At 43.5% G+C, this 230,686-nt stretch carries 213 protein-coding genes, 4 pseudogenes, 1 CRISPR repeat array and 1 riboswitch (1 of these 219 cut by a window edge); of the genes and pseudogenes, 68 read left to right on the top strand and 149 right to left on the bottom strand.

Annotation, left to right across the window (positions count from 1 at the left end):
* Together OCU30_RS15790 and OCU30_RS15795 are read right to left on the bottom strand one after the other, a co-directional pair.
* Positions 1 to 638, bottom strand: partial view of a family 43 glycosylhydrolase gene (locus OCU30_RS15790; RefSeq protein WP_077315008.1) — the 5' portion only. The gene continues 769 nt to the left of window position 1, outside the view; only the first 638 of its 1,407 coding nucleotides appear in the window; its start codon is at positions 636 to 638; its stop codon lies beyond the left edge, outside the window.
* A gap of 423 nt (positions 639 to 1,061) precedes the next feature.
* A complete protein-coding gene (locus OCU30_RS15795; protein ID WP_077315007.1) occupies positions 1,062 to 1,619 on the bottom strand; it encodes a DJ-1/PfpI family protein in 558 nt (185 codons plus the stop codon).
* A 449-nt stretch (positions 1,620 to 2,068) separates the two neighbouring features.
* Between OCU30_RS15795 and OCU30_RS15800 the strand changes: the two genes are divergently transcribed.
* The 3 genes from OCU30_RS15800 to OCU30_RS15810 all read left to right on the top strand — a co-directional run bounded on the left by OCU30_RS15800 (position 2,069) and on the right by OCU30_RS15810 (position 4,444).
* Complete coding sequence (locus OCU30_RS15800) at positions 2,069 to 2,494, top strand: winged helix-turn-helix transcriptional regulator (protein WP_077315006.1); 426 nt, start codon at positions 2,069 to 2,071, stop codon at positions 2,492 to 2,494.
* Positions 2,495 to 2,648: 154 nt separating this feature from the next.
* A complete protein-coding gene (locus tag OCU30_RS15805; protein ID WP_077315005.1) occupies positions 2,649 to 3,650 on the top strand; it encodes an LLM class flavin-dependent oxidoreductase in 1,002 nt (333 codons plus the stop codon).
* A gap of 77 nt (positions 3,651 to 3,727) precedes the next feature.
* Positions 3,728 to 4,444 (top strand): DUF554 domain-containing protein, encoded by a 717-nt coding sequence (locus OCU30_RS15810; RefSeq protein WP_077315004.1) that lies wholly within the window; start codon positions 3,728 to 3,730, stop codon positions 4,442 to 4,444.
* 104 nt (positions 4,445 to 4,548) lie between these two features.
* Here OCU30_RS15810 and OCU30_RS15815 read toward each other — a convergent pair whose 3' ends face one another.
* The 6 genes from OCU30_RS15815 to OCU30_RS15840 all read right to left on the bottom strand — a co-directional run bounded on the left by OCU30_RS15815 (position 4,549) and on the right by OCU30_RS15840 (position 10,774).
* The gene (locus OCU30_RS15815) at positions 4,549 to 5,400 is read right to left on the bottom strand and encodes a metal ABC transporter permease (RefSeq protein WP_077315003.1); all 852 of its coding nucleotides are present in this window, start codon (positions 5,398 to 5,400) and stop codon (positions 4,549 to 4,551) included.
* Positions 5,401 to 5,426: 26 nt separating this feature from the next.
* Positions 5,427 to 6,158 carry a metal ABC transporter ATP-binding protein gene (locus tag OCU30_RS15820; RefSeq protein WP_077315002.1) on the bottom strand — a complete coding sequence of 244 codons (732 nt, stop codon included), beginning with the start codon at positions 6,156 to 6,158 and terminating at the stop codon, positions 5,427 to 5,429.
* A 13-nt stretch (positions 6,159 to 6,171) separates the two neighbouring features.
* The gene (locus OCU30_RS15825) at positions 6,172 to 7,089 is read right to left on the bottom strand and encodes a metal ABC transporter solute-binding protein, Zn/Mn family (protein WP_077315001.1); all 918 of its coding nucleotides are present in this window, start codon (positions 7,087 to 7,089) and stop codon (positions 6,172 to 6,174) included.
* A gap of 250 nt (positions 7,090 to 7,339) precedes the next feature.
* Entirely contained in the window at positions 7,340 to 7,558 is a 219-nt protein-coding gene (locus OCU30_RS15830; protein WP_077315000.1) for a VF530 family protein, read from the bottom strand.
* 111 nt (positions 7,559 to 7,669) lie between these two features.
* Entirely contained in the window at positions 7,670 to 9,115 is a 1,446-nt protein-coding gene (gene viaA / locus OCU30_RS15835; protein ID WP_077314999.1) for an ATPase RavA stimulator ViaA, read from the bottom strand.
* 15 nt (positions 9,116 to 9,130) lie between these two features.
* Entirely contained in the window at positions 9,131 to 10,774 is a 1,644-nt protein-coding gene (locus OCU30_RS15840; protein ID WP_077314998.1) for an ATPase RavA domain-containing protein, read from the bottom strand.
* Positions 10,775 to 11,006: 232 nt separating this feature from the next.
* On the opposite strand from OCU30_RS15840, the gene OCU30_RS15845 reads away from it, so the two are divergent.
* Complete coding sequence (locus OCU30_RS15845; protein ID WP_077314997.1) at positions 11,007 to 11,546, top strand: NUDIX hydrolase; 540 nt, start codon at positions 11,007 to 11,009, stop codon at positions 11,544 to 11,546.
* Between the two features lie 88 nt (positions 11,547 to 11,634).
* Here OCU30_RS15845 and OCU30_RS15850 read toward each other — a convergent pair whose 3' ends face one another.
* The 3 genes from OCU30_RS15850 to OCU30_RS15860 form a co-directional block, all read right to left on the bottom strand.
* A complete protein-coding gene (locus tag OCU30_RS15850; protein WP_077314996.1) occupies positions 11,635 to 12,915 on the bottom strand; it encodes a DEAD/DEAH box helicase in 1,281 nt (426 codons plus the stop codon).
* Between the two features lie 47 nt (positions 12,916 to 12,962).
* Complete coding sequence (locus OCU30_RS15855) at positions 12,963 to 13,553, bottom strand: acyl carrier protein phosphodiesterase (RefSeq protein WP_077314995.1); 591 nt, start codon at positions 13,551 to 13,553, stop codon at positions 12,963 to 12,965.
* A gap of 114 nt (positions 13,554 to 13,667) precedes the next feature.
* Positions 13,668 to 13,793 (bottom strand): hypothetical protein, encoded by a 126-nt coding sequence (locus OCU30_RS15860; RefSeq protein ID WP_261821312.1) that lies wholly within the window; start codon positions 13,791 to 13,793, stop codon positions 13,668 to 13,670.
* 364 nt (positions 13,794 to 14,157) lie between these two features.
* Here OCU30_RS15860 and OCU30_RS15865 point away from each other — a divergent pair, with 364 nt between their 5' ends.
* The 3 genes from OCU30_RS15865 to OCU30_RS15875 all read left to right on the top strand — a co-directional run bounded on the left by OCU30_RS15865 (position 14,158) and on the right by OCU30_RS15875 (position 17,897).
* Entirely contained in the window at positions 14,158 to 15,366 is a 1,209-nt protein-coding gene (locus OCU30_RS15865) for an aromatic amino acid transport family protein (protein WP_077314994.1), read from the top strand.
* A gap of 502 nt (positions 15,367 to 15,868) precedes the next feature.
* Entirely contained in the window at positions 15,869 to 16,852 is a 984-nt protein-coding gene (locus tag OCU30_RS15870; RefSeq protein ID WP_077314993.1) for a glycosyl transferase family 90, read from the top strand.
* Positions 16,853 to 17,291: 439 nt separating this feature from the next.
* Positions 17,292 to 17,897 carry a hypothetical protein gene (locus tag OCU30_RS15875; protein ID WP_139343490.1) on the top strand — a complete coding sequence of 202 codons (606 nt, stop codon included), beginning with the start codon at positions 17,292 to 17,294 and terminating at the stop codon, positions 17,895 to 17,897.
* Between the two features lie 86 nt (positions 17,898 to 17,983).
* On the opposite strand, the gene galE is transcribed toward OCU30_RS15875, so the two are convergent.
* From galE to OCU30_RS15895, 4 genes are all read right to left on the bottom strand, one after another.
* A complete protein-coding gene (galE, locus tag OCU30_RS15880) occupies positions 17,984 to 19,000 on the bottom strand; it encodes a UDP-glucose 4-epimerase GalE (RefSeq protein ID WP_077314991.1) in 1,017 nt (338 codons plus the stop codon).
* A gap of 244 nt (positions 19,001 to 19,244) precedes the next feature.
* Positions 19,245 to 20,705 (bottom strand): FAD-dependent oxidoreductase, encoded by a 1,461-nt coding sequence (locus OCU30_RS15885; protein ID WP_077314990.1) that lies wholly within the window; start codon positions 20,703 to 20,705, stop codon positions 19,245 to 19,247.
* A gap of 378 nt (positions 20,706 to 21,083) precedes the next feature.
* Positions 21,084 to 23,549, bottom strand: a complete 2,466-nt coding sequence (locus OCU30_RS15890; RefSeq protein WP_077314989.1) for an ABC transporter permease — start codon at positions 23,547 to 23,549, stop codon at positions 21,084 to 21,086.
* On the bottom strand, positions 23,546 to 24,223 hold the full coding sequence (locus OCU30_RS15895) for an ABC transporter ATP-binding protein (RefSeq protein ID WP_077314988.1): 678 nt from the start codon (positions 24,221 to 24,223) through the stop codon (positions 23,546 to 23,548). The genes OCU30_RS15890 and OCU30_RS15895 overlap by 4 nt, the downstream gene beginning before the upstream one ends.
* On the opposite strand from OCU30_RS15895, the gene tesA reads away from it, so the two are divergent.
* The 3 genes from tesA (at position 24,222) to OCU30_RS15910 (ending at position 27,916) form a co-directional block, all read left to right on the top strand.
* The gene (tesA, locus tag OCU30_RS15900; RefSeq protein ID WP_077314987.1) at positions 24,222 to 24,821 is read left to right on the top strand and encodes a multifunctional acyl-CoA thioesterase I/protease I/lysophospholipase L1; all 600 of its coding nucleotides are present in this window, start codon (positions 24,222 to 24,224) and stop codon (positions 24,819 to 24,821) included. The genes OCU30_RS15895 and tesA overlap by 2 nt on opposite strands.
* A gap of 92 nt (positions 24,822 to 24,913) precedes the next feature.
* A complete protein-coding gene (gene fabV, locus OCU30_RS15905; RefSeq protein ID WP_077314986.1) occupies positions 24,914 to 26,122 on the top strand; it encodes an enoyl-ACP reductase FabV in 1,209 nt (402 codons plus the stop codon).
* 138 nt (positions 26,123 to 26,260) lie between these two features.
* A complete protein-coding gene (locus OCU30_RS15910; protein WP_077314985.1) occupies positions 26,261 to 27,916 on the top strand; it encodes an ABC-ATPase domain-containing protein in 1,656 nt (551 codons plus the stop codon).
* Positions 27,917 to 28,058: 142 nt separating this feature from the next.
* Here the strand turns inward: OCU30_RS15910 and OCU30_RS15915 are convergent, their stop codons facing one another.
* The 4 genes from OCU30_RS15915 to OCU30_RS15930 all read right to left on the bottom strand — a co-directional run bounded on the left by OCU30_RS15915 (position 28,059) and on the right by OCU30_RS15930 (position 31,003).
* The gene (locus OCU30_RS15915) at positions 28,059 to 28,685 is read right to left on the bottom strand and encodes a DNA-J related domain-containing protein (protein ID WP_077314984.1); all 627 of its coding nucleotides are present in this window, start codon (positions 28,683 to 28,685) and stop codon (positions 28,059 to 28,061) included.
* A gap of 549 nt (positions 28,686 to 29,234) precedes the next feature.
* Positions 29,235 to 29,564, bottom strand: coding sequence for a divalent-cation tolerance protein CutA (cutA, locus tag OCU30_RS15920; RefSeq protein WP_077314983.1), 330 nt, complete (start codon positions 29,562 to 29,564; stop codon positions 29,235 to 29,237).
* 84 nt (positions 29,565 to 29,648) lie between these two features.
* On the bottom strand, positions 29,649 to 30,320 hold the full coding sequence (locus OCU30_RS15925; protein WP_077314982.1) for an HAD family hydrolase: 672 nt from the start codon (positions 30,318 to 30,320) through the stop codon (positions 29,649 to 29,651).
* A gap of 170 nt (positions 30,321 to 30,490) precedes the next feature.
* Positions 30,491 to 31,003: a hypothetical protein gene (locus tag OCU30_RS15930; RefSeq protein ID WP_077314981.1), complete on the bottom strand. Its 513-nt coding sequence runs from the start codon at positions 31,001 to 31,003 to the stop codon at positions 30,491 to 30,493.
* A 174-nt stretch (positions 31,004 to 31,177) separates the two neighbouring features.
* Here OCU30_RS15930 and OCU30_RS15935 point away from each other — a divergent pair, with 174 nt between their 5' ends.
* Entirely contained in the window at positions 31,178 to 31,651 is a 474-nt protein-coding gene (locus OCU30_RS15935) for a CreA family protein (protein ID WP_077314980.1), read from the top strand.
* A gap of 132 nt (positions 31,652 to 31,783) precedes the next feature.
* A pseudogene (locus OCU30_RS15940) lies at positions 31,784 to 33,491 on the top strand (EAL domain-containing protein).
* A 103-nt stretch (positions 33,492 to 33,594) separates the two neighbouring features.
* On the opposite strand, the gene OCU30_RS15945 reads toward OCU30_RS15940, so the two are convergent.
* The 3 genes from OCU30_RS15945 to OCU30_RS15955 all read right to left on the bottom strand — a co-directional run bounded on the left by OCU30_RS15945 (position 33,595) and on the right by OCU30_RS15955 (position 36,780).
* Positions 33,595 to 34,596 carry a S1 family peptidase gene (locus OCU30_RS15945; RefSeq protein WP_077314978.1) on the bottom strand — a complete coding sequence of 334 codons (1,002 nt, stop codon included), beginning with the start codon at positions 34,594 to 34,596 and terminating at the stop codon, positions 33,595 to 33,597.
* A gap of 188 nt (positions 34,597 to 34,784) precedes the next feature.
* Positions 34,785 to 35,927, bottom strand: a complete 1,143-nt coding sequence (gene gcvT / locus OCU30_RS15950; protein ID WP_077314977.1) for a glycine cleavage system aminomethyltransferase GcvT — start codon at positions 35,925 to 35,927, stop codon at positions 34,785 to 34,787.
* A gap of 223 nt (positions 35,928 to 36,150) precedes the next feature.
* Positions 36,151 to 36,780, bottom strand: a complete 630-nt coding sequence (locus OCU30_RS15955) for a helix-turn-helix domain-containing protein (protein WP_077314976.1) — start codon at positions 36,778 to 36,780, stop codon at positions 36,151 to 36,153.
* A gap of 687 nt (positions 36,781 to 37,467) precedes the next feature.
* On the opposite strand from OCU30_RS15955, the gene gcvH reads away from it, so the two are divergent.
* Both gcvH and gcvP read left to right on the top strand, forming a co-directional pair.
* A complete protein-coding gene (gene gcvH / locus OCU30_RS15960; protein ID WP_077314975.1) occupies positions 37,468 to 37,857 on the top strand; it encodes a glycine cleavage system protein GcvH in 390 nt (129 codons plus the stop codon).
* Positions 37,858 to 37,970: 113 nt separating this feature from the next.
* Complete coding sequence (gcvP, locus tag OCU30_RS15965) at positions 37,971 to 40,832, top strand: aminomethyl-transferring glycine dehydrogenase (protein ID WP_077314974.1); 2,862 nt, start codon at positions 37,971 to 37,973, stop codon at positions 40,830 to 40,832.
* 171 nt (positions 40,833 to 41,003) lie between these two features.
* On the opposite strand, the gene OCU30_RS15970 is transcribed toward gcvP, so the two are convergent.
* From OCU30_RS15970 to ascF, 8 genes and pseudogenes are all read right to left on the bottom strand, one after another.
* Complete coding sequence (locus OCU30_RS15970; RefSeq protein WP_077314973.1) at positions 41,004 to 41,429, bottom strand: GNAT family N-acetyltransferase; 426 nt, start codon at positions 41,427 to 41,429, stop codon at positions 41,004 to 41,006.
* Between the two features lie 68 nt (positions 41,430 to 41,497).
* A complete protein-coding gene (locus OCU30_RS15975) occupies positions 41,498 to 42,715 on the bottom strand; it encodes a sensor domain-containing phosphodiesterase (protein ID WP_077314972.1) in 1,218 nt (405 codons plus the stop codon).
* Between the two features lie 277 nt (positions 42,716 to 42,992).
* On the bottom strand, positions 42,993 to 43,985 hold the full coding sequence (locus OCU30_RS15980; RefSeq protein ID WP_077314971.1) for a cytochrome d ubiquinol oxidase subunit II: 993 nt from the start codon (positions 43,983 to 43,985) through the stop codon (positions 42,993 to 42,995).
* On the bottom strand, positions 43,982 to 45,334 hold the full coding sequence (locus OCU30_RS15985; RefSeq protein ID WP_077314970.1) for a cytochrome ubiquinol oxidase subunit I: 1,353 nt from the start codon (positions 45,332 to 45,334) through the stop codon (positions 43,982 to 43,984). The genes OCU30_RS15980 and OCU30_RS15985 overlap by 4 nt, the downstream gene beginning before the upstream one ends.
* A 521-nt stretch (positions 45,335 to 45,855) precedes the next feature.
* On the bottom strand, positions 45,856 to 46,413 hold the full coding sequence (locus OCU30_RS15990; RefSeq protein ID WP_077314969.1) for a hypothetical protein: 558 nt from the start codon (positions 46,411 to 46,413) through the stop codon (positions 45,856 to 45,858).
* 78 nt (positions 46,414 to 46,491) lie between these two features.
* Positions 46,492 to 46,611: pseudogene (locus OCU30_RS15995) on the bottom strand (LysE family translocator); the annotation flags it as partial.
* Positions 46,612 to 46,820: 209 nt separating this feature from the next.
* Positions 46,821 to 48,251: a 6-phospho-beta-glucosidase gene (ascB, locus tag OCU30_RS16000; protein ID WP_077314968.1), complete on the bottom strand. Its 1,431-nt coding sequence runs from the start codon at positions 48,249 to 48,251 to the stop codon at positions 46,821 to 46,823.
* A gap of 61 nt (positions 48,252 to 48,312) precedes the next feature.
* A complete protein-coding gene (gene ascF / locus OCU30_RS16005) occupies positions 48,313 to 49,788 on the bottom strand; it encodes a PTS cellobiose/arbutin/salicin transporter subunit IIBC (protein ID WP_077314967.1) in 1,476 nt (491 codons plus the stop codon).
* Between the two features lie 520 nt (positions 49,789 to 50,308).
* Between ascF and arfA the strand changes: the two genes are divergently transcribed.
* Entirely contained in the window at positions 50,309 to 51,817 is a 1,509-nt protein-coding gene (gene arfA, locus OCU30_RS16010; protein ID WP_077314966.1) for an arabinosylfuranosidase ArfA, read from the top strand.
* A gap of 350 nt (positions 51,818 to 52,167) precedes the next feature.
* A complete protein-coding gene (locus OCU30_RS16015) occupies positions 52,168 to 53,490 on the top strand; it encodes a right-handed parallel beta-helix repeat-containing protein (RefSeq protein ID WP_077314965.1) in 1,323 nt (440 codons plus the stop codon).
* A 163-nt stretch (positions 53,491 to 53,653) separates the two neighbouring features.
* On the opposite strand, the gene atzF is transcribed toward OCU30_RS16015, so the two are convergent.
* The 9 genes from atzF to OCU30_RS16060 form a co-directional block, all read right to left on the bottom strand.
* Positions 53,654 to 55,420 carry an allophanate hydrolase gene (gene atzF / locus OCU30_RS16020; RefSeq protein WP_077314964.1) on the bottom strand — a complete coding sequence of 589 codons (1,767 nt, stop codon included), beginning with the start codon at positions 55,418 to 55,420 and terminating at the stop codon, positions 53,654 to 53,656.
* A 1-nt stretch (position 55,421) separates the two neighbouring features.
* A complete protein-coding gene (uca, locus tag OCU30_RS16025; protein WP_205408816.1) occupies positions 55,422 to 59,033 on the bottom strand; it encodes an urea carboxylase in 3,612 nt (1,203 codons plus the stop codon).
* Between the two features lie 81 nt (positions 59,034 to 59,114).
* A complete protein-coding gene (locus OCU30_RS16030; protein ID WP_077314962.1) occupies positions 59,115 to 59,762 on the bottom strand; it encodes an urea amidolyase associated protein UAAP2 in 648 nt (215 codons plus the stop codon).
* 10 nt (positions 59,763 to 59,772) lie between these two features.
* Positions 59,773 to 60,507 (bottom strand): urea amidolyase associated protein UAAP1, encoded by a 735-nt coding sequence (locus tag OCU30_RS16035; protein WP_077314961.1) that lies wholly within the window; start codon positions 60,505 to 60,507, stop codon positions 59,773 to 59,775.
* A 20-nt stretch (positions 60,508 to 60,527) separates the two neighbouring features.
* Positions 60,528 to 61,301, bottom strand: coding sequence for an ABC transporter ATP-binding protein (locus OCU30_RS16040; RefSeq protein ID WP_077314960.1), 774 nt, complete (start codon positions 61,299 to 61,301; stop codon positions 60,528 to 60,530).
* Position 61,302: 1 nt separating this feature from the next.
* The gene (locus OCU30_RS16045; protein ID WP_077314959.1) at positions 61,303 to 62,124 is read right to left on the bottom strand and encodes an ABC transporter permease; all 822 of its coding nucleotides are present in this window, start codon (positions 62,122 to 62,124) and stop codon (positions 61,303 to 61,305) included.
* Between the two features lie 41 nt (positions 62,125 to 62,165).
* On the bottom strand, positions 62,166 to 63,242 hold the full coding sequence (locus OCU30_RS16050; RefSeq protein ID WP_077314958.1) for a putative urea ABC transporter substrate-binding protein: 1,077 nt from the start codon (positions 63,240 to 63,242) through the stop codon (positions 62,166 to 62,168).
* 68 nt (positions 63,243 to 63,310) lie between these two features.
* Positions 63,311 to 63,407: riboswitch (guanidine-I (ykkC/yxkD leader) on the bottom strand.
* 338 nt (positions 63,408 to 63,745) lie between these two features.
* Positions 63,746 to 65,887, bottom strand: a complete 2,142-nt coding sequence (locus OCU30_RS16055; protein ID WP_077314957.1) for a TonB-dependent siderophore receptor — start codon at positions 65,885 to 65,887, stop codon at positions 63,746 to 63,748.
* Positions 65,888 to 66,083: 196 nt separating this feature from the next.
* The gene (locus OCU30_RS16060) at positions 66,084 to 67,043 is read right to left on the bottom strand and encodes an AraC family transcriptional regulator (RefSeq protein WP_077314956.1); all 960 of its coding nucleotides are present in this window, start codon (positions 67,041 to 67,043) and stop codon (positions 66,084 to 66,086) included.
* A 178-nt stretch (positions 67,044 to 67,221) separates the two neighbouring features.
* On the opposite strand from OCU30_RS16060, the gene OCU30_RS16065 reads away from it, so the two are divergent.
* Positions 67,222 to 67,965 carry a siderophore ferric iron reductase gene (locus OCU30_RS16065; RefSeq protein ID WP_077315117.1) on the top strand — a complete coding sequence of 248 codons (744 nt, stop codon included), beginning with the start codon at positions 67,222 to 67,224 and terminating at the stop codon, positions 67,963 to 67,965.
* A gap of 52 nt (positions 67,966 to 68,017) precedes the next feature.
* Here OCU30_RS16065 and OCU30_RS16070 read toward each other — a convergent pair whose 3' ends face one another.
* From OCU30_RS16070 to OCU30_RS16150, 17 genes are all read right to left on the bottom strand, one after another.
* Complete coding sequence (locus OCU30_RS16070) at positions 68,018 to 68,509, bottom strand: GNAT family N-acetyltransferase (protein WP_077314955.1); 492 nt, start codon at positions 68,507 to 68,509, stop codon at positions 68,018 to 68,020.
* A 59-nt stretch (positions 68,510 to 68,568) separates the two neighbouring features.
* Positions 68,569 to 68,889 carry an antibiotic biosynthesis monooxygenase family protein gene (locus OCU30_RS16075; protein ID WP_077314954.1) on the bottom strand — a complete coding sequence of 107 codons (321 nt, stop codon included), beginning with the start codon at positions 68,887 to 68,889 and terminating at the stop codon, positions 68,569 to 68,571.
* Between the two features lie 44 nt (positions 68,890 to 68,933).
* Entirely contained in the window at positions 68,934 to 69,563 is a 630-nt protein-coding gene (locus OCU30_RS16080; protein WP_077314953.1) for an FMN-binding negative transcriptional regulator, read from the bottom strand.
* Between the two features lie 26 nt (positions 69,564 to 69,589).
* On the bottom strand, positions 69,590 to 70,081 hold the full coding sequence (locus OCU30_RS16085) for a GrpB family protein (protein WP_077314952.1): 492 nt from the start codon (positions 70,079 to 70,081) through the stop codon (positions 69,590 to 69,592).
* Between the two features lie 151 nt (positions 70,082 to 70,232).
* Positions 70,233 to 70,709: a GNAT family N-acetyltransferase gene (locus tag OCU30_RS16090; RefSeq protein ID WP_077314951.1), complete on the bottom strand. Its 477-nt coding sequence runs from the start codon at positions 70,707 to 70,709 to the stop codon at positions 70,233 to 70,235.
* A gap of 121 nt (positions 70,710 to 70,830) precedes the next feature.
* On the bottom strand, positions 70,831 to 71,295 hold the full coding sequence (locus tag OCU30_RS16095; RefSeq protein WP_077314950.1) for a hypothetical protein: 465 nt from the start codon (positions 71,293 to 71,295) through the stop codon (positions 70,831 to 70,833).
* A 247-nt stretch (positions 71,296 to 71,542) separates the two neighbouring features.
* Positions 71,543 to 72,052, bottom strand: coding sequence for a GNAT family N-acetyltransferase (locus OCU30_RS16100; RefSeq protein ID WP_077314949.1), 510 nt, complete (start codon positions 72,050 to 72,052; stop codon positions 71,543 to 71,545).
* A 168-nt stretch (positions 72,053 to 72,220) separates the two neighbouring features.
* Entirely contained in the window at positions 72,221 to 72,469 is a 249-nt protein-coding gene (locus OCU30_RS16105) for a DUF3297 family protein (protein WP_077314948.1), read from the bottom strand.
* 185 nt (positions 72,470 to 72,654) lie between these two features.
* A complete protein-coding gene (locus OCU30_RS16110) occupies positions 72,655 to 73,098 on the bottom strand; it encodes a F0F1 ATP synthase subunit epsilon (protein WP_077314947.1) in 444 nt (147 codons plus the stop codon).
* Positions 73,099 to 73,113: 15 nt separating this feature from the next.
* Positions 73,114 to 74,499, bottom strand: coding sequence for a F0F1 ATP synthase subunit beta (gene atpD, locus OCU30_RS16115; RefSeq protein ID WP_077314946.1), 1,386 nt, complete (start codon positions 74,497 to 74,499; stop codon positions 73,114 to 73,116).
* 21 nt (positions 74,500 to 74,520) lie between these two features.
* The gene (atpG, locus tag OCU30_RS16120) at positions 74,521 to 75,381 is read right to left on the bottom strand and encodes a F0F1 ATP synthase subunit gamma (RefSeq protein ID WP_077314945.1); all 861 of its coding nucleotides are present in this window, start codon (positions 75,379 to 75,381) and stop codon (positions 74,521 to 74,523) included.
* 29 nt (positions 75,382 to 75,410) lie between these two features.
* Positions 75,411 to 76,946, bottom strand: a complete 1,536-nt coding sequence (gene atpA / locus OCU30_RS16125; protein ID WP_077314944.1) for a F0F1 ATP synthase subunit alpha — start codon at positions 76,944 to 76,946, stop codon at positions 75,411 to 75,413.
* A 12-nt stretch (positions 76,947 to 76,958) separates the two neighbouring features.
* Positions 76,959 to 77,501, bottom strand: coding sequence for a F0F1 ATP synthase subunit delta (locus OCU30_RS16130; RefSeq protein ID WP_077314943.1), 543 nt, complete (start codon positions 77,499 to 77,501; stop codon positions 76,959 to 76,961).
* Between the two features lie 11 nt (positions 77,502 to 77,512).
* Complete coding sequence (locus tag OCU30_RS16135) at positions 77,513 to 77,983, bottom strand: F0F1 ATP synthase subunit B (RefSeq protein ID WP_077314942.1); 471 nt, start codon at positions 77,981 to 77,983, stop codon at positions 77,513 to 77,515.
* Between the two features lie 54 nt (positions 77,984 to 78,037).
* Positions 78,038 to 78,274: a F0F1 ATP synthase subunit C gene (atpE, locus tag OCU30_RS16140; RefSeq protein WP_004730405.1), complete on the bottom strand. Its 237-nt coding sequence runs from the start codon at positions 78,272 to 78,274 to the stop codon at positions 78,038 to 78,040.
* Positions 78,275 to 78,321: 47 nt separating this feature from the next.
* A complete protein-coding gene (gene atpB, locus OCU30_RS16145) occupies positions 78,322 to 79,092 on the bottom strand; it encodes a F0F1 ATP synthase subunit A (RefSeq protein WP_077314941.1) in 771 nt (256 codons plus the stop codon).
* Positions 79,093 to 79,491, bottom strand: coding sequence for a hypothetical protein (locus OCU30_RS16150; RefSeq protein WP_077314940.1), 399 nt, complete (start codon positions 79,489 to 79,491; stop codon positions 79,093 to 79,095). It lies immediately after the preceding gene.
* Between the two features lie 911 nt (positions 79,492 to 80,402).
* Between OCU30_RS16150 and OCU30_RS16155 the strand changes: the two genes are divergently transcribed.
* Entirely contained in the window at positions 80,403 to 80,855 is a 453-nt protein-coding gene (locus OCU30_RS16155) for an exoribonuclease R (protein ID WP_077314939.1), read from the top strand.
* A gap of 79 nt (positions 80,856 to 80,934) precedes the next feature.
* Here OCU30_RS16155 and OCU30_RS16160 read toward each other — a convergent pair whose 3' ends face one another.
* From OCU30_RS16160 to OCU30_RS16185, 6 genes are all read right to left on the bottom strand, one after another.
* On the bottom strand, positions 80,935 to 81,285 hold the full coding sequence (locus OCU30_RS16160) for a helix-turn-helix domain-containing protein (protein ID WP_077314938.1): 351 nt from the start codon (positions 81,283 to 81,285) through the stop codon (positions 80,935 to 80,937).
* Between the two features lie 325 nt (positions 81,286 to 81,610).
* On the bottom strand, positions 81,611 to 82,363 hold the full coding sequence (locus OCU30_RS16165) for an amino acid ABC transporter ATP-binding protein (RefSeq protein ID WP_077314937.1): 753 nt from the start codon (positions 82,361 to 82,363) through the stop codon (positions 81,611 to 81,613).
* A complete protein-coding gene (locus OCU30_RS16170; protein WP_077314936.1) occupies positions 82,356 to 83,300 on the bottom strand; it encodes an amino acid ABC transporter permease in 945 nt (314 codons plus the stop codon). Before OCU30_RS16170 ends, OCU30_RS16165 begins: the two co-directional genes overlap by 8 nt.
* Positions 83,301 to 83,369: 69 nt before the next feature.
* Positions 83,370 to 84,182 carry a transporter substrate-binding domain-containing protein gene (locus tag OCU30_RS16175; protein WP_077314935.1) on the bottom strand — a complete coding sequence of 271 codons (813 nt, stop codon included), beginning with the start codon at positions 84,180 to 84,182 and terminating at the stop codon, positions 83,370 to 83,372.
* A 280-nt stretch (positions 84,183 to 84,462) separates the two neighbouring features.
* Entirely contained in the window at positions 84,463 to 85,401 is a 939-nt protein-coding gene (speB, locus tag OCU30_RS16180; protein ID WP_077314934.1) for an agmatinase, read from the bottom strand.
* A gap of 298 nt (positions 85,402 to 85,699) precedes the next feature.
* On the bottom strand, positions 85,700 to 86,575 hold the full coding sequence (locus OCU30_RS16185) for a tetratricopeptide repeat protein (RefSeq protein ID WP_077315116.1): 876 nt from the start codon (positions 86,573 to 86,575) through the stop codon (positions 85,700 to 85,702).
* 501 nt (positions 86,576 to 87,076) lie between these two features.
* Between OCU30_RS16185 and proX (OCU30_RS16190) the strand changes: the two genes are divergently transcribed.
* The 6 genes from proX (OCU30_RS16190) (at position 87,077) to OCU30_RS16215 (ending at position 93,944) form a co-directional block, all read left to right on the top strand.
* Positions 87,077 to 88,081: a glycine betaine/L-proline ABC transporter substrate-binding protein ProX gene (gene proX, locus OCU30_RS16190; RefSeq protein WP_077314933.1), complete on the top strand. Its 1,005-nt coding sequence runs from the start codon at positions 87,077 to 87,079 to the stop codon at positions 88,079 to 88,081.
* Positions 88,082 to 88,446: 365 nt separating this feature from the next.
* Entirely contained in the window at positions 88,447 to 89,634 is a 1,188-nt protein-coding gene (gene proV / locus OCU30_RS16195; RefSeq protein ID WP_077314932.1) for a glycine betaine/L-proline ABC transporter ATP-binding protein ProV, read from the top strand.
* Positions 89,635 to 89,636: 2 nt separating this feature from the next.
* Positions 89,637 to 90,761: a glycine betaine/L-proline ABC transporter permease ProW gene (gene proW / locus OCU30_RS16200; protein ID WP_077314931.1), complete on the top strand. Its 1,125-nt coding sequence runs from the start codon at positions 89,637 to 89,639 to the stop codon at positions 90,759 to 90,761.
* Positions 90,758 to 91,765 (top strand): glycine betaine/L-proline ABC transporter substrate-binding protein ProX, encoded by a 1,008-nt coding sequence (gene proX, locus OCU30_RS16205; RefSeq protein WP_095532918.1) that lies wholly within the window; start codon positions 90,758 to 90,760, stop codon positions 91,763 to 91,765. The genes proW and proX (OCU30_RS16205) overlap by 4 nt, the downstream gene beginning before the upstream one ends.
* A gap of 48 nt (positions 91,766 to 91,813) precedes the next feature.
* The gene (locus tag OCU30_RS16210; RefSeq protein ID WP_077314930.1) at positions 91,814 to 92,296 is read left to right on the top strand and encodes a MarR family winged helix-turn-helix transcriptional regulator; all 483 of its coding nucleotides are present in this window, start codon (positions 91,814 to 91,816) and stop codon (positions 92,294 to 92,296) included.
* 301 nt (positions 92,297 to 92,597) lie between these two features.
* Complete coding sequence (locus OCU30_RS16215) at positions 92,598 to 93,944, top strand: magnesium transporter (RefSeq protein ID WP_077314929.1); 1,347 nt, start codon at positions 92,598 to 92,600, stop codon at positions 93,942 to 93,944.
* Positions 93,945 to 94,042: 98 nt separating this feature from the next.
* On the opposite strand, the gene OCU30_RS16220 is transcribed toward OCU30_RS16215, so the two are convergent.
* The 12 genes from OCU30_RS16220 to OCU30_RS16275 all read right to left on the bottom strand — a co-directional run bounded on the left by OCU30_RS16220 (position 94,043) and on the right by OCU30_RS16275 (position 105,427).
* Positions 94,043 to 95,482: an aspartate kinase gene (locus OCU30_RS16220; protein WP_077314928.1), complete on the bottom strand. Its 1,440-nt coding sequence runs from the start codon at positions 95,480 to 95,482 to the stop codon at positions 94,043 to 94,045.
* A gap of 53 nt (positions 95,483 to 95,535) precedes the next feature.
* On the bottom strand, positions 95,536 to 95,922 hold the full coding sequence (locus tag OCU30_RS16225; RefSeq protein WP_077314927.1) for an ectoine synthase: 387 nt from the start codon (positions 95,920 to 95,922) through the stop codon (positions 95,536 to 95,538).
* A gap of 13 nt (positions 95,923 to 95,935) precedes the next feature.
* Positions 95,936 to 97,201 (bottom strand): diaminobutyrate--2-oxoglutarate transaminase, encoded by a 1,266-nt coding sequence (ectB, locus tag OCU30_RS16230; RefSeq protein ID WP_077314926.1) that lies wholly within the window; start codon positions 97,199 to 97,201, stop codon positions 95,936 to 95,938.
* A gap of 9 nt (positions 97,202 to 97,210) precedes the next feature.
* On the bottom strand, positions 97,211 to 97,765 hold the full coding sequence (gene ectA / locus OCU30_RS16235) for a diaminobutyrate acetyltransferase (RefSeq protein ID WP_077315114.1): 555 nt from the start codon (positions 97,763 to 97,765) through the stop codon (positions 97,211 to 97,213).
* A 603-nt stretch (positions 97,766 to 98,368) separates the two neighbouring features.
* Positions 98,369 to 99,784, bottom strand: coding sequence for an ATP-binding protein (locus tag OCU30_RS16240; protein ID WP_077314925.1), 1,416 nt, complete (start codon positions 99,782 to 99,784; stop codon positions 98,369 to 98,371).
* Complete coding sequence (locus OCU30_RS16245; RefSeq protein WP_077314924.1) at positions 99,765 to 100,430, bottom strand: response regulator; 666 nt, start codon at positions 100,428 to 100,430, stop codon at positions 99,765 to 99,767. The genes OCU30_RS16240 and OCU30_RS16245 overlap by 20 nt, the downstream gene beginning before the upstream one ends.
* Positions 100,430 to 101,080 (bottom strand): tetratricopeptide repeat protein, encoded by a 651-nt coding sequence (locus tag OCU30_RS16250; protein WP_077314923.1) that lies wholly within the window; start codon positions 101,078 to 101,080, stop codon positions 100,430 to 100,432. The genes OCU30_RS16245 and OCU30_RS16250 overlap by 1 nt, the downstream gene beginning before the upstream one ends.
* 9 nt (positions 101,081 to 101,089) lie before the next feature.
* Positions 101,090 to 101,899 carry an SDR family oxidoreductase gene (locus tag OCU30_RS16255; protein ID WP_077314922.1) on the bottom strand — a complete coding sequence of 270 codons (810 nt, stop codon included), beginning with the start codon at positions 101,897 to 101,899 and terminating at the stop codon, positions 101,090 to 101,092.
* 9 nt (positions 101,900 to 101,908) lie between these two features.
* Complete coding sequence (locus tag OCU30_RS16260; protein WP_077314921.1) at positions 101,909 to 102,586, bottom strand: iron-containing redox enzyme family protein; 678 nt, start codon at positions 102,584 to 102,586, stop codon at positions 101,909 to 101,911.
* Positions 102,586 to 104,067 (bottom strand): AMP-binding protein, encoded by a 1,482-nt coding sequence (locus OCU30_RS16265; protein ID WP_077314920.1) that lies wholly within the window; start codon positions 104,065 to 104,067, stop codon positions 102,586 to 102,588. Before OCU30_RS16265 ends, OCU30_RS16260 begins: the two co-directional genes overlap by 1 nt.
* Entirely contained in the window at positions 104,067 to 104,672 is a 606-nt protein-coding gene (locus OCU30_RS16270) for a thermostable hemolysin (protein ID WP_077314919.1), read from the bottom strand. Before OCU30_RS16270 ends, OCU30_RS16265 begins: the two co-directional genes overlap by 1 nt.
* Positions 104,673 to 104,845: 173 nt before the next feature.
* Positions 104,846 to 105,427, bottom strand: a complete 582-nt coding sequence (locus OCU30_RS16275) for a class I SAM-dependent DNA methyltransferase (RefSeq protein ID WP_077314918.1) — start codon at positions 105,425 to 105,427, stop codon at positions 104,846 to 104,848.
* 190 nt (positions 105,428 to 105,617) lie between these two features.
* On the opposite strand from OCU30_RS16275, the gene OCU30_RS16280 reads away from it, so the two are divergent.
* Together OCU30_RS16280 and OCU30_RS16285 are read left to right on the top strand one after the other, a co-directional pair.
* Positions 105,618 to 106,496, top strand: coding sequence for a LysR family transcriptional regulator (locus OCU30_RS16280; RefSeq protein ID WP_077314917.1), 879 nt, complete (start codon positions 105,618 to 105,620; stop codon positions 106,494 to 106,496).
* Positions 106,497 to 106,669: 173 nt separating this feature from the next.
* Positions 106,670 to 107,566, top strand: coding sequence for a cation diffusion facilitator family transporter (locus tag OCU30_RS16285; protein WP_077314916.1), 897 nt, complete (start codon positions 106,670 to 106,672; stop codon positions 107,564 to 107,566).
* A gap of 25 nt (positions 107,567 to 107,591) precedes the next feature.
* On the opposite strand, the gene OCU30_RS16290 is transcribed toward OCU30_RS16285, so the two are convergent.
* The 3 genes from OCU30_RS16290 to OCU30_RS16300 form a co-directional block, all read right to left on the bottom strand.
* On the bottom strand, positions 107,592 to 108,158 hold the full coding sequence (locus OCU30_RS16290; protein ID WP_077314915.1) for a sugar O-acetyltransferase: 567 nt from the start codon (positions 108,156 to 108,158) through the stop codon (positions 107,592 to 107,594).
* A gap of 149 nt (positions 108,159 to 108,307) precedes the next feature.
* A complete protein-coding gene (locus OCU30_RS16295) occupies positions 108,308 to 108,712 on the bottom strand; it encodes an OsmC family protein (protein ID WP_077314914.1) in 405 nt (134 codons plus the stop codon).
* A 44-nt stretch (positions 108,713 to 108,756) separates the two neighbouring features.
* On the bottom strand, positions 108,757 to 109,335 hold the full coding sequence (locus OCU30_RS16300; RefSeq protein WP_077314913.1) for an exopolysaccharide biosynthesis protein: 579 nt from the start codon (positions 109,333 to 109,335) through the stop codon (positions 108,757 to 108,759).
* Between the two features lie 869 nt (positions 109,336 to 110,204).
* Here OCU30_RS16300 and OCU30_RS16305 point away from each other — a divergent pair.
* A complete protein-coding gene (locus tag OCU30_RS16305) occupies positions 110,205 to 110,672 on the top strand; it encodes a dCMP deaminase family protein (RefSeq protein ID WP_077314912.1) in 468 nt (155 codons plus the stop codon).
* A gap of 113 nt (positions 110,673 to 110,785) precedes the next feature.
* A complete protein-coding gene (locus OCU30_RS16310) occupies positions 110,786 to 112,612 on the top strand; it encodes a putative bifunctional diguanylate cyclase/phosphodiesterase (protein WP_077314911.1) in 1,827 nt (608 codons plus the stop codon).
* A 166-nt stretch (positions 112,613 to 112,778) separates the two neighbouring features.
* Here OCU30_RS16310 and OCU30_RS16315 read toward each other — a convergent pair whose 3' ends face one another.
* The 3 genes from OCU30_RS16315 to OCU30_RS16325 form a co-directional block, all read right to left on the bottom strand.
* A complete protein-coding gene (locus OCU30_RS16315) occupies positions 112,779 to 114,119 on the bottom strand; it encodes an L-lactate MFS transporter (RefSeq protein WP_077314910.1) in 1,341 nt (446 codons plus the stop codon).
* A gap of 151 nt (positions 114,120 to 114,270) precedes the next feature.
* Positions 114,271 to 114,999 carry a LytR/AlgR family response regulator transcription factor gene (locus tag OCU30_RS16320; protein WP_077314909.1) on the bottom strand — a complete coding sequence of 243 codons (729 nt, stop codon included), beginning with the start codon at positions 114,997 to 114,999 and terminating at the stop codon, positions 114,271 to 114,273.
* A gap of 3 nt (positions 115,000 to 115,002) precedes the next feature.
* Positions 115,003 to 116,637: a LytS/YhcK type 5TM receptor domain-containing protein gene (locus tag OCU30_RS16325; RefSeq protein ID WP_077314908.1), complete on the bottom strand. Its 1,635-nt coding sequence runs from the start codon at positions 116,635 to 116,637 to the stop codon at positions 115,003 to 115,005.
* A 262-nt stretch (positions 116,638 to 116,899) separates the two neighbouring features.
* Between OCU30_RS16325 and OCU30_RS16330 the strand changes: the two genes are divergently transcribed.
* Positions 116,900 to 117,115, top strand: a complete 216-nt coding sequence (locus tag OCU30_RS16330; protein ID WP_077314907.1) for a hypothetical protein — start codon at positions 116,900 to 116,902, stop codon at positions 117,113 to 117,115.
* Between the two features lie 24 nt (positions 117,116 to 117,139).
* Here OCU30_RS16330 and OCU30_RS16335 read toward each other — a convergent pair whose 3' ends face one another.
* Together OCU30_RS16335 and OCU30_RS16340 are read right to left on the bottom strand one after the other, a co-directional pair.
* On the bottom strand, positions 117,140 to 117,751 hold the full coding sequence (locus OCU30_RS16335) for a LysE family translocator (protein WP_077314906.1): 612 nt from the start codon (positions 117,749 to 117,751) through the stop codon (positions 117,140 to 117,142).
* Between the two features lie 38 nt (positions 117,752 to 117,789).
* Positions 117,790 to 118,467: an HAD-IA family hydrolase gene (locus tag OCU30_RS16340; RefSeq protein ID WP_077314905.1), complete on the bottom strand. Its 678-nt coding sequence runs from the start codon at positions 118,465 to 118,467 to the stop codon at positions 117,790 to 117,792.
* Positions 118,468 to 118,754: 287 nt separating this feature from the next.
* Here OCU30_RS16340 and yjeH point away from each other — a divergent pair, with 287 nt between their 5' ends.
* Entirely contained in the window at positions 118,755 to 120,011 is a 1,257-nt protein-coding gene (gene yjeH / locus OCU30_RS16345) for an L-methionine/branched-chain amino acid transporter (RefSeq protein ID WP_077314904.1), read from the top strand.
* A gap of 117 nt (positions 120,012 to 120,128) precedes the next feature.
* On the opposite strand, the gene OCU30_RS16350 is transcribed toward yjeH, so the two are convergent.
* Together OCU30_RS16350 and OCU30_RS16355 are read right to left on the bottom strand one after the other, a co-directional pair.
* On the bottom strand, positions 120,129 to 120,917 hold the full coding sequence (locus OCU30_RS16350; RefSeq protein ID WP_077314903.1) for a UDP-2,3-diacylglucosamine diphosphatase: 789 nt from the start codon (positions 120,915 to 120,917) through the stop codon (positions 120,129 to 120,131).
* 87 nt (positions 120,918 to 121,004) lie between these two features.
* Entirely contained in the window at positions 121,005 to 121,406 is a 402-nt protein-coding gene (locus OCU30_RS16355; RefSeq protein ID WP_077314902.1) for a ribosome recycling factor family protein, read from the bottom strand.
* Between the two features lie 159 nt (positions 121,407 to 121,565).
* Between OCU30_RS16355 and OCU30_RS16360 the strand changes: the two genes are divergently transcribed.
* Entirely contained in the window at positions 121,566 to 122,411 is an 846-nt protein-coding gene (locus OCU30_RS16360; RefSeq protein ID WP_077314901.1) for a universal stress protein, read from the top strand.
* Between the two features lie 193 nt (positions 122,412 to 122,604).
* On the top strand, positions 122,605 to 123,693 hold the full coding sequence (locus OCU30_RS16365; protein ID WP_077314900.1) for a hypothetical protein: 1,089 nt from the start codon (positions 122,605 to 122,607) through the stop codon (positions 123,691 to 123,693).
* A gap of 46 nt (positions 123,694 to 123,739) precedes the next feature.
* Here the strand turns inward: OCU30_RS16365 and OCU30_RS16370 are convergent, their stop codons facing one another.
* Complete coding sequence (locus tag OCU30_RS16370) at positions 123,740 to 124,192, bottom strand: DUF2798 domain-containing protein (protein WP_077314899.1); 453 nt, start codon at positions 124,190 to 124,192, stop codon at positions 123,740 to 123,742.
* 123 nt (positions 124,193 to 124,315) lie between these two features.
* Here OCU30_RS16370 and OCU30_RS16375 point away from each other — a divergent pair, with 123 nt between their 5' ends.
* Positions 124,316 to 124,684 carry a MarR family winged helix-turn-helix transcriptional regulator gene (locus OCU30_RS16375; protein ID WP_159439148.1) on the top strand — a complete coding sequence of 123 codons (369 nt, stop codon included), beginning with the start codon at positions 124,316 to 124,318 and terminating at the stop codon, positions 124,682 to 124,684.
* Positions 124,685 to 124,784: 100 nt separating this feature from the next.
* Here the strand turns inward: OCU30_RS16375 and OCU30_RS16380 are convergent, their stop codons facing one another.
* Complete coding sequence (locus OCU30_RS16380; RefSeq protein ID WP_077315113.1) at positions 124,785 to 125,558, bottom strand: ABC transporter substrate-binding protein; 774 nt, start codon at positions 125,556 to 125,558, stop codon at positions 124,785 to 124,787.
* Between the two features lie 572 nt (positions 125,559 to 126,130).
* Between OCU30_RS16380 and OCU30_RS16385 the strand changes: the two genes are divergently transcribed.
* A complete protein-coding gene (locus OCU30_RS16385) occupies positions 126,131 to 127,489 on the top strand; it encodes a GGDEF domain-containing protein (RefSeq protein ID WP_077314897.1) in 1,359 nt (452 codons plus the stop codon).
* Positions 127,490 to 127,562: 73 nt separating this feature from the next.
* Here OCU30_RS16385 and OCU30_RS16390 read toward each other — a convergent pair whose 3' ends face one another.
* The 20 genes and pseudogenes from OCU30_RS16390 to OCU30_RS16485 all read right to left on the bottom strand — a co-directional run bounded on the left by OCU30_RS16390 (position 127,563) and on the right by OCU30_RS16485 (position 142,146).
* Complete coding sequence (locus tag OCU30_RS16390) at positions 127,563 to 128,834, bottom strand: MFS transporter (protein ID WP_159439147.1); 1,272 nt, start codon at positions 128,832 to 128,834, stop codon at positions 127,563 to 127,565.
* Between the two features lie 264 nt (positions 128,835 to 129,098).
* Complete coding sequence (locus OCU30_RS16395; protein ID WP_159439146.1) at positions 129,099 to 129,794, bottom strand: HAD family hydrolase; 696 nt, start codon at positions 129,792 to 129,794, stop codon at positions 129,099 to 129,101.
* Positions 129,795 to 129,944: 150 nt separating this feature from the next.
* Positions 129,945 to 130,229, bottom strand: coding sequence for a YciI family protein (locus OCU30_RS16400; RefSeq protein ID WP_077314894.1), 285 nt, complete (start codon positions 130,227 to 130,229; stop codon positions 129,945 to 129,947).
* Positions 130,230 to 130,342: 113 nt separating this feature from the next.
* Positions 130,343 to 131,140, bottom strand: a complete 798-nt coding sequence (locus tag OCU30_RS16405) for a class I SAM-dependent methyltransferase (protein ID WP_077314893.1) — start codon at positions 131,138 to 131,140, stop codon at positions 130,343 to 130,345.
* Positions 131,141 to 131,282: 142 nt separating this feature from the next.
* The gene (locus OCU30_RS16410; RefSeq protein WP_077314892.1) at positions 131,283 to 131,771 is read right to left on the bottom strand and encodes a 2-thiouracil desulfurase family protein; all 489 of its coding nucleotides are present in this window, start codon (positions 131,769 to 131,771) and stop codon (positions 131,283 to 131,285) included.
* A 158-nt stretch (positions 131,772 to 131,929) separates the two neighbouring features.
* Positions 131,930 to 132,376, bottom strand: a complete 447-nt coding sequence (locus tag OCU30_RS16415; protein ID WP_077314891.1) for a GNAT family N-acetyltransferase — start codon at positions 132,374 to 132,376, stop codon at positions 131,930 to 131,932.
* 126 nt (positions 132,377 to 132,502) lie between these two features.
* Entirely contained in the window at positions 132,503 to 133,087 is a 585-nt protein-coding gene (locus OCU30_RS16420; protein ID WP_205408815.1) for an HD domain-containing protein, read from the bottom strand.
* Between the two features lie 119 nt (positions 133,088 to 133,206).
* The gene (locus tag OCU30_RS16425) at positions 133,207 to 134,262 is read right to left on the bottom strand and encodes a hypothetical protein (RefSeq protein WP_077314890.1); all 1,056 of its coding nucleotides are present in this window, start codon (positions 134,260 to 134,262) and stop codon (positions 133,207 to 133,209) included.
* 775 nt (positions 134,263 to 135,037) lie between these two features.
* Positions 135,038 to 135,688 (bottom strand): LysE family translocator, encoded by a 651-nt coding sequence (locus OCU30_RS16430; RefSeq protein ID WP_077314889.1) that lies wholly within the window; start codon positions 135,686 to 135,688, stop codon positions 135,038 to 135,040.
* A 96-nt stretch (positions 135,689 to 135,784) separates the two neighbouring features.
* Positions 135,785 to 136,345: a hypothetical protein gene (locus OCU30_RS16435; protein WP_077314888.1), complete on the bottom strand. Its 561-nt coding sequence runs from the start codon at positions 136,343 to 136,345 to the stop codon at positions 135,785 to 135,787.
* 91 nt (positions 136,346 to 136,436) lie between these two features.
* Positions 136,437 to 136,580, bottom strand: coding sequence for a hypothetical protein (locus OCU30_RS16440; protein WP_162494406.1), 144 nt, complete (start codon positions 136,578 to 136,580; stop codon positions 136,437 to 136,439).
* Positions 136,546 to 137,382 (bottom strand): annotated as a pseudogene (locus tag OCU30_RS16445) (ISAs1 family transposase). The gene OCU30_RS16440 and the pseudogene OCU30_RS16445 overlap by 35 nt, the downstream one beginning before the upstream one ends.
* Positions 137,383 to 137,601: 219 nt before the next feature.
* Entirely contained in the window at positions 137,602 to 137,949 is a 348-nt protein-coding gene (locus tag OCU30_RS16450; RefSeq protein WP_077314887.1) for a hypothetical protein, read from the bottom strand.
* Positions 137,950 to 138,033: 84 nt separating this feature from the next.
* On the bottom strand, positions 138,034 to 138,399 hold the full coding sequence (locus OCU30_RS16455) for a hypothetical protein (RefSeq protein ID WP_077314886.1): 366 nt from the start codon (positions 138,397 to 138,399) through the stop codon (positions 138,034 to 138,036).
* A 109-nt stretch (positions 138,400 to 138,508) separates the two neighbouring features.
* Positions 138,509 to 138,850: a DUF6508 domain-containing protein gene (locus OCU30_RS16460; protein ID WP_077314885.1), complete on the bottom strand. Its 342-nt coding sequence runs from the start codon at positions 138,848 to 138,850 to the stop codon at positions 138,509 to 138,511.
* A 123-nt stretch (positions 138,851 to 138,973) separates the two neighbouring features.
* Complete coding sequence (locus OCU30_RS16465) at positions 138,974 to 139,375, bottom strand: hypothetical protein (protein WP_077314884.1); 402 nt, start codon at positions 139,373 to 139,375, stop codon at positions 138,974 to 138,976.
* Positions 139,376 to 139,479: 104 nt separating this feature from the next.
* A pseudogene (locus OCU30_RS16470) lies at positions 139,480 to 140,623 on the bottom strand (IS3 family transposase).
* 67 nt (positions 140,624 to 140,690) lie between these two features.
* Positions 140,691 to 141,071 (bottom strand): hypothetical protein, encoded by a 381-nt coding sequence (locus OCU30_RS16475; protein ID WP_077314883.1) that lies wholly within the window; start codon positions 141,069 to 141,071, stop codon positions 140,691 to 140,693.
* A gap of 36 nt (positions 141,072 to 141,107) precedes the next feature.
* A complete protein-coding gene (locus OCU30_RS16480) occupies positions 141,108 to 141,722 on the bottom strand; it encodes a hypothetical protein (RefSeq protein ID WP_077314882.1) in 615 nt (204 codons plus the stop codon).
* Between the two features lie 67 nt (positions 141,723 to 141,789).
* Positions 141,790 to 142,146, bottom strand: coding sequence for a hypothetical protein (locus OCU30_RS16485; protein WP_077314881.1), 357 nt, complete (start codon positions 142,144 to 142,146; stop codon positions 141,790 to 141,792).
* Between the two features lie 319 nt (positions 142,147 to 142,465).
* On the opposite strand from OCU30_RS16485, the gene OCU30_RS16490 reads away from it, so the two are divergent.
* Positions 142,466 to 143,422: an IS110 family RNA-guided transposase gene (locus OCU30_RS16490; RefSeq protein ID WP_077314880.1), complete on the top strand. Its 957-nt coding sequence runs from the start codon at positions 142,466 to 142,468 to the stop codon at positions 143,420 to 143,422.
* A 28-nt stretch (positions 143,423 to 143,450) separates the two neighbouring features.
* Here OCU30_RS16490 and OCU30_RS16495 read toward each other — a convergent pair whose 3' ends face one another.
* From OCU30_RS16495 to OCU30_RS16530, 8 genes are all read right to left on the bottom strand, one after another.
* The gene (locus tag OCU30_RS16495) at positions 143,451 to 144,071 is read right to left on the bottom strand and encodes a LysE family translocator (RefSeq protein WP_077314879.1); all 621 of its coding nucleotides are present in this window, start codon (positions 144,069 to 144,071) and stop codon (positions 143,451 to 143,453) included.
* Between the two features lie 80 nt (positions 144,072 to 144,151).
* Positions 144,152 to 144,718 (bottom strand): chloramphenicol phosphotransferase CPT family protein, encoded by a 567-nt coding sequence (locus OCU30_RS16500; protein WP_077314878.1) that lies wholly within the window; start codon positions 144,716 to 144,718, stop codon positions 144,152 to 144,154.
* A 170-nt stretch (positions 144,719 to 144,888) separates the two neighbouring features.
* The gene (locus tag OCU30_RS16505) at positions 144,889 to 145,230 is read right to left on the bottom strand and encodes a hypothetical protein (RefSeq protein ID WP_077314877.1); all 342 of its coding nucleotides are present in this window, start codon (positions 145,228 to 145,230) and stop codon (positions 144,889 to 144,891) included.
* A complete protein-coding gene (locus tag OCU30_RS16510; protein ID WP_077314876.1) occupies positions 145,227 to 146,354 on the bottom strand; it encodes an ISAs1 family transposase in 1,128 nt (375 codons plus the stop codon). Before OCU30_RS16510 ends, OCU30_RS16505 begins: the two co-directional genes overlap by 4 nt.
* Positions 146,355 to 146,876: 522 nt before the next feature.
* A complete protein-coding gene (locus tag OCU30_RS16515) occupies positions 146,877 to 148,877 on the bottom strand; it encodes a methyl-accepting chemotaxis protein (RefSeq protein ID WP_077314875.1) in 2,001 nt (666 codons plus the stop codon).
* Between the two features lie 210 nt (positions 148,878 to 149,087).
* Positions 149,088 to 149,444: a hypothetical protein gene (locus tag OCU30_RS16520; RefSeq protein ID WP_077314874.1), complete on the bottom strand. Its 357-nt coding sequence runs from the start codon at positions 149,442 to 149,444 to the stop codon at positions 149,088 to 149,090.
* Between the two features lie 128 nt (positions 149,445 to 149,572).
* On the bottom strand, positions 149,573 to 150,412 hold the full coding sequence (gene yghU, locus OCU30_RS16525) for a glutathione-dependent disulfide-bond oxidoreductase (RefSeq protein WP_077314873.1): 840 nt from the start codon (positions 150,410 to 150,412) through the stop codon (positions 149,573 to 149,575).
* A 162-nt stretch (positions 150,413 to 150,574) separates the two neighbouring features.
* Positions 150,575 to 151,303 carry a glutamine amidotransferase gene (locus OCU30_RS16530; RefSeq protein WP_077314872.1) on the bottom strand — a complete coding sequence of 243 codons (729 nt, stop codon included), beginning with the start codon at positions 151,301 to 151,303 and terminating at the stop codon, positions 150,575 to 150,577.
* Between the two features lie 321 nt (positions 151,304 to 151,624).
* On the opposite strand from OCU30_RS16530, the gene OCU30_RS16535 reads away from it, so the two are divergent.
* The 4 genes from OCU30_RS16535 to OCU30_RS16550 all read left to right on the top strand — a co-directional run bounded on the left by OCU30_RS16535 (position 151,625) and on the right by OCU30_RS16550 (position 156,428).
* Positions 151,625 to 152,551, top strand: a complete 927-nt coding sequence (locus tag OCU30_RS16535) for a 2-hydroxyacid dehydrogenase (protein ID WP_077314871.1) — start codon at positions 151,625 to 151,627, stop codon at positions 152,549 to 152,551.
* 115 nt (positions 152,552 to 152,666) lie between these two features.
* A complete protein-coding gene (locus OCU30_RS16540) occupies positions 152,667 to 153,530 on the top strand; it encodes a GNAT family N-acetyltransferase (protein ID WP_077314870.1) in 864 nt (287 codons plus the stop codon).
* A gap of 707 nt (positions 153,531 to 154,237) precedes the next feature.
* A complete protein-coding gene (locus tag OCU30_RS16545) occupies positions 154,238 to 155,242 on the top strand; it encodes an alpha/beta hydrolase (RefSeq protein ID WP_077314868.1) in 1,005 nt (334 codons plus the stop codon).
* Positions 155,243 to 155,354: 112 nt separating this feature from the next.
* Positions 155,355 to 156,428 carry an AbrB family transcriptional regulator gene (locus OCU30_RS16550; RefSeq protein ID WP_077314867.1) on the top strand — a complete coding sequence of 358 codons (1,074 nt, stop codon included), beginning with the start codon at positions 155,355 to 155,357 and terminating at the stop codon, positions 156,426 to 156,428.
* Positions 156,429 to 156,875: 447 nt separating this feature from the next.
* Here the strand turns inward: OCU30_RS16550 and mpaA are convergent, their stop codons facing one another.
* Positions 156,876 to 157,592, bottom strand: coding sequence for a murein tripeptide amidase MpaA (mpaA, locus tag OCU30_RS16555; protein ID WP_077314866.1), 717 nt, complete (start codon positions 157,590 to 157,592; stop codon positions 156,876 to 156,878).
* A gap of 141 nt (positions 157,593 to 157,733) precedes the next feature.
* Between mpaA and OCU30_RS16560 the strand changes: the two genes are divergently transcribed.
* Together OCU30_RS16560 and OCU30_RS16565 are read left to right on the top strand one after the other, a co-directional pair.
* Positions 157,734 to 159,371 (top strand): peptide ABC transporter substrate-binding protein, encoded by a 1,638-nt coding sequence (locus OCU30_RS16560; RefSeq protein ID WP_077314865.1) that lies wholly within the window; start codon positions 157,734 to 157,736, stop codon positions 159,369 to 159,371.
* A 233-nt stretch (positions 159,372 to 159,604) separates the two neighbouring features.
* Positions 159,605 to 159,880, top strand: a complete 276-nt coding sequence (locus OCU30_RS16565) for a hypothetical protein (protein WP_077314864.1) — start codon at positions 159,605 to 159,607, stop codon at positions 159,878 to 159,880.
* Between the two features lie 75 nt (positions 159,881 to 159,955).
* On the opposite strand, the gene OCU30_RS16570 is transcribed toward OCU30_RS16565, so the two are convergent.
* The 4 genes from OCU30_RS16570 to cysP all read right to left on the bottom strand — a co-directional run bounded on the left by OCU30_RS16570 (position 159,956) and on the right by cysP (position 163,904).
* The gene (locus OCU30_RS16570; protein ID WP_077314863.1) at positions 159,956 to 161,086 is read right to left on the bottom strand and encodes a sulfate/molybdate ABC transporter ATP-binding protein; all 1,131 of its coding nucleotides are present in this window, start codon (positions 161,084 to 161,086) and stop codon (positions 159,956 to 159,958) included.
* Positions 161,087 to 161,091: 5 nt separating this feature from the next.
* Complete coding sequence (gene cysW / locus OCU30_RS16575; RefSeq protein WP_077314862.1) at positions 161,092 to 161,952, bottom strand: sulfate ABC transporter permease subunit CysW; 861 nt, start codon at positions 161,950 to 161,952, stop codon at positions 161,092 to 161,094.
* 8 nt (positions 161,953 to 161,960) lie between these two features.
* The gene (gene cysT, locus OCU30_RS16580) at positions 161,961 to 162,818 is read right to left on the bottom strand and encodes a sulfate/thiosulfate ABC transporter permease CysT (RefSeq protein WP_077314861.1); all 858 of its coding nucleotides are present in this window, start codon (positions 162,816 to 162,818) and stop codon (positions 161,961 to 161,963) included.
* A gap of 78 nt (positions 162,819 to 162,896) precedes the next feature.
* Positions 162,897 to 163,904, bottom strand: coding sequence for a thiosulfate ABC transporter substrate-binding protein CysP (gene cysP / locus OCU30_RS16585; protein ID WP_077314860.1), 1,008 nt, complete (start codon positions 163,902 to 163,904; stop codon positions 162,897 to 162,899).
* A gap of 234 nt (positions 163,905 to 164,138) precedes the next feature.
* Between cysP and cysM the strand changes: the two genes are divergently transcribed.
* Positions 164,139 to 165,020, top strand: a complete 882-nt coding sequence (cysM, locus tag OCU30_RS16590; RefSeq protein ID WP_077314859.1) for a cysteine synthase CysM — start codon at positions 164,139 to 164,141, stop codon at positions 165,018 to 165,020.
* Positions 165,021 to 165,143: 123 nt separating this feature from the next.
* Here the strand turns inward: cysM and OCU30_RS16595 are convergent, their stop codons facing one another.
* The 3 genes from OCU30_RS16595 to OCU30_RS16605 form a co-directional block, all read right to left on the bottom strand.
* The gene (locus OCU30_RS16595) at positions 165,144 to 165,968 is read right to left on the bottom strand and encodes an aldo/keto reductase (protein ID WP_077314858.1); all 825 of its coding nucleotides are present in this window, start codon (positions 165,966 to 165,968) and stop codon (positions 165,144 to 165,146) included.
* A 164-nt stretch (positions 165,969 to 166,132) separates the two neighbouring features.
* Positions 166,133 to 167,437: an L-cysteine desulfidase family protein gene (locus OCU30_RS16600; protein WP_077314857.1), complete on the bottom strand. Its 1,305-nt coding sequence runs from the start codon at positions 167,435 to 167,437 to the stop codon at positions 166,133 to 166,135.
* 327 nt (positions 167,438 to 167,764) lie between these two features.
* On the bottom strand, positions 167,765 to 169,360 hold the full coding sequence (locus OCU30_RS16605) for an ABC-F family ATPase (protein WP_077314856.1): 1,596 nt from the start codon (positions 169,358 to 169,360) through the stop codon (positions 167,765 to 167,767).
* Between the two features lie 357 nt (positions 169,361 to 169,717).
* Between OCU30_RS16605 and OCU30_RS16610 the strand changes: the two genes are divergently transcribed.
* Complete coding sequence (locus tag OCU30_RS16610) at positions 169,718 to 170,206, top strand: hypothetical protein (RefSeq protein WP_077314855.1); 489 nt, start codon at positions 169,718 to 169,720, stop codon at positions 170,204 to 170,206.
* A gap of 85 nt (positions 170,207 to 170,291) precedes the next feature.
* Here the strand turns inward: OCU30_RS16610 and OCU30_RS16615 are convergent, their stop codons facing one another.
* Entirely contained in the window at positions 170,292 to 170,642 is a 351-nt protein-coding gene (locus OCU30_RS16615; protein ID WP_077314854.1) for a putative quinol monooxygenase, read from the bottom strand.
* Between the two features lie 121 nt (positions 170,643 to 170,763).
* A complete protein-coding gene (locus OCU30_RS16620) occupies positions 170,764 to 171,057 on the bottom strand; it encodes a YkgJ family cysteine cluster protein (RefSeq protein ID WP_077314853.1) in 294 nt (97 codons plus the stop codon).
* A gap of 214 nt (positions 171,058 to 171,271) precedes the next feature.
* On the opposite strand from OCU30_RS16620, the gene OCU30_RS16625 reads away from it, so the two are divergent.
* From OCU30_RS16625 to OCU30_RS16640, 4 genes are read left to right on the top strand one after another with little or no spacing between them, the layout of a single operon-like run.
* Positions 171,272 to 172,108 carry an ATP-binding cassette domain-containing protein gene (locus OCU30_RS16625; protein ID WP_205408814.1) on the top strand — a complete coding sequence of 279 codons (837 nt, stop codon included), beginning with the start codon at positions 171,272 to 171,274 and terminating at the stop codon, positions 172,106 to 172,108.
* Positions 172,105 to 172,932: an ABC transporter ATP-binding protein gene (locus OCU30_RS16630; RefSeq protein ID WP_077314852.1), complete on the top strand. Its 828-nt coding sequence runs from the start codon at positions 172,105 to 172,107 to the stop codon at positions 172,930 to 172,932. Before OCU30_RS16625 ends, OCU30_RS16630 begins: the two co-directional genes overlap by 4 nt.
* Positions 172,929 to 174,470 (top strand): ABC transporter substrate-binding protein, encoded by a 1,542-nt coding sequence (locus OCU30_RS16635; RefSeq protein ID WP_077314851.1) that lies wholly within the window; start codon positions 172,929 to 172,931, stop codon positions 174,468 to 174,470. Before OCU30_RS16630 ends, OCU30_RS16635 begins: the two co-directional genes overlap by 4 nt.
* Before the next feature lie 23 nt (positions 174,471 to 174,493).
* Positions 174,494 to 176,248 (top strand): ABC transporter permease subunit, encoded by a 1,755-nt coding sequence (locus OCU30_RS16640; protein ID WP_077314850.1) that lies wholly within the window; start codon positions 174,494 to 174,496, stop codon positions 176,246 to 176,248.
* 160 nt (positions 176,249 to 176,408) lie between these two features.
* Here the strand turns inward: OCU30_RS16640 and OCU30_RS16645 are convergent, their stop codons facing one another.
* The 5 genes from OCU30_RS16645 to OCU30_RS16665 form a co-directional block, all read right to left on the bottom strand.
* Positions 176,409 to 177,083 (bottom strand): gamma-glutamyl-gamma-aminobutyrate hydrolase family protein, encoded by a 675-nt coding sequence (locus OCU30_RS16645; RefSeq protein ID WP_077314849.1) that lies wholly within the window; start codon positions 177,081 to 177,083, stop codon positions 176,409 to 176,411.
* Entirely contained in the window at positions 177,062 to 178,030 is a 969-nt protein-coding gene (locus OCU30_RS16650; protein WP_077314848.1) for an amidoligase family protein, read from the bottom strand. Before OCU30_RS16650 ends, OCU30_RS16645 begins: the two co-directional genes overlap by 22 nt.
* A 213-nt stretch (positions 178,031 to 178,243) precedes the next feature.
* Positions 178,244 to 179,014 (bottom strand): ABC transporter ATP-binding protein, encoded by a 771-nt coding sequence (locus OCU30_RS16655; RefSeq protein WP_077314847.1) that lies wholly within the window; start codon positions 179,012 to 179,014, stop codon positions 178,244 to 178,246.
* Complete coding sequence (locus tag OCU30_RS16660; protein WP_077314846.1) at positions 179,014 to 180,084, bottom strand: FecCD family ABC transporter permease; 1,071 nt, start codon at positions 180,082 to 180,084, stop codon at positions 179,014 to 179,016. Before OCU30_RS16660 ends, OCU30_RS16655 begins: the two co-directional genes overlap by 1 nt.
* Before the next feature lie 9 nt (positions 180,085 to 180,093).
* Entirely contained in the window at positions 180,094 to 181,242 is a 1,149-nt protein-coding gene (locus tag OCU30_RS16665; protein ID WP_077314845.1) for an ABC transporter substrate-binding protein, read from the bottom strand.
* A gap of 835 nt (positions 181,243 to 182,077) precedes the next feature.
* Here OCU30_RS16665 and OCU30_RS16670 point away from each other — a divergent pair.
* The 4 genes from OCU30_RS16670 to OCU30_RS16685 all read left to right on the top strand — a co-directional run bounded on the left by OCU30_RS16670 (position 182,078) and on the right by OCU30_RS16685 (position 186,337).
* Positions 182,078 to 183,181 carry an ABC transporter ATP-binding protein gene (locus OCU30_RS16670; protein WP_077314844.1) on the top strand — a complete coding sequence of 368 codons (1,104 nt, stop codon included), beginning with the start codon at positions 182,078 to 182,080 and terminating at the stop codon, positions 183,179 to 183,181.
* Positions 183,174 to 184,046, top strand: coding sequence for a carbohydrate ABC transporter permease (locus tag OCU30_RS16675; RefSeq protein ID WP_077314843.1), 873 nt, complete (start codon positions 183,174 to 183,176; stop codon positions 184,044 to 184,046). The genes OCU30_RS16670 and OCU30_RS16675 overlap by 8 nt, the downstream gene beginning before the upstream one ends.
* 5 nt (positions 184,047 to 184,051) lie before the next feature.
* Entirely contained in the window at positions 184,052 to 184,954 is a 903-nt protein-coding gene (locus OCU30_RS16680; protein WP_077314842.1) for a carbohydrate ABC transporter permease, read from the top strand.
* A 72-nt stretch (positions 184,955 to 185,026) separates the two neighbouring features.
* Positions 185,027 to 186,337: an extracellular solute-binding protein gene (locus OCU30_RS16685; RefSeq protein WP_077314841.1), complete on the top strand. Its 1,311-nt coding sequence runs from the start codon at positions 185,027 to 185,029 to the stop codon at positions 186,335 to 186,337.
* Between the two features lie 449 nt (positions 186,338 to 186,786).
* A CRISPR array of direct repeats spans positions 186,787 to 187,055; the repeat unit is 29 nt; unit sequence TTTTCTAAGCTGCCTGTGCGGCAGTGAAC.
* Between the two features lie 363 nt (positions 187,056 to 187,418).
* Here OCU30_RS16685 and OCU30_RS16690 read toward each other — a convergent pair.
* The gene (locus OCU30_RS16690; RefSeq protein WP_077314840.1) at positions 187,419 to 188,462 is read right to left on the bottom strand and encodes a GMP reductase; all 1,044 of its coding nucleotides are present in this window, start codon (positions 188,460 to 188,462) and stop codon (positions 187,419 to 187,421) included.
* A gap of 570 nt (positions 188,463 to 189,032) precedes the next feature.
* On the opposite strand from OCU30_RS16690, the gene OCU30_RS16695 reads away from it, so the two are divergent.
* Positions 189,033 to 190,028: a 2-hydroxyacid dehydrogenase gene (locus OCU30_RS16695; protein WP_077314839.1), complete on the top strand. Its 996-nt coding sequence runs from the start codon at positions 189,033 to 189,035 to the stop codon at positions 190,026 to 190,028.
* Positions 190,029 to 190,050: 22 nt separating this feature from the next.
* On the opposite strand, the gene OCU30_RS16700 is transcribed toward OCU30_RS16695, so the two are convergent.
* The 3 genes from OCU30_RS16700 to OCU30_RS16710 all read right to left on the bottom strand — a co-directional run bounded on the left by OCU30_RS16700 (position 190,051) and on the right by OCU30_RS16710 (position 193,065).
* Positions 190,051 to 191,520: a bifunctional ADP-dependent NAD(P)H-hydrate dehydratase/NAD(P)H-hydrate epimerase gene (locus OCU30_RS16700; protein ID WP_077314838.1), complete on the bottom strand. Its 1,470-nt coding sequence runs from the start codon at positions 191,518 to 191,520 to the stop codon at positions 190,051 to 190,053.
* An 88-nt stretch (positions 191,521 to 191,608) separates the two neighbouring features.
* Positions 191,609 to 192,061 (bottom strand): PAS domain-containing protein, encoded by a 453-nt coding sequence (locus tag OCU30_RS16705; RefSeq protein WP_077314837.1) that lies wholly within the window; start codon positions 192,059 to 192,061, stop codon positions 191,609 to 191,611.
* Positions 192,061 to 193,065, bottom strand: coding sequence for a response regulator (locus OCU30_RS16710; protein ID WP_077314836.1), 1,005 nt, complete (start codon positions 193,063 to 193,065; stop codon positions 192,061 to 192,063). Before OCU30_RS16710 ends, OCU30_RS16705 begins: the two co-directional genes overlap by 1 nt.
* Positions 193,066 to 193,492: 427 nt before the next feature.
* On the opposite strand from OCU30_RS16710, the gene OCU30_RS16715 reads away from it, so the two are divergent.
* A complete protein-coding gene (locus OCU30_RS16715) occupies positions 193,493 to 194,449 on the top strand; it encodes a hypothetical protein (protein ID WP_077314835.1) in 957 nt (318 codons plus the stop codon).
* 105 nt (positions 194,450 to 194,554) lie between these two features.
* On the opposite strand, the gene OCU30_RS16720 is transcribed toward OCU30_RS16715, so the two are convergent.
* Both OCU30_RS16720 and OCU30_RS16725 read right to left on the bottom strand, forming a co-directional pair.
* Positions 194,555 to 194,950, bottom strand: coding sequence for an NADH:ubiquinone oxidoreductase (locus OCU30_RS16720; RefSeq protein ID WP_077314834.1), 396 nt, complete (start codon positions 194,948 to 194,950; stop codon positions 194,555 to 194,557).
* 234 nt (positions 194,951 to 195,184) lie between these two features.
* Positions 195,185 to 195,382, bottom strand: coding sequence for an alternative ribosome-rescue factor A (locus OCU30_RS16725; protein ID WP_077314833.1), 198 nt, complete (start codon positions 195,380 to 195,382; stop codon positions 195,185 to 195,187).
* 369 nt (positions 195,383 to 195,751) lie between these two features.
* On the opposite strand from OCU30_RS16725, the gene OCU30_RS16730 reads away from it, so the two are divergent.
* Entirely contained in the window at positions 195,752 to 195,961 is a 210-nt protein-coding gene (locus OCU30_RS16730; RefSeq protein WP_077314832.1) for a cold-shock protein, read from the top strand.
* Between the two features lie 178 nt (positions 195,962 to 196,139).
* On the opposite strand, the gene OCU30_RS16735 is transcribed toward OCU30_RS16730, so the two are convergent.
* Positions 196,140 to 197,042: a mechanosensitive ion channel family protein gene (locus tag OCU30_RS16735; RefSeq protein WP_077314831.1), complete on the bottom strand. Its 903-nt coding sequence runs from the start codon at positions 197,040 to 197,042 to the stop codon at positions 196,140 to 196,142.
* Positions 197,043 to 197,554: 512 nt separating this feature from the next.
* On the opposite strand from OCU30_RS16735, the gene OCU30_RS16740 reads away from it, so the two are divergent.
* Together OCU30_RS16740 and OCU30_RS16745 are read left to right on the top strand one after the other, a co-directional pair.
* Positions 197,555 to 198,220 carry a DsbA family oxidoreductase gene (locus OCU30_RS16740; RefSeq protein ID WP_159439145.1) on the top strand — a complete coding sequence of 222 codons (666 nt, stop codon included), beginning with the start codon at positions 197,555 to 197,557 and terminating at the stop codon, positions 198,218 to 198,220.
* Between the two features lie 163 nt (positions 198,221 to 198,383).
* Positions 198,384 to 199,391, top strand: coding sequence for an arabinan endo-1,5-alpha-L-arabinosidase (locus tag OCU30_RS16745; protein WP_077314829.1), 1,008 nt, complete (start codon positions 198,384 to 198,386; stop codon positions 199,389 to 199,391).
* 89 nt (positions 199,392 to 199,480) lie between these two features.
* Here the strand turns inward: OCU30_RS16745 and OCU30_RS16750 are convergent, their stop codons facing one another.
* Together OCU30_RS16750 and OCU30_RS16755 are read right to left on the bottom strand one after the other, a co-directional pair.
* Positions 199,481 to 199,681 carry a restriction endonuclease subunit S domain-containing protein gene (locus OCU30_RS16750; RefSeq protein ID WP_077314828.1) on the bottom strand — a complete coding sequence of 67 codons (201 nt, stop codon included), beginning with the start codon at positions 199,679 to 199,681 and terminating at the stop codon, positions 199,481 to 199,483.
* 57 nt (positions 199,682 to 199,738) lie between these two features.
* Positions 199,739 to 201,655: a methyl-accepting chemotaxis protein gene (locus tag OCU30_RS16755; protein ID WP_077314827.1), complete on the bottom strand. Its 1,917-nt coding sequence runs from the start codon at positions 201,653 to 201,655 to the stop codon at positions 199,739 to 199,741.
* Positions 201,656 to 201,936: 281 nt separating this feature from the next.
* Between OCU30_RS16755 and OCU30_RS16760 the strand changes: the two genes are divergently transcribed.
* The 6 genes from OCU30_RS16760 to OCU30_RS16785 are packed head-to-tail and all read left to right on the top strand — an operon-like array spanning position 201,937 to position 208,910.
* Positions 201,937 to 202,893, top strand: coding sequence for an AAA family ATPase (locus OCU30_RS16760; protein WP_077314826.1), 957 nt, complete (start codon positions 201,937 to 201,939; stop codon positions 202,891 to 202,893).
* 10 nt (positions 202,894 to 202,903) lie between these two features.
* Positions 202,904 to 203,821, top strand: coding sequence for a DUF58 domain-containing protein (locus tag OCU30_RS16765; protein ID WP_077314825.1), 918 nt, complete (start codon positions 202,904 to 202,906; stop codon positions 203,819 to 203,821).
* 6 nt (positions 203,822 to 203,827) lie between these two features.
* On the top strand, positions 203,828 to 204,316 hold the full coding sequence (locus tag OCU30_RS16770) for a DUF4381 domain-containing protein (protein ID WP_077314824.1): 489 nt from the start codon (positions 203,828 to 203,830) through the stop codon (positions 204,314 to 204,316).
* Entirely contained in the window at positions 204,303 to 205,271 is a 969-nt protein-coding gene (locus OCU30_RS16775) for a VWA domain-containing protein (protein WP_077314823.1), read from the top strand. Before OCU30_RS16770 ends, OCU30_RS16775 begins: the two co-directional genes overlap by 14 nt.
* Complete coding sequence (locus OCU30_RS16780; protein ID WP_077314822.1) at positions 205,264 to 207,240, top strand: vWA domain-containing protein; 1,977 nt, start codon at positions 205,264 to 205,266, stop codon at positions 207,238 to 207,240. Before OCU30_RS16775 ends, OCU30_RS16780 begins: the two co-directional genes overlap by 8 nt.
* Positions 207,241 to 207,242: 2 nt before the next feature.
* The gene (locus OCU30_RS16785; protein WP_077314821.1) at positions 207,243 to 208,910 is read left to right on the top strand and encodes a BatD family protein; all 1,668 of its coding nucleotides are present in this window, start codon (positions 207,243 to 207,245) and stop codon (positions 208,908 to 208,910) included.
* Positions 208,911 to 209,016: 106 nt separating this feature from the next.
* Here OCU30_RS16785 and OCU30_RS16790 read toward each other — a convergent pair whose 3' ends face one another.
* From OCU30_RS16790 to OCU30_RS16800, 3 genes are all read right to left on the bottom strand, one after another.
* A complete protein-coding gene (locus OCU30_RS16790; RefSeq protein ID WP_077314820.1) occupies positions 209,017 to 209,784 on the bottom strand; it encodes a phosphatase PAP2 family protein in 768 nt (255 codons plus the stop codon).
* Positions 209,785 to 210,053: 269 nt separating this feature from the next.
* Positions 210,054 to 210,584, bottom strand: a complete 531-nt coding sequence (locus tag OCU30_RS16795; protein WP_077314819.1) for an inorganic diphosphatase — start codon at positions 210,582 to 210,584, stop codon at positions 210,054 to 210,056.
* 151 nt (positions 210,585 to 210,735) lie between these two features.
* Positions 210,736 to 211,611, bottom strand: coding sequence for a LysR family transcriptional regulator (locus OCU30_RS16800; RefSeq protein ID WP_077314818.1), 876 nt, complete (start codon positions 211,609 to 211,611; stop codon positions 210,736 to 210,738).
* Positions 211,612 to 211,710: 99 nt separating this feature from the next.
* Here OCU30_RS16800 and OCU30_RS16805 point away from each other — a divergent pair, with 99 nt between their 5' ends.
* From OCU30_RS16805 to OCU30_RS16815, 3 genes are read left to right on the top strand one after another with little or no spacing between them, the layout of a single operon-like run.
* Positions 211,711 to 213,078, top strand: a complete 1,368-nt coding sequence (locus OCU30_RS16805) for an NADH-quinone oxidoreductase subunit L (RefSeq protein WP_077314817.1) — start codon at positions 211,711 to 211,713, stop codon at positions 213,076 to 213,078.
* Positions 213,078 to 215,480 (top strand): DUF2309 domain-containing protein, encoded by a 2,403-nt coding sequence (locus OCU30_RS16810; protein WP_077314816.1) that lies wholly within the window; start codon positions 213,078 to 213,080, stop codon positions 215,478 to 215,480. Before OCU30_RS16805 ends, OCU30_RS16810 begins: the two co-directional genes overlap by 1 nt.
* Before the next feature lie 25 nt (positions 215,481 to 215,505).
* Positions 215,506 to 216,477, top strand: a complete 972-nt coding sequence (locus OCU30_RS16815; protein WP_077314815.1) for an L-threonylcarbamoyladenylate synthase — start codon at positions 215,506 to 215,508, stop codon at positions 216,475 to 216,477.
* A 76-nt stretch (positions 216,478 to 216,553) separates the two neighbouring features.
* Here the strand turns inward: OCU30_RS16815 and OCU30_RS16820 are convergent, their stop codons facing one another.
* Positions 216,554 to 218,308: a family 43 glycosylhydrolase gene (locus OCU30_RS16820; protein WP_159439144.1), complete on the bottom strand. Its 1,755-nt coding sequence runs from the start codon at positions 218,306 to 218,308 to the stop codon at positions 216,554 to 216,556.
* 469 nt (positions 218,309 to 218,777) lie between these two features.
* On the bottom strand, positions 218,778 to 220,166 hold the full coding sequence (locus OCU30_RS16825; protein WP_077314813.1) for an aldehyde dehydrogenase family protein: 1,389 nt from the start codon (positions 220,164 to 220,166) through the stop codon (positions 218,778 to 218,780).
* An 828-nt stretch (positions 220,167 to 220,994) separates the two neighbouring features.
* Between OCU30_RS16825 and OCU30_RS16830 the strand changes: the two genes are divergently transcribed.
* Positions 220,995 to 221,243, top strand: a complete 249-nt coding sequence (locus tag OCU30_RS16830; protein WP_077314812.1) for a hypothetical protein — start codon at positions 220,995 to 220,997, stop codon at positions 221,241 to 221,243.
* A gap of 48 nt (positions 221,244 to 221,291) precedes the next feature.
* Here OCU30_RS16830 and OCU30_RS16835 read toward each other — a convergent pair whose 3' ends face one another.
* The 4 genes from OCU30_RS16835 to OCU30_RS16850 all read right to left on the bottom strand — a co-directional run bounded on the left by OCU30_RS16835 (position 221,292) and on the right by OCU30_RS16850 (position 227,290).
* Positions 221,292 to 222,428 (bottom strand): 5-methyltetrahydropteroyltriglutamate--homocysteine S-methyltransferase, encoded by a 1,137-nt coding sequence (locus OCU30_RS16835; protein ID WP_077314811.1) that lies wholly within the window; start codon positions 222,426 to 222,428, stop codon positions 221,292 to 221,294.
* A gap of 194 nt (positions 222,429 to 222,622) precedes the next feature.
* On the bottom strand, positions 222,623 to 224,008 hold the full coding sequence (locus OCU30_RS16840) for a cellulase family glycosylhydrolase (RefSeq protein ID WP_159439143.1): 1,386 nt from the start codon (positions 224,006 to 224,008) through the stop codon (positions 222,623 to 222,625).
* A 490-nt stretch (positions 224,009 to 224,498) separates the two neighbouring features.
* Positions 224,499 to 225,836: a sigma-54-dependent transcriptional regulator gene (locus OCU30_RS16845; protein ID WP_077314810.1), complete on the bottom strand. Its 1,338-nt coding sequence runs from the start codon at positions 225,834 to 225,836 to the stop codon at positions 224,499 to 224,501.
* Positions 225,833 to 227,290 carry a sensor histidine kinase gene (locus tag OCU30_RS16850; RefSeq protein ID WP_077314809.1) on the bottom strand — a complete coding sequence of 486 codons (1,458 nt, stop codon included), beginning with the start codon at positions 227,288 to 227,290 and terminating at the stop codon, positions 225,833 to 225,835. The genes OCU30_RS16845 and OCU30_RS16850 overlap by 4 nt, the downstream gene beginning before the upstream one ends.
* A gap of 224 nt (positions 227,291 to 227,514) precedes the next feature.
* Between OCU30_RS16850 and OCU30_RS16855 the strand changes: the two genes are divergently transcribed.
* Together OCU30_RS16855 and OCU30_RS16860 are read left to right on the top strand one after the other, a co-directional pair.
* A complete protein-coding gene (locus OCU30_RS16855) occupies positions 227,515 to 227,895 on the top strand; it encodes a DUF4168 domain-containing protein (protein ID WP_077314808.1) in 381 nt (126 codons plus the stop codon).
* Between the two features lie 129 nt (positions 227,896 to 228,024).
* Positions 228,025 to 228,402: a DUF4168 domain-containing protein gene (locus OCU30_RS16860; protein WP_159439142.1), complete on the top strand. Its 378-nt coding sequence runs from the start codon at positions 228,025 to 228,027 to the stop codon at positions 228,400 to 228,402.
* A gap of 92 nt (positions 228,403 to 228,494) precedes the next feature.
* On the opposite strand, the gene efeB is transcribed toward OCU30_RS16860, so the two are convergent.
* Positions 228,495 to 229,775, bottom strand: a complete 1,281-nt coding sequence (gene efeB, locus OCU30_RS16865; RefSeq protein ID WP_077315110.1) for an iron uptake transporter deferrochelatase/peroxidase subunit — start codon at positions 229,773 to 229,775, stop codon at positions 228,495 to 228,497.
* Between the two features lie 32 nt (positions 229,776 to 229,807).
* Complete coding sequence (locus tag OCU30_RS16870) at positions 229,808 to 230,680, bottom strand: cupredoxin domain-containing protein (RefSeq protein WP_077314806.1); 873 nt, start codon at positions 230,678 to 230,680, stop codon at positions 229,808 to 229,810.
* Between the last annotated feature and the right edge of the window lie 6 nt (positions 230,681 to 230,686).

A 230,686-nucleotide genomic window follows, 5' to 3' on the forward strand; every position in this document is an offset into this window, starting at 1 on the left:
GGTATCCCATCCCCCGTATAAAACTGCCACCAAGTGTTATTTTGATACATTAAAGTAGGATCATGAGTAAAAATGTCGCCACTCAAACGCCAGGTATCAGAAGTATCGTTCGTTTTTGATGGATCATAAGGCGTAGATTCAACATTCGCTGTTTTCGTTAATTTCCACTGTTGAGCATCATTGCCAGTATAACTCCACTGATCAACGTTAGCGCCATCTTCTGTATTAAATTCATAAAGATCAAGCGCCTTACCACTATTGACGTTAACAAAGCTCACATAATTTCCGTGTTGCTTTATCGTCCATAGTTGAGTGGCATTACCAGAATATTCCCATTGATCGGCATTGCCACCATCTTGAGTTGAAAATTCATAGATTTCGAGCGCTTTACCGCTATTTAAATTGATCAGTGAATATTGTTCATTACCGCGATTGGTAATAATCCATTTTTGCGTATCATGATTGGTTACTCCCCACGTATCAACGTTGGCGCCATCTTTCATGTTAGCGGAAGTCGTTTGTAAAAGCTTGTTGCTGTACTTAGACGTAACGGTATAAACCCCGTTATCCAATGCAAGCGCGAATGGGCTCGCAAATACAACAGCTCCCATCGTAAGATAGTTTAATATCTTAGACATAGGTAATCCCTTCGTTTATGTTAAATAAAAATGTGTAATAAAAGAAGAATACGTACATTCAGTATTCTTGACACATTCTTACAAACTAAACCGTAGAGTTCTTCTTTTTTTCGATAAAAATATTAATACTTTAGAAGTAGATCTTAGTTTAATAATTTTCAGCATTAATAATAATATTAATGCGACATTCACAACATCTACTTAGATTGAAAATTAACCGCTTTTAGACTATAGATTTAATAAAAAATATATAATTTAATAAATAAAACATAATGTTGTGATTATTTATGGGATATAAAAAAAAAGATGGTTTAGAGCTCATTGTCAATATTCCATGCGGTATAATACGACAACATAACTCGATACATAAAAAAAAGCGGAATAGTATCCCGCTTTTATCTTATACCCTTAATATAACGATATTTAGAGTAATACTGCGAATTGTTTTATCATTTCTGAATGGGCTGGCCACGCAGGTGCGGTTACCAGTTTTCCATCTGTTATTGCTTGATCTACAGCAATATCGGCATACGTTGCTTGAGCTAATTCAACTTCAGGGCGACAAGCAGGATAAGCAGAAACAGTTTTACCTTTGATAACCCCCGCTGCCGTCAGAATCTGCGCTCCATGACAAATAGACGCAACAGGTTTATCCTCAGTAAAGAAATGTTGCACCATTTCAATTACTCGCGCGTTAAGTCTTAGGTACTCAGGCGCTCGCCCACCAGGCACATACAGTGCATCATAGTCGGCCAGATTGATCTTATCGAAACTCGCATTAAGCGCAAAGTGATGCCCTGGTAACTCAATATATGTTTGATCACCAACAAAATCATGAATGGCGGTTTTGATCGTATCCCCTGATTTTTTATCTGGACATACTGCATCGACTTGATGCCCCATCGCTATAAGTGCTTGGAACGGAACCATATTTTCATAATCTTCGACAAAATCGCCAGTAATCATTAAAACTTTAGCCACTGAAATCTCCTTGTTAATCAACGATTCACTCTGAAAAGTAGAGTGCAGTTTCTCTTTAGTACACGCGTGCTTAAACGGTAAGCGTTTGTATATCATTCTTTATGGTACTGACCATAACGTACAACGATCATAGGCATAGCATACAAGATTAATATCAACATTTTTTTGGAATGCAAATCACGTAGGACCTTGATATGCCTGTATATTTAATACGCTGTGCGGTTATCTCCTACCATACCAATAGCATAACATACCATGTCATAGTCATGTCCGCACAATGACCATTTTTATCGATTACTAAGCCGTTTGACGGCAATATAGACAATCCGTTATCACCGAGTGCTTAACTGGCGATAATTGCGCGATTTTGGGTAATCTCTCACTTTTAATCCGGAATTTTGTTATACTGCCTGCAACATTTAAGTATCAAATTTGTAGGATCTTAACGTATGCCAACTCATCAAGCGTCAATCAAAAAGTCCGGGGAAAAACTCGTTGATAAAATTAAACGTGGTGACGTGTTGGAAAAAGAATGCCCATCTCGTGAAATTTTACGTAACGTGACAAGCAAATGGGGAGTTTTAACATTACTTGCGCTTTATGGCGGTGACTCGGCTCGTTTTAGTGTACTGCGCCGTCGTGTCTCAGGTATCAGTGAAAAAATGCTCTCGCAAACCCTACAAGCATTAGAAGCCGACGGGTTTATAAAACGCACTGCTTATCAAGTCACGCCATTACATGTGGAGTATTCACTTACTATCATGGGCGAAGAAGTCGCGGCACGCATCCTCGAGTTAGCAGGATGGATAGAAGTCAATGTGCCCGATATTCTTGAACACCGCCAAGCATACCAAGCACAAAATGAAACGGTTTAGCCTAAATCGATGAGAACAATGCTGCGATTGGATAAAACCAGCCTATACAGTTCGATGATATCCATTCGTATATAAGAAATTCATTATATTCTCTTTATTTTGATGCTCTTCCAATGGCATACTCTCCTTTCATACTCCAAAGGAGAAAAAGATAATGAATTTCCCTCCCGTCTCAGTGTTAGATCTCGCTCCTGTGATTGATGGTGCAGACCACTCTCAAACTTACCGACGCTCAGTCGAATTAGCACAGCATGCCGAAGGGTTAGGATTTCAACGGTTTTGGTTAGCAGAACACCATAACATGCCAGATATCGCCAGCGCTGCCACTTCATTACTCATTGGACATATCGCATCCAATACCACGACGATTCGTGTAGGTTCTGGGGGGATTATGCTGCCAAATCATGCGCCACTGGTCATTGCAGAGCAATTTGGCACCCTAGAAGCTCTACATCCTGGCCGCATTGATTTAGGACTAGGCCGTGCTCCGGGGACAGATTATCCAACAATGCATGCATTACGTCGTGATCCCGATAATATGGATCCCAATTTTGATGAGTTGCTTGAAGAGTTAGAGTTTTTCCAAGGACCTGTCTCATCTGCGCAGCCTGTTGCAGCCTATCCAGGTAGTCATTCTCAGGTACCGATTTGGTTACTTGGTTCTAGTACCTATAGTGCACGTTTAGCTGCCATGAAAGGGCTGCCATTTGTGTTTGCAGCGCACTTCGCGCCTGGCGCTATGCTTGCGGCATTGGATATGTACCGCCAATTCTTCAAACCTTCAGAACACCTAGATAAGCCTTATGCGATGATCGCGATCAACGCCACATTGGCGGACACCGACGAACAAGCACAATTTCTTGCCACAACTGAAAAACAAAAATTCTTAGGCATGATTAGAGGAAAACGCGGTAAACTACCTCGCCCAGTTGCAAGCATGGAGCCGCTTTGGCTACCCCATGAAAAACGTCAATTAAACAATCAATTGCAAGAATCAATCATTGGTTCGCCACAAACAGCGAAACATCAACTAGACGATCTGTTGTCGCGCACTCAAGCAGATGAACTAATGGTCAATTCCATGATTTACGATCAAGCAAGCAAGCTACATTCCTATGAATTACTTGCTGAGCTGGTCGGCGCTCATAAAAGATAGTGACCAACAACCACTAGCAGACTCTATTAACCAAGCAGTGTGATATACACTGCTTTTCAATTAAGGATGATTTATCTATGTTAGGCCCATTTGTTAATGCGGCCGCTATTATTAGCGGCAGTATCATCGGTACCCTTTTTCATAAAAAGATCCCTGAGTCGATGAAAGAACGTATGCCGATGGTATTTGGCTTAGCTTCCATGGGAATAGGTTTATCGATGGCCATCAAAGTTCAGACTTTACCTGCTGTCGTACTCGCCTTATTGCTTGGCGCTATTCTTGGCGAAATCGCTCAACTAGAGAAATCCATTAAACGCTTCGCTACCTTATTACAATCAATCATTGAAAAAGTGGTCGCTCCACAAAATCACAGCATGGAACAAAACGCGTATATGGATCGTTTTATTTCACTACTGATTTTATTTTCCGTCAGTGGCACCGGCATTTTTGGCGCTATGCAAGAAGGCATGACAGGCGATCCGTCACTGTTAATTGTAAAGTCATTTTTGGACTGTTTAACCGCGGCGATTTTTGCAACGACTCTGGGTTTACCTGTCGCCATGCTGGCGATTCCACAAGTGCTGTTACAAGCCATTCTATACTTTTCCGCAAGTTCAGTGATGCCATTAACTACACCGACTATGATTGATGATTTTTCTGCGGTTGGCGGTCTACTCGTCTTCGCCACGGGTTTTCGTATTTGTGGGGCGATTGATTTTCCTCTCTCCAACCTGTTACCAAGCTTGGTGATTATTATGCCTATTTCAGCGTTTTGGCTAAGTATCATGGGATGATGCAAAGTATAGAAACTATGACATTGCAGCTTATAAAATAGAAAAGAGCGCAGTTTTCACTGCGCTCTTTTCATTAATTTTTTACCGACTCAATGAGGCAAGGTTTACTGATTCAACCGAGCAAAAGCAGATTTCACTCGTCGTTTTCGCCATAGCTCAACCACTTTTTCACCCGCTAAAATCACCCCTAATGTGGCCGTTTCTAACACGATGATTGCTGCACTCGCTGTTACATCGATAAAGTAAGCACCAAGTAACCCTCCGATACAGAAAATCAAGGCACTCACCCCCGAGATAACCATCATTTTCCATAACCGATTGGCATAACGCATACCAATAAAAGGCGGGACCGTTAAAAGTGCAATCGTTAAAATAATTCCCACGACCCGAATCATCACAACGGTTGAAAACGCCGTCATCAATAACAACACGGTATAGATCATCTTAACGGGAACCCGACGAGTTCGTGCATATTCCATATCAAATGAAATCAGCAGAAATTCATCATATAACCAAACCGCTAAGACAATGATTAGCGCCACCACGCCACCCATTATCCACAAATCAAACGTCGACACTGCGAGCATACTGCCAAACAGGTAACTCATAAGATCGACATTATACCCATTCGAAAAGTCGAGCATTAATATGCCGCTTGCCATACCTGCGGCCCATAGTGCTCCGATCAATACTTCCGTGCGTTCACGCCGTCTGGCTGTGAGCCCGCCCATCAATAACGCACTGGCACTAGTAAAGCATAATAACGTGGGCATGAGTGGTAAACGCAATGTCACCGCGGCACCAACGCCGCCATAAGCCGCATGCGCAACCCCACCCGCGAGAAAAACTAACTGGTTAATAACAATTAAAGTGCCGACTATCGCACAAACAATACTCGCGAAAACGGCGGCAATAAGTGCATGCTGCACAAAGGTATAAGAAAAAAATTCCTGCATGGATAACTACTCGATGACAATTCGTTTTAGGCAGATTCAACAATATTTAGTGATTGTAAATGGCTCAAGCTCGTTCCTAGAGATAACGCCACCATTTCTTGCGTCAAAGCGTGCCCATTATGACAGAGAAGGCTTCCATTCACTAATGCTGTATGGGTAATAGGTAAATGTTGAGTATCTGGATCATGAGTAATTAATACGATAGTCGCGTCTTGACTCAACGTGGCTAATAGCGAATAAATTTGCTCACGAGCCTCTTGGTCAACACTTGCAGTCGGCTCATCAAGTAATAAAACCCGAGGATTAATCACCAAAGCCCGCGCAATCAAGACACGTTGACGCTCCCCACCTGATAACGATGTGAACTGTTGGTTCGCCAAATGAGTGAGTCCCACCTTTTGCAGAGCATCATTGACTCGTTGCTGCTTTTGCGCGCGATTTAATCCTTTCTCACGGTATAACCCTAAGCGTACGACTTCCGCGACTTGAATCGGCAAACGTGAACCATTCACCGTAATTTGAGGAACATAACCGACACAAGCCAGCGCCTCTGAGGGGCGCTGGCCTAATAAGCGAATATGTCCATGGCTCGGGGTTAATAACCCCAGCAGCAATTTGACCAAGGTACTTTTCCCGCCCCCATTGGGGCCAAGAATGAGTAAAAAATCGCCTTCTGCTAATGTTAAATTCACATCCTGTAGTACGGTTTTTTCCTCATAGGCAAAACTGACCTGTGACAATTGCAATGCGTCAACCATGTTCTCTATCCTATTACTTTAGTGCTTTTGTAAACGCGTTTGCTACGTTTACTAAGTTACGTCCCCAATCTTTTGCTAACGGATCCACGGCCACAACTTGCCCTCCAATTTCTTTCGCTACCGTTTCTGCAGCGCGTTTTGAAAATTGAGGCTCAACAAACACAACTTTGATATCAGAAGCTTTAGCTTGCTTGATAATTTTAGCCAGCTGTGTCGGTGTTGGATCGGTTCCGTGCACTTGGACTGGCAACTGTTTCAAACCATAGCTACGTGCAAAATAGCCAAAAGCAGGATGATACACTAAAAACGTATTTGATTTTAGTCCTTCCAGTGCTTTGAGTATCTGAGAATCGATATCGTTGATATGTTGTGCAAACTGACGAAAATTATGTTCGTAATCGGCTTTATGTGCTGGATCTTGTTCAATCAAGGTATCACGGATGGTTCCAGCCATGATACGCACTAATGTCGGAGACATCCAAATATGCGGGTCCGCACGTTCGGGACGACATGGGTTGGCATGATCGTGGTGAGCGCTATGCTGGTCATGATCATGGCCGTGGCCATGGTCGTGCTCACCCATCCCTTCTGGGAACTGGCGCCGACAGACGCGCTGATACAAAGGTACAACTTTCATATCGGCATTCACGCCAGCAATACGCTTTTGCCATGCGTTTTCAAAAGGTACTCCCATCGGAAAATAGAGATCCGTTTTTGCCAACTTACGCATTTGCATCGCCTTTGGAGCATATGTATCTGGCTCGGCTCCTGGCGGTACGATAACATCCACATTTACGTGGTCACCACCAATTTGTTCTACAAAATATTGCTCTGGTACAATACTTACAGCCACATTAATTGGCGCAGCCATCGCTAGTGTCGGACATACAAGTGCAGTCGCTAGCAATAGCTTTTTCAAATTAGACACCATGTCTGAACGCTCCTTATCGAAATTCTTCTTATTGATGGGTTGAGTATCACAATGGAATTACCGCTTGCTCTATCGACTATAGGTAGTTAGATTTATAGTATAAATTGCACTCGGCAATGCAGAAATGTAATGTTATAACAAAACAAATTCAATGACAATGCGTCTTTACTATCCTATTAGTGTTCGGGAACGTCATACGTATAAAAAAGGCGCCTTAAGCGGCGCCCATTCAATTCCATACTGTCGTTGATTAGCTAAAGGTTTGAACATACAAAGCTTCAACTTTATCCCTCGCCCATTGTGTTTTACGTAAAAACTTTAATGACGATTTAATCGACGGATCATTCGAAAAGCAGTTCACTCGAATCTGCTGATATAAGCCATCCCAACCATACTGCTCAACTAAATGTGTCAGTATTTTTTCTAAAGTCAGGCCATGCAAAGGATTATTTTTCTGAGATTGATTCACAACTTTTCCTAGTCTAAGTACCAAACACACAGCGGTGATGGTATTGAGATACAAACCATAGCTAATATAACAGAATCTCATCCATCCATCATTATAGGTTGCTTTGCAACACTACCAACGCCTCACCAACCGACCAATGACATTCGGATGATAACGCCAACAATGGTCAAACATACTCAGAAGCTCTGGGTTACCATACCGTGACAAACACACAGCATGAAAACGATTATGTTGGCGTTTCAGGGCCTCGACTTGCGTGAGCAAATCTTCGTTTTGTACGGGCGCAATAAAATCTGAAATCATAACTAAGTCGGCGTTCTTGTAACGCTGCGTCGTCATTTTTTCAATTCCGGCGTTAATGACCGGTTCGAAATCCGTACCACCATGAAAGGTATAGCTAAGAAAATCACTCGCTTCACGTAATCCATCTTGCCGAGTCAGCTCGTAAGCAATGTGCTCGGTGGAAAATAACATCACATAACAATCACGATTATCGGCTAGTGCTAACTGCATCAGCGCATAAGCAAACGCTTTGGCGCTTTGTTCTGGAAAACCACTCATGGATCCGGAGGCATCCACACACAGAATAAAAGGACCTTTATCAATATCGACTTGCTTAGACTGAGGCTTGTGGGTTTTCACTTCACGTAATGTACGCGATTTGCCGCGCATACGGTAATTCATCAAACGTTTATCGACTAATCGTTTATAGAAAACTACCTCTAATTCGGGATACGTCAAAAATAGCGCTTCATTGGGGAGTAGCTTATTAAGATCATCACTATTGTGCACGCCAACAATGTCATCAGTGGCCCAATCCGATTCTTCCTCAACGACTTGCATCGATTCTGTAGGGGCGCGATTTAAGCTCGGATCATCCACATCACTCGCCATACGCCCCAATTGCTCGGCGATGCTCTGTAACCCTTGATTGCGCTGCAAAAATTTCGCGTGCTGTTTCATTATGGTTAAATCGGTACGACTTAGTTTTGCCGAAGCCATATCCCATAAGCGTCCAACACTATTTTCATCTCCCACCTCTGTGACTTTTTTCATATTACGCATGGTCTCCATGCGTTGATATAAATCCGCTAAAAGTTGTTCTTTATTACTTTCAAGTTCTAAGATTTCTTCTTCACGAATCGCATCACTCAGTGCTCGGTACCACTGTTCACAGAAATAATGTGGAAAAACAGGGTTATCTACCCCTTTATTATTTTCCACTAACCGTTTTGCTTGACGGTAGAAAGGCGAAAGGTGCTCAAGCTGATTCATCAGCTCTGGTAACCGCTCAATAAACGTATCTTCTCGCCAATGAATTACCTCTTGATATAAATTTATTTCTTGCTTGAATCGCTCAGTTTGCCCGACACGTGTCATGCGGTCTCGAACATGACGGCGCCAGCTTAGCACATGCTTTTTAACCGAGGTACTTACCCCGCGATGCTCTGCCATCATCATAACCTGAGAGCGCCCCATCAAATCATTGACCGCCGCATCGATAATGCCTGAATCTGCAATCGTTAATGCTAAATTTAACCCATCAGCCCCCAACATATATAATACGTTCCTCTAAGAAAAGTAATCCGGCAAACGCTGTAAACGTTGGATATTAGGCTCGCATTCATTACGTACGGTTTCGAGACGGGAGACTAAATCTTGAACCCCCGATTCGATTTTAGAAAGAATAGAGGACTCAACAAAGTTATGGGGTAATGCCGTATGAAACTGGGTACGAACGTGACGTACTTGATGCTTGGCTTGTTCAAGGGTTTCTGCCGCTTTGTCTGCTTGAGCCTGCCACTCTTGATAAAGATCTTGTGGTAAGCCTTGATGAGTGACTAAGGCAATTAACACGGAACGATTCGCAATATCCTTGATCACTAAACGGCGATCCGCATCTAAAGCAAAATGTAACCGACATAACTGGGTATTTTGATTGACATAACCATAGACACTGCCATGCCCTTCTTTGATTAATTTTTCAAATTCCACTAGCGGCACATACACCCAACGGCTATCCCCTTTTTCATTTTCAGATACCGACAAATTGCGATGTAACAACACTAACTTCACTAACTGAGAGGAAGTGCCAACTTGATGTAAGGTAGCTTGGGAAACATCATAATGATAAACCTGCTTTTTTCTTAAACCGGAAGACATTTCGAGTTGCAATGGCATGGCTAAAGACTCGCCAATACTGCTCTCAACTTTGCGCATTAATTCTTGTACCAAGTCGATGTTCTGAGCAACCTGTTGTTGATCAAATGCTTCTTCAAACGCAAAACGCTCCATCACATTTTGGACCACATCACGAGACTCTGGTGAGCTCCACAAACAATGTTCAAGCAGTAATAGATCGAGTGGGTTAATTTCTTGCCGACCATTAAAAAAAGCGCTCGCTTTGAGTAATTTCACTGATTTTTTCCAGCGGCGATCGGAGACATAAGCATCCGCGGTTTGTCCTGTTTCGCTTTCTAACAAGCTTTTAAGCCGGTATAACTTATCAAACAGCTCATCACTTAATGTTAATTGCTCTAATTGCGCTTGCCACTGATGATATTCGTCATCGCTGATTTTTAACGCCGGGTCGACACTCGCCTCTTGGTTCGTGCCAACAGTTAACATGGCCTTAAAATTTTGCTTATCTTGAATACGATTGACAAAGACGCGCACTAACATACGGTCATACAAGGCATCTAAGCCGCTATCTTTATCTGGCAGCTCATTCGAGGCGGAAATCAGCAAGCGCATCGGTACTTTTTGTACTTCACTGCCGTTTTTAAACGTTTTTTCATTCACAACCGTCAATAATGTATTCAGGATAGCAGGACCGGCTTTCCAGATTTCATCCAAAAACACCACCTGTGCCGTTGGCAGATACCCATCGGTTAGGCGCACATAACGACCATTGTCTTTAAGCTCTTGGATACTCAACGGTCCAAACACTTCCTCTGGTGTCGAAAACCGTGTCATGAGATATTCAAAATAACTACTGTTATCAAAAGCTTGAATTAAACGCTTCGCAATCAAACTTTTCGCAATGCCTGGAGGTCCTAATAAGAATACACTTTCTCCGCTTAATGCCGCCAATAAACACAATTTGATAATACTCTCACGCTCATACACCCCGTCGCTTAGAGAAGCGGCAAGCTGATTAATGCGTTCCGATAGCAGTGCATGACTGGCATGAGAGGCTATAGACGATGAATTCATAAGTAAGCGGGCTCCTTAGCAGCAACTTAATTGACTGATTAGCACAGCAGTAACATCTTGGAAATGCTGAAATAGTGTCGCTTGCCAACCAGTGTGTGGCGCGTATTGTTTGCAAATATGAGCAGAATAGCAACCTTAGATTTTTTAAAATACTAATTGCGTCTGGGTAATTGCGAAAAATTACGCTAAGGTATTAGCCCATTAAAGGACAAACCTAAGATAACAGGCCAGTATGAAGACCATCATCCACCAATGGAAACAGTCTCTCGCGTTAACGGAACAAACAATGACCTTGCCTAATGGGCATACATTAACGCATACCACCATTGAACACCCAGGCGCGGCCGTTATCATTCCTGTCACGGAAGATGGGCGGATTGTGGTGGTCAACCAATACCGGCCGTCACTAGGCAAATGGATGATTGAAGTTCCAGCGGGCACAATGGAGCTAGGAGAAGAACCATTAGAGTGTGCCAAGCGTGAACTCGAAGAAGAAACTGGCTATAGCGCTGAGCGCTTTATTTCTTTGGGGCAATTAACGCCAATGGCAGGAATGTGTGATGAAATCCAACATCTCTTTGTCGCTTATCATCTTGACCATACTCAGCGTTACGCTTGCGATGCAGACGAGATCATTGAAGTCACGACTCATACGCTCGAACAATTAGAGCAGTTCATCATCGAGGGTAAGATCACCGATTCCAAGACTATTGCGTGTCTGTATAAAGCGAAACTGTGTCATGCTCTGCAAAGCGATCTTGGCCGCGAATAATAAAGCAATATGTCTCACGGAGAACATGCGCCACCATAAAGCCCATCGGTGAGCTTATGGTGACTAGAAGGTGTAGATGGCGTTGAGCTTAACGCTTACCACGTCCGGCATGGATATTGAGTTTCGCCTTTAGCTTACGCTTTTCTGCAGAACGGCTATTGCGGCGACTCGTCGGCTCATTGTCTTGCTGAGCGCCTCTCGGTGAGGGTTCAAAACCGGCTAACCACTCTTGAGGTAAACGCGTATCCAACAAGCGTTCAATCGCTTCTAATGCCGGTTCTTCATCACGACTTAGCAGTGATACCGCCAAACCAGCCGATCCCGCACGACCTGTTCGCCCAATACGATGGATATAATCCTCAGCCTTAAATGGCATATCATAGTTGACCACTTGTTCAAGCTGAGCGATATCTAAACCACGCGCCGCGACATCTGTAGCAATTAATGCGCGTACTTTACCCGATTTAAACTCTTCTAACGCGCGTAAGCGCGCGCCTTGACTCTTATCGCCATTGATGGACACGGCTTTAATACCGTCAAGCTTTAACTCTTTTGCAAGATGATCACTACCCTGTTTGGTTTTAACGAACACTAAGACTTGTTGCCAATTACGCGAACCAATCAAAAATGATAGCAACGCTTGTTTTCTCTTTTTATCAACTGGATACACAATTTGCGTCACCGTCTCCGCCGCTGAATTTTTTGGGGTCACCTGAATTTCAGTAGGGTTATCCAACAACCGGTAAGCGGTGGCTTTGATGTTTTGTGTAAACGTCGCAGAGAAAAAGAGCGTTTGTTGACGAGCTGGCATTTGACGCAATAAGCGCTGAATATCAGGCATAAAACCCATATCAAGTAATCGATCGGCTTCATCAAGTACCAATGTTGTGGCCGCTTTTACTGATACAGCCTTAGTGTGTAAATGATCGAGCAGGCGACCCGGAGTAGCAATAAGCACATCTGCGCCGTGCTGCAGTTTATTCTTCTGCACACTTAAGCTCGTGCCACCATACACCGCCACAATATTGAGATCGGTGTTTTGAGCATAGGCTTGTAGGTTATCTAATACTTGCTGAGCTAATTCTCGAGTCGGCACGACAATTAATGCCCTGACCCCACGTGTTTGCTCTAAATAAGTCTTCGTTGCTAAATCTAATGGCTCGCACAAACGTTGAATCAGTGGCAAACCATAAGCGGCCGTTTTGCCGGTTCCGGTTTGCGCAGCGGCTAACACGTCTTGTCCTGCAAGGATCGCAGGAATACCTTGAGCTTGGATAGGCGTAGGTTCAACAATAGACAGTGACTGCAAGATGTTAATCAAAGCAGGGTCTAGACCAAGACTGGCAAACGACGATGGAGAAGTCGACATAACGGATTTCCTAACAATAGCAAAACGGGGCGCGCATTGTACCAGACTCACTCGTTTCGTGCTGCGTTTAATAATTGCGGATAAAACACAAAAAATAACGACTCAAACTGAGTGTATTTGGTTGCTAGCGTAGTGATACATTGACTAAGTGGCGCCAAGCGTTCACGACGCGACGCAATTCGGTGTAGTGCAAACTCAATATTCTCGAAGTCTTTATACGATTCAAGCCATCGACCAGACCACATTTTGTCATTCACAGCGACAAACGATTCCGGTAATACCGTGTATTGGCGAACAGCTCTTTGTTGGTCTTGAACAATCTGTTCAGCTTCGCGGGTAAACTCGGATAGCGGTTTCTCATGGTACAAAGACCAATGGCGACTCAAGCAATGATCCCAAAACATATCTAATGCAATCGGAGCAAAACGCTTTAACGATTCTGGAAACAAATGTTTAGCTTGGAGCACAATCGGATGGCTATCAGTATACGCATCCACCCAACGATGCATATGAATCCCCTCAACCACCTCAGCAGTGAAACGGTCTTGTACATTACCACGTACAAAATCTCCCAACAGGTTACCGAGTAATTGGCTTTGGCAATATTGTGCAAGATGTAAATGGGCAAGATAATTCATTGGCGCACTAGCTATATAAAATAATCAGAAGGGAGCTTTCAAAGATGAATGGCATCGGAGACATAAAAGCGTAAGGTATGGACTTAAAAGCCAGCGCTTGGCGCTGGCTTAACACTATTGCAAAGAAGATGAAGCATCCTCTTGCACTGCTGGTTGATAGTCAGAAAGAACGCAACCAATTTCCATTGCATCCATCCATTCCAAACTATCTTCCTGAGGAACGGTATTTCGGTCACTCATCGTCGACCTCCTTGGTTATTATTGTCTATATAGCCGTATGTGACGACAACGCGTCAACGTAACGTTAGCTAAATAGTGCAACGTAATAAAATTCCTTGTGTCCGATATATATCGGATACCTGTCAACATTATGCGAATAATCTCGTGCCGTCTAGCCTTAAGATGGATTCTTTCTATCAGCGAGCACGTTATATTTAAGGTGTACATTTAAATTTACAAAAAATGTTTATTTTTATAAACGCATTGACGGCGTCATAAATCTCTTAGAGAATAAGGATTATTCGGTTGTTTACTCACGTTATGCCTTAAGATTCTTATCTTTTAGGATATAACACCCTACAAAACGTATAATAAAGTTTACACTATGACTCAATCAAAGCTTTTTGGTAGTACTTTGATCATTGCAGGAACCACAATTGGTGCTGGTATGTTAGCGCTTCCGTTGGCCTCTGCTGGTATCGGTTTTTCTACGTCTCTGCTCATTATGTTAGTACTATGGGCGTTAATGGCATTTACCGCCCTACTGATGGTAGAGCTTCACCAATATGCAGATAGCAATGCAACCTTGCATACTCTCGCACAGAAAATTTTAGGTTATAAAGGAAAATGGATTGCAACCTTTGCCATGCTATTTCTTTTTTATGCCTTATGCGCGGCGTATATTGCCGGTGGCGGTTCACAATTCACCCAACGTATTACCGAGTTCACCGGCACGCATTTCTCTCCTGGCACAGGAACCGTCTTGTTCACCATTGTTGTCGCTGTTGTTGTCACGCTTGGCACCGGGCTTGTCGATAAAGTAAACCGTGTACTTTTCGCCTGTAAACTCGTCGCTCTAGTCATGGTGCTCTTCTTTTTAGCACCCAATGTGACGCACTCTTATCTGCTAAGCATGCCACTTCAACAAGGTTTAATCGTCGCCGCTATTCCGGTTATTTTCACCTCATTTGGCTTTCACGGAAGTATTCCAGCCATTGTCAATTATCTCGATGGAAATACATCCGCGCTCAGAAAAGCCATTTTGATGGGGTCTGCCATCCCGCTAATCATTTATATGTTTTGGCAAATCGTGACGTTAGGTGTTATTCCTCAAGATCACTTAGTCAATAACTCTCAGTTGAACGCATTGGTTCGCACACTAGCGCAGACCGTCCATCAATCGAATCTCAGCCATATTATCGGCATTTTTGCAGACTTAGCGTTATTAACATCATTTCTTGGAGTGAGCTTAGGGCTGTTCGAATTTTTAGGTGACAGTTTAAGTAAAACTACTCGCGCCATGAATCGGCCTCTCGTATCATTAATTACGTTCTTGCCACCTTTGGCGTTTGCATTGTTTTATCCACAAGGGTTTATTATGGCTTTAGGCTATGCGGCTATCGCGCTCGCCATTCTCGCTATTTTTCTTCCTGTGGTAATGGCCTACACCGTTCGTAAGCAGTCACGACATACGGCGCAACCTTACCAGGTTAAAGGCGGTAGTGCCGCTTTGATAATCAGCGCAATCATTGGTGTCATCATCGTCGCCGTACAAATCCTAATTACATTAGGACTCTTACCCTCTCTCGGTTAATCACCGTATAAAAAAGTAACGTTCATCTCACCTAGTAGAGATGAGCCTTACTTTTTTATTACTGCCATTAGAGGCAAGTCTTTGCCTTGTGCTCACACTCTTCCACTATACTGTCCTATATCGAACCGAAAACAACGGCCAAATATCAGTGTTTGGTACTACACTAGTGTCTAAGAGAGTTTGCAAATTCTCGCTAACTAGTGAACTTTTCTTCACATATTCAGCCTAACAATTAACATAGCAACAAAAATAGCGGTGTTTAAATCATATTGTCATGTTTTATTAACATAATAATGAAGATTTCTAACTGAATCTGGATTGATGGCACAAAATATGCTGTTAGTTTAATTATAATGAAATGCCCACGGCAAACGCCGTCATCGACTTTGCTTGTTATCGCGGTCAAGCCGATTAACCGGATAAGACACTGCCTCTTGATACCAAGAAGCCAAAATGAATGTATTGTATTTTATGAACCTAAACGTACGAGACGGGTCGATTCATGAGAAAACTAAAATATTATCTTACCAACGCGCTCTACAGCATGATTCCGCAATCGATGTTGAGCTATTACGTTGATAAACAGTTAAAAAGCTTGCCTGAAGCGACCAGAAACCGGCTACAAGAACGCGTCGATTATTATATAAAGATTCATGCGGCGTTTTCACTTTCACAGCAGTCTCCAAAAATCGGCCAGTTCAAAAAAGAATGTGGCAGTACCTACTTCTTTGATTTACTTAAGGTCATTAAAGGTTTTGACCGCGATTTACAGTTTAACTTTATTCACGGGGACGTGACAGACGTCCCTGCTACACCCACTTTCGTCAAAAGTCGTCCAATCAACGGGGATAATCGAAACTCGGTACTTTTAAAACTTAACGAAATTCGTCACTATCGGTTTGTCAAAGATAACCTAGAGTTTCGCCACAAAAAAAATATGGCGGTATGGCGTGGTAGTGGCTTTCGGCCTAATCGACGCGCGCTTTTAGATAAGCTGTATTATCACGAGCGTTGTGATTTAGGGCGCACGGACAAAGAAGACGACGATCAATTAGCGTATGTTGTCCCTAAGATATCCATTGAAGACCAATTGAATTTTAAGTTCATTTTAAGCTTAGAAGGCAAGGATGTTGCAACCAATTTAAAGTGGATAATGTCATCCAACTCGCTAGCGGTCAGTCCAAAACTTAACTATGAAACATGGTTTATGGAAGGTAAGTTAATCCCAAATGTGCATTATGTGCAGATAAAAGATGACTTTTCAGATTTGATTGAAAAAATGGATTACTATCATTCACATCCAGAAGAAGCAGAACGCATTATTAAGAATGCGAACCAATGGGTTGAGCAATTTCAAAACCCCTACGAAGAAAGACTGTTAAGCTATCTTGTCGCCTACAAATACTTTAACTTATCAAAGGGCGGTCATTTACCTCAACGTGATCATCCGCTGATCGCGTCTATTGCGAAATATGTGCTTAAATAGCGGACCATCAAAAGGAGTGACTAGCCTCACTCCTTTTTTACACTGGCACTGCACCATCGGCTACTTTCTCTTCCTGTAAAACCCTGTGTGTAACAACATCTCATTTTGACAATTAACTAACAAAACCAAAAAATTGTTAGTTAATTGTCAAATAAACACTTTTTTTGCTCACTTCTTCATTTTATCTGCAATATCATTTTTGTCCTGGTCGAGTTTTAAGATAATTCCATTGATATCATGTATATAAGTTCATACTAATAATAGGTGTGCTATATTACTATTGAACAATGTTTTTTTTAGGTTTGACAATTAAATTGAAAATAGCAAAAATGCTGTCACTCGTTAGCTAGTAGCCTTTTACTCACTCTTTTGCTAATGAGGATAACCCCAAATATCTGATGTTAGTCAGATGACATTCTCAACAAACGTAGCGGATATTATGATAAAAAAAACAATACTAGAAGCATTAGCACTAATCGTGTTATTTGCCGTGGTCGCAGGTTGTATCGATCTCGACATACTCTACTTTAAAAATCGTATGACTGAAGCGTCCGTCACCGAATCTGTTCAATTAGTATTCCTTGCGATTACTGTTTACAGTTTTTTCCGTATTGGTAAATTACGCCCAGAATTACATCGCGCAGCCTACTTGATCGCGGCATTCTATGCGGTGCTATTTATTCGTGAAAATGACGAAATTCTCGATTTAATTTACCATGGTGCGTGGCAAGTGCCGGCCTTAATTGTGACTGCGATTGCGCTGTTTTACGCGTATAAAGGTGGAAAAGCGACACTCCAACATATGTCAACCATACTCGGCACTCACAACATGAGTTTTGTGGTATCTGGTACCATCATGCTACTTGTCTTCTCTCGCTTATACGGGATGGGGAAATTGTGGGAAGCACTGATGGAAGATAAATTTAGTCGTGTCGTTAAAAACGTTGCAGAAGAAGGTATTGAATTGCTTTGCTATTCTTTAATTGCATATGGTGCAGTTAAAGTACTCTGTGAGTTGACCAAAGCGAAAAAAGCCAGAGCATAAAGCTAACCAATAACGCACACCCAATAAAAAACAGGCGATTTCGCCTGTTTTTTTATGCTTGAGAAACACCTTTAATGAATCGGCGCTTATTGATCTGGGTACCCTTCTGGATTATTCGACTGCCAGCGCCATGTATCTTGCGTCATTTCTTCTAATGAACGTATCGCGCTCCAAGCAAGTTCCGTTTGTGCTTTCGCTGGGTCCGCATAACATGCCGCAATATCACCAGGACGGCGCTCAACTAACTTGTATGGAATTTTAGTCCCGCTAGCCTTCTCAAATGCCGCAACCATCTCTAATACACTGTAACCATTACCTGTACCTAGGTTGTATACATGTAAGCCTTCTTTGCGTCCAACATGAGTCAAAGCAGCAATGTGTCCATCGGCTAAATCCATCACGTGAATATAATCTCGTACTCCCGTTCCATCTTTGGTGTCATAATCACTACCAAATACAGATAAGAATTCACGGCGTCCCACGGCAACTTGCGATACAAATGGCATAAGATTATTCGGAATACCTTGTGGATCTTCGCCAAGTAAACCAGATTGATGAGATCCAACAGGGTTAAAGTAACGCAGTAACGTGATACTCCAATCTGGGTTCGCATGTTGAAAGTCAGTCAAACATTCTTCAACCATTAACTTACTACGCCCATAGGGATTCGTCGCACTGGTTGGGAAAGTTTCAAGAATGGGTACTGTCGCTGGATCGCCATATACCGTTGCAGACGAACTAAAGACAAGCGAGGTGACACCGGCTTCACGCATCGCATCAACAAGGACCAAAGTGCCATTAACATTATTATCGTAATATTCTAAAGGCTTCTGTACCGACTCTCCGACCGCTTTTAAACCCGCGAAGTGAATCACTGCATCAATGTTATGAGTACGCATGGTCTCAACCAATAGATCACGGTTGCGGATATCACCTTCGACAAATTGTGGTTTTTTACCGGCAACGGTTTGAATGCGTTCTAAAACGGTTGATTTACTATTATATAAATTGTCCAAAATGACAGGATTCATTCCTGCTTCAATCATTTGAATACAGGTATGACTACCAATATAGCCCATGCCACCTGTTACTAATACGTTCATAACTAGCCTCCTTTAACGTTGTCCTGATTGTACCCACTGCTAATAAAAAAATCACTGAATTCATGAATAATCACAGAAAGATTACGATTCAATCACTTACATTAAGTGCTAACGGGCACAATGCCGTCTTAATTAGCCTATTCGCGAGACGAATCCTATCGGTTTTATATCAAGCAAGTATTCAAAACAGACAACGGCTCATAGACATAAAAAAAACAGGGCATATGCCCTGTTTTTTTAGCTATTACTTATGGTCGAAGGTTAATGGTTCTCCAACCACCATCGCAAGTTCCCTTGGATAATCTCGCGCCTCTGCCAGCTTAATCGCTCGCGCCTCAACATCGCTTGCTTGCAGCCTCATCGAAATCGGATGAGAACGTTCAATGTCATCGGTACTTTGCGCCGACAGTTGCCATTTTGATACGATTTTTTGTACTGCTTCTAACGCTGATGAGCCTTTGACAATTTCTATACGAGCATATTGGTTGTCTTCAAAACTGACATCAGCCGCGCGTAGTGTTGAATCACTTCCAGGAATTTGCTGCGCTCCAAATAACGGTTTGCCAGCAATATCGGCACTATTAAAGTTTGGCATAAACTGCGCCATATGTTGAATGGCTAAACCGGTCCGTTCAACTTGGTCGGTTTCAGACCAGCCTTTGTTCAATTTTAACTGTAAGTGCTCTGGTAATTCTGGCTGCGCGGAGCGGACTCCACTTTTCACCAAGCCATCACTAAAAAGAGTAATGCCTTCTGTCATGCCGTGCAATTGGAAGATGCCATTCGCATAGGGCGTTAATTGAGCCATACCTTGCGGTGTACCGCGTTGCCCATGAAAGATGACCTCAGGCCAAAGCTGATGACAATCAGCCCAGTGTGTGACATAGGCGGCTTTGAATTCAACCAACCGGTCACGATAGTGTCGCGCCATGTCATCAATCGACCCCGTTTTGTAACCGCACGCATTAATGACATAGTCAGCGTACTGGGTGTGAGTTTCCCCCATGCTGTTAAGCGTCGTAATCTGCCATTGGGTGCCAGCCCATGCAAGGTCGATAACCGTAGTATTGGTTTGAATATCGCAATGAGGCATCGCTTCTAGCGCTAATTCTGCACTGGCTGCTAAACGAAAAACACTCCAACCATACTCTTGCACTGAAATCACTGGATACTGAATCGCATCAAGGTCAATATTTTGTACCACCGGAATTAACCAATCTTCCATGGTTTTAGGGACAACCGGTTGTACTTGATCACGTAAGGCTTCAAGTTCAGCACGCTCATACACGCGATAGTAATCTTGGGGTGTACCTAACCATTCATTACGCGGATCTTCATCCACTAATGCTTGGTAAGCTTGGCGAATCACTTCTAATCTTGAGACCACCATTTCTGGCGTCCCTGGATCGGCTTTAGGTATCGCAATGACCGTAGGGCGCTGATTCAATGTATGCGGGTATAATCTAACGGTCTGCAACGATTGACGTAATAACTCGATACATTGCTGCTCAGAAATTTCACGATAGAGGTTACCACCAGCGTGTAAGTGGCAAATAGGCGGGCCATCAACTAAGCCAGCACTTTTCTCAATCAAAGAGACATTTAGACCTAACTCCCCCATGTGAACCGCAGCCGTTGCACCAGCAACACCGCCCCCAATAACCGCAATTTGAGGCGTGTTGGAATTCGGGTTTGTTTTCAACATCACACTTCCACTTATTATTTGATTAAACACAGTGTAAAACGAGCTAGGCGTGAAAAAAATCACATTTTTTACGCGGTCTTAGCCAGAACACACATGAAAACACGCTAAGTTTGCCGCTAGGCACCTATCATTTTTGAGATTTGTGTCACACCCTATTTGTCAATCATTTTGGATTTATTTTCAAGTAAAAATTTATCAAAAAATCCTTGACCGATATCTTACGATTTTCGAAAAAGCCTTTTTTGTGTATAACCAAAAACGCTGATCACACGGTGTATCAATGGCTAGCGTTTCATTCGGGCAAGCGCAGTAGATAAGTTATCCCAAAACTTATCCACTGTTTTTGTGGATAACTAACCATTTTATTCAACGCGTTAGTTACTCAATTGCTGTTTTTGTTGGCTTTAATAAACCGCGAAGCCCCGTACTGACAACGCCGATTAACACAATAAACGTTAATAGTGGCAAGCCTATCCACAACCAGGTATGTGGATGAAATTCAATATTGAGTCCATATGTTAACAACGCCCAGACGACAACTTCTGATGCGCCACTAGCAATAATTCCAGCAATTAGGGCCATCAGACCATATTCAGCCCATAATGTATTGATAACTCTGCGTCGGCTTGCTCCCAGAGTCCGATACAATTGTACCTCCATTTGCCTTTGACTTAAGCTTAAGCGCAATAACGTAAAGATTAACAAAATGCCAGCAAACACTCCCAGCCCTGCTAAGATGGTCACCGACCACACAATCTGTCTCAATAACCCCTCTAGCTTGTCGGCAATTTGTCGGATATCGAGAATACTCACGGTAGGATGCTCTCGTGACAGTGTCACTAAAAGTGGATCGTCTTGAGGCGTCACACGAAAGCTGACTAACCAAGTTGCAGGCATTGACGTCATTAAATCAGGCGTGAAAATAAAGTAAAAGTTCGGCTTCATTTGCCGCCATTCCACGTGACGAATCGAATTCACGGTCGCGGAGATAGATTGACTGTTGATCACAAAGCTCACCTTATCTCCCACATGAATATCGAGATCTTTAGCTAATCCCTCCTCGATAGAGACACCTTTGGTGGTGCTCCACTCACCCGCCACAACGGGGTTATAATCAGGCAGGGTAGAATCCCACGTTAAGTTCAATTCGCGGCGTAACGCATTCGCACCTTGTCGCCCCTGTACCCGCTCTTTGGCACTTTCATCATTGATACTGGTCAAGCGGCCACGAGTGATAGGATAAGCAGGAGAACGCGCTATGCCGGCGTTATCTAACGTGGTTAAGTAGTCGTCTTTTTCATAAGGCGAAATATTGAGTGCAAACGCATTGGCCGATCCTGCCGGCACTAAACGTTGCCAATCGCCTAATAAGTCCGTTCTTATTAACCAAATTATTGATAACAGCATAAGCGATAAACCTAATGCGCCAAATTGAATCCCAGACGACCATTTCGAGCGCTCAATACGACTCACGGCCAACTTCATTGCAGGGGTCAGCGCAAACAGCTTGACGACTTTTGTTAGCACTAAACTGACGACGGCTAAAAGCACGAACAAGCCGACTATCCCCGCTAAAATCATCCAGACTAATGGGTTATTATAATAGGCGATAACCAGTGCGCTCACCGGAAATACAATAAGCCACCAAGCACGGTGCCTTCCAACGAGTTGGGTTTGAGCACCATTCATCGCACTCGCGGGACTGACTGACAATAGATAGGAAAACGGAATTCCTAACGCGGGTATCGCTATCATTAAACACGTCATTAGCGACGTTAGTAACGGTGTCCAACCGTATCCAGGCAGAGGCGTCGGTAACATGCCAGCTAAAGGCACACGCAGTAAATATTCTAATACCACGCCAATGCCACCACCAACGAATGCAGCAACGATGAATAATAAACTCGATTGCAGTAGCAACCACCGTAAAATCCAACGTTTTGTCGCCCCGAGACTTTTGAGCATGGCAATCGTGCGTCGACGTGTTGACACATAGTGCTGACAGGTAAGCACTAAGGTTGTCGCCGCCATTAAAATGACAATCGCCACAGTAAGTGATAGATATTGTTCCGTACGCTCAAACACTCGTATCGTGCGATTACCTCTATCGCGATCTTTCCACTCATCACTGGGCGACAAAGTGACAGCCTGTTTTACGCGATCCAAAGCATCCTGACTACCATTAATATACCGCTCATATTCAACCCGGCTCCCCAGCTGTAAAGCGCCTGTTTTGGGCACATCACTTTGATGAATATACACCGAAGGCATTTGTTGAAAGGGATTAAAACGCAGGCCAGGCTCAGATTGCACAGTACCTGAGATAGTAAAATCCGCATCACCAATTGATAGCTGATCCCCAGGTTTAACCTGTAAGCGCGCGAATAGCCGTTCATCGAGCCACAACTCTCCGGGTTTAACATGATGACTTAGCTTGTCATTCGATTTCAGCGTCATCTCACCTTTTAATGGATAAGCGCTATCAATCGCTTTCACTGTCACCAGCTGCATTTGATCTTGGCGATTAAACGCCATGGTTTGAAACTGAGTGAGATCCGAGTATTGATACTCATCACCGTCCGTTGCCTGTTTTAAAGTATTAGGCAGTGGGTTGGCAGATTCAAAGACCATATCTGCAGTTAATGCTTCGCCACTTTGCTGAACGATAATTTGTTCCATCCGCCCCGCTAATGCCGTTAACGCAAAAACACTGGCGATAATCAAAGTCAACGCCAACGCAACTGGCCATAGTTTACCACTGATAATTTCCGACACGCCCCATTGTAATAAACGTTGATTCATGTGCGTGCGAGAGAGTGTAGTATCGCCTTGGTCTTGGCTCATGTGCGCTCCTCGAGTTCACCGTGTTGCATGTATAATCGACGCTGGCAACGTGCGGCTAACTCTGGGTCATGAGTCACTAATATCAACGTGGTGCCGTGTTGTTCATTAAGATCAAATAACAAATCAATCACCGTATTGGCAGTATCTTGATCCAAATTACCGGTAGGCTCATCCGCAAACAAAATTTTAGGCTGTGTCATGAACGCTCGAGCTAAAGCGACACGTTGCTGCTCTCCTCCTGAAAGTTGCCCAGGCGTATGATGCAATCGCGCTGCCAATCCTACCGAATGCAATAGTTCAGTGGCACGCTGTTTATCTTCTTTTTGTCCGTTTAATAAACACGGCAGCGTAACGTTATCGATGGCAGATAAACTTGGGATCAACAAGAAGCTCTGAAACACAAAACCAATCGAACTCGCTCGTAATAAGGCTCTAGCTTCATCGTCTAACGTTGAAAGCTTTTTCCCAAGTATTGTGACCTCACCTTCTGAGGCCACATCAAGGCCAGCAAGTAACGTCATTAATGTGGACTTGCCAGCCCCGGAAGTCCCGATAATAGCAACGCTTTCTCCTTGCCATATCTCGACATTGACCTCTTTTAAGATTGTTAAATGTTCTTGTTTAGTAGAAACTGTTTTAGATAAAGACTGAGTACTAATTATAGGTGATTGCATGATTTCTAGACTTTCCTTGTTGTTTCTGTTGGTATTTTCAACCAGCGTCAGCAGCCAAACCTTGATGATTTTAGGAGACAGTTTGAGTGCTGGGTATCGTATGCCTATTGAACAAGCGTGGCCCAGTTTACTGAGTGACAAGCTCAGCGAAAAAGGAAAAAATGTTACAGTTATTAACGCCAGTATTTCTGGCGATACCTCAGGCAATGGATTAGCACGCTTACCTGGATTATTAAAACAACATACACCAGATAGTGTTTTGCTTGAACTCGGTGCTAATGACGGTCTGCGTGGATTTCCACCTCAAGGTACGGAAAAGAACTTACGACAAATGATTGATATTATCCAAAACACGAATACCAAGGTCATTATGATGCAAATTCGTATCCCACCTAATTATGGCAAACGATACACACAAATGTTTTCAGATATCTACCCTCGGGTCGCGAAAGCCACACAAACCCCATTAATTCCCTTTTTCATGGAAAAGATTATCACCAAATCAGAATGGGTGAAAAAAGATGGTATGCACCCACGTAAAGAAGCCCAACCTTGGATAGCTAACTTTATGGCAACACAATTGCAACCATTTTTATAAGCTTATTTGAACTTTTAATGCCCTAGCTCAATAAATCCCCGCTAAGTGTTTTGTATTCTGATCACTTATGTGCAAATTAGTGGGGATAAATAATGCAAATAAAGCCCGTAATTAAAGGGGTGATCGCCCGAAGCGCTCACCCATTAGGCTGTGAGCAAGCCATTTTACAACAAATTAAACGTGCCCAGGCTGAATTACCGATAACTCAAGGTCCGAAACGTGTTCTGATCCTTGGCGCCTCTTCTGGGTATGGTTTGGCCGCCCGTATCGCAGTCACTTTTGGTGGCGCGCAGGCTGACACTATTGGTGTCTCTTTTGAGCGCCCCCCTTCTGAAAACCATACCGCAAGCGCGGGCTTTTATAATAATGTGCATTTTAAAAAATACGCTGAACAGGCAGGACGTATTGCGGTTAATTTAAATGGCGATGTGTTTTCTCAAGCAATGAAAGACGAAGTAATTGAAGCCATTGAAACGTATTTCGAGGGTGAAGTTGATCTGATTATATACAGTATTGCCAGTGGAAAACGCCGAAAGCCAGGCACAAATCATTTTTGGCACTCGGCCATAAAACCTATTGGCGTGCACGTTCAAGGGAATACCATCAATCTGGAAACCGCTCAATGGAACGAAATTTCGCTGCCCCCCGCGACGGAACAAGAGGTCACAGACACCATCAAAGTGATGGGCGGTGAAGACTGGGAGAACTGGGTCGACACATTGATTAATGTTGACTCCATAGCCCCTCATTGTAAAACGATTGCCTTATCTTATATGGGTCCGGAAGTGACTCACCCCCTTTATCTCGACGGGACACTTGGTCAAGCTAAAATCGATTTGCACCAAACCAGTCACGCGCTGAATTTGAAACTGAGTAATTATGGTGGTGGCGCTTATGCTGTCGTCTGTAAAGCCATCATTACGAAAGCCAGCATGGTCATTCCTGGGCTGGTCCCTTATATGCTGGCGCTCTACAAAATCATGAGCGAGCAAGGACAACATGAAGATGCCATCGAGCAGATGCAGCGTTTATTACGTGACAAACTCTACGGTGATGATCGGGTGCCCGTCGATGGCGAACGCCTAATTCGTATGGATGATTATGAACTGTTACCGCAAACCCAGCAGCGCGTGACTGAATTATTAGCAGAAATGAACGGCAAAAACTTTCAACGTATGACGAATTACGCAAGTTTCGTTAACACTTTTCTACAAATCAATGGGTTTGGTTTTGATAATATCGACTATCGGGCCCCAGTTGATCTTGCAGAGTTTGCCATCTCTGATGATAATGACGCGTAATTAGTCTGACTCCCCAACAGATAAAGGGCTTTACCCGCATGGTTCAGCCCTATTTTTCCCTTTCCGGCGACATTCGCTTTACTCTCACCTATGTGATTTCTATAATCCCCGCGTATCTACTAATCAATGAGCAAACGAATGGATCAATTAACATCCCGATTAAAAAAACTCGAAAAGCAAAACTATCGAGCCTATCAGCAAATTAAAGGCGAATATGATTTCGGCGATTTCACTTTGTTGATTGATTACACTCAACCTGACCCTTACGCTCCAGCGTCTCGGATGAGAGCAATTCGTCCGTGGTCACCCAGTGGTTTGCAATGGTTGCGTGAGCAGTCAGCGGAGTATCAATTAGCCGCACGTGATTTTATTGCACGTAGTTTTGCGCGCTTTGCGATGCAAGAAAATGCAGTTGAAATATCAATGACAGGACAAACGGTTTTAGACAACACCGCCGTATTGTTCACCGATGAGGGGATTGAACTACGTTTTCGGATGAATCTACCCGCCGACGGGCGTAGCATCTTAGCCAAACGCGCCCTCAACCTTATTACATTCCATCTACCCAAATTCATTCGCCGCGCGACAATGTCACGTGAATTGGATATGGAAGCATTAACGCATCATTGTGAAGTTATCGAAGATCAGGCCGCTCTACGCAAACAATTAGCTGAGCATAATCTACTGGCTTTCGTTGCAGACGGTAGTGTATTACCACGCGCGTCAGGCAATAGTGACCTGCCAATGCAAGACGCTGTGACGTTAACCGCTCCTGATTCGCTCGCCATTGAATTAACCACACCACACCGCGGCACCATTCGTGGTATGGGGATTAAGCGCGGCATCACGTTGATTGTCGGCGGTGGTTTCCACGGTAAGTCAACGCTATTAACCGCTATTGAACGTGCCGTCTATTTTCATATTCCAGGTGATGGTCGCGAGTATATTGTGACCGATCCACAAGCAATGAAGATTCGGGCAGAAGATGGCCGCTGTGTTCATCACTTAAATTTATCAAACTATATCAATCATTTGCCTATGGGTCGCGATACTGCCGATTTCAGTACACAAGATGCCTCTGGCTCGACATCACAAGCGGCGTGGGTTCAAGAGTCCATCGAGTCTGGTGCCACTAGCCTACTCATTGATGAAGATACCTCGGCGACCAACTTCATGATCCGCGATCAACGCATGCAAGCGTTAGTGGCGAAAGACGATGAACCCATCACACCGCTCGTGGATAGAGTTGCACAACTACGTGACGAACTCGCGATATCGAGTCTTATTGTCATGGGAGGATCTGGCGATTACTTTGATGTCGCCGATACTGTCATTCAAATGCATGACTATCAGCCGATTGATGTAACGGCGCAAGCAAAAGACATTGTGGCGCAATATCCAAATGCACGTGACAGCGAACCTCACACCGCCCTGCAAACTTTCTCACCACGTTCTTTCCATTGTGGCGGTTTGCAAAGTATTTTATCCGATGGGAAGTTTCGGGTGAATGCGACAGACAAACACACGTTACGTTTTGGTAAAGAAAAAGTCGATGTCTCGGCACTAGAACAGCTCGAAAGCGCCAATGAATTACATTGTATTGGTTGGTTATGGACGCAATTATCGCAACAACCGAATTGGAGCAATGATCCGGTGGGAACGATCGCCAAGTTGCTTCAAAACGATCAATGGTATAACACTACCCCACCACATGGTGACCTTGCTAAGCCACGCTTGCTTGACGTTATGGCGGTTTTAAATCGCATGCGCCAATCACAATTCAAAGCGCAATAAATACTCAATAAGTTATCTGGTTTTAAAAGCGCAATAAATACTCAATAAGTTATCTGGTTTTAAAAGCGCAAGGGACTTAAAGCAATACACTTAATGCGTCAACGAATCGCCCCGCCTGTATGGCGGGGCGATTTTTGATTAGTTACACATCTTTTCTGAGTATATGCCAAGCTTCACATAAAACACGGAAGCGTTCTGCATTACCGGTTTCCCGATCTGGATGCCAACGCATGGCTAATTTTCGCCATGTTTTACGAATTTCGTTATCCGTCGCCGTATCGTCTAATTCAAATAAGCGTAAGGCTTGCAAACGACTAAAGTTCGTCTCTTTTTCACCGCCCCCCACAAACCGACGATAACGAGTCCAAAACTCATTCAATAAACGTTTTACTTCACCATCATTAGCTTCATAGTTAGACCATTCCATATAATAATCACGCAAGGGATCATCGAGATTAATGTAGTGGATCGAACGACGAAACATTGGGCTTAACTCGATATCCATCGCCTCAACTTGTAACCATTTCTCAGGATATAGCGTTTCTTGTAATTGAAAGAGTGCATTCATAATCAAAAAGTTGCGCTTAAACAAATCTTTCTCGGCTGAGGTATCTAACGTGGGCATAAAACCCAAAGCCCCTAAATGAGAAGATAACGTATGTACTTTCCAACCAGAGGGTTTTTGTTTAAGTACTTCAAATATTGGCCAAACCAATGGGTTTTCCATTTCGGTTTGCGATCTCACTGAAATAGGTTGAGTGTCTAACATAGTGCATCCATTGCAAGTAAGATTGGTCCAAACCAATCATTAAACATCAATTTATCGCACACCCTAAACGTCACGACTCATCGACGATGAATTGAAGGCTCCTATAACATACATCTAATACTCATAAGATTCTTCCCCTATAAATAGTGGCAGCTGTTTCATTACCTGTCACCCTTTTGACGCTGACTAATAATCAGTTCTTTTAAAGAATAGAACACGCTTCACGATGACAAGGTGAAAAACCCTATTATTTTATTGTTAAGCACCGATTTTGGGACGCTTGCCTCATTCAATACCCCAAAAGAGCCATAGACAAACAGCCTGCCTCTCGTTTAGCACTAAACCAAACTAGAGTGTATGACTGAGTCCTCATTTCGTTTTCGGTACCACTGAGGAAAAGCATCTTGGGTTGGTGGCTCACAAGGTGATATCTGGGATGCGCAAAAAACATGGTGTACGATACCTTGGGTGTCATAGTATCCCTGATATTATTGACGACCCAATACCGTCTTAACCCTCATCGATTTAACCGTCGTTAACTCTACAACGTTACTTTTTTTGAGTATGCTGTGTAATCCAAGACAAATAAGGATTAAACCCTTCGGTTATCGGTAATTGAATGATCTCAGGGACGTCATAATCATGTAATGACGTGATTAAACGCTCTACATCACCGTAACATGCTTGTTGAGTTTTAATGACGATCAGTGTTTCTTGATCTTGGCAGACTTTTCCTTCCCACACATAATGGCTGCTGATTGGCATGGTTTGAATACAAGCCGCTAAACGTTGACTCAGTAACTCAGTAATCATTTGCTGTGTATTGCTGTCATTGTTGGCCGTGGTGAGCACCACACAATAAGTATTTTCAGCATTCATAGTCGACCTTTTATCAGTAAAATATGGCTCATTAAACGAAGTTTTCGCGACTTTTCCCATCACTCACAGACAAAAATAGCACGATTAGGCCAAGGCTCTTGGCCACAACACGGTTTGTAATTCATTTAAATGGCGAATCGTATGACAACCTGGTGTATACACTAACGGCGCACGAGACAACGTTTGCAAATGATAGGTTTCAACTCCGGCTCTCAACCCTGCGGTAATACCTCGTACGGTATCATCAATGTACAAACATTCGGCTAATCGATACCCCATCCCCATCGCACAATAGTGAATAAGATCCGGCTCTGGCTTCCAACTATTCGCTTCAAATGCAGAGAACACACGGTCTTTAAAGTAACCCGCTAATCCGGCTAACTCCAGCAAACGGCAAATTTTATGCTGTGGTCCGTTAGACGCCACACACACGTCAATATTCTGCGCGGTCAGACGTTCTAATAAATCAACCACACCGTCCATCGGGATCAAGTCTTGTGCAAATAACTGCTCCGTGCGCGCACGATAGTTTTGTTCAAGTTCATCAAGATCCCAATGCAAACCAGCGTATTCCAATAAGCGCATGAGAATATCGGCACTTTTCCCGCCATCAAACAGAGCAGTGACTTGTTCGATCGGCAGTGTGACACCTTTATCTTGAAATAATTGATGAAGTGCTTGGCAGCACAATGTTTCACTATCAATAAGTGTGCCTTCACAATCAAATATAACGCATTGAATTGGTAGATTTTGCATTTTTATCCCCCTTGCTTAGCTCAGTGTAGCGGGATAAGAAATACGAAGAGGGATGTAGTTAACAACTATGACTATTGCGTTTAACAATCGTAGATTCTTCAAGCGAAGTCACTAATCACATATTCATTGTTCAAAAAATTACGCAGAGAAAGTGATAAATTACACGACGATTATTCTTGTGAGGTTTCCAACCAAACCGTCTTTGGATTCTCACAATATGAGCTTTTGTGTGCCACAATCGCATTGACCAGATCGTGTTGTCGCGCAAAACGAGAATTTGGTAGCATGACACAATCTGATATCAACCATTCTTGATCATGCTCGGTTAACATTGCCGCAGCACAAGGCTGACCATCAGAAAAACCGACATACAATTCACAAGGTTTCGATAAAATAATTTGTGCAAAGAACTCTAATAACTCAGCTTGGGCAGACTTATCTCGAATACGTTTTGCTTGCATCATCGCAAATAAAATTGTCAATCGATGAAAATCCACTAAATAAAGTTCATTTTCTGATAAAACGACAGAGTCGGGAACAAAAGCGTGTACCGTTTGAGCGGCCGACAATGATTGATAAATCTCGCGGCCACGCAAGCTTTCTGGTGTCGGGTGCTCTACTTCTACTTGCTGGTGTAACCATTGATTTTTTATTGCGACGATAGTCGGTGTACACGAAGTCATAAAGGCTCTTATTACTATTGATTCAATCAGAATATACGGATTAGATAAGTAGCAGCATACTGACCATTACTATACTCTACAAGTAATTCAATCATAAACCTTTACATATCGTGACCTTGGGATATAGCCATAGTGCTGTTATAATTACCCTCTAATAAACTGGATTTGAAATAAATGTTAAAAAAAATACTCGGTGTAACGTTATTCGCCATTATCCTTAGTGGCTGTGATAATAATGAAGTTGGTGATGTGAGCTTAGGGTTATTCACAACCAAAAATTTGAAAATTGATATTCTTAAAGACCCTGATATCTCTGGTGTAACCTGCCATGTTGCTTCCGTAGAAGCGAACTTGAGCTTTTCAGATCCTAGTGATAGCTCCATCGCTTGTCGTCAAACTGGTGAAATCACGCCAGAGATGCTAACAAACATTGATACCAGTAAATCCGGTGAAGTTTTATTTAAAAAATCAAAGAGTATCTTTTTCAAAAGTATGAGAATTCGTCGTATCTTTGATATTAAGACACAAACTCTGATGTACATTTCATACACCACCAAAGAGACATCCGGATCATTCAAACATAGCTTGTCTACGGTACCTTTATGGGGAACAAAAGCCTTTAATGCCATAAAACCCGAACAGAAGTAATATACCTATTTAGTGATATATAATTAGTACGCTATACTTATGTACAATTATGTTACACTCGGTTATTAGCATCGTCTCATCATACTTCTTGTTGATTCAATTATGATTACTTGATCTCGATAGTAGGAACGCATGACATTAAGCCATCATGAATTATCGGCGGAGAACTTATCTCCAACCCAACAGCAACGCCTTATTCATATTTTGGAGGTTTTTTCCGAAGGGCTTTTCCATGTCGATAGTCAAGGCATCATTACCTTCTTCACCGCAGAGTTTTATGCCCAATTTGGGTTTACCGACACCACGATTAACTATGATGAGTGGGTAAGTGTTGTTCACCCTCTCGATCGTCATACCTTAGAAAACGTCGTCTCTGAAATTTCAGAACAATACGAAGAAAACCTTCAAAAAGATACCCAATACCGTCTACGTAAAGCAAGCGGCCAATACATCTGGGTCGAATCAAGCATCGTTGCGAAGAAAGAAAATGATGAGATTTACATAGTCGGTCGCCATCGTGATATTTCTGACCAAAAGTTGGTAGAGTCGTATCTGCGCCAAACCGCTTATTATGACAGTAGTTCAGGGCTTGCTAATCGTGCAAAGCTATTAATTGATATTGATAACGCCAAAAATGATGATGCCGATTATACTGTGATGTATATTGCGATTGATGATCTACGCTCTTATATGAATCAGTATGGCGGGGATATTTCACAGCATCTACTCCAACATATATTAAGTGCTATTCAAACGATCCCCACAGGCGTCATCGAATGTTACCAACTTCGCTCTGATGACATCGTCGTATTAATTCGTGATCGAAACGACAGCGCGGAACTCAAAACACTCTGTTATGCCGTTCATGATGATTACGAACAAGCGATGAAACAGCATGGCCATCTTTATGGCGATCGCATGAATATTGGAGTCTACCCCAAAATAAGTAATGACATCAATGCGGAGCAAATCATTAATATTGCGTCACGCACTTGTCAATATGCTCGAGAAAAACAATCGTCTCCTATTGAGATTTATGCAGGCAAAACACAACGCCAAGTCGATCGCTATTTCTTTATTGAGCGCGGTTTAAAAGAGGCGTTGAATTCCAAGTCATTAAAAGTAAAGTTCCAACCTATTGTTCGCGCTGAATCGGGGCAAGTGTCAAGCTTTGAAGCCTTAGTACGCTGGCGATCGCTAGAATTCGGAGAAATTTATCCTGATGAATTCATTCCAATTGCAGAGAAAAAAGGGTTAATTAGCGAACTGGGTTATCAAGTTTTCACCAAAGCCTGCCAGTTTATTGTTCGTTATAACAAACAACATAACACGACAGTGAAAGTGAACGTCAATGTCTCAGTCCTTCAATTACTTGATCTCTCCTTTCCAGAGCATATACAAGCCATTGCATTGGAAAGTGGCGTTAGCCCTTCATCAGTCGTTTTAGAGTTAACCGAAACCGTTGTTTTAGATGGTAACCGTAATGCCATCAACCAGCTGACTAAACTACATAGGATTTCAGCTTGCACTCGATGATTTCGGTACCGGTTTTAGTTCGATGAATAGTTTTTTTGACCTACCATTAAATCAGATCAAAATCGATCGTTCTATGGCGGTAAAAAGCATGGAAAATGAAACTATGCATGACTATTTGGCTTTTATTATTCGTTTAAGCCGAGAAAAAGGGATTAATATCGTCGTAGAAGGGATTGAAGATCAAGTGATGTACCAAAAGTTCTTATCTCTTGGCGCCGTATTTTTACAAGGCTATTGGTTATCGAAACCATTATCACTAGCGACAGCTAGCCGTTATACCTTATATCTCAAAACAAAAAAATAGATTAAATTTATTACTTTGTCATTAAAAAAGCCGCAATATAATATTGCGGCTTTTTTAATATAATATTAATGACGTCTTTTATATCACGATGTGTTTATCTTTATTATTTACGAAATAATAGTGTTATGCCGCACAAACAGAACAACACAAGAAAACCGATACTCCCACCACCACCGCTACTACGTGAAGGAATAACAACGGGAGTTCCTGCCGACACTACCCGCTGCCCATCCACGGTCGCGACATAAAATTTGGCAGTGACGTTGCCCGCCATCACATTTTGTATCCAATTTTTAAACTCGGATATCTCAGTAAACACAGACACGACATCCAAGTCTTTATTGCCGCAGGTTACAGGGCCATAACTTGTTAAACCAATTTGTCGATATACCCCACCATCCAATAAATACACTGGGCCTCCTGAATCACCACTACACGTGGCATGTTTATAATCATCGCCTGGGTCGAGCGCACCATCAAAACATATTTGGGAGTTGGTCACTAAAGGGTAAAAATCATTTCGACAACGTGTTTTATCCACAAAGGTTAATTTTGTTTCTAGTAAGGTGGTCGATGTACTGCCACTCGGCTCAGTGCCATAAGTCAAACCATGGCCAATAGTGATATATTCACCACTCGTTGGGTAAACATCATTAATAGAAAAATTAAATAAATAAGAATAATCACTGGTATTCAGTGGCTGGTCAAATTCAAGTAATGCAATATCATTGGCAAAAGGAGCACGGTCGACAAAGTTATCTGGGTAATAAAACGCTTTAATTCGTACAAACTGCACATTGCCATTGGGAAAATCTCGCTCATCCGCGACTTGTGGTGCCACCACTGTGTATTTCAACACTTCTTCATTACCCACGACACAATGCGCGGCCGTCATCGCAAAGCGTTGATTAATAATCGTTGCACCGCAAAAACTTTGAGTAGAGTAATAGTTAGGCGTTAGGTATAAAAACAAACTCGCAAACGAGGCGTAATCATTCACATTGGCTCTGTCACCATTAATAATTTGCGGACGAATATCACTTGCGTTAGCTTGTATGGGCACTAAAGTCATCAATACCCAACATAACAGCAGCCATATTCTCATATTGTCTCCGATTAGATTTAATAAGTTATGCAATGAGTATAGAAGTTTGAAAGTTCACTGCACGATATTTATGACCAATAATTCATAGAATATTGAGGATTTTTCTAATGGTGACAATGTTATGGAACAAAAAACCATAGCCTGACACGCACAAAAAAAGCAGCCTCTATCGGCTGCTTTCTATTCGCTTATTCACCGCGGTAATAGCGCTGCGGCACGAATGGCATCTTTGTCACCACCATAGGTAATGGTTTCCCCCGGACGTTTGCAAACACTTGAGTATCAATCGCCGCATATTCGGTATGCACATACCCCATCGAAACAGGCTTCCCGGCAGTAGGGCCAGCGGTGCCGCTCGTCACTTGCCCAATGATGTCGCCCGCCGCGTTAAGCAATGATGCGCCTTCACGTACAGGAGCTTTCGTCAGCCCCACCAAACCAACACGCTTACGGCTGACATTTTTCTGGGCGATTTGCGGCAAAATAATATCAGCGCCAGGGAAGCCCCCCGCCCGTTCACCGCCTTCACGCCGTTTCGGGCTGATCGCCCATAACAAACTTGCCTCTACCGGCGTAGTTGTCGTGTCTAAATCGTGTCCGTACAAGCACAAGCCACATTCTAAGCGCAACGAATCTCGTGCGCCTAAACCAATCCATTCCACTTCTTCACATTCGATAAAGTGTTGAGCTAACGCCGCTGCCTGAGTCGATGGAACCGAAATTTCGTAACCATCTTCTCCTGTGTAACCACTGCGACTGACCGTACACGCGATACCATTGATGTCGAGCGTTTGTACATCCATAAAATGCATCTCGCTCACCGCTGGCTCAAAACGCGCTAACACCTGTGCCGCTTGAGGACCTTGCAACGCCAGTAGTGAGTGATCGTCTAATACATCAATGGCGATGTCGGCTGGCAACTGACATTTAAGGTGGGTAATATCGGCGTCTTTACACGCCGCATTGACCACTAAGAATAAATGATCACCCATATTGGCAATCATCATATCATCCAATATCCCGCCCTGCTCATTGGTAAAAAACGCATAACGCTGCTTACCGACCGGCAAATCGACCACATCCACAGGGACTAACGTCTCTAAATATTGTGCGACGTCCGTACCGCTCAAACGAATCTGCCCCATGTGCGAGACATCAAACAAGCCGGCAGCTTCACGAGTATGTAAATGTTCTTTTTTGACACCAAGAGGATATTGTACCGGCATTTCGTAACCTGCAAATGGGACCATTTTTGCGCCAGCGTCAATATGCTCTGCATAAAGCGCAGTCTTCTCTAATATGATGAGTTCTGCATCGGTTACTTTCGTCATGGTGTACTCCCTATTCCTAAAACGACCGGTCTCAGTCTTGACCGCTTTGGTATCACAATAATGATCACTATTATTTCTCAGCAACGGGTTGACGAATATGATCAATAAGTATGTGCTCTTTAATCGTCTTCTGTTTATTACTGATTGATATCGATACGTGTATTTTTCAGTAAAACACAACAAAAAGCAAACGTTTGCTTTTATTATTCGATACTTTGTTTACTTAATTGGCACTGGTTACCCATAAAATTAGAGCATCATCATCACCCGCCGAAACAAGCATATGCCCCATATTGGCATCGTAGTAAACACTGTCACCTTCATTGAGTGTCACAGGTTCATAAAATTCTGAATAAAATATAATCTCACCGGAAAGTACCAACAAAAACTCTTCACCACCATGACGCACCCACTCACTATATTCAGCTAATGAGCGCGCACGAACTCGGCTTTTAAACGGCATCATTTTTTTATGTGATAACTGAGTTGCCAATAGTTCATGTTCATACGTTTGCGTTGGATGTGGTTTACCCATTGCGTTTTTCGTAATATCTCTGCGACCGGTGGCTAGTATTTTTTCAGGTGGCTCAAAGAGTTGTGGCATATCTATATTGAGGCCATGGGCAAGTTTCTGCATGGCTTGAAAAGTAGGAGAAATTTGCTCGTTCTCAATTTTACTTAATGTTGAACGGGCTAATCCAGTTTTTTGGCTGGCTTCTTCCAGTGTCATCCCCAATTTAGTGCGAATCGATTTGATGCGTTCACCGAGCTGTAATGGTGTGACGATCGTCTTTTCCTCTGATTCTCTTGCGACCTTTATAGACGGATATTCATCGACGATTGGTTTAGACATACTTTTCATTTATACCCTATATTCCGCGTGCCAAAGTCATATAGTGCATCAAACATTCACTGTCTAACACGGTTTACTTGAAATTATGTGCGGCACATTACAGGTAAGAAAAAAGGTTTCTTATAGGAAACTTTTTTATTGAATCTTCCTCATCTCCATAGTATGTTTTGCTCATTGGGCGTGTGGCACATCACCTTGAGTGACAGTAAAAAGCCATCTTTTTCACTGATAAATAACCAGTATTATTGTAAAGATTTCGGATGATTGACATGAGTATAAATCCCCGACACCATTGCCCTATCTTGAGTGTGTTATGGACTTTCATTAACCGGAAAAACTCAATAACATCAGTTAATTTAACCCAACGTTCTTTTTTATTTCTGCCCAACGCAAACGATACCGTCAGTCATAATGCTGCATTTACCGACTTTTCGGATGTTTTTTTGTGCAGAAACAGACAACCAGTGATCGATGACACATTCCTCATGCCTGCTCTCGTGCACACTATTATATGGACACGCTGACTATGTGGGGCTCAAACCCTGAACCGACATGGTGTTATAAGAAATGCATATGAGACGTCAACATCACACAACACTATACACAGTCATTCGCTAACGCGCGGCGAATGCCTTTTTAACGTAACGTTAAATTGAATCGTTTATACGGTAATTTTTGGAGAGAGTAATGGACAACAAATTAAAGTTTACAGAAAGCCACGAGTGGGTACGCGATAACGGTGATGGTACGGTAACGATCGGTATCTCTGCTCACGCTCAAGAACTATTAGGCGACGTGGTCTTCGTGGAACTTCCAGAAATCGAGAGCGAATTTGACGCCGGCGATGCATTTTCATTGGTCGAATCAGTAAAAGCCGCCTCTGACATATATTCTCCGGTATCGGGGACGGTTATCGCGGTTAACGAAGATTTAGAAGACAGCCCAGAACTTGTTAATGACGAGCCTTATGATAATGGCTGGATTGCAACCATTAAAATGAACGATGCCGAAGAATTGGAAGATTTGAAAGTAGCCGAAGATTATCTCGCGTCTTTGGAAGAGGAAGACGAAGATTAATCCAAGTCAGTCTGCATTTTTAGATAGCCCATTTTTTGGGCTATCTCTTTTTTAGTCACAGTGGTGAATGCTGTCGCGTCGATTGACAAGGCAAGATCACAGGTAAGGATACAATGACCGATTTACTCAAAAGTTTAAGTACATCTGGCGAGTTTATTCGCCGACATAATGGCCCGCGTGAGCACGATGAAACTCACATGCTTGATGTCATCAATGCTTCATCTATTGATGCACTGATTGATGAAACCGTTCCAGCAGCGATTCGCCTTGATTCTGCGTTAGAATGTGGCGCTGCTCTCAGCGAAGCCAACATGATGCAGACGATGAAAGAGTTCGCGAAACAAAACGTCGTGCAGAGAACCTTTATTGGTCAAGGATATTACAATACCGTCACACCCAACGTTATTCTACGTAACGTCATGGAAAACCCCGGTTGGTACACCGCTTATACCCCATATCAGCCAGAGATTTCTCAAGGCCGATTAGAAGCGTTATTAAACTTTCAACAAATGATCACGGATCTTACCGGCATGGATATCGCCAATGCTTCCTTGTTGGATGAAGCCACCGCAGCCGCTGAAGCCATGGCCTTGTGTAAACGTGCTGGTAAAAGCAAGAGTAACACTTTCTTCATTGCTGATAACCTGCATCCACAAACTATCGAAGTCGTCAAAACCCGTGCAGAGTTCTTAGAGTTTGATGTGGTTATTGCGCCACCACACACAGTGACAGAACACGATATCTTTGGCGCTTTATTTCAATATCCAAGTACCACTGGCGAAATCATTGATTTAACGCCACTGATTGAACAAGTTCACCAAACCAAAGCGTTAGTAGCGGTCGCTACCGATCTGCTGGCCAGCACACTGTTAAAACCCGCGGGTGAAATGGGGGCCGATATTGTGATTGGTAGTGCGCAACGCTTTGGCGTACCACTGGGTTTTGGCGGCCCACACGCCGCATTCATGGCAACGCAAGACAAGTTTAAACGCACCATGCCGGGACGAGTCATTGGCGTCTCAGTCGATTCAAAAGGTAAACCCGCCCTACGCATGGCCATGCAAACGCGCGAGCAACATATCCGCCGTGAAAAAGCCACCTCTAATATCTGTACGGCGCAAGCCCTGCTGGCTAATATGGCGGGATTTTACGCGGTGTATCATGGGCCTGAAGGACTCAAAACCATCGCACGTCGCACTCATCATCTCACCGCAATACTAGCGGCAGGTCTTGAAGAAGCCGGATTTGCGCTCGCGCACCAACACTTCTTTGATACCTTAACAGTCATGACAACCGAACTGACTGGAGCGCTATACAGCAAGCTTCAGTCTTACGGCATCAACGTCCGTTTAAACGATGGTAGTATTGGCATCAGCTTAGATGAAACCAGTTCAGAAGCGGATTTGAACTTGCTATTCTCTGCCTTTGGCGTGAAATCGACCGTAGAAATGCTATCTGCACGCATTGCAGACAATGAATTCGCCGCGATTCCAGAAAGCTGCCGTCGTACCAGTGACTACCTCACTCATCCTGTGTTTAATACCTATCATAGTGAAACCCAGATGATGCGTTACCTGAAACGTCTTGAGAATAAAGATTTTTCATTAACTCATGGCATGATCCCACTCGGTAGCTGTACCATGAAGCTTAACGCCGCCGCAGAAATGCTACCCATCACGTGGCCTGAGTTCAGTCAATTACACCCCTTTGCTCCGCAAGCACAAACTGCGGGCTACCAAGCTCTGGCGAAAGATCTGAAAGACAAGCTATGCGCGATTACTGGCTACGACGCATTCTCTCTCCAGCCAAACTCAGGCGCATCAGGCGAGTATGCGGGCTTAATTGCCATTCAACGCTACCACCGTAGCCGTGGTGATGAGCACCGTAATGTGTGTTTGATCCCAAGCTCTGCGCACGGCACGAACCCAGCGTCGGCATCGATGGTGTCTATGCAAGTCGTCGTAGTGAAATGCGATGATAACGGCAATATTTCCCTCGACGATCTCAACGCAAAAATCGCCAAACACCGCGATAACCTGTCGTGCATTATGATCACGTATCCATCAACGCACGGCGTGTATGAAGCTGAAGTGAAAGCTATTTGCGAAAAAGTCCATGAAGCCGGCGGTCAAGTTTACATGGATGGCGCCAACCTCAATGCGCAAGTCGGACTCACCTCACCTGGGTTTATTGGCTCTGATGTCTCTCACCTTAACTTGCACAAAACGTTCTGTATTCCACACGGCGGCGGTGGCCCAGGTATGGGGCCTATTGGGGTAAAAGCGCACTTAGCAGACTTTTTACCCGGTCACATCCAACATGGTGCAGATGGCAGTGAGTACGCCATTTCGGCAGCGGATATGGGCAGTGCCTCTATCTTACCCATTTCATGGGCTTACATTGCAATGATGGGCGGCGAAGGCCTCACTCAGGCATCTAAAACCGCAATTCTCAATGCCAACTACATCATGGAACGTCTCGCGCCACATTACGCGGTGCTGTACAAAGGTCAAAATGAACGTGTCGCGCACGAATGTATTATCGATATTCGCCCGTTAAAAGACGCAACTGGCATTAGTGAAGAAGACATTGCGAAACGCTTGATGGATTACGGTTTCCACGCACCGACCATGTCGTTCCCAGTGGCTGGCACGTTAATGATCGAGCCAACGGAATCGGAAGATTTAGTCGAGATGGATCGTTTTTGTGATGCCATGATTGGCATTCGTAACGAAATTGCGCGCATTGAATCTGGCGAGTGGACGTTAGCAGAAAATCCATTGGTGAATGCGCCGCACACCCAAGCGGACCTCATGAACGAGGAATGGCCACACGCTTACTCTCGCGAAATCGCCTGCTTCCCTACTCCACACAGCAAAGCTTCTAAATATTGGCCAACGGTTAACCGTGTTGATAACGTCTACGGCGACCGTAACTTGATCTGCTCATGCCCGAGTATGGAAAGTTATCAGTAACCTTAAGCGCCTGTCGCTATACCAACGTTGTAAACTAACTTAAATCAAAAAAGGCGAACCATTTGGTTCGCCTTTTTATTGCGAGTGCGGATACTGGTAAACACAAACAGGTTACTGCTTTTATGCGAAAACGCTGAGGCCACACCGTGCCTGTTGACTCGTTAAGCGTTGTTAGAGCGATGAGGCGCAGTGCATTACATAATAGCTTTCGGCTGCTTTATCGACACGTTCACCGACGGTAAAACCTTGAGCTAAGTAGAAATCAATAGCACGACTATTTTGAGTAAAGCACTTGAGACTTAAATGTGAGTAATGCTGTTTGGCAAAGTTCAGCAGTGTTAAGCCTATGCCAATCCTTAAGTTACTGGGTTTGACGTATAAATGATGAATGAAACTGTCAGGCGCCCAAATGGAGATAAAACCCAGCACTTCGTTTGATTCACATGCTACCCAAATATCTTCTCCCTCAGTCTCTCTCTCAAAGTCTGATAACTCAAATAAAGACGTATCTAACCAAGTAAAAGTCGCGAGACGCGACTCTAGGTACAGCTGTTTTATCTCGTCCAAATGCTGAGGTTGTAACGGTATTATTTGCATGAACTTTCCAATAAACCAAGCGCTAAGCTAAGTGGCTAGCGAGCTCTGGTTGTTAACTCTATTAACCACTAAACACACGAGACCGCCTGATCAATCGGCATCGGTCTCCCAAGTAAATAGCCTTGCCCCATATCAACACCGAGCTCTTTAAGTGCATTTAATTCTTTATTGGTCTCAATGCCTTCCGCAATAATGGTGCAACCGATAGCTCTTGAAAATCCGCATAATGCTTTAGCAAGTAAGAACTTTGTTCTGTTCTTATGGATATTTTGCGTAAGACTGATATCAAGCTTTATAATATCGGGCTCAAGCTCCAAAATATGTTGAAAACTGGCATAGCCAGCGCCCGCATCATCAATGGCAAGACGTAGACCTTGCTTGCGAAGAGGTTCTAAAGCTTTTCGAAAATCTTCATAGCTGCTTATAGGTGAATGTTCTGTCACTTCTAAAACAACCCGTTTGGCGTCAATATCGCTCAATACTTCGGATATTGCACCATTCAAAATCGTTGCTGGCGATGTATTTATCGAAATATATATATCGTTTTCAAACGCCTGAAGACCATTGATGGCATTTTTTATTGCCATTATTTCAAGCGCTTCGCCCAACCCAACTTGTGATGCTTCATTAAACCACACATCAGGTGTTCGATAAGGTGTTGTGACAAACCTAGAAAGAGATTCAAAACCTGAAACATGATCGGTAACGAGGTTGTAAATAGGCTGATAGTGAATGTCGATTGTTTCTGGGTTTAGTACGGATTGAACTCTCTCCTCTATTTCCCGACATTCATTCTCAAAGGTAATATTTTGCTCTATTAAGCTACTTGCGATATCGGAAATTGCGTTTAAAAACGATAAATCTCGATTGTTTAACGTATAATCGGATGACTGTTTATAACAACAAAAGGTACCGAATGTTTCTCCATTCGAGAGAGTGATCGGCACGCCCATATAGGAACCAATGGACAATTTATCAGTGATAGGTAACTCTCTAGTGATATCATTATCACTCGTGTTCTGAGTGATATTGGATAACGAATCATCTACAATTCTTTGACAGTAGGTTTCCTCTAATGGGTCAGAGTCCCCGACATGCATAGGCGGATTGTCACTTTCAGTATCAACAAATTTAAAAACACGCTTGCCATCTACAAACTGTGAGATAAATGCAACATCCATATTGAGGTGTTTGCGAATAATCGATAATATTTTTTTTAACTTAACACTCACACTATCAACATCATCACTACCTATCATGAGATCTTGTAAATCTTTACTTTTCATACTGTTTCCGCATTCTTAATATAACGCCTACTAGAAGACGGGCTCGGCTATTACCCATTTAATGATAACATCATCATAATCATTCATATCTGAAAATCAGACTTCAATACGCTGTATGCTTAGGCTACTGGGTACTCAAAAAACATGAATTCGTTTGGAAACGAGTCCCAAAAGAACGTCGCTCCAACGCCCAACGGCTTGCTTGAGCATTGATAAATCTTCACTCACATCAATTCATGGCCATCATTGGAATATTGATGGCCATTAGTTTAGATCATTATTTATAACTTAGCTCAGAGGCTTTGCCTTTAAATATCCGATACACCAAAATCGTATAGGCAAGTATCATCGGCATCACAATGACCACACCGATCCCCGTAATCATTAAAGTCTCGGGTGCACTGGCTGCCGCTTGCGCGGTTAACTGACCAGGAATAATGTCAGGGAAGAAACTATAACCTAGCCCGAAAAAGCTTAACGCAAAAATAGAAGCCACACCAACAAATGGCCACACATTCCCTGCATGGGTTGAGTGATCGAGTTTGTAAAGATAACGCTCCACCACAAAAATGATCACAAACACCGCTACGGGAATCGGCATTAAGAGCCAAAATTGCGGAAATTGAAACCAACGTTCCGCCACCATGGGATTGACGATAGGATTCACCACACTAATAGCGATGATCCCAAGCGCCATCAACCAGCCTGCGATACGAGCCCATAATACCGCTCGTCGCTGTAATTCCCCTTCCGTTTTCAAAATCAACCAAGCGCCGCCAATGTAAATGTAGGCAGACATCACACAGACGGCGCTCAAAAGCGCGAACACATATGCCGACCATGTGTCGGAAAATCCCATCACATAACGGCCAATCATATAGCCTTGTGTAAGCGCTGTGAGCGTTGAACCAAAACGAAATGCCGTATCCCAGCGATTTTTATAATCAGCTCGAGCTTTGGCGCGAAAATCGAACGCCACCCCTCGCATAATTAATCCAATCAACATCAATACCGTCGGCAAATAAAGCTTGGTCAGAATTTGGCTGTGTGCGGTCGGAAAGGCAATCAGTAAAATCCCCACGGCAAGCACCAGCCAAGTTTCATTGGCATCCCAAAATGGGCCAATCGATGCAATCATCTTGTCACGTTGTGCCTCATTATTGGCAGGCAGTAACATGCCTACCCCTAAGTCGTACCCATCGAGCATCGCATACATAAACACGGTGAAACCGAGTAAAATAAGATAGATTTCAGGTAAATAAGCCATCATGAGACCACCTCGTCCTTACTCTGGTGTGACGAATCATGCTCAACTGTTACTTTACGAGCGAGATAAAATAACGTGCGAACATAGGCAAACAATAAAACCGCATACATGGTGAGGTACAGTGCTAATGATATCCCCACCGACGACGCAGCCACTGTAGTCACCGCATCTTCTGTACGCAGGACACCATTAACCAACCAGGGCTGACGTCCCACTTCCGTCACGTACCAGCCGGCAAGCGTCGCCACCCATCCTGAAAAGGTCATGGCACATAACACTTTTAAATACCAGGTCGGCAATACGTTATTCGATTGATGATAACGCCAGTATCGATACCCGCCGTACCAACTAACTAACAGCATGAGCACTCCCACTCCTACCATGATACGGAAACCAAAAAACAGTGGCTTAACAGGCGGGTGATCCGGATAAAAATCATTGAGCCCTTTGATTTCACCGTTCAATTGATGCGTCAAAATCAAGCTCGCTCCGTTGGGCACTCCGATTTCAAAATGATTGGTGCGTTGTGTCTCATCAGGCAGCGCAAACAGAAGTAGTGGTGCCCCCTGCTCTGTTTCCCACACGCCTTCCATCGCTGCGATTTTTTGCGGCTGATGGTGTAGTGTGTTCAAACCATGCATATCACCGACGACGATTTGTAATGGAATCAGGACAGCGGCGCCAATAATAGCCACTTTGATCCCATAGCGTGCCAAGGTAAAACCTGGCTGAATTAAGCGTTGATAGGCGGAGATACCAGCCAACAAAAAGCACGCGGTTAACCCTGACGCGAGGAGCATATGACTTAAACGATACGGCAAAGACGGATTGAAAATCACCTCTTGCCAACTCGTCACAAATACCACGCCATCAATGATTTCATACCCAGCTGGCGTGTGCATCCAACTATTGAGCACCAAAATCCAAAATGCAGAGAACAAGGTACCAACGGCGACAAGTACCGTTGCTAAAGTATGTAACCAGTTCGGGACTCGATTTCGGCCAAACAGCATAATCCCTAGGAAAGTCGCTTCCATGAAGAAAGCGGTCATGACTTCATACCCGAGTAGTGGCCCTGCCACATTCCCAACTTTTTCCATGAATCCAGGCCAGTTGGTCCCAAACTGGAAACTCATGGTAATGCCTGATACCACACCTAAGGCAAAGGTTAATGCAAAAATTTTCACCCAAAAGAAGTATAAGGACATCCACGTTTCAACGTGCGTTCGGTTATAGCGCCACTTAAAAAATACCAGGATCCATCCTAAAGCAATGGTGATTGTGGGAAATAAAATATGAAAGCTGATATTCGCAGCAAATTGGATTCGGGATAATAAAAGCGTCTCTAGCATAAGTCATCCTCAGCGTTGGCTAACGCAATGAAACGTCGGGTGTTGCTTTCTCCTAACTTTCCCTGAATGACATCCGTTTTGGTAGGGATCAGCCTCGCGAACTGACAGCAACGCTGATATCGCCATTGTATTACGCTAGACGATATTGAACAGCGTATAAGTGTAACGAATGTTTACCTTAAAACCGCACCTGCCAAAGCACTATCGATGTGAAAAACAATGCTGAGTATGAGTGCCTCTCATTGGCCGGCGAACGTTAATATCTTGTGTGACATCTAATAGTTGAACATTCGTGTCTATTTGTCTTGTCTATTTATGGACCTAATGAGAGCGAGCCCTTTAGTATTTCAATACAAACAATAAGATAAATTGAACAATAATGAGGTCCTACATGAAAGCCGGTATTACCGCACACAAACAGTTTTCCGTCGCCAAAATTGACCCACGCTTATATGGCTCTTTTATCGACGGTGTTATAGTGTGGGTGCCATGTTTATTTTTAAAGCGTTTTATACAAACCGTTAAAGTTGTTCGACAAGCTTCTTTAAATGGTTCTTTGCCAATTCATGATTCCCACGACTCATCCACTTGATACAATCGAAAAGCTCCCAAGTAATACCCTCGTCACCATTCGTATAGGCGGGAAAGTCCTCATGTTTGGGCGCTGGCTCATCCGTTACCCTTTGCTCGATGATACCATTTTTATCGAATAGTACTTTAAATGGCTTTGATATACTCAGTGATTCACTCAAATCTAAACAGTGAATTTCAGCACTAGTGAGATCATTGAAAATGTACTTTTTAAAGTAAGCGTTATCATTGTGGAAACCATCAAGTTGATAGAATATTTTTTTATTACACTCAAAAGCTGAAAAGCACTCGTTAGCGGATTGATGGAAGTTATTCTTCGTAAAAATGAGAATATCTGCATCCGAAACACGGTCACCTTTCCGCGCAGCCAATGAGCCTAACAACACAGCCGCTACTGCATCATGCGCAGAAATGAACGCTGAACATGCAGATCTAACCAACTCACTTTGGAGAGGAAGATGTTCTAAACCTAGCTTTTCTGAACTCAAAATCACCTCCTTTTGTATAAAGCCGTCTTAAGTGGTAAACAATACAACCACCATACCCAACTATTACGCCGTAAACACATAAATCAGACCAAGCACCAATAATTGTATTGAAGCCGATCCTGTTGAGGCATCAATAAACTGAGGTAACAATGACAGGAAAAACAGTGCTACGTTCGGGTTCAAAAAACTAACACTAACGCTAGCCTTGTTCATAACAAAGTATTTGAATATCAACAGTTAATATAATTTATATCAAAATTTCACCAGAAAACCTATCGAGTGTCGGTGCATTTTTCGCATAGTTAACGTGGCCGCGGGAAAGTTTGCTCATAGATAATTGACCAAACAAACTCAATCCTAATTATGAAGATTAAGGATTGAGTCTAAGTGCATAATAAATAAGAATATTAACTTAAATCCTGCCCATTACTCGCTATCACCTTTTTATACCAGTAGAACGACTTTTTAGGCGTGCGGTTTAACGTCCCCTTGCCTAAGTTATCGCGATCAACATAGATTAAACCATAGCGTTTTGTCATTTCTCCTGTTGATGCCGCCACTAAGTCAATACAGCCCCAAGGAGTGAACCCCATTAAAGGCACACCATCTTGTATCGCATCGCCCATGGATTGAATATGCTGACGAAGGTAGTCAATACGATAATCATCATTGATGTGGCCATGTTCATCCATCGTGTCTTTGGCACCTAAGCCATTTTCAACAAGAAATAGCGGCTTTTGATAACGGTCATACAAAGTATTCATGGTTATTCGCAAGCCAAGTGGATCGATGACCCAGCCCCAATCACTCGTTGGTAAATGTGGATTACGAATCGATTTAACAACGTTCGCTGCGCTGGTATTGCCGTCATTCATGTCAGAAGAAGCACAGCGAGAAGCGTAGTAACTAAAGGAAATGAAATCCACGGTATGTTTGAGAATATCAAAATCTTCCTCTTCTGTTTGCAGTTCAACCCCTTTTTTCTCAAAGACCCGCTGACTGTAGGACGGGTAATAACCGCGAGATTGCACATCAATAAAGAATAAATTCTCGCGATCCTTTTCCATCGCGGTCAACACGTCTTCAGGTTTGCAAGAGTATGGGTAGAAGTTACCACCAGCGAGCATACAACCCACTTGGTTTTGGAGGTCAACCTCATGGGCTATCTTGGTTGCGAGAGCGCTGGCAACGAGTTCATGATGAGCCGCTTGATATTTCACTTGATCGTGATTCTCACCATCTTGGAATAAGAGCCCTGCACCTGAAAATGGGCTGGCCAATAAAATATTGATTTCGTTGAACGTTAACCAATATTTGACCAAGCCGCGATAGTGTTCAAAACAGGTACGAGCATATCGAGTAAAGAATTCGACCATTTTTCGGTTACGCCACGAACCGTATTGATTCACCAAATTCATCGGCACATCGAAGTGGCAGAGCGTAACCAACGGTTCGATACCGTATTTTTGACACTCTTTAAACACATTGCGGTAGAACGCTAAACCGGCCGCGTTAGGCTGAGCGTCATCTCCATTAGGAAAAATACGACTCCAAGCGATAGATATGCGAAAGACTTTAAAGCCCATTTCCGCGAGCAGTGCGATATCTTCTTTATAACGATGATAAAAATCGATGGCATGGTGACTTGGGTAAAACTCTTGCTCACTTAGTTCAACGTGAGAGACTTGGCCGAGTTTTATGGGCATACGATGTTCACCGTATGGAATCATATCGACTGTAGTTAAGCCTTTGCCATCTTCGCGATATGCACCTTCAGATTGGTTGGCCGCGATGGCTCCCCCCCAGAGAAAATCTTTTGGGAATCGAATATCAGACATAGTTTACCTCTAAAAGAACAAGCCATCTTAGCCATGATGGCTTGCTAAAATTAATGACACATTACGCTGTGGTTTGTGGCGATGTTGCTTTATCTTCAGCACCATGTGCCGATGGTTTTTTGCTAGCAGTGATCTGGTCACTGTCTTCTGCCAGATCATCGTCAAACCCGAGCACCAGAGTTAAAATGAACGACAATACAATCGCTAAGGCAATCAACCCAAACACCCAGACAATACTCATAGGATCGTGCACGTCAAAGAACTGGACACTGGTAAACAAACTGGGTGCCGCCATAGAGTGGCTTGCTAACCCGCCCATCCCCGCTAGACCACCGACGATAAAGCCGGTAATCATGGTTGCAATCAGCGGACGTTTTAGACGTACCAAGACGCCATAAAGTGCAGGCTCGGAGATACCCGCAAAGATAGCTGACGCGCCAGCGGCAAGCGCCGTTTGTTTTAATGCAATGTTCTTGGTTTTATACGCGACAGCAAGACATGCACCGCCCATACCGAGGTTAGCACCAATTTCGGATGGCATAACCATACCTTCACTGCCAGTTTCTGCGATCGTTTGGATAATGTTTGGGGTGAACACTCGGTGCATCCCTGTGAGCACCAATAGTGGCCATAGTGCTCCCATAATCGCAACAGATAACCAGCCTAGCGTGTCATGAACAGTGTAAACTAGCGCGGAAACCGCGGTACCAATCCAGATACCGACCGGGCCAATGATGACAATCGCAATGGGCGCGGCAATTAAAACAATGAGCATCGGTTTGAGGAAGTTTTTTGTCACAACAGGCGTAATACTATCCACCCAGCGCTCGATATAAGAAAGCACCCAAGTCATCACCAGCGCCGGAATCACCGTGTAGGTGTATTTCACTGAGGTAATGGGCACGCCAAACAGGTCAACCTGTTGACCTTGCGCAGCTTGCGCCATCAAAGCAATAAAGTTGGGATGGATAAGAACACCCGCAATCGCAATTGCGAGTGACATATTGGTTTTAAACTTGACCGAAGCAGACGCGGCAACCATAACAGGTAAGAAGAAAAATGCGCCATCCCCTATCGCTTTCATGATGATTAACGTAGACGCATTGGGATCAACCCATCCGCTCATTTCTAACATCATGGCCAATAACTTGACCATGGAACCACCGATGATGGCTGGAATGAGAGGGGACATAGTCCCGACAAGCGCATCCAGCATTTTGGCTCCAATAACTTTTGCCGTCAGCTTTTGTTTCTGCTCTGGCGCACTCACTGGCGGCGCTGAATTGATGTCGATGAGAGACATCACTTCCTGATAGGCAACCCCCACTTCATTGCCAATGATAACTTGGACTTTATCACCATTATCCACCACCCCCATGACACCATTAATTGCTTTAAGTTTAGAGGCATCCACCAAGCTTGCATCATTAAGAACAAAGCGTAAGCGTGTCATGCAGTGGGTCAGCGCGGAAACGTTGCCTTTCCCGCCCACGTGAGCGACCACTGATTGCGCAACCGTTTTATAATTATTGGACATAAAAATTCTTCCTTGTGATGTTCATTCATATGTTTTGAGCGGCTTTGGCAAATAAGTACTTAACATATAGCCACTTTTATTATTTTTATTGATTATTTAATTATTCATTTTTTCTACGTTACGGGTAACAGCGTAGTGGTTAAGTTGGTCTAATGATGATCTCGAATTAAATTAGATTTAAAAATTGGGACAATACGCAAATTAGTTATAGCTATTGTGCCCATCACGTCACGTTGTACTGCTTATCGACATGTAATAGTCCAAGACACTCTCCGTGTATCCCATTGAACACTTTAATCGCCTAGGCAATCATCAATATGATTCAGCTCTCTCTAGATATTTTTTCAATTCGCTATATTAGACGTAGCTCTGAAAAAATCGTCGTTAACGTATTGACGTCTAATTATATGAAAATAAATGTCTATTTATCTGAGCAGAGATTGACCCATTAAGAGTAATGCCAGTAGTATTTCTTATCGGATAAAAACTATACGAATGGATTTAATTAACGGGGTATCACATGAAAGCCAGTATTACCGCACACAAACAGTTTTCCGTCGCCAAAATTGACCCACGCTTATATGGCTCTTTTATCGAGCACTTAGGGCGTGCGGTGTACACGGGAATTTATGAACCCACTCACCCGAGTGCGGATGATAATGGCTTTCGCCAAGATGTGATTGACTTAATAAAAGAGATTGATGTCCCTGTAACTCGCTACCCTGGTGGTAACTTTGTCTCTGCTTATAACTGGGAAGATGGTATTGGCCCTAAAGAAAACCGCCCTACACGTTTAGACTTGGCTTGGCACACCGCAGAAAGTAACCAAGTGGGCATTCACGAGTTCGCCGATTGGGCAGAAAAAGTGGGGACTGAGATGATGCTTGCCGTCAATCTTGGTTCACGTGGCCTAGATGAAGCACGGTCGTTTTTAGAATATGTTAATCATCCCGGCGGGACTTATTGGTCGGATCTTCGTAAGCATAATGGCCGTGAAGAACCGTGGAATGTAAAATTATGGTGCTTGGGCAACGAAATGGACGGCCCATGGCAAATTGGACAGAAAACCGCGAGTGAATACGGGCGCGTTGCGTTTGAGACTGCCAAAGCTATGCGCTCATTTGATAACAACATCGAGCTGGTGGTGTGTGGTTCTTCGAGTCCGATGATGGATACGTACCCAGAGTGGGAAGCAACGGTACTCGATTACACCTATGAAACCGTCAATTATATTTCACTACATATGTATTTCGAAAATAATGATACTAATACCTCTCACTATTTAGCGAAAGCAGAGCAGCTGGGTAATTATATTGAGACAGTCGCGTCAATCATTCGAATGACTAAAGCGAAAAAACGCTCTGATCATAATGTGTATATTTCGTTCGATGAATGGAATGTGTGGTACCACTCTCGCGAACAGGATAAACCAACAATTGAAGGTGAGAATGGTTGGCCGCATGCGCCCGCTTTGTTAGAAGACATCTATGATTTTGCTGACACTTTGCAAGTGGCGTGTATTTTAAATACCTTCATCCGTAACGCGGATGTCGTCAAAATTGGTTGTATGGCACAATTGGTCAATGTGATTGCGCCTATTATGACGGTTGAAGGCGGCCCTGCTTGGCGTCAAAGCATTTTCTATCCGTATATGTATGCATCCCAATATGGCCGAGGTACCGCACTGAACCTTGCTGTAACGTGCGACCGCTATGAGACCAACTTTGCTAGTAATGTCTCTTATCTCGATATTTCTTGTGTAGAGTCAGACCAAGACGACTCTCTCACTTTCTTTATTGTGAACCGTCATGAGACCGAAGCGATTGACTTTGATATTGCACTTGAAGGGTTTGAACACACTCGTGTGATAGAAGATAAAATCATCGGAGGCTACGATCTAACGCAAACCAACAGCCCAGAAGCGGAAACTATTCAACCGCAAGATGGCAAAGACAGTACGATTATCGAGAGAAAGTTTAATGCCAGTATTGAACCGTTAACTTATCGCATGGTTCGACTTGGATTATAAATTGTCACGATAACACTATTAACACTGTGTAGAATACGCATTGTATTCTAACGAAAATTATAAGGGTATACTGCGCTGGTATGCCCTTATTTTTATCAACCTTTTATATATAAAATAACGAAAAACCACATTATAGACATTTCGATTATCATCCCAAAATTACATTTTAATGCATGTAAATACACCTACTTTATTTAAGATTTTATTCTATTAATACAAAATGACATGCTGTAATTATATTATAAATGAGAGGTTTATCTAATAAAATAAAATTACCGAAAGTATCATGTCGACATTTGTTATTGATAAACTACTATAGTTTTTTTATTTTACACTTTGGTAAATTTAAGATGAAACGAACAATAACATTATTGCTTGGTATCGGTTTGGCCTTGGCAACCAATTCCGCCATGGCAAAGGATTTTTACATCTCTCCACAAGGCTCCGATTATAACTCCGGCACCATAAACTCACCGTTAGCAACTATCATGACCGCGCAAGATAAAGCCAGTTATGGCGATACTGTGTATATTCGCGGTGGTACTTATCGTCCAGATAATACAAATATTAGTGCGCGCCAATCTGTGCGCGCGATTGTTAATAACATTACTAAAGATGGTATTCATTACATTAATTATCCAGGTGAGCGCCCGATATTCGACTTCTCTAATGTTAGACCTAAGGATGAACGTGTTGTTGCATTTATGGTGAATGCAGATGATTGTGAATTTAAAGGCTTTGAGGTAGTTGGAGTACAAATCACGATCGATGATCGCCATACACAATCAACGGCAATTCGAGTTTATCATGGTAATAATAACCGCTTTGAGAACCTCGCTATCCACGATGGTATGGGGATCGGCTGGTATCTTGAATCTGGGAGTAACAACTTAGTGCTTAATGTCGATGCCTATAATAATCAAGGCCTCAACAAGTACTCAATGGGTAATATTGATGGTTTTGGTGTACATCCACGTACGGCCGCCGGTACCGGTAATGTTATTCGCGGGTCACGCGCTTGGTTTAATAGTGATGACGGTTTCGATATCATTAATGCTCATGCTGCCGTTACTATTGAAAATAGCTGGGCGTTTTATAATGGGTACGATAAAAACATGACCCCTAAAGAAGATGGTAATGGCTTTAAAGGTGGCGGTTATGGACGTAATGGCAGTACACCACCACAGATTATTCCTCGTCATACGATAAAACATTGTTTATCCGTACGTAACCGCTCTGCTGGTTTTTACTCTAACCATCATATTGGCGGCATAAATTGGATCAATAACACTGCGATTCGTAATGGCAGTGCCAACTACAATATGCTCTCAACCCTATCTGACAACTTAACCGATGTTCCAGGTTATGGCCATTATATGCGTAATAACTTAGGCTTTGATGGTCGTAATGAAGTCATTAATCTTGGTGACGTCAATCAAAATGATGTGGGCTTTAACTACTTTAATCTTCCTGTGACGATTACTTCCAAAGACTTTTTGCGTTTACGTCCTGAAGAATTGATGTATCCGCGTAAGGCCAATGGAGATTTACCTAAAATCTATTACGCGAAGCTAAAACAAGGCAGTGACTTAATTGATGCAGGAATCAATGCCGGAGAAAGTTATAATGGCCAAGCCCCAGATTTGGGTGCATTTGAATCAGATTACAACTAAGTGTTGCTAGCGGATTATTAATATCCAATGATACTAATTCATACCGACTAAAAACCCGCCATTTCGGCGGGTTTTCACGTTACAGTGAGCAGTCATATTAATGAACTAGACAGGTAGCCCCTTATTTCATTAATCCGACAAGATGCCACGTATTGAATCAGCCTCATACCGATTCCATATAGCGTCGCCAACTTTTCATATGAGTAATATCGCGCGCACCTTCTGTAGCAATCGGCTCACAAATAAACCCTTTCACCCATTCGCCATTGACTAATTCTACACTTCCTAAGCCTAGAGGATGTGGAATTTCCGCTAATAACTGGCCAATACTCTTTATAGGTAACTGCCATATTTCAACGTCAATTTTCCCACCATTCTGAGTATCCCGTACCAATCCCGGGCGATATGGAGGTCCACCAGCTAGCGCATAAAAGCGATAATCATTGGAGGTTTGTGTATATTCACTAAAATCTCCACCTAATTCAATGAGCTGGTGATTAAGAGGTAACCCAGACATATGTGCGCCACATACTAATAATGGCATGGTCGTCTCTGAATCGTACTTGCCAATATTACCAAGCGGTAAGCACGTTGCATTTTGCCAAACGGCAGCTAATTCAATTAAATATTGATCGTACCCAGCCGGAGCAAACAGAGTAAAACCAAATGGCAAGCCATTACTCATAAATGAAGACGGACAAGCTATGGCACTATAATCGAGTAAATTCATAAAGTTCGTATAATAGCCTAACTGAGAGTTTAAGCTTATAGGATCCGCATGAATCTCTTCAATCGTATAAGTTGTTCCTGCGGTAGGAGTAATAACAACATCAACGTCATTCAGTCTCTCATCGCACATTACTTTGAACTCTTGTAATTGATACATCGCCTTAAACGTCTCAACCGCGGATAAAGATGTTGCACCACCAATGATGGTTTCAATTTCCGGTAAACAAGCAGAAGCATGCTCATCAAAGAAAGATTGAATAGCGGCATACCGCTCTGCAACCCAAGGACCTTGGTACAACAAGTTAGCCGCCTGCAAAAATGGCGACAGATCAAACTCAACAATGTTCGCCCCTAACGCAGACCATCGTTGAACGCTTTGTTCAAAATGACGTTGGTAGTCTTGGTTACCAAAAAAAGCCAGTTGGTCTGGCTTAGGCACGCCGATACGTACATCAGATAAAGATTGAAAACACGGAACACTCGCCGTATCGAGTACTCGCGAGTAGCTATCCTTTGGGTCGTAAATACTGGCGACTTGCTGAAGCACGGAAAGATCTTGAGCCGTTCGTGCAAAAAACGAGACACAATCTAACGTCCGACACGCTGGCACTACTCCGCGGCAACTTAACGCTCCACGCGTTGGCTTAAGTCCAAGAATATTATTAAAGGCCGCCGGAACTCGCCCGGAGCCCGCCGTATCCGTACCTAACGAGAAGAATACTTGGTTGGTTGCCACACTTACCGCACTACCCGAGCTAGAACCACCAGAAATATAGTCCGGATTAAAGCTGTTGGTCACCGCTCCCCATGGGCTACGAGTACCCACGAGTCCCGTTGCAAATTGATCTAAATTCGTTTTGCCTATAGGCACAGCGCCAGCCGCCATTAATAATTCCACCACAAAGGCTGATTCATCGGGTTGATAGGCAAATTCAGCGCACCCAGCGGTCGTGGTTAAGCCCGCTAAATCGATATTATCTTTGATAGCAAAAGGAACCCCATATAATGGGAGTTCATCGACATCATACTGAGATAAACTCTGTAGGTAGCGCTCCATCATGTCGTCAGACACCAATGAAAGCCAGACATTATGAGTATCATTTTTTGCTAAGTTCAGTTTTTCGAATAATATGTCTCGCGGGGTAACGCTGCCATCACGATAAGCATTAAGTAGATCTTTAATTGTGAGTAGTTGTTCCATCTTATATCATCCCTTCGCTGCTGTGCTGCTCGTCAATCACCATCAGCGGTTGTCCTGCTTTCACTTGTGCCCCTTGCTCACTACACAATTGTGAGATTTGACCATCGCATGGCGCCACAACGTCTAACTCCATTTTCATCGCTTCTAACACCATCACCACTTCACCCGCTTTTACCCATTGCCCTGGATTAGCAATGACTTGCCAAATATTTCCCGCGACTTGGCTTTCGACGAGCGTTTCACCCTCAGCCAATTCAATCCCTTCAATGGACTCAACTTCGCCCTCGTCGACGACAAAGTTCGCTTGTCCTGATTTAATCCAGCGCTGGCGTTCTGCTTCAAATGCGGTTTGCTGGCGAGTTTTACAGCGCTGTATCTCATCACCATGCTCACTGACTAACGCGTCATAATCGGCCAAAGAAAATTGGGTTTCTTCAATTTTAAGTGGAAATTGTCCGAGTGGATGTTTCTCACGAATCTCAAGTAACTCTTCAGCACTCACTTCATAAAAACGTATTTGGTCAAAGAAGCGTAATAACCAGGGTTGTTGAAATTCTTTAGTTTGACGATATCGGTTCCACATTTGCAGTGTTCTACCAACAAATTGATATCCACCAGGACCTTCCATACCGTAAACACACAGATAAGCGCCTCCAATGCCTACGGCATTTTCGGGCGTCCATGTCCGAGCGGGATTATATTTGGTCGTAACCAGACGATGGCGCGGATCCATCGGCGTCGCCACGGGCGCACCCAAGTATACATCGCCCAAACCCATGACCAAATAACTGGCGTCGAACACAATTTTTTTGACCTCATCAACAGAATCTAATCCATTAATCCGGCGAATAAACTCAATATTATCTGGGCACCAAGGCGCATCTTTTCTCACTAGCTCATCGTACTTTCTAATCGCTAAACGCGTAGCATAATCATCCCAAGATAATGGAATATTGACGATCCGCGCAGGAACACTTAATTGATCAATATCGTCCATTTCATATTCAAGCTGCTCTAACATCTCAAGCAATGTTGCACGAGACAGCACAAGATTATCGAAATGTACTTGTAATGAACGAATCCCCGGAGTGAGCTCAGCAATCCCTTCAACAGCCATTGATTCGAGCTTTAGCATCAAAGCATGCACACGAAAACGTAACCTAATATCAAGAATCTGTGGGCCATACTCAATCAAGAGATAGTCTTCGCCACTGGAGCGATAGACAACATTTTCTCCTACCGCTTCAGCAGACAAAGAATGTACTATCGCTGTTGTGCACTCACACGGTGCTAAGTCAATATTTTGGATGGATAATGAAGCAAGCTGCTCATTTTGTTGGCGCTCGGCAAGTTCAGCCTGCTCTAAGCTCACCGGAATAAAGCGCACTTTATCCTCGGCTTTGAGTTGTCCCATTTTCCAGAGGTCGGCCTTGATAATCGTCACCGGACACACAAATCCGCCTAGGCTTGGACCATCTGGCCCTAAAATCACTGGCATATCACCGGTAAAGTCAATCGTACCAACCGCGTACGCGTTATCATGAATGTTCGATGGATGAAGACCCGCTTCCCCACCATCTTGTCGAGCCCAATCCGGTTTGGGACCAATAAGACGTACACCTGTTCGGCTAGAGTTAAAATGAACTTTCCACGTTGCCTCAAAAAACTCAGTGATATCTTTTGGGGTAAAAAAGTCCGGTGCGCCATGGGGGCCATACATCACGCGGATATCCCAAACGTCTTCAATGACCGGTGGTTGACCACATTGTCCGACATATTCAGCGTCGCTGGTGTTATCCGTGACATGTAATACATCACCGGCGCATAGCGCCCGACCGCCGTGCCCACCAAACTGCCCCAATGTGAACGTTGACTTACTTCCCAAGTAATCAGGACATTGTAGTCCCTCTTCTATCGCGAAATAACTACGGGTGCCATTTCCTTTGATTTTCCCAAGCTTTAAGGTTTGCCCTGCACGTGCCAGATGCACAACACCATGCGCTAATGGTTGGTCATCAAGTGTGGCCTCGATCTCAGCTCCGGTCACGACAAATTGTTTGCTCCGATTAAACTTCATGGTCGGGCCAGAAATAATGATCTCTAGTCCAGCGCAGCGCGAATCATTATTCAGTAGTTGGTTGGCATACCGAAAGCTCAGTGAATCCATCGGTCCTGAAGGCGGCACACCAATATGCCAATAGCCTTTACGCCCAGGAAAATCTTGAATTGTGGTTTGTGTTCCACTACTCAAAACATCCAGCGTATTAGGCTGATAGATAAAATCATTCAAGCTGCGTGTTAACACCGCGCCGTTTTGCACAAGGTCACAGTTCAGTAATTGCTGTAAGTACGCTTGGTTATGTTCAATACCATAGATCGTAGTTTGTGCAAGACTGTGACTTAATGTCTGGAGGGCACTTACACGATCATCGGCATGTACAATGATTTTCGCCAACATAGGATCAAAATATGGCGATACTTCTACGCCTGCTTCTATCCAATGCTCAATACGCAAGCCATCTAATACTGGCCATTGCACATGACTTAATAGCCCCGCACATGGCTGAAATGCTTTATTCGCATCTTCTGCGTATAAGCGCACCTGAATAGCATGCCCCTGCGGTTGCCTTGGTTGCAGTAATTCGTTATCAGAGAGGTCTTTCGCCCCTAATCGCACCATCCATTCAACGAGATCGACATTAAAGACTTCCTCAGTCACCCCATGCTCTACTTGAAGTCGCGTGTTAACTTCAAGGAAATAAAATTCTTGGGTGTGTTGATCAAACACGAACTCAACGGTGCCAGCATTTCGATAATGGATTTGTTTTGCGAGACGAATCGCCGTGTCTTGTAATGCTTGACGAACATCCTGCGATAAATTCGGGGCTGGGGTTTCTTCAATTACTTTTTGATTACGACGCTGAGCGGAACAATCACGTTCTCCGAGAGCGACAACGTCGCCTTTACCATTACCAAATATCTGGACTTCGATATGACGGGCATGTTCAATAAATTTTTCTAAGAATACACCGCTATTACTAAAGTTATTCTGGCTTAAGCGTTTGACCGAATCGAAAGCCAACGCTAACTCTGCTGCATCGTAGCAGCATTGCATGCCAATACCACCGCCACCAGCCGTGCTTTTTAGCATGACAGGAAAACCAATCTGGTTTGCCGCTTCCAAAGCTTGCTGTTTATCTGATAATAATGGTGTGCCTAGTAATAATGGTACACCGGCCTCTTGTGCTAACTGTCGAGCTGAATGTTTTAAACCAAATACACGCATTTGTTCTGGCGTCGGGCCAAGGAATACGATGCCATTATCGTCACACAAGTGCACAAACTCTGGGTTCTCACTTAAAAAGCCGTATCCAGGATGAATAGCCTGCGCACCGCACTGCTTAGCGATCTCGATCACACGCTCTTGATTAAGATACGTGGCTGATGCCGCGCCTTCTCCGAGCGAATAACATTCATCAGCCTGAATAACATGCAAGCTTTGTGCATCTGATTCGCTATACAATGCAACACTGGTAATTCCGAGTGATTTAAGTGTTCTGATAATTCGGCACGCAATCGCGCCGCGGTTTGCAATGAGTACCTTGTTAAACATAGTTGAATCCATTTTACTCGGGTCGTCCCGCTGTGGTCTTCGAGTCTTATCATTGGGGTCGTCCCCGACTCACTCACAGAGTTACGCTGCCGCGTCCCAAACCAGCACTTCAATAGGGGTTGGGTTGTATGCATTACAAGGATTATTTAATTGAGGGCAATTAGACACCAATACAATCACATCCATTTTTGCGGTGAGTTCGACGTATTTCCCGCTACCACTGATGCCATCTTCGAAGGTTAAACCGCCCTCTTGCGTAATCGGCACGTTCATGAAGAAATTAATATTATGCGTAATATCACGTTTACTCATACCAAATTTTTCATTCTCGGTGACAGCAAGTAGCCAACTATCTCGACAGGCATGCATGCATTTTTTATCAAGGGCATAACGAACCGTATTACTTTCTGTTGCACACGCACCACCCAGCGTGTCATGTCGGCCGCACGTATCTGCCACAATTTCCAACATTTCATTACCTTGATCAGACAAGATTTTTGTTCCCGCGGTAAGATACACATTCCCTTGCTCACGAATGGTATCAATCGCGCTATAGCGTTCGACGGGGTCATTTGCATTATAAAATAAGGTATCTGCGGCTTGGTTACCTTCCAAATCCAAAAGGCGTACCGTTTGCCCTTTTTTTACCACTTTCATGTAATAATCACCAGCGGGTACAATATCGCGGCGAACGGCGCTTTCGGCTTGCAATGCACTTTCTACAATCATGTTTATCTCCTTAATGCTGACAGATGGATGCTTGACCATGAAAACGACGATTATTTTCAAAGGCGCGTTCGTTTTCTTCGCGAGAGTGTAAACATGCATCATCTTCTGCCATTGGTTGAGCCTCAAAGAGCGCAAGCTCAACCGGTTTAAATGGATACTCTTTTGCTGGGTTCATTGGATGCGGACAAGTACTCAAGACGACCAATGTGTCCATTTCAAACCGCAGTTCGATACAATCACCCGCTTGGCTGTGCTCAGGGACAAAGTTTAAATTGCCTGACTCATCGGTTTTAACACAGCTAAATAAATTCAGATTGGCGGCCAAATCACGCTTACCAAGACCATATTTGGCCACTTCCACTAACAGCGCATCGTAACCATTTTGTTTCCATTGGTTGCGGTCTGTTTGGTAATCACGTTCACCCCATTTTGTTGCCACTTTACTTTTGTTTGCTACACCGCATACAGAATCAACCCAACCCGTATCATCGCGGGTGATCGAACAAAATACTCGGCCCATATCTGAGTACAAACAGTGTCCCGAAGTGAGCTTAAACGTATGCTGACCTTTCAGCGTATCGGGCGCGTTGTAACGCTCTAGAAGATTAAATGGATTATAAAAAAGCATGCTGACATTAGCTCCCCCCTCAAGATCTTTAATCCGTAGTACGGTTCCTTTTGAGACATTCATCGACCAGTGTCCGGCACCGGGGATAATGTCTGTAAAAATGGAATCATTGGTCATGATATTCTCCTAATTGCTTATTATTGAATTTGTTCTGATATGGCGGCCATGTCTTTTTTCTTATCGACTGCAATATCAAAAGTTACTCTGGCACCATAGCGTTCCGGGGCTTGGTCATCTTTACGGGTGTGATCAAATACCCACAAACGATTACCAAGATGAAAACCTTCGCTTAAATCATGCGTGATCATAAAAACGGTCAGTTGCTGCTCTTTCCACAGCTTTTTCACTAACACATGCATATCCTTACGAATACCAGGGTCTAACGCGCCAAACGGCTCATCAAGTAACAAAATTCGAGGCTTTTTGATTAAAGCCTGTGCAATAGAGAGACGTTGACGCATACCACCAGACAGCTCATGTGGGTATTTATCTTGCGCTTCACTTAAGCCGACTTCATGCAACATATGCAGCGCTTGTTCTTTGGCACGCTTCTTATTGCTCCCAACACTTCTTGCTAATAATTTTGATGTCACACTATTATCAGTGAGCTCGTAACCTAACATCACATTCTCAATGGCGGTCATATGTGGGAAAACCGAATATTTCTGAAAAACAATACCGCGCTCAATGCCTGGTTCGGCAGGAAGTGGCTTGCCATCGAGCAAAATATGGCCCCGTGATGGCTGCTCCGTTCCTAGTAACATGTTCAAAAATGTGGTCTTTCCACATCCTGATGCTCCAACAATACTGATGAAATCACCGGGAAATACGCTAAGATTCAAATGCTCGAGCACGATATTGTTGCTGTACTCTTTCCACACATGTTGTATTTCAATGATTGGCTTCAACATATTATTCTCCTTGACTTTCGTGGTACCAAGGACTCATTCGCTGCGATAGCTTTTTTAATACCCAGTCCATCAAATACGCCAATATAGTGACCCAAAATACGTAAGGTAGGATCACATCCATAGCCATATAGCGGCGCATTAAGAAAATGCGATATCCCAGTCCTTCTGTTGCCACAATCGCTTCTGCCGCAATAAGAAATAGCCAAGCACTACCTAATGTCAGCCTAATCGCTTCAATTAAACGTGGTAAAATTTGCGGTAATACAATTCTTACAATAATTTGCCAACTATTAGCCCCCAAAGTCTGAGCTTTAATCAGTTGCTCATGAGGTAGTGAAGAGGTCTTAAGTTGAATATCTCGAATAATGACCGGGCATATACCAATAAAAATCAGCATTACTTTCGATAATTCACCTAACCCAAATGTGATGAATAGAATAGGTAGAATAGCCATAGGTGGCACCAAGGATATCGCTGTCACCAAAGGCGATAGTGACGAGCGTACAAGCGGTAACATGCCATTCATAATGCCCAATGAAAGACCAATTGAAGCACTAAGAGCAATCCCCCATGCAAGGCGTTGTAAGCTCGCTAAGGTATCGACCAATAATAAGTAATCCCCCGTGCGCTTACTTGGTGTAAACGCCATTCTCTCAATAACGTCCCAAAAACTACTGAACGAAGGTAATAGTTTATCCGCCGGATTAATGGTAAGCCGCGCGTGAGAGGCGACTAAATACACAATTAACACAATGGCAAAAGGCAGCACACCTAACATCAATCGTCCATAACGAGAGGGGTGGCGGTTAATGATTTTGGTCATATTTTCTCCCCAGAAGCAGCCTGTGACATATAAAAAAGACGTTATAATTCACCATTAGCCGCCATAGCCATATAGTCTGGAACAAAGCGCAGTTTGATGTTCTGTGGATTTCCGTAAATTCCAGAAGGCGTTTGTATGCCGATATAAGAAGCATCAGGCGCACCGACACCAAGTAGTCCATGATCAAAAGAGAATTCAGCGACTTTCTTCATTGCGTGTTTAAGATCCAAACTTTGGGTAAACTCGGCCGCTGTACGTGGTTCGTAAAACATTTTGGTGACGGCTAATTGCTGGTTATAACCTGCTAAATCGGTTCCTGAAGCCTTCGCCATTATCGTTTTCGCTTTAGTCGCAACCTGTTTATTTTTCATGATGCCCATGATTTCGTACCATGCTCCCGTTAACGCTTTACCCAATTTAGGGTTATCTTTTAACGTGTGCGTATTAACGACCATAAGATCCATGATCTCACCAGGGATTTGAGATGAGTTAAACACTAAAGAGGTTTTCGGTTGTTTGGTTAATTCGCTTAATAACGGATTCCAAGTCACGGCGCTAGACACGTCATCCGTGCTAAATCCAGCCACAATATCTGCATCCGCTGTATTAACAACGTGTACATCACGCTCTGATAAACCAATGGTTTCTAATGCTCGTGCAAGTAAGTAATGAGAGACACTGAACTCAACAAGATTAATATTTTGGCCCTTGATATCTTGGAGCGTTTTATCTCCTTTTAGCACAACACCATCGTTACCGTTAGAGAAGTCACCGACGATTAACGCTGAAGAATCGACCCCACTCGCTGCAGGAATGGTTAATGCGTCGATATTGCTCATCGCTGTGGCATCAAATTGCCCTGCTGTATATTGATTGATCGATTCAACATAATCATTAACCTGTACCAAGTTAACTTTGATGCCATATTTTTTCGCCCATTTATCCATGATTCCGGAATAAGCAGCGTAGTCCCAAGGCATCCAGCCCGCATAAATAGACCATGCGACGTTAAATTCGGTTTTTTCTTGAGCGAATGCGGATTGGGAAATGAACGGAGAGAGGATCACGCTAAATACCAGCGCAAATGAAGTAATAAAACGTTTAAGAAATGGTTGCATGGATTCACCTCCAATGTGAGTCACTTATAAAACAATTACACGAGAGCATAACCATATGGAATTGGTTGTTCTCCCGGGCTTTTGTCCCGCCGTGTGACCTCATAAGAGGTTGACAACTCTCGGACCAGTCACTGCGATGCAGCCGGAACCCTAGATGTCTTTTTATCATATTGTTATCAGTATGGCATGACTGTCCACTGATTTATGCTCTCGCAACTAATCTTGTATAATGCAAATCATATGCCATGCTTTATATTGAAAAAATGACTCTAAATGCAGTATATAACGTCTGCAATAAATATCTATGCACCAAAATAAAGAGCGCCATGAACCATTATGATGCATGTGCGAAAAATTGGGGCAAACCAATATCGATATAGCAAGGCAGGCAATATAATGTGGCGTTGCTGCGGGCACGGCGGATTTCAAGGGGAAATAAATCCCATTACCGTGACCGCTGATTGCGGTAAATAACCTATCACTAGGAGCCTATTCTTGCGGCACTAAAAGGCGTATTTGACACTAAGTTCTAGCGATTGCTCGGCGCCTGCCCAGCAGTTCGCTTTGTCATAACATGCACTGTAATCTTCATTGAATAGGTTACTCACTAGTAGGTTGGCAGTCGCGCCAGATAATACCCTGCTCGCTTGGCCTAAGTCATACCCCACCGATAAATCAACAACGGTATAGGAAGACACCTCACCTTGAGTATTCGCGGCATTCATTTTCATCGCCCCCATATAACGGGCGCCGGCACTCACGCGGGTTCCCGCTAACGTACCGCTGTATATAGAATAGTTAGTCCATACATTCGCCGCATGCCTCGGCACATATATTGGGGTTGTGCCTTCTAAATCTGGATTTACGTCCTCAATAACTTGCATGTCGGTATAGGTGTAACTCGCGCTCATATCCCACTGATCGGTCACAAACCATCGCCCTGCTAGCTCCAAACCTTGAGAACGCACTTTGCCTAACTGAATTTTCGCGCGGTACGTGGGATCAGAAGGATCGGCTGTTGTAGAGTCGTGCTTAGTAATCGAAAAGTAAGACGCCGTGAATTGTTGTGAGTTGTCCATCGAACGATATTTCATCCCCAACTCAACTTGTTCGCCTAACTGAGGTTTTAATGAGTCACCATGAATATCTCGCCCTGCCGCAGGTTCAAAGCTGGTCGCATAACTCACAAAAGGGGATAAACCATTATCAAATTCGTACAAAGCACCCATTCGATAAGAAAATTGCTGATGGTCAGCGCGATTATTACTGCCTGAATCAGCACTGGTTAATTCATCACTCGATTTGAATAAATCATAACGCCCACCAGCCAGTAAGATAAGCGAGTTATAACGCACTTGATCTTGTACATAAAACCCAAGCTGCTTAGTGGTAATATCATGAGATTCTCGATAATTTTCTTCAAGTTGACGAGGAGCAAGCAAGTCATTATTGGGCTGATAAGCATTAAAATCATTGAATGCCGCGTTGGCCGTAAATTCTTTATACACCGAGCTTCCGGTGAGTTTTAAGTAATCAACACCAAATAATAGATTGTGCTCAAGATCCCCCGAGTTAATTGTCCCGGATATTTGGTTATCGATGACATAACTCTCTGAATCTTCGTCAGTACTGTAGACATTTCGTCTTAGCTGCCCGGTTACCGAGTTAAAGTTCGTCGCGGTATGATAGGTATTCTCTTGAGATAATGAGGCCGTTGAATAACGAGCATTTTGTAAAAATGTCCAATTGTCATTGATATGATGATTGATCTTGTAACCAAGCATCAGCACTTCACGTTCGAACTGGCTCCAGTTTTTATCGCCCATCGATACCGATGAATCACTGGACTGATACACCTCTAATGGCATTGACGAGTTAATTCCCATCGCGGGATCGTTCTGATAATAGAGATTGAGATTAATAAGAGTGTCATCAGATAGTTGCCAATTTAAAGACGGCGCCAGCACATAACGCTCTTCTTCGGCATTATCCACTTGGCTATCTTGCTTGCGGGCAAGCGCAATGAAACGATAGGAAAAATCACTGTCCGCCACTTGACCCGTGCTATCTATTGACGCTTCTCGAAGATGTCGTGATCCCGTTGAGACATCAACCTTAGTGGCACGTTTTGTTTGGGGAGATTTGGCAATCATATTCACCATACCACCTGGTGGCATAGCCCCATATAAAACGGAAGTCGGCCCTTTAAACACCTCCACTTGTTGAATTGCCACCGGATCAATCTGCGGCTGTAAATTCCACCCCGTCAAATACGGTAAGACTAAGCCATCATAGTAACTCTGATCGTTCGAAAAACCGCGAATGGCAAAGGTATCGTACATGGTAACGGATGCGCCTTTTTGCTCAGAAACCACGCCCGGTGCATATCTCAGTGCTTGATTGAGCGATTGAACACCTCGCATGGCCAGTTGCTCGTCACTAATTACGGTAATTCCTTGCGGCGTTTCTTGCGGCTCAAGCGCGGATTTAGTCGCAGTATGACGATAGGCGTCACTCATAACCGTAACGGTTTCTATATTTTCGTTAGCTTGCGTGACGTCTTGTGCAGCCCATGTGGGGAGAGACAATACCGTCAACAGTGTGACGGCCAGTGGTGAAGGCTTAAAACAAGTGTGAGTGGTCATGATTCCCTCGAATACAGATGAACATTATAAATAAAAATAAATCTCATTTACATTATATGTATCTAGGAATAGGATAATTAACAATTTGGTGCAACTGCATCTATAAATACAGTGAATTACGCTTTTACTAAAGTATTGATAGGCGAAACACACTATGCTTTCGACATCAAGTGCCGCTCATAGCCCGAATACGCGATTAAGCCTTGATAATCGGCAACCAATATTCCATTTCGGCATCGTCATGCTTACTATCATAATCTTTTGGATATATTTCTAGTTCATAGCCATCAACGCCACAATACCCAGATTCTGGTAACCAATGCAGCAAGAACCACATCAAGGTATGACGTAGATGCCTAATCGGACCGCAATGTTTAACCACCGCATAGGTCTGTTTGGGCACAGTGAGTACATGCAATAATGATTGCGTATCACGACAACATCGGGCACTAAGCGCCTGCTCATGTTGTCGATCAATCCCCGCCCAATAGTGAATATTGGTACCGTCACTACTCGCTTGCGTCACATCGATCACACCGATTCGCTCGTTTACGTGATTCGCAATCGTCATCACATTGGTTAAGTGCGACCACATTTCAGGGACTTTATGCACAAAATCTTGAGTGGAGGAAAACAAACCACTAATTTCTGATGTTAGTCCTTGAATACAAAATGAATCTTTCTCATCAATATGTACCTCTACAAAATTTTGATGACCTTTGTGCGCAGCACTTGCGGTCTCAGAGACTTGAATCGGCTTCTTGATGCCGACTCGTTTGCCGCGTTTTCGATACTGACTGGGACTGACGCCAAATCGATGTTTAAACGAGCGACTAAAGCTAATCTCCGAGTGAAAACCGAGCCCCAACCCAATATCAATGACGCGTATTTTAGTATCAAGCAATTGCTCTGCCGCTTGGCTAAGTTTTAACTCCCTAACATAATTGGCGACGGTCAGCCCCGTTTGCGCTTGAAAAACGCGTTGCAATTGCCAGCGGGACCAGCAACTTTGTTGTGCAATATCATCTAACAGTAACGGCGAGCTAAGGTTAAGGTGGATGTAGTCTAAAGTACGTCTGATTCTATCAAAAGCGGCACTATGCTTATTGACATAGTCAGGTTCGCTTTGATTGGCAACAACCTCTCGCAAATCCATTTCTCTCTATGTTGACGAACTGTGTGATAAATACGCCTCATTTTCCGCGCGAGTAGTCAGAGGCATTGGAAAAATAGAGAATAATGCTCCATTTTGTTTGGTGAACGATTCTCATATTAGTTATGATAACGCTATTGATTCTCATTTAATAGTTAATAAACGCTCACGCTGGCATCGTATGATCACTTATCAAGCACCCTCTTCTTTACTTCAGCCGCTTTTTTCCGCATCACAAGCGATAACTCCCTACTTATCAGGCACGCTAGGTCCATTATCGAGTGATTGCATTGCACGCGCTAACCCTGATAGTTATCAGTTAATAAAGCGCGTTTACGATGATCTTGCGCATAATCACCCTGAAGCCGGTCAAGCGTATTGGTTAACTCGCACCTGGGATTTGCTCTGCTGGCAGCCCATTTATGTGGCGTTCATTGCTATTTATGAGTTGCACGCGCTGCCGGATATCAAAAATATCGGTCAATATCAGCAAGAAGAATTTATTACTGGGTATCGGTTCGCGACAGATGAGTATGAGCTTGGCACCCAAGAGGTGTTGATAGCGAAGGCAGGAGACGCCATCCGCGCCTTAACTGAATTTTATCGTGAGCAAATGAGTCAATGGACAAGAATACGCCCAGGATTTACTAACCACCTACTCGCAGATTTAGTATTAAGCGTATTAATAGGAAGGCAACACGTGCAAACGTCTTTAAGCCAGCACGATATTATGCGTCATGCAAAGCTATGGTTGAGCGCGTGTCACTTACCAGATAAACATCTTAATAATATTAACCTTGATGAGCGCTCTGGGTTATTAACCTTAGTGAGAACGAGCTGCTGCCTAGTCTATAAATGCGACTCTAGAGCATATTGTGGCAACTGCCCACGGCATCCCGATAATAAAACCATCAAGCGATCTTAAGTATGCCAAGCGTCGCGCCACGCTGTAATAATGGCGCGAATACTGCGAGTACCTAGGGTAGTATTCGAGCCATATGGTAGGCATCAACATACTCACCATTGCGAAACGCAAACGCCTTGGACTCGCCTTCCTTAATAAAACCAAATTTCTTATACAATTGAATCGCCGCGTCGTTATCCGTGTATACCGTCAGTTCAATCCGTTTTAGATTTAACCAGTTATCGGCTAAATCCGCTACGGTGGCGAGTAATGCGCTACCGACGCCTTTGCCCTGCATCGTATCTTTCACACCCATGCCAAAACTGCCGACATGGCGACGTCTGGGATTGTCACACACCGAAAAACCGATGTTGCCGACAATCTCTCCATCGAGCAATGCGACAAACGCGTAAACATTCTCTGGGACATCCACAAAACGATGGGCCCAGCTTGCGTCAGATGGACATGGCATTTGTAAAGTGCTGCTATAAGCATTGCGGCACTCATAAATCGCCTTAACGGCAGGCCCATCCGCTGGCTCTGCGCGTCTTACTTGAATGTTCATGACTCTCTCCTTGTAACGATTGTTATTATTTATGGATATTTGTATTGATAATGGGAAACTCAATCTCGGCCATAATCCCGTTCAACTTTCGATATGCGAGTTTTAAAACTGGCATACCATTTTTCATGCCCTAATCTTTGCGCTTCTCGATGTTCGGCATTGGCTTTCCAACGTTGAATCGAATCGAGATCTTGCCAATAAGACACAGTGATCCCCACCTCTTCTCGGGCAGATTCCACACCTAAAAAGCCCGGCTCTTGGCTGGCTAATTCAATCATACGATTGGCCATGTCACCATAACCGTCATCAACCGGTGTTCTGATTGAGGTAAAAATGACGGCATAATACGGCGGCTTAGGGGTTTGTGCGATGACGGTCATACATTGTCCTATGTGCTGTAATGAGACGGTTCACGCGTGAGGATTCACGATGTAACGTCACTGTTTCCTGTGCCTAACTCACGTTGTTTCATATACGCCGCCAACTCTTGTGCGCCATCATGGTCGCTGTGTAGTAGCGCCTGATACACTCCTTGTTGGTCAGCTTCGCTACGGTGTTGGCCGAGCTTTTCTTTCGCTTGAATATCATCTAACACGATTTTGAAACCGACAATGCCACTTCGCAATTTGGTTTTAAACTCGTTCGGCATAATGTCGTTATCAGCAAGTAATTCAGGCTCATAACGTTGAATTAATTGATCTAAAGCCAATGAATTCTCGGGTTCCTCTAATAATTGCACTGTGCCATAGCAATGCACCGCGACATAGTTCCAAGTGGGCACAGCGGGCTGAGTGGCATACCAAGCTGGCGATATGTAAGCATGTGGCCCATTAAATATGACCAATACGCGCTCACCGTCTAACTCGCGGCTGTGTGGATTGGCTTTCGCAAAATGACCGTAAAGCTCACCGAAGCCGTCATTAGAGGTTTGATACAACATGGGCAGATGGGTGGCGTTAAGCCTAGATGAAATGAGCAGCCCAAACCCGTGCTCATTGATAATATGCGCGATCGCTTGCCGATCATCTAACCGAGTATTCGCGGGTATGTACATCCATTCACCTCCTTGTTTTTCTAATTCTAGCGCGAGCTATTTTCCCTAGTTTGCTCAATAACACGCCCAATAAATACAGATTTTGTCTTCCGATATTCTGCTTGACTGACACCAACACAGGCTTGCTTTAGGGCATTGTACTGAGTGACTAAATCAGGGGTGGCTCTGAGTGCATCACGAAAGAGTAAAAAATCCTCATACTCGGAACCATTGGCGACCACTTGCAGCGCGACATCATCTTCAGATAACGCCTCTAGCATGCATAACTCGGGGGTCCGTAACGTATCGCGTTTTTGTGAAAAGCCTAACGCGCTTAACGTTGCGACACACTCTTCCAACTGCTCAGGCGCCACGCCAACAAAAATATCCACGTCGCCTTTTGATAGGGCATTCGGGAGTGACGAGGCACCAATATGTTCGATGCGCGCATCGGGTAAGCACGCTTGAATGGCCGATTTATAGTGAGTAAACCATTGTTGACACTGGGGTTGATAGACACTGGGTTGATAAAATTTCATCATCGCTCTCCATAGCGAAAATTTACCGGCTGTCAGAACGTCACGAGCGTCCTAAATACGGGGTAATAAAGGCACGAACCTCCTCACTACACACGCCAACATCGACATGAACCCCCGCCTGTTCGAGCAGCGCGATGCCTTTACCATCCCCTTAATGAGGGTGATCAGCATCATCCCACTGCATCAGTATTTCATCGCCTAGCGTGGACTGGTGAGAAAAGCCCATTTTTTTATAAAAGGCGAGCGCCACTTGATTCTCTTCATAGACAGTCAAAACGATCGCGGTTCGTATCGACGCCGCCAAGACCGATTGTGCATATTGCACTAACTGGGTACTGGCTCCCAAGCCTCGGTAAGCAGATTGAACATACATGCCAACTAACAAATACTTTTCATCATCTATCGCTATTAATCCACACATACCGATTAATTGATGATCATCAAACGCCCCAATCATGAGAGTGTCGGTTTGGCTAGCCATTTGCTCTTCAAAAAATAATACGTCTTTTTGACGCTCAGCTTCGTAATTCGCACCAAAGCATTCTGGATGCAAGCGCAAACTTTCTAAGCGTAATACGCGATATGCTGGAATATCCTCAATAGAAAGAATTCGGCACCCGGTCGTCATACATTTTCACTCAACTAATCGTCAATATTTTTCATGATACAATCGACATTAACGACTTTATAAAAAAAAAGCAATGGATGAACATCATCCATTGCTTTTTATATCTACGGCATATTTTTAATTATTGAACTTTCTTCGCCGAAGACAATTGGTCGAGTGTTGCATCTTTTTTTAGCATCACTTTTAAACTTTCTATATCTTGGCCATTATGCGCTTCAAGAGCCCACATGCCTCCTGTTGCTGGGTCTACAATCAGCCAACCGACAAAGCCGCCAAAAAGAAGATTTCCTGCTAAATACCAACCATTTGCGCTGGATGTGATTGGAATGATTTGTGGTTCATACCCCAGAGCTGATATTTTTAAATTATAGTTAGCCCCCTGGAAAAAGCCTTTTTTGCGTTTCAAATCGTAAAAAAGTGTCCCAGTTGATTCATAAATCGTCGCTCCATTGGATGATAATAATTGAATATTTGCACTAGCTGGCTGAGCTTGAATAGACATATTCTGAGTCGAACCATTAATAATAGAGCCACACCCAGTCATTAAAATAGCAGTGAGCGTTAAAAGTAGAATAGACTTTTTCATTATTTACCTGAATAATAATTATAAACGTCACATAATAAGGTTAAGTTTTATTTTTGCAATAAAAACCTTACTAAATAAATAATTAATAGATAGATAAGTAAGTAAGTAAACAATAAGTCCACGATATGCATGGCTACTGATAAAAATAATCTGTGTAAAATAGTGAATTAATAAACATAATAATAATGCGCAAATAATGGTCAGCTCTTTATATTACGGTCACGGCATTTAACATAGATATCTGAGCTTAATAACCCTTCAACCATTCTTTTAGTCGACGCTTCCAAAACACGCGTTTCATACGTACTAAAGGCCACGTTTCATGTTGAAACGTACGGGATGTACGATCGACCGAGCTCACTCTAAAACCTAAATCTCGGTAGCAGCGCAACGCAATATAATTACGTTCAAATACCGCTAAGCTTAATTTATAGGCATGGTGGTCGTGATAGGCGACATCTATGGCCTCTTGAAGCATAGGTACACTCCACCCTTGCGAGCGAAACGGCGCAAACACCAATACTCGACATAATCGATAATGCCAGCGTGTCACTTTATAGAGTTCCACATAACCGATCACCTCGCCTTCATACTCAAAAATATAGGGCGTTACTTCGCTCTTGGCACAATGGATTTCAATTTGGTGATGATCAAGCGGATAGCGGTAAGTCGGCCCACTCCATAAATAACACTGCTCCTCAGAGTCGATAGTATTGATTAAATGGTGAGCATCGTGAGAGGTGAATTGTCGTAGCATCCTGCTGTATCCTATCGGTCGGCGTCACTGCCTGATTTATCGAAAAACGATATCTTAGCGTAGCGTAAAATCTCTTATTACTTAAGCAAACAATTAAAACGTCTGTTATTTAAATAAAAAAAATGAAGCGCATAACGCTTCATTTTTTAGGCTATGAGAGGATTGCACTTACTTGTAAAAAGCGGTCACTTCACCTTTTAGCGTGATCAGCATTGGGTTACCGTAGCGATCTTTCGCTTTTGGTGAAGGAATTTTTACCCAACCTTCGCTAATACAGTACTCTTCAACGTCTGTGCGTTCTTTACCGTTAAGCGTAATACCGATTTGATGCTCAAAACACTCTTCCACAAAAAATGGGCTACGAGAGTTTCCTGATAAATGATCCGGTAATGTTGGTTTTGAGTCCGTGTTGCTCATAGTTTTGACCTATAAATACGATTTGGTCGGGTATTCTAAACAATCCCATGAGAGCCGACAAGCCACAATCGTGGGAGTTTCAACCACGATGCCCGCGAGAGAAGAAAACAAAGAAAAAGACACACCAAGATGTGTCTTTTCTCACTATTTTCTATCAACGATAATCAAAGATTTTGAGCCGATGATTAGCGCTGTCGCTGACGGCTAGTTAGCTCGACTGCCCGCAATTGAGCTAGCGCTTTGGTTAACTCAATTTGTGCTTGAGAAAAGCTTAGCTCACCGCTCGCTTTACGAATATTTTCTTCCGCGGTTTTACGTGCGGCTTGCGCCCGTGCTTTGTCAATCTCCGTTCCATGCAGTGCCGTGTCCGCTAATACCGTCACAGTGTCCGGTTGTACTTCCACCAAGCCACCTGAGATATAAAGAATCTCTTCGGGTTTATTCAGACTACCAGCAATCCGTGCCACGCCGGGTTTAATCTTACTGATCAAAGGAGAGTGGCCGGGGCGAATACCAAGTTCACCATCAGCCCCCGCGATGGCTAACCCGTGGGCAGGGCCAGAATATAGGGTGCGTTCAGCACTCACTACACTTAACTGGAACGTGTTGTTCGTTACACCTATCGCCATGTTGCCTCCTGCTCATTACAGTGTTTTGGCTTTTTCGAGCACTTCATCCATCGTGCCACAGTATAAAAATGCCTGTTCAGGAATATCGTCATACTCGCCATCCAGCAAACCTTTGAAGCTAGCCAAGGTGTCTTTGAGTGGCACAAACACACCGGGTTGACCCGTAAAGACTTCCGCAACATGATAAGGCTGAGTTAAGAAACGTTCGACTTTACGTGCACGAGATACCAAGCGTTTGTCTTCCTCTGACAGTTCATCCATCCCAAGAATGGCGATGATGTCTTTCAGCTCTTTATAACGTTGCAGCGTCATCTGTACACGCTGAGCAATATCATAGTGCTCTTGCCCAACCACCAAAGGATCAAGCTGACGTGAGGTCGAATCTAGTGGATCAACCGCCGGATACAAACCTAATGCCGCAATATTACGGGATAAAACGATGGTGGCATCCAAGTGCGCAAACGTCGTCGCAGGCGATGGATCGGTTAAGTCATCCGCAGGGACATAGACCGCTTGGATAGAAGTGATCGAGCCTGAACGAGTCGAGGTAATACGCTCTTGTAGTACTCCCATTTCCTCCGCCAATGTTGGCTGATACCCAACCGCCGATGGCATCCGGCCAAGCAATGCGGACACTTCGGTCCCCGCTAAGGTATAACGGTAAATATTATCAACGAACAATAAGACATCACGCCCTTCATCACGAAAACGTTCAGCAATGGTTAAACCTGTTAAGGCAACGCGTAAGCGGTTGCCTGGTGGCTCATTCATTTGCCCATACACCATCGCGACTTTATCCAGTACGCCGGCCTCTTTCATTTCGTAATAAAAGTCGTTGCCCTCACGGGTACGCTCACCCACCCCAGTAAACACGGATAGACCCGAGTGAGCTTTAGCGATGTTATTGATAAGCTCCATCATATTGACGGTTTTACCCACACCTGCACCGCCAAAAAGTCCGATTTTACCGCCTTTAGCGAACGGACAAATTAAGTCGATGACCTTAATACCTGTCTCTAATAATGCAGAGGAATTAGCTTGGTCTTCATAACTGGGTGCGGCGCGGTGAATGCCATATTGGAGTTTCTCACCAATGGGACCACATTCATCAATCGGCTCTCCCAGCACATTCATGATTCGGCCGAGTGTTTCTTCTCCGACTGGGACTTCAATCGGCCCATTGGTTCTTTCACACACAATGCCACGTTTCAAACCATCCGATGTGCCCATAGCAATACAACGCACAACCCCGCCACCAAGCTGCTGCTCAACTTCTAGCATCAGCGATGTATCATTATCTGTTAGCACCTTCAGTGCTTCATACACATTAGGGCCTTCATTGTGCGCGAACTCGACATCAACCACCGCGCCAATGACTTTGACAATTTTGCCAGTACTCATAATAAAAACCTCAATTTCTTTCTAAACTGCCGCAGCACCAGAAATAATTTCTGTCAATTCATTCGTGATGGCCGCTTGACGGGCTTTATTGAACGCCAGTTGCAAGTCATCGATAAGCTGTTCTGCGTTATCCGTGGCCGATTGCATCGCCATCATGCGTGCCGCTTGTTCACACGCAATGCTTTCTACCACCCCTTGATACACGAGCGATTCCACGTAGCGGTGAATCAAGTGATCAAGAATATCCTGTGGCGATTGCTCGTAGATGTAATCCCAGCGGGCTTCTTTGTTTCTGCCAATGTCCTCTTTAGGAAATGGCAGCAGTTGCATGACGCGCGGTTTTTGCACCATAGTGTTCACAAACTGGTTAAACACCAAATACAAACGGTCGATTTTCCCGTCCGAGTAATGCTCTAACATGGCATTAACCGTCCCCAGCATCTCTTCTAATTGGGGCGTATCCCCCAACCCTGAGGTTTGCGCAATCACTTGGCCGGTATCACGAAAGAAGTTGATCGCTTTGGAACCTATTAACGTGGTATCGACTTCCACGTTTTGCGCTTGCCATTGCTGCATATCGGTCAAAACCGCTTTGAACAAGTTGGTGTTTAAACCGCCACACAAACCGCGATCCGACGAAATAATGATATAAGCGATGCGTTTAACATCTCGCTCTTGCAAAAAAGTATGGCTATATTCCAATGTCCCTGCGGATACATGGCTGATCACTTTGCGCATGTTTTTCGCATAAGGACGCGATGCTTCCATATTTTTCTGCACTTTACGCATTTTACTCGCCGCCACCATTTGCATTGCGCTGGTGATTTTTTGCGTACTCTGAACACTGGCAATCTTGGTGCGAATCTCTTTAGAATTTGCCATAAGGCCTCCTCTCTAGTTATGCCTTACCGTTATTGCAGTGCAGTGAACGATTCCAATAAGCTAAAGAGCCGCTTCTCTTCATCATCACCATAAGCGCCGGTATCATCGAGGTGCTGTAACAGCTCGGATGCATTTTGATGCGCATGTGCCAAAAGCGCTTCTTCAAACTGCCCAACCTGTTTGAGCTCAACACTCTCAAGAAAACCTTTCTCTGCCGCGAAAATAACAACCGCTTGCTCACCCACCGTCATCGGTGCGTATTGTTTCTGCTTCATAAGCTCAGTCACTTTCTCACCATGATCTAATTGGCGACGAGTGGCTTCATCCAAATCCGAAGAGAACTGGGCAAAAGCGGCCAACTCACGATACTGCGCGAGCGCGGTACGAATCCCACCGGAGAGTTTTTTCATAATCTTGGTTTGTGCAGCGCCGCCGACACGAGACACCGAGATGCCTGGGTCAACCGCGGGACGCAATCCTGAGTTAAACAGTTCAGTCTGCAAGAAAATCTGCCCATCAGTAATCGAAATCACGTTGGTCGGTACGAACGCCGAAACGTCGCCCGCTTGTGTTTCGATAATGGGCAGCGCAGTGAGTGACCCCGTTTTGCCTTTCACCGCGCCTTTGGTCGCGCGCTCAACATAATGAGTGTTAACTCGCGCCGCACGTTCCAGCAAGCGGGAGTGTAAATAAAACACATCGCCAGGGAAGGCTTCACGACCGGGTGGACGTTTCAATAGCAGTGAGATTTGACGATACGCCACCGCTTGTTTAGAGAGGTCATCATAAACAATCAACGCATCTTCGCCGCGGTCTCGGAAATACTCACCCATAGTGCAACCTGAGTAAGGGGCAAGATATTGCAATGCGGCCGCTTCAGAGGCGGTGGCAACCACAATAATGGTATTACTTAACGCATCATGCTCTTCAAGCTTACGCACGACGTTGGCGACCGTCGACGCTTTCTGGCCAATCGCAACATAAATACATTTAACCCCCAACGAGCGTTGGTTGATGATGGCATCGATAGCCAGTGCCGTTTTACCGGTCTGACGGTCACCGATAATCAGTTCTCGCTGACCACGGCCAATTGGAATCATGGAATCGACCGCTTTATAACCGGTTTGAATGGGTTGATCGACTGATTGACGTTCAATCACCCCAGGGGCAATCACTTCAACAGGTTGGTGCTCGGTCGCCTCAATCGGCCCTTTACCATCAATTGGTGCGCCCAAAGTATTGACCACACGACCTAGTAAGCACTCGCCGACCGGCACTTCAAGAATACGCCCCGTTCCCTGTACTTTCATGCCTTCCGAGAGATCGGAATAAGGCCCCATGACCACCGCACCGACAGAGTGCCTTTCTAGGTTAAGCGCCAGAGCAAAACGTTGCCCGGGTAACTCAATCATCTCACCTTGCATGACATCAGAAAGACCATGAATCGTGATGATGCCGTCACTCACAGAGACAATCGTCCCTTCATTTTTTGCTTCAGTGACGAGGTCGAACTTCTCAATTCGGCCTCTAATGAGTTCACTGATTTCATTTGAATTTAATTGCATTTCTATACCCCATTACACATGTAGGTTGGTCGAGAGGCGGTCAATATTGGTCAGAACGCTGCCATCAAATACCATTTGGTTGGCTTGAATCACGATACCGCCAACGAGGTCTGGATGGATGTGTTGTTCTAATTCAATGGTTTTGCCAAACTTAGCGGCTAACGACTGCGAAATATCGGCGAGTTGTTGCTCGTTTAATGTCTCAGACACGCACACCGTTACTGGCAGTATTTGATCCAATTGCGCTTTTAATTGACGAAACTGGCCAATGACCAACCCCACTGCGATCAAGCGTTGATTTTCCGCCATCACTTTCAGGAAGTTTTGAAAATATTGATCGAATAACTCACCACCTGCTTGCAGAAAAATATCCAGCAACTCTGCTTGGCCATTTTCCGCTTGCGCGTTGTCGATGTACGACTTGACGATGGGCTGTTCAATCACCATTCCTGCGATATCGAGCATATACTGCCACTCGTCCAACGCGTTATTGTCCAGTGCATACTCAAATGCGGCTTGTGCGTAAGGCCTGGCAACCTCTGTCAATTCAGACATGGTGAATCTCCTTACAGCTCTTTAATGAATCGATTCACAAGGTTTCGATTGGCGTCACTATCTAAATTACGGCTAATCAATTTGCTTGCACTTTCAATCACCAAATCCGCCATTTCAGCTTGCAACTCTTGACGTAAGCGATGACGTTCGTTTTCTACTTCCGCTCGGCCTTCTTCAATAATGCGTGCTTTCTCTTTTCTTGCGAGCTCAACCGCTTCTTCAATCATGGCATCTTGGCGTTGCTTGCCTTGTGCCATGAGCGCTTGTGCTTTTTCACGCGCTTCGCTAATGACCGCCTGCCCGTTGGCTTTGGCTAATGCGAGTTCTTTTGCCGCTTGGTCGGTATGTTCTAACCCTTTGGCAATGTCAGCTCGACGTTCATCCAACAGTTTAACGAGGGGTGGCCATACGTATTTCATGCACAACCAAGTAAAAATAATGAAGGAAATTACTTGGCCTAGCATCGTTGCATTAATGTTCATCGCACCCTCACTCCTATAACGTTATTGTTCCCGTTCGTACTTATGAATCGACAATTACGCTACGGCGAAGATGATGTATAGGCCGATACCCACACCAATCATTGGTACCGCATCCACTAACCCCATCATGATGAAGAACTGAGTACGAAGCATTGGAGTTAAATCTGGCTGGCGAGCCACCCCTTCTAAATATTTACCGGCTAAGTTACCAATACCTGAGGCGGCACCGGCGGCACCTAAACCAATTAATAAAGCACCGGCCACATACAAAACTGCGCTGACGATATCCATAACAACTCCTAGAATTGAAAAATGTAAATAATAAAGTTAAAAATCTATTAATGGCTTTCTTCAACAGCCATTGCTAAATAAACAATGGTCAAAACCATAAATATAAATGCTTGCAGAATGACAATTAAAATATGAAACAATGCCCATGGCACACTCAATGCCCATTGTAGCCACCATGGCATCAGTGCTATCAAAATAAATATCATTTCTCCTGCGTACATGTTGCCAAATAATCGTAATCCTAATGAGATAGGTTTTGATATTAACGTGACCATTTCTAATACAAAGTTAACTGGGTATAAAAATGGTGATGTAAACGGTTGAGTCGTTAATTCTTTAATAAATCCCACTATACCTTTACTTTTAAAGGTATAACCAAGTACCAAGATAAACACGCATAATGCCATTGACATCGTGACATTGACGTCTGCAGAAGGAAGATCGCGGAAATGCGCGATTCCCATTGCTTGTGTTATTTGTGGAATTAAATCAACAGGTAATAAGTCGATTGTATTCATTAATAACACCCAGACAAATATTGTCATTGACAAAGGCCCAATTAAACGGTCTTTGGCTTGAAATATCTCACTGCACAAATTATCTACAAACTCAAATATCAGTTCGACAAAACATTGAAAGCGTCCTGGTACCCCTTTTGTCCCCTTGCTGATCGCAAAACGGAACGTGAGAATAAATATAAGTCCTAATAACCAAACCATGATCATTGAATCAATATTGATTCCTAAGAACCCATCCCCGGAGGAAAGAAACGTTAAATGATGCTCAATATACTCATGAGCGGTTTCAACGTTAGCCATTTATGCCTTCCTTTCGCTGTGCTCCTTTTGCCATGGCGTCATAAAATGCCCAAGCATTACCACGCTAAAAGCGCACAAAACGACTGTGTCATGAAGGGTCATAGCCCGAAATGTCACGATAAATAACACCATCGTATACACAAGTTTTGTGCGACGACTGATGTTGATTAAATCTTTCAGACCCTTCTTTGGTTGAGATCTTGATTTAAATGCAGCCAGCCCGTTCCCCAAAAATGTTGGCACAATGGCAATAAGCGACCCCATTAAGGCCGACTCGGCAGTCACCATCCCCTGAGTGCATAAGGTAGCTACAATGACTATGCCCCCTAAATATGACTGAACTTTGAGAATTCGACATCCGGCCACCATAATCGCTTGGCTCGTGCTGGTTGCTTGCATAAATCACCCGTAATGTGTAATAAACTATATCTGATAAATAAAATTCACAGAATATAACTCATTACTTAATTAATTTTATTCATATAAACTTAATTAGCAGAAATTAATGCGTAATGATAATTAAAATTCACAGAATAAATAATAACGAAGAATAAAACCTTACTCTTTGTTGGGTTAAATATACACCTATAAATTAAAATAATATAACCCCATAAACTTGAAATTTATCATTCCATTTTTGATGGTAGATTTTATTTGTTTTATTAAACAATTAACGATATGTTAAAGGCACAGTTTGTAACAGCATTGCAAACTCCCCATCAAACCTATGAATATCTTCATATGGCGAGTGCGACAAACGTTAGTTAATTAACGTCACTTAATAAAAGCATATTTAATTCTTACCAGAATATCACTCTAAGCGTTTTGCTTAGAGTGTTTTTTTTGGATATGACACTTAGTGCTCACTGGCAGAAATAAAAATAACGATTAACATTTTATTAAATATTTTCTATTAAATTATTTTAATCATTTTTATTAATATAAAAATCATTCGCACATTGTTTGTTTTTTGTGAATAACTCTTATTGAAAGAAATAATAATTCTTCATGGTTTTATATTGCTGTACTCTGGATGATAAATAAATGGATATTTTTCTCTCTAACGATGGTAGTTTCATTGATGGCGATCAATGCACGGCTTGTGTCGCTTCGGGTTATTTACGGCACACAGCATCTGTTTTTAAACATTGTTATTGAAATGTTATTTAAGAACGAACAGCCTGAAAAGAACAATACTTAATCAGATGTTAAAAAAATAGCCGTAATAGAGGGATATTTGATTCAGTCAGATGCTTTTTAGGTCAGTTATCAGTACACTCTTTTTCTCATTCATTACGATCTAAAAAACTATGCAACAAGATTATCGTTACGATTGTCTCGCGAACACCGAGAAAGAAGAACTGACAGAATTGGCCATGCGCATGCTGCATCGCTTAGTCCCTGAACCCGTAGTGAGAGAGATTTTTCACTTCCAAGAGCAAGAGAAAGCCTCCGATGAGCGTCAGCAAGAGGCCTATTTTGATGCAACGTTGAGATTACACGCGGTTGCGTTGGGGGAAATTCCAGCACTTTTTGCCGACTCACAAAATGCAGAGCAGAATATAGACCGCATGACACGGCTAATTTTGTGGCATTTTTACGCGATTGGTTTCCAATTAGACCAGTCAATCAACTTGCAAACTCATTGTGCAGAAGTTGAAGCCTGTATTTCACCGCGCCCCAAAGACACTTTGGCATGGTCTAACACGCTAACGGCGTTGCTGTATCGTTATGCAGAGCTCGGTAAGACAGATAACAACTAAGTATGAGCCACGTTTAGAGACAAAAAGCCGGCTTACCGGCTTTTTATTCACTCTACAATGGCAAGGTTCACCGTTAAGGCTACACAAGTTCAGGCTGGTGACTGTACTCGATAATCACTTCATTCCCGTTGATATATACGTTCTGTATTTGCCCATCAACGACAACGCGATTTTGTAATTGAACCACAGCGTTTCCCATTTGGGCACGTTTTAGTGTCGGTAACGTGCTGTAAGGTTCTATATGTAATTGCTTACAAAACTTAGTGACAAATGCCATTGAAATCTCTGCATCACCACGAAGAATTCTTGAAAACTCAACTTGTGTCAGCCCTAATCGTTTCGCCATCTCCATTTGAGTAATCTGCATTTTGGCTTTTTGTGACATCCAAATATTGTACAGAGTGGTACGATCTTCTTGGGTTAACTCCATGACTTATCCTTTTAATACGACTAACTTCTAACAGCGTACAAAATGACAAAGTCTCACCAGAGCAATGTCAGTGATAGGTGAGTTTCTCCACAAATTTTTAACTCAGTCAATATTATCTTTACCTTAAGTCCTGTTACAAAGACCACATTCTGAGTATTACGCATAATATGCTGGGTAATCGGTTATTTGATGATGTTGCGTGACGAAACTAATGATGATGCCATGACTCATTGACGAAGTCTTCGTCATAGAAAAGCCCATGCATTACTGCATGGGCTTATGAAGTTCAACGGATCCCTGTCGCTTTGATAAGCGCTATCGTTGTTTATAACACTTTTGCAAGAAACTGCTGCAACCGGGGATGAGCCGGCGTATCAAAGACCGCTTGTGGGCTATCGTCCACCAGCAAGGCCCCCTCTTCCATAAATAAGACACGGTCAGCCACTTCGCGAGCGAAGCCCATTTCATGGGTTACCACCACCATACTCATGCCTTCTAAAGCAAGTCCTTTAATCACATCCAGCACTTCTCCAACCATTTCTGGGTCAAGTGCAGACGTGGGTTCATCAAACAACATTAGATCAGGCTCCATCGCTAACGCACGAGCAATCGCAACACGTTGTTGTTGCCCACCAGACAAACGCGATGGATAGCTCTGCATCCGATCTTCTAACCCGACTCGCTTCATTAAGGTTTCGGCTTTACTTTGCGCTGCATTTTTCGATAAGTTCGACACAATCATCGGCGCTAGCATCACGTTCTCTAGTGCGGTTTTATGAGGGAATAAATTAAAGCTTTGAAATACCATTCCTACGTTTTGACGTAACTGATTAATATCCGTATCAGAGGCATACATATCAATACCATCGACGACAATCCGTCCAGAACTGATTTCTTCCAGTTGGTTTAAGGTTCGTAAAAACGTCGATTTCCCGGAGCCCGAAGGCCCAATGACGGCAACCACTTCACCGCGCTTAATATGGGCAGTCACATCTTTTAACGCATGGCAGCCATTCGGATAATACTTTTCGACCTGCTCGACGGTGACGATATCATCACGTTCTACTTCATCAATCACTGGCAGATAACCTCTTCTCTAAACGTTGAATACTCCAGGAAAGCGTTCCTGTCACGACTAAATACAGCGCTGCAACCGTAAACCACACTTCGAAAGACGCAAACGTACCACTGACCACTTCGCGACCTGCTTTGGTCAAATCAGTAATTGAAATGACGGATACTAATGATGAATCTTTAATTAAGTTGATAAATTGCCCAGCCAACGGCGGCAGAGTCTTTTTCATTGCTTGCGGTAAAATGATATAGCGCATGGCTTTGGGATAACTCATGCCCAAAGAGCGTGCGGCTTCCATTTGACCTTTGGGAATCGCTTGAATACCAGAGCGAATAATCTCAGCAACATAGGCACCAGTAAAGACTGATAATGCGACGACACCTGCGGTAAACCGGTCAAAGTCCATCACGGTGCCAATAAAAAAGTACACGATAAAAATCTGTACCAGTAATGGAGTACCCCGAATAATTTCTACATAGGTTAACGATAAATCACGCGCAACTTGGTTTTTCGCTATTCGCATCAAACCAAATACCAGTCCCAACACAATGGCAAACGCTAATGAGATAAAAGAGATTTCAATCGTCGTCCACAGACCTTTGATGATCGGCCCAAACTCCCACTGCTCAATTCCGACTAAGGGATCACCTTGATAAACAAGATCACCGTCATGAACTAACAGCGTGTCGTACTTTTTAATTACCTGTGGTTTATCTTGGTAGTCGAGCTTTAAGACGACTTCATGATTATTAATACTGACGGTTCCATCGCCTTGAGCGCGGACTTGTTCATCGGCGGTGTTGACGATATATGGCCACAATCGTTCCCAATGCCAGTTATAATTCATACTTTTAATGGACCAACTGGTTGCTCCGATCAGTATCAGCATTAGTAGGACATAGATTAAATGTCCAGGCCAAGGTGAGGATTTAAACTTCATCACTCGCTTCTCTTTTTATTATGGATATAGGGGGAATGTTGTTCACTCCCCCTCGGCTATTACAGAGCTTTACTGCACATTTCTCAACCACTTAGTTGATTTAAACCACTTGCTGTATACACGATCATACGTTCCATCCCCTTTAATCTGGCGTAGATAACCATTCAAGAAGTTAAGGAAGTTCGGATCGTTTTGACGCACGGCCCAACCTAGAGGTTCATAAGTAAACGGCTTGCTTATGTGTGTGACTTTATCTTTATGTTGCGCAGTATAAATTGAGTTATAAGGGAAGTCGTAAATAAAGGCGTCTGCTTTACCATTTTGTACTTGCATTGCGCCATCAACCTCGGTTTCGAACAGGTCTAATTTTGCTTTCGGCAAGTAACGCTTGGTGGCTTGCGCGCCTGTTGTGCCAAGTTTACTGGCAACCGTGTATTTCGGATCATTAAGATCTCGGTAACTCGTGACTTTTCCTTTCAATTTATTGGAAAGAATAATGGACTGACCAATCACAATGTAAGGCTGTGAGAAGTTAACCTTTAAGTTACGCTCGGGAGTAATCGTCATTCCCCCCATGATAATGTCGCACTTATTGGTTTGCAGTGCTGGAATAATGCCATCCCAAGCGGTGTTCACTGGTTCGTACTTCACGCCAATCGACCGAGCCATATGTTTGGCAATATCAATATCAAAGCCAATAAAACGTCCATCTTTCGATTTCATTTCAAACGGCATATAGCCAGCATCAAAACAAACGCGTAGCTTGCCTGAATTTAGTACTTGTTCGAGTGTTGACGTGTCTGCGGCCATGGCTTGACTGGCTGTTAAAGCCGAACACGTCATTGCAAGACCAGTGAATGTTGCTTTCATCCAAGTTTTCATAGTTTCCCTTCTTTTGTTCTTTCCTAATCTATCATCGTGGTTCCGGTTACGATGAGCGTCGCGAATTAATTCACTGAGTTAATTAATCGTCGAACTTAGATAATGCGCGATCTCCTCCCTATTTTTCAACTTTTTATTTACATCGTTCGTTATTGAGATACATCGTACGTTGAAAAAAATAAGATGTCCAGACGTCTATACGGTTTATTTTTTATTGAGACATAAAAATAAAGCCCGACTTGAGTCGGGCTTTATTTGGTAGAAAACAACACAATTTTCTTTATATGGCTGAGGTCAATGGCGGTCGTGATGACGCCCAACAATAAAGCCACTCCAATCCAATGGTAGCAGCCGCGAGTGAGGTAATCTCACTGGTATCATACGGCGGAGAGACTTCGGTAATATCGAGTCCTACTATATTGATATTGCGTAACTCGCGAATCACTTTAAGCACTTTGTCAGTAGTTAAACCACCAATGGCTGGCGCTCCTGTACCTGGCGCATAAGCCGGGTCTAAACAACCAATATCAAAGGTAACGTAAGTCGGTTTATCCCCAACGACGGCATGAATTTGCGCGGCAATCTCTTCTGTTGAAAGCTCATTTGCCTCCATCGCATTAATCACGTTGAATGGATGAGTCTCCGCTTTAAAAGCGGTACGAATTCCAACTTGAATAGTGTGCTTTGGTGAAATAAGCCCTTCTTGAGGGGCATGATGAAAGATAGTGCGATGATCGTATGTACTCCCAGCGACGCGATTATTAGTGTGAGCACCGAAATGAATCAACGCCATTTCGCCAAAATGCTTGGTGCACGCTCGCAGTATCGGCAATGTCATATAATGATCGCCGCCTAAGGCAACCACAAATTTATTAGCTTTAACTAAATCGCTCACTCCGTCTTCTAAGCGATAGGTAAAATCTTCGGCATCACCATAATCAAAAACAACATCGCCAATATCGAGCAAAGCCGCGCGCTCGCGCAAACTAAAATCCCATGGAAATTTCTTTTCTTCCCACACCAAATTCAACGAGGCTTTACGAATTGCTTCTGGCCCGAGACGAGCGCCCGGGCGCCCTGATGTTGCTAAATCCGATGGCACACCTAATATCACCACATTTTCGGGTGTGTCGATCGGATCAGCGTTATACGGCGAGCGCATAAACGTCATTCCATTAGAATAAAGCGAATAATCGTTTTTGGTAAACAAATCATTCATAAACAATCCTTCTACAGTGGGGGTTACAACAAATTATTGATAGCTATTTGTGATGAGTATAGACGGCAAGAACGAGATGTTTACTATGCTTGTCGATTCACGGTTAGTTTACGCACAATACGCCACAGATTGAGTAAAAAATGTGATATAAAACACAAGTGATTTTTAATTTGATGTTGTTTTAAGAGCATAAAAAAAGCAACGCTCATCAATAGGCATTGCTTTTTATGTAATCATTAAACAATGTTAAGTGTTGATATCCCTAAATAATGCTAGTGCAAGTCGGTTTTTCAACTCACTACTGTGTTTTATTTTCGCTATCTTCACCGTTTAACCAAACATCAAATTTCTTATTGCCGTATAAGGATTCAAAATCACTCTCTTCCATTATCGCATCTTTCAATGACGGACTCGTAATGACAGCACGTTGTAAATCTTCGATGGCTTGATCTTCTGCCCCTAAGCGAGCATAAGCACAAGCTCTTTGATATAACGCTGGGCCATTATTTTCGTCTAGTTCTAATACACGGTTGCACAAACTAAGAGCCCAGTGATATTCGTCTATTTCCATGACGGCATCGGCTTTATAGGTCAGTGCTTCTAGATCACCGGGACGAATCTTCAAGATCTCATCATAGACCTCAACCCGTTGATCCGGCGTTTGTACACTTTGCGCTCGTAACCACAGGTTATGAATTTCATTAATGATTTCAATTTCACGGTTATTCTCGGTGATGATGCGAGTTTTGCGTTTTAGATCGCGCTCCAACGCCAAAAACTTTTTCTCATATTCAAGCGCAATTTTATTCAACCGTTTATCCGCCATTTCACGGGTATTCACTTTGACTTCTCGCAACGAGTGCCAACCGATCAACGCAATTAAAGATGCCACCCCAGCAATAATATAAAAGAAATAGGTCACCGTGACATTAGCGTAGTTCATCGATTTATCCGCCACATCCAATTCACGATCGGTGATTTGGATGGTCAAACGTCGTTCCAAATCTTGTTGATCTTGGCGAAGCGATTTTAGTTCGTCTAACACATAACGCTCCATTAAGGGCCGTTCAAGCATTGGTACCTCAGACTGACGAGATGTTGCTTCTTTATGTGCGGTTGATTGTGTGGACGTACTTGATGTCTCGGCCTCAGCCAAGACTGAGCTGAGACTCATCACTGTACACAGTAGAAATAAAAATACACGTTTTACCACAACGGTTCTCCTCGTCATTGACGATGGGTTTGGGAATGTCAGCCTAACAGCTGGATGATACAAGCCAGAACTTTACTAGCATAGGTCATAGTTTACCGTAACTTAGAGATGATTTTTTACCATTTTATTTAATCACAAAACAAAAATTTAACTTAATTATTGTGATATGGAACAAGATTCATTAGTTGAATAATCCCAAAACAATGATTAGAGTTCTAATTTATATATCGTAATGTTAAGGAAAACAACGATGAACACACCCAGTTTTTATCAACAAAAACGCCAAAAAATGGATTTAAATCCAATTAAACCCGTCAAAAATTTTATATTAACCCTCTTAGTACACCAGAAAAATATTTAGATGACTAATTATTTGCGTGCCTGCGTAAGCAATATCCCACTCATGCCGCTCATTGGCGGGGGTATTAACACGCACAATTCCCTTCAAACAGGAGTTCACTTATGAACCGCTATGTTTCTACCCGTCTTTTCACACTACTCGTAACGATGATTTACTCCACTCTCAGTGGCGCCGCAACAATGCCAGGGAAAGGAGTGACCGTTCAGCCAGTACAGTCCCCCATTCCTGAAGAAACCTTTCAAACGCTCATTGTCTCTAAAGCTTTAGAACAGCTGGGCTACACTGTAAAGCCTATTCAACAGGTCGATTATAATGTCGCTTACACTTCGATTGCGAACGGTGATGCAACCTTTATGGCCGTTAACTGGGATCCCGTACACACCGATAAATACGAAACATCCGGTGGAGATAAGGCATTCTATCGTAAGGGCTACCTGATTAAAGGTGCCGCTCAAGGTTACCTGATTGACAAAAAAACCGCGCAAAAATACAACATCACGAATATCGAACAATTGAAAGATCCACGCATCGCTAAACTGTTCGATGCCAATGGTGATGGGAAAGCGGATTTGGCCGGTTGTAACCCAGGTTGGGGCTGCGAATCTGTCATTGAGCACCAAATGAAGGCTTATGGACTTAGTGACACTGTCACAGTAAACCAAGGCCAGTATTCAGCGATCATCGCCAATACTATTACCCGCTTTAAAGAGGGAAAATCGGTACTGTATTACACTTGGACGCCTTATTGGGTGAGTGGCATTATGGTTCCCGGTAAAGATGTCGTCTGGTTAGAAGTACCTTTTTCTTCGCTACCAGGGGCGCGACGTAATGTTGATACTGCCTTACCCAATGGCAAAAACTATGGATTCCAAACCAACAGTTTGCGTATTGTGGCAAACAAGAAATTTGCGCACGATAATCCAGCCGCTGCCAAGTTATTTGCCATTATGAATATTGATATTAACGATGTCAGCGCAGAGAACTCGATGATCGCCAAAGGGGATAGCTCAGACGCCGATCTACAGGCTCATGCCAATGGCTGGATTAAATCTCACCAAAAAATATTTAATCAATGGCTCAAAACGGCTCGTGAGCAAGCTAAATAGCGCGTTTCTTTCGCTGTATTATCGTTCCATGAAAAGGCAGCTTAGCTGCCTTTTTTATCATCAATACTAGTAATCCCCGCCTTTGTGCCTACACTTTTAATACCCCAATCTCCTCTTTATTACTGCTCAATTTTATATCCCCTCACGTTGTAGCCAAAAAATTAAATAACACACAAAACATTTTACCTCGAAATATTTTTACCCTATCGATTAAAGTTTATTCACATTACAAAACAGTAGCTTACACTATATCAACAAATAAGTGTGACGCCAATCACCTTGCCAAATGTCAAAACAATGTTTAGTGTACTATATAAATCAGGTAGCAAATGCACTACACAGTAACGACAACAAAGGAAATTATCATGTCGACTATGTTAGAAGTGAAAAACCTCTATAAGGTGTTTGGCGACTCCCCAGAGGAAGCATTTCCACTACTGCAAAAAGGATTAGATAAGGATCAAATCTTTGAGCAAACTGGCTTAACGGTCGGGGTAAAGGATGTGTCTCTCACCATCAATGAAGGTGAAATTTTCGTCATTATGGGGTTATCCGGCTCCGGTAAATCCACACTAGTTCGTCTTCTCAATCGCTTGATTGAACCCACGAAAGGCGAAGTTTTATTGCACGATAAAGACATTGCTAAAATGTCGGATGAAGAACTCCGCGAAGTCCGTCGTAAGAAAATCTCTATGGTTTTTCAAAACTTCGCTCTTATGCCACACATGACCGTCATTGAAAATACCGCATTCGGCCTTGAGCTCGACGGAATACCAGAACAAACCCGCTTACCCATCGCTCGTCGAGCCTTAGCTCGTGTTGGCCTAGAAGCCAACAGCGACTCTTTCCCTGATGAACTGTCTGGCGGTATGAAGCAGCGTGTGGGTTTGGCACGTGCCTTAACCAACGATCCAGATATCTTGTTAATGGACGAAGCATTCTCGGCACTTGATCCATTAATTCGGACTGAAATGCAAGACGAGCTCATTCGTCTACAAAACGATGACCAACGAACAATCGTTTTTATTTCCCACGATTTGGACGAAGCCATGCGCATCGGCGACCGTATTGCAATAATGCAAGATGGTGTTGTCGTGCAAGTTGGTACCCCAGACGAAATACTCCATAACCCCGCTAATGACTACGTGGAATCTTTCTTCCGGGGTGTCAATGTCGCGTCGGTTTATAGTGCCAAAGATATTGCGCGTAAGCGTCCAAGTGCGGTGTTTAAAAAACACGACAACGAGGGACCGGCTGCAGCAATGCAACTCTTGCTCGATAGTGACCGTGATTACGGTATCGTCGTTGATCGCTCCAATCACTATTCGGGGATCGTATCAATTGAGTCTTTGAAAGAAGCCAAACGCAACAACAGCACACTCACTAATGCCTTGTTACCAGATACTGTATTTATCGATCCAGATGTGTCTGTTTCTGATTTGATTAGTCAAGTGGCATCCGTGCCTTATGCCGTTCCAGTGGTGGATCCAAGTGGCAAATACTACGGCGTAATTACAAAATCACGTTTGTTGCAAACTTTAGATAGGGAATAATCATGACTGCTGAAACCACACAAAATGCTGCAAACTCTGCAGATGCATGGAGCACGACAGCAACGCAAACTGCCTCTAACTCTGATCCTTGGGGCACCGCCAACGCTGCCTCTTCAGCCGCGCAATCGACCGCTGATTGGTTAAATGCCACTCCTGTCAATGATCCCTTTAGTTTTTTACACCCTTTTAAAGAAGCTATTGTTCCTTTTGACCACTGGGTTGAAACCGCGTTGAATTGGTTAGTAACCAACGGCCGACCTGTTTTCCAAGCGATCCGTGTGCCAATCGATTTCATTTTGACATCTTTTCAAACCGCGCTGGAGACCACACCCGCACCGGTTATGATCCTTATTTTATGTCTATTAACTTGGCAGTTTGCCGGACGCCGCCTCGGTATTGCGTCGCTGATTTCGCTTGTTGTGATTGGCTTAATCGGTGCATGGGGAGAAGCCATGGTGACCCTGTCTCTGGTGATGACCTCGGTATTCTTCTGCTTACTCATTGGGTTACCCATGGGAATCTGGCTTGCGCGCAGTGATAGAGCCGCCAAAGTTGTTAGGCCAATACTCGATGCGATGCAAACCACGCCAGCCTTTGTGTATTTAGTACCGATTGTCATGTTGTTCGGTATCGGTAACGTCCCTGGTGTGGTGGTGACTATTATATTCGCACTGCCTCCGATTGTTCGTTTGACGATTTTGGGTATTCAACACGTACCAGAAGAATTAATTGAAGCTGGCCATGCCTTTGGCGCTAGCCCCAAACAAATGCTGTATCGCATTCAATTGCCCCTCGCAATGCCTACCATTATGGCGGGCGTAAACCAAACACTGATGTTGTCACTCTCTATGGTAGTGATCGCTTCTATGATCGCCGTTGGTGGTCTTGGTCAAATGGTACTTCGTGGTATCGGTCGACTCGATATGGGGCTCGCCTCTGTCGGTGGCTTAGGTATCGTTATCCTCGCAATTTTATTAGACCGTATCACCCAAAGTGTGGGCGAAAATAACCGCGACACTAAAACACGTTGGTACGAGTCAGGCCCTATATCCATTTTCTTTCGCAAGAAGAAAACCGCAACTGAAACCAAAGCAAATACTCAAGAAACGTTAGGAGAATCAAAATGAGAAATTCATGGAAGATGATGCTCACAGCAGGCATTGCAATGACATCAACATTGTCCGCGACCACTTTTGCTGCAGAACTACCGGGAAAAGGTATCAAGGTTCAACCTGTGCAATCCACTATTTCAGAAGAAACTTTCCAGACGCTCATCGTTAATAAAGCGATGAAAGAGCTGGGTTACGATGTACAGAAAACCAAACAAGTCGACTATAACGTCGCTTATACCTCAATTGCCGAAGGCGATGCGACTTACATGGCGGTAAGTTGGGAACCACTACACGATAATAAATACGAAAAAGCCGGCGGCGATAAGAAATTTTACCGTGAAGGCACATACGTAAAAGGCGCTGCGCAAGGTTATCTGATTGATAAGAAAACCGCAGATAAATACCACATCACCAACATTAAACAGCTGCAAGATCCAAAAATTGCGAAATTGTTTGATGCCAATGGTGATGGCAAAGCAGATTTATCCGGTTGTAACCCTGGCTGGGGCTGTGAGACCGCAATTGAGCACCACCTAGATGCGTATAAACTGCGTAAAACGGTCGAGCACAACCAAGGTCAATACGCGACCATTATGGCTGACACTATTACCCGCTATAAAAAAGGCGACTCTATCTTGTACTACACGTGGACACCGTATTGGGTAAGTGGTGTGCTTGTTCCTGGTAAAGATGTGGTTTGGTTGCAAGTGCCATTTTCTGCGGTTCCTGGTCAGCCTGATCTATCGACTAAATTACCAAATGGTAAAAACTACGGCTTCCCAATGAACGTAGAAAAAATTGTTGCTAACAAGAAGTTTGCAGAGGAAAACCCAGCAGCAGCTGAGCTTTTCAAAGAAATGAAACTTAGCATCAATGACATTAACGCAGAAAACATGATGATGCGTAAAGGCCATGGTTCGCAGCGTGATATTGAAGCGCATGCCAACGGTTGGATTAAAGCCCATCAAAAACTGTTTAATGGGTGGATTAAAGCGGCAAAACAAGCGGCCGTCAAATAAGCCAGATTAGGGGCTGGTTTCCAGCCCCTATTAACATAGGAGACGAGTTTGGAGAATTACGAACAAGTATTACTTTCTATTCGGCAAATTATTCGAGCTATCGACCTACGTTCTAAGAAGCTCAACAAAGAGTTTGGTTTAACCAGTCCTCAACTTCTTCTTATGCGGACCATAAAGCATTCACCAAAGCTTACGATTCGTCAATTATCGAAAGATACCAACATGAGTCAAGCGACAGCGACCAGCATTTTAGATCGTTTAGAAAGCCGAGAGCTCGTACAGCGTGAGCGCGACACTGCCGATAAACGTAAAGTACATGTGTTGATTACCGCAAAAGGTGATGCGGTCTTAAACCAAGCACCTAAGTTGCTCAATGAGGACTTTGTCGAGAAATTTAAACAATTAGATCCTTGGGAACAAACCTTGATTTTATCTTCTCTACAACGTGTTTCTGAAATGATGAATGCACCTGAAGTGACACCAGATAACTTGATATTGAGTATTGATCAAGAGAGTTCCCACCATCAATGATAGCTATGAGGTGATAGGACGAAAGGAAACTTTTGTCTTTGCCTCGCTTTTCCTCCTCTTTTTATCACTTTAAGTAGCATTATTGCCCGCCTCTTTATACACTCTAAGCCAGTGATGGTAAGCCGTTGTTAGACATCCCCCTACTTTGCCTATTCTTGCCCCTATTTTACGTCCTAACAACACACTTATTACTGAGCATTGTCGCCATTCAATGCCACCACACTCATCTCAAATGAGTATTCTCATATCAAACGACGTGTTATCGGTAATGACATGTCAATATTTTACTGGAGTGATAAGAGTGAATGAACATCAAGATATGTCGCAGTTGATCGCGCCTTTATTAAAAGCGGACGAATACTCACAATTAGCACTTTGGAACGACATGGTTGATCAAGGTCTCGACTATAAATCCATCGCCGTCGTTTTAGAGGCGTTTCCGGTTGAGCAACGGGTGCGCTTATGGCGCAACCTCTCGATAGAGTCTCACGTCAGCGTGTTAACGGAAATGCGTGCTGCGGCAAGGATGTCGATTTTAAATGCGCTGTCTGAGACTGAATTAAAACTCACCCTAAAAAGACTGGATAATCTCGCATTATTGGAATGGGCAGATTCGCTACCTGATGAAATCGTCAATGAGGCAATGCGTTTACTGAGTCGTGAAGAGTTAGAACTCTACGACCGAGCGATTGAATATAACGACCAGCATATTGGTCACTGGGTCGAGCAAAAAGTCTTTACTCTCCCTTTCGGGATCAGTGTGAGACGTGCCAAGGTATTATTAGACACTTACCAGTTTGATACACCTAAATATGTCTATTTGATTAACCGTACTAAACAATTCAAAGGATTAGTACTTTATAGTGATATTGTTCGCGCCACAGATAATACCTTATTAAAAGGATTAAAAAGGGGGCAAGTGACTACTCTAGACGCCCATCAGAGCCTAGCAGATGCGGTTGATGCCATCGAACACTCGGATTATCCCGTTGTTCCTGTACTAGGCTCAGACAGCAAGTTGATTGGTCATGTTGATTGGCGCTTTGCGTTAAGTACCCAGCGTGAACAATATGAAGCTCGCTTAATGGCGGGAACGGGTTTGGATGAAAATGACGATCTCTTTGCACCAATACTTAAAGGCACAAAAAAACGTGGGCTGTGGTTAGGTATTAACTTATTGACCGCCATTCTCGCGTCTATCACCATCGGCTTGTTTGAGGATGTCATTACGCAAGTGGTGGCGCTCGCAGTATTGATGCCAATTGTCGCCTCTATGGGCGGCATTGCTGGCAGTCAAACCTTAACCTTAATGATTCGCGGCATGGCATTAAATCAGGTGACAGCCGGTAACCGCTGGGCATTACTACGCAATGAATTAGGTATTGGCTCGATTAACGGGGTGATTTGGTCGGTCATTATTGGTGGGCTAGCAGGGTTGTGGTTTAGCTCTTTAATGATTGGATGCACGATAGCACTTGCCATTTTAGTCAATATGGCGACCGCCGCATTTTTTGGCGTCACTATCCCGATTTTACTCCATAAATTAAAGCTTGATCCGGCATTAGCGGGCTCTGTCATACTGACAACAATGACCGATGTGATCGGTTTCTTTGCGTTCCTTGGTACCGCAAGCTTAGTGATGTTATAAACAGGCTTGCCCGGAATGTAAAGACACCGTTTTTCGATAACAAAGCGCACAAACCAAGTTTGTGCGCTTTGTTGTATTGTGCTACTCGTACTCGGTAACTACGCTGCTTTTGACGTGGATGATTGTCCCTCACTGACCACACTCTCTGCCTCTTCAATGAGTGCTTGATGCAATGCTTGCACCGCTCGGCTGTAAGCCTCTGCTTTGACAATGAATTGTACACTGACTGTGCGTAGGGTTGATTGCGCTGAAATTAACTCGATATTTTCGTTTGCCAATGCCGCAATACCATTTGCCAATAATGGACTCGTCTCTAAACACGCCCCTATGGCTGAAATAATTGCAACGGGTAATATCGATACTCTCGCTTGCGGATAATCCGATTGTGCGGATGCAAGGATACAATCAATCGCTTGCTCTGAACCACTTAAGAAGTAAGTCAATGAGTTAGCATTCATTTCTTTACTGATCAAATGCACATCATAGTGTGCGATACTGGCGCCAATTTGCGCTGCCACTTCTTCAAATTGACCCACTAACGTTTGATCGAAAAAGTGTAGTGCATAGGCATTTTCTTGCCCCGCAATAATTTCGACCCGTGGCGGGTGATCATCAAATTGATCGGTAATACTCGTGCCAGCGTGATTGGGTTCAAAGGTATTTTTGACGACCAACTCGATTCCTTGTTCACGCAGCCCTGCTGCCGCATTCGGGTGAATGGCTTCCATCCCTAAACAAGCAAGCTGATCAGCGACATCATAATTGGTTCGGCCCATAACCCGTACTCGCTCTGCTCCGACCAATCGAGGATCAGCACTGCTTAAATGGAACTCTTTATGAATAATGGCTTTATCCGCTTTGAGCAGTGATGCGATACGACTAAACGTCATTTCACTATAGCCACGGTCATAGGTATCCATAAGTCCTTCTTCGCACTGGGTATACCCGGTCACAATCGGCAGGGTATTACTCAAATCAATGTCTTTAAATGCATGCTGTATTTTATCATCTAAAGGAAGCGCGCGGTCTTGATTCCAACCTGATAAATCGATCATGACTGCATTAATACCGAGCGAACGCAACTTCAATACCGTATTAAACGCACTGTGCACTTCGCCAAGCGCCGCAATAAATTCGCGAATTTGCGGAAGATATTGCTCTAGTGAAAACTGACCATATTGGCAGGTCGTCAAAATATGTTGAATACATTCTTTAGCATCATTCAAACGCTCATTGATAAAGTCGTCAGCTTCTTTGCGTAACAATGGATCAGCAAAGCCGTTATCATTAATTAACAGTAAGCGGTCACGTAATGCTTCAAGCGCGGTTTCCCAAGCTTCATCTTGCTGCTCAACCAAACGGTAGATACCAGGCTTGGCCGTTTTTTTACATTCAAGTAGCGCATCAGTGATGCCTGCAAAAGCAGATACCACAAAAACACGCTGATACACATTCTTTGGCTTTAATAAAATATTATCTAAAACGGCATCGAATGCCGCCATTGACGTACCACCGATTTTTTCTACGGTGTGTGACATGAGTATTCTCCTCTGATTATTGTATGAATATGACATCAAACTGCGCTGTCACTTCAATCAACGAGAGGATAAACGCCATTTTCATCGTGGGTTTCTGCCCCTGTGAGCGGCGGGTTGAACACACACGCCATAACCATGTCACCTTTTTTACTGGCTCGTAGGTAGTGTTCATCATGTTTATCTAGTACATAGAGTGTGCCAGGTTTGATAGGGTAAGTATCTCCATTGACCACCTCAATACTGCCTTCACCTGAAACACAATATACCGATTCCAAATGGTTTTTATAATGAATATGAGTATCAGTGCCTTTATAAATCGTCGTGATATGAAAAGAAAAGCCCATGTTATCGTCTTTTAACAACATACGTGTACTTTCCCATGTTTTCGCAACCACACGGCGTTCACTGTTTTCACATTCTTGTAGCGTTCGAACAATCATCGTTATCTCCCTATTATGATGCTTTTTTCATAAGTTTTGGCGCAATATGTGCGACAGCACGAGTGAATATACTCAGCCCCTGAGCGAGCTCAGCTTCACTGATGGTTAAAGGACAGAAGAACTTAATCACTTCATCTTCTGGTCCTGCGGTCTCAATGACTAAGCCTTGTTTAAAACACTGCTCTGTGATGCGCTCAGCTGCTTCACCACTTTCACACTCAATCCCTTGCATCAATCCTCTGCCCTTATGAGCAATAAATAACCCACGATAGTTTTTCAGGTGTTGATCAATCGTTTTGGCCACTTGCTCGCTGCGAGCATTGATATGCTGGCTAAATTCATCGTTTTTCCAATACGCTTCTAGTGCTTTAGCACCAGTGACAAACGCGTGATTATTGCCGCGGAACGTCCCGTTATGTTCTCCTGGTTCCCACACATCGTATTGCGGTTTATACAAGACAATAGCCAGCGGTAAACCATACCCGCCAATCGATTTTGATAGCGTCACAATATCTGGCGTAATATCGGCAGGCTCAAAACTGAAAAATGTCCCTGTACGGCCACATCCAGCTTGAATGTCATCGACAATCAGCAATATATCGTTGGATTTACACAGTTTCTCTAGGCGTTGTAGCCATGAGTTTGACGCAACATTTAAACCGCCTTCGCCTTGTACTGTTTCTAAGATAACCGCCGCCGGTTTATCTAAGCCCGATGATGCATCTGCCAACATGGTTTCAAACAGGCCTAAGCCATTGACATCCGCATAGCCATCATAAGGTAAACGTGTTACCCCATTGAGATCCATGCCCGCGCCACCGCGGTGATGCGAATTACCAGTTACGGATAACGCGCCGTAAGTACAGCCATGGAAGCCATTCGTGAAAGAAACAATGGTATGACGTCCCGTTACCTTACGCGCTAGCTTCATGGCCGCCTCGACCGCATTCGTCCCTGTTGGGCCGGTAAACTGCACTTTGTAATCGAATTGGCGCGGAGCCAAGATATAACGCTGCATTGCACTGAGAAAGTCGGCTTTGGCTTCAGAATGAAGATCTAAACCATGCGTTAGGCCGTCTTTGTCAATGTAATCAAGTAAGGCTTGCTTTAAAATCGCGTTGTTGTGTCCGTAGTTAAGTGCGCCAGCACCACTTAAAAAGTCCAAATAAGCTGTTTCATCTTGCGTATATAGCCAACATCCTTTCGCTTGAGTAAAAGTCACTGGGAAATGTTTGGCGTACGACATAACATTGGATTCTTTTTGCTTAAAAATATCCATAATAAACGATTATTCCTTATCCATTTTTGGTGATTGAAGAGGTATTCGATACAAATATTCCGTATCGTGCTCCCCTTTGAAGTGACGCACCTCATCGAGGAACGTAGTGATGTCTCCTTGACCGCCCATCTCACGCTCGAGTTTGCGAAACAAGTTCCAAGAGCCTTGGTTATCACTGGTGATCGTAGTTTCTACATACTCCACATTGTGTAGCACGTCTCGCTTAAGTAGGGTTTGTAACATGTGAAAGGCCAAGCCTTCACCGCGCGAGTCTGGGTGTACAGCCACTTGCCAAATAAATAATGTCGTCGGCTCATCCGGTTTACGATAAGCCGAAATAAAGCCCGCACAGCGTTCATGCATTTCCGCAATAATACTGGTATTAGCAAAATGAGAAGACTGTAGAAAATTACAATAAGCCGAGTTTTCATCTAACGGCTGACATTGAGAAATGAGCGCATGCACGTCGGCGCCGTCATCACGGGTTGGAGCACGTAGCACCCAACTGTTTTGTGCGCTATCCATCCAATTTGGGCATGCTGTCCATGCTGTTTGTATGACCATTTTATCGCCTCCCCGCGACGTGGCATTCATTTCGAACTCTAAACAAATTATCTATATAACTTATCAAGATAAATGAAAAACACAACAGTACATTGATCACATTATTGGTGATAAATACGTATATACCTGATATTTATGAAATTGTTTGGTTAAAATAATAACTTTATTTTAGACCACAAACGTTTCGACATATAAATAAAGACTTAGAGAAGTGAATAGGGAGGCATCTTTATCTAGATAAGTGCTTTATCACTAGCATTTTACTAAATTAGCGTTTTGCATTTGCAAATTGCAACAAAACAAACATTGATAGTTGATAAATAACGATTAATTAAGGTGTGAATTGAGATAAATAGGCGATTCAAGCCGAAAAATACCGTTTTGAAAAGTTGGCACATATCATGCATTAATATCATTGACCTTTCTTAAGCCGAAGGTCACCTAGCCAACTGACGTTGTTAGTGAATACAATTTGTTCACATATTTATAAGCCAATCGTACTTTACGATTGGCTATTTTTTTATGTGGATAATGTATAAAGATTGTTCGTTAAGCAAGAAAGGCTTACGGAGCAGCATACATGGCTGTTTAAAACATTGACGGTTACGAATGAAGACTAAATTCGACCACAAACGTGTTTTTTTGCTGGGTTCTTGGTAGTAGTGTCACTGTACCATGGTGTAAACGCGCAATGTCACGAGTAATCGACATTCCCAAACCTGCGCCATCTCCCCGCTCGGTATTCGCGCGATAAAAGTTATCAAATAATTTGTGCCGGGTATCCGCACTCATATCTGGGCCTGAATCACTGACTGTAATCACAAGGTGCGTGGCGGTACGCTCTACCTCTGCGGTGATAGTGGATTTTTCTCCCGAATAACGAATCGCATTATCGATTAAATTGGTAAATAGAATACGTAACAACGCCGCATCACCTTGAAGTATTTGAGATGCCCCATCAAGCGATAGATCTTGTTGTTTCTTTAGGGCCATTGGCGCGATATCAGCCAGCACCGATTGTAATAACGAGTATACATCAATGGCTTCAAAGCCAATATCTTGCACACTATCGACACGTGCGAGCATCAGCAGTTGCTGTATGAGCCGGTCGGTACGATCAATGCCAGCTAAAATATTATTTAACGCCCCATTAAGGAGTGTTTTATCTTGACTCGCTAACGCATTTTCAGCATTGAGACGTAAGATAGTTAACGGGGTTTTTAACTCATGAGCCGCCATGCGCGTAAAACGTTTTTCACGCTCCCAAGCACTTTCAAGCTCAACCAATAATCGGTTGAGCGCCTCCACCAGCGGTGTCAATTCTTGAGTTGCTTGCGGCATCTCGATCTGATCCAATTTATCCACACTTCTTTCTCGGATAGAAGCTCGTAGATCGGTCAATGGTGACAGTAATTTATTGATGAGAATAATCATCAATATTGCCAAGCATGGGATCAAAATAAGTTGCGGTAACGCGGCAGAAAACGCCAAATCATTCATCATTTCATCACGTATCGCTTGCTGTTCTGCCGTAATGACATAATCGTGACTATTGGCCAAAGACAGCTGAAAAAAACGCCAACTTTTTCCTTGCGAGTGCAATACACCAAACCCTTGGTAATCAGTCTGTTGACTTAAAGCGCCGATATGTGGGAGTGAGCTCCATAACAATTGACCATCACGGTAGTATTGGATAACAATTTTATGTTCATAAGGGTGGCCATATTTAGTGGGGTCTTCGCCGCCATTAGCTTTAGAAGACCGATCGAGCTTGCCCATCCAACGAGCTAACTGCCGTTTAGATTCTGGAGTATCTAAGTGCGCAATCACCGGGGGTAAACTCAATAACGCCATTTTGGCTTCTTGCCCTAAACGTGCATCATAAACCTCACGTATTTCGTGTTGCGAGCCAAGATAACTGAATATTAGCGAGACTAAGATTAAACAACTTGAGAGTAATACGACCGACCACGTCAGACGTTTTTTAATCGAAAACCCGTTAGTCGACTTGTTTTTCAATGATATACCCCACACCACGAATATTTTTAATCAATTGTTGCGGTACTTTCTTGCGAAGGTTGTGGATATGGACTTCGATCGTTTTTTCGTTTGCGCCGTCATCCCAACCATGTAAAGATTGCGAAAGCTGCTCTTTACTCAGTACACGTCCAGCCGACGTCATTAAGGTTGCCAATAATTTAAATTCATTATTCGTCAGCTTTAGCCGCTCTTCTTGGTAGGTTGCACTTTGTTCTGATAAGGAGAGCACCAAATCCCCTATCGTTAAATTTGTGTCACAATAACCTGATTGACGACGAATAATGACACGTAAGCGAGCCAATAATTCTTCCAATGCAAAAGGTTTGACAAGATAGTCGTCGGCTCCGCCGTCTAACCCTTTCACTCGGTCTTCAATGTCATCACGCGCCGTCAAAATTAAAATCGGTAACGTATGACCCGCTCGGCGTACACGTTTTAAGACCTCTAAGCCATCCATATCTGGTAATGTAAGATCCAAAACAATCGAGACAAACTGCTCAGTTTTCAGCGCAATCTCAACATCTTGACCTTTTTCGACCCAATCGGTGGTATAGCCTGAGCGATTAAGTGCTTCAACCATGGATTGGCCCAGTAAGCTATCATCTTCAACAAGTAATAACCGCATCACTGCTCCAATTGTTGTAATCGTTGTGCGATTTCTTCATGTCGCGCCTGATCAGCCAAGTGTCGATGTGCTCTAGCAGGAGCTTGTTGCGCTTGCTTAAAGTACTTAATGGCTTGTTGCTCTTTATCTTGATCGACTAAAAAATCGGCATAGAAATAATTAGGGTCGATTCCCTTAGGATTAATGACTAACGCTTTTTTAAGCATTTTCTCTGCCATATCGTCATCACCAAAGCCAACCGGCCAACCCGGTACTTTATAGTATAGTGATCCTAATGTCGTATAGGCCGAGCCTTGTAAGGTGTTTGGTGCGGTTTGGATCACGTCTTCTAATAGCGTTTTGGCTTTTTTCACATAAGAAAGCGCCCCTAACCCTCCTTGCGAAGCGGCGAGTGAAGCATTATTGATCGCAAGCCACACCTTAAGATCAGCGCGCTGAGGGAATTGCGTTAATGCCTGTTGATTTGCGGTAATTAAGTGTTTAAAACAGGCTATCTGTTTGTCATTATCAGACTGTTTGTACTGGCATTGTGCCCAGCGATGTTGAATCATAAGTAACGGATCAGCAGAAGAAGCCTCGGCAATCTGTCCATAGAGAGCCCCCACCAATAAGCACGCCACGCTGCTACGAGAAAAAATCGTCAATCGCATATTATCTACCTAATTGGATGTGTGATGACGTTGAAGAAAGCGCTTCATCGTCTGTTTCTGTTTTTGCAACTGCCGCCCCACTAATGAGGGGAACCATTGATTGATTTTAACGAACCATTTTTCCGGTGATCCTATCCAGCGTTGTGCTATTTCTTGCTCTATGACCGCAACCACATGCTCCGCAACAATGCTAGGATCGTCGCTACGGTTACCAAGCGCAGCATTCATCTCTTGTACTAATGAGGTATTTAGCGCTGTTGTTGTGGTTCTTGGTGCTAAATACAATACTCGAACACCTTCATCACTCAATTCACGATCCAGTGCTTCGCTAAAGCGATGCAACCCAGCTTTAGCTGCGCAATAAGCGCTGTATCCGGGGTGGCCTATGGAGCCCAAAGTGGAGCCTACATTAAGAATGATGCCTGGTCGATTGAGCCAATGTATAGACGATTGTGCGAGTAACATAGGCGAAGTCAGATTAATAAAGACTTCATCAATGACATCATTAGGTTGACGATGACACAGCCATTCAAATTGATTATAGCCAGCATTATTAATGACAATATCAATACCGCACTGCTCAGCATGGCGGTGTGCCGCGATATTTAACGCGTCAACGCCACTAGAAGTTAACAAGTCAGCGACGATAATTTGATGATTATCACTCTTTGCTAACGTCGCTTTCAATGTCTCTAATTTCTCTGCTGAGCGGCCAACGAGTAATAACCGAGTGCCTTTTTTCGCCAGCAACTGAGCAATCACACTGCCAATTCCACCGCACGCCCCTGTTAGTAAAACACGCTTGTTCTGCAGTTCCATCGCGCGCTCCTAGAAATTAGCATGAGTAAGGGTTAATTCGCGTAACATGTCGCCATAAAGTTTGAATACCATAATCGCACTTTCAATAATCACCGCTTGATCGGCGGGATCAGTAATACGGTTCATCAACGAGGCAAAAAACTGTATGTGCTCTTGATCTAACTCACTGTGTGATTTGAGATAGCGCATGGCGTCATCGGGTAGCTGTAAATGAGTTTGCAGTAAGCTCGCCATTGCACCACCGGTTGAGACACTCGTCCCCTCAAGCACCCATACCATGCCAAAGAGGGCCAATGGATTTCCCCTGTCAATATGATGGTATAAGTAGGCCACCATTAATTCGATAGACATACATACTTTGCCTTCACCCTCGCTATTACGCACATTGGTTGAATTAGCACCGCAGGCCTCAATATCCGCCAATATCCATTCTTGGTGTCCCATTTCTTCACGAATATAGTCACCTAATGCTTCACGTAACCATTCATAATCCGCGGAGAGACGACTGCCACACGCCATCAATAGCGGGACGGTATGTTTAACGTGGTGATAAGCTTGGGTTAAAAACTGAGTGTAGTGAGTCAGTTCAACGCTACCTTCCTGACACGCCTGAACGATCGGCGCCGAGAGCATTGCTTGCCGGGCTTGCGTGGTTTGTTGATTCAGTTGTTCAAAAAATGTCGTCATTATTTTTTCCTTTCATCACGAATACTGAGTAGGGTATGGCGCTGCTCATGCGCCCATTGAGCAAATTCACCGCGCAGCGGTTTACCATTATCCGTCCAGAGACGATGCTCTTTTGGATACACGGCACGACATAAGCAGAGTTTGAGCTGAGCGTAATCAGGTAAGTGTTGATTGAGTGCATAAAGATCATCGAGGACAGCCGCAGGCGAACAGTGAACGACAACGGCAGTCAGTCGGGTGTCACCATCACCCACCACAATTAAGTGACGCAACGAGGGATAAGCCTGTGCCTCAGACTCGACCCACTCTGGAGAAATGTTGCGTCCATACGCGGTGACCAGCTGATTGTTACTCCGTCCAGTGATGGTTAAATATCCAGCATCATCAAACTCAGCGAGATCGCCGGTAGCCAACCACTTATCAGTAAAAGGCGCGCCAATATACCCCAAAGCTATATTGCCTGAGACCCAAAGCTGGCCTTGCCTATCTACTTTGACGTGTTGATGATTAAGCACTTGACCTGCCGAACTTAACTTAAAATGACTAGGGGTATTAACGCTCACCACCGAGGCGCATTCTGATAAGCCATAACCTTGGAACGCCGGTAAACCCAGTTGATGTGCCTTATTCATTAACGCTGAGGAAACACGTGCGCCACCCACAGCAATAAATTGAAAAGAACGACCGAGCTCAGGCGTTTGCTCGACTAAAACCACTAAGACTTCCAGTAAAGCGGGGGTTAACACCACACTACTCGGTGAATGGGCAGTGAGTGCATTCGCAAAGGCAGTAGGATTAAATTGACTCGAACCGCTCAGTCCAACCCATTCTTGTGGTAACAGCACACAAGTCTCACCGAGCAGTAACGGCACATAAATCGATGTGATATTTTCTAATAATGTCGCAAGAGGTAGCACGGCTAAATGTGTCCCCTCTTTGATACTAGGACCAACGGTGTCCGCTAATGCCTGACTCACGCGGTATACATTATCTGCACTCAAGCACACGCCTTTAGGGTGACCGGTCGAACCGGACGTAAACGTGATTTTGCAAGTCTCTGGCAAAATAGCGCCACGTTGATTATCGATACGCTGCACCGCTAAACCGTAAATGTCATTTAAAGGAGTGCTCGCATACTCCAATTCAATCCCGTGCTGCCAATCACCAATGACACAATCTGCGCCGCTTTGTGCCAATAAATGGGAAACCTGTGAATCAGAGAAAAAATGCGGGACAGGAACCAGTACCACTTGTGCCAATTGCGCAGCAATGTCCATGACTGCCCATGCAATGCCATTATGTTCACGCAGAGCAATGCAGCGACAAGATAGTGCGCTCAATTGCTGTGCGGTATCGTGGGCATGCTGCCAAAACTCTTGATAAGTGAGCGAGATGTATTCATTGTTCATTATGCTGGTAAACGCCACGTTATCTGGCGACGCTTTGACCCTTTTATCCATCGCTTTTAATAAGCTATTCATCACAACAGCCCTCTTCTCGCCATGGCTTGTTGCAGTTGCGCCATACCTAAAGATAAATCCCCGGCCATGATGCGCGGAGCATGGTCATAATAGCTTCCCCACACCGCATTCGCATTGGCAATACACGTGGCCTGAGCTTGAGCGAGCACGGTCGGCTTTAAACCAAAACGGCGCATCATTGCAAACAGCGGATCCGTCGCCGTAAAGATGCACCACTGAAATCCCTGTGCCAACAAGGCCTGTATCAATGCATAAAAATGCAGCATAGAAAAACCATAGGAAAATGATGCGAGCTGACCAAACTCGACCAACTGGCTGCGCTCAATGTTGGTATCTAACGCGGCGGCTAACACTTCATCCGCTGGTTGTGGCAAATAGTGTTCTAGAAATAATGATTCATGATGCGCACTGCGATAACCACACACGGATTGAATCGCATTGTTGGTATTCATCATGACTAGAAACTCAGGCATAAACTGCTGTAACTGAGCGTTAAACGCCGCTGCGTAACGTTCCGCGACATACCGCTCGACGTCTTGACGCCGGGTATGGCTAGCATGAATACGAAGTACCTTGAACTGTTCTTTTACCTTCAATCGCTGCATAGCACGCTCCTCACTCTTAGAATATTAAAGAGAGTAAAGGCATTAACTTAAGAGAAGCTTAAGAAAGCAAAATAAACAGGCGATGAGGAATATAAAGACAAGTCATAACAAAAAACGCAGCCTGAAAGGCTGCGTTTGATAGTTAACGACGGGTAACATTGACCAGAGACAGTTTATTTGTAACCCACCCCAATAATAACGGGTCGTAATTCGCCATTATCTGGGATTGAAAAAGCGTGCTGCACTGTCACATCATGAAAACCCGCTTGCGTCATCATTTTGCGCGCTTGTGTTTCACTCATCCCACCAGCAATGGTTTTATCACCGGCTAACCAGTCCCAATGAATGAACGCACAGCCTTCATTTAATAACGAATGGATGACGGTCATGGCTTCAGCTCGATTCGGTAAATACGCGCAGACAGAAGAGGCAACAATTAGGTCAAACTGCTTACGAAAAGCCGGGTGTTGAGCCACCAAGCCCCGCGTCAACTCATCAACGACAGGTTCAACGTTAATCAGTTCTTTTTTATCGAGTTCCTCAATCATGGATTCAGATCCATCTAATGCCACTACGTCTTTGGCGTCTGTCGCCATATACTGTGTCAATAAACCTGTACCACAACCAAAATCCAAAACATGCTTGCCAGGTAGATCAATCATTGCTTTTAATTGCTGAAACGCATTATGTGCAAAAGCAGTAATGGATGTTGCTTGTTCCCACTCTACTGCGTATTCATCCCAGTTATACGCCATTGTGGCCTCCGTCTTACGTGTTGTATTCGGACAATAGTGCTAGAGTAAACCAAAATAAGAGAAACTTCACCGAGTTAGATCAGTTTCTTGAAGCTAATTACAAATCGTTCAAGACGGGTAAACCTACGCCCATAGTCAACACGGTCAAAAGTGTTTATTATTTGACAATTACTCACTCAGATTGAGCCACATGAATTTATCGCAGATTGAAGCATTTTGCACCATTGCTGATACCGGATCCATTTCGGAAGCCGCGCGCCAGCTTGATTGCAATCGCACTAAACTGAGCATGTCGCTCAAATCGTTAGAAAAAGAGTTAAACACCGCACTGTTTACACGCACAGGTAATCATTTGTCTTTATCGGAAGCGGGCAAAGCCATCTACAAAGATTGTGAGCATATTTTATACACCGCCAACCGCATAAAGCTGACCTGCTCACAAGCCACGGAGGAGTTTGCGGCTGAAATGTGGATTGCCCGTGACGATTCGCTACCTGACACTCTGTGGCATGACATCGCGACCCAGCTCAATCATTTGTTTCCCAATACCTCGTTTAACTTAGTGCTAGCCTCAAGCGGTGATTTAACTAACCTAGTCGCCACTGCTCAAGTTGATCTGGCGTTTGGCGTCGATTACGAACAATTAGATGAACCGCGTGTGGTGTATCAACCGCTTGGCAAAATTCGCATGATGTCAGTGTGTAAAAGCACGCATCCTTTAGCCACAGTCAAAAGAGTCTACGATGATGAACTGCGTAAATCGATGCAAGCCGTCATGGTGTATTTAACCGAGAAAGATAATCCAAGCTTAGAGCCATTTAGCCGTCGCTATATTGGATTTTCAAGCTTTGAATATATCTTAAATACTATCTTAAGTGACAGTGCGTGGGGGGTGTTACCCGAGCCACTAATTCGTAGTCATTTACGTTCGCAAACTCTGACCGTCATTAAACACACCTACGGATTAACCCAGGAAGACTTTTGTATGTTCTTACCTTCCGGGGTAAAAGAGTCCCCAGCTGTGACCTGGTTATCCGATAAATTAAGCGAATTCTTATTTGATTTTTGAGTTTACCATCAGTGAGCGTCAAAATAATTGACGCCAATATTTTAAAGTAACATTATGAAAAATAAGAATAAGTAGATAAACCTATCGGCCTTACCCGCGTGTGAACGAAAAGCTTTATTGCTTATGTGCAAAAAAGCACCAGAATGGACTCAATCGTTCAAGAGTAAAACCTCATGTCTTCAACCACACAATCTAATGAAAAACGGGCGCTAATCTTTTCTGCCTTCATGGCTATGGCCTTTGCATGCAGCAGCCTTCTGATTGGTCTTATAGTCAACTCGCTTGTCATTGCTTTTGACGGTCTGTATTCATCGATAAGCTTGCTACTGACACTTGTCTCGCTTGCGGTCAGTAAGCTCATTGAAAAACCCTCGGATCAAACCTTCCAATTTGGCAGAGCAATGTTAGAGCCAATCAGTATTGCGCTTAAAGGTTTTTCTATTCTCGTACTGGTGATTTACTCCTTATATTCGTCAGTGGTGGATCTAGCGCAAGGCGGCCATGTGATGGACACCTCAATCGCAATGCTGTTTGGATTGTTTAGCGTCTTCGGTTGTAGCGTAACCTGGTGGAAGCTCGTTTGCATGAGTAAAACAGCCCCTTCCGCGCTTATTCAAGCCGAAATCCAACAATGGAAAATGGATACCTGGTTAAGTGTTATTGTCGCATTGGCTTTTATTATGGCGTGGGGATTATCGATGACGCCTTTTGCCGCTGTGGCCGTTTATATGGATCCTATGATGATGCTCATCATGGGGGTATACTTTGTCAAAGTGCCGGTGACGATGATCAAAACCGCAATGCGCGAGATCCTAATGATGGCGCCCGATAAAGAAATTTGTTCGAGTGTGCAACATGGCATCACTGCAACCTACAAAGAAACCGGCCAAGCACTGTGCTTAGCAGGTGTCACGAAAGTCGGCCGAGAATTATGGGTCGACATCAATATCGTCGCTCAGAAAAACGACCATATCGCGATGCAAGAAATTGAAATGACGCGCCATGCTCTGCAGCATCGGCTGAGTCAACTGCCATTAAAATTACAGTTGACCTTAAACGTGGCGTGTTAACCATCATACAAACGCTTTGTTTTGATTAGGAGTCGTCGCAATCATTGGCTAAATGACGAATGCAACGTGCTGGCGTACCGCCATACAACGTATCGCACGGAACATTACTCGTGACGACCGAGTTAGCTGCAATCACGGCGCGCGCCCCGATAGTCACTCCCTGAGTGATCACAACATTCCCGCCTATCCATACGTCATCTTCAATCGTAATCGGTAAGCATGTCGCCTCCCAATTGCGCCTTGCGCGATGATCAAATGAATGTGTTGGCGTATAAAATTGCGTATTCGGCCCCACCAATACATGATCACCGAGAGTGATTTTAGCGCCATCGAGCATAGTCACATTCATATTTAAAAAGCTGTTACGCCCAATATGTATCGTTTGTCCAAATTCACAATGAAATGGCACTTGCACTATGCTCCCATCGCCAAATTCACCAAATAATTGCTGTTGCCATACACGGCGCTGCTCATCATCCAAACATTGGTTAATGGCTAACTTTAAAGCCAGCACAGAGCGCCGCAAATCGATTAATTCCTGCGAGTTACCATCAAACTCTTGCCCCTGAAGCATTTTGTCTAACTCGCTCATATTTTTGATACCTAATCTGTTGAATGTACGCCATTAATCTACGATGTTTTTCCCACGAATGCCACGCAGAGCATCACTCTTTGACACAACAAAAAAACCGAATACGCGACGCATTCGGTTTTCATTCTTTTTCTATCATCATCGTCCAATTAAGCTTGAACAATACTCCAGCTATGAGTCATGGTGACACCTTCTCCAAGCATCAAACACACTGAGCAGTACTTTTGCAATGAAGCTGCGGTCACCTGTTCGATAATCGCCTCGTCTAAATTGTCACCAGCAATATCAAAATGGATATTCATCGTCGTAAATAAACGTGGCGCAGTCTCACGACGCTCACTCGTCACTTTAGCATTACATGAATACACCGTTTGCTCAGCGTCCTTTAATCCGGCGACAACATCAACAGAGCTACAGCCCCCAGCGGCCATCATCACCATTTCCATTGGGCTTGGTGCGGTTGCTCCACCATTACCATCCATAACGACAGAATGACCAGAGTTGGATTGGCCCAGAAATTTAAACTCTTCTACCCACTTTACTTGTGCTTCCATTTTGTCACTCTCTATTTCACTAATAAGGTTAGATTATGTGGACGTTATAATACCAACATTAAGGATTCAAACGCTACACGCACCAGAATATAACCAATCCATAACGCACCGACACTTAAGACCGAACCGACAACAATGCACATACCGTCTTTTTCAATGATCCCAAGCGCTAAACAAATCACAGCAAAGTTGGGCGCAAAATTAATAAACGGCAACGGGAGAACGGAAACCAACGCGAGTGCACAAATAATCACCCCCAACAAGCGACGCACTGGCTCCGAAGACAGCAAATCCCAGCGAGGTTTTACAAAGCGCTCAAGCTTTTGTAGCCAAGGTTGTAGCTCTTGGATAAAGTGCAGCGTTTTTTGCTGATTCAATTGTCGCTTATTAGCAAAAGTGGGCAGACGAGGCGCATGCAAGCCTAAAGCAAGCTGCAGCCCTAAGAGGAAAATAGCGAAACCGGCAAAAAAAGAAATGCCCGGAATGAAACCAATCAGGCTAAGCATAATAAGTAGCGCACCATAGGAGCGGCGCTTTAACAGCTCGAGTAAGTCACCAATTGAAATTTCTGCTTTGGGATGCTCTCTGATAAGACGTAACAAAAAAACGGATGTTTTTTCCACATGACCACCGTATAAAAATTCACAATACTTCGGCCTATAATGACAGAAGAGGCTGGCACATTAGCAAGAGACCTTACCCTTTGGCAACCATGCTTAACATAAAGTCACAATTTGCGGCTCTCCATAAACAAGAAAAACCCCGCCGGGCCTAAGCTCGACGGGGTCTAACCGTATTTGCAGCAATCCAGCTACGAATGTGCTCCCTGCATCTAATCCCTGATAGTTGCTGAGTCCTTCAGCGCAATCCATTTCATCGCCATCCTAGCGGTGTCCATGTTTCTGCCATCCTAGCAGACGCGCTTTTCTTCCTTAAGCGATTACCTTCATCTATTACCACCGTCCTAGTGGTCTAGTATCCAGCAAACCGATGCTTCCTGCTAACATCTCATCCTGACATGTTAAATCTTCTTCCTGAAGATGACCAATCCTTGGAACTTTTCTCTTTCGTATCAGCATCCTGCCGATGTATGTAGATTACGCTTTTCCACTTTTCAGACAAGAATAATTTCAAAAAAACTCATTGCACCACAAACGCACATACAATTTTTGTTTTTAAAAACATAATGTTAAAAAATACATATAAAAAAGAGGTAGTATCATAATGATTAAATCTCACAACTCTTGTGAGATATCTCTTACAAAAACAATGGCCAATCCGCCATTATTCACTTGAAGTGTGCACCTGTGGCTCGTTATGGTGCATAATAATCCATCTGCAGCGGGGATTTTTGTGAGTTTTAGTCGCATTTCAGGGCGTTTAAAAATACAATAGAGCGGGTTATCGACGCATTGAATACAAGTCGATGTGTCAACAAATATAATGCAATACATCAATGACTTTTATGTCCGATAAAAGTGAGGAATCTATGATGGTATCTAAATGGGCACAGCGTTTTTACCAAATGGCAGAATTAGTTGGCTCTTGGAGTAAAGACCCTTCAACACAAGTTGGAGCGGTGATTACCAAACAAAATCGCATCGTATCGGTCGGGTTTAATGGTTATCCGCATGGTATTTCCGACAGTGCAAATACCGATGATCGCGATATGAAATACCTCAAAACATTGCATGCTGAAGAAAATGCAATTTTATTCGCCAAACGTGACTTAGACGGATGTGAAATTTTCGTCACACATTTTCCTTGCCCAAACTGTGCCGCAAAAATCATTCAAACAGGGATTGCTGCTGTGCATTGCCCTGAGCAAGGGGAAGAGTTTCTTTCTCGTTGGGGAGAGAAAATTAAAGTCAGCCAAGATATGTTTTTACAGGCAGGTGTCAAAGTCCATTGGTTACCTCGCAGTGAATTACAATCGGTAATCACCATCGATCAAGAGTAAACACAGCGTATTCGGCGACCATCATTAGTGCAGTAATGATGTGAGTATGGATAGCGTTAGGATTTTCAAGGCGAAGTGGGGATTTCGCCTTTTTACAATGCATAGGATATTGCATGATATTACGACCAACACACGCTCGATTTTCTACGCCCTACCGTTTAACGGTATCTACTTTATTTTTAACTGCACTCACTTTATTCTGTTTAAGTTTACTCCGCTATATTAGCCACTACTCGACCGTGTTTTTATTGACGGCCCCACCACTCATTTGTGCTGCCTTATTGGTGAGCTTTTTTGCGGTCAATCACACGCTAAAAAAATCGTCAGCATCCATCGCACTGTTGGTTCTGTTGATCACGACGGCATTACACCCGCTCAATCAGCAGGCTTGGCAATTGGAATACTATTTCTTTCCGTTATGCTTCGTCGTGCTTTTCCCCGGCTCTTGGTGGCCGATTGCCAGTGCGTGTATATTGCTATCGAGTAGTGTGATACCGATCAGCCACTGGCTGCATTCAAAAGCCCTATTTGAACACTCGCTTGCCCTTTTTTTGATTACCGTTCTCGCCAATTTCACGGTCTATTATAGACAGCGTTTAACCACCCAAATGATGATCTATCGCCATGACAGTTTGACCGACTTCCTCACCGGCGCACGGAACCGTAAAGCCTTTCAACAAGATTTAGAGGCCATTCAAGACAATCTGACATCATGTGCGCATTACGCACTCATTATCATCGACCTTGATAATTTTAAGCGCATTAATGACAGCTTAGGTCACCCAGCAGGCGATCAGTTATTGATTGAAATTTCTCGCCATCTTAATGATATTGCGGAGCAACAATACGACCATACGCCCACGACCGTTTATCGTCTCAGCGGCGATGAATTCGCGCTCATCGTGTATGATGACACATCCATTGAAGACACCACTCAAATCCTCATTGAACGCATTCTCGCTATATTTTCAAATCACTATCAAGTCGACAATAACCAATATTTTATTAAGGCCAGTTTGGGCATAGCATTATTAAAACATTCAGAAAATAATGTTCAGCTTTGGTATCACAACGGCGATATCGCCATGTATCGCGCCAAAGAAAGTGGCAAAAACCAAGCACAATGGTTTGATGAGCAATTATTGAGCGAAACACAGCGCCAACATCAAATAGAGGTTGAATTGAATCACGCTTTATCAACCAAACAGTTCGTGCTGTATTACCAACCTAAAGTGTCCCTCGTTGATAACACCGTCGAGCACGCCGAAGCTCTCATTCGTTGGCAACACCCAGAGTTAGGCACTATTTTCCCCGATGAGTTTATTAATATCGCCGAGAAAAGCCATCAAATTGTGCCCATTGGACGCTGGGTCATTCACACCGCTTGTCAGCAAGCAAGTGAATGGCGTCAACAGGGACTTCACATATGCATTGCTGTCAATGTATCAACCATTCAATTTCTCTATGACGATATATGCCAAATCGTCCAAGATGCACTGGATGAATTCCAATTACCCGCCGACTATCTTGAATTAGAAATCACAGAAACCACCATGATGAGCGACTTTGAACGGGTCATCGAAACGTGTAAAGCGGTACGTAATATGGGGATTCGTATCTCCATTGATGACTTTGGTACGGTCTATTCATCTCTTAATTACATTAAGCGGCTGCCTGTCGATATTATAAAAATAGACAAATCCTTTATCGACGACAGTATCACAAACAAAACCGATCATATGCTCGTAAGGACGATTATCCAGTTAGGGCATAACCTGAATAAAACCGTGATTGCCGAAGGGGTAGACTCTCTTGCCCAGCGCGACATGCTCGCCAACGAGCGTTGTGATTTTTATCAAGGTTATCTCTATGCCAAACCCCTCAGCGCGAATGATTTTGTCCGTCGCGTACAACAACCTGCCGTCTCGCCTTTAAGCTGAGTGATAAAGCGCTTTTAGCCACTAGTCGCGCAGGGTCATCGATAAGACGTCGCCATGAATCACTCGTGTGCACATCAACGCCCAAAAAAAAGCCGATATTGTTAATATCGGCTCTTTTAAATCAGTCAGTGTTAACCTAATTATTATGATTGATGCCCTACGCCAACTAGTGTTGATGTGAGTGAGCAGCAAACGCGTGTTCACGGCGAGCCATCGTGTCTGCTGGCATTTCTGACATCACAGAGCCTTGCGAACTGACTCCCTGAGAGAGCGTGCCTTCAGCGACAGTCTCTGCAGGTTTACCAGGCCGACGGATCGTCAATGCCACCGTGATAGAGATAACAAGCAACGCAAGCATCAAATAAAACGTCGCGAGAAAACCGCCGAACAATGATGCCACAATGGAGCCAGCAAAACTCCCAATCCCGAAACCTAAGTAAATCATACCGTAGTTTTTGGTCATGTTATCTAAGCCAAAGAAGTCACTCACTAAAGAAGGATACACTGTAATCGTGCCACCAAAGCTAAAGGCGATACACGCCACCGCGACAAAAAAGCTCATGCTATACGAGTGGACGAACAACAGAGCACACACACCAGCCAAACAGACAATCAGCGCAATGGCAATCACACGAATACGCGCGATTTTATCCGATAGTACCCCAAGAACCAAACGACCTAATAAGTTAAACACCGCAATCACGGCGACGGCGGATGCCGCCGTTGTGGCGTTCAGATGCATATATTGCTGACCCACGTCTTTCGCAACACCAATTACATACAAGCCTGACATGCACACAGTGACAAACATCATCCCCAGTAACCAAAATTGTGACGTTTTAATCGCTTGAGGTAACGTATAATCATAGGCAGGTGTCACTGTACGCTCTGCCGCTTCAGATGGCGTCGCTGGCGTTTTAGCGTTACCGTGCTGTTTCGGTGCGTCTTTCATCATAAGGCCACCAATAATGACCATCACCATAGCCACTACGCCCCACGCAGTGAAAGCTTGTTCTAACCCAACATGTTCAAGTAAATATAAGTTAATGTATTTAAACCCAAGGCTTCCAAGACCATACGCACCAATCGCACACGCTGACGTCAAGCCTTTACGTTCTGGAAAGAGTTTAACGCAATTAGTCAGCGTCATTAAATATCCTGTACCATCGGCGAAGCCCACCAAAAACCCCGCAAAAATATACAGCATGGTGAGATTTTCTGCATGAGCGGTCAGTAACAAACTGGCGCCAAGTAACAAACCAGCACCAACCGTCACATTACGCACACCAAAACGTTCTTGCATCTTACCTGAGAGCGAAGAAGCCACCGCCAGCGCTAAACTTAAAATACCAAAGGAAAAGGCGACTTGACTGACGGGCTCACCGAGTTTTTCGGCTAAAGGTGAGTTAAATAAGCTCCACGTGTACACAGAGCCGAGAGCAAATTGAGTTAATACTGTGCCGGCTAATGTCAGCATTCTGCGTTGGTTGGAAAGCTGGTTATTCATAGCAAAACTCCAAAGATACTTAATGGGGACAGTGGATAAATCCACCTCAGTTATCTTCAGAATACGAGCTACAACACGGGATACAAGAGCGCAACACAACAATAAAATGAAATGCAATCATAAGGAATGAATTGCATTATTTCAGCATGAATTACAAATTCATCATCGAACGAAAATCTTTTAAGTTACTGCGACTTACAGGAATTTTCTCTTCACTTTTAGTGAGCTTCAACATATACGTGCTGTTCATCCACGGAATGATTTCTTCAATACAGGTAAGATTGACACAGTATGAGCGGTGGCAACGAAAAAACGGCGGCTGTGGTAGCTTATCCATCAATTCACTAATAGTATAAGGCACGGAAAATTCACCGTCTGGCGTATAAACTAATGTGCTTTTTTCATGAGCAACCGCATAGCGAATATGCTCGATGCCAGTAACGCGAATACGTCCTTGGTGCATTAAATTAATCGTTTTGGGCTTGGATAACGCACTGCTTTCAGCTGGATTTTTGGGCGTTGCATGATCTTCTAGCTTGGTCAATAACCGCTGAACACGGCTTTCATTAATCGGCTTGAGTAGATAATCAAACGCTTCTAATTCAAAGGCATCCACCGCAAATTCTTTGTATGCGGTAGTAAAAACAATCAAAGGCGGCTGAGCCGATTGATGGATATTTCGAGCTAATAGCATCCCATCTATAGATGGGATATTAATATCAAGAAAAACCACATCCACCTGATTTTGCTGTAAGTACTTAAACGCTTCCAACCCATCAGCAAAGGAGGTCACCACATTAATATTGCTATAGGTTTTGACAAGATAGGCAAGCTCTTCACGTGCCAAATATTCATCTTCGACTATGATCGCTTTCAGCATAACTTATCCGTTTGTCTTAACATAAAAAGAAACTTCCGTGCCCGGATGGGTTCGTTGAATCATCAGCCCTTCGCCAAATAATAGCGTTACCCGCTGATGTACATTCACCAACCCAATACGATGGCTGTCCATCGTACCTTGATAGACTTTATTAATCATGTCTTGGTGCATTCCTGCTCCTGTATCTTTAACGGTAATTTTGACGCCTTCCGCTTCTTGTTTTACTGCGATGATCACTTGAGCCGGCGCACCAAGCGGGACAACACCATGTTGAATGGCGTTTTCCACTAATGGCTGGATCAGCAAAGGAGGAATCAAAAAGTGCACCGGATCAACATCGACAATCACCTCTAACTTATCACCAAACCGAGCTTTTTCGATCGCGACATAATCTCTGACTTGCTGAATTTCTTCTTCAATATCAATAAGTCCTTCGCCTTTTTCTAAGTTAAAACGCAAAAAATCGGCCAAGTTGGCAATCAGTTGGCGAGCTTGGTCCGGCTGTATACGCACTAATGTAGAAATGGCATTTAACGCATTAAATAAGAAATGAGGATTAATTTTATTTTGTAGTGCAGAAAACTCGGCTTTACTTGCCATCGTTTTCAGTTGCTCAATCTTTGACACTTCAATTTGTGTAGAAATCAGTTGTGATAAACCAATCGCCATTTCACGTAACGACTGGCGTATCCGATGCGGCTGACAATAAAAGATTTTTAATGTCCCGGTCACTTGTCCATTCTCCCAAAGCGGAATAATCAATAATGAATGGAAATGATGCACGTTAAGATCATTGCTGATGATTTGTTTACCGAGATTGACCGCTTGCTGAGTCATATAGCTAATTTTGTGGTGGGCATCCAAGTAGTTTTCTTGCCCGACGCCCACATAGGCTTTAACATCTTGCGTATCGGTAATCGCTACCGCGTCCGCATTAGTTTCATTACGGATAATCGCGCAGACTTTCACTAAAGATGCTCTATCTGCTTTACGAAAATGAGGCAACGTCTTATTGGCAATATTTAACGCCAGCTTGGCCTGAGTGGCGGCAACTTTATCTTTTTCTTCATCCAAATCTTGCACTAGAGTAATGATAAGCCCAATACACACAGTGCCAAAAATCATCGGCATCGCAATGTTACTTACAATTGATTGTGCCAATAATACATCATCATTTATCAATAAAATCAGAGCCATAGTGATGACTTCGCACAACATGCCCGCCGCGATGCCCCACTTTGCATATTGGCTTTTCGGGCAACGCAAATGAATCCATGTGGCTAATATACCAGCAAAAATACTGGTAATCAGACAAGCCATGGAGGTTGGCCCACCAATATCAATCATATAGCGATGAACACCAGAAATAATACCGGCAGGTATGCCAACCCAAGGCCCAAACAAAATGCCTCCAGACATAATGGCAATGATCCGCACATTCACGAGCGACCCTGATACATTGACGCCGGTATAGGTACTCAGTACGGCAAAGAAAATAAACAACGCTGAAACAACCGCAATTTCTGAAGGACGGCGGTGGCGCTTGATCACAATCGATTGAAATAAATGCGTGCGCGTTAATAGGAAGAGGGTCATAAGCATCAGCGCCGCACGTTCAAAAACCGCAAGTAGCATCATGAGTTGTTCTATATACACATTACGTCCTATCAATAGCGTTTCAATGACGCTCTATAGTAAAGAAAAAGATTGAGGCTTATACTGTGTTAGGTCAAAGTGATGCCAAGTGATTAAAAACCAAGTTATCAAGAAAACAAACTCCCATGGCATTCACTCATCCAACACACCCAAACGACAATTTACGCAAAATAACCAAACATTCATGTTGAATTCATATCACCTTTGTTAAGGTTTAAGCTCACTAACAGGAAAGGCATACATTATGAATCGATTTATCGTTGCAATTTTAACCATCGCAGTCGCTTTCTTTGCTCTGGCATTTAGCCTATTCATTGCTGTGCCTCTTGCGATACTGGCGGCTATTTCAGGTAAAAAACTCAATCGTAATACCTTCCACCAGCCAAAAGACAAACAACAGCCTGATGATGCCACACATGAGGTCATTGAAGGTGAATATGAAGAAATACACCGTAAGTAAGTCACGGATGACTTACTTTTGACATTATCCCCATACCACACGTAAGGCGAGTAATATCAACACCACACCGGATAATCGGTCAATCAGGACCGCATTATTTCTGAGTACTTTTAAAATCCCCGCATAAGACAACATTAAGGTAATCAACGTATACCACAGTCCATCGACCACAAAAGGCGTCATCACAATGAGGCTTTTCGCAGCCATATCATGGCCTATCGCGACAAATTGACTGAATAATGCGATGAAAAAAAGCGCGATTTTGGGATTAAGTATGGAAATCAAGATGCCTTCTTTGGCAGATTGCCACACGCTGACCGCTTCACCGCTTGCCATACGCTCAGCAATACCGCCACGTGAACGTAACGCATTAACGCCCAAATAAGCTAAGTAAGCGGCGCCAGCATAGGTAATCACATCAAATAATAACGGACTCTGCTGCAACACCACGGCTAATCCCGTTAAAGTAACGATCGCATAAATCCCAATCCCTGAAGCATGGGCCCAAGCGGTCGCCAAGCCATTTTTTCGCCCTCCTGCTAAGCTGTGTTTCATCACCATAGCCAAACTTGGCCCAGGTGACATTGCTCCAAGTAAACTAATCAAAAATAGAGAAAACCATTCGGCCAATGTCATGTTTTGTCCTACGCTAAAAAAGTAAATGATACCGGTGTTTAATAACCTAAGACCCAGCCACAGGCTTGGTCATCTTGCGCTGTTTGCTCTAGTAAGGTGATGTTAGCCAGCGATGGCACCGCATGCTCAACATTGAGCGCCGCTTGGGTGTAATGGCTGAGGATTGCCATTAACTGGACATTTGCCGCTCGCCCTGACTCAATCCCGGCTGGCGCATCTTCAAATACCATACAATCTTCAATCGCGACACCTAAGCGCTCTGCTCCCAGTAAATAAGGTTCCGGATGAGGCTTACCGCGTGTAATTTGATCAGCGGTAATGATGCAGTCAGGTCGAGGAATCCCCGTCGCTTTAATTCGAGCCATCGCTACGGGAGAGGTTCCAGAAGTCACAATCGCCCATGGCACCTCATGTTGGTTGAGCAGTTGAAGAAACTCAACCGTACCCGTCAATACTTTCGTGCCTTGAGTGTCACTCGCTTCTAAATTTTCTAACCAATTCATTTCTTCATCAATCTCCTCGGCCGTTTTCTCTGGCATTAAAAGACTGAGTGATTCGCGGGCGGGTCGTCCATGAATAATGTTAAACACGGTTTGTACATTCAGATCATGACGTTTAGCTAATTGCGTCCATGAGCGCGTTACCGCCTCCAGCGAGTCAATTAACGTGCCGTCGAGATCAAATAATGCGGCTTTAAAAGGTTCCGTTTTTTTCATACTAACTCCTTGATATATCAATCTATCATACTCGTGACTCTGTTCACTGCAAAGCGTTGACTCAAAAAGCGTCACACAACCGTGATCTTTTTATTGTCACGACACCGTTGTCTTGCAACGCAGCATTATTGAGTTGTTTATTAATGAGTCACTCAATCAACTGGTGGGTACGTTCGCACTTTATCAAAAATGTATAACAATGCATAAAATATGACTAGATACTTTGTAATTGGCTAGTTACCCTATAGGCCACATAACTCAGTTCTCAGCGACCTTTAGGATCAACAATGCACCAGCTGAAACAAGACATCACTTTATTTTCAGGCATCAGTCAGCTTGCAACAACGTTGCTAGGTACGGGGTTATTTATGGTTCCGGCGATAGCATCGGGGATCACGGGCTCACTGACCTTATGGGCATGGTGTATTCTTTTTATCGCGATTTGTCCCATTGCCCTTACCTTTGCCACGATGGGCAAGCATTACCCTAATGCGGGCGGGACAGCCTATTTTGTGCGCAGAGCATTTAATAAACGACTAGAAAATGCGGTAGCATGGTTATTTATGAGTATCATGCCCGTGGGGATCCCTCCCGCCATTGCACTGGCCGGCGGATTTTTAAAGCCCATTTTACCGAGTTTTTTAGCTCATGATTGGGCCGCGCAACTGCTTACGATTGCTTTATTATTGATCGTTAATCTCATGGGCAGTAAATCTTCTGGGCAACTCCAGTCTCTGATTGCATTATGTATCTTTGCGCTGATTGGTGGATTCTTTTGGCAAGGTAATATCGGCCTAGACGATTTGGTCATGCCAACCTTACATGCCCAAGATGCTATCTCGATTGGCGAAGCATTGGCAGTGATGTTTTGGTGTTTTGTGGGCATTGAAGCATTTGCCCACATGGGCGAAGAATTTAAAAACCCACAGCGAGACTTTCCGATTGCGATTTTGGCAGGCTGTTTTATTGCCGGATGCGTATATTGGGCGTGTACCGTGGTGATATTAAAGTTTCATGCTTATGGCAGCAGTCATTTTGATAATGGCTCTATCCCTTGGCTAAGCGATCATTTGTTTGGTTCAAACATGGCCCTAGTGATCAGTATTCTGGGCTTTTTTGCCTGTTTTGCTAGTGTTAACTTATACACGCAAAGTTTATCACGCATGGTATTGTCGCAAGCTCGTCAATACCGACCTTCCAGCGCGTTGGTATCCGTGTCATCTCGAGGAGTGCCAGTACGAGCCACGTACGTGGTCTTTGCTGTGATCACCGCCTCTTGCGTTTTAGGGCTCGTGACAGAACTCGATCTCTCGATCTTTCTAAAGCTCGCCAACAGCGTGTTTGTCATGATCTATTTACTGGCCATGCTGGCGGCAACTCGCCTATTAACCGGGAAGGCTCGTCATCTTGCACGTTTGTCATTACTGCTGTGTACGTTAGTTTTCTTATGTTTGGGCTGGTCGATGCTTTATGCCGTGATTATTTTGCTCGTGTTTATGCGTCCTTGGCAACGCACACAGCAGCGTCATTATGCGCAGTCTTAACAAGATAACTCACTTAGCATGACGTAAAAAATTCCCAATAAAAAAGACATCGTGGCCTAACACGATGTCTTTTTTATATCGAAAATGTCTATATGTCAGTCACTCTCTCGTTAACGCTTAAGCCGATTCAAAATGTGGGACTAAATCACCAATGGCCTGCGCTTGCTCAGAAAAGTGGCACAGTTCCAACCGGCCATCTTTGTGTTCCAGAATCGCGGTACAATTTTCTACCCAATCGCCCGTATTCATATACAAGGTATTATCGATATAACCCAACTCCGGGTTATGGATATGACCACACACAATACCATCGACTTGCGCTTGCTGAGCTCGTTGTACCGCTAATTGACGAAAACGCTCCATCGCCGTTTCCGCTTTTTTTGAACACTGTTTAAGCGTGCGAGCCACCGACTGATATGGCCTCCCACACAAACGTCGCCCATAGTTCCACAGACTATTCAAGCCAAGCACAACATCATAGGCATAGTCGCCAAGAACTTCATCAAAACGGCTTGCACACATATCACGGTCAAAAATATCACCGTGGAGCAAAAGTAAGCGGCCATGCACAGGGCTATGATAAATATATTCTTTATGAATTTCGATATCTTGCAGACTTTCACCATCATAACGGCGCATAGGAATATCATGGTTACCGGGAATGTACACCACTTTAGTACCTTGCTTCGCTTTATTTAATAACAGTTCATACACCTTTTGGTGCGCCTTTGGCCAGTGCCAACGGCGACGCAAGGCCTGCATATCAACGATATCACCGACCAGGAAAAGATACTGGCTTTCATGATTTTGCAAAAATTTTAATAAATATTCTGCTCGGCAATGTTTTTCGCCCAAATGTAAATCGGACAACCAAATCGCATGGCAATGACGTTTGCTTGAAGTCATATCGTCTCCCTTTAACTAGCCGACAGTATTAGACTAGTGATTTGGGTTGACGATTAGGTTACATCCCCTTGATATTTATGTGACAGCTCACAAGGCCCAGTCATCATCCGCAGCGCTCCGCGCCTCCCGCGCTTCACTCAGGGTACAATCCGTTTGCGCCATTAATTCTGCAATCGTTAATGCGCTGTTCTCTTTCACTAATTGTAATAGAACCGCCGATTTATCCTCGTTAGATATCATGGCAGGTTTGGACAATTCGCCCAAAATACGAGCCACCATAGAGCACTCTGTGTCTAATCCGAGGCTTTGCCATTGCTGGCAAAATTGCTTGAGTTGTTGAGCGTTACCTTGTATTTGCCAATGGCGAGAGCGCCGAATTCGCTGCATTTCACAGCCATGCTGCTGAGCCATATCTCGCAATTGTGTGGCTCTGGTGCGCCCAACTCGCTGTACAAAGGAACGCAGCTCCACCGTTAAAGGTATATCCATCGTTTTACCCTATTCAGACACGACATAAAGACCCCATGATAATACTGATTAACCGCTCAATATCATAGTCATCGCCACGCTAAAAACTACCGAGTTTGTCCAACACCAGCTATGCTAAAACCATAATCAAATTAAGCCGCATAACTAAAGGGAGTGGCCATGAAGCAATACTTGACCGTCTGTATTGACGAGCAACAGTTACCCGATCAGTTGGTCAGTCTCACCATTTGGGCCGCGCAAAAAACGGCGCTTCCCATCCAATTGATTTATCGCACCGCCACTTGTGCTGGAGTGATGAAAGACGGTGAGGCTCGCCCTGAATTTGAAGGGCATAACGAAGCCATTGAGCCACTCCTCCACGCAGATGAACACATTGCGCAAGCACAACTCGAGCAAGAACAAACGATGCTGCAGCCGATTCATCGGCAACTTTGTGATGCGGGACTGACGTCTGACGTTATGCATATTCATCATGGCACATGGAAACAGACACTCAGTGAGTACCAAGAAAGCACGGATTTATTTATGATTGAAAATCATCATGGTATGCAAGAAAAACTCCCTGATTACTTAGAAAGTGTCATGACCTCTACGCAAACTGATTTATTGATCGCTCAACGACAAACAAAAGCGCCAAGCCGTTGTATCGTCGCCTTTGATGGCCGCTCTCATAACTTAGCCTTTATTCGTAAAATACTATTGATGCCACTCTTACACTCGATGCCATTGGATTTAGTTATCGTTAATGCCAATGAAGAAGAACGTCATTATTTTCAAGATGCCGAGGCATATTGGGTTGCGAATGGGAAAGAGGTTTCTGTCACCGAATTACAAGGCAATGTCGCCCAAGAGTTGGCGAATTATCAACTTTCACGTCCAGATTCATTGCTCGTTATTTCTGCATCACCACATTCTCGTTTTTTGAGATTTTGGCTAGGCAGTCATACTAAAGATATTTTGTGTGCGGCAGAAGGCCCGGTATTAATCATTTCAAATCAACAGTAATGGGCGTAATTGCCCATTATTACCTCATAAGGTTCCCCATCATTATTCTCAAATTATGAGAGTTTGTTCGCATAGTTATTAAATAATCACCACTGACATACGTTTTTAATATGAGAATTATTTAATATCAATGTTATTTAATATAACGATGCCCTAACCACACCATCCATTGAATACTCATTAAGGGAACTAAATGATTAAAAATATTATGTTAACCATACTCACGTTGTGCTTATCGTTAAGTGCCTATGCGAAAACAGGGATTTTTCCAACGGCAACTTTTGATAATCTCAGCTATGGCCTGTACTGGTTTGGTGCGAATAACCAATACGAAAAGTCATCCGCTGAAACCAGCCACGGTAGCCGCTTTTATGACCCCAATAAGCCAACCTTAATTTTTATTCATGGCTGGCAAAAAGGGCATATTACCGATCGCGATCGCTCGGTCTATTTTGAAGATAATAATGGCTGGCCAGATGAAGACTTTGCCAACCTATGGCGCAGTGAAGGCTACAACGTAGGTATCTTATATTGGGATCAATTCGCCGATGAATCTGAAGTGAAAGATGCGGAAGCTAAAATCTGGACGGCCACAGGCCCACGTAATATGCGCTGGTTAGATAGCAACGGTGATTATCATCAAGGTCCGAACCAAAACGTGGTTGATATCCTGCTAGAAAGCTACGAACAAGCTATGCAATATTATACAGGACCTGAGCTTCGCCTGGCGGGACATAGTTTGGGTAACCAAGTGGCGTTACGATTGGCAGACCAATTAGTGGCCGCGCAGCAGCAAGGCAAAGTAACAAGCTATGAAGTGCCTAATCGTGTCTCGTTACTTGACCCTTTCTACTCGAACCATTCTAAAGACTATCTCAACGGTGCATGGGTCGGTGAAAAAGCACGTGAAATTGTTAACCGATTAAAATCAGCCGGTATGGCTATTGACTCTTACCGTTCATCGATCGTGACATCCAGCGTATTTGCTGGCGATGAAAACAAAGAACTATCCAATTCTGTGGCATTTACAGAAATCAAAACCGGCTTCTTTAACCAGTTTCAGATCTCTGAAAAACACAGCTCTGCAGTCTGGCTTTACTTCTGGTCGATTATTTACCCCACTCCAACAGTCACCAATAGTGCGATGCCGGGGTTATCCGCATCTTCAACGTATGATGATGTTCGCCAATGGATGTTTACCAGCGATCATTTAGTACAAACGGCTGGAGATAATACCAAAGATCCGCAAGATAACCTCTATGAGCAGCGCCCAGGGCTTTAAGGAATTAGATCACATGAGCCTGCCACACCGGCAGGCTCCATATCGGTTATGTCGCTAATTTTGATAGTGCTTTTTGCATACGCGGCTTAACCACAAACACCATCATCATCCCAATCACATAGCCTAATGGCAGCGCTTTGAGTAACGTCATTAGCCATATTTGTAAAAACATGAATACGCTATCACTCTGCGCCGTCGTGATGGTTGCTATGAGGGATAAAATCGACTCAATACTCAATGCAATCAATAAACATTGCACAAGTTTCTGTGTGAGGAGAGAAAAGCCAATAAAACGCTTTGCCACAAATTGACCGATATTTTGCAGCATAAAGCCAACAATCGGTAAAATAACACACAGTGACACACAGAGCGCTTTCGCCCACTCCATCCAAAAGTCTTGTGTCATACCATGATTGAGGTACGTCATAAAAAAAGAAATCGTGGCGACAATACACGTTGGCGCCGTATAAATAATAAAGAATTTTTTGATTTTCATCATGTCCAAATCGTCTCTTAGTTGATATAGTCAACTATACCGATGATAGTTGACTATATCAACCTTATGACTATGACCTCTCTTGAACACCATCTACACCTAGTGAACCAACTTATTCGAGAACGGATGAGTGAACGTCTTCACGAGCAAGGTATTCCCTGCTCTTTTTTCCAAAGTATTGTGTTACTACAAATTGGACAACATCAGCCATGTACCGCACACACAATTGTAGAGATTACCGGCAAAGACAAAGCTCAAATCACGCGTTTAATTAATGAATTAGTCAAAATCGACTTACTAGAACGTCAGCAAAACCCCAATGACAAGCGTCAGTTCTGGCTCTCTTTAACGCCGTTAGGATTTGCGACATTTACACAAATAAGCGACATCCGACAAGCCTTATCACAACAGGCGTTAAACCATCTCACTCAGGAAGAGCAAAGCTTAGCAACAGAGGTCATCATATCGATGAGCAATAATCTCAAAAGCGTATAAGCCTTATCCTATTCACTGCTCACTCTGAATTACGATCTGGCAGATATAAAAAAGGCAGAGCCACCTGGCACTGCCTTCAATTGGTTCACTCTTTGAGTGATTAGCCACCATAGATGTCAAAATCAAAGTACTTTTTCGCAATGGCCTGATAAGTACCATCTTTATGCATCGCCGCTAGTGCTTTATTGATTTTCGCTAGTAGCTCAGTATCGGCTTTGCGTACACCAATACCTGCGCCAACACCAAAGTATTCTGGGTCGTTGACTTCTGGGCCACTAAAGTGGAAGTCTTTGCCTACTGGGCGGTTAAGGAAACCATCACTTGCGGCAACTGCATCTTGGAATGCGGCATCCAGACGACCATTCACCAAATCCGCATACACAATGTCTTGGCTTTGGTAAGTCACAACATCCACACCTTGCTTCGCCCACATTTGCTTGGCGTAAGTCTCTGCTGTTGTGCCTTGAAATACACCGACACGCTTACCTTTGAGTGATTTTACTGTCGGTTTCAGCGTTACCTTATTCGCAGTAATCAAACGCGCTGGTGTACCATATAACTTATCAGAGAAGTTAATCTGTTTTTGACGGGCTGGCGTGATCGACATAGAAGAAAGGATCGCATCCATTTTCTTCGCTTTAAGAGCAGGAATTAAGCCATCAAAATCACTTTCAACCCAAGTACAATCTGCATCCATACGTTTACAAATCTCTTTGCCAAGGTCAATATCAAAACCTGCTAGCGAGCCATCCGGTTTTTTGTATTCGAATGGAGCATAGCCAGGATTCACACCAAGGCGAACTTGTGTTGCTGCCATCGTCGATGAAGTAAATGCGATTCCTGCAAGTAGTACGGCAAATAGTGATTTTTTCATAGTCATTCCAGTCAATCCTGATTGCGAAACTGCAACCATCTGTTGATTCGTTAAGGTATGAATCCATTCTGCACAAATCACCATGCATAATCAAGTAAATAAAATGAATTTTTAATCATTTTGAGAGTTGCGAATATATTGAACAGATTTTATACATGGATTGAAGAAAAGAAAGCCTCTTCGCTTCAAGCTTCACCGGCTACAAACGCTCAACCACAACGTTGATGAACTGTAGATTTTACTAACCCACAACCTATTGCTGAAACGCAATATGGTCGCCAGTCTTGACTTCACCCGGTTTGGACTCATATCTAACGCTACAAAAATCAATGGCATTATTTGAAGCAACATCATATAAAATGGCGATCATCAATGAACGATATAATGATTAACCACATACCGCTCATTTTTAAAATATAGCGATATTATTTATTGTTTCGCAAAAATTAGCCTATTTTCCTAAGCTTAGGATTAAAGTACTTAAAAGTAATATTGCTTTTTGTTAACATATACATCATGTTTATTTTTATTATTTATTTTTCACCAAATTGGTTTAATAGATAGAGGCTATAATGTCGCTTTTTAGTTGGTCTGATACATCCATAAAGCAAAAAATTGGCGGGTTATTTGTTTTTTTACTCAGTTTTATGCTTTGTCTCATCGTATTTTCTGTATATAAAATCAAACAAATTGAAAAAGAGATGAGTGTCGTGGCCTATATTGATATGCCATTAAGCCAATGGATGCGACAAGTCGAGTTTATCGAACTGGAGCAACATTTACGCCTTGAGCAATATCAGTTGGAAAAAGCGGCCAAAAATTCTACCGAGAGCCAATACCAACAGTTTATCTTCGAAAAACAAAAAGTAAAAAAGCTCCTCGATAAAGCCATATCATTGATTAACCATTCATTATCAGAAAATAAAGTGTATTTACAACCAGAGGCACACCAAAAGGTTACCCACGCCATCAAACGCTATGCACAAAAAAGTGATCAATTCGAGCGCTTGCTAGACACCATCTACAAACAAGATTCATTCACTGATCAAGAACGTATCGACGTTGAAAAAATAGCGGATGAACTTGAAGATGCACAAAAACAAATAATTTTCGAACTGAATCAATTGGCTAGCGATGATGCAAATTATATCAATCAACATGAGAACGATCTTTTATTGATTGGCGCTTTTCTGGTGCTATGTGCCCTATTGATCGGGTTAGGCCTAACCATTTATATTGTAAAAGTTATCATGACGCGCATTACGCGCATTAAATCAAACGTAGACACATTAAATACGTCTTTTGAACAACAAGAATTGCCAATTAATTTACCTAACCACGTTAACTCAAAAGACGAATTAGCGACCTTAGAGTATGATATTAATATCGCTATTTCGCGCTTAAATCATGAAAGAACAAGTCATAAGAAATTTGAACAAGAACTCTTATTTTTGCTCACTCAAGATAAGCTGACAGGGGCATATAATCGCTACAAATGGGATGAACAAATTAAAAACCAAATTAACTTGGCAGAAAATGGAGAATATCGATTTTCTTTAATTATTTTAGATGTTGATTATTTTAAGCAGGTTAATGACAATCATGGTCACCAAGTCGGTGACCAATTACTCCAATGTTTAGTGACCCAAATACAACGGCAAATCCGTAAGACCGACTTACTATTTAGAATCGGCGGGGAGGAATTTGCCATCATTGCCCCGATGTTAACCAGTGAACAAGCAAAACAATTAGCTAACAAAATAAAACAAAATATCAATGATCTACATGAAAAAGGTATCCCCAAATTTACCATCAGTTTAGGCATTACTGACTATCAATCTGATGACACGAGTGAATGTATATTTAAGCGAGCAGATGACGCACTTTATAAAGCCAAAGCACAAGGTCGTAATTGTATCATCGTCGCTTAACGAGTTGTTCAAATTAATGAGGCGCATCACAGCAACCCTGTTGCGCCTTACAATTCAATCTAAGAGTGATAAATCACCCGCTTGGTTGCTCAACAATCAATTGTCTTTGTTTGCGCACTAAAATATATATAAGTGATGAGGATGTTATAAGCGCACCAGAAAACATCCATGCATATTCAATAGAGAAATTATTTGCCAGATAACCTAGACATATGGAACCAGCCAGACCGCCAATTTGCATCACGAAAGACTCAAACGACAGCATTGTGGAGCGTTTTTCCGATGGAATAGCTTCATTATATATAGTCGCATGTGGAGACTCTTTAACACCATTAATTAAAAAGAATGTCCAATATGCAATAGCAAACCCAACCTGTGTTGTAGATATCGCCATAATAACGAGTACGGTTCCCATGAAAAGTCGCATCATAAACAATACGAATGCATAGTCATTTTTAAACAATCTACATAATGGAATTGAAATATAACTCCCTAATGCCCCAGCAAAAAAATACCCTGATCCTAAAATTCCTAATATACTTGTTTGAAACTCAGCACCGGCTACCTCTTTTGCTTTAGGTTGCCACAACATCTCTACGCCAGAAAGGCTAAAACTCCAAAATACGGACGCAAGAATTAACAAAAAAACTAAATGATTTTTTAGCCCATAATGAACGGAAGTCGCAATAAGGGAAGGGAACGCCATTAATCCTGATAATATCCCTTTTTCCTGATGTTCTACTATACGTTCTTCTTTGATTAACACCGATGTTAGAAGCATCTGGCATAGCGCAAGAAAGAGAGCGACCATAAAATTAAGGGAATATATGTCAAAGCCTTCTATATGAGAGATGATAATGCTTAAGCTTGACATCGGTATGTATCCTCCTAATAAAGAGGCGCCCCCCAGTGACAACGTGACAAAAATACCGACCATTGCCAATGTCTCCTGCAAGTTTCCATCCGGATATTTTTTTTCAAATTCATCAATAAACCATGCGTCTATCGTACCTGATGATAATGAGCGACTGGCTCCTAAGAATGCAAAAGAAATAATATAGTGCCAAAATTCCTGTGAAATTAACATTCCGAAGAAAGAGATAAACATCAAAACAACAGAGATTATAAATACCTTTTTCCGCCCGATGGTATCAGCTAAAGCCCCCGTTGGAAGCTCAAGTAAAATAATGGACGTCGAATACACTCCCATTACGATCCCTACTTCAAATAAATCTAGACCTTTTTCAACTTGAAAAACCGTTAAAATTGGCAAAATTAAACCAACCATAAACCACTGAAGTGATTGGTTGAGTATATAAATTTTTTTTAAGTTTTCACAAAACATTTTCATCCCTAAATGGCACAATATTCCGACAGGATACTAACAAGGCGCCCATAATATATCCATAACAAGAAACTGTACCATACATACGGCATTTTAAATGCATGGGTTTCTTATTTATTCATTTATAAGAAAACTTCTTCCCTCATTGGCGTAACGCCAATAATAAGAGAAAGATAGTTGTAATACTTAATTCAATGCTAAGAGACGGTGTAATGTAGAATAAGAATAGCGCCCAAAAATTAGCTATGGACGCCAAGTCTCTTGTTAAGGATATTTTACCAATGACTCCACTTCACTTAGGCTTTCGATTTGAAAAATGCGGTCTGGAAGGTTTTCCATCGAATGGTAACCTTTAAGTAACACTGATCGCATACCCGAATTTAGTGAGCCAATAGCATCGTTTATAGGATGATCCCCAACATACACGCACTCATGAGCGCTAAATCTCTGAGATGCCATCGTATCAACAAATACCTCAGGGTTTGGTTTTTTCTTACCTAATTTTTCTGAACTGACAACTTGGCTAATCAGTGAATAAAATGAGGTAGCGGCTAAGGTTTGTACTCTTGAAGCGTGTGCGCCGTTAGAAATAACACCTAAAAAGTACCCCTGATCGTGCAAATTTCTCAGCAAATTCTTAGCACCAGCCATTTCTATGGCGCTTTTTGGAAAAACTTCTTTCCAAAAATCAATTAATTCTTGAGCGCTAACTCTAAGATTCCAATCGAGTTGACGGCTTAGTTCACAACCAACAGCTTCACTAATTTTTCCGTATTTTGAATCTGTAGCTAAATACCCTCCATTATCTACAAGCTTAATTATTGAGGAAATATTTTCAGTGTTGGTTATATGCAAGCGACTAGCATATTTTTCCACAAACGTAGTTACAAACCGCTCAATACTCGCTGTGCGATCTACTAATGTATTGTCTAGATCAAAATATACTGCCTTAATAGCCATGTGCTTTCTCCATAACGCCCGCATAAGGGGCACCGAAACGTAGCGGCGATTTGGTTAAACTTGGCCGAAGCCCCAAAACTAAATTGCCGCGTAGTTTTGGGGGCCCAGAGAGCTTGCGAGCGCCTTGATGCGATTGTTATATGCCCGATATTACAACAAAAACGCTAACTCTTTAGAAGCTTTTGTAGGCGTGATTTCTGTAACTTGATACGTTGCTATATTCTCACGATGGAAAGGATCTTGGGTAAGGATTTCTTCTAACACCTTTCTATCTTTTAGGGTTGCTAGTATTACACCTCCTGTGCGAGGGTTCTTTCGACCTGAAAGCTGAAAGTGCCCCAGATCATATTGCTCATTCAAATAATCAATGTGTTCAGGGATAAATCGATTTACTTCTTCAAGTGGCACTTGATAATCGAGAGAAATAATGAACATGGTAAGTCCTCATTGTCAGAAATTCGGCCCATTTTGGGGCATATAACGCCGCATTAAGGTGTGAGCGAAGCAAAAAAACTGCCAAGCGTTGCGAATCACTCTTAAATACTTTGTTAACTGGCTTTTCTAGCGATCACTAAACCATGATTACTTGAACCTAATAAACTAGGTTCATCACAATTTGTTAAGTGATAATCTAACCAAGTTTGATATTGAGATGGTGTAAAGCCATTAACACCATTAGAAATATAACGTCCAAAACCATCTGTTGCGGAGTGACCGATAACACCAAAACCATTGTCTTGAACCAAACATTCAATTTCAGCTGGTGTGGCAAAGTACCCTACATTAAAGAAACTATCTGCTTTTGAGTGTGAAACTGTGCCATACCTATTTAATTCGGTAAGTACTTCGGGCGTAATCAATTCCGGAAATTGTTGAGCGAACATCCCCGCGACAAAATAGCGTGAGATATAGGCAACAGCTAGCACCCCATTAGGCTTCAGAATACGCAAAGCTTCTTTTATCGCCAGCTCTCTTTCGTACAGAGTTTTCAAGTGATATAGGGGCCCTAGGATCACACAAACATCTTGAGAACTACTCTCAATAAATGAAACGTCACACGCATTTCCCTCAAACACTCTTAAGTCGATGCCCTCGGATTTGGCTTTGGTATTTAGAATATCAACTTGATCAGGTACAAGCTCTACAGCAGTTACATCACAACCCATTTTTGCAAAACTTAAAGAGTAACGACCCGTAGCTGCTCCCAACTCACATACCGATTTGCCTTTTGACAAATAAGGTTCGAGTTTGTGCATTGTGGTGTCAAACTCTAACTGAGCAATATACTGTCTTGTCAGTCTTTGATCTTCATTAGCCCCCGTATATTGGGCTATTAGTTCTTCCAATGTTCAATACTCCTTTTGCCAGTTAACGCTAAGCTAAGTGGTGAGCAACGCTAACCACCGAACCTAAACCATTGTGACGTAAACACTAAAACTGAATCAAACTAAAAATGCCGAGCGTTGTGAATCCGTCTTGAACGTCTTGTTAGCTATGTTTTTCCAACACCTCTCGGAGTTTAGCTATCGTATGTTGGCTGTAGACTTTAATGTCATAACGCTCTAACAATGCAGTAGCTACCCCTGAGCCATCGATTTTAATCCCGTTGAATGTACCATCATAAATTTTTGAACTACCACAGGAAGGGCTGCCTTCTGCGAGTACCGCATACTTTATTTGCTGTTTCTTACAAAGCTCCAAAGCGTGCTTTGCCCCACTTACAAATTGTTCAGTAACATCAATACCATCATTTCCAACTACGTTTGCCACACCATCAAGCACATCAATACCTTTACCAAAAATGATTTCTGCGGGTGCTCTAGGAATAGGTAAACCTGCTGATACTTCGGGGCAAAAGATCACTAGTTCAGCATTTGACTTGAGCCAGAGTAACTCAGGATCAGGGATTGATAAACAGCTTGTATTGTATCTAACTTTGTTTCCGACCAAACATGAACTAACGAGAACTTTTACCACTGGAACTCCCTTATATACGAGAAATAGCTAACGCCGCGTTAAGTGGTGCGCAACGCTACCACAGCACTCAAGACATTATGTCATAAACACTGATGCATATCTTTGAATTGAAGCCGCCGAGCGTTGGGAGTCCGTCTTAAACGCTTGTTATGTGCGTGCTAAATCTGTGCGTATAATCTCAACATGTCTTTGTGTTGAATACCATTTTCATAGATTGGTTCTGGGTAATTCAGTAAGAAGTGATCTTTGATGATCGAGTCAACGCGAAAACCAAGGCGCTGATAATAAGTCAGTTGATAACCAAAGGTACCTGTACCCAATTCAACACGAGTGATTCCCTTACTTGGTAGCTGAGACAGAACTGACTTGAGCAATTGAGAGCCAATTCCTCGACCTTGTAACTCGGGATATACAGAAACATTGAAGATTTCAGCAAGGTTTTGGGGCTCTGGCTTCACTATACATGCCGCCAAAATACGCTCATTATCTAGCGCAGAAAAGCACCATGATTCGGATAAATATGATGAAATACTCGCTTCAGAAGGATCTGCTTCGAGCAGCAAATCTAGCGGAATTTGGCTACTTTTGACTTCGATAAATTGCATTTTTCCTCCAAGCATATAACGCCAATCTCACCGGAATATTTTACGGAGAGCGTTTTTTGTAAAAATGAAGCGTAGCGAAATACACAAAAATGAGCGTAGTAAAATTTTTCCGCGTGCAGCTTTTTGTTAGGAGTCTTTCAGCCAACCTTGTTCTACCGCATATCCGATTTTTTCTATAAACCAGCTATATATCTCAGGATTTTCATTCTCTATAAATTGATGCATTTTTAGCACCTGACTTTTATGTATTCCATTGTCTTTCCATGCTCGACCTTCGCTGGTAATGTTATGAAGGAAAGGCAATAGGCGATCAATGACCTTTAGCAATTTCGCCTCTTTACTCTTACCAGTTTCTTGTTCTTCCCAAAGCTCGACAATATCACCAATTGGATTGCCAGGATGCGAGGCAATTTGTATTACGCTCTCACGTTCTTCAACGTGGGCACTATCTCTTTTGCTACTATAAAGAAATGTGTCTCCAGCGCCTATTTCACCGAGATCATGCAGTAATGCAAGCTTGATGAGTTTTGGTACATCGTAATCGTCGTTTAACATCTCAGCAAACGCCCAACATGCCATTGATAGATGCCATGAGTGTTCTGCTGAATTTTCAACCCTCTCCCCACCATTGATATAAGTCCGGCGATTTACAGATTTTAAAGCATCTAACTGAAGCATAAAATCGGATATTTTTGTAATTCTGTTGATCAAGATTTTCCTCCTAACGCTTTGCTAAGCGGCAATAAAATAGCTGGCTAAAATTAGCGAGGAACGAGCAAAAGCCAGCTATTTTTTGTCCGTTTAAGCAACTTATTAGCCATAGATGAATTTTACAACGATATATACACCTCTTTAACTGAAGCATTTAAAGAGCTTGCGTGAGATATATAATCGGAAAACAAAATAACTAAATCATTAATTGTTAAATCATAGTGATCTTCTGTTGATCCACTTGGAGAAAACCTAGATGTTTCTCTTAACCACTCTCTAAATTCCGTCTCACATTTGTAAGCAATTTGCTTGTCTTCACTCTGTCTTAATTGGACTAAGATTCCTGTATCGTTATCTTTTAATCTATTAGAGGTAAGATCCGCCTTGCCTATTTTACTTGATTTTAAACCTGTTGATTTTATATAAAAATAGGGCACATGCCTTATATCGGCAGGAAAGCCTTCGGTCGGAGTAAATTCAAATCGCATATAATCAGAATTACCTTTAAGAGCTTTGTATTTATCAATGGTTTTATTAGATATAGCATTGCTTAAATTTAATACTTCTTTATTGAACTCTTGTTGACTATTTGACTTATTAATAATAGGGATAATATGTTTTTCTTTTAGAATACTAGCTAAATTTTTAGCTCTAAAGACACTCGTTGGCCATTCAGTATCATGAAATCCTTTCTTTCTAAGAGCATTTTTAACATTATTTGTTGGCCAGTACTTTTTAGTACCAATGAGTTTGGAACTGCCATTTTCATACCAATATTCATATTGACTTTCAACAGATGTAGATACTTTCGTAGCTCTATTTGTAAAGCATCCTGGACTTTCATAAAACTCTATTTGATACGAATCACCTATTTTTTTGAACTCATAGTTACAGCTATCATTGGTTACTTTAATATTGAGTCTTTCAGCAATCTTTGATAGGAAATCATTCCCATTTTTTTTATAATTAGACCAATTTGATCTGGATACTTTTACGCCTGTATGAACTTCTATCAAATTTGATATGACTGTAGAATTTATCAAGTTGATGCGAGGTCCGTACCCACTATATTTTTTTATCAGTAGTGCAACTTCTTGCGTTAACGTGTCGAATGTTCTATCACATCCTAATTTTGAGCATACAGTTTCCCATTTTGCTGGTATTGTCTTACCCATTACTTCCCTTATATCTGATTAAAGTCATCTACAAATTTATATGGCTAACATTTTAATAGTGCGCATACGCGTTTACACATTTCTAAACTCATTCAAAAATTCTATTAACTTTCTGAAGAATAATACATTTTCATTCATATCCGCAAAAACCAAACTGGAAAAACAAGCATGCGCGTTTTCACATTTATCCACGGTCTGTTATTTCTGCTGCGTATATTCTTATTCATTGATACTAAAAGGATTTCTGAATTCGTGCCAGTACAAACCATGCACAATTGAGATATTTAAAATGGCTAAACGCGCACAAAAGCAGGTTTTTGAAAAATAAACTGTCTATCCATACAAAAATAGACGCACTGGCAGGACATCCATCATATCTACCGCGCCAACAACTGGACTCTAGAGAGGTTGAGCTTACTCTGGGGTTGAGAGCTACAAAAACCGCATAAACATTGCCGTCAGCCAAAGCTTTCGAGAACATGACTGGGAAAGTTTTTACCCAGCACGCGGCGCAACGCACTATTAACCTGAGTACTAACAAGACACCTATAATATTCACGCACTGACGGGACAACCATAGTATTACCGTTAGTCAGCAATGACTGCATTGCCACGCCTCTATTCTACGTAAAAGACGCAAAAACAAAGTAAAGTATCCATATCCCTAACACACTCTAGAACAACTTACGAATTCAAACATCACATCACTATGAAAACGGTAGGATGATACTTAGAACATTGCTTATTTATTATAGTATGGGTGTCTTGTTTATTATTATTTGGTTAATGCTGACTTTACTATTGTGAAGCCAATGAGACCTAAAATAACACCAGTACACTTGTCTATATAATAAGCTAGCTTCGAGAATTTACGACGCACCTTGTCTATTGATAGCACATAAATAACCGACAAATCCCATACAAAAACAACTGATGTCATCCAAATACCAAGCCCCACTTTAAAACCAAAATTAACATCGTTAGTTAAGACTACAGTAAATAAGCTTAAGTAAAACAAAAGGTTTTTAGGGTTTAAAATGCCAGACATAAAACCTGTAATGAATTCTTTTGCAAATGTAGTCTCTGATTGGCGAGTTTGGTTTTCAGAAATTTCTAGATATTTATAATCACTTTTCTTTGCTCTTAAAGCCATGACTGCTAGATAAATAAGGAATAAACCACCTGCGACTTTCAATGCAATCATTATAATTACTGTACTTGCTAGCAATGCTCCTACACCAACTAAGCAAAGAGCAATATATAATGCATTCGCACTCGCTATACCCGCTGCAACTCCTATAGACTTTTTAGGGCCATTTTTTATTGCGCTTTTAACAACAAGAACAAAGTCAGGCCCAGGGCTTAATAACGCGAGAAAATGTGCAATAGCTACTGTTACAAATATACTAAATAGTGCCCAATCCATCTTCTAATTTCCTTTTTTGCGTGTTACCAATTAGGTAAAAAATATAACGCCGCAAGCATTGGTGCGTAGCATCAAATGCTTTGCCTTGTTATCCATTTACGTATTTTGCCAAATAAACCAGTTTTTGTTGCATTGATGGCATTCAAACTTTGACACTTCATCTAACGACTCTGGCTCTAGGGTAAAGCCAGAAGACCAAAATGTTTTCCAATCTTCAGGTCCCTTGTGCCAAAATTGATAGGAATCGACTAGCACAATAGATTCATCATATGTCTTGGGGCTACCTTTAAATTCACAAAGCTCGCCGCAGCATACGACCCAATCTAAACCTTGTAAAAACAGCGGTATTGTTGGCGTAGACCTAATTTTCTCGAGTTGCTCTGCGGGGTTATTGCAATGCTTTTTAAGGATGGGTTCTATCTCCCATTCCGAAAACAACTTAATTTTTCCGGCTTTTAAGCAACTCTCACAGGCTTCATCTCTTTCAGAATTTTCCATATCTTCCGGAATATCCTGAAACTGGTATTGTCCTGGCTCTATTAACAAGCCAGTAATCTTATAAATGGGCACTCCTTTTTCTCCACAAAAAGAGCACTCATCTGAATAGTCACTTTCTTCCAACGCATCATCTGATATTAGCTCGAATATTTTTCCCATTTTCGGTTCCCTGAATAACGCCGCCAACAATGGCAGACTTGTGCTCGCAACTGATGTTGCTTGGTCTTGTTAAATCTTTTTATTCTGGTACTCAATGTACTCTTTTTGCAGATTCAACGGCTTCTACGTCGGCTTTAGGATGATTAATAACATTGACCAAGATTGCCAGCCAGTCAGGGCGCGAGCGTACTTTGATGAATTTATAATCCAAAGAACACTCGGGCTCGATAATCATCGCTCCATCCAGCTTTCTTCAACTTCACTTTCTGGCTTGGTGCTCCACAATCGCATTGCTTCAAAATGTTCATCACGAAGCGTCTAAACAACGCTATATTTTCTACCGCACCATCTAACGGGATGCCAGAGTTATCCTCTTTAAAAACAACATCTAAAATGGAATGCTGGCTGTTTTCAATTCACCAATGTTGTCGAATATAGTGCCCTAACAATTTGTGATTCGGAGACAAGGAGCTTATGTAATAAGAGGTATCTACGGTTTCTTTTCCGTTGATTACTCGATGTCGCTCTACCGCTATAATGCTACGTACCGTTCTTCGCTACGACCATGATGCTTCTCTTTGATTTCAGTGACGATTTTTTCCTTACCTGCATCAAAGACTGCCTGAAATTGCTCCACAACGGCGGCTCTTAACTTAGGCTGATTGTTCTTTACTTGAACGACAACATGCGCCTTTTTCTCAGCGATTTTCTCTAGCGTATCGCGCTGACAATGTAGTGCATCAACTGTGATTACACTGTCTTTTACGTTAATAACATCAAGCATTTGGCGTACTACGCTAATCTCGCCATTCTTGTTTTCAGTCGACTGTTGACTCAGAACGAGACCACGTTCAGTGTCGTAGGCTGTCACCAATTGTAATGCTGTTTTCTTCTCCATAATATTCAATGTCTTGCCAGCCTTCACATCCAGATGCGATAGCACTGATAACAAGGAAAATCACGTCAATAAGGTCATGCTTTCGATTGATGTCAGATCGAGTATCCTCGACGACTGATAAATGTTCAATTATGCTCAAAATGGCTGTCTAGCTAAGGGGTTGAAGCTATTAGATCATATCTATTAACAAAGTGCGACCCACCCTGCTCTAAACTCTTGCACTTAATCTCCTAGCCTTATAACGCCCTGTTAAGGGGCAAATTGTAGTTGGCTAAAATTGTGAGCGGAGCGAAACAGCCAACTGTTATTTGTCCCAACGAACGAAGAGAGTGAACTTGAGCAACTTGTTATAAGCACTTTACTCTAAACTCTCTAGATAATTTGACCACAAGTTTACCAAGTGGACATAGATTTCTGTTTTTGAAGTTGGTTCTCCACTACCTTGAATGGAGCTAACTTCAGCATCAAAGACTATATCCAATACCGCATCAACTTCATCAAATGACAATTCTAAAGCAACAAAGTCAGTTTGATGACCTCCTTTATGCAAAGATGGCTTCTCAACTTTTTGACTTAATATTGATTTTGCAACCAAAGAAACCTCAGGCATATTTTCTTTACGCAATAAATCTAAGGTTTCTCTTAATTCTTCTATGCGAAAAACATTTGGTTGTTCGCAAATACTTTTATATTGCTCAGAATTCATTGGTGCTTATAACGCCCAAAGCTGCGGCCGAGCGTAGCGAGGTCCAGCCCCGCAGGGGCGATACTGCCTTTGCTTGTTAGTTGCTTATTGTACATAGCTAAGATTACCGTCAACAAAGCCAACAGCAAATGCTTTTGCCGCCTTTAGCGTGTGCGTATTTTTTGAACTGGACTGAATATAGTGCTTTGCCATTGCAAGAATATTATCTTGCGCCTTCTCCCATGAGCTACCGAAGATTGAATTAGAAACGGATATTACTTGGCTTTCAGGAACCCAATCTTCGCTGCATGTCCAATCTTCATCTTCAGGGTCGAACTCACTGGAACCAACTATTTCAATATTAAAAGGAGACTCATATATGTTGATATTGAAAGCAACAATTTGAGTGGGAAGATCCTCGTTTAATTGCCTGTCAATCCAATCAATAAAATCCTTCTCATTTTGAATCATGCTCGAATCTCTCTTTGGCAACTAACGCTGAGCTCAGTTGCAAAATACATGGCGCTACACTTTGGGAACCAAAATTCGTGACAGGTATTTTGTCAATTGCAGCGACTTGTTATATATTTATTATTTCTCTTAGCCTTTTAAATACAGGATCCAACATTCGACTTTTCAAAGAATTCTCCCATGAACCATCACAAAACCTTTCAGCTCGACTAGCTCCTGTCAGTACTTCTCGAATTTCATCTATATTAGCTTGATCGATATTATTTAAAATATTAGAAATTTCACTTGGTCGATAAGAAATACCCCAAGGCTCTTGTGTTAACACCAGCATAAAATCGCTTATCTCTTTCGGGTAGCTTGGATAAAAATCTACACGTTCAATTTTGTCGACATGATCCAATGCTATTTGATACTGATTCTCTAAATTTTCTAAATCTATTTTTGTTATCATCTAAATTCCAATATGAATGTATAACGCCCAGCTAAGGCGCCGGAACGGAGTTGATTGTTTTGTGCGAGCGTAGCGAAAAAGCACAAAACGAGAAACACAGTGGAGATAGGTTTGAGCTGTTTGTTATAACTCACTTTTCAATGCCTGCATTAATGTTGTAATATTTTCTGGTAGCTCTTCAACCTCTTGGTGCTGAAATGCTACCAATTCCCAACCATTAGCACCTGATATACAGTATGCAAACATATAACCTGAAAAATTATCTGCAACAAATTTATACTCCATTAATTCCCTTGCTGTTTCTTCGTCGAAAATGTCATCCGCATCCAGAGGATAATTATAAATTTGGAAATCGCAGTCACCAATTGATCCGAAACCAAAGTTTGTTAAGAAACTAGTATATTCTTCAGGCGCCTCTGGCTCATACTCGCACAGCTCCAAGAATGCATTACCATTCAGGGTTTCTAGCTTTGACATCGGATATTTATTTAATACCCAATTTATAAATTCGAGATATTCGTTCATATTGAGTTATAACGCCCCAATAAGGGGCTAAAAATTGGTTGCTAAAATGTGTAGCGAAGCGAAACCGAGCAAACTGATCTGCTCCAGCGAGACTGGACACTTCATTAAGCGACATTTTGATTTTCAAAGTTAACTGGGCTTAAATACCCAAGAGCACTGTGCCTTCTTGTACGATTATAATCAACTTCTATGTATTCAAAGATCGTTTGGCGCATCTCGTCTCGAGTCATGATCGGCTCGTACTGGATTGCTTCAACTTTCATTGAATGGAAGAAGCTCTCAACACAAGCATTGTCCCAACAGTTTCCTTTCCTACTCATACTTTGTTTTAGATTATAAGCCGATAATCTTTTGAGCAGTAATGACTACCTCTGTCACTGTGAACGATAACCTGCTCAGGGAACCCTCGGCGGAACAAGGCCATTGATAACGCATCGCAGACCAGAGTTGCCGTCATTCTGGTATCCATAGACCAACCGACTACTTGCCTTGAATAAAGGTCAATGATTACCGCCAAATACAGCCAGCCCTCGCTTGTCGCCACATAGGTGATGTCTCCCGCCCACTTTTGATTCGGAGCTTCTGCGTTAAAATCCTGAGCCAGCAGGTTCGGAGCAACTGGCATTTTATGTTTGCTATCCGTAGTACACTTAAACTTACGTGCCGCTTTCGGCGTTAAATCCTGACGCTTCATACTGGCCGCAATGGTTTTAACATTACGGCTATCACCATTCTCTGCCAACTCTTTCTGGATGCGCCTTGAGCCATCGCGGCCTTTGCTATTGTCAAAAGCCTCTTTGACCTTCGTATCAAGCTCTTGGCGAGTTACCTCGCGCTGAATGGCTTTGTGGCGGTGCTTAATCCAGTAATAAAACCCACTTCGTGAAACCGCAAACACCTTAGCCATGCGGACAGCACTGTAGTACAGCAGGTGTTCGAGCATAAATTCGTAGCAATCTACTTTAGATTTTTCGCGAAGTAGGTGGCGGCCTTTTTTACTATATCTAGCTCTTCAGCTTGCTCAGCCAATTGCCTTTTGAGCTTGGCGACTTCAGCGGCTAGATCTTTTTCCCTCTGACTAGTGCTGGTGTCTTTCTTGGCTGCTTTACGCCAACCATAGATCTGGGATTCGTGTAACGAGAGCTGTCTCGCTGCCGCAGCTACTCCCACTTTCTCTGCTAGCTTCAGGGCTTCTGCTTTAAATTCAGGAGAATGGATAATACGTTTTTTTTTGCTGTCATGGTTCACCTCGTTAGTGATTGTACTCACTTAACTCGGTGTCCAAAACTGCTGGTGCGGATCATGGAGCCCTTTGTTATAAGTTTAGCCACGACTCACCTTCTATTACACCTGATGCATCTCCAGGCTCTTCGTCTTGCCACAATAGGGATTTTTGAAAATCACCAATTGACTCCCATCTATTACGAACGACTCGATCATCATCGACTTCTACTATTTCAATAAATACTGAACCTAACTTCACGCAAAACAAGTTATGCCAGTCCCCATAAAATGGAATTAGACAATTCGTCACATCCCATTCCTCTCGCATTTCTAATGCAGATTCAATTTCTTCTATGCTCCAGAAACAAAAGATCAAAGGCTCAATGCCAGACGATGTTATAATAGAATTAAATATTTTATTTGGGCTTTCAGCTTGATTTATGAAAGTAACCAGCTCTTTGGGTATTCGCATAATTCAGACCTTATAACGCCGCAAGAAACGGCGAGTTTACGAGTCCGATTTACTTGCCTTGTTAAGTCGCAACTCGTACTCGGTTAATTTAACGAGGAAATCATTAATAAATGATAACTCCCTCTCTTTGCTTGCTAGTAATTTTGCAAAATTGGCCTCAGATCTAATATCTTGGCATTGTTCAATAGAGGCTCCATTCATACCGTATAGTATCCCCGAAGGCCATTCATGCACGCAATGTGACAACCAATTCAAAATACTCTGTAAAAGCAATTCTTTACCTTCTTCTACGTTTGGATCAATTTCGTAGCATATTCTAAAAAAGTCCATCTCAACATTAGAGCCAAGCTCTTCAAAGATACCTTTGGTTTGATATACATTCTGAATCAGCTTGCCTAGCCACAATGTTGAATTGTAGTCTTTGCTTTCAAACCCCTTCTTTAATAGCGGATAAACAAGATCAATAAAAATCTCATACCTAATGCAGCTATGCCTGTTTTTTTCTAGATTGGGCAAATAATTCCAAACCCAGCTCTTTATTTCATCGTCATTCTCAAATGAATTAACAAATTGTTTTACCGAAGCTGCGGCCGTCTTCTTAAGCCCCAACTCTAGTTCCAATTCAAATTTTTCGAAGTATTCAATATTCATAGAGACTTTACGCCAAGCTAAGCGGCGCAGCTTTGCTGCGTCCTTGCTTGAGCTCCTTATTAAGCGTTTAGTCTCCGATAGTAAGTTGAAATGGGGCATCACCTGAAAATTCGACACCAACTACAGCCTCTGTTTCAGACTCCGTGTCAAAGTAAATGCTCCACTCGCTATCAGAGTCTATAAACGCATTTGGATTATTAAAAATTTGAGCCTCAAGCTTATATTCTGCTCGAACACTCTTAATATATTGCAGCGCAACTTCAATTTTACCGGCCCAATCTTTACATACAGCCTGAGCAAGCATTATCTGTTTGTCCGATATGCTCTCAGTTTCGATGCTTAGTATCGCACCATCCATTGATTCGGGATTGCTTTCCCAGTAGCCACCTTCATCTTGAAATTTACCGACTTGATCTATTTGCATGATTTCTCTGATTCGTTTTGACGCTTAACGCCGCATTAAGGTGTGAGCGACGCTTGGCTATACTTGAGCGAAGCGAAACTGCCAAGCGTTGGGAATCACTCTTAAATGCTTGTATGGATAATGACAACTCAAATTAGGGTAAAGTGAGACCCAGGCTTTAGCTGCAACTAAAGCTCTCTATGTCGTAGTTCGATTGAACGCTGGCTCCTCTATCGAGAGACCGATAACAAACATGAACGCGATATAGAACTCCAAGCACCAAACTCGAATACTCGACTGGGTCTCGAACCCGCATTACGCAAGCAAGAGTTAGCTTATTATGAATACAAACACACTTCAAAACATTAATGTCGGTGTCGATACTGGCAAAACAAATCTAGATATCTATATTCGTCCATTAGATATCTTTTTCTCTGTCTCTAATGATGATAAAGGAATAAAAGAAGTAATCAGAACCATCAAAAAATATCACCCAGAACGCATCGCCATCGAGGCTACTGGCCGACTTGAAATGCCTTTTATTATCGCCTGCAACAAAGCCAATTTACCGTTTGTGATTGCCAACCCTATTCACATTAAACGCTTTGCCGGAGCGATTGGACGTAGAGCGAAAACGGATAAACTTGATGCTCAATTAATCGCTCATTATAGCGACGCTATCCAGCCTCAACTTACCCAGTTGAAACCAGAAATTATGCAATTAATGAGTAACTTAGTCGCAAGGCGACATCAAATATTAACGATGCAAACTATGGAGAAAAACCGTCTACAACAACTTCCTAAAGCACTTCACTCAACCATTAATCCCATTATGACTGCCTTCAAAAAGCAGATCGAAAAAATCGAAATGCTCATCATGACGCTCATCGAAAAAACACCGGATTATCAGAGCAAAAATATCATTTTACAAAGTGTTCCTGGCATTGGAAAAGTGAGCGCTGCCGCCATCATTAGCAATGCTCCTGAGCTCGGTTATATCAACAATAAACAAGCCGCTTCTCTAATCGGTGTTGCTCCCATGAATAGAGAAAGTGGCCGCTACAAAGGTAAACGAATCATCCAAGGTGGACGAGCTCAAGTTCGAACCGTTTTGTATATGGCAATGATGTCCGCTATGCAATCTAACCCCGTTTTTAAATCCACCTATCAGCGATTGCTGGAGGCAGGAAAACCCAAAAAAGTCGCCATCATCGCCTGCGTTAGAAAGATGGTTGTCATCTTAAATTCAATGCTAAGAGACGGTATTATGTGGAATGACAATATGGCGAAAAATTAACGATTGACGCCATACTCGTTTGTTAGTTTTATTGTTTCAGCGTTGATGTAATTGCTCCCGCGCTGACCAACATACTACCGCTAAACTTATTGAATAACTTTTGCCCTTTCTCGGAAGATACATAGCCACGAATGCGTCCACCAAAATAAGCGTAAAAACTTACACTGCAAAATGACGCTAAGATAAAAGTCATTGCCAGAATTAGCATTTGCATACCGACATTAGACTTGTCGGGTGAGATAAATAACGGGAGAAATGCTAAGAAAAATGCCAGCCCTTTGGGGTTTAACGCCGTAACTAAAAATGAATCTCGGTACACTTTCCAAGATTTACCTATCGGATAAATATCTACGTCACCCGTAGATACGGGGCTTCGCCATGCTTTAATACCTAAATAAATAAGATATATAGCACCCATCCATTTCATAGTATTAAAAACGAACGACGAAGTCGAAAGAACAGCACCAACCCCTAGAAGAGAGAATGTCAGCGCCACTATGTCGCCAGAAATAACACCTAAAATCATAGGTACAACAGATTTACGACCATACGCTAGACTTTGACCAATAACTAAAAGTACCGTTGGTCCCGGTGACAAAACTAATACCATTGAAGCCAATACAAAAGACATCCATATCTCAATGTCCATTACTTCCTCCATAAAACTAACGCCGCCATCACGCGCTTGTCGCGTGCATGGCCTTGTTAGTTATAATATGGGTGTCTTGTTTATTTTTCTATATACGACGCTATTTCTTGAGCACATTGTTGTGGTGAGCAGTGTGTCGTATTGACTTGAAAATGGTAGACAACACCGTTGTGTACCCGACAATTTTGTTCAACAGCAGAGCCATTGATACGATCATCTCGAAGGTTTTCTCGGTTACGTAATTCTGTGTCACTACACATAACAGCGACGAAAAGGCATTTCGTATCACCAAGAGCCTCCAACCAAGATTGTTGCTCAATACCACCATTCATAACGTCGTCTACGATGACTTTTAATCCCAGATCAGCGAGATGTTTTACTGTAGAGTGGTACGCGTGATTGATGTGTTCGCCATATTCGCCACTTTTTATACGCAAACTGGGTGGATTATTTCCCGATTCCGTCTGCCAATAGAACCCATCAGAAGGTATATCTGGTTCAGTTAGATTGATAGTACGCTTTGGCATCATTTCGATAAACGTATCAATACCAAGGTGCAAATAGTTATCGGGTAATATGGACTGTAGCTCTTTCGCTATCGAAGACTTGCCAGAGCTACTTGCACCGTTGAGAATGATGATGTCCATTAACTATTTCCTTTTAGCATATAAAGTCTCATTCAATGATGCATCTTACTACTAGTAATACTGTAATCACCCCCCTTTAAATAGCGGCATACCATTTTAGGGGGATTACATGAGATACCTGAATTTGAGAGCTAATGATAAAGGATAATACAATTTCTTGAAGCTAGTGCTTAAAGAAATTGTATTACTAACAGCGCTAAAAATGCTGGACATCCTGCGACAAAAAGTACTAAGCCTGTTTTATAGTTTTGCTGGTTACGATTTTGTTCATCTTCTCCAAAATCAAAGCCCTTAACCATACCATATACTTTGTCTGTTACGGGGTCATCATATCGAGAAATCTCACTATTAACACCACCTTCCCATAGTAATTTTGCTAGCGCCCAAATTACAATCATTACAAAAAACAGAAAATCTGAAAGTGAGGTCGCTTTAAAAACCTTAATGTATCTAGATAATATAAATACAATTAATGCCGCGACCCACGGAAGCCGCATGAACGTTCCCGTCATTCAAGGCTTCCGAGAACCTTACTTAAGTAATTTTCATCCATCGCGCAGCGCATTCTCTTACGCTGAATACCACCTTTCGCACTCGTCTCTTGCTTCAATAAGTTAAAACAAGCTTGTCGGATCCTCGATAATTCTTCAGCTCGATCATCTACTCTGATCCGGCATTTATCTTCTCTAAAACCCACGTCCAATTGCCAGTGCATTGACTCCACTAACCAATGACTTTTACTAGCATTATGCAGCTCTTCTGCACTCAATTTTTTCGAGCTGATATAGTAGCGTACCGACACCTCTTTCTCTGAAGCGTGCTCGCTTTCTTGTCTTACGTTGACCATGATGCCCATACACTTCAATTCCGGCCATTCGTACTCAAGGTCACCGAGGACACTCAAGTCTTCATTAACCAGTGCACATCGAGTCTCTAATCGACCATGACTTTTGTCCTGACTTGAGTAGCTATCTCCATCAAACTTCATCAACATCGAAGGCTTGTAGTAGTCGTTAAATACCTGCTCTAAACGACCCTGATTTCCCTTCACTGCTAGCAAGTAATCAGCGCTTTTATCCACGATTTTCTGAGCTATTTTTCGTTGGCAACCCATCGCATCAATTGTGATTAAACAACCCGAAATATCTAACATTTCCAGTAGCTTAGGTATCTCCGTGATCTCGTTAGTTTTCTCGTTCACTTTTGATTGCGCCAAGCAAACACCGTTCGCTGTCGCAAACACGTTGACCATATGGACCGCTTGATTACCTTTGGCTTTATTGTAAGACCCTCTCACCGTCTTTCCATCAACCGCGACAACCTCGCCTTTCGTGAGTTCATGGCAGTCTTTCATCCAATCAATAAAGGCCGATTGGAATTCTTTCGGATTGAGTAAACCCACTACTCGTGCCACTGTATCGGCTGACGGAATACCCGCTGAAAAATCGCCATAATGATTGAGAAAATCTCGTCTCATTTCACCAAAATCAACAATGCCTTCCCATGTATCTTGTCCCGCTAAAACTCCGCATACCGTCAGCAAAATAATGTCTGATAATTTGTGGGTGACTTTGCCCGTTTGTCGGTAATCGGTTAAGGCTGAAAAATGCATAAATGGGTTCGTTAAATTGGTCATGAAAAAGCTCCGTTTTTTAATACGAAACCATTAGAAAACAATGAGAATGATCGACAAATCGATCCTTTGTAAAGGTAAAAACATGCGAGAAAGGTCAATAAAATCGGGGTGATATAAAGAATTCTCTCCTTAGTTCAGCCCTTTAAAATCAAGGATGTTCATGCGGTTTCCCTGACTGTTAACCTTGGACACGCCTTTTGCACTCATTTCACGCTTCAATCAGTGAGAGTCTATTGGGAGGGAGTTCTCTCTCAACCGATGAGGTGCTATTCCCCACGCTACCGCCATACCTTGCAAGTAACAAAGCATATGAATACCAATCGATTGCATAAGGTTATATCAAAAATGGCATTTCATTCCCATGAAAAATCTAACAAAAGTAAACATTTGATGTGAAAAATAGACAAGAAAACTAGAACGTCCCCAAATACCCACTGAGCGCTATATGAAAAACCATAATATCGGACAATATTATGGTTTCTATCTCGCTCATACCATCATTAAGACGGCGCACAAAGCGTGTTATATCGTAAATTTCGCGACGAGTGTTCCTTGCTCAGCGGCAAGTTTATCAAGTGAATGACTATGCTGAGCGAGGGTATGGGATTCATTCGTAATTTTATTCGCCATATCAGAAATACCGACAATATTTTCTGCCACATCTTTGGCGACCACACTTTGCTGCTCGCAGGATGTGGCAATAGAACGACTCATATCATTAATCGTACTTAAACGATGAATCATCCCCGCAAGAGATTTATGCGTATCTTGTGTTTGTGTCACGGATTGATCGGCATATTCTTGGTTCTGAGCCATTAATGTAACCGCGTCACGGGCTTTTTTCTGCAACGCCAGCACTTTGGTATTAATCTCGTCCGCAGATTGACGTGAATGCGTTGCAAGAGTGCGTACTTCATCGGCGACCACCGCAAACCCGCGCCCGCTTTCACCAGCGCGTGCTGCTTCAATCGCTGCATTAAGTGCTAACAAATTGGTTTGCTCAGAGACATTTTGTATCATTTCAATCACTTGGTTAATGCTCTCCGTTTCTTGCGATAATGTTGTTATGAGTGAGGATGCGTCATCTAATGATGTTTTAAGCGATTGAATGTACTTTAAGTTACTCTGCATATTGTCGATATTGTTGTTAGCTAATGCCGTCACTTTTTCAACTTCTTGACTCGTATCACCCGAATATTTTGCCACCTCGTTGACCACGGTTTCCATCTCGGTCACGGCGGTGGCAATAGAGTTAGTTTGCTTACCTTGTGCGGCAAGATCCTGATTGTTTTTTTCAATCATCGTATGGCTATCGGTGGCAACCGAGCGCAACGTCTGTGATGAACTATGCACCGATGCAATTAATTCGTGTAACTGCTGGCCTAGAATATTAATGTCTCTCACTACCTCCCCCATCTCTGAGCGATAGTCTTCTTTAATCCGCCATGTCAAATTTCCTTGTGAGAGCTCAGCCAACGCTTTCGTAATGACGGCAAGCGGAGATTTGATCGAAAATACGACGGTAATGGCCACAACAACGGCCACAACACATGCAATGATCGCGGAAATGATGATCGCCCATAGTGAAAATTGCGCTTGTTCGTCTGCTGATTGCCTTGCTTTCATTGCAATAGAGCGCACTTGATTAGTTAACGTTTCGGCTTGACTAATGATCGCATCAACATTACGGCTCATGTCACGTAACTTGCTCGCGCTTCGCTGTTGCAACATCAAGTAGCGCAGATGCTGTTGGAGTAAACCGTGTGGTTCGGTGATCGTACGTTTAAGAAGGTCGATATAAGGCTGTAATGTCTCTTTACTATCCGGTGTTTCTTTAATGACATCCTGTAACTTTTGAGTAAAATCAGCTAAATGCTCATTTAACTTGAGAGTGATGTCTTTTATGGATGACTCGTCTTCAACCAGCATCACTTTTTGCAATAAATTCTGCACGCTTTTGCCTTTCTCATCCGCCACATCTAAATATATAACCACCATTTGTTGGTTATTCCATTCAGCTTGTGAGTTTAAAGCACCAAGGTCACGCGACAAGTTTTTCCAACCCAATTCGAATGCATTCAATTCTCGAGATGATTGTTTACGCGCGTCTTCTCGTTGATTCTGTAATTTAAGGTGGTTGGTTGCTTCTTGGATCACCTGATTTGCTTGGCGATTAAGGTCACTGAGTTGCGCTGTTAATTTTGGGTAGTGTTTAAATTTACTGACAAGACTCTGATAAGATTGATGATAGTGTTTAACCGCCTCATGAAAGGCATTTTCAAGCTCTTGGCGTTGCTGGCCATCATGGGCGTTCGCATGAGATAGAGTAATACGATTAATATTTTGAATATCGACCAATAAGGTATTGGAGTTATCTAGCATTTCGGGCAAGGTCATGGACGTTAACTGCAGTTGCGTCGCCATTTTATGTTGAGACAAGTAAGACGAGAAACTGATCCCTAGTACAAACAAAATCACTACCGCAAATCCGGCGATCACACGGTGGATGAGTGACAAATACATGATAAACCCCAAAATAGAAGTAAAACGACTATCGCATACCAGTAATTAAACTAAGAGCATGCGATAACTATCTATTCTGTATATCATTTAGTTATGACGAAAATATGTCTAGGATGGGCAGTTAATGAGCAAATAAATGATAACGCTTCATTTTTTTATGCACAGCGCTATACCGTAGCACGCCAGCATGACTTTTTATTGAAGATATCGTTACACTAAAACAAAGTGATAAAATATTACCAACACTAAACATGGCAACCCCGCAACTGCCAAGGGGATCGCATCTGCATGAGGTGATGTTTCTTGCTTGTGCGCCTGCTCTTTCGCCTCACGTTTGGCTTGCATCACTTTTTGGCGATAGAGTGGATTAATACGTTGAGTCCCCTTCGCCATCGAACGTGGCGCTAAATAAATCAATACCGCCGCAGCCCATAACATAATTAGCATAAAAAAAGCGTAATCAATCCAATGCACTATCCCAAAAAAATGCACATAGCGCTCTTCAATCCACAACAACACAAATAATGCCACGTTAGTGACAACGGTAAATTTTAGCAGTGATTTCATAACCAGCTTTCCTTTTCAATAACGCAGGCAGACTACCTGCCGCTGGCACATAAAACAAGAAACAAAAACGCCCCAACTTTGAAAGCTGAGGCGTTAGCGCTTATCAATGACGCTACGTTAAGAAAATATTAGAGATTCTTAAAGTCGTCTTTGCTGTGACGTTCGGCTAAATGAGGTTCTCCCCATGTGCGGTTAACAATACGACCACGCTTAACGGCGGGGCGCTCTGCAATCGCTTTAGCCCAGCGAACGACGTTTGTGTAGCTGCTTGCGTCCAAGAATTCGGCTGCATCGTAAAGCTCACCAAGTACTAACGCGCCGTACCATGGCCAAATTGCCATATCGGCAATCGTGTATTCATCACCCGCCACAAATTCATGATTGGCTAATTGTTGATCCAATACATCCAATTGGCGTTTGGTTTCCATAGTATAACGGTTGATTGGGTACTCGAGTTTTTCCGGAGCGTAGCTATAGAAGTGACCAAAGCCACCACCGACAAATGGTGCGCTGCCCATCTGCCAAAATAGCCAATTGAGACATTCTGTACGATCAACGCCTTTAGGAATGAAGGCATCGAACTTCTCAGCGAGATACATCATAATCGAGCCAGATTCAAATACACGCACCGGTTTTTCTTGAGAGAAATCCATAAGTGCGGGGATCTTAGAGTTTGGGTTAATGGCAACAAAACCACTACCAAATTGCTCGCCTTCGCCGATGTTAATCAAGAACGCATCGTAATCTGCGTCATCAATCCCTGCTTCGAGTAATTCCTCAAGCATAATGGTCACTTTTTGACCATTGGGAGTACCTAACGAATACAGTTGCAAATCATGTTCACCAACAGGCAACTCTTTCGCTTCTCGTGCGCCAGCAGTTGGGCGATTAATGCTGGCAAATTTACCACCATTTTCTGCTGATGGTGTCCACACTTTTGGTGGGACGTAAGTCGTATCTTGACTCATTCTTTGCTCCTTGATTGGTTTCAAAGCGTTGATGACATCATACTGAATAAAATTTGAAGATGACAACCCATAAATTCGACAGGGGAAATCGAATAATCTGAAGGATATGGATAAAGAATCAACTGTCCATGCACACGGCGTCACTAAGACAGCGCCAATCAATTAGACAGTAACGGGCTGCGGCATATAACAAGCAACAAAACGCTGTAACACCGATAATGCATCGGGGGTTTCTTTGACTCCTTGCTTTAGCATCTCTACATTTTCTCCCTCGTTAATTAAGTCTTCTCGGGTAATATCCAGTGACGCTTTTAATAACGCTGTCGTAAATTCAGGATGAAATTGTGTGGAGATCGCCGTTGCAGAGTAACGAATAATTTGATGAGGATCTCGCTGTGAAGCCGCGAGAACTTTGGCAGTTTTAGGCGCCTTGATGACACGCTGAGAATGGGAAAGGTGCGCGAAAAACTGTAAAGGTAAATGCTGGAGTAACGGATCGTACTGCGCTTGAGGCTGCAATGTCACAGCGAAACAGCCCATTTCTCGGCCTTTAGCAAAATAGCCAACTTCACCGCCTAGTGCATATGCCATTAACTGGTGACCATAACAAACGCCCAACATCGGCATATCCACCGCATATGCCTGACGAATCCACTCAGCGGTATACTCACTCCACGGTTCATGATCTGTCACCATCGCCCAAGACCCGGTAATAATCGCGCAATACTCAGTCGAAGGCTGAGGCAACGACTCTCCCTGGTAGACGCGAATAATCTCAACTTCGGTTTTCGCAAAACCAAGCGCTACGTAAAACCAATCGGCTAAATCGTCAAAGCGTGTCTTTAACGCTTCCGGCGCCGTTCCTGTTTCGATAATGAGTAATTTATTCATACCTGCCTACCCTTGTCCGTGTTAAATACGGCACGACATACTAACTGCCTCCCCAGAAGTCAGGTACGCCGTGCCATATATATTTAAGCACAAATCGTTCCAACCCAAGGTCTAAATAAAACCGTCAAGCCTGCACACATGCTCGAGTGCTCGCACATAGTGCCTAATACTTTACGTTTCTTATATACTTAGATGACCTATTTTGGAAACGCGTTGCACTAAATAAGAACAAAATCAGCAAAGTGAACGTGTACCTAAAATGTCAGATTCTGATAACATTCCACAGGTAGAAATGGATTGACGAATAACAAGGACCATAACATGGCTATATTACTGTACTTGGATAAAACACGCAGTTCTGCATGGAAAGACGCTATTACTCAAGCGTTTCCAGAACTTGAATGCCGAACTTGGTCAGAGCCCGGCGATTTAAGAGAAATAGAAGTACTTATCACTTGGAAAGTTTCTACAGAGTTACTCTCCCGCTTACCCAGCCTCAAAGCTATTTTTACGCCTTCAGCCGGTGTTGACCAAATTAATTTTGATGAGATCCCAGAGTCAATCACAGTAGTAAGGATGATAAACCCAGATTTAGAACAGCAAATGGCAGAATACGCCTGTGCAGCGGTACTGTCGGTCTATCGACAATTTCCACTTTATCGACAGCAACACAATGCTCATCAATGGAAGCAGCAACATATTGCTCCTGCGCATCAATATCGAATCGGCGTTATGGGATTGGGACAACAAGGTAACGCGGTTCTCAACCAACTTGCCACCTTTAATTTTTCTCTACGTGGGTGGGCTCGCAGTCAGCATGATTTATCCGGCGTGGACTGTTATGCCGGCCACAATGCGTTACCTGATTTTCTTGAAGGATTAGATTGTCTTATCTGCGTGCTACCTCTGACCGATGCGACTCACCATATTCTCAATCGTGCCGTGTTCGATAAATTAAATACAGGTGCTTGTGTCATTAATATTGGCCGTGGTGGACACGTCGACGAAGCGGATTTAATGACAGCATTACAAAGCGGTCAACTCGGACATGCCATTCTTGATGTGGTTCAAAATGAGCCTCTCGATGAAGATAGCTCATTATGGGAGCACCCTAACTTGTTTATTACTCCTCATATTGCCGGTATTACACGTATCGACGCCGGTTTTGACTCGATAAAAGAAAACTTGAGGCGAATGATTGACCATGAACCTTTCATTGGTGTCGTCGATAAGTCATCCACCTACTAACGGATGACTACCACATGTTTATACGGTACAACCTGCCGAATTAATGAGAAGTACTTGCATTTAGATTTCAGTAATGAAATATAGTCAGGAAAATTATTCATAGTGGAGCAGAGAAATGGCGGTAAGCACGGCAACGTTGAATTATACAATACGCAGAATGTGTGCAAGTGATATCACCCAAGCATATCAACTCACACAAAATCTACAGTGGCCACATCGCCAAGAAGACTGGTTGACCATGTTTAATGTATCAGCTGCTCTCGTTATGGAACATGAAGGGAAAGTGATTGGCACCGCATGTGCGGTTGAACAAGGAGCCTATGCAAGTATTGGCTTAGTGGTGATCGCCGATGAATATCAAGGCTATGGACTTGGTCGTAAAATTGTCACGGCAATCATGCAAGAAAGCCAATGCTCATCGTTTTTCCTTTCAGCCACAAAGGCTGGCCAACCCTTGTATGAAAAATTGGGCTTTAAAGAATATGCGCGAATTAAACAGTATCAAGGTTATGTGAGCGGTCCCGATAATCAACCACTCACTAGTACGCAACCGTTTATTAGGGAAACTCAGCCTAGTGATTATGACAACGTCATCGCATTATTGAACCAAGCGAGTGGTATGGAACGAGACAAAGTATTCAATGAGGTACTGAGCGAAACACAACAGACCATCGTTTTAGAACGCGATAATGCCATCGCTGGTGTCGCCTGCTATCGCTCGTTTGGTCGAGGTGATGCGATTGGTCCGGTCATAGCGAGCCATAGTGAGGACGCACATGCATTGTTAGCGTATTTATTGGCGAATAATGAAGGGAAGTTTGTACGAGTAGACACTCCAGCGCAGTACCATTTAGCCGAGACACTGCAATCATGGGGGTTATCTGAAGTTGACGATATTGCCGCGATGCATTTAGGTACACGCCCAAAACCGCAATTAGCATATACGCCGTATTGCTTAATCACTCAAGCATTAGGTTAGTCATCATGAAAGGGCGGCAACCCTGCCCTTTCATCATTAAAATATTTTGGCTATATAATCTTGCATAAAGAGCCCATAACATGAGTTAAGAAACGCAATAGCCACAGCGGCAACAGCCAAACCAATGATAACGTACTCAAGGACTGTATTAACATTTCGACTTTTGCAGAAGGCTAACATTTGTTGATATCGTCTATACACAAGAAATTCACTCTTCATTTTTCTCACTTATTTCTACTACTATCATAGGTTTACTCGTTTTATGAAAATTCAACACTTAGTAGTAACCCAACCTAGATAAGAAAATCGCTTATTATTCTATTAAAAATCAACAAAAATGCCTTATCTGGGTACAGAATAAGCTGTTTGTGCTTAATAGAGAATCACTAGAAGGGAGTATTTTATACATCTTTACAGAAAAATAACAATACGCTGTATTTTTACGACTCAATAATAATAAGTAAATGATAATTATATTTTTTAATTTAACGTTTATAAAATTAAAAACGTGATTAGTGCCAAAAATATGATTATAAGCTTCGTGTTTTTGATCACATAACGACACAACAGTTCTACAACATAGGTCATGAATACAAAAATTTAGTGAGTCAGCTTACGAAAAGACAAGCTGATCAAAGTTATTCAGTCCTATCTATGCTTATACTATCCAATCGTTGCCTTCAAACAATATTGGAGTATGTGCCATTATGTCGAACAAGAAGCCAAATTATCAGACTTTGCCTTCCCATAATCAATCTTTAGACGAAGCGCCTGACTTTAGGACACAAAGCTTACCGGGATATACATATGGAGCCAAAGTACTGCAAGCCGCTAAGGTTTCTGCGCCGCCTGTCGACTCAATTAGCGACGTGATTTATTCACAAATTCCTCATCAAAGTGAAAATATCCAGCTAAGAATGTCGTTATTGGTGCCGAGAACCGCTCATAAAAAACCAGCCATTGTTTTTTATCCAGGGGGCGGATTTACCAGTGCACAAAGAAATAAATTCATAGAAATGCGTATGAGCCTAGCACAGGCAGGATTTGTGGTGGCAGCCGTAGAATACCGCGTTCTTCCCCATACATTTCCAGCCCCATTGGTTGATGGTAAATCGGCGGTGCGCTTTTTGCGCGCCAATGCAGAGGCTTATAATATCGATGTTGCTCGTATTGGCGTCTTAGGTAACTCGGCAGGCGGTTGGTTAGCAGAGATGATGGGGGCAACCAATGAAGAAGTGGAATTCGATAAGGGATGGTTTTTAGAACAACCCTCGACAGTTAATGCGGTAGCAACACTGTATGGTATTTCTAATTTATTAAATATTGGAGAAGGTTATGAAGGCAAAGCTAACGCAAGTCATCAACAGGCTAATGTTCCAGAGGCTTTACTGATTAACGGCCTCGCGTTTCATGATAAGCTTGGCGGTACCATTAATAGTGACAAACCAAAAGCGTTGTTTGCTTCTCCATTAGGTCATATGCGTGCGGGTTTACCACCTTTTCTGATCATGCATGGCAGTAACGATTCACTTGTATCACCAGTGCAAGGCGCTCAACTCTTTGAAGCATTAAAAGAGCATGGCCATAATCCGGAGTATTATCTGATTGAAGGTGCGGATCATGGTGATGAAAGCTGGTATCAAGATGCGACCATAAAAATCATTGTCGAATGGTTCTGTCAGCAACTCATGTCGCCCTGTAGCGAGCAATGAATCTACTTACTATCTCAGACTTTCACCTATAGCGATGATAATGGTGTTTTGAAATTTTCATTCAAATACGCCATTATCCGTACTCGATTATTAATACGAGTACTCAACGTCCATGCGTGGCTTTCCTTCTTTTCGTGTGCTGTTCCTGTGGCTAGCACTAATCACGGTTTCTTTACCTATCGCGATAGGATTTCATTACCTTTCTATTCCTGCGGCTTTTCTATTAGGCCCGATGTTAACGGCAATCTTTTTTGCTCAAAAAAACATAGTACTAAAACCTCATAAACAGATAATGAACATTGCCCAAGTCACATTAGGATTAATGATCGCTCAAATGCTCCCATTGCAAACACTCGGCGAGATTGGTAATCACGTTTGGTTATTCATTGGTGGGGTGTTGTCAGTGTTGATCGCCAGTACTCTTTTAAGTGCGTTATTAGCTTACCGGCGCGTGGTACCTGGCACAGCAGCCATCTGGGGTAGCAGCCCTGGCGCCGCCGCGGCTATGACATTACTTGCGCAAGAATACGGTGCGGATGTGAAAGTCGTCGCTCTAATGCAATATCTGCGTGTTATTTTGGTCACACTTACCGCCGCGATAGTCGCCCATATTTTTATGCCACTGACTCACCATCCATCCGCCGATTTAACACTAATGGATGGCACAATAAATAGCGTAGGCTTTGTGTGCACTCTTGCGCTTATCGCTTGCATACTACTGGTTAATCAGATCGTAAAATTTCCAGCAGGCCCGCTCATTATTGCGATTGCTGGTGGATTAGCCATCAACTATTGGCATGGTTTTTCAATTACGTTGCCCAAAATATTACTTCTATGCGCTTATGCTATTATTGGCTGGCATATTGGCGCCAAATTCACCGGCAATGCGACGCGCTATACATTACGTATTTTACCCAATATATTCCTATCTATCGCTTTGTTAATTGGGTTCTGTGGTCTCTTATCATGGGGGTTAGTGCACTACTTTGACATTGAACCGCTCACCGCTTACCTAGCGATGAGCCCTGGAGGGGCTGACGCCATTGCTATTATTGCTTCAGGCACACCAAACATCGATTTATCTTTTGTTATGGCAATGCAGACTTGTCGCTTACTGTTTATGCTGATTTTTGGTCCCATACTCGCTATACAAGCGGCAAAATTGGTTAATCATCACCAGTCTTGATAACCGCCATATGGTACGTTCGCTAGGATTATTTTCGCATAAAAAAAGGCATTGCTTATGCAATGCCTTTTAAAGTGTCATTATAAAGTAGCATGACACCGGATGTTTCTATTTTTATTATGAGTTAAGCACTCATTATTATTAAGCCTGTTTGTCGAGCTTTCACTCATGCCTAAGCACGGTTTCGCTCTTTGACGTTGTTGTAGTTATTCTACTCAGCAGTCACGATTTAATGCGTGTAAATTGAATAATTATTTGACCTAAAGTGAAGAATGCAAATAGTTATTCCGCGTGAGTGATATTTATACTATCAGCTTCCTAATTTAGAGCAATGTGCACCGTCGATGAATTACTCTGTTTGAGATGATAATTCACAGATTAATGTCGTTTAATGTTAATTTTCTCAATTATAAGACGATATTAATAATCAATAAGTTGCAGTGATAATTAGCGATGATTGATATCATCTACCAGTAAAGAAGATACGGTATTCAGATATTTCTCAGTAACATCGTCTGTCGCTATCGGTGGTAACTCTATTGTAATATTTTCGATTGCTTGCTCATCACACCAAGTGCCAAAAGAACCAGGCGTGTCGTAACCGACTCCGTCCATCAGCGGTAACTCGAACATTTCAACCAGTTTTTTACCCAATTTTTTGTGTTGTCCGGCATCGATACAAGCTAAAGGCTCATGAAAACTCAAGATAAAAGTGGGCTGTAAACTGTCAATCAGCTCTATTAGGTGATGGGTTTCTGGTTCAGAGCCACCGTATTCGCCAGTGTTTAGGTATACATCGCGGGTCTCCGCATAACTATTCCAACGATATACAGTACCGTTTCCAGACCAATTCTGGGTTGGAAAATTACGATTTAAATCGACGCCGTTCGCATTCGAACGCAGGCCTAACTGGTTACCATCGGGATTAGCCGAGACAATCACATGGTGACGTAAACGAGCATGAGCGATTGTTCTTAATCCCGCCGATAATAGGCTGATAGAAGCCGTTTCGTCTCCATGCATGCCAGCAAATAATAACCCTGCATTTTCAGCTTGGCATTGCGCGGGAAAATAGTACAGTGGTGCGCCTAATGAAGATGTACCATATTGGATTGGCAACATTGAAAATTGCCCACGTTGTGAACGCGTTATACATTGTGTCATGTCCTTTCCCTCTGACTCTATTGTGGCATCTCTCTGATAAACGAGATTAATCATCGTGCTGCCTCTCCAATCTTTTCGTATAAAGAGGTACACTAAATTTTATCGCAAAAATTTCGGTCGACGCTATCACAAGGACGTAGTATGAATTCAAACACTAAAACATTAACCGTGGGGGCTGTTGCTTCGACGCTTTTCATGATATCAAGTTTTCCCTCTTTAGCAGCAAATGTACCGCCGAATACTCCTTTAGCCAAGCAACAAGTGTTAGTCAGAGGCAATGATGCCGAAGCGGCGACTCTTGACCCAATGAAAGCTGAAGGTATGGCAGAAATGCATATACTACGCGATCTTTTTGAAGGTTTAGTGATTCAGGATAAAAATGGCAATGTCGTGCCAGGTGTCGCTTATCGTTGGATCAATGAAGATAATACCACTTTTACGTTTTATCTACGCAAAGATGCTCAGTGGTCAAACGGCGATCCCGTCACTGCTCAAGATTTTGTCTACAGTTTACGTCGTGTGGTTGATCCTGCTTCGGCGTCCCCTAATGCTTGGTATCTCAAGCTTTCATCGATTAAAAACGCCAAAGCCATTATTGAAGGAAAGAAAAAGCCCAGCAAGCTTGGAGTTATTGCATTAAATGCTCACAAACTCCAATTCACATTAGACAAACCCGTCCCCTACTTTATCGCTATGACCGGGCATACCTCGATGATGCCAGTCCCACACAAATTAGTAGAAAAATTTGGCGATAAATGGGCCAAGCCAGAACATATGATCTCCAATGGAGCTTATAAGTTACAAAAATGGGTCGTCAATGAACGGGTTGAACTAGAACGTAATCCGTACTACTGGAATAACGACAAAACCAAAATTAATCACGTGACTTATATTCCTTTCGAGCAACAATCTACTGCGGTAAACCGTTATAGAACAGGTGAAGTCGATATTACATCAGATGTTCCGCCACAGCTTGCCACGAAATTGAAAAAAGACATGCCAAATGCCTATACGGTAACGCCGTTACTGTGCACTTATTATTATGCGTTTAACACTAAGCATAAACCATTTGATAACCCTAAGGTGCGTAAGGCGCTATCTTATGCGATTCGCCGTGATGTCATCACCAATGGCATCACTCAAGTGGGCAATATTCCTGCTTATACATTTGCTCATAAAGACGTGGCTGGTTTTAAGGCCAAACAACCGGCGTACGCCAAACTCACACAACAACAGCGCATTGAAAAAGCCAAAGCATTATTAAAAGACGCGGGCTATGACAAACAGCATCCATTAACAGGCACCTTGTTATACAATACGAGTGAAAGTAATAAAGCGATTGCGGTGGCCATCACATCGATGTGGAAAAAAGAACTCGGTGCTGATATCACACTCGAGAATCAAGAATGGAAGTCGTACTTAAGCTCTCGTAAACAAGGCCAATTCGACATTATGCGCGCCTCATGGTGTGGCGACTATAACGAAGCCTCAACATTCTTAAGTCTATTTTCTTCCAATAATGAACAGAACTATGCGTTTTACGCCAATATAAAGTACGATTCAGCGCTGAAAAAAGCGCAAACAGCCACAGATAAAGGTGAACGCAATCATCATTATAACTACTTGGAGAGTCTGTTGAGCCGAGATATGCCCATAGCTCCCGTGTATTTTTACATGCAAGCGCGTCTCATTAGGCCAACCGTGGGTGGGTTTCCTCTTCATAATGCAGAAGGGAAAATATACACCAAGGATTTATACATAAAATCTCTCTCTCAATAACCGCAACTAAAAAACAGAAGCCCAACTTTGGCTTCTGTTTTTTTATTGATGTCTGGTTACTATTTCTTTCAGTTCACTGTCAATCTAATCCAGCTTATTGTCAGAATGTGATTAAGTACCAAATGCTGTCAATTGAATGACGATTTTTATAGAAGTTTACTGCTTTGCAACAATAATAGTAATTTAGATAACAACAAATCAAATAATTTGAACGCTCCCACACTGGAGGATTTATGTTCAGAAGAGATGTCTGCGCATTTATATCATTGGCAAAGCATGAGTTACCAACTTTCCATAATTTTATTCAATTATTTGAAGAGGAAGTGAATCAATTAACCGAGGAAGATATTCTTCATTTCCACCTTCGTGATAAAACCCTTCCTGATGTGATTGATGATATATGCAACCGATCTATTTTAATTAATATTGAATACACTGGGCATGATATTCGGCACATGATTAAACAATTTAGTAAGACCTTAATCACACCGTCGACGTGGCTTCACTAATAATAAACAATCCCAGTCTTCATTCAGGCTGAAGACTGGGATTGAACTTTTTATCACTCTAGTATGTAACTTGTGTTAAATCTCAAACATCACGGTATCTTTTTCTAAGAATGGCCAAGTAAGCTGATACGGCGTATCAGAACCTTCAGGGAAAAAGTAACCGGCATGTGGAATAAGGAACACGTCTTCGCCGCGCTTAATCTTATTCGGGTCAAAGTGTTGATGAGATAACGTGATCTCCCAAAAATCATCGGCTTGCCAACCAATAGGCGCCACTTCAACACGCACTTCAGCACCGACAGGCGATACTGACATAATTTTAGCGGGCAAATTGATCTGTGGGCTGGCTTTATCCGAAAGTGTCAGCTCATGGCTACGTACAAAAAGCTGACCATTTTGTTGAAACTCTTTTTTATCATGAGGAATCACCCAAGCTTGATCGTTTGACCACTGCTTTTTGCCGTCCCATTGGCTTTTGAATACATTAACGTTACCAAGAAAGTTAAACACAAACTGACTATTTGGCTGGGCAAATAACTGGGTTGGCGTATCGACTTGCTCAATGCGACCATTACTCATCACCACGACGCGGTCGGACAATTCCATGGCTTCATCTTGGTCATGAGTGACAAAGACACTGGTAAATTTCATCTCATCGTGCAAGCTACGTAACCAACGACGTAACTCTTTACGCACTTTTGAATCCAAAGCCCCAAAAGGCTCATCAAGTAACAATACTTCCGGACGTGTCGCCAAAGCACGCGCTAGAGAAATGCGTTGCTTTTGTCCCCCAGACAACTGTTCCGGGTAGCGCTTAGCAAGGTGTCCAAGTTGTACCACTTCTAGTAGGTGTGCAACACGCTTGGTGACCTCTTGGGCAGAAGGCCGCTGAGCTTTATCCATGACACGTAAGCCAAAAGCGACATTGTCTTCAATCGTCATATGACGAAATAACGCATAGTTTTGAAAAACAAACCCAACATGACGCTCTCTTACATGCAGTTGCGTCACGTCTCGCTCGCCAAATAAAATCGACCCACTATTGGCGTTCTCTAAGCCCGCAATAATCCGTAATAGCGTGGTTTTTCCTGACCCTGATGGCCCCAAAAGCCCAATCATTTCTCCATCTTGGATCTGAAGGTCTAATGGGGTTAATGCCTGAAACTGACCGAAATTTTTCGATAAATTATTAATAGATATACTCATAAAACTCACTCATTTTTGGCATTATCAATACGTAGAGACCGCTCTTGACGCCACTCAACCAACGCTTTTAACCCGAGGGTAATCAAGGCAATAAATGCTAATAACGAGGCGCTAGCAAACGCAGCTTGAGATTGATATCCCTGATATAATGCTTGCACATTTAAAGGAAGCGTATTGGTTTCCCCACGAATTTGCCCTGACACCACAGAAACCGCACCAAACTCACCTATTGCACGTGCATTGGTTAAAATGACACCGTAAATTAATGCCCACTTAATATTGGGTAACGTGACTTTGCTAAAAAGTTGCCACCATGATGCCCCTAGTACCACTGCGGCTTCTTCATCACTACGCCCTTGCTGCTGCATTAAAGGAATGAGTTCTCTTGCAACAAATGGGCAGGTCACAAAGATTGTCACCAGTACGATGCCTGGCCACGCAAACATAATTTGTAGATTATGCTCAAATAACCAAGACCCCAGCCATCCGGTACGTCCATACAATAATATGTACATTAAACCTGCGACGACCGGCGAGACCGCAAACGGAATATCAGTCAGGGTAATCAATAGCTTACGACCTGGAAACTCAAAACGTGTCACTGTCCACGCCAAAAGTACCCCGAAGATTAAGTTGATAGGAACCGTCAAGATTGCAACACCGAGTGTGAGCAAAATGGCATGCTGAGTATCTTTATCTTCAAAATACGAAAAGTATTGAACAATGCCATCAGTAAACGCATGTCCAAAAATACTCAGTAGTGGTACTAAAAGTAAAATGAATGCCATGATCACAGCGACACCAATTAAGAGCGCTTTAATGAGTGGGTGATCCCCAACACGGCGTACATTGTTATCTGAATGCATAGATCCCTCTAATGACCATGAATACGACGTAAGTAGCGGCTTTGCCACACGTTAATGCTCATAAGCAAAATCAGTGACACGATAAGAATAACGGAAGCAATGGCACTCGCGCCGGCATTATCAAACTCTTGTAAGCGGTCTAAAATCATTAACGAGGTAATTTCTGTTTTGTATGCCATGTTACCTGCAATAAATATAACAGCCCCGAACTCTCCTAAACTACGCGTGAACGACAAGGCAATACCGACCAATAATGCCGGCCATAATGAAGGAAATATCACCCGCTGAAAAACTTGCCAGTCGGATGCTCCTAGCGTCATCCCGGCTTCTTCTTCTTCCGCGGACAGCTCCTCTAATACCGGTTGCACCGTACGAACCACAAAGGGAATGCTCGTAAACGCCATCGCGAGAATAATCCCCAACGGGGTATACGCGACTTTAATTCCCCATTCTGCAAGCACACTACCAAACGCACCTTTACTTGAATATAACGTCGCGAGTGTGATACCCGCTACGGCTGTCGGTAACGCAAAAGGTAAGTCAACAAGTGCATCTAATAAACGCTTCCCCGGAAAGCGATAACGCACGAGAACCCAAGCGAGTAATAGTCCAAATACCCCATTGAATAATGATGCAGCAATCGCACTGAGCAACGTGATTTTATAACTCGCGACAACCCGAGGATCGGTAATGGCAAACCAGTAGTCACCCCATGTCATCCCACTGATTTGTGCAATCATCCCTGTCATTGGTAAAAGTAAGATCAAACTAATAAAAAATAGTGAGGTACCTAAGCTAATGCCAAAACCGGGTAACACATGCTTAGAACCAGTGGGAATCGAAAGGAACCCCAATTGTTTTTTCATAATGACTCTTTACACTCATCCATACATGTCAACCACATGATGCCCGTAAATCTATACAGGCATCATACAGTTATACGTTTAACGACGCTGTAATTGATCTAAGCGCGCACCACGTGAGAATTGCGTTTTCATCGCATTCGGCCAACCGCCGGTGATTTGTTTCACTGTCATCAGATCCACTTTAGGGAATCGATCGGCTTCTTCAGCCAACACATCTTTATCATCAACACGATAATTAAAGCTAGCCAATAGGCGTTGTGCAGGTTTGCTATATAAATAATTCAAATATTCATGCGCTAATTTTTCAGTGCCATGGCTTTTCGCGTTGGCATCAACCACAGCGACGGGAAACTCAGCAAGAATCGAGGTTTTAGGTACAACCACTTCGTATTTGTCGGAACCATATTGATCACGAATGTTATTCACTTCAGATTCAAACGTAAGTAACACATCGCCTAAGCCACGTTCCACAAAAGATGTCGTTGCACCACGACCACCGGTATCAAAGACGGCAACATTACGCAGCATTTTTTTCAAATACGCATTTTGGTCAGCAATATCGTCTTTACCAAAGGTCTTTTGTGCATAGCCTAACGCGGCCAAATAGGTATAACGTCCATTACCCGAGGTTTTTGGGTTAGGAAATACCGATGATACGCCATCACGGGCTAAATCTTTCCAACTGTGAATATTTTTAGGATTTCCCTTACGAACTAAAAATGCGGTGGTCGAATAATACGGTGAACTGTTGTTTGGGAATTTAGATTGCCAGTTTGCTGGGATCAAATTACCTTTATCATGCAAAACTTGAACGTCTGTTACTTGATTAAATGTGACCACATCTGCTGGCATACCTTGCAAAATAGCACGCGCTTGGGTTGATGAACCTGAGTGGGATTGTTTAATCGTGACATCATTACCTGTTTCTTCTTTCCAGTGTTTTTTAAACAATGGGTTGTAACTGGCAAATAGCTCGCGGGCAATATCATAAGATGAGTTAAGTAACGTTTGTTCTGCCGCTGATGCTGCAAAGCTGCTCGCCAGTAACACGCTCGCTAGCAACGTTTTGGAAAATGGATATTTCATGAATACTCCGTATACGGTGTTGTTCCTATTATTCACAACAGAGTATTAGAATTTCTAAGAATGATAAATCCAAACAATATAACCTTTTGATATAACACCTTACCAAACCTTGTAGTTTCTAGATTTAATCCTTGTTTTTTATATTAAAGAACTTTTTAATAACCGCTAGCTCAAACATAATGACGCTTGTTAATCGGATTATCGACTCCATCAATACTACATAAGGACTTCTTCGTGTCAGAATTTCCAACTATCGCCGATTATATCGGTCATACCCCACTCGTTCGCTTACAGCGTTTGGCAGGTAATACCACGAGTACCGTATTAGTGAAGCTGGAGGGGAATAACCCTGCAGGCTCTGTCAAAGATCGTCCGGCGTTTAATATGATTCAGTGTGCTGAAGACCGCGGAACAATTAAACCTGGTGATACGTTAATTGAAGCCACCAGCGGCAATACTGGTATCGCTTTAGCTATGGCCGCAGCCATAAAAGGCTATAAAATGATACTGATCATGCCACAGTCTTCTACCCAAGAAAGGGTCGATTCAATGAAGGCTTACGGAGCCGAACTTATTTTAGTTGAAGGGATGGAAGTGGCGCGAGATCTTGCCTTGAGTATGCAACAAAATGGCCAAGGCATCGTGCTCGACCAATTTAATAACCCCGATAATCCCGAGGCCCATTTCAAATCAACCGGTCCAGAAATCTGGCAACAAACGCAGGGTAAAATTACTCACTTTGTATCGAGTATGGGAACCACTGGCACTATTATGGGTGTTTCTCGTTACCTCAAATCACAAAAACCTGATGTCACAATTGTGGGTTTACAACCATCTGAAGGGAGTAAAATCCCGGGTATCCGTCGGTGGCCGGCCGAATATTTACCCGGTATTTTTGATGCGGCGAACGTTGATCAAGTGATTGATGTTGAAGAGCAGGACGCAATAAAGACCGCCCGTGAACTTGCTAGTTTAGAAGGCATTTGTGCGGGAGTTAGTTCAGGTGGCGCTGTGAGTGCAGCCATAAAAATTGCCGATGAAAACCCAGGCTCTATTGTGGTTGCCATTGTGTGTGACCGCGGCGATCGTTACTTGTCATCTGGGCTATTTTCATAGTACATCGATAAACAAGAATTGACGTAAAAAAGGGCGTACGCAACATCATGCGGACGCCCTTTTTAGCTCATGTGTTTTAAGCGAAACCGTTAACCTTCCGCTCACCGAGCAATAGTTACATGATTAATTGAATGTTTCTGGATCGGGTCCGAGGCGTTCACCACGCTCTAACGACGCAATTGCAGTAATATCATCTTGATCTAATGAGAAATTAAACACATCTCCGTTCTCTTTTATACGTGACGGCGTCACTGATTTAGGGATAACGACATTCCCAGATTCAATGTGCCAACGAATGATGATTTGTGCTGGCGTTTTGCCATGCTTTTTCGCGATCGTTTCGATAACGCTATCGCTGAGTGCATTATTTTGTGCCAACGGACTCCACGACTCTGTGACCACTCCCATTGACTCGTGCGCTTGCTGCATCGCTTGTTGCTGCATATAAGGGTGCAGCTCAATTTGGTTGATCACAGGTTTCACACCAGTATCTGCAACTAAATGCTTGAGATGACCTTCGGTAAAGTTAGACACACCGATGGACTTAACTAATCCCTGTTTTTGCATTTCGATGAGCGCTTGCCAAGTTTCGACATATAAACATTTATTCGGTCTTGGCCAATGAATCAGCAATAGATCAACGTAGTCGGTACCTAGCTTTTTAAGACTTTGCTTAATAGCTTCCCACGCCGCATCATAGCCTTGCGCATCATTCCATACCTTAGTGGTCAGAAAGAGATCTTCACGCGAAATACCGCTTTGTCTAATGCCTTCACCAACGCCTTCTTCATTACCATAAATCGCGGCCGTATCAATGTGTCGATACCCACATTGTATCGCTTCTTTTACTGCTAATGCCGCCTGCTCATTGGACGCTTTCCATACGCCTAAACCAAGTTGCGGTATTGAGTGACCATCGTGAAACTGAATTCGTGCTGCTGATGTCATGAGAACTCCTTAAGTGGCGGTGATGGTGTAGAACACTGCAATGCTCTGAGATTCGTTCCTACACAATCGACCAAAATATACGTTCTCACCGTATCATACTGACGTACTAAATCTACCACCCAGTTCAAATCATGGCACTGTGTCACAACCTAACCTAAGATAACCTACACTGACTTGCTAACCATAATATCGAGAATTTGGACGTCTGTTTGCATCATCGAGCCATTGGCTAACGCTGATAAATTAGCGATAGAGTCATCCACATTATTGGCTACGATGCCTTCTTGACCCGAAACAAACTGATTATCAATCGCCATTAGGGCTGCTTTAAGAGCCGCCCCCGCTGATGAGGAGACTTTCATCGCACATGCGGTTTTGGCGCCATCACAAATTACTCCGGCGACGTCCCCTATCATGCTGCTGACGGCATAACTGACTTGTTGATAATCGCCGCCCAATAAATAAGTAATACCCGCAGTTGCGCCCATTCCTGCCGTCGTTGCGCCACACAGAGCAGATAATTTGTGTTGCTGCGCTTTAATATAAATGGCCATCAAATTGGTGAGCACAAGCGCACGTAATGTTTGCTCACGAGTTGCATTGATAAATTGTGCAGTGGCCACCACAGGCATTGTTGCCGCAATCCCTTGATTACCTGAACCAGAGTTACTCATGGCGGCTTTCATCGCGCCATCCATTCGAGCATCGGACGCCGCCGATGTGCGCATCAACACTTGGGTGAGTAAATCGTTCGACAACAAGCCACGGTCAATATTGCGTTGTAACGTCGCGCCAATCTGTAGACCATAATCGCCCTGCAAACCTTCTTTGGAAAGGGCATCATTTAATTGCTGGGCTTGCTCTATAAATTCAATATCAGCAAGTGGCGCATGACGGGCAAACTCATCAATATCTTGCGCCTTCGCATCCGACATAATTGCGGTGACGTTTAACATTGCTGAGGTTTCGCAAGACTCAGAGGTAACAGGCGCTTGATACATCGTAAGCCCATTTTCCTCGATTGAAATTACGTGAGTATGCGCGTCGGCAATCGTGACCGCCACATTATTATCACCATCACTGACCGTCACTTTGGCATAAAGAATATGATTGACGGGCGCGACTGTCATCGACACCGCTTGCGCGTCGACTAATTGCTTGGCTTGCTCTACATCATGCGGGGTAATCGCTTCTAATACTTCTAGACCAGCATTAGGGTTACCCGCAATCGCGCCAAGCGCCGCGGCAATAGGTAGGCCAACCATCCCTGTCCCTGGAATGCCAACGCCCATACCATTTTTCATCAAATTAGGAGAAACATTGACCGTAATACATTGAGTCGGCGCCGATAAGCGTGCCGCACCGATAGCGGCAGCAAGCGCAACAGAGACCGGTTCTGTGCACCCTAATGCTGGCACCACCTCATGTTGCAGAACTTTAATAAAGGGAGTCCAAAGTTGTGTATTCATAAACATTCCTTACCGCCAGTTGTCGTTACGCCGCATTGCGCTGATAACCAACTATAACCTCAGTAACGAATAATTATTTCACTATATTTCCTATTAAATTAATCAAATATATAAATAAATTTTTCTTTAAATATAAATAATAGAAAAATTTTCTATTAAAACTATTGATCATGATAGATAAGCCAATGGCGTGCCGAGATCTTAGCGTGATGGAAGAGGCCCAGCGAGCGCAAAGATGTCCCAAATAGACAAGCATAAAAAAAGAGCAGTGATAACACTGCTCTTTTTTAAGTTGTGATGAAAACACTCATCCATCAAACCAATGGCTTAGCCCGCTAAGCCTTGCTTAGCAAGATACTCATCGTACGTACCATGGAAGTCGTTGACACCTGCATCGGTGATTTCAATAATGCGCGTCGCGATAGAAGAAACGAATTGACGGTCATGAGACACAAACATCAACGTTCCCTTGTAGTTTTCTAACGCAAGGTTAACGGCTTCGATTGACTCCATATCCATGTGGTTGGTTGGCTCATCCATCAATAAGATATTTGGACGTTGCATGATAAGTTTACCAAACAACATACGGCCCTGTTCACCACCCGACAGGACTTTGACTGATTTCTTGATATCATTTTGTGAAAACAGCATACGACCAAGAATACCACGTAGGGTTTGCTCGTCATCGCCGTCATTTTTCCATTGACCCATCCAATCCAGTAAGGTCATATCTTCACTGAAATCATGAGCATGGTCTTGAGCATAGTAACCAATGTTGCTGTTTTCAGACCATTTAATATTACCTGCTTTCGGTTCCATCACCCCAGCTAGCGTATTAAGCAAGGTTGATTTACCAATACCGTTAGCACCGATAACGGCAATGCGCTCACCTACTTCCACCATAAGGTCAACGTCTTTGAAAAGCATGTTGTCATCGTAACCTTGCGTTAGACCTTTTACTTCTAGCGCATTACGGAATAATTCTTTTTCTTGATCGAAGCGAATAAATGGCGATTGACGGCTAGACGGTTTCACTTCATCCAGCTGAATTTTATCTAATTGCTTTTGACGAGAGGTCGCTTGCTTCGCTTTTGATGCGTTTGCAGAGAAACGACTTACGAACGTTTTCAGCTCCGCAATTTGTGCTTTCTTCTTCGCGTTATCGGCATGTAGACGTTCGCGAGCTTGCTCCGCTGCAATCATGTACTCATCATAGTTACCGTGGAAAAGGCGCAATTCACCGTAATCCAAATCAGCCATGTGAGTACACACAGTGTTAAGGAAGTGGCGGTCGTGGGAAATGATGATCATGGTGCAGTTACGTGCTAACAAAATCTCTTCCAACCACGCAATGGTATGCATATCCAAGTTGTTGGTCGGCTCATCAAGTAACATGATTTCTGGTTCAGCAAACAGCACCTGTGCTAGCAAAACACGTAATTTAAGGCCTGGAGCAATTTCACTCATCAAACCGTAATGCTGCTCTTCAGGAATACCTAAACCAAGCAACAATTCTCCGGCACGCGCATCGGCAGAATAGCCATCCATTTCTGCGAATTCGACTTCCAAATCACCCACACGCATGCCATCTTCGTCAGACATTTCTGGCAAAGCGTAAATACGGTCACGTTCTTCTTTTACTTTCCATAAATCTTTATGGCCCATGATGACAGTATCAATGACTGAGTAATCTTCAAATGCAAACTGATCCTGACCTAGCTTCGCCATGCGTTCGTTTGGATCGGTGATAACCGTCCCTGACGATTGTTCCAGTTCACCGCCTAAAATTTTCATAAAGGTCGATTTACCACAACCGTTCGCGCCGATAAGGCCGTAACGATTGCCATTGCCAAATTTTATTGAGATGTTTTCAAATAATGGCTTATCGCCAAATTGCATGGTGATGTTTGCAGTTGATAGCACAAGAAATCCTAAATTGGAGGTCAAAAACGTAAAAAGCCATTATAAGTGGCTTGTGAATGTGAGCATAATAACAGTTTTTATCCACGCTATCAGCTCTAATCGGGGCTTAGAACAATAACAATCGCGGGCAGAATGCGAGTAAAATGCAATAACATTGTGTTTTTGTTCGATCTTTCTACCAAATACTATCTTATTCAAATATTCGGTTGCTATTCTCGGTTGTTTTTTATCTAATAGCGTCCATATAAAAGGGACTTCTAAACCAAAGCAAGGTTTGCCTCATTCACGCGAAATTGTTGTAATGACAGTGTCGTATTCAAATTGTTTAAATTATTAAGTAAAAGGTTGGGACGGTGAATGTCTGACGTATCCACAAATACAAGCAGTACCGCGTCTGTTATGCAGTCGGTATTAGATTTTATGAATTCAGGCTGGGGCTATTCAATCGGGGGAATTATCCTGGTTGTCGCGGCTGGCTACTGGGGTGTGCGTAAACTCAACACACCAAGCTTTGTGATCAAACAGATCCGCAAGCGCAACATGAAAGAGATGAAGAAACAAGGCGCAGAAACCAACGAAGCCATGCAAGATATGGATCGTTTATTAGACTCGGTTGAGAAATATGCCAACAAGCAAGGCATGAAAGGCTCAGAAATGGCAAAACTACTGACGCCACTGCAGCAAACCAAGTCGAACCCATCTGCCGCTAACTTTTACCAATCAATGGCACATATTGCGAGAAACATTAACGACACTAACTTGTCGAACAAATTGTTGAAAAAAGGTAAGCAAGTAAAATCAAGCTCAGCCTTGATGGCAGGCCTTCTTAAGCGTGCGGGTATTTAATTCCCAGCATTGCAAAAAAACCGGCGCTCATTGAGCGCCGGTTTTTTTATGCCTGATTGTAAACACTCATTACCGAGCCAGCAGGCTAGTCAAAAATAGGCGCATCGTAATCATAACCTTCATCGGTATACGCTGTGACCATCGCATCAGCGACTAAGCCATGTTCATCCGCCACATGAGTTGCAAAGAAATCATGGATTTGCTGACGGCGACCATGGGCAGCCCACGCGTCACTATTTTGCCAAATTTCATTGAACACAATCGGATAATCGTTGTTCATCGCGCTCGGGTGGCTAATTTGACGCGTCACAGTATATTGAATACAACCATCTTCTCTGTGTGCATCCGGCTCTAATGCTTTTAGTACTTCGAAAAGTTCCGCTTCTTTGCCTTCTTTTGGTTTAAATTGCGCAAACACATAGACTTTACTCGACATATACTTTCCTTTCGATTTAATAAATACACTTAAGACTCATTCACCGCAGACGATTTACTCGCTAAAGGCCGTCACAAATACGGGCTTGTGCGATTAGGTCAAATGCAACTGACCGGGTAAATTAGAGAAACTTGGCACGCTCTTCAAGACATTCATAAGAAGCTACTTCGAACTCTCGGCATATCCACGGACGGTTTTCATAAATCGTACACATGTAGGTGTCTCTGTCCATGGCAGAACACCAGCCATCCTCTAACCGTAACATGGTTTCACCGCCCCACTCATCACGCTTGATGTGTTTTTCTGGCACACCCGTATCGGAAATGATCATCACTTCTAGGCGGCAACAACATGCTTCACAGTTTGAGCACGCCACTTCTTCTGGCGGTAAATCGGTTTTAATCGGTATATTCATGAGGACCTTAAATCTTGGACATACTAGCATGATACCTGATTTACGAGCTGATCATAGAGGCAAGCTTTCACACAGCAGGTCTTTATTATATTCGCGTTAATCACGTTCACTTATTGGCTGTTACAATTTGAAACAAACTAATGATTGTGACGCTAGCGGTTGATTATATTGATATGTTATAACATCTTTAAATTAACCTAATGACGATCATTCAGTGCCTGAATTACTACCCTCTTCCTGTATTTTACATGTCGACAATTTGTCCCTTGCGATAAGTCATCAAGAACTGGTAAAAAACATCAGTTTTCAGCTTCACCAAGGTGAGCGCGTGTGTCTGCTCGGCGCATCGGGATCGGGGAAGTCACTGACGGCGCGAGCGTTAAGTGGCACCTTGCCACCGCATTGCCAAATTTCAGGAAAAGTGACAGTCAATGGGCATGACGTCACCCACCAGCCGATACTACAGCGCTCTAATTTAGGCCGTGTCGCGACGGTTTTTCAAGACTCTTTTGGTGCCCTCAATCCATTAATGAGTGTCGGCAAGCAATTATCCCTAAGTACTCATATTGGTTCCCAGCATGAGCTCTCATCTTTATTGGAAAAAATGCACATCACCGATAGCGATACATTGCTATCTCGTCTGCCTGCCGAATTGTCAGGTGGACAACGTCAGCGTTTGTGCATCGCACTGGCTTTGCTCAGTGGCGCCAATCTACTTGTAGCGGACGAGCCTACCACCGCATTGGATGTACTTAATCAACAGCAAGTGGTCGATTTGCTCAAACAATGTACAAAAAATAACGCGTGTGACCACAGTGAGCACTTACACGGCACACCGCTTTCATTGCTATTTATTACCCATGATATTCACGTTGCGGCGCAGCTTTGCGAGCGAGCCATAGTATTGTACGACGGTCAAATTGTTGAGCAAGGCTCGATGGAAAACCTGTTAACGGCCCCGCAACACCCGTATACACAACGGTTGGTTGCCGCGGTAAAAACCACCGATGAATACATTGCGCCCTTTATCCATAAGGTACAACCAGCATGAGTCTCTCTTCTACGTTTTTGCAACTATCCAATGTGACTTTTGCTCCGCAAGCCACGCCGATCATCGCTGATTTATCATTGGCTTTGACGCATAAAGAGCGCGTGGGCTTAGTGGGCGCATCAGGAAGTGGTAAATCCACCCTACTAAAGCTGATGTTAGGTCTTGTGCGCCCAAACGGTGGTACTTTAACATGTCAACAACGCGTCATTGATGCTCGTCCATGGCGTTCACTTAATTGGTATCGCCAGCAAGTACAATACATACCTCAAGATCCGCATCATTCTTTGCCGCCCCAGCAAACAGTGCAACAAGTATTGATAGAGCCAATGAAGCGTTTAAAGCGCCGCATGCCTAGCGCACAAGACTTACACAATGCCGTCGAACAAGTCGAATTACCTCATAATGTATTGCAAAAAACCATTGGGGAATTGTCTGGCGGACAAGCCCAGCGCATTGCATTAGCGCGCGCGCTTATCATCAAACCGCAATTTTTATTAGCTGATGAGCCCACCAGCGGATTGGATTTTCCGTTACGTGAGCAAATGAAAACACTGCTTGGTAATGTCTGCGAGCAGCATCACATGGGGCTACTTGTCGTCACACACGATATTTCAATGGTTGCAGGATTATGCGATCGGTTATTGGTCATGAATCAGGGTCATGTAGTCGAAGACCGCCACACTCAAGAAGTACTGCAAGCGCCACATCATCCGTATACACAACAATTATTGGCAGCGGTGCCATGTATGCCATGCCATATTCACCATTTAACCCATCATCGGCCATTATCGAGCCATCTAATACAAGGACATTCTCATTCATGAAATCAACGCATTATAAAACATGGTCACTGTTAGGCCTCATGGTGTCCGTCACGACCTTGAGTGGGTGTTTTGATAATACCGATAACACGAGTGCCACCGCTCAACAATCCGCGGTGACTGACTCCGGGCGTTTACGTTTAGCCATGCTGCAACCGCCGCGCTCAGGTCTCACGCCATTAAGTGATGATGCGTTTAAACTGTCACGTTGGAGCACGGCAGAAACCCTAACTGTGTTAGACAAAGACGGCCAATTACAACCCGCTCTCGCCAAACAATGGGAACAAATAAGTCCGACTCAGTGGCGCTTTGAGCTACGTCCTGAGGTTACGTTTCATGATGGAGAGTCACTGACAGCCGTCAGTGTAGTAAATGCGCTACAAGCCGCCACGCAAGCGTCACCTAAGCCGCGTATTCTTGATGGTGTTGATTTAACAATTAAAGCCGATGGTGACAATGCTGTCCTTGTGACGAGCAAAGTGGCAGACCCATTATTAGCACAACGCATGACAAGTCCTCAGCTTGCAATTTTATCGCCTAACGCATACGGAAAAAATGGCATCATTAATCCGATAAAAGCGGGCACTGGCCCCTTTGTATTAACCAAAATACAAGGCACGAGTGGCGCCACGTTAGATCGCTATGACCACTATTGGGGTGATAAAGCACAGGCGTCAGGTATTGATGTCAGTTTCGTACCAGATGGTATCGCCCGCGCGGCGGCATTACGTACTAACAACGCTGATATTGTGGAAGCGATTCCGGTATCACAAGCCCCATTATTAGATCCGGCTTTAGTACACGAAGTTCCAATGCCACGTACCAACACTTTGTACCTTAATACCAAGCGTGGTGTCATGAAAGATCCGGCGATGCGTGCAGCGGTACGTGATGCGATTAATCGTCAAGTCATCGTCAATAACGTTTATGAAAAACGCGCTGATATTGCCACCGGATTGCTTGGGCCTGCGATACCTTGGGCGGCTAAACTGCGCCACCCCGTGGCTAATCCAACAAAAGCAGGTAATCCTCAGGGAAAAACCATTACCCTTGCAACCTTTACCGATCGGACCGAATTACCGGAAGTCGCCGTGTACCTTGCCCAGCAACTCACCCAAGCCGGCTTTAACGTTAAGCAGGATGTCCGTGAATACTCCCAGATAGAATCTGATGCGTTAGCTGGCAAGTTTGATGCCTTCATATTGTCACGAGCGACCGTGTTAGACTCAGGCGATCCGGTGGCTTATATGTACAGCGACTTTGCTTGTAATGGTTCATTTAATATTGCTCAGCTGTGCCAAGCTAATATCGACCAAGCACTGCATAAGGCCAGTCAGCTACCTGCAGGAAAAGAGCGTCAAGCCGCTATTATGGCAGCAGAACGTCTTATTCTTAAAAGCGATGCCGCGATCCCAATGTTGCATGAACGAGTTATCCAAGGTGAATCTTTACAGGTAAAAGGGGCGCTGCGCGATCCTCGTGAACGCGTATTAATTGATAGCGCGACTCATCTTGTCGATGACAACATTACAACGCCTTAACTTCTTAGAGATAATCTGATTTTATGACGAGCTTTACCGCGTTCCGTTCTTTACGTTTTATAACGTTACTCTCTAGCCTTTCACGCCTGCTAACACTAGCAGGCGTTGTGGTTGTCGTCGCTCTGCTTCCTTGGCTGTCCGGCCACGATCCTGCTCTTGCATTATTGCGGGCTCGCTCTGCTGAGCAAAACCCGAGCCCTGAGGCACTGCAAGCGATCCGCGATGCACTGGGTCTAGACCAAGGTCCTATGCACCTTATGATGAGTTGGCTACAAGGCCTCCTACATGGTGATGCCGGCGTATCTTGGGTATCAGGAAGGCCTATTATGGATGGTATGCTCAATGCAGCGAGTGTGTCATTGAGTTTAATGGGCTTTGCGCTCACGGCAGCACTAGTCATTGCTTTAGTAATAGCCGCTCCTACTATCAAACGGGGTTTACAAGGTGATGCGTATCGTAGTCATGGTATTATCGCCGTTATTTTCACCGCGTTACCTGAATTTCTGTTGGCTTCCTTATTACTTCTGATCGGTGCTATTTGGTTGCAGTGGTTTCCACCATTTGGCTGGAAAAGTGTCCACTATGCGGTGCTGCCTGCGCTCTCTCTTGCGATACCCGCGGGCGGATATTTAGGTCGATTACTTTCTGACACCATCGCTCACGTTTTTACTGAACCTTGGATTGCCACTTGGAGTGTTGCCGGTATCAGTCGCTGGCACATCACTATTGCTGTATTAAAGCGTGCGATTGCCACCGTATTACCCTTGATGGGACTGGTGTTAGTGTCATTAACGGGCGCGGCAATTGCGGTCGAGAAAGTGTTTGCTATTCCTGGCTTAGGCCGTGCCACTTTGGGGGCCGCGATTGCTAAAGACATGCCAACACTGCAATTGGGCATACTGTTTATTCTTACCATCGCGTTTATCACTGGTATTAGCGTTAACCTTTTGCGCTACCTGCTTTTGGGTCGTGCGCTGCGCTTAGGGGCTTTACCACCGGCGAAAGAGCACACCACAACACCATCAGGCAAAGCCCGCTCTCTCCCGTGGATTTGTTTACTGCTGCTCAGTCTTGTTATTGCGGTAGGAATATTTAGAGATCCCTTTATGATCCAATACGCTCGATTAGCTGAGCCATCATGGCAACTGCCGTTTGGCGCTGATGCAATGGGAAGAGATATTCTCGCGCGCGTTGCCCATGGCAGTTTTTATACCTGCTTAGTCGCATTAACCATTGCTGTACTGTGTTTAGTCATTGGCTTCATCATCGGGCAATTTCCGCGCCTTATGGCCGGTCCCATTGAAATGGCCAATGCGCTACCGCCGGTTATTACAGGGCTATTGATTGTCGCCGTCTCTGGGCCGGGAATGATTGGCGCAAGTATTGCCGTCTTATTAGTCAGCTGGGCACCGTTAGCGGCGCACGCAGCGGCGCTGACAGAAGAAGTCAAAGCGCGATCTTATATACAAATGTTACCACTTATCGGGGTAGGCACAATAAGACGCCAACTGTGTTATGTGTTACCGGCGATTTTTAAACCCTTGCTACGCCATGCCATGCTGCGTGTCCCTGGGATGGCATTAGCTTTAGCCTCACTCGGCTTTCTTGGTTTAGGAGCCATGCCACCAAGCCCAGAATGGGGGCGCATTTTAGCTGAGGGCATGCCTTATGTGGAACGCAGTTATTGGGTGGTACTGGCTCCGGCATTGTCATTAATCACTTTGTCGGTTTTCGCGGTCAGTGCCGCAAGTATTTGGGGGCAGCCGCGTCGCCGCTAGTAGTATGCCGCTTGGCGCAACCTATCATTCGGCCGTATTCTTAAGCACAGAAGACGGCCGACTCTAGTATCGTGAAGTATGCTGGATATGAATCACGATTAAGGCGCAGTCGTGATGACAACAATCAGGTGCTACACAGCAAGGAAATCGGTATGGCACTTTACTGATTCTCATCGGATGAAGTGACTAACCAACGGAACAATGAAAACTGACTCGGTAAGTAAAAAAGATATTCTGGGTGCCATTGCACGCCAAAAATAGCCTTATCATCGGTACTTTCAATGGCTTGAACAAAGCTATCAAGATCGCGACCAACAATACGCAAACCATTCCCCACCTCTTTAATCGCTTGATGATGTAAGCTATTAACACGTAACTTAGGTTTACCACATACCGTAAATAACGTAGAGCTTCTATCTATGAACATTTGTTTGGTGGGCAATAATCCTGGACGATTATAGGTAAGATTACGTAACTTGGAGATGTCTTCATATAAGTTTCCGCCGCGAACCACATTCACAAGCTGCGATCCTCGGCATATCCCTAACACCGGAATATTGTGGTTTAATGCCCACTCTATCCACTGGATTTCGAGCTGATCTCGCTCCGGATCGAATTTATCTCTTTCCCCAAACGTTTCGCCATAATGTTCCGGATCAATATCATCGCCGCCGCCGATGATTAAGCCATCAAAACGGTTCCCAGACCACGGATGTTGAGTGCTAATCCGCTCAGGATGTGCACCGGCTAATTTCAATGCAAACCGAGTGCACCACCACGACGGAGACCAACGCCGATGACTTCCCGTTACCCCTATTCTTGGCTTTTTATCCATAGATTTATTTCCCTAATCCACTCACTTCGTTTGACGCCAATGACAGGCAAAGACATCTCTTTAAAACGACGAGATAAAAACGCCAATGCATCTGGATCGGCAGCCAAGACTTCGACCTTATGCCAAATATTCCATGAAGAGGCAAAGCTCCATCCGGTGTGTTCAATTAAGCAGTTAGGCAAGCGATAATGAAACGTTGGTCTGGCATTGACCTTACTATCCGTGATTACTTTTTTAACTTTATCTTCATTCACATACGCAAACAGCGGCAGCATATCTAAAGCCCGATTGCGGCTTGGGTTGTGCGCGAGGTAATCATCAATCAACTCATCCAAATCTTCATAGTTTTTGGCGAGAAGGCGCTCCACATAATCTTCTGAGTAAAGCTTGATATATGGGCTCATTTTACGCGCAAAATTGACTTCATGAGACTCATTAAGCCACCATTGGAGCAACCCAAAAGCACGTAAATACGCTTGGAACGTCGCCACATCTAGCGATGGAATTTCAGGGTTGATATGAACACCAAACGCCGCCACGACTGAATCATCGGTGCCTCTTGCCCCCGCTTCTCGCAGCGCGATAATGATCTCATCAAGCTTATCTAATTTATCTAATGGGAAGGGCGGGAATACGATTTCGAGAGGCACCACAGACAATGCCATCTGATGTAAGAACTCAACACGTTTGTGCCGATGGTCGTTCATTTTCGCTTCTAAAGCGGCATTTTTGAGAAACTCCCAATCGAGCTCTACTTTAAATTTACCATACTCTGAAGTGTGCAACTCATACTCAACTTCAGATTTTTGCTTGAGTTCGCCGCCAAATACATTGGACAAAATACTGGTGACATGGGTGAGTGTGAGTCCTGTAAATTCGATTTCAAATCCAACGTTGCGAACGTCATCAGTATCCGTCGTTTTTATAGGAGGAACGTTAAAAGCCATATTGCCTCCGATCTCTAAGAATGAACAGAATCGAAAAGTTTCTTCTTATTCCTATTGGTATCATAAACACCGATGAGAAATAAACAACAAACCCTATAACAATCGATTTGTTGTTTATTTATTGTCAAATTAGGCCACTCACCACCGTTTAGCGTACTTCACACTTTAACCCATCAAGGTCACGGCTTCAGTATGTGTCAATAATGAGCTCATCTATACCGACGAGAGCGGATGAATACTTCGAAATCCATCCGACCCAACAAACACCTCACAATTGACCCCATAACTTTTGGCAATTTGCTCGGACGTCAGCACCTCGTGGGTGTCTCCTGCGGCCGCAATATCGCCCGACTCTAAAATCATGGTTTGATCGGCAAAGCGATGCGCCAAATTTAAATCATGCAATACCATAATCGTATAAATATCATGCTCTTTGGTATAATCACGCACGACCTGTAGCAACTGTAGTTGATTCGATAAATCTAACGCAGATGTCGGCTCGTCTAACAATAATAGTTTAGGTTTATGAATTAAGGCTAATGCCAATGCTACCATTTGACGTTGTCCGCCTGACATTTCACTCAACATACGATCACTCAAATGCGCTAGGCCCAGCCTATCCAGCATTTCTTGAGCTAATACCAGACTTTCTGGCGAAGCACGAAAACTCATATTTTGGCTATTTTGCGCCAATAGAAGCAATTCAAACACACACAAGCGAACACTAGTAGAAGAAAAATCTTGTGCGACATAGCCAATGATTTGACTACGATCTTTGGCCGTCATGTCATTAATGGTCAAGCTATCCACTTTCGTCATGCCGGTTGATTTAACCAAGCCCGCTAATCCTTTCACCAGCGTCGATTTTCCTGCCCCGTTACGCCCTAATAGCGCCAGAGATTGACCTGCATCTAAATCAAAACTTACAGGTTTTAAAATCTCATTGCGACCAATCGTGACGGCTAATTGATTGACACTGAGCATTATCGTCTCCCCATGCTACGTCCGAAGACTAACCAAACGAAAAATGGCACTCCCAATAGCGATGTCACCATCCCAATAGGTAAAATCACGCCGGGAATCAGAAGTTTACTGATGATCGATGATACCGTCATAATTAATGCGCCAATAATCATCGTCATTAGCTGGGTGAAACGCTGATCTTCGCCGACGAGCATGCGCGCCACATGAGGCGCCACCAAGCCAATAAACCCAACCACACCAATGGTGGCGGTAATCGCACTCGCCAATAGCGCGGCAAAGACTAATAGCAACATACGTAAGCGAGCCACTGAAATACCAAGCACTTGTGCTTGCTCACCAAAACCGCGTAGTGCCGAAATTTGCCACGATAAAAACAGCAATATAGGCACAATGATAACCGTTATCGTGGTATTAATGCCCACTTGGGTCCATGTGCTCTTTTGCAGAGAACCCATCAGCCAGAATACAAGAGACTGCAGTTGGTCTACATCGGCCACATATTGCGCAAGCCCAAGTAACGCTGAAAACACGAAATGCACCGCTATACCAAGCATGACAATCATCTCGACCGACAAGCCTTTACGCGCAGAGAAAATCCCAATAAATAATACGGTCGCCAATGAAAACACAAACGCATTAGCGGTCAATAAATAGTCAACCGGAAGAAAGCTAAATAACGTCGTTTGAAAGACAATGACCAGCGCGGCACCAAACCCCGCGGCCGAAGAAATTCCCAAGGTAAATGGTTCTGCTAATGGGTTATCTAGCACGGTTTGCATTAATAACCCTGCCAATGCCAAACCAATACCGGAAATGACCGCGGTAATAGTCACTGGCATACGCAAATCCCACATGACGACCTGTACCATACGTGAGACACGCTCAGGATGAACCAGTGCTTCAAACGCCTGTGACCAAGGAAGCGTTCCTGAACCTGATAATAAATCAACAGCGATGGCGATTAAGGTTAAAACAAAACAGCCCGCTAACAGCACGACTTTACGACGAACATTACTTTTATAAACGTGATAACTGGGCACGTGGCCCAGTGTTTGAGAGACATCATTCATAGGAAATCGTTATTCCTTCGCGTGTGAAAATAACGTCAAGTGGTCATCACGCTTAATATCGGTGAAACGAGTTAAGATGGTTTGATACGTTTCTGTTGGGTCGATATTTTTAAATTGCTCTGGATAGAAATCTTTCGCTAGCCCTTCAATGGCAACGATATTGTAAGGATGGTTATAGAATTGGTGGTAAACACCGTATATACGCTGGTTTTTGTACGCCGCCATTTGTTTAAAACCGGGACGTGAAAGTAAGTGAGTGAACGATGTTTGTACACTTTGTTCTTTAACATCATACCCTAGTGGTAGGGCAATAGATTTACTCTTACCACGCCACTGACTGCCAGTCATCACATACACTTGTGGATCAAGCGCGAGAACTTTTTCCATCGCGACTACGCCCGTTGGGCCTTTCAGTAGCTCAGAACCTAAATTGTGACCGCCTGCGGCTTCAACTAAATCAGCCCAACCAAAATGATTATGGGTAAAGCAGCAATCATTCGCGCCTTTTAGTCCCGCATGAGCTTCAATAAATACGTTAGTACGCTTACCGCCTTGCATAGCAACCGCCGCTTTTACGCCTTCTTTAACATGCTTTAAATGAGCTTGGTAAAAATCGTAGTAAGCTTGACCGTTCGCTTCTTTGTTCAACACCTTGCCTAATAATTTAACGCTTGCTGGAGCATTTTTAATTGGATGCTCTGCCGTATCAATAAACAGTACTGGCACATCTAATTTTTTCAGTGTACGTATGACACCACCTTGCTCAAGCGCTGGCTTTGAACGCAATTCAGCAACGAGTAAATCAGGGCGATGCGTTAATACTTCTTCTAAATTTAACTCACCACTATCCCCAAAGTTCATATCAAGAATGTCGTTGCCTTTAGGCCATTGCTTGACTAAGCGTGTCCATAGACCCACATCATTTTTTTTCAGAATATTGTTCCACGCCACCACACGTTTAAATGGTGCATCTTTATCTAATACGGCGAGCATCATCGCATCGCGACCATCTTGTAACACTAAACGTTGTGGTTCAGAGTTAATTTTAACGTGTCGTCCGGCCATGTCTGTCACTGTAAGCGGGTATGTTGTGGCGTATGAGCACACAGAAAATAAACTGCTCAATACCACAACAAGACTGACTACTAAATTTCGCATGATTAACTTCCTTAAAAACAATCTCTTAGCTACATTGCCAATATAGATGCATCCTTGCATTATAAACGCAAATTGTTCTCATTCAAGCGCTGTTGTTCTTCTCTGAAAAATAAATTAATTCTTTGAATTAAATATAAATATCATAATTAAAACAGAGTTTTATTGATTGGCCTGGTGAATTATAACCATCATTAATACATGCGGTGGAAGCGGCATTAAACCATCAATAGATTCGTTCTATTGGCGGTTCGAAATGACCCTATATAGAAAAGAAGTCGCACTCTTCGATAATGACTCAACAGTCTCATGGATCGCCTCAATAAGGATGTCGAAACATTCAGGTCACGCTAGTGACGCTTGCTCTGAAAACTATCACTTTACAAGCTTTGGCCTAATTTACGCACCAACACACCAAAATACTAAGTAACCATAGATAAAACTTATCATTTGGCACCTTCAATGCCTGCACCCAAAGAACCCATATACTTTAGCCGTTTTTTCTTGGTTTTATAAAAACAAGAAACACCAGACATAACCCAGCAAATAGTATTCGCAAGTTATGACTTTCATTAGGTTTATAAGGCCAGTAGCAATTTAATCCATATTTAAGACAAAATCGTCATAAAATCATAGCAAGAGTTAATTTAAGTTCTTATCGCCGATGTGTGACTAAATACATAATTCCGAACACTTATTACCCTCTTTTTGTGAGGTATTGTACTTTTCTAAGCGAAACAGCTACTCAGATTAATAATATGAGTCATATGATAACCACCGGAACATTACTTAATTACTCGACACACCCTATAAAAGATAATAAAAAGGAAAACCGTTCATGGCATCTTCTATAGAGATTAAAAATTTAACTAAAGAATTTGGTGATACAACCGTCCTCAACGATATCTCTTTTAACATTAAACAAAATGAATTTGTCGTATTTTTAGGGCCATCTGGCTGCGGAAAATCAACTTTGCTGCGTATGATTGCTGGTCTTGAAAGCCTCTCAGATGGGGAGATTTGGATGGATGGGCATCGACTAGATACACTCGCTCCCGGTGAACGCGGTATCTCCATGGTCTTCCAAAGCTATGCGCTCTATCCCCATATGACCGTTGAAGGCAATATGACGTTTGGCCTTAAAAATATTGGGACACCTCCAAATGAAATCGCAACGCGTATTAAAGATGCCGCCCGAATTTTAGAAATTGAACATTTACTGGATCGCAAACCTGCGGAACTGTCTGGTGGTCAAAGACAGCGGGTTGCTATCGGTCGTGCGATTGTTCGCCAACCAAGCGCTTTTCTATTTGATGAACCTCTTTCTAACTTAGATGCTGCCTTGCGTAGCCGAACTCGCATCGAGCTTGCTGATCTGCACAATCGTGTGAACGCGACCATGATTTATGTTACGCACGACCAAATTGAAGCGATGACATTAGCGGATCGCATCGTGATATTAAACCAAAGTCACATTGAACAAATCGGCTCACCGATTGAAATTTACCGCTACCCTGCAAGTAAATTTGTGGCACGCTTTGTCGGCTCACCCGCAATGAATATATTGCCGGTTGATAAACTTGATCGTAATGACCCCTTCGCTACCGTACACATTAATCAAGTAAAACCCATCACATCGACCATTGAAACCGCAAAACTTCCTGACGATTCTCAATTTGAGATGGGCATTCGAGCTGAAGATATTTATATCACAGAAGATGAAGCCAAAGCTCACGCCAGCGGCGAAGTACAGTTTATTGAGCGTTTAGGCGATCGTACATTGGTACACGTGTTACTTGAAAATAAACATACCATCATTGTCGAAACATCAAGCAAACAAGAAGTTGAAAACCAACAGCGCGTCTCGATTAATTTTGATTTCGAAAATATGCACCTTTTTGACTCGAAAGAAAAAGCCTATCAAGGAGGACATCATGATTGAAGCTCGCTCAAATAAAGAGCGCTGGAGTAACATGCTGTTTATTGCTCCTTACATGTGCATCTTTATCGGTATGATTGCGGTTCCGCTGGTTTGGGGCATTGATCTCAGCTTCAAAAAAGTCGACCTATTTAGCCCTGGTCATTATGTCGGATGGAAAAACTATGAACGGTTATTCTCAAATGACATTTTTCTCCAAACCGTCGGTAACACATTCTACTTTGTTTTACTGACTGTTCCCGCATTAATTATCGTTGGGTTGCTTTTGGCGCTCGCACTAAACCGTCAAACGCGCACAGCAAATATCTTGCGAGGCATTTTCTTTGCGTCGACGATCCTTTCAGTAACAGTCGTCACCCTCATTTGGCGTATTATTTTTATTCCTAATGATGGCTTTATGTCGATGGTATTTAAAGCCTTTGATATGACGCCTATTCCGTTTTTATCGAGCCCCGATTGGGCCTTAGGCTCAATTGCGATTGCTACGATTTGGTGGTGCCTAGGCTTACCGATGATTTTGTTTACGGCTGCACTACAGCAGATACCGAAAGAATTGTACGAAGCTGCAGAACTCGATAACGCCAGTAAATGGGCAACGTTTAGAAGTATTACGTTCCCATCGATCACTCGCACCATCGTGCTGGTATTAATCATCCAGATCATTATGCAATTCCAATTGTTCGGACAAGCATTATTGATGACAAATGGCGGTCCAAATAACGCTTCACGCTCTATTGTCATGTTTATCTACGATGCGGGCTTCCGTCGCTGGGATATTGGTATGGCTGCTGCTGCCTCTCAAGTGTTATTTATTATTATCTTGATAGCCGCACTCGCCCAATTTGCCTTCAGCCGTAAGAAAGGGTAATCACAATGGATACAGTAAAAATGTCGACAAAAACCAATATCAAGGAAGATCAAGGCAAAGGTCGCTATAAAACGTTCCGCCCTGGGAGCCAAAAAGCGCTGAACCCTTGGTTGATTCTTACCATTATCTTCTCACTTTTAATGATTGCACCCTTCTTGTGGATGGTTGGGTTAAGTCTTAAAGATAACCAAGAATTGATGCTAGGTTCTGATGCAGTTTTTCACTTCCCATACACCTTAGAAAACTATGTAAACATCTTCCATAATTCGCTAGTTTTTCAATGGTTTATAAACAGCGTCATCGTGTCTCTATTTATGACACTTGGTGTACTTACTCTGTCATCACTGGCAGGCTATGCCTTTGCCCGTTTAGACTTTCCTCTGAAGAACGTCATTTTTGTCGTCGTTCTTATGGGGTTAGCCGTGCCAGAACAAGCGGTCATTATTGCTCGTCACCAAATATTCAGCCTTTTGCATCTACACAATACCTATGCTGGGCTTATTTTACCTGGGCTCTCTGCTCCGTTTGGAGTCTTTTTGATGACGCAATTTTTTAAAGCCATTCCCAAAGAAATTGATGAAGCGGCGATCATGGATAATGCCTCTAAATTCAAAATATTCTTTAAAGTGTTATTACCGTTAACGATACCAGCACAAGCGACGCTTGCGATATTAACGTTTTTAACATCATGGAACGATTACTTCTGGCCAATGATTTCGGCGACGGATAAATCGATGTATACCATCACTGTCGGGATTGCCTCTTCGCAAACTAACTTTGCGCAAACAGAAGGATTGGGATACTTAAGCTCTCAAGCCATCTTCTCGGCAATTCCAATTATCTTAGTTTACATCTTCTTCCAACGTCATATCGTAACCGCGGTTGCGGGCGGCGCAGTTAAACAATAAGGACATCTTTCTCACCCTACAAAGAGAAAGTTATTTTAATCAATAACATCAAAGAAACAGAAGGTTTATATAATGAAAACTAGAGTGAAAACATTAACGCTCGCCTTAAGCTGTCTGATGACCGCGGGAGCAGTACAAGCAAAAACAGAAATACAATTACAACGCTTCTTTGGTGCGTGTAACGCTGAGTACGGAAACTCAACCGACGTTGCTGACGCTTCGGGTGAATGTGGCATTATGACCACGCTACTGAATAAATTTCAAAAAGAAAACCCTGATATTGATTTGAAAGTATCGACTGTGGCATGGCCGGGCTACGACCAATTAACCGCACAAATGGCCGCTCGTACGCCACCAGATATTGTCACTATGCATGACTCAGTAATTTCAGATTATCAATCGCGCAAGTTGATTGTGCCTATTGATAAGTACCTGAAAGACGAAGGCATCAAGAAAAGCATCTTTACGCCAACGGCAACCCGTGGCGTTACCCGTGACGGACATTTTTATGGCCTACCTTTAGACACGTGGACGATGCTTTTCCACATTAATACCAAATTAATGGCCAAAGCAGGGTTAATGAAAGATGGCAAACCCGTGTTGCCTAATTCGCCAAAAGAACTACTTGAGCAAGCTCGTCAATTTAAAAAAGCGACGGGTAAACCTTACATGATCCAAAGTTTAAGTAATGAAACCGCAGCGTATGCACGTCTGTTTTATACGTATATGTTCCAACAAGACAGCGATTTCTTTGCTAACCCTAAGAAAGTGAAGTTAGTAACGCCTGAAGCTAAAAACGTCGTGAATCTATTCAAAACAATCTATGATGAAAACCTAACAACAAAACACATGGATTATCCAGCCACTGTTGCCGCATTTAGCCATGCTGAAGGTGGCATTCTGTTAAATGGTAACTGGTTGATTAGTGCTTACGATAAACAATCGAAAAACCCAAAAAGTCCACTATACCAATCGTATGATGCCGAACCTTATCCGTTCTTATACCATAAATCGAAATCGCACTTTGTGGACGGCCACGCTTGGGTAGTTCCGAATCAACAGCATTCAGAAGCCGAGCAAAAAGCCATCGGACGATTCTTTAAGTTCTTCAGCTCGCATGATTTTCAGTGGTCACGTACTGGACACTTACCAAGTGTCAGCTCTGTGTTGAAAACAAAAGAGTTCTTAGATCTGCCTCATCGTAAAGAAATCCTTTCGATTACCCAAACAGGTAAAGGCTTACCAAACGGTGTTAAACGTCAGTTTGCTGTGCAAGATATTATTGGTGAAGAGTTGGCTGCTGCCATCACGGGCGAAACTCCAGTAGAAGACGCTCTGCAATCGGCACAAGATCGCATCAACGATATGATGGCGAACCTGTAATTATCTCGCTTGCTTCATATACCTATAAAGCCATACTTCGGTATGGCTTTTTTATGAATATCTTTCCGCCAATGACTGTCACCAACGCATAAAATACAACCGTAAACCACATTATTTTTGTTTGAGAATCCATGCTTAGCTGCGGCTCATCAACACCTGTCTATTCTATCTAACTAAAAGATGCCTAAGAAATCGGTAGTGATTCAGCTGATTTTATTTACTTCGCTACAACTCACCGTTAGTCAAAATTACTCTGTTCAATAAACAAACTATTTAGCGATTTATCCACACTACCCAATCACCTCCTTAATAATGGATTCCGTGAGTGATAAGCTCAATTACGTGGCATGATAAATAAGAAACCTCCTCGCCGTACTTTACAACTTATTAGCTTCTCATTAGACGTAAAAAGCGCCCGATCATGGGCGCTTCATCTAGCATTACGAAATCTTTCTAAGCTACCTATGCGGCAGTGAACCATGGCGCGATATTGGATAGGTAAGAACCTATTTTCTAAGCTGCCTGTGCGGCAGTGAACGTCAAATTATTTTTTAAAAAAGTTTACGCGCTTTTCTAAGCTGCCTGTGCGGCAGTGAACCGACACGTCGAGCGGATACGGCAGGGTGTTTTTTTCTAAGCTGCCTGTGCGGCAGTGAACTTTACGTCAATTGCTATTCTGACTTACTTGGCTTTCTAAGCTGCCTGTGCGGCAGTGAACTAGAATAATATAGCACAAAAATGTCTAATACCAATCGCTTAACAGTAAAACCCTAGTTTGACCCTTTTTTTGAGATAATTTTTAAGTAACTGTTTTTATTGATTTTTATACATAGATAAAAATAAAGGGTCTGTCGCGTGATTCGCCGTTATAACAACAAAGCGGGGATGGGAAGTGGATTCAAGGCGAGCGCTAAGAGGTTCTCCCCCTTACGTGGGGAGTAAAAAGGTAAGCTTCAGCACTAAAGTCGTCACAGTTAACTTTGAATCTCAACTACGTCAGTAGACGACACTGACATTTGTGATGTAAAAAAGCCGCTAAAAGCGGCTTTTGATGATTTTCATATTACGAGGCTCAGTTGAGCTATTCTTTGCCGTACACGTTGTTTTCTTGCTCTTGTACACGGATGAAGGTGGTGCGTTTGGTAAGCTCTTTTAAGTGCTCGGCGCCAACGTAGGTGCAGGTTGAACGCACGCCGCCAAGTACATCTTGGATGGTGTTTTCGACACTGCCACGGTATGGCAATACCACGGTTTTTCCTTCCGCCGCGCGGTATTTGGCAACACCGCCGGAGTGTTTAGCCATCGCTGACTCAGACGACATCCCATAAAATTTCATGAAGGTTTTACCGTCTTTCTCAACTAGCTCGCCACCAGATTCGGTATGCGCTGCAAGCATACCGCCGAGCATCACAAAGTCAGCGCCGCCGCCAAACGCTTTAGATACATCACCTGGGCACGCGCAACCGCCATCACCGATAATGCGGCCACCAAGGCCATGCGCCGCATCGGCACATTCAATAATCGCTGACAACTGTGGGTAACCCACACCGGTTTTCACTCGCGTGGTACACACAGAGCCTGGGCCGATGCCGACTTTAACAATGTCAGCACCCGCAAGAATCAGCTCTTCGACCATATCACCCGTGACCACGTTACCCGCTGAAATCACTTTATCAGGAAAGGCAGCGCGAACGCGCTCAACAAATTCTACTAAGTGCTCAGAGTAACCGTTGGCAATATCAATACACACGAAGATAAGTTCATCGCTCAGTGCTAAGATTTGTTGGATTTTATCAAAGTCGCGATCCGAAGTGCCGGTTGAAACCATCACTTTATTTAAGGTGTTAGCATCGGCTTGCTTAACAAAGTCCGCCCACTGCTCCACCGTGTAGTGTTTGTGCACCGCCGTCATTACATTGTGCGCAGCCAATGCTGTCGCCATGTCAAAAGTACCGACAGAATCCATATTCGCGGCAATAACAGGTACACCAGACCATTGACGACCGCTGTGTTTGAATGTAAACTCGCGGGTTAAATTTACTTGAGAACGACTTTTAAGGGTAGAACGTTTCGGGCGAAACAGGACATCTTTAAAACCTAACTTAAGTTCTTGTTCGATACGCATTGTGCAATTCCTAGTCTGATTAACTACAGTGTCCCGCATAGTGCTTCGTGATTACGTTGGCAGACGTAAAAACTTTTCGGACACAAAAAAACCGGAGCGTTGGCAGACGCTCCGGTTTTCAGCATTATAGGCTCAGTTTTATTTCTCACAAGACTGATATTTGAAAAATTTTTGTGATACCATCAGCAAGAAAGCATACCCTGATCTTTCCTTTTCGATAAAACGTAAAAATATACTAAAAATCAATAGCTTAACATATAGCGCTTATTGGCTTTATTGTTAGCAAGAGCCGTATATTTTAGTAACAAGCCTTCCCTAATATGAATTTGTGACATTTATCACGCAAAATATCTTTATTTTACCCTGAAAAAAGCCTCTCGCTCGCTCATTTTTCATACAAAAACACCAAGAAAATTAATATCCCTAACCACACGGGGTTTATTTTTGCATTAAATCACTATATACCACTTAAAGCTTGGCATGATTTGCATACATTACGCCATCCAGAATACCCGATAACTCATTGTCAGTATCGATGTGAGTCGTCCTGTAGTCACTTAAGGAGATCAAATGATCAACGTTACCTTTTTTAGCGCGAAATCTTATGACCAATCGTCGTTTAATCAACTCGCCCATTCAGACGAATTTTGCCTGTCTTTTCATGATTTTCGACTCACAAAAAAAACCGCAAAAATGGCTCATGACTGTCAAGTAGTGTGCGCTTTTGTCAATGATGAATTGGACGCGGATGTGCTCGAACAGCTACACAAAGGTGGCACTCAGCTTATTGCAATGCGTTGCGCTGGGTTTGATAAGGTCGATTTAGACAAAGCACGTCAATTAGGCATGCAAGTCGTGCGTGTCCCAGCCTACTCTCCAGAAGCCGTTGCCGAACATGCCATTGGCCTGATGATGTGCCTTAATCGTCGCTACCATAAAGCGTATCAACGCACCCGTGAAGCGAACTTCAACCTTGAAGGTTTGGTCGGATTTAACTTCCATGGCAAGACCGCTGGCGTGATTGGTACAGGTAAAATTGGCGTCGCTGCGATTCGGATTTTACGAGGTTTAGGGATGCGTGTGTTGTGCTATGACCCATTTGAAAACCCAGATGCCCTAGCATTGGGGGCAGAATACATCGCTCTTGATGAGCTCTATGCACAATCTGATATTATCAGTTTGCATTGCCCACTCACGAAAAACAACCAACACTTACTCGACAAATCAGCTTTTGAAAAAATGAAAGATGGCGTCATGATCATCAACACCAGTCGCGGAGGATTGCTCGATTCCGTTGCCGCCATTGAAGCTCTAAAACAAGGACGGATTGGCTCGTTAGGCTTAGATGTATACGACAACGAAAAAGATCTGTTCTTTCAAGATAAATCCAATGATGTCATTACTGACGATGTGTTTAGACGTTTATCTTCATGCCATAATGTGTTGTTTACTGGGCATCAGGCGTTTTTAACCGAGGACGCTCTACACAATATTGCACAGACGACGTTAACCAGTATCCGCGCATTTATGACAGGCGAGCGCTCAGGCAATGAGTTAATTGACTAATGCACTCTCCCATGGCGTACCGCTAATTAACGAATTGACGTAAATGAGCAATTAAGTCACTCGCGAGTAAGCCTCTTTCCCCCTGTAATGCGGCGTCTTTATCCGCCGCGTTACTATGGATCCATACGCCAACTTGCGCAGCACTAAACAGGTCTAACCCTTGCGCCACCAGCGATGTGATTACCCCGGTAAGAACATCGCCCATGCCACCTGTTGCCATGCCCGGATTCCCCGCTGTACACACTAAGAGCTGCTCACCATCGTATACCAAAGTGCCTGCGCCTTTTAATACAATCACCCCTCCGTAACGTTCGTGCAATGAACGTACAGCTTTAAAACGATCCGCTTCGACAAACGCCACACTGGCACCTAGCAAGCGCGCCGCTTCCGCAGGATGTGGCGTCATAATACGGTTATCATCGTAATGAGGAGTGTGCGCTAAGAAAAACAATGCATCAGCGTCCATCACTTTGGGTTGTGCTCGTTCGGCCACGCAATCAAACCAATACTTGCCAGTTTCACCTTTTCCCAAACCTGGCCCGATACCAATCACGTGACACCAATCTAATCGAGACTTGGCGACATCAGACTGCCAGTCGATACTCATCACTTCCGGTATCGTAGTTAGTAGTGGCATGACGTTATGCCCATGCAAAGCCACCGCCGTTAAGCCACTGCCAACTCGCGCACACGCTTGCGCCGCTAACAGCATAGCGCCGCCCATACCGATGTCCCCTCCCACTAGCAATGTTTTGCCATGCGAACCTTTATGGGCACACGCCTCACGTTTGGGTAAATGTTCATGTACGCAACGCGCTTCGATTGCTTGCATTGACGGCTCGTTTTGTTCATCAAATACATCCGAGACACCAAGCCCCGCAAAGTGCAACTGGCCAGTATATTCACGCGCTTGCCCGGTTACCAAACCTTGCTTCATTCCGATAAAACTGATGGTGTGACTCGCCCGCACCGCTACCCCAAGTACGGCCCCGGTGTCGGCATTCAATCCAGAAGGAATATCGATAGACACGACCGGTTTTTGACTCTGATTAATGATATTAATCAGCCCATACGTGGGTTCGCGTACCTCACCACTTAGTCCGATACCAAGCAAACCATCAATGATGAGATCCACATCGTCAGGAATTTCATCATCAAAGGGGTACACCTCACCACCTTTATCGACCCATTGATAATAAGCACGTAAAGCATCACCTTGTAGATCATCAGGGTTGCTTGAATGCCAAACCGTGACTCGTTGGCCCATATTTTTTGCCACATTAGCCACAATGTAACCATCGCCACCATTATTTCCTCCGCCACAACAAATCAACCAATGCTGTGAGGTTGGGTATTGCGCAAGCGCGACAGTAAATACGGCTTGCCCGGCTCTTTCCATTAAAGCAAACATCGGTAAGCTTTTCATCTGAGCAGATGAAGCTTCACCCTTTTTGACTTGCTGCGCAGTATAAAAGCGACTTGGGAGAGGCATATGACCACCTATAAAAAACGGAAAATGACAGACACTATGTAACTAAATGGACACCATGCTAAATGTTTTTTGACGATAATTCTTTGGGTTAGCGATTATTTTCTTTCACCATTAATGAAGCGAGCGCTTCTGATGTTGCATCTTCAATGGATAAAAATAATGACTTAACCTGCCCTGTCGGGTTTCGCATCGGGTTCAAAGTAATATTTTGATACATGAAATCGGCTTGTTGAGTAATAGGCCGAACATTTCGGCATTTGAACAAATACGGGCGTTGTTGCCAGGTAATAAAGCTACGACATCCTAAGTCATAAACAGGTTTAGCTTTGAGACGAAACCAATGCTCAGGAATTTCAGGAAACACTTCAAATAAGGTTTTACCAATCACATCACCTGCTTGTTTGCCACTGTGATGAGTCATAAATCCGTTCCACACTTGAATAGTAAAGTCTTTATCTAATACCACTAGACCCATATCGACATTCTGTACCATATCGACCATCCAGTGAAATTGTTCAAATTCTGCCGGCATTGAAAGCATTAAAAATCCTCCATTAGATAAGACAACTTATCATCTAGTAACGGTAGCGATTCATCCACAAACATAAAGAGTAAATCACAGCGGATCGACGTTTGATCAATGTTATAGCTGACTTCAAACGTCATGGTTTTTGAAAAAGAACCCGTGGTTGATTTAATGATGTTATCGATCGATATATGTTGTCCAAGTAATACCGGAGAACTTTGGAAAAAACGCACTTCCGCTTGTTGACCTAGACCATTGAGAAAAGAGCCAACCAAAATATTGGAGACATCCATCAGCAATTCCAGCTCTTGCAGTTCTTCACTCTCCGCTGGCACCTGCATTAACTGTTTTAAGTCTGACACACTAGAATCACTGAGTAACACCAATGCCTCGCCCGCGATACCTTCGCCGCTGAAGCCTTGACATACCCCTGAGACTTGGTCGTTATCGGCCAAGTCACGCAGCGCCATGTGCAGTTCACTCACTTCAAAAATATTCACGTTCGGCAGCGGTAAATGCACAAACACATCAAAATGGCGCGCTAACGCATCCGCTGCCCGTCCGATCGACACGTTCGCCACTTCCATGTAAATATCACGACGCTTCAAAATCGGTAATTCAAGTGTCGTGGGGGTTACGATTTGTGTTTGCTGAGGTGGGTTAATCACCTCTTTAAGCACAAGATTCAGTGTGCTTTTATCGAGTGGTTTTTGAATGAAAGCTTTGGCGCCGAGCGCTAATACGCGTTCTTTGGCTTTAGGCTGAATATCGCCTGAAACCACCACGACAGGGGTTTCAATACCACGCTTTTTGAGCTCTTCTAATGTGCCATATCCATCGAGCTCTGGCATGGTGAGATCCAAAAACATCAATTTAAACTCTTTTTGTTCAAATTGCTCTAACGCATCCACCCCGTGAACTGCAAACGTAATATCGGCGTTCAACGAAGCGGGTAAGGAACGTGCCATTTGTTTTCTAACTAATGCGGAATCATCGCAAATGAGGACGGGGAAAGACATGCCACCACCTTATGGTCATCTATGGTTAAGAAATAATACACCACAACCTACTAAATTAGCAGGTTAACACACAAAAACACCCATTTTTTCATAAACTTATATCGACAAGATTTATAACAATATTTTGAATTAACTAAGCTATTATCAGGTAGTCTCTCAATTATGCAGAGCAGGCGCATTTCTAAACATAGATGACCCATAACCAAAATGCCTTGTTATGGGACAATAATCTGACATCTATCACGGCTCACCCATCAAGCTCACAACCATCTCATTGACGAAAAAAACAAAATATTGCTAAGTTAACCAAAGGAAAGAACGAACAAGGAGAATCCTATGAAAAAATATAATCAGCGCATCCACTCACCACTTAGATTCATCATTCGCGCTCAGCGCGCTTTTTTTCATATAAAAAGGATTCTACACCGTGAACCAACTTTCACAGCAAACCATCACATCATTCGTCGACGCTGACTTACAAAGCTATGATTTAAATACACTGCCAATTAACCCTGCCCAAGCACATCAATGGCTACAAGGCGAATTTCTGGACGAGTGGCATGAACTCAATCAACCCAAGGTAATGCAAGCACGACATGACTATTTTAATATAGAAAATACCACACCCGACGACTATCAAGAGTATTGTATTGCCTTAAGTCAAACACAATCGATTATCTGTGGCATTCGCCATAAAGGGGGGAATCCACATCAACCGTTTATTCAGGTACGCCCCAATTTTGTGATAGAGCATACCCAGCAACTGGCGGCTATACAGGCGGCCACTGATGATCTGTTTCGTGCATTTCACCCACAACACTTGGTCTTTTGGCGCTCAGCACCATTACCTCAATGCCACATTGAAGCGCAATATGTGGTAGCGCACGCCAACACTATTATCGCTCAATTAGCATGGCCGCAAGAAAGCGACATACAACTGAAAACCGTTGAAGATAATGATTATTATGCTTGGTATGATGCTATCTACCGTCAGTTTCATCTTGACACCCCGTCATTGAAGGATCGCGTCCAACAAAACTCAGTCGACGAGTTTGCAGAAGCTCAGCAGCAAGGTTTGCTGTACTTCATTTATTTTAAGCAACAGAGAGTCGGGCTCATTTCTGCGCAAAGGGATGAGTTACTCGGTCATCCTGGTGTGTACTTTAATGAAATATTGCTGGATAAGCCTTGGCGAGGACTTGGTCTCGCTAAAGCCGCGCAAAGGCAATTTATTGTCCAAAATGTCTCTAAAAACGATGTGGTTTGGGGAACAATTAATACAGGCAACATTCCCTCAATTCACACCGCTTATGCCAATCAACGTCGCAGTATTCGTTATGAGTGCTTTTATCCAATCAATAGGCGTGATGGTGACGTGTTCTAACACACTGCTGCACAAACCATTATGGATAACAAGAACCAACGAGGATAAGAAAAAGGCGTCACTGAATCAGTGACGCCTTGTTTATTTTGAGCTATGCCGCACCGGCTATGACACATTTGTGGGTGTGGCACTGTCCGCATTTTGCATCGAGTGACGCACTGAGAGCTTAATACTCGTCATGTATTCTTGATAACGAAACCACAAATAGGTCGCAACGATTGAAAAGAATAAATAGGACAGCGCGAACACGAAGGGAGATGACATTAAGTTTGCAGACACCCCCCACATAACGCCGACCACGGTCACCGTGATTTTGGCAAATAAACCACACATCAATAATGCGAGCGCTAATTGTGGGAATTTCGAGCTACGGAATGCAAACCAGTGGCAACAACCGACCGCCAAACTTGATACACCTAAGCCCAATAAAAAGGCACCAATATGATCAGCAGCCAAGACCCCAGCCAACAATGACACCATTAAAATAATGAAATATTTCATAACAGTCACCTAACCGCTCGTGAAAAAAGGAAAATAAAAGGTTTATTCACACTAACGTTAAGACCTGGTTAACTTAATTTTACTAGCTGTGACATGGAATACCAACATAAAGTGGTATAGAAACTGTGACAATTTATGTCTATGTGGGGAAGTGAGAGCGTTAGCATGGATGAGGATAATCTAACAAAAAGCAGCAGATAAACCTTGGTTCAAAACCTTATGCAAAAATAACGTTTACGCTACTTTTGCATAAGGCTCTGTCCCACTATGTTTTGCTTTACGTACGTAGCTACCTTTGCCTTTTTTCGCTTTCTCTACACGGGTTTTAAATATTTTACTGGTCACTAGTGCTTTTAACGCATTATCTTGGATTTGACCACGTCCCCACTCTAAACCAACACTGTCCGTGCTAGTGGTGCTCTTCTTACTCATGACTTATACCTATTTTCGTTAAAGATGACATTTCATCGCAGTGAATATTCGCGTTTCATAGGCAATTGTCAATAGCTAGCTCACTTATTTTATGTGGGTATCAGCAAACCATTACACTAAATATGTAACCGAACACAAACTTTTACAGTTAATACCGCGGTATAAGTACCCAATTAGACAAGATATTATTGACAACTGTTCTGATTACTCTAGACTCATCAGCAGCTAGAAAAAAAGTTCTTTGTATACACATTGTTTCGTTGGATTACTTGTAACTCCCCCGTCGTGTCGTACGCAATAGCAATTTACTTTTCCACGCTATGGGCGCCGTGATAGGCCAACATTTAAAAATTATTTAGGATATATACTATGTCTACTCCAGTTACTGGTACTGTAAAATGGTTCAACGAAACTAAAGGCTTCGGTTTCATCAAACAAGAAAACGGCCCAGACGTTTTCGCACACTTCAGCGCTATCCAAGGTGACGGTTTCCGTACTCTTGCTGAAGGTCAACAAGTTGAGTTCGTTATTACTCAAGGCCAAAAAGGCCCTCAAGCTGAAAGCATCAAAGTAGTATAATCTAGTTTTACTTTTTGATTTCTTAAAATAGCCAGCGCAAGCTGGCTATTTTTTTATCTTCAATTTAATGAAATTAGGATGCGCCTCAAATATCGATGGTATGTATCAATGCCTGACGTTCAAAACCACCCATCCTTAGATCACACCTACCCAGCTCGCTAAGTTTGCATGTCACTGCCTACTTTGTTGGTTCTTCTTCCTCAACCGGTAACTCGGGTAGCGGCGTATACTTGGCATGTTCAACCAAACCTGGAAATGCCTCTGAAAATAACACCATAAAATCATGACGAATCAGTTGTTCAAAGTGATTAGCACGTTCTGTTGGGCAAAAAACACGGACATGCAATTGTTGCTCACCTGCCGTATGGCTAAAAATTTCAATATGCGGCTCAGAACTCGGTAAATCTATCCCTGAGTGTTTTTCAATCATGCTGTTGTAACGACGTGCAACGTCAATGAAATGGGCAAAGTGCACATCAATACATGCTTGCAAATGTGGAATAAGCGGATATAAATTAACAAAATGCGGCACGATCATTGTAAAGTTATGAAACACGTAGCGCTTCATAAAGTTTAAATTCTTCACTGGGTAAGCAAAAAACATACTATTGGGTAACGTCGCCGTTTTACCCGTATAGTGATACTGCCCATGTAATAAGTCGATTTCTTGAATCACGGTCGCCATAATATTGTGTTCGATGACCTCGCCACTCAACTGACCGACTTCTATCCAGTCCCCAATTCGAAATGAGCGAGAACTGGCGCGCTGAATTGAGCCGGTAAAACACAAAATAATTTCTTTCGAGGCGACAACGATAGCAACAGCAATCGCTGTTACTGATAACGCAAAATTACTGATTTCTGATTGCCACAATACGAATAAAATCAGTAAGGTTCCCGCAAAAATGCCATTTTTAGTTCGTGACATCCACGCTCGTTGGTCATCACTCAGAAATGCCACATCACCTCGAATAAGGTTTAGCAAAGTCCGTCTAGTAAACCAAATCACTAATAAAATTAGCGATGTAAACAATAGCTTGTGTGCCATTAAAAAGTCATATGCGGTGTAAATGTTTTCCATTAAAGCCTCTAAAACTCTCATCGTTTCGTTAATGTACTTGAGAATACAGGCAAACTCTCAAATTGAATCCTAAGAAATATATTGCCCGTGGAATTTCCATACTGTCGATTATCAAGCGTCTAATGATTAATAAATCGCAATGATCAGAGAAGTGGGTAAGTATAGTCAATCACTATAAGATGGCGCGGATTGTATCACTATTATTAGAAGTGTCATGGCTTTCATGTCGTTATCTGAAAAGATTGTATGATTTTTTATTGCAAAGCGCTTTACCGCTAATAAAGACACAAAACTGGCGGTCAGAAACCTTAACCACCTCATGTATATTAACTTCCAATTTCAGTAACAACTTCGCGACTCATCACACCCTAACAGAAACACTATAGAAACCGATAACCACAATCATTATGCTAAGAGAACGATATACGAAGTACGTAACATTGTGCGGTGTCAAAACGATAACCATGCAACCAAGAGCTGTCAGTAATGACATGAGCAGAAGGATTGCTTCTATGGCGCGATTTTTACAGATTGATTGGGTGATTGATCTCGTTTGTCCATGGAGCTTTATTGGTTACCAAAAACTCGAGCAAGTCTTAGCACAGTTAGACGATGATATTCACATCGACTTTCATTGGCACCCGTTTGAAATTAATCCGAGCTTGCCAAGCGGTGGTCATGGCTTGGTCGCTCACTTGATGCAGAAATATAATCTTAGCGCATTAGCCGCACAAACTTGCTTGCAACGTGCAACCCAACATAGCCAACCACTGCCCATACCTTTCTCTCTTGATAGCGACACACACATCTATAATACAAGAAAGGCTCATCAACTATTGTTGTGGGCTGCAAAATATAACAAGCAAGCGGCATTAGCGCGCGAGTTATATCATGCTTACTTTGTTCAACATCTTCCCTTAGATGACAGCCAAGTATTGCTCACTATCGTGTCTCACGTTGGTTTAAATCGCCAAGAGGCGGCCATAGTTCTAGCGGATGATAATTGGAGCCAGGCGGTGATTAATATTGAGACGCAATGGATAAAAGCAGGTATTGATGCCGTCCCAACGATGATCATTAACCGTTCAGAGATTGTGTCTGGGGAGTTTGATAGTGCCACGCTTGGCAAAACATTGACCGATGCGGTTAGTCAATATTTGCTAAATACCCGACATTAATCGCTAACTTTCCTGCTTTTTGCACTTCATCACAATGCATTGATTTCAAATAAAAATATTTAACATTGGCAACATAGATCTCAATTCAAATTCTTGAAAAGCCTTAACATAACGGCCTCTGTAACCCCCTACTACACCATAAAAATAATGAGGAAACTTACCGATGAAACCATCTAGAAAGTGGTTAGTGTCAGCATGTGTAATTGGCGCTCTAAGCTCAGTGAGTGCAATCAGTCAAGCCAAGCAAGTTGAAGTGCATGATCCTGTGATGGCGAAAGAGGGCGACACTTATTATGTCTTTAGTACCGGCCCTGGGATCCCGTATTACTCATCAAAAGATATGGAGCACTGGAAAAAAGCAGGAAAGGTATTTAAAACTGAACCTAAATGGGCACGACGCGTTGCACCAGACTTTGATGGTCATTTATGGGCTCCAGATGTTATCCATCATAACGGTAAATTTTACGCCTTTTATTCTGTGTCTGCGTTTGGTCAAAACACCTCTGGTATTGGCGTCAGTATCAATAAAACCCTTGATCCCAATTCAAAAGACTATCAATGGGTAGATCAAGGTATTGTTCTAGAATCTGTCCCTAATCGTGATAATTGGAATGCGATTGATCCCGCGGTAACCTTTGATGATGATGGCACACCATGGATGAGCTTTGGCTCTTTCTGGGGGGGATTGAAATTAGTCAAACTGGATCCAAGCTTGACGCGTATTGCCGAGCCTGAAGAATGGTATAACTTAGCGCATCGGGATCCTAAAGAGAGCCCTCCGGATGCCATTGAAGCACCATTTATCTTTAAGAAAAATGGCTATTACTATCTCTTTGCCTCTTTCGACTTATGTTGTCGTAAAATGGACAGCACTTATAACATTCGTGTTGCCCGTAGTAAGGACATCAAAGGCCCTTACTTAGATAAAGACGGCAAATCTATGATGGACGGCGGCGGCTCGTTGGTTTTAAAAGGCAATAAAAACTGGGTAGCGCTCGGACATAATGGTGCGTACACCTTTAATGGCAAAGATTACTTAGTATTCCACGCCTATGAAACCGCCGATAATGGCATGCAAAAGTTACGTATCCTAAAAATGGGATGGAAAAACGATTGGCCAACCGTGAATCCAAAAGATCTCGACCGTAATACCACTGAATTAGTACGCTAATAACGTGAAGTCGATGAATCATAAAAAAAGCTGCGTATGAACGCAGCTTTTTTATTGAGTGCTGTAAATCTTTCCGCTATAAGCAAATCTTAATGCACTGGGGCATCGGTATCTGCAGAGAACTTACCAAAGTAATGCTCTAGAATTTCCGGAGTTAACTCCCCTTTTTCTTCTAGGCGTTTTAGCTCAGCAACAATGGCTTGTTGCTCTTCTAACGTTGGTAATTTTTCTTCCTCTTCACCAATACTCTCTTGCGAAATTTGTGCTAGTTCTTGTTCAAAATCACTCATAACTATAACCCTATCCGTATGTTTGTCAGGGAGTTTATCCAACTCCCTGAATGCTGACTAGAGTTTAAATGTTCCCACTGTGCGATCAAGACGTGCAGACAATTCTTTTAGCGAAATACTGGCATCAGCTAATTGTTCAGCCGTTGTTGTGGTTTCTTCGTTGATAGAATTAATCTCTTCGATATTTTGATTAATGGTATGTACTACGGTTGATTGCTCTTCCGTTGCCGTTGCCACCTGAATATTACGATCTGAAATTTCATGAATACGCGTGGATATTAACTGCAATACTTCAGCGGTTTCATCCGATGCTGCCACACCATCACGCGAAACCAGTTTACCGGCTTCCATCGCTTCAACCGCATCTTTGGCATCTGATTGTAGTTGGGTAATCATTTTCTGAATTTCATCGGTAGACGTTGCAGTACGCCCAGCTAAGTTACGAACTTCATCGGCAACCACCGCAAAACCTCGTCCTTGTTCACCAGCACGTGCAGCTTCAATCGCCGCATTGAGGGCCAGTAAGTTGGTTTGCTCTGAAATACCACGAATTACCTCAAGAATAGTACCAATCTCAATCGTCGTTGACGCGAGTTTCTCAACCACAACTCCGGTACTTTCAATATCGGTTGATAAGCGTCCAATCACTTCTTTAGCACGGCCAACGACTTCAGTACCAGACACAGTATCTGATGTGGCTTGGTTGGCGCTTTCAGCAGCGGTCGATGCGTTCGAGGCAATCTCACTGATCGTTGCGCCCATCTCATTAATTGCGGTCACCACTTGCAGCGTTTGGTCACGTTGAACTTGACTATTATCATGCGTATGTGACGCTTTCTCCGCGACACTCAGTGCCGCTTTCTGTAATTCATTACTGGTTTCGGCCACTTCACGAATCGAGAGATGAATTTTTTCAACAAAGCTATTGAACCCTTTAGAAAGTTGCGCTATTTCGTCTTGTGTTTCAATAGTAATGCGCTGGGACAGATCTCCTTCTCCTTTGCCTAAATCGGTAAAGCGCTTAGCTAATTGGCGAATAGGGTTCACAATACTGTTACCGAGCCAAATACCACCCAGAATAAAGACAATAGCAACAATGATGGTGGAGAAGATTAAACGATGAGTTACCGCATCCATGTCAGCAAAGATCTCGGCTTTTGGGACCACACCGACCACAAACCAATCCATGCTTTTTACATACAAGCTGGAGACAAACATATCTTCACCATCATGCTCGGTTTCGATCAAATTAAAGCCTGTTTTCTGTAGTAATGTACTCGCACCATTGCCATAAAGTTGACTTAACGTGTCACCCACTTTGCTCTTAGTACGGTGAATTTTCACTTTACCTTGCGCATCAGCTAAGTATACGTAGCCAGTCTTCTGGATCTGGAAACTGTTTAAGAAGTTAACCATGTCATCCATAGACTTAGACACGCCCGATAACGTGCCGTCACTCACTGATTGGTAGTTAACAAACATTTTGACCGTGCCATCTTTCTCTTGGAAAATGCTCACTAAATTCTTTTGATTGGAGTTGACGAAGTTGTAAAACCAGCTATCTTGCTGGTGATTTAAACGGCGTAAAAAACCGTCTTGGTTCCAATAGTCACCGGTGTCACGATTGGCAACCGAGGCATCATTTAAGCCATACTGCTTAACGACATTTTGTAACTCTTGAACCAATACTTTTTGATCATCATCACTTATCGGATCGCTTTTGACCGCTTTCTTAACATATTCACTACTCGAAAGCTGCTCTGCCGTATTTTGTAAAGTGAGGACTTGATCATTCACTTTATCGCTGATTTCTTTTAGCATCGAAGGCAACTCAACATCGATAAGACGATGGCGTAACACATCGTGAGTCTCACGCTGAGCAATAAATCCCAAAACCATGGTTGACGCCAGCACAGCTAACGTCATGCCGATGATCACTTTCTGCTTTATACTTATTCGATTGAATAGAAACATTCTTTGCCCCTAGGCTGCTAGTTTTCTTCGTATCATTATAACAATCACTAAGTATTCCCACCGATTTTATGAGAACTCTCATAAACGCCAGTGTAAAATTTAGTAAAAGAAGCGGATTGTATATTAATCGTATGCGAATGTTTATCCTTCTTAAGGGTAAGAATATAATACAACCGATTACATTATGATTTTTTTTGTTATGCTCCGTTATTAAGATGAAAACGGAACTTTTTTAGGTTCTATCGCACTAATAGATGAATAAACTCAGAGACTAACGTGTTATGCAGTCAGAAATTTTTCAAAAATTACAGCAATATCTCAATCAACAAGTAGTCGGACAATCTTCGCTAGTTGAACAATTACTTGTTGCGCTACTTGCCGATGGCCATATTTTAGTTGAAGGTCCACCTGGGTTAGCCAAGACCCGTGCTGTTAAAGCATTAGCGCAATGCATTGAAGGACGCTTCCATCGTATTCAATTTACCCCAGACTTATTGCCCGCTGATTTAACCGGTACGGATATATTCAGACCAGAGACTGGGGAGTTTACTTTCCAAGCTGGACCTATCTTTAACTCTCTGGTTCTCGCTGATGAAATCAACCGCGCCCCCGCCAAAGTACAAGCTGCAATGCTTGAAGCCATGGCGGAAAAACAGATTACGGCAGGCCGTAAAACCTATGCGCTGCCAAAGCTATTCTTAGTCATGGCGACCCAGAATCCGATCGAACAGGAAGGGACTTACCCACTTCCAGAAGCGCAGTTAGACCGCTTTTTGATTCACCTTGATGTCGACTATCCTCAGGCAGAAGATGAGCTGGCGATTCTGCGTTTAAATCGCGGCGAAGCAAAAGGCGAACACACTTCGAGTGTCCCTCATGTGACTCAAGAACAAATTTTCTCTGCCCGCCAAGATGTATTGAATATTCATATGGCAGAGTCGATTGAGAATTATCTGATTCGTTTGGTTATGGCCACTCGCCAGCCCGAGAAATACGATGCAAAATTAGCGCAATGGATTGATTTGGGCGTCAGCCCACGTGCGACCATTGCGCTGGATCGCTGCGCCCGCGCTCATGCTTGGTTACAAGGCCGTGATTTTGTTAGCCCAGCAGATATTCAAGCGATGATCTTTCCAGTATTGCGACATCGTTTGGTCTTGTCTTATCAAGCCCAAGCAGAAAATATTCATCCTAATCAGGTAATTGCTCATTTAATGTCTCTAGTAGGTAGTGCGTAAGGAGAAGTAGATGACAGACACACTGCCAGAACATGCCGATGGCGTTCATTTGTGTGTGGATGAATTACTGCCATATCGGCTGCACACTCCTCGGTGGTTGCCACCGGCTAAAAGCTTATGGTCGCAGCTATTAGGGCAGCATCAAAGTAAGCAGCTCGGCCGTGGGATGGACTTTGCTGAAGTTCGTCAATACCAGCCGGGGGACGATATTCGCTCCATTGATTGGCGTGTCATGGCCCGTACCGGCAAACCGCATACGAAATTGTTTACTGAAGAGCGCGAGAAACCGACGATCTTGTATATCGACCTAAGTTCGTCAATGCAATTTGGCTCTTCATTAATGCTCAAGTCTGTACAGGCCAGCCATGTGGCGAGTATTTTGAGTTGGTTAGCGGTGGGCGAGCATGATCGTGTTGGTGCTGTAATCGATACAGGCGTGACGTTGATTGAAATAAAGCCAGTTAGCCGACAAAAAGGGCCGCTGCAAATCATCGCGCAATTAGTCAAAGGCCAAGAGAGCGCACTGAAATCTATCGCATCTGGCTCAGCACACTCCATGGAAAATGGACTACAAGCGTTACATCGTTTATGCCCGAAGGGTTGTGATGTCATCGTCATCAGCGACTTTATACGCTATGACACCAGTTTAAAACCCTTACTGGGGCAAATAAACCGTCGTAATCGCTTAAAATTCATTCACATTTATGATCCGCTAGAAGTCGGAGACACACGTTTTCGCGGCGCTGAATGGGTTAGCAATGGTAAAGATACGCGCTGGCTCAACTTTTCCGCATTAAATACTAGGAATGGGATCAAAAAAGCCTTTGAATCTCATCAAGAAAAACTAGAATTACTGTGTCAATCTATGGGCATAGATTACCGCTCTATTTCCAGTGGTACGCCTTTACTTAAACAACTAGCCGGATAATAAACTATGCAAAAATCTTCATCGACTCCATTACCATTGCTGGATGTGCACCTTCCGGATGCGCCTTCTTGGTTACCTCTAGCATGGGGATGGTGGGCTGTGGGTAGTGGCATTGTGCTTATCGTACTCATCAGCGCTTTAAGGCTTCGTTGGAAACGTAAAAAATTAGCCCCAAAAAAAGCCGCTTTGCGTTTGCTTGATCCTAGCTTTGGCTCACAATCGCCTTCTTCTGCCATGGAGTTAGTCCGTCAAGCAGCATTTTGCTACTTCCCGCGTAATGAAATTGCTCACCTTACCGGTAAAGACTGGTACGCCTTTCTTGATGAACAGATTGGCCGAAACGTTTTTATGGTTAATGAAGCACAATGGCAACAAGCCTTGTATAAAAAACAAACTAGTGAGCAAGCTTCAGCGTTAGTAGACAATTGCTATCAGTGGGTGAATGAAGCGTTACCACCAGCAAAAAGGAGAAAAGAAAAAGGTGGCAAACATTGAACTCGTATGGTGGTGGGCACTATGCCTACTACCACTCCCATTATTGATTTATAAATGGGTACCAGCACGCCAAACACACGCAGCCATTACTCTGCCCTATCTTCCCGCTCAATCTTCGCTGCCAACCTCCAATGGGTGGTTGACTAAGGGGCTGGTTGTCGCTATCTGGGTATGCTTACTGCTCGCAGCAGCTAGACCAGTTTGGTATGGGGATCCTGTCTATGTATCTCCTAAGCACCGCGATATGATGCTAGTGGTCGATCTTTCTTACTCCATGAGTGAAAAAGACATGCGCGATGGCGATGACTATATTGACCGTTTAAGCGCCGTTAAACATGTGCTTAAAGACTTTGTGGCGAAACGTAAAGGTGACCGGTTAGGATTGATTTACTTTGCCGATCACGCGTATTTACAAACTCCCCTAACGTTTGATTTGAACACTGTTGAACATCAAGTCGACCATGCCGTACTCAAACTTATTGGGACAAAAACGGCGATGGGCGAAGGCATAGGGCTTGCGACGAAAAACTTTATCGATGGTAACGCGCCGCAACGTGTCATGATTTTACTCAGTGATGGCAGCAATAACGCTGGTGTAATGGGCCCCATAGAAGCGGCCAAAATTGCCAAAAAATACCATACCACGATTTACACGATTGGCGTTGGCGCTGGTGAAATGACAGTGCGTAGCTTATTCGGCGCTCGTAAAGTTAATACCGCAAAAGGCCTCGATGAAAAGACCCTCAAACAAGTGGCGAAGATGACAGGCGGTCGGTATTTCCGCGCTCGTGATGCTCAAGATCTTCAAAATATTTACGACAGTATTAATCAATTAGAGCCCGTTAAGAAAGCCGCGCAAACATGGCGCCCACAAACCGAATGGTTCGGTGTGCCGCTCGCATTGGCGCTGCTACTTTCTGTTGTACTTATGGTTTTAAGGAGAAATCATGTCTGATTTCGTATTCTTACACCCCCATTGGTTATGGGCATGCTTACCTTTGGCAATCCTAGTCATTTGGTTGGCCATGCCGAATAAACAAGCCTCGCTGATTGCACCACACTTAGCGTCGGCTTTGGGCATTGCGAACAAAAAAAAGCAGTCGGGCTTTATCGCTCTGCTAGCGATAAGTTGGCTATTCGCCGCTATCGCACTGGCCGGGCCAAGCTTTGAAAAACAAGCGCGTCCCACTTTTTCAAATAATAGCGCGCGCGTATTGGTCATGGATATGTCTCGTTCGCAATACGCTACCGATTTATCACCAAACCGCTTAACCCAGCAGCGTTATAAAGCTTTGGATCTTCTCAAAGGTTGGCGTGATGGGGTAACCGGATTAGTGGCTTTTGCTAAAGGCGGTTATACCGTTAGCCCAATGACGAGTGATACTCGCACGATTACCAATTTAGTGCCTGAGCTATCACCCAAAATAATGCCTGATCAGGGGGCGAATGTAGTCGCGGGGGTCAAGCAAGCCATCAAGCTCATGACCGATGCCAAGGTACCTAGCGGCGATATTATTCTCATGACCGATAGTATTGATAAGCAACAAAGCCAAGCACTGCAAACACTCTTAAGCGGGACGCCTTGGCACTTAATCGTACTCGGGGTAGGAACCGCTTCTGGCGCACCTATTCCATTAGACAATGGCTCAATGCTACAAGATCAAGGTCATACTGTTATCGCTAAAATGAATACGACAACTATGCAGGCGTTAACATCATCACTTGGCGGGCTTTATGTCCCCTATCGTGGCGATGGTAAAGATATCGATACGATTTTAAGCCATACCCAAAGTGTCTCAGCATTAACAGAAAGCCAAGGAGGACAAACGGTGACAGAGCATGCCAATAACGGTTATTGGATTGTACTGATTTTGCTTGTGCCAGCCTTATTGCTCTTTCGTCGAGGGGTAGTGTTTGCCGCGTTTTTAGTTATTACACCTTGGATGATGCCACCATCAGCTCAAGCCTCCGCATTTTTGACGGCGGATCAACAAGCGCATCAAGCGTTTCAACACAAGCAATACCAGCAAGCCGCGCAGCAATTCACTAACCCAGAATGGCAAGGGGTCGCACGCTATAAAGCCGGCGATTACCAAGGCGCGATCGACAGTTTGTCTAAAGTCAAACAGCCTGACAACAATACGCGTTATAACCTAGCCAACGCCTACGCACAGGCCGGCGATCTCAATAAAGCCAAAGCACTTTACCAGCAAGTGTTAAAAAGCGATCCTCACAATCAAGATGCGAAAAAAAACCTATCTGTCGTGAAACGTGCTCAGCAGCAACGTCAAAAGCAACAGCAACAGCAACAGCAACAGCAACAGCAACAGCGCAATTCTAAATCCGATCGCAACAACAAAGGGAATAAACAACCGTCATCGTCTGATTCGCAAAAAAATCAATCGAAGCGCTCTGAGCCATCTTCATCACCGAACTCCTCTGCGCAACATCGGCACCAAGGAGACACTCATAACGGCCGCTCTCATCAACCCAATAGCAACGCTGCTAAAAACGCGCAATCGCCATCCTCATCTAAGGCGAAAAAATCGGCTCAGCAAAAACCACATGCCGCCGATCAGACTAAGCAGTCACAACACCAAGCCTCTCGTCCCAAAGATGCAGATAGTCAGAAAAAATCCGCCGATGCCGCGTCACAGCCACGTTCCAATAAGCAAACGCGTAATAGCAATAACGACAAAGCGTCTGCGGCTCAGGCAAAGTCAGCTCATCCTATAAAAAACCAAACTCAACAAGGTGATAAGTCAGTGACGGCCACGCAAGCCTCAACTCGACACGTTGACCCCGCTTTAAGAAAACTCGACCAAGTAGAAAGTGCACGCGATCCAAGTGAACTATTGCGTGCACAGCTTTACCTGCAATCGAAATTACAACCACAACCCGATACGCAAGCTAAGAAGTGGTAACTATGACACGGATAACCCATACCCTATCACTGTACTGTACAGTTCTGTTACTCGGCTTATTTAGCCTAAGTGCCTATGCAAAAGGCGATTTTGATGCCACCGTTAGTCAGAACAAGGTGGTACAAAATCAGGTGTTTCAATTAACTGTCACCATTGATCATAAGGTCTCGTCGGATGCCATCGATTTTTCAGTTCTGCAAAAAGACTTTCAAATGGGAAGACCTAACTTTGGCACATCGACGCGAATTGTTAACGGTGACCGCAGTGAACACAGTCAGTGGACCATCCCTTTAGCGGCGAAAGAGACGGGTATTCTACGTATTCCCCGCTTTACCGTGGACGGCGAGCATACGCAAAGTATTGCCATTCACGTCAGCAAAGACAGTGATGCCCCAAGTACTCATGATATCGTTGAAGTCCAAAGCCATTTAAGCAATACCACTTTGTACCCAAATGAAAGTGCCTTACTGAAAGCACGTTTGATTGTCAAAGCCGACCCGCGTCGTTTACAGGGTCAAAATATCGATCCCCCAAAAGTCGACGGCATGGAATTAACCCCCGTTAGCGAACCTGATCAACATCAAGAAGTGATTAATGGCGTGCAAGTCACCATGGTTGATCAAAACTTTCGTGTTACTGCCACCAAACCAGGCCGCTTTCAATTAACTGAGCCAAAATTTGAAGGTTCGATCGTATTTGGAGGTAATTATGGCGGACGTACACGTGTGATACCTCTTAATACGGTACCAAAAACTTATACCATTAACGTTAAGCCTAAACCGAAAAATTATAAGGGTGTGTGGTTACCTACCTCGAAACTCAGCCTTACACAACGTTGGCAAGACCCGGATGGTAAACCGATTCAAGGCGATGCGATAGATGTTAAAGTCGGTGATTCAATCACTCGCACCATTAGCATGCAAGTATCGGATATCGCGAAAGATCGCTTGCCGGATATTCATATAGATAATCCAAAATCGGTTCGCTCTTACAACGATAAACCGCACTTTTCTACATTGAAAAATGGCGATGTTATGATGACACTGAAACAAGTCGTCATACCTCGTCAATCCGGTAAAATAACCCTGCCCACTGTCAGCGTTAATTGGTGGAACTCCACCACTAACCAAGAAAAACGTAGCCAAGTGTCAGGGCTGACGATGCAAGTCATCCCGAGCGATGATAATCAACCATTACCGGCAGATAATCAGCCAAGTACGCCACAAAAAACCACCATCATCACCAAAACTGATGCAGGCTTTTGGCCCTACCTCACTGGCGGATTAGCGTTATTATGGATTGTAACCTTACTATTAGCCGTGTATTGGAAACGTTCTTCTGCCTCTAAAGCTAATGCTTCCTTAGAGCCTAAGGCTGCAGCCTCGCCCACACCGCCAAAAACGCCGTATGAAGCTCTTCAGACTGCAATTATGCAACAAGACGGGATTGGAGCAAGCCAAGCCTTATCGCAATGGCAACAAAGCGTCACCCTCTCAGATGAGGAACTCGACACGCTAACACAAGCAAAAACAGCATTTGATCAGGCGTTGTATTCAAATAATGCCAACACTGAAGGTGGAGATGAATTATTAAGTGTTGTAAAACGCTTAGATAAAGCAGCTAAAAAGCGGAAAAAATCGCCGTCGAACGCTCAGTTACCGCCGTTGTAATCTTAGCGCTCATCAACTTGCTTTTACCAATAAAAAGAGCCACCGCTTAACCGCGGTGGCTCTTTTCTATACTGCGTCATCACTTAATTACCACGACGGAGCAAAACTAGGTCCACTTTTGTTTCATCACTTGCGATTTTTCCATTAACCACGGGGTTAAACGATGATATTGATAAGGCACCAATAAAAAGATGACATTTTCTAAGCCTACCGCGCCAAATAAGTCAGCGGGGCGATGCATACCTAACCATAGCCTTGAATAGGCCACCCCCACCGCCCAGCACAGTAACCCAGCACATAACACATACCGTTTACTCATTAAAAACAAGCGACTAAAAAACAATAAACATAAGGTTACAAACGTCGTATGGCCTGAGGGGAACGCATAATTCATTTCTGTTTGCCAGTTCGACCAACGCCACTGTGATACGGTTCCTTGCATCTGGGCAATCTTATTGAGTTTATCACTATGACTAAACGTATAAAAATCACGGGGCGAAGCAATCACCGTCGACTCCGCCATCACAACGGTATAAGGTCTTGGGCTATGCGTCATTTGTTTCATGGCTGTTTTCAGACCTAAACTCAAAACCAGTAATAAAAGCAATTGAATGAGTGCATTCACTTTAAATTCATCACTAAATTTGGACTTGTAAAACACACAGATCATTAAGGTAATTAGTGTAAAAATACATCCCGGGTTTGAGGCAGTAGCCGATAGATTACTCCACACAAAGCCCGTGACAGTATGGGGAGTAGACAGTAAATCCAATGGGTACAATAAGAGTGAAATAGTGGCCAGTAGTACCGAAAAAGCCACGACAATAATCAGGTGGTTTTTAAATCTATCAAAAAGCGGCGTATGTGTGTTCATTATTGATAACTAAACTAAATAAAGTGAATCATCACTCGTCGGGCTTAACGATTCCAACCGTGATGTGCGGCAAAGGCCATAATAAGGTGGTCAATAATGTAGAGTGCTAGCGGCTAGCACCGCGCGTGATATGACGAACCAATATTCAATAAAACAACAAAAAACGCCCGCTTCACTATAAGAGTAAAGCGGACGGAATCGTAATATCAGTTGCATTTAGACGTGAGGCTTACAAAAAACCACGTTTTGTGCACCGCCGAACGGCAATATTACATTTCGTTCCAACGAGTGATCGACTCTGCAATCACTTTTTTCGCTTCTTCGACATCACCCCAGCTTTCAACCGTTGTTGTGCCTGGTTTTTTCAGATCTTTATAGTGATTGAAGTGGAATTCAATTTGCTTGATAAGCTGCTTAGGAAGATCTGCAAGCGTTTCAATAGCATCACCAGTGTTACGGTCATCTGCAGGAACTACAACAACTTTATCATCAACTTCACCATCATCGACGAACTTCATGACACCGATAACTTTGGCTTCAAGGAAGATACCCGTTGTTAGCGGTTGATCAGTGATGATTAAGGCGTCTAGCTCATCGCCATCTTCATCAAGAGTTTGTGGAATAAAACCATAGTTCGTTGGCTTAGCAAAGATTTCTGGTTCAACACGATCTAATTGGAACACAGCAAGTTCACGGTTCCATTCAATTTTATGGTTGCTACCTTCTGGAATTTCAACAACAACGTTTACGATACCGTTGTTGTAATCACCAGGAGTTAAAATTTTGTTAAAGTCTGACATTTCAGGTTCCTGTATAAGTACTTCGTTTCCGCAGTATTTTATCAGCTTTTAGGTAGTAGCGGTATACTTAACTGCAAGCCAAATAACCAATTAGAATATAAGTGCGCGGTTTTATATCAACGCACTACGCGCTCAATCTAAGCGTCATCGGTTATAACAAAGGTCGTAACAAGCTATCCAGTTTCGGGTGGACCACTTTACGTTTTACCGTAACCGAATAAAAGCTTTCATACACATCCGGTAGTAACATGTAACGCTTTAAGGTGCCATTATCTAATTCATCTTTTACCACAACCTCCGGCATGACGGCTAACGCGCCAGTATCACGAGTCAGCAAGCGTAGCATCGCCATATCATCAGACTCTGCGACAATCTCTGGTTGTAAATGATACTGGGCCGAAAACGAGTTAAATGCAGCGCGCAGTGGGTTTTCACCATAAGGCAGCACCCAGCGCTGGCCTCGATAACGCTCATCGAATACCTCATTGAGATCTAATCCCGGAGGGCCAATAATAGCCACGGCTTGACGAGCAAGTACCCGGCTTTGCCAATAGGGTTTACTGTTATCATGTAAAGGCGTATTCGTCAGTGCCACATCAATTTGTAATTCATTTAATGCTTCCAATAAACCGGTTTGGCTCATCGACTGCAACACATAACGACAATCACTTTGCTTGATCAAAGGCTGGATAAATTGTTCAATAAAGTTACGGGAAATGGTTGAAAGCATACCAATTCTAATGGTCGAACCAGCTAATCCTTTGCCGCTGGTTAGTAATTTTTCTAATTCTTCACCATTATGAAAGATGTCATCCGCGTAATTAAGGGCATGGTAACCCTCCTCGGTGAGGAGTAAACGTCGTCCTTTACGCTCAAATAACTGAACATTGAGAGATTGTTCTAACTGCTTGATTTGAGAAGATAAAGCAGACTGAGATATATGCAAGTTTTGCGCTGCCTGGGTTAGGTTACCCTGCTTAGCCACTTGCCAAAAATAGTACAAGTGGTGATAGTTAAGTCGGCTCATAGTTCTCTTAAACAGAATGATTTGTCATTATTTATGTATTTTACTTAACATTCATACACTTTCACAATAGCCACCATTGTTAAAACTGTGAGGTCTATCATGTCTTCTTTATTTCTAGTTACGCCACTGCGTATTATGTTACTGAGTTTAGTGGCAATCCTAGGATTCACGATTCTGCGATACAGCTGGGTAGCATTCAGTGGTGAAAAAGATCGTCGTCGATTTATACAGTCATTATTATTGACCATCGCTACCGTGGTACTGGTGATCACCGCTAACCATTTAGCCATTTTCTGGGCGGCATGGGTGTGCGTGAGTTTATCGCTCCACCGTTTGATTTTGTTTTATCCTGACAGGCCACGAGCACAATTAGCCGCCCATAAAAAATTCTTACTCGCTCGCTTAAGCGAAACAATGCTAGCGGCGGCGTTTATCAGTTTGTATGTCCAGTTTGACACGCCTTATATCAACCAAATCGTTAGTCAAGCGTCTGACTCAACCATGCACTTGTCCGTTAATTTTGCCGCGGTGTTGCTCGCGCTTGTTGCGCTTATCAAGTGTGCGCAGTTACCGATGCATGGCTGGCTTATTCAAGTGGTCGAGGCTCCAACGCCAGTTTCTGCGTTGTTGCATGCTGGCATCGTTAATTTAGGCGGTATACTACTGTTATTCTTTTCACCTATTTTGGCAGCAAGTAGCGTCGCATGTTGGTTACTTGTTGTATTAGCTGGAATCAGTACCATTGTGGCTGGGCTAGTCAGCACGACTCGCATTAGTATCAAGGTCAAACTGGCATGGTCGACCAGCTCGCAAATGGGCTTAATGTTAGTCGAAATCGCGCTCGGCTTATATGAAATGGCACTACTACATCTCTTTGCGCATTCATTTTATAAAGCCTACTCATTCTTAAATAGTGGCAATACCGTTAACCATTATCTAGCGGCAAAATTGGCGGGCAGTGAGAAACCGAAATTGCAACACTGGTTTTATGCACTACTGGTTTCTTCTATCATGATGGCCATTGCACAATGGCAGTTTGCGATTCTACCTAGCTTGGCGGCTATTGCGTTGGTGCTATTTGCCCTCACGGGATTATTAGTGCCAAGTTTTACTCACGCAGACAACGGCCGTGTACCTAAAATCTTTCTCACCATGGGGTTCGGCGTCGCACTACTCACGTTATATACGACCGCAAAGCATCACCTAGCCGCCTTTGCTCTACCCGATCCTACGTTAAATCTTTGGGCTGATGGATTCGTCGCCTTCTTATTTGTGACATTATTTGTGTTGTCATTAGCATTGCAATATTGGCCTCATGCTCCACTGATTAAACGTTTGTTTATCTGGCTAAACGCTGGAGGATATCTTGATGAGTGGGCAACTCGACTGACGCTAAAGTTATGGCCAAGCGAATCATTAATTGAGCTGCGTCAACATCAATGGCACACCAACCCTGAGGTAAAATAATGACTGTTTTGATTGAAACCCTCCCTTTTGAGAGTATCGTACGGGAAGCGTCTGCCTCTATCGCCCCCGCATGGCCATTAGATCGCTCTGTGGCGGTTAACCCATGGTGGCCACAGCGCCACGACCGTATTGAGCGTGCCTTTGCAGAGCAAGCGGTATTAACCGGGGAAACCGGATTAATGGAGCGCACCTACTTTCTTGAGCGTTGGGAAACAGACATTCTTCCAGAGCATTTGCAACAGGCGATTACAGAATTAAACAGCCCGTTTACCGCCGAACAGCTCGAACAATCGTTAATGGTACCGAATACAGCTCTCCCCCGATGGGCGACGCTAGGTGCGTTGATGGATCAAGAGATCCCTTCAGCACAAGGTCATAGCTGGCCACAAGAAGTGCTCCAACAAATCAGTCAATTTGTCGCTTTATATCATCAGTACCCGAAGCGTTTCGATGCCGAAGGCAAAAATGGCGAACACCTTTATCAAAGCTGGTTAGAAGTCGTGACTCGTGACCGCGGTATCGAGACCTTGCTAGGTGTCGACTTACTGCCTTACTTTGCCAAGCTGCCAACACGTTTAGATACCATGCTTGAACGCTGCGCCGAACAATGGTCGAGCATGTTACAAACAAGAGATGGAGCGTATGCGTATACACGTGCCGCACTACACTTATTGTCAGGTTGGGCAGGCTGGCAAGCGTGGTTAGACTGGCAAGCAAACCTCAATCATAAACACATCGATATTCCTCATACAATGGGGTTAACAACGATTGTATTGGCTTGGAATTATGTGCTTTGGCAATGGTTAAAAGACAACTCAACGTCTGCTTTTACGACGATTTCAACCACCATTGCCGACCAATCTGAATCGATTGAAGAGCACTACCAACTGGCAGAGCGTCAATTAGCACCAATGTGGGTATGGCAACGTGCTCTAGAACTGAGTATTCATCAGCCTTGGGTGAAACAAGTTAAGCAAACCACACAACAAGAATCGACTGCGCGCCCAAATTTGCAGGCGGTATTTTGTATTGATGTTCGCTCTGAACCCATGCGTCGAGCATTAGAACAGCAAGACGAAGGCGTAGAAACACTCGGCTTTGCTGGATTTTTCGGTCTCCCCATTGCTTATCACACCCATGATAATCGTATTTCACGTCCTCAATTACCCGGTTTACTTGCGCCCAGCTTGGTCGCCCAGCAAACCAAGCTGCAACCAGAGCGATGGCTGCGTCTGACGCAGTTAGGCTGGCAAAATAGTTTAGAAAAGCCAGCATCAAACTTAGGTATGATTGAAGCGGGTGGTCTGCTTAAGCTGGTGAGCCTATTTAAACGTGTGGTATTACAACAAGGCAGCACCAACCCAATCAACCGTGATGCTCGTCATAACGATCATTGGCATTTAAAGCGTCATGATGTGCCTTTAACCGCTGACGAAAAAGCCGAGTTAGGCGCTGGCATTCTGAATGCTATGGGCGTAGGCGAGCGTCTCGCTCCTGCCTTCTTGCTCACAGGTCACGGCAGTGAAACCTGTAACAATCACACCTCATCCGGCTTAGACTGCGGGGCTTGTGGCGGCCAAACTGGCGAGGTCAATGTCAAGGTTCTTGCGCAGTTACTGAACGAACCCAGCGTGCGTGAACAGATGCCTAAATACGGTGTAACGGTGCCACAAGACACGGTATTCTATGCGGCGATGCATAATACCACCACCGATGAAATTGAGGTCTATGATGCGCCATTTACACCGTGGCAAAATTGGATCATTAGCGCAAGCCATCAGGCACGCAGTGCCCGCGTTGAGCAGTTTGATCATGGCTCAACTCCTACGCCCACCGATGTGAAACGCTTTTTTAAAAAGCGCGCAACCAACTGGGCTCAAATGCGCCCAGAGTGGGGATTATGTAATAATGCGGGGGTTTTTATCGCGCCACGCTCGCTAACTAAGCATATTGACTTAAAGGGGCGCTCTTTCTTACATGAATACGATGTGAAACAAGACCCCGATTTCACTCAGTTAGAGAAAATAATGACGGCACCATTACTCGTGACCAACTGGATTAATATGCAATATTATGCGTCGGTTGCGGTGCCAAACAAATACAGTAGCGGTAATAAATTGCTACATAACATTGTCGGGGGTAATATCGGCGTCTTTGAAGGAAATGGCGGCGATTTACGTATTGGATTATCGACTCAATCGGTACACGATGGTGAGAAATATCGCCACCAACCGGTACGCTTGAGTGCTTTTATACAAGCCCCTAAAGAGGCAATTGATCAGATTATCGAACGTCATCAAGATGTGGCGTCTCTTGTCGACAACCAATGGTTATTTATCTACCACATCGATGATAACCACCAAGTGTGGAAGCGCCATCGTAATGGCTGGCTTGCCCAATAAACTCTATTATGACGGAGATTGTTAGTTGAAAACGCTTCAATTGAGCGCTCAGGCTCAAGACTTAGACATTGCCGCGAATTTATTAAAGCAAGGGAAATTAGTCGCGTTACCGACGGAAACGGTATATGGACTGGCAGCAGATGCAACACAGCCAGAGGCAGTCTCACGCATTTTTGCGGCGAAAGGACGCCCTGCCAATCATCCATTGATTGTGCATATTGGTAGTGTGGAACAGCTATCAGATTGGGCGAAAGATATTCCGCCACAAGCGTTTGATTTAGCGAAAACATGTTGGCCAGGTCCAGTGACTTTACTCCTCAACAAGGCCGACCATGTATCACCGGTTGTGACTGGCGGGCTCAATACGATTGCGGTACGCATTCCATCGCATCCAGTGATGTTGGCGATATTAAAACAACATCGCTTGGCCGTTGCAGCGCCATCCGCCAACCCGTATAAACAGTTGAGTCCAACCAATGCAGAACAAGTGATCTCAGGTTTAGAGGGAAAAATTGAAGCAGTGGTCGATGGAGGCGATTGCTTATTTGGCTTAGAATCTACCATTATCGACATGACATCGCCACAACCCAATGTATTACGTGCAGGCCCGGTGACCGCACATGAGCTGAGTGAGATCCTTGGGGCTGAGGTGAGCTATCCACAGCATCATGATGTATCGGTACCAGGCAATGTCGGTAGCCATTATCAGCCCAAAACAGTATTACGCTTAATTCATGATGTGCAGCAAGCGATTGAAATGCGAGATACCCAAGCAACCTATGCATTATTGCACCATTCATCTGTCAATGATTTGCCAACTGGCATTCAATCTATGGTGATGCCAAACGATGCGAGCTCTTATGGACAATGTTTATATCGTTCGCTGGCCGAAGCCGATACATTAAAACCGGATGAAATTTGGTTAGAACGTCCCCCTCAAGGGGAAGACTGGAATGCGGTCAATGACCGTTTAAGTCGCGCTGCCATCCCAGAATAAACACACGGCATATACGAATAAAAGCCCCGTAAAGGGGCTTTTTTTTGCTTCGCCTGAGACATATCATCTCATGATATTATTTGGTATTACGTAGATAGAAGCTTTGACATTCCTTACCTGCATCATCTGATACACCGACTTTAGCGTGATTGTTAATTGAGCATTGTTCCACACCCAATAATTGACCACTCGCTTTATTGACGATGCTGTAACCACCTTTGTCACGTGGGTATAAATACCAGTGACTTTGGTCGCCCACACACATTCCCCATTGAGTTTTATGATCAATCGCATTCAAACAATGCGTCGGCTCACCTTGAGTTACCATCGTCACCGTGCCATCTTGCTCTGGTTGTAACCACCATTGTTGCAGTTTGTCGTTGGTCCACTTTTGCTGCTCGATGGTCGTTTTCGTCCCTGTGACTACTTTCCCGCTGACAGCGCTGACAATGGCAACACTTTGCAGTGGCGATAGACTCCACTGATCGTAACCCTCACCTTGCTCACGCCCATAATTCACGTGATCATCTTTATTGGTGAAAGTCAGTAGACCTGCATCATTGACATTCACATCCCAGCGCTGACACGCTTGATTGGTCCACGCTTGGAAGCTAGGTGAATCAGCGCATTGCCCACCGGTCAAAAACCCGCCAGCATAATCGGCAAAACGAACACTACCGTCCGGTAATTGGTCCACGATAGCTGGGGTAGTATTTGTCAAGATGGTGTGGGTTTGATCATTATGAGTACGCGTCACAAAGTGATTCAAGCGCATCATCGGGGCTTGTGGTTTAACTCGTAGTGGGCCATTTTCACCAGACGGTACGGCAATGTCTTTACCACTCGCCACGGGTTCGCCAAGATTTGGCGAGCCATCTTTATTCCACGTAAACGGCTGAGCTCGTAATGCACGTTTGGTACCACAAGCATCTTCAGCACTTGGGTTTCCATGATAGGCAAGCCACTGCTCTGAGCCATCCGGTGAGACAAAAAATCCGTTATGGCCTGGGCCATAAACGCCATTGCCTTTGGTGAAAATTGGCTCATCTGATTTCTGCCACGCATCCGGATCTAATGGGTCATCCCCAACAAGTTCCAATAACGCTAATTTATAATCTGGCGTCGCGCAATAACTCGCCGAATACACAACATACACTTTTCCATCGTGTATTAGTGGTTCTGGACCTTCATTCACATTCATACCAACGCGCTCCCAGCTTTTCTCTGGTCGTGTCAGCAACGAAGGTTCACCCTCAATCGTCCACGGATTTTTCATTTTCACAATCATATTGCGCTGTTCATCCCCCTGCCACTGGGAGTACATCAGGTATAATTGATCGTGAATGGTGATATAGCTACCATCGATGTTATAACTATCTGGCATTGGGGCGCCTTTAAATTCATATGGCCCCATTGGATCATCACCGGCACTTTCTAACACTGATAAATGCTGGTAATCATAGGTACCATCACGGCCAGACGTATACATCATATACCAGCGCCACCCGTCAGGCCCTTTCAAACGGTGAAATTCAAACGCCCAAAAGTTAAAACCACTTTTCGGGTCTGTTTCCGACCACACCGTGACCGCTGAAGTATCACGTAGCCCTGCCAACGTTGGCGACTTACGCATAGTTAGCGTTGACCCCCACGTCGTAGTTGCCGAGTAATAGTTACCGTCGTAGTAGGTTACCCAAGGGTCAGCACCATTATCGAGTATTGGATTAGCAAAGGTAGACTCGCCCGCCACTGAATAGCTACTTAGCATCAGTAACGCGCCGCTAATGGCTGTTTTTAGAAGTGTTTTCGGACGATTGATATTTTCGAACATTGTTAAGATCCCCATTAAAATGACTATTCAAGTCGCATCCCTATCGATATCCCCAGTTAACCTGTGATGATGATCGGTGACTTGAACCGTTTAATGTCCGCTTATCAAAGATACAAGAGTTGACGACACTTAAGATGGGGCATTGGTTGCTCTCTCATCTTAATCGCTCTTCAACATGTTAGGTAAACACATGTCATTCAATGCTGATGCAACGGCAGAGATCCGAACGGTCTGTTTTATAATAAGTATGGGGCGAGTATATGGAGGAAATCAGAGTATCCCTAACCTTATCATTACGATTAGTGACTGAGATCATTAGTATAAAATTAAAAATGCGGGCTGTGCCAAATAAGCAATAGATTGACTATTTAGAGCATTGCGTTGCCGTCATTATCCTCGTATTCAGACTTAAATCAACGAGCACTTCGTCAGCTATTTATCGCCTGACGAAGTGCCGATTGGTTACCTATTATTGGCGGTTTTTCCAGACCGTTTGCACATTACAAAACTCATAGAGTCCAAAATCAGATAGCTCTCTTCCGTAACCACTTTTCTTAACACCACCAAAGGTGACCCGCGGATCACTCCCGCAGTAGCCGTTAATAAAGACACCGCCACACTCTAGTGTTGCCGCCAGCTTCTCCGCTTGAGGTTCATTACCACTATAGATAGTGGCACATAAGCCGAAGTCACTGTCATTGGCTAAGTGACAGGCTTGCTGTGCATCTTGCGCAATGGTAATCGCTGCCACTGGACCAAACATTTCTTCGCGAAATGCCGTCATATCAGCGGTAACATCAGCTAAGACCGTAGGTTGATAATAATTCCCTGCCCCCGATACTTTATCACCGCCAAGTAGCAAACGAGCGCCTTGACTGACAGTCCTTTGTACTTGGTCGTGCAATTCATCACGTAAATCATAGCGCGCCATCGGGCCAACATAGTTATCATCTTCACGAGGATCACCCATAGCTAACTTCTCAACGGCGGCGACAAACTTCTGTGTAAACTCATCGGCCACTGGAGCCTCAACGATAAAGCGCTTCGCCGCGGCGCATACTTGACCAGAATTTTGATAACGCCCTGCCACAGCGGCTTTTACGGCCGCATCGATATCAGCGTCAGCAAGAACAATAAAGGGGTCTGAGCCACCTAATTCTAATACGGATTTTTTCAACGCTGCTCCGGCTTGCGCACCAATCGTTTTGCCTGCTTTGACGCTACCTGTAAACGCAACACCGGCAACGCGATCGTCGGCAATCAGTTTACTTACACTTTCATTCGTTGCATGAACCAATGAAAAGACCCCTTGCGGCAAACCAGATGAATGAATAATCTTTTCAATTAGATATGCACATCCCATAATATTTGGCGCATGCTTAAGCACATAGGTATTGCCTGACAACAACATCGGTACGGTGCCCCGCATTACCTGCCACAATGGGAAATTCCACGGCATAATTCCCAGCACCACACCTAAAGGACGAAACTCCAATACTGCTTGCTGATTTTCTACCATGGTAGGACGAGCCGATAACATATCTGGGCCATGGGTGGCATACCAATCACACAAGTTGGCGCTTTTGGTGATTTCTCCACGAGCTTGCACAATGGGCTTGCCCATTTCTAAGCTCATCATTTGCGCCAGCTCTTCACTGTTATCACGCAAAGCCTGCCCGATAGAAACTAACGCGGTCACTCGGTCGGCAAGTGGTGTTTGCTTCCAGCGTTTTGCGGCAGAAAAACTGTCCTGTAACACGTGTTCAATTTGCTCTTCGCTATCAAATGGGTAGGTCGCGACCGTTTCACCATTGATAGGAGATATCGTCTTGGATTCATTTGACGTTGCACTAGTCATGATGGAGTGTCCTTTTAATTGATGTATGGCCTCTCGTTATTGCTTTCATCACTGAAAAAGAAGGGTCCTTTACAAACGGCCTGTGTAACAAAATAGCACAATCAAAAACTAGAAATCGAGGTAATGTCACAGTGACGATATGTCGTGTCCACTCTTATCACCGTCACAACTTGTATCAAAAGTGATAAAAATAACAGTTAGCGCTATGTTTTGCAGTGAAACAGCAAAAAACGACAAATAGACCAATAAAATTAGTCGAAAACTGACATTACCGTGACGTTATTTTTCCGGATACCATTTAGTATCCAATCGCTCTTTATGCATATAACACACAGACTCACAGGAAAGCACACCCGCAGACTGAGCTTACAAACACTAAATAATAACAATAATGTGCTTTCTGCTTTTATAAATAAGGCAAAACAGAATGGCAAATCACTGTGACCACAAAAACCAACTTGTCCGGCAGCACCGTAGCATTTGGGACAAACTAAGTGGTATAAAAGAAGTTTATATTTGCAACAACTGCGGTAAACGTATTAAATTGAAAGAAAGCAAACGCTTATAAGAGTTAACCACACTAATTTTCTCGGCTATTTTTCTTTCTTTACCCATTGAAAATAAAAACGTTGGCTTAAGGCCAACGTTTTTATTTGTACGACATAGTCTCTCACTTTCACGGATGATGCTTAGCTTATCTGCCGCTAATAGAGCCTGTGCTCGACCTTCTGCTCGCCCCAGCATTTTACCAGATAGAGTGATAGCAGCCTTGGATTCTGATACGGAACTGGTATCCTTAGCGCATAATAAATCACGGATATAAACAAAATGATTGAGAACGATAGTCTGATTACGACCTTAGATGAACTCGAAACCTTTCTAATTCAAATTGAAAGTGGCGGCCTGAGTCTAAATAATGCGGCTGGCGTCGCACTGGCGACCGATAATAAAAGCGGCAAGCCATTTGTCGCGGTCTTAGATGATAAACATCAATTACTGCTCGGTCGTTGGGTGACACAAGAAATTGCGGAAACGGGTGCTGATATGGTCAGAAATGGGCCAAGTCAACGCCACTAGTACCATAATTGAAACGAGCGCACATGGTGCGCTCGTTTTGCGTGTAATTTAAGCATCACCCCATACTTCTTGAGCAATTTGATTAATTAATCCGATTTTTTTCCATTGATCGCCATTTGCGAGTTTATTGCCCTCACATGTTGAGGCAAACCCGCACTGCGGACTCAAGCACAAATTTTCTAGCGGAATATATGCGGTGGCTTCTTGAAGGCGCGCTTTGATTTTGTCACTGTCTTCAAGCTCAGCAAACTTAGATGTCACTAAGCCCAGCACGACTCGGCTTTTTTGATTATTCCAATGACGCAGTGGTGAGAAATCTCCAGCACGCTCGTTATCATATTCTAAAAAGAATCCGTCGAAATTGGTCGAAAATAACGCTGCAGCAATCGGCTCATAACCTCCAGAGAACAACCAAGATGAAGCGTGATTTCCACGGCACACGTGGGTTGTCACATATAAATCATCTGGCTTATCTTGCAATGACTCATTCAATACGTTAGCACAGATATGTGCAATCTCGTCTGCATCGATTCCCTTATCGGCCAGCGCTTGACGCTTAGAGGCATCCGCTAAAAACGCCCAGTTAGTATCATCTAACTGTAAATAACGGCACCCTAATGAATAGAAGGCGCGTATTGCCGCTTGATAAGTCTTCGCTAAATCGCGATAAAAATCGTGCACATCCGGATAGATATTGTCAAGATTCGATGAGCCGTCATTGGCGAGAATTTCTTGACGAATGATCATAGTTGGAGCAGGAATGGTCGCTTTAGCAATCACAGAATCATCATCGGCCACAAGCTGATGAAGAAATTGATAGTGAGCAAGAAACGGATGGTCAGGATTAAACGAAATATGGTCGTTAACACGAATATTATAAGAAGGCGCTGCTTTACCTTTAAACTGCTGATTGTAACCAGATTCAGGCACATAACCTTCAATGCCGTTTAAGTGCTCTAAAAAATCGATATGCCAAAAACCGCGACGAAATTCTCCATCCGTCACCACGTTCAGACCGGCAGCACGTTGTTGCTCGACTAATTCAGTAATGGCTTGATCTTCAATCTCAGTGAGATCACTGGCCGAGATTAACCCACTCTCAACATCACGGCGTGCCTGATGAACCGTTTCAGGTCGTAAAAAACTACCAACAATATCGGAGCGAAATGGAGCGCGAGTGGTCATGAGTAAATCCTATTATCTCTATTGATCGTATAAGAACGTAGAATAACGGATGACTCAGTGCCTTTTAACTCCATTTTGTTCATAATGAACATGAAATAAATTCATCATGGAACACTGACCATGAATGTTATGCCTATCCCAACCAAAAAAGCGCTCCCAATGGGAGCGCTGCGCGAGGATTGACCTCAACGTGATTATCGGCAAATGTCACTTAAAATAGTTGGCGCACCGACCCCACCTTCTGCAACAAAACCAATTTCAAAAGTTTGATTCGGTTGAACCGTTTGGTTCCACGAAATACCTGTTGCGGTATAAGGTCCATTACCACTTACATTCGCACTCCAGCTATCAACCACTTTTGCGCCAGAGCTAAAGGTCCACTGAATATCCCAGCCGCTGACGGGATGATCGCTTTGGTTGGTCACCTCAATCGCACCTTGGAAACCACCATTCCACGTTGCATACTGCTTATAATTACAACTAAATTCGCCATTCCCTTGTGACGGTTCTGTCGGCTCTGTTTGACCGTTGCCCGTATCGCCCCCCGTACCAGTATCTCCTGAATCGGCATCATCATCATGAGTGTCTGGCGGTATACCATCCCCATCAACCGACGTGCCCCAATTACGAACAATCCCACGGACATAACGACCAGAGTCTGTTAAATCGCTGTTTGACCAGTTACCGGTTGGGCTTACGCCTGGTTTAATAATGGACGCCCCTTCATTTTTATCACTGACCGCCCAGTTCACATTCGTGAGATGGTTTGTTTTCATGAAATCAACCCACTCATCCACACTTTGCTGTGCGACGCTGCCGTTGCCATCCGCGTTAACGGCTCCCCATTCGGTGACCATGACCGGAACACCGTTATTCAAAGCGGTCACCGCATTGTTACGAATGTTCTGGTGATGAGTACCCGCGTAAAAATGCAATGAATACGCAACATTAGGATCGTCAATCGGATCTCGCGACGCATCATCGACTTTCTGCGACCAATTCGGCGTCCCAACAACGATCAAGTTATCAGCGTCAATCGCACGGATCTCCTTAATCACCGCTTCAGCATACGGCTTAATCACATTCGACCAACTTACCTGTAGCGGCTCATTATAGATTTCATAAATGACGTTATTGGTATTCCCATATTTTTTCGCCATTTTTTTGAAAAACTCTATCGCAGCTTGTTGGTGATCTTCTGCATGGTGAGTATGAAAATCAATAATGACATACATGTCATTGGCAATAGCCGCATCGATAACGGTTTCAATACGTTGAATATTGCTGTCTGGATCGTTTAAGTAGGAACCGCCATTATCAACCCCAAGAGCCACCCGTACAATGGAGCTTTTCCAGTCGTCTTTCAGCCATTTGACAATCTCTGCATTGTACATTTTCTCTTGGCCCCAACCGGTATTACTCCAAAAAAAACTGTTACCTGAGAAACTTTTAACCTCCCCGCCACTCAAAATTTGACTACCACTGGTTGTCAGCGCGGGAACGGCAGCAAAAGCACTACCACACGCCATTGTCATCGCGAGTGTTAATGCTTTGATTGTCATTGTTTTAGCCACTTTCATGTCGCTACCTCTTTGTTAATGATTACATTCAATACATAAATGTTTAAACCTATTTACATAGCAGTGCAGAACATCGATGTCGGAAAGTTAGTGCACTGCCATTCCTAGAGTAGTGGATTAACTTATTGATATTACAAATGTATATTTCACATTGGAACCAATATGGAATTTTGAACATAGGAATAGTAATAGATGGGAGCAAGGTTTGAGTTTCACGAAAACTGACTTAGTGATCACGTCGTAGCGACTAAAATTGCCTAAAAGCGTGTCGTTGTTCAAAAAACTGTCTTATGAAGCGACGCATCCGCATGAACAAGGGGTTAATAAAAAATCGCTGCGAGAAAACGTACAATATTGGGGCGTATAATAGAAGGAGACATGTCACGTAACAGGATGACAACCAAGATAGAGGCTCTTGGCCTGTGGTAGATATACCTCACCAGTACGGCAGACACGTAACCGTACAGGTGAGATAATATCGCAGCAACATTTATTCGACGCGGTCAGCTTCTTCTAACCAGCGATATAACGTTCGTCTTGTTATTCCTAAGATTTCTGCGGCTTGCGCTTTATTACCCTGTGTTTGTTCAAGTACATACCCCACATAATCTTTTTGGATCGTTAACAAAGGCGGTAACGTACTGGTGTTGAGTGAATCAAACAGTCCCGTGGTATTCACATTGACGGAGCTGCGAATACGCTGGGGTAAGTGCTCAGGTAAAATTTCCTCCCCCTCACAAAAGATTGCTGCTCGTTCCATCGCATTTTGTAACTCTCGCACATTACCAGGAAACGGATAATTCAGCAGTTGTTGCCAAGTAGCATGACTCAATTGCAATGCATTCGTTTTACCCGCTTGTTGCTGACGCCCTAGAAACTGACGGGCCAAAAGCGCGATGTCGTAACCGCGTTCACGCAGTGGCGGGACTTGCAGCGTAAACGTTTCTAAACGAAAGAACAGATCCTCACGAAACTCTCCCTGCTGAACACGGGTTTCTAAATCTCGATGTGTCGCGGTTACAATACGTACATTGACCGCGATTTCTTTATCGCTTCCCACAGGGCGAATCGTACCTTCTTGTAATACTCGCAATAACTTCGCTTGCAGTGCGTGAGGCATTTCACCAATTTCGTCGAGTAATAACGTACCGCCTTCAGCCTCTCGGATGAGCCCTTGGCGGGCTTTATTCGCGCCAGTGTAAGCGCCTGCAGCATGCCCAAAGAATTCGCTTTCTAATAATTCGCCAGGTATCCCTGCGCAGTTCACCGCCAAGAATGGCCCCTGACGACGTTCACTTTGTTGATGCACGGCGCGGGCGACCAATTCTTTACCAGTACCGCTTTCTCCGAGTATCAATACTGGGCTCTCTGCTCGGGCAACCTGACGGATATTTTTAAACAAATGCTGCATCGCAGAACTCTCACCCAGCATGCCGAAAAACTGACTTCCTTCGGCTTTGCTTTTCAACTGACGATGCTCAAGTAAACGTTGCACAGTAAGCAAGCAGTGATCCATATCAAATGGCTTAGTTAAGAAATCATCAGCGCCTTCTTTCAATGCTTCCACCGCCTGCTGCACACTCCCAAATGCGGTAATCAGCAAAATCGCTGGCGCATTGTTCATCGCCTTAATTTCAGGGACTAAGGTCATACCATTTCTGCCGGGTAAACGTAAGTCTGAAATCACCAAATCGAAGGTGTCGTGCTCCAACGCTGCTGATGCCTCCTCTGCAGACGCTACCGATGTCATTGAATACCCTTCGCCTTCCAATTCTTCGTAGAGTAGTTCCGCTAGATCACGGTCATCTTCAACAAGTAAGATATTCATGAGGGATTCTCCTCTGGAAACAATAAAGACACATGTAAGCCACCTTCTCGACTCGGCCTTAACGTCACATGGCCACCATGGTCATGAACGACATTTTGTACAATAGCCAACCCCAGGCCGGTACCTTCGCCTTTCGGTTTCGTGGTAAAAAAGGGCTCTAAAAGTTGCTCTGCCTCAAGTTGCGAGTCAATACCATCACCATCGTCCCATATATCGAGCTCCCATTGTGACGTTTCTGGTATGGCTCTCGCGCTCACACCCACCTTGCTATGGGCTGCTTGGGTGGCATTGCGTAGAATATTAACCAAAGCCAACTCCAGTCGAGCAGGATCAACACACACTTTCAATGACTCCGGAATATCAATAGCATAGATTGGTGCGGTGTCTTGCTGTTCATAACCCACAGACTCCAAGGCATTCGCAACTAATGCTTGCAAGGTCACTGTTTGCCACTGCACTCCACTGCGCGAGAAATCGAGTAACTGACGCACAATGCGCGTGAGGCGCGCAACTTGCCCACGTATCGCGGCTAGCTCTCTGGCGCCTTTCGGGTCGTCATCGAGCTTCGCCAGCCGCCGTGCACGTCCATCAATCACGTTGAGCGGGGCACCTAATTCATGGGCAATGCCACTCACAAGCCGACCTAATGCGGCCATCCGTTCTTGACGCTCTAAACGCTGGTTAAGTGAAATTTCATGAGCTTGATGCGCTTCAATCGCGGCTTGTGCCGCTTCTATCTCGTCCAACATTTGATTTAAAGCTTCACCAATGCCTGCCAATTCGGTTGCCCCACGTACTTTCGCGCGAGATTTTAGCTGACCGCGTCCGACATCGCCCATCACGCGCGTCAGTTGAGCCACTTCACGGCCCGCCGCTTGACGATAACCCAACAGCACAATGATTAAGGTAATAAAGCCCACCAAGCCCCAACTTCCCCAAGCCCAATACGCTAAGCGGTCGACCGAAGTAGAAAAATCACTGGCGCGTCGTGTTACTTCGATCATAATTGGCAATTGTGCACCGCCATCATTCACGGGTACAAAATGAGAGTAAACTCGTCGTCCGGCCTGATGCTGGTATGCATCACCATCTTCACCACCTTTTAGCATTTTCTCCGCTAACGGGTTGTCTTCTTGATCGTGGCGGGCAATACCCGCCGCCGCAATGCGCTCACCGTTTTTATTGTATACCGATGCACCATAGACCTGCCCTATTGAAAACACCGCATCCAGTGTGCGTTGTACCGTGGTCAAATCGCCTTTATCAATGGCTTCACCAATCGGTACTCGGATTGCCCGAGCGATCAGCTTAATATCATCTTTAAGCTTGCGTGTTTGTTGCTCGGCCATGTAATAGGTACCAATCCCGATAGAGGCACCTGAAAGTGCCCAAAGCGGTAGAAATACCAGTATTAGCATTCGAGTTGCTAACGTCAGTCGTCTGCGTTTAGCCACATAACCTCCCGAAGGTAATGGGAACACTGTGTAAATATGTCACACTTTCTAATCCTAAAGTGTGACATAAAGAAACACAATGTCTGTCTATAGATCGTCAATATTTTTGTCAAAACTATAAAATGCATTTAAAATCAATGATTTAAAAAATATTTTTCATGTTGGCATAGTTATCGCAATGGTATAAGCGTATTTGAAAAAACCTATGAGAAAGGAGCTACACTATGCGTCAACTCGCGTTAATCGCACTCGCTACAGCCCTAGGTGCAGGCGTTACTACATCAGCAATGGCTGCTGACACTCAACAAACGGCTCAACCGCAAGCAAAAGCTCAGCAGCAACAAGTCGACGTGTCAGATAAGCAATTGTCTAAATTTGTAGAAGCGCAAAAATCGGTTAATACGATCCGTAAGAGCGCTATCTCTAAACTCAGCAAAACTGAAGAAAAAGACGCGATGCAGAAGATTCAGCAACAAGCGAATCAAAATATGGTGGAATCGGTTAAAGATTCAGGACTGTCTGTTGAAGACTACAACACGATCGCTCGTGCACTTCAATCTGATAAAGGTTTACGTGAGCGCCTAATGAAAATCCAACAAGGCTAATCGCTTAACGTCTTAGTATTTGCCAAACGGCAAGCTCCCGCCTCAGTGTGAGGCGGGATTGTTTAACTATCCGCTCCCACCTTTAACAGAAGGTAAAACCAGAGGCCGGATATGATGAGGAACCACACTATGCGCAAATTTGCCTTGATGACTCTTTTTTCCGTGTTAGCCGCGGGAACCTCTAGTATGGCGATGGCTGCCGACTCTCAGCCGGCAGCACAATCTCAGCAGCAAGCACAACATGCGCCTATTTCTGATGATATGCTTGGTCAATTTTTTGATGCGCAGCAATCTGTGCAAACGATCAGTCAGCGTGCGATCAAAAAACTAGGTCAAACCAAAGATAAAGACGCGGCGGAAAATATTCGCCAAAAGGCGAATGAAGAAATGGTCAATGCTGTCAAAGACACAGGGTTATCGGTCAAAGACTTCAATGGTATCGCGCGAGCGCTCCAATCCGATGAAAAACTACGTAAAAGATTAAGCAGTATCCAACAAAATAGCTAATCAACACTGAACACAATAAAAAGCCCACTATTTGATGATGCAAAAGTGGGCTTTTTTTATGGCGATATTATATGAGAATATAAATCAATATTTTACGCCGATTCAAGTAATGATTGCGCGAGATACTGACCTTGCTGCACTCCAGGCAACGCAAAGAAGTATCCCCCACCAAATGGGCTAATATACTCTTCTAGCGGCTCTCCGTTCAGTCGGTTCTGGGTATCAATAAAGCCTTTTTGTAAATCAGCTTGATAAGCCACAAATAATAAACCGACATCAAGCTGCCCTGACGGACTGGTGCTATACGAATAGCTGTAACCACGCCGTAACAAAAGAAACTCTGGAAAATCTGGCGTTCTTGGATTAGCGAGGCGCATGTGCGCATCCAACGGAATCCGTTTACCGTGTGGGTCAGAGGCATAATCAGGATCATCATGCTCATGCATCTTGCCTAAAGGTGCACCACTATCACGTTCGCGTCCAAAGATGGTCTGCTGTTCTTGTAATGGAGTGCGGTCCCAGTGTTCAACAAAGAAGCGTATCAAACGAATCGCTTGATACGACCCCCCTATCGCCCATTGCGGCTCTTGCTCATGGTTCACCCAGACCATGTTATTTAAGGTCGACTCATCATCTCGACTAGGGTTTACCGTACCATCCTTAAACCCTAATAAATTAATCGGAGTGCGTTGCCCCATGGACGCCGCAGCATGGGAAGAAATAAACCCATCCCGACGCCAGCGCACCGCCAAATAGGCCGGTGTATGTTTAATGATATCGCGCAGCGCATGCATCGTCGTATCGGCACTATTTGCACAAATTTGCAGCATAAGATCGCCATGGCACCATTGCGAATCTAGTGCATCATGCGGAAACTCTTGCATAGTCTGTAAGTGCTTGGGTTTTAAGTGCTGTAAACCAAAGCGCTCATCAAATAACGATGCGCCGACAGAAACCGTTATCGTTAAATTATCAGGATGAATGTTAGGGCCTAATATTCCCGAATCCAATGGTGGATATTGAGGGTTACGTTCCGCTACTTTGCCACCTTGCGTGAGAAACTCACACCGTTCAGTTAGAACGTGAAAAAGATCGATTAAATCCGCTTTATTCAACGCCAACACATCAAACGCAACTAGGGCAACATTGGCTTGCTGCGGCGTCGTGATACCGCTTTGATGCGATCCGTAAAAAGGCTGTTGGTGTAATTCGCTACTGAAGGTCGTCGCCTCATCCGCTCTGGATTCAGCCCCTCCTGCTACCTTCTCGGCCGCTTGCGCCGCACCTGAATACATCAACGCGCCACCAGCGGCACCCAACATACCTTTGAGCAACTGACGACGGCTAGGCTGCTGCTCAGCACTAGCTGACATTTTTCTTTTCGTCAAAAAGTGAAAGGGACAGCTCATGATTCATTCTCCTGCTGCAAGCGCTGCATAAATTGACGAATCTGCTTTCTAAACGCTTGTTGATGAGTCTTATCCGGATGCTCATGCCAGCTCTGCATCTGATCGGTCAACGCTTGAGCCGTCTGCGCATCGATTTTTTTGGCTAATGGTGTCACAACATCAACCCACTTCATTACGTTGGCATCGATCCCCTGCGATTGACCATCATCGCTAATGTTCTGTAAGAGCATGTCACTTAACTGGGTATTCAATTGCATCAGGCTTAATGTTTTTTGTCTAACTAACGTTTGCCACGCTGTCACTTGTTGTTTGAGCTGTGCTCTCGCCATAGGCTGTAAGTAATCTTTAGGGCTAGGTTGACCATAAGCTGGGAGCATGGTTTTAACGCTGTAATAGGCCTGTTTGACCGAATCCGATACGGATGTTGCATCGCCATCGAGCCATTTTTGTAACTGACGAGTTTGAAGAATCAAGTAAAACTTATACTCTGCCGCAATGGCAATTAAATCTTGAGCTTTGATGCGATATTCATGCTCACCCGACACCGTCAGCGTGCCATGCGGATTTGTCAGCAGCCCACAAGTGGTTTGATATTGGCCAGCCTCAAGATTCACTGTCATTTTTTGATAGAAACCCGGCGCGATATTTTCACGCTCTGCCACCACCATAACGCCATTTAAGATTTCCCACTCTAATGCGCGCATGCTTTTATTTTTGATAATAAACTGTACTTTTCCGGTAGGAACCTCGAGGTTCATTGGCTCGCATTTTTTATCGGTAACCGCGATATGCACTTGTGGGATATCTTGAGCGTGCACGGCGATGCTGACAAGGCTTGTTATGCCAAGTGTTAGTAATTGTCTTTTCATGTGTTT

Origin of the sequence: Vibrio palustris (assembly GCF_024346995.1) — a bacterium.
GTDB lineage: Bacteria > Pseudomonadota > Gammaproteobacteria > Enterobacterales > Vibrionaceae > Vibrio > Vibrio palustris.

Excerpts from the sequence above, each read along its gene's own strand:
- ascB (WP_077314968.1), bottom strand. The coding sequence starts at position 48,251 with ATGTCTGATATTCGATTCCCAAAAGATTTTCTCTGGGGGGGAGCCATC.
- OCU30_RS16810 (WP_077314816.1), top strand. The coding sequence starts at position 213,078 with ATGACTGTTTTGATTGAAACCCTCCCTTTTGAGAGTATCGTACGGGAA.
- OCU30_RS16770 (WP_077314824.1), top strand. The coding sequence starts at position 203,828 with ATGCAAAAATCTTCATCGACTCCATTACCATTGCTGGATGTGCACCTT.
- ascF (WP_077314967.1), bottom strand. The coding sequence starts at position 49,788 with ATGTCCAATAATTATAAAACGGTTGCGCAATCAGTGGTCGCTCACGTG.
- OCU30_RS16315 (WP_077314910.1), bottom strand. The coding sequence starts at position 114,119 with ATGAATAACCAGCTTTCCAACCAACGCAGAATGCTGACATTAGCCGGC.
- OCU30_RS16495 (WP_077314879.1), bottom strand. The coding sequence starts at position 144,071 with ATGGACATTGAGATATGGATGTCTTTTGTATTGGCTTCAATGGTATTA.
- OCU30_RS16425 (WP_077314890.1), bottom strand. The coding sequence starts at position 134,262 with ATGGGTAAGACAATACCAGCAAAATGGGAAACTGTATGCTCAAAATTA.
- OCU30_RS16340 (WP_077314905.1), bottom strand. The coding sequence starts at position 118,467 with ATGAAAAAAACGGAACCTTTTAAAGCCGCATTATTTGATCTCGACGGC.
- OCU30_RS16840 (WP_159439143.1), bottom strand. The coding sequence starts at position 224,008 with ATGAAAGTGGCTAAAACAATGACAATCAAAGCATTAACACTCGCGATG.
- OCU30_RS16035 (WP_077314961.1), bottom strand. The coding sequence starts at position 60,507 with ATGACCAATGATTCCATTTTTACAGACATTATCCCCGGTGCCGGACAC.
- OCU30_RS16260 (WP_077314921.1), bottom strand. The coding sequence starts at position 102,586 with ATGACGACATTTTTTGAACAACTGAATCAACAAACCACGCAAGCCCGG.
- OCU30_RS16595 (WP_077314858.1), bottom strand. The coding sequence starts at position 165,968 with ATGACATCAGCAGCACGAATTCAGTTTCACGATGGTCACTCAATACCG.
- proX (WP_095532918.1), top strand. The coding sequence starts at position 90,758 with ATGAGAAATTCATGGAAGATGATGCTCACAGCAGGCATTGCAATGACA.
- OCU30_RS16185 (WP_077315116.1), bottom strand. The coding sequence starts at position 86,575 with ATGAGTCTCAGCTCAGTCTTGGCTGAGGCCGAGACATCAAGTACGTCC.
- OCU30_RS16110 (WP_077314947.1), bottom strand. The coding sequence starts at position 73,098 with ATGGCGATAGGTGTAACGAACAACACGTTCCAGTTAAGTGTAGTGAGT.
- cysP (WP_077314860.1), bottom strand. The coding sequence starts at position 163,904 with ATGAAATATCCATTTTCCAAAACGTTGCTAGCGAGCGTGTTACTGGCG.
- OCU30_RS15870 (WP_077314993.1), top strand. The coding sequence starts at position 15,869 with ATGAGAAAACTAAAATATTATCTTACCAACGCGCTCTACAGCATGATT.
- OCU30_RS16375 (WP_159439148.1), top strand. The coding sequence starts at position 124,316 with ATGAGTGAACGTCTTCACGAGCAAGGTATTCCCTGCTCTTTTTTCCAA.
- OCU30_RS16835 (WP_077314811.1), bottom strand. The coding sequence starts at position 222,428 with ATGACCACTCGCGCTCCATTTCGCTCCGATATTGTTGGTAGTTTTTTA.
- OCU30_RS16670 (WP_077314844.1), top strand. The coding sequence starts at position 182,078 with ATGGCATCTTCTATAGAGATTAAAAATTTAACTAAAGAATTTGGTGAT.
- OCU30_RS16710 (WP_077314836.1), bottom strand. The coding sequence starts at position 193,065 with ATGTCTTTCCCCGTCCTCATTTGCGATGATTCCGCATTAGTTAGAAAA.
- OCU30_RS16490 (WP_077314880.1), top strand. The coding sequence starts at position 142,466 with ATGAATACAAACACACTTCAAAACATTAATGTCGGTGTCGATACTGGC.
- OCU30_RS16100 (WP_077314949.1), bottom strand. The coding sequence starts at position 72,052 with ATGCTACGACAATTCACCTCTCACGATGCTCACCATTTAATCAATACT.
- OCU30_RS16455 (WP_077314886.1), bottom strand. The coding sequence starts at position 138,399 with ATGATTCAAAATGAGAAGGATTTTATTGATTGGATTGACAGGCAATTA.
- OCU30_RS16475 (WP_077314883.1), bottom strand. The coding sequence starts at position 141,071 with ATGCGAATACCCAAAGAGCTGGTTACTTTCATAAATCAAGCTGAAAGC.
- OCU30_RS16295 (WP_077314914.1), bottom strand. The coding sequence starts at position 108,712 with ATGGAAGCACAAGTAAAGTGGGTAGAAGAGTTTAAATTTCTGGGCCAA.
- OCU30_RS16805 (WP_077314817.1), top strand. The coding sequence starts at position 211,711 with ATGTCTTCTTTATTTCTAGTTACGCCACTGCGTATTATGTTACTGAGT.
- OCU30_RS15985 (WP_077314970.1), bottom strand. The coding sequence starts at position 45,334 with ATGCTAGAGACGCTTTTATTATCCCGAATCCAATTTGCTGCGAATATC.
- OCU30_RS16400 (WP_077314894.1), bottom strand. The coding sequence starts at position 130,229 with ATGTTCATTATTTCTCTCGATTATCAAGTGCCACTTGAAGAAGTAAAT.
- OCU30_RS16870 (WP_077314806.1), bottom strand. The coding sequence starts at position 230,680 with ATGAAAAGACAATTACTAACACTTGGCATAACAAGCCTTGTCAGCATC.
- OCU30_RS16325 (WP_077314908.1), bottom strand. The coding sequence starts at position 116,637 with ATGATGCTACTTGCGGTTTTTGAACGTGCGGCGCTGATGCTTATGACC.
- OCU30_RS16680 (WP_077314842.1), top strand. The coding sequence starts at position 184,052 with ATGGATACAGTAAAAATGTCGACAAAAACCAATATCAAGGAAGATCAA.
- OCU30_RS16540 (WP_077314870.1), top strand. The coding sequence starts at position 152,667 with ATGGCGGTAAGCACGGCAACGTTGAATTATACAATACGCAGAATGTGT.
- OCU30_RS16730 (WP_077314832.1), top strand. The coding sequence starts at position 195,752 with ATGTCTACTCCAGTTACTGGTACTGTAAAATGGTTCAACGAAACTAAA.
- OCU30_RS16275 (WP_077314918.1), bottom strand. The coding sequence starts at position 105,427 with ATGGCGTATAACTGGGATGAATACGCAGTAGAGTGGGAACAAGCAACA.
- atpG (WP_077314945.1), bottom strand. The coding sequence starts at position 75,381 with ATGGCAAATTCTAAAGAGATTCGCACCAAGATTGCCAGTGTTCAGAGT.
- galE (WP_077314991.1), bottom strand. The coding sequence starts at position 19,000 with ATGAACGTATTAGTAACAGGTGGCATGGGCTATATTGGTAGTCATACC.
- OCU30_RS16615 (WP_077314854.1), bottom strand. The coding sequence starts at position 170,642 with ATGTCGAGTAAAGTCTATGTGTTTGCGCAATTTAAACCAAAAGAAGGC.
- OCU30_RS16765 (WP_077314825.1), top strand. The coding sequence starts at position 202,904 with ATGACAGACACACTGCCAGAACATGCCGATGGCGTTCATTTGTGTGTG.
- OCU30_RS16740 (WP_159439145.1), top strand. The coding sequence starts at position 197,555 with ATGGCGCGATTTTTACAGATTGATTGGGTGATTGATCTCGTTTGTCCA.
- OCU30_RS15910 (WP_077314985.1), top strand. The coding sequence starts at position 26,261 with ATGGATCAATTAACATCCCGATTAAAAAAACTCGAAAAGCAAAACTAT.
- OCU30_RS16600 (WP_077314857.1), bottom strand. The coding sequence starts at position 167,437 with ATGAATACACAACTTTGGACTCCCTTTATTAAAGTTCTGCAACATGAG.
- OCU30_RS16660 (WP_077314846.1), bottom strand. The coding sequence starts at position 180,084 with ATGAATGATGTCTCTCAAACACTGGGCCACGTGCCCAGTTATCACGTT.
- proX (WP_077314933.1), top strand. The coding sequence starts at position 87,077 with ATGAACCGCTATGTTTCTACCCGTCTTTTCACACTACTCGTAACGATG.
- OCU30_RS16320 (WP_077314909.1), bottom strand. The coding sequence starts at position 114,999 with ATGCTGAAAGCGATCATAGTCGAAGATGAATATTTGGCACGTGAAGAG.
- OCU30_RS15945 (WP_077314978.1), bottom strand. The coding sequence starts at position 34,596 with ATGAGAATATGGCTGCTGTTATGTTGGGTATTGATGACTTTAGTGCCC.
- uca (WP_205408816.1), bottom strand. The coding sequence starts at position 59,033 with ATGTTTAACAAGGTACTCATTGCAAACCGCGGCGCGATTGCGTGCCGA.
- cutA (WP_077314983.1), bottom strand. The coding sequence starts at position 29,564 with ATGAATGCTGAAAATACTTATTGTGTGGTGCTCACCACGGCCAACAAT.
- OCU30_RS16270 (WP_077314919.1), bottom strand. The coding sequence starts at position 104,672 with ATGCAGCGATTGAAGGTAAAAGAACAGTTCAAGGTACTTCGTATTCAT.
- OCU30_RS16015 (WP_077314965.1), top strand. The coding sequence starts at position 52,168 with ATGAAACGAACAATAACATTATTGCTTGGTATCGGTTTGGCCTTGGCA.
- OCU30_RS15850 (WP_077314996.1), bottom strand. The coding sequence starts at position 12,915 with ATGTCGACTTCTCCATCGTCGTTTGCCAGTCTTGGTCTAGACCCTGCT.
- OCU30_RS16250 (WP_077314923.1), bottom strand. The coding sequence starts at position 101,080 with ATGCGATTGACGATTTTTTCTCGTAGCAGCGTGGCGTGCTTATTGGTG.
- OCU30_RS16395 (WP_159439146.1), bottom strand. The coding sequence starts at position 129,794 with ATGGCTATTAAGGCAGTATATTTTGATCTAGACAATACATTAGTAGAT.
- OCU30_RS16435 (WP_077314888.1), bottom strand. The coding sequence starts at position 136,345 with ATGGGAAAAATATTCGAGCTAATATCAGATGATGCGTTGGAAGAAAGT.
- OCU30_RS16360 (WP_077314901.1), top strand. The coding sequence starts at position 121,566 with ATGAAGCAATACTTGACCGTCTGTATTGACGAGCAACAGTTACCCGAT.
- OCU30_RS15805 (WP_077315005.1), top strand. The coding sequence starts at position 2,649 with ATGAATTTCCCTCCCGTCTCAGTGTTAGATCTCGCTCCTGTGATTGAT.
- OCU30_RS15855 (WP_077314995.1), bottom strand. The coding sequence starts at position 13,553 with ATGAATTATCTTGCCCATTTACATCTTGCACAATATTGCCAAAGCCAA.
- OCU30_RS16150 (WP_077314940.1), bottom strand. The coding sequence starts at position 79,491 with ATGCAAGCAACCAGCACGAGCCAAGCGATTATGGTGGCCGGATGTCGA.
- OCU30_RS16745 (WP_077314829.1), top strand. The coding sequence starts at position 198,384 with ATGAAACCATCTAGAAAGTGGTTAGTGTCAGCATGTGTAATTGGCGCT.
- OCU30_RS15875 (WP_139343490.1), top strand. The coding sequence starts at position 17,292 with ATGATAAAAAAAACAATACTAGAAGCATTAGCACTAATCGTGTTATTT.
- OCU30_RS15925 (WP_077314982.1), bottom strand. The coding sequence starts at position 30,320 with ATGCAAAATCTACCAATTCAATGCGTTATATTTGATTGTGAAGGCACA.
- OCU30_RS15915 (WP_077314984.1), bottom strand. The coding sequence starts at position 28,685 with ATGTTAGACACTCAACCTATTTCAGTGAGATCGCAAACCGAAATGGAA.
- viaA (WP_077314999.1), bottom strand. The coding sequence starts at position 9,115 with ATGTTGGGGGCTGATGGGTTAAATTTAGCATTAACGATTGCAGATTCA.
- atpE (WP_004730405.1), bottom strand. The coding sequence starts at position 78,274 with ATGGATATCGTCAGCGCAGTTTTGTATGTGGCCGGTGCTTTATTAATT.
- OCU30_RS16065 (WP_077315117.1), top strand. The coding sequence starts at position 67,222 with ATGATCACTTATCAAGCACCCTCTTCTTTACTTCAGCCGCTTTTTTCC.
- OCU30_RS16370 (WP_077314899.1), bottom strand. The coding sequence starts at position 124,192 with ATGATGAAAATCAAAAAATTCTTTATTATTTATACGGCGCCAACGTGT.
- OCU30_RS16690 (WP_077314840.1), bottom strand. The coding sequence starts at position 188,462 with ATGCGTATCGAACAAGAACTTAAGTTAGGTTTTAAAGATGTCCTGTTT.
- efeB (WP_077315110.1), bottom strand. The coding sequence starts at position 229,775 with ATGTCAGCTAGTGCTGAGCAGCAGCCTAGCCGTCGTCAGTTGCTCAAA.
- OCU30_RS16095 (WP_077314950.1), bottom strand. The coding sequence starts at position 71,295 with ATGAAAAAGTCTATTCTACTTTTAACGCTCACTGCTATTTTAATGACT.
- OCU30_RS16785 (WP_077314821.1), top strand. The coding sequence starts at position 207,243 with ATGACACGGATAACCCATACCCTATCACTGTACTGTACAGTTCTGTTA.
- OCU30_RS16385 (WP_077314897.1), top strand. The coding sequence starts at position 126,131 with ATGTCGCTTTTTAGTTGGTCTGATACATCCATAAAGCAAAAAATTGGC.
- OCU30_RS15845 (WP_077314997.1), top strand. The coding sequence starts at position 11,007 with ATGAAGACCATCATCCACCAATGGAAACAGTCTCTCGCGTTAACGGAA.
- OCU30_RS16685 (WP_077314841.1), top strand. The coding sequence starts at position 185,027 with ATGAAAACTAGAGTGAAAACATTAACGCTCGCCTTAAGCTGTCTGATG.
- OCU30_RS15860 (WP_261821312.1), bottom strand. The coding sequence starts at position 13,793 with ATGAGTGACCGAAATACCGTTCCTCAGGAAGATAGTTTGGAATGGATG.
- cysT (WP_077314861.1), bottom strand. The coding sequence starts at position 162,818 with ATGAAAAAACAATTGGGGTTCCTTTCGATTCCCACTGGTTCTAAGCAT.
- fabV (WP_077314986.1), top strand. The coding sequence starts at position 24,914 with ATGCAAATAAAGCCCGTAATTAAAGGGGTGATCGCCCGAAGCGCTCAC.
- proW (WP_077314931.1), top strand. The coding sequence starts at position 89,637 with ATGACTGCTGAAACCACACAAAATGCTGCAAACTCTGCAGATGCATGG.
- OCU30_RS16855 (WP_077314808.1), top strand. The coding sequence starts at position 227,515 with ATGCGTCAACTCGCGTTAATCGCACTCGCTACAGCCCTAGGTGCAGGC.
- OCU30_RS16040 (WP_077314960.1), bottom strand. The coding sequence starts at position 61,301 with ATGTTGAAGCCAATCATTGAAATACAACATGTGTGGAAAGAGTACAGC.
- OCU30_RS16755 (WP_077314827.1), bottom strand. The coding sequence starts at position 201,655 with ATGTTTCTATTCAATCGAATAAGTATAAAGCAGAAAGTGATCATCGGC.
- yjeH (WP_077314904.1), top strand. The coding sequence starts at position 118,755 with ATGCACCAGCTGAAACAAGACATCACTTTATTTTCAGGCATCAGTCAG.
- OCU30_RS16245 (WP_077314924.1), bottom strand. The coding sequence starts at position 100,430 with ATGCGGTTATTACTTGTTGAAGATGATAGCTTACTGGGCCAATCCATG.
- OCU30_RS16760 (WP_077314826.1), top strand. The coding sequence starts at position 201,937 with ATGCAGTCAGAAATTTTTCAAAAATTACAGCAATATCTCAATCAACAA.
- ectB (WP_077314926.1), bottom strand. The coding sequence starts at position 97,201 with ATGGATATTTTTAAGCAAAAAGAATCCAATGTTATGTCGTACGCCAAA.
- OCU30_RS16105 (WP_077314948.1), bottom strand. The coding sequence starts at position 72,469 with ATGAGCAACACGGACTCAAAACCAACATTACCGGATCATTTATCAGGA.
- OCU30_RS16675 (WP_077314843.1), top strand. The coding sequence starts at position 183,174 with ATGATTGAAGCTCGCTCAAATAAAGAGCGCTGGAGTAACATGCTGTTT.
- OCU30_RS16700 (WP_077314838.1), bottom strand. The coding sequence starts at position 191,520 with ATGCCTCTCCCAAGTCGCTTTTATACTGCGCAGCAAGTCAAAAAGGGT.
- OCU30_RS16520 (WP_077314874.1), bottom strand. The coding sequence starts at position 149,444 with ATGAAATCACTGCTAAAATTTACCGTTGTCACTAACGTGGCATTATTT.
- OCU30_RS16415 (WP_077314891.1), bottom strand. The coding sequence starts at position 132,376 with ATGCAATTTATCGAAGTCAAAAGTAGCCAAATTCCGCTAGATTTGCTG.
- OCU30_RS16535 (WP_077314871.1), top strand. The coding sequence starts at position 151,625 with ATGGCTATATTACTGTACTTGGATAAAACACGCAGTTCTGCATGGAAA.
- OCU30_RS16380 (WP_077315113.1), bottom strand. The coding sequence starts at position 125,558 with ATGAAAAAATCACTATTTGCCGTACTACTTGCAGGAATCGCATTTACT.
- OCU30_RS15895 (WP_077314988.1), bottom strand. The coding sequence starts at position 24,223 with ATGCAATCACCTATAATTAGTACTCAGTCTTTATCTAAAACAGTTTCT.
- OCU30_RS16695 (WP_077314839.1), top strand. The coding sequence starts at position 189,033 with ATGATCAACGTTACCTTTTTTAGCGCGAAATCTTATGACCAATCGTCG.
- OCU30_RS16655 (WP_077314847.1), bottom strand. The coding sequence starts at position 179,014 with ATGCTCAGTGTCAATCAATTAGCCGTCACGATTGGTCGCAATGAGATT.
- OCU30_RS16480 (WP_077314882.1), bottom strand. The coding sequence starts at position 141,722 with ATGAATATTGAATACTTCGAAAAATTTGAATTGGAACTAGAGTTGGGG.
- OCU30_RS16500 (WP_077314878.1), bottom strand. The coding sequence starts at position 144,718 with ATGGACATCATCATTCTCAACGGTGCAAGTAGCTCTGGCAAGTCTTCG.
- OCU30_RS16255 (WP_077314922.1), bottom strand. The coding sequence starts at position 101,899 with ATGGAACTGCAGAACAAGCGTGTTTTACTAACAGGGGCGTGCGGTGGA.
- atpD (WP_077314946.1), bottom strand. The coding sequence starts at position 74,499 with ATGAGTACTGGCAAAATTGTCAAAGTCATTGGCGCGGTGGTTGATGTC.
- OCU30_RS16280 (WP_077314917.1), top strand. The coding sequence starts at position 105,618 with ATGAATTTATCGCAGATTGAAGCATTTTGCACCATTGCTGATACCGGA.
- OCU30_RS16330 (WP_077314907.1), top strand. The coding sequence starts at position 116,900 with ATGAATCGATTTATCGTTGCAATTTTAACCATCGCAGTCGCTTTCTTT.
- yghU (WP_077314873.1), bottom strand. The coding sequence starts at position 150,412 with ATGAGTCAAGATACGACTTACGTCCCACCAAAAGTGTGGACACCATCA.
- OCU30_RS16225 (WP_077314927.1), bottom strand. The coding sequence starts at position 95,922 with ATGATTGTTCGAACGCTACAAGAATGTGAAAACAGTGAACGCCGTGTG.
- OCU30_RS16160 (WP_077314938.1), bottom strand. The coding sequence starts at position 81,285 with ATGGAGTTAACCCAAGAAGATCGTACCACTCTGTACAATATTTGGATG.
- OCU30_RS16530 (WP_077314872.1), bottom strand. The coding sequence starts at position 151,303 with ATGAATAAATTACTCATTATCGAAACAGGAACGGCGCCGGAAGCGTTA.
- OCU30_RS16390 (WP_159439147.1), bottom strand. The coding sequence starts at position 128,834 with ATGTTTTGTGAAAACTTAAAAAAAATTTATATACTCAACCAATCACTT.
- OCU30_RS16460 (WP_077314885.1), bottom strand. The coding sequence starts at position 138,850 with ATGATAACAAAAATAGATTTAGAAAATTTAGAGAATCAGTATCAAATA.
- OCU30_RS16750 (WP_077314828.1), bottom strand. The coding sequence starts at position 199,681 with ATGAGTGATTTTGAACAAGAACTAGCACAAATTTCGCAAGAGAGTATT.
- OCU30_RS16060 (WP_077314956.1), bottom strand. The coding sequence starts at position 67,043 with ATGGATTTGCGAGAGGTTGTTGCCAATCAAAGCGAACCTGACTATGTC.
- OCU30_RS15820 (WP_077315002.1), bottom strand. The coding sequence starts at position 6,158 with ATGGTTGACGCATTGCAATTGTCACAGGTCAGTTTTGCCTATGAGGAA.
- OCU30_RS16545 (WP_077314868.1), top strand. The coding sequence starts at position 154,238 with ATGTCGAACAAGAAGCCAAATTATCAGACTTTGCCTTCCCATAATCAA.
- OCU30_RS16355 (WP_077314902.1), bottom strand. The coding sequence starts at position 121,406 with ATGGATATACCTTTAACGGTGGAGCTGCGTTCCTTTGTACAGCGAGTT.
- OCU30_RS16220 (WP_077314928.1), bottom strand. The coding sequence starts at position 95,482 with ATGTCACACACCGTAGAAAAAATCGGTGGTACGTCAATGGCGGCATTC.
- OCU30_RS15885 (WP_077314990.1), bottom strand. The coding sequence starts at position 20,705 with ATGTTGAAAACAAACCCGAATTCCAACACGCCTCAAATTGCGGTTATT.
- OCU30_RS16265 (WP_077314920.1), bottom strand. The coding sequence starts at position 104,067 with ATGAATAGCTTATTAAAAGCGATGGATAAAAGGGTCAAAGCGTCGCCA.
- OCU30_RS16155 (WP_077314939.1), top strand. The coding sequence starts at position 80,403 with ATGCAACAAGATTATCGTTACGATTGTCTCGCGAACACCGAGAAAGAA.
- OCU30_RS16130 (WP_077314943.1), bottom strand. The coding sequence starts at position 77,501 with ATGTCTGAATTGACAGAGGTTGCCAGGCCTTACGCACAAGCCGCATTT.
- OCU30_RS15825 (WP_077315001.1), bottom strand. The coding sequence starts at position 7,089 with ATGGTGTCTAATTTGAAAAAGCTATTGCTAGCGACTGCACTTGTATGT.
- ectA (WP_077315114.1), bottom strand. The coding sequence starts at position 97,765 with ATGGTCATACAAACAGCATGGACAGCATGCCCAAATTGGATGGATAGC.
- OCU30_RS16800 (WP_077314818.1), bottom strand. The coding sequence starts at position 211,611 with ATGAGCCGACTTAACTATCACCACTTGTACTATTTTTGGCAAGTGGCT.
- OCU30_RS16550 (WP_077314867.1), top strand. The coding sequence starts at position 155,355 with ATGCGTGGCTTTCCTTCTTTTCGTGTGCTGTTCCTGTGGCTAGCACTA.
- OCU30_RS16825 (WP_077314813.1), bottom strand. The coding sequence starts at position 220,166 with ATGACTAGTGCAACGTCAAATGAATCCAAGACGATATCTCCTATCAAT.
- OCU30_RS16365 (WP_077314900.1), top strand. The coding sequence starts at position 122,605 with ATGATTAAAAATATTATGTTAACCATACTCACGTTGTGCTTATCGTTA.
- OCU30_RS16175 (WP_077314935.1), bottom strand. The coding sequence starts at position 84,182 with ATGAAAACTTGGATGAAAGCAACATTCACTGGTCTTGCAATGACGTGT.
- OCU30_RS15865 (WP_077314994.1), top strand. The coding sequence starts at position 14,158 with ATGACTCAATCAAAGCTTTTTGGTAGTACTTTGATCATTGCAGGAACC.
- OCU30_RS16285 (WP_077314916.1), top strand. The coding sequence starts at position 106,670 with ATGTCTTCAACCACACAATCTAATGAAAAACGGGCGCTAATCTTTTCT.
- atpA (WP_077314944.1), bottom strand. The coding sequence starts at position 76,946 with ATGCAATTAAATTCAAATGAAATCAGTGAACTCATTAGAGGCCGAATT.
- gcvP (WP_077314974.1), top strand. The coding sequence starts at position 37,971 with ATGACCGATTTACTCAAAAGTTTAAGTACATCTGGCGAGTTTATTCGC.
- OCU30_RS16440 (WP_162494406.1), bottom strand. The coding sequence starts at position 136,580 with ATGATTATCGAGCCCGAGTGTTCTTTGGATTATAAATTCATCAAAGTA.
- OCU30_RS16560 (WP_077314865.1), top strand. The coding sequence starts at position 157,734 with ATGAATTCAAACACTAAAACATTAACCGTGGGGGCTGTTGCTTCGACG.
- OCU30_RS15955 (WP_077314976.1), bottom strand. The coding sequence starts at position 36,780 with ATGTCTAAACCAATCGTCGATGAATATCCGTCTATAAAGGTCGCAAGA.
- proV (WP_077314932.1), top strand. The coding sequence starts at position 88,447 with ATGTCGACTATGTTAGAAGTGAAAAACCTCTATAAGGTGTTTGGCGAC.
- OCU30_RS16350 (WP_077314903.1), bottom strand. The coding sequence starts at position 120,917 with ATGACTTCAAGCAAACGTCATTGCCATGCGATTTGGTTGTCCGATTTA.
- OCU30_RS16335 (WP_077314906.1), bottom strand. The coding sequence starts at position 117,751 with ATGACATTGGCCGAATGGTTTTCTCTATTTTTGATTAGTTTACTTGGA.
- OCU30_RS16735 (WP_077314831.1), bottom strand. The coding sequence starts at position 197,042 with ATGGAAAACATTTACACCGCATATGACTTTTTAATGGCACACAAGCTA.
- OCU30_RS16565 (WP_077314864.1), top strand. The coding sequence starts at position 159,605 with ATGTTCAGAAGAGATGTCTGCGCATTTATATCATTGGCAAAGCATGAG.
- mpaA (WP_077314866.1), bottom strand. The coding sequence starts at position 157,592 with ATGACACAATGTATAACGCGTTCACAACGTGGGCAATTTTCAATGTTG.
- OCU30_RS16610 (WP_077314855.1), top strand. The coding sequence starts at position 169,718 with ATGTCTGACGTATCCACAAATACAAGCAGTACCGCGTCTGTTATGCAG.
- OCU30_RS16305 (WP_077314912.1), top strand. The coding sequence starts at position 110,205 with ATGGTATCTAAATGGGCACAGCGTTTTTACCAAATGGCAGAATTAGTT.
- OCU30_RS16135 (WP_077314942.1), bottom strand. The coding sequence starts at position 77,983 with ATGAACATTAATGCAACGATGCTAGGCCAAGTAATTTCCTTCATTATT.
- OCU30_RS16450 (WP_077314887.1), bottom strand. The coding sequence starts at position 137,949 with ATGAATTCTGAGCAATATAAAAGTATTTGCGAACAACCAAATGTTTTT.
- OCU30_RS16630 (WP_077314852.1), top strand. The coding sequence starts at position 172,105 with ATGAGTCTCTCTTCTACGTTTTTGCAACTATCCAATGTGACTTTTGCT.
- OCU30_RS16030 (WP_077314962.1), bottom strand. The coding sequence starts at position 59,762 with ATGATTGTAGAAAGTGCATTGCAAGCCGAAAGCGCCGTTCGCCGCGAT.
- OCU30_RS16795 (WP_077314819.1), bottom strand. The coding sequence starts at position 210,584 with ATGTCAGACTTTAACAAAATTTTAACTCCTGGTGATTACAACAACGGT.
- OCU30_RS16510 (WP_077314876.1), bottom strand. The coding sequence starts at position 146,354 with ATGACCAATTTAACGAACCCATTTATGCATTTTTCAGCCTTAACCGAT.
- OCU30_RS15930 (WP_077314981.1), bottom strand. The coding sequence starts at position 31,003 with ATGACTTCGTGTACACCGACTATCGTCGCAATAAAAAATCAATGGTTA.
- OCU30_RS16090 (WP_077314951.1), bottom strand. The coding sequence starts at position 70,709 with ATGACGACCGGGTGCCGAATTCTTTCTATTGAGGATATTCCAGCATAT.
- OCU30_RS15890 (WP_077314989.1), bottom strand. The coding sequence starts at position 23,549 with ATGAGCCAAGACCAAGGCGATACTACACTCTCTCGCACGCACATGAAT.
- arfA (WP_077314966.1), top strand. The coding sequence starts at position 50,309 with ATGAAAGCCAGTATTACCGCACACAAACAGTTTTCCGTCGCCAAAATT.
- OCU30_RS16505 (WP_077314877.1), bottom strand. The coding sequence starts at position 145,230 with ATGACGGGAACGTTCATGCGGCTTCCGTGGGTCGCGGCATTAATTGTA.
- OCU30_RS15815 (WP_077315003.1), bottom strand. The coding sequence starts at position 5,400 with ATGCAGGAATTTTTTTCTTATACCTTTGTGCAGCATGCACTTATTGCC.
- OCU30_RS15800 (WP_077315006.1), top strand. The coding sequence starts at position 2,069 with ATGCCAACTCATCAAGCGTCAATCAAAAAGTCCGGGGAAAAACTCGTT.
- OCU30_RS16665 (WP_077314845.1), bottom strand. The coding sequence starts at position 181,242 with ATGCGAAATTTAGTAGTCAGTCTTGTTGTGGTATTGAGCAGTTTATTT.
- OCU30_RS15980 (WP_077314971.1), bottom strand. The coding sequence starts at position 43,985 with ATGATGGCTTATTTACCTGAAATCTATCTTATTTTACTCGGTTTCACC.
- tesA (WP_077314987.1), top strand. The coding sequence starts at position 24,222 with ATGATTTCTAGACTTTCCTTGTTGTTTCTGTTGGTATTTTCAACCAGC.
- OCU30_RS16085 (WP_077314952.1), bottom strand. The coding sequence starts at position 70,081 with ATGAAATTTTATCAACCCAGTGTCTATCAACCCCAGTGTCAACAATGG.
- OCU30_RS15970 (WP_077314973.1), bottom strand. The coding sequence starts at position 41,429 with ATGCAAATAATACCGTTACAACCTCAGCATTTGGACGAGATAAAACAG.
- OCU30_RS16620 (WP_077314853.1), bottom strand. The coding sequence starts at position 171,057 with ATGAATATACCGATTAAAACCGATTTACCGCCAGAAGAAGTGGCGTGC.
- OCU30_RS16310 (WP_077314911.1), top strand. The coding sequence starts at position 110,786 with ATGATATTACGACCAACACACGCTCGATTTTCTACGCCCTACCGTTTA.
- OCU30_RS16830 (WP_077314812.1), top strand. The coding sequence starts at position 220,995 with ATGATTGAGAACGATAGTCTGATTACGACCTTAGATGAACTCGAAACC.
- OCU30_RS16705 (WP_077314837.1), bottom strand. The coding sequence starts at position 192,061 with ATGCTTTCAATGCCGGCAGAATTTGAACAATTTCACTGGATGGTCGAT.
- cysW (WP_077314862.1), bottom strand. The coding sequence starts at position 161,952 with ATGCATTCAGATAACAATGTACGCCGTGTTGGGGATCACCCACTCATT.
- OCU30_RS16640 (WP_077314850.1), top strand. The coding sequence starts at position 174,494 with ATGACGAGCTTTACCGCGTTCCGTTCTTTACGTTTTATAACGTTACTC.
- OCU30_RS16780 (WP_077314822.1), top strand. The coding sequence starts at position 205,264 with ATGTCTGATTTCGTATTCTTACACCCCCATTGGTTATGGGCATGCTTA.
- OCU30_RS16645 (WP_077314849.1), bottom strand. The coding sequence starts at position 177,083 with ATGGATAAAAAGCCAAGAATAGGGGTAACGGGAAGTCATCGGCGTTGG.
- OCU30_RS15840 (WP_077314998.1), bottom strand. The coding sequence starts at position 10,774 with ATGAATTCATCGTCTATAGCCTCTCATGCCAGTCATGCACTGCTATCG.
- OCU30_RS16790 (WP_077314820.1), bottom strand. The coding sequence starts at position 209,784 with ATGAACACACATACGCCGCTTTTTGATAGATTTAAAAACCACCTGATT.
- OCU30_RS16635 (WP_077314851.1), top strand. The coding sequence starts at position 172,929 with ATGAAATCAACGCATTATAAAACATGGTCACTGTTAGGCCTCATGGTG.
- OCU30_RS16485 (WP_077314881.1), bottom strand. The coding sequence starts at position 142,146 with ATGCAAATAGATCAAGTCGGTAAATTTCAAGATGAAGGTGGCTACTGG.
- OCU30_RS15975 (WP_077314972.1), bottom strand. The coding sequence starts at position 42,715 with ATGAAAAGTAAAGATTTACAAGATCTCATGATAGGTAGTGATGATGTT.
- OCU30_RS16465 (WP_077314884.1), bottom strand. The coding sequence starts at position 139,375 with ATGAACGAATATCTCGAATTTATAAATTGGGTATTAAATAAATATCCG.
- OCU30_RS16075 (WP_077314954.1), bottom strand. The coding sequence starts at position 68,889 with ATGACCGTCATCGCACAAACCCCTAAGCCGCCGTATTATGCCGTCATT.
- OCU30_RS16050 (WP_077314958.1), bottom strand. The coding sequence starts at position 63,242 with ATGCAACCATTTCTTAAACGTTTTATTACTTCATTTGCGCTGGTATTT.
- OCU30_RS15810 (WP_077315004.1), top strand. The coding sequence starts at position 3,728 with ATGTTAGGCCCATTTGTTAATGCGGCCGCTATTATTAGCGGCAGTATC.
- atpB (WP_077314941.1), bottom strand. The coding sequence starts at position 79,092 with ATGGCTAACGTTGAAACCGCTCATGAGTATATTGAGCATCATTTAACG.
- OCU30_RS16570 (WP_077314863.1), bottom strand. The coding sequence starts at position 161,086 with ATGAGTATATCTATTAATAATTTATCGAAAAATTTCGGTCAGTTTCAG.
- OCU30_RS16045 (WP_077314959.1), bottom strand. The coding sequence starts at position 62,124 with ATGACCAAAATCATTAACCGCCACCCCTCTCGTTATGGACGATTGATG.
- OCU30_RS16080 (WP_077314953.1), bottom strand. The coding sequence starts at position 69,563 with ATGTACATACCCGCGAATACTCGGTTAGATGATCGGCAAGCGATCGCG.
- gcvT (WP_077314977.1), bottom strand. The coding sequence starts at position 35,927 with ATGACGAAAGTAACCGATGCAGAACTCATCATATTAGAGAAGACTGCG.
- atzF (WP_077314964.1), bottom strand. The coding sequence starts at position 55,420 with ATGGAACAACTACTCACAATTAAAGATCTACTTAATGCTTATCGTGAT.
- gcvH (WP_077314975.1), top strand. The coding sequence starts at position 37,468 with ATGGACAACAAATTAAAGTTTACAGAAAGCCACGAGTGGGTACGCGAT.
- OCU30_RS16430 (WP_077314889.1), bottom strand. The coding sequence starts at position 135,688 with ATGGATTGGGCACTATTTAGTATATTTGTAACAGTAGCTATTGCACAT.
- OCU30_RS16650 (WP_077314848.1), bottom strand. The coding sequence starts at position 178,030 with ATGGCTTTTAACGTTCCTCCTATAAAAACGACGGATACTGATGACGTT.
- OCU30_RS16055 (WP_077314957.1), bottom strand. The coding sequence starts at position 65,887 with ATGACCACTCACACTTGTTTTAAGCCTTCACCACTGGCCGTCACACTG.
- speB (WP_077314934.1), bottom strand. The coding sequence starts at position 85,401 with ATGAATGATTTGTTTACCAAAAACGATTATTCGCTTTATTCTAATGGA.
- OCU30_RS16070 (WP_077314955.1), bottom strand. The coding sequence starts at position 68,509 with ATGAACATTCAAGTAAGACGCGCAGAGCCAGCGGATGGGCCTGCCGTT.
- OCU30_RS16290 (WP_077314915.1), bottom strand. The coding sequence starts at position 108,158 with ATGAGCGAGTTAGACAAAATGCTTCAGGGGCAAGAGTTTGATGGTAAC.
- OCU30_RS16725 (WP_077314833.1), bottom strand. The coding sequence starts at position 195,382 with ATGAGTAAGAAGAGCACCACTAGCACGGACAGTGTTGGTTTAGAGTGG.
- OCU30_RS16860 (WP_159439142.1), top strand. The coding sequence starts at position 228,025 with ATGCGCAAATTTGCCTTGATGACTCTTTTTTCCGTGTTAGCCGCGGGA.
- OCU30_RS16820 (WP_159439144.1), bottom strand. The coding sequence starts at position 218,308 with ATGTTCGAAAATATCAATCGTCCGAAAACACTTCTAAAAACAGCCATT.
- OCU30_RS16170 (WP_077314936.1), bottom strand. The coding sequence starts at position 83,300 with ATGAAGTTTAAATCCTCACCTTGGCCTGGACATTTAATCTATGTCCTA.
- OCU30_RS15935 (WP_077314980.1), top strand. The coding sequence starts at position 31,178 with ATGTTAAAAAAAATACTCGGTGTAACGTTATTCGCCATTATCCTTAGT.
- OCU30_RS16845 (WP_077314810.1), bottom strand. The coding sequence starts at position 225,836 with ATGAATATCTTACTTGTTGAAGATGACCGTGATCTAGCGGAACTACTC.
- OCU30_RS16720 (WP_077314834.1), bottom strand. The coding sequence starts at position 194,950 with ATGAAATATTTCATTATTTTAATGGTGTCATTGTTGGCTGGGGTCTTG.
- OCU30_RS16515 (WP_077314875.1), bottom strand. The coding sequence starts at position 148,877 with ATGTATTTGTCACTCATCCACCGTGTGATCGCCGGATTTGCGGTAGTG.